The sequence below is a fragment of the Cobetia sp. MMG027 genome, from assembly GCF_027947415.1.
Taxonomy (GTDB): domain Bacteria; phylum Pseudomonadota; class Gammaproteobacteria; order Pseudomonadales; family Halomonadaceae; genus Cobetia; species Cobetia marina.
This window is the reverse complement of the sequence record NZ_JAQJIO010000006.1, coordinates 1-229,154: the sequence shown is the minus strand read 5'-3', so window position 1 is coordinate 229,154 and position 229,154 is coordinate 1. Positions and strand designations below refer to the sequence as shown.

Genomic DNA, 229,154 nt, shown 5'->3' with positions numbered 1-229,154 from the left:
TAGCCCGAAGGACAGGCTCAGCGTGATGACGAGGTAGAGCATGGCGACCATGAAGTAGGTTTCCAGCGCGTTGAAGGTGGTGGCAATGTAGATCTGGCCCTGGCGGACCAGCTCACCGACACCGATCACCGAGAACAGCGAGGTGTCCTTGATGGACACGATCCCCTGATTGCCGAGCGCCGGGATCATGCGACGCAGTGCCTGCGGCCAGATGATGTAGCGGAAGGTCTGGGGGGTGGAAAGGCCCAGTGACAGTCCGGCCTCGCGTTGCCCGCGCGCGATGGACTGCACGCCACCACGCACGATCTCGGAGATATAGGCCGCGGAATTGAGCGCGATGGCAGCGATACCGGCGGTCAGGGCATCGATGGGACCCCCGATGATCTGCGGCAGACCATAGAAGATGAACAGGACCTGCACCAGCACGGGCGTGCCGCGGAAGATCTCGATGTAGGCGGTGGCGACCCAGCGCAGTATCCGGCTGGGGGAGAGGCTCAGCAGGCCGAACAGGATGCCGAGCACGAAGCCGATGGCCAGGCCACCGAAGGAAATGGCGAGGGTCCAGGGGATCCCCTCGAGCAGGTACGGCACGGAGGAAATCGCCGCCTGCCAGTCAAACTGGAATTGAACGTCCACGTGGGGCTCCTTGGCACCATCATCTCGCGCCTCAGGACATGGTGAGGGGGAGCTCGTCAGGACAGACGCCACGGCCATTGGCATGCCGTGGCGTCCGGATGGCAGAAATCATGGTTCGTGGTGAAGAAGGCGTCAGAGAACTCTGGCGAGGATGGCGTTATTCGCTGTCGCTCGGCAGGGCGCCGAACCACTTCTGATAGATCTCGGCGTAGCTACCATCGGACTTCATCTCGGCCAGTGCCTTGTTGGCGGCGTCGGTCCACTCACTGCCCTCGGTGAAGGCGATGCCGTACTGCTGACCTTCATAGAGCGGGCCCACTGTCTTCACGCGACCGTTGCCCTTGGTCTTGGCGAAGTAGCCGACATTGGGAGCGTCATAGAAGACGGCATCGACGCTGCCGGACATCAGTGCCATGTACATGTCGGCGCTGCCGGGATAGGGCGTGATGGTGGAGTCTTCCAGATTGGCGGTGAGATAGTCATAGCTGGTGGAGCCGATCTTGGTGCCGATCTTCTTGCCTTCCAGCCCCTCGATGCCCTCGATGTCGCCATTGTTGGCCGCGGTCAGGATCCGCAGGCCGGAGTCGTAATAGGGGTCGGTGAAGTCGACGATCTTCTCGCGGGCCTCGGTGATGGTGATGCCGGCGATGGCGACATCGACGCTGCCGGTCTGTACGGCCGGGATGATGCCATTGAAGTCCATGGTCTTGAGGTCGATATCGAAACCGGCGCGCTCACCGATGGCGTTGAGGATGTCGATATCGAAGCCGACCATCTTGCCGCTTTCCTGATCGAGCATCTCGAAAGGCACGAAGCTCGGGTCAGTCGCGGCCTTGAGGGTGACGGCATGGGCGGCACTGGCCATCAGGGTGGCGGCCGCGAGACCGGACAGCGAGGCCAGCAGGTGGGATCTACGCATTTTACATGCCTCTTTATATTTAGATTTTAGGATGTAGTGCGTTTTCAGAGTGACGAGAGCACAAGATCCCGTCAAGTCTGCGAGCGCCGCCATGCGGCGGGTTGGCATTCGCAACCTGCTGAGATGGCGAAAAAAAATCGCCCCCTATCGGAAACCGATAGGGGGCGATCAGGTGTCGGCATCGCGCCGGATGTCATGCTGCGCCGTCAGACCATGAAGGACGAACCACAGCCACAGGTGCTGGTGGCATTCGGGTTCTGGATCAGGAAACGCGCCCCGGCCAGACCTTCCTCGTAGTCGATCGTCGAGCCGACCAGATACTGGTAGGACAGCGGGTCGATCACGACCGCGGCTTCGCCCAGCTCGACCACGGTGTCGTCCTCAGCCATGTCGGTGGCGATATCGAAACCGTACTGGAAGCCGGAACAACCACCGCCAGTGACGTAGACCCTGAGACGCAGCTCCGGGTTGGCTTCTTCCGCGCGCAGCGCAGCGATCCGGGCCTTGGCGCTCTCGGATAGATACAGCGGCGTGGGGATGAAGCTTTGTGCTTCGCTCATGCGGGCCTCCTCGAAGGAGTCGGAGGCCGGGCGCTGAAGACAGCGCCCGGCACGGTATAGAGAACGGAATGCTGCCTATTATCCCTATATCCGAGCAAAAGGGTCAACTTTGTCTGACGTGCTGCCTTGCTGGCGACGCTGGCGGCTCAGGGCATCATCGCCGGCGCCCCGATGCCGGTCATCTCATCCAGGCCGAACATCAGGTTGAGGTTCTGGATGGCCTGACCTGATGCGCCCTTGACCAGATTGTCGATCACCGACAGCACGACCAGGGTGTCGCCATTGCCCGGACGATGCAGGGCGATGCGGCACAGGTTGGTGCCACGCACGCTGCGGGTCTCCGGATGGCTGCCCAGCGGCATGACATCGACGGCGGGGTGATCGGCGTAACGCTGCTCGAACAGCGCCTGCAGATCTTCCAGCGTACCGCTGAAGCCGCTCAGGCGCGGATAGAGAGTGGAGTGGATGCCACGGATCATCGGCGTCAGGTGCGGGACGAAGGTGAGGCCGACCGCGCTGCCCGCTGCCATGTCCAGCCCCTGGGTGATTTCCGGCAGGTGACGGTGACCGGAGGCGCCGTAGGCCTTCATGGACTCGCCGGCTTCACACAGCAGTGAGCCGACCTTGGCACCGCGACCGGCACCGGAAACGGCGGACTTGCAGTCGGCGATGATGTTGTCGGTCTCGATCAGGCCGGCTTCCAGCAGCGGAATGAGCCCCAGTTGCACGGAGGTCGGGTAGCAGCCCGGCACCGCGATCAGACGGGCTTCACGGATGGCGTCGCGATTGACTTCCGGCAGGCCGTAGACGGCTTCGCCGAGCAGTTCCGGTGCACCATGCGGCTGGCCATACCATTCGGCCCAGACGTCGGCGTCCTTGATGCGGAAGTCTGCGGAGAGGTCGATCACGCGGGTGCCACGGGCCAGAAGGTCGCCGGCCAGCGCATGAGCGACGCCATGCGGCGTGGCGAAGAACACGGCGTCACAGGCTGCCAGCACCTCGGCATCCGGCTCGCTGAACGCGAGGGTGTCGTAGTGGCCGCGCAGATTGGGGTACATCTCGTCGACACGCACGCCCTTCTCGCTGCGTGAGGTGATCACGGTCACTTCCACCTGCGGGTGGCTGGCCAGCAACCTGAGGAGCTCCACTCCGGTGTAACCGGTGCCGCCGACGATACCTACCTTGATCATGCTGCCTCCCCGCTTTCGAGCGGTGTCCTGTTGATACGAATGTGACTCGTGTGTCCGGCTTGCTGATGCGACCTTTTGCGGCCTGTGCGCGAGACAGGCGTTGCGCCATGCTGTGCCGAGGTTGTCGGATTGTGCACGGTCGCGACGGTGCGCAATCGATATGATACACAGGTGTCAGGCGGGCAGTAATGTGCTGCCGACATGGATGTTCATCGTCATCGTCAGTGCCTTTCAAGGAGTCGTGAGTGTCACGCCTGTCGCGTCCGCATCTGCCTCGTCCCAGTCTCGACAATTTCCGGCGCAAGCTGGCGGCGGTCGATGCCCTTCCCCAGCTGTGTCTGCTGGGACTGATCGCTGGCCTGCTGACCGGCTCGTTGATGGTCGGTTTCCGACTGTTGCTGAGCGCGGGGGCACTCGGCTTCATGCCGGATGACAGCCCGGAAAACTTCGAGGGCCTGGCGCCCTGGGTGCGCGCGTCATTGCCCTTGCTGGCCGTGCTGGTGATCGGCATCGTGCTCGGTCGTCAGCATCCTGCTCAGCGCAAGCTTGGCATCGGTCATGTCATCGAACGCCTGACCTACCATCAGGGCAAGATGCCGCTGCGTGCCTGGCTCAATCAGATCGTGGTCGGCGTCGTGAGCGTGCTGGGTGGCCTGTCCGCCGGACGTGAAGGACCGGCCATCCACCTCGGGGCTGGCGCTTCCAGCTGGGTCGGAGAGCGTCTCAAGCTGCCCAACAACAGTCTGCGAGTGCTGGTTGCCTGTGGCACGGCAGCGGGAATTTCCGCCTCCTTCAATACGCCGATCGCCGGTGTCATCTTCGCCATGGAAGTGGTGATGATGGAGTACACCCTGACAGGCTTCATGCCGGTGATTCTGGCTTCGACCGCGGGTGCGGTCGTCTCGCAGCTCGTCTATGGCGCCGAACCGGCGTTCGCGGTGCCTTCTCTGCTATTGCACTCGCTGCTGGATCTCCCCTGGGTCGTGATCACGGCACTGGTGATCGGGCTGCTGGCGGGAGGTTTCGTTCACCTGGCCCGGCAGCAGGAGCGTGCCGCGCGTCTGACATGGTCAGGACGGATGGCACTGGTGGGGCTCTCGACGGCCGCCGTGGCCTGGTGGTACCCGCAGGTGCAGGGAATCGGCTATGACAGCCTCGCCCAGCTGCTCGACGGTCAGCTGGCGCTGGATGTGCTGCTGGCGCTGGTCATCGGCAAGCTGATGCTGTCGGCGATATGCGTCGCCTGTGGAGTGCCCATCGGCATCATCGGCCCCGTCGTGGTGGCCGGTGCTGCCGCGGGTGCCCTGATGGGCATGCTGGGCGGCTGGATCTTGCCGGACCAGGCATCGGACATCGCGCTCTACGCCCTGCTCGGCATGGCGGCGATGATGGGGGCAGTGCTTCAGGCTCCGCTGGCGGCGCTGATGGCACTGCTCGAACTGACGCATTCTCCCAATATCATCCTGCCCGGCATGCTGGCCGTGGTAGTGGCGGGGCTGACCTGCCGCCAGCTGTGCCATTGCCAGGGATTCTTCATCTCGACGCTGACGGCGCAGGGCTTGCACCCGCTTCAGCAACCCTTGATGCAGGCGCTTTCCCGAGTCGCGGTGCCGGCGGTGATGGAGCGCTCCGTGGTCAGCGTGCCGCGGCGCATCACTCGTGAGCGTGCCCGCGCCCTGCTCGAGAGCAAGCCTGTCTGGCTGGTGGTCACGCGTTCGACGCCGGAAAAGCCGATGGTGGCGCTGCCGGCGGCGGATCTGGTGCGTGTGCTGATGGATGAGCACTGGCGAGAGCAGGAAGCGCTCGACCTGCTCGAGATTCCAGCCCAGCGTCTGGATCTCGCCCCGATCCATCTGCAGGCAACGCTGTCGGAAGCCTATGAGCGGCTGCTGCCGAGCAATGTCGATGCGCTCTATGTGGAGCACACCACGGCCCCGATGATTCGCAAGATTTCAGGTATCATCACGCGTGATGCAATAGAGAGCTACTATCGATACAAGCCGTGAAAGGGGCGATCTCGACCCGAGCGTGGTTCAGGTCGTCGGTATCGGCGCTCGACATCCGGCAGGGCTTCGGGATGTGACCGGATACCGCATGTGCCCGGCGCTGCGAACATGGCACCTTGTCGGCCTGTCGAGTTGAGTGACACTGCCCCTTTCCTTGTATCTTCCGCCCCTGACTGACGGAGTTTCCCCATGTATCTGTGGATCAAGGCGTTCCATCTGATTGCCGTGGTGTGCTGGTTTGCCGCCCTGTTCTATCTTCCGCGTCTTTACGTCTATCACGCCCAGGCGCGTGATGCCGGCGACATCAAGGCCATCGAGTACTTCAAGACCATGGAGCGCAAGCTTTACCGCGGCATCATGATGCCGTCGATGATCGCGACCCTGGTGCTGGGCATCTGGCTGCTGGCACTGGTGCCGAGCTTCATGAGCATGGGCTGGATGCACCTCAAGCTGGCCATGGTCGTGCTGCTGGTCGGCTATCACCATGCCTGTGGGCTGTACCTGAAGCAGTTCGCTGCCGATACCTGCAAGCGAACCTCACGCTACTTCCGCTTCTTCAATGAAGTGCCGGTACTGATGCTGGTGGTGATCGTCATCTGCGTCATCGTCAAACCGTTCTGAGAGCCAGCGCTACCATGACTGAGTGCCCAGCAAGACTGCCCTGTGTTCTGGTGCTGGCGGGCCATGACCCCAGCGGCGGCGCGGGTCTGATCGCCGACAGTGAGGCGATTCGGGCCGGTGGTGGCTGGGCGCTGACGGTGCCGACGGCGCTGACGGTACAGAATTCCGGCAATGTCAGCGCCGTGATCCCACAGTCGGGCGAGTCGATTCTGGCGATGGCACATGCCCTGCTCGATGATTTTCGGCCTCGGGCGCTCAAGATCGGACTTCTCGCCAATCACGAAGCGCTGATGGCGACGGTTACGCTGATCGATGAACTTCGCCAGCACTGGCCCGGGCTTCCGGTGGTATGGGACCCGGTGCTCAAGGCCGGCGGAGGCCATGAGCTCTCCAGTGAAGCGCTGATCCAGCAGGCGCGCGAAACGCTGCTGGCGCGGGTGGATGTCATCACGCCCAATCGTGGCGAGCTTGCGCGTCTGGCAGCCTGTCCTGCGGGTGCCGGCGAGAATGAGCTCGCCGAGCGCTTGCTGATGGAAGGTGCAGGCGCCGTGCTGGTCACCGGGACTGACCCCCTGGATCACGATGACGCCTCGCTCTCTGAGCCATCCGTCACCCATCGTCTCTATCGTCGCAAGCATCGCAGGCTGTCTCTGGACTGTCCGCGGCTGCCGGGCAGCTTCCATGGCAGTGGCTGCACTCTCGCCTCGCATCTGGCCGTGCGCCTGGCTCGTGGCATGTCGCTGGAACCGGCATGGCGTGCGGCGCAGCAGGCGACCTGGCAGAGTCTGGTCGCTGGCCGGGAGCGCGAGCTCAAAGGCCTTGCGCCCGGAGCCCAGCAGCTGCCTTGGCGCTAGCGGTCCTGCTCCTTTCATGCCGGCTTCCAGGCACTGCCGCGGCTGCATCCTGCCCGTGAGTCGCGTTAAGCTGTCGCCATCAAGCGCATCAGGTTATCCACAACGGCTGATGTCTCGCGGCTGGGTGCTCCCATCCTCGGCAGTTGTGGATAACGCGATGTCTCGTTTATCCACACCGTCTTGAGTCATCAATGACTCTTTCCCATTTTTCGCGGCCGTCGTGCCGCACCGTGTCCCTCAAGAGGTATGTCATGACCACGTCCGCTGCCCAGTTCGAACGCGCCAGCCGTCACATTCCCGGTGGCGTCAATTCGCCGGTTCGCGCCTTCAAGGGACTGCATCGTCCGCCGGTGTTCATCGATCATGCCAAGGCCGCCTATCTCTTCGATGTCGAAGACAAGCGCTATATCGATTACGTCGGTTCCTGGGGACCGATGATCACCGGCCATGCCGATGAAGACGTGCTCAACGCCGTGCGTGAGCGACTCGAGAGCGGTCTGTCCTTCGGTGCGCCCACCGAGATCGAATCCGAGATGGCCGAGCTGATCTGCGAGATGCTGCCAAGTCTCGACATGGTGCGCATGACCAACTCCGGCACCGAAGCCACCATGTCGGCGATCCGCCTGGCGCGTGGTTTCACCGGTCGCGACAAGATCGTCAAGTTCGAAGGCAACTACCATGGCCACTCGGACTCGCTGCTGGTCAAGGCCGGCTCAGGTGCATTGACCCATGGCGAGCCCAGCTCCCCGGGCGTGCCGGCCTCGCTCGCCGAGCACACCATCACGCTGGACTACAACGACGCCGAAGGTGTGCGCCGTTGCTTCGCCGAGCTGGGTGATCAGATCGCCTGCATCATCGTCGAGCCGGTGGCCGGCAACATGAATTGCATTCCGCCGGTGCCGGGCTTCCTGGAGAGCCTGCGTGAAGTGTGTGATGCCCATGGCAGCGTGCTGATCCTCGATGAGGTGATGACGGGCTTCCGTGTCGCGCTGGGTGGCGCTCAGGCGCATTACAACATCACGCCGGACCTGACCTGCCTGGGCAAGATCGTCGGCGGCGGCATGCCGGTGGGCGCCTTCGGTGGCAAGCGCGAGATCATGCATCATCTCTCGCCGCTGGGCCCCGTCTACCAGGCGGGCACCCTGGCCGGCAATCCGCTGGCGATGGCTGCCGGGGTCGCGCTGCTGCGCAAGCTCCAGGCACCGGGCTTCCATGCCGAGCTGACCCGCAAGGTCGAGATGCTGTGTGACGGCCTTGAGAGTCGTGCCAAGGCCGCCGGCATCGCCGCGATCACCCAGCGGGCAGGTGGCATGTTCGGACTGTTCTTCACGGATCAGTCTGCGGTCACCGATTTCCAGTCTGCCACGCGTTGCCGCCAGGAGGACTTCGCGACCTTCTTCAACGGCATGCTGGCAGAGGGAGTCTATCTGGCGCCGTCAGCCTATGAGGCAGGTTTCATGTCCGCCGCCCACAGCGACGAGGATATCCAGGCCACTCTGGAGGCTGCCGAGCGCGTCTTTGCGCAGATGGCAGCCTCGGCCTGAGTCGGTCAGACGGTAGAAGCCGGTATCGACCCGCTCGGCAGGCTGCCGGGCGGGCCGCCATCCGGTACACTTGCCGCCAACGATAGCGATTGCGCTAATGACCCTATAGCCAGCTTGCCTTAGCGGAGATGACCTTGAGCCAGGCCCTGATTCGAGCCCTTCACACCGCCGATTGCTTCGATCACCCCGTGAAGGATATCGAAGTGCACGAGACGCACATCTCGTGGATCGTGCTGACCGGCGACTACGCCTACAAGATCAAGAAGCCGCTGGATTTCGGCAGCTTCCTGGATTTCTCCACGCTGGAGCGTCGCAAGCACCTGTGTGAACAGGAGGTGCGCCTCAACCGCCGTCTGGCACCGACGCTCTATCTGGATACCGTGCCGATTTCCGGTACGCCGGAGGCGCCACGCATCAATGATGAGAGTGCCGTCTTCGAGTATGCGGTGAAGATGCGTCAGTTCTCCAACCGGCACCTGTTCAGCGCCTTGCAGGCCAGCGGTGAGCTGTCGCTGGAGCTGCTGGACGACCTGGTCGATCAGCTGGTGGCCTTCCACGAGCAGGCTGAACGCATCCAGGGTGACAGTGATCTTGGCAGCCCGCAGATGGTCAGCCGTACCATCGACAATGAGTTCACGTTGATTCGCCCGCGCCTCGAAGAGGAGGCTGCGCTCAAGCGTCTGGCGCTGTTGCAGGAGTGGACGGAAGAGACCTTCCAGCGTCTCCAACCGGAATTCGAGCGTCGTTGGCAGGAAGGCTTCGTGCGCGAGACCCATGGCGACATCCATCTGGGCAACGCCGTACGTCACGAAGGCCGAGCCTTGCTCTTTGATGGTATCGAGTTCAATGAAGAGCTGCGCTGGAACGATGTCGGCTGTGATCTGGCCTTCCTGGTGATGGATCTGGAAGCCCGCGATGAGCCGGCCTTCGCCCATCACGCCCTGAATCGTTACCTGGAGCTTTCGGGTGATTACTCGCTGGTGCGTCTGCTGCCGTACTACAAGATCTATCGCGCGCTGATTCGGGCCAAGGTCGCGATGATTCGCTATCACCAGCCGGAGTTGAGTGACGCGGATCGCCTCGACGTGATGGCGGAGTATGAGCGCTATATCGAGCTGGCGGAGCGCTACAGCGAGATCCGCTTCCCGTACATGATCATCGGCGTGGGGGTCTCCGGTAGCGGCAAGAGTCGCTTCACCGAAGAAATGGTGCGTGAGCTGGGGGGTGTACGCATCCGCAGCGATGTCGAGCGCAAGCGTCTGTATGGCTTTGCCGCGGATGCCGACACCGGCTCGGGTCTCAATGGTGGCATCTATACGCCGCAGGCGACGCATGCGACCTACGAGCGGCTGTCGAATCTGTCAGCCACCCTGCTGGAATCGGGAATCCCCGTCTGCATCGATGCCACCTGCCTGAAGAAATCACAGCGTGATCGTCTGCGTCACGAGGCAGAAGCCCGTGGCCTGCCCGTGCTGATGATCAGCTTCGAGGCCGATGAGGAGACGCTGCGCAGGCGCATCGTCAAGCGCAGTCAGCGTAGTGGCGAGGCGTCCGAGGCGGGGCTTGAGGTGCTGGACAAGCAATTGGCCAATCGTGAGCCGTTCGCTCCTGAGGAGCATGGTCAACTGATCCATATCGACACGACAGCGCCCAACGCTAACGTAACGTTGGCACGCTTGATCCGCGAGCAGCTTAGACTGCACTGAGCCCAACGACATGCTGAAAGGAGCATGGCGAGTGATCGTCATGCTCCTTTCATTTTTGGCAAATGCTTGCACGAATCCCCGATCTGCATTTGAGAACCCTGCATCAGATAAGGAAATACCATGCGTCATAATCTTGCACCTACCGCTGCCGTCGCCATCAGCCTTGCACTGCTCGCCGGTTGCTCAAGTCAGCCTTCCACGGCGGATCTGATGCGGGGGCAGGCAGAGGAAGCCAAGGCTGTCGCCCAGGTGCGCGATCAACTGGCCGACCAGTGGGAAGAGGGCAAGTCACTGGTCGCGGCAGGTGAGAAACAGATCGTCAGTGGTGAAGATCTCGTCGATGATGGAGAAGCCAATATTCGCAAGGGCCAGGCCTTGATCGAAAAGGGCAACAAGCAGATCAAGAAAGGCAAGGGCCGTATCACCAGTGGCAACAAGCAGGTCGCCCAGGGTCGCAAGATGGTGGATGAGAGCCTCTCGACCTATCGCCAGTCTTTCCCGGAACAGTCCGTGACACTGGAAAAGAAGTAACCCGCCATCGCGATAATCATTTCGCAGCTGATACTGGAAGGCCGCTGACATTCGTGTCGGCGGCCTTTTTCTTTGATGCCATCACCAGAGCTTAAAGACGAAAAACCCCGCTTGCGCGGGGTTCTGTAAGACATCTTGGCTGGGCGTGATCAGTACTGCATCACGCTCGCCACGTTGCCACCGCCGGTCTGGGTCACGCTGGCCGTGTTCATCGCACCGGACTGCACGACGTGAGCACGGTTGGCGACGAAGCTCAGGATGCCACCGGCCTGCTGAAGGACTTCGGAGCTGTGGCCAGAGCCAGTCTGTTGGACGCGGGCGTGATCGTTGTAGCCAGTCTGGGTGATCAGAGAGTCACTGTTGGTACCACCTTGCTCGACGATGGCGTAGTTGGAATATCCGCTCTGACTGTTGATGGCCAGATTCTCGCTTCCCGTCTGGCTGATGTCGGAGTACTGCAGCATGTCTGACTGAGTCACCCGCGCAGTGTTGTTCGCATTGCTCTGATTGACGAGCGAGTCATGGGAGCTGCCGTCCTGAGTGACTCGTGCGACTTGATTTGCACCGGCCTGGGTGACGGTTGAATCGATACGTGAGCCGGTCTGGGTCACGACGGCAAGGCCCAGTTCACCGGTCTGTGAAACCGTGGAGTTGTTGAAGCGTCCTTCCTGAGTGACACGTGCACGGTTGTACTCACCGGTCTGCATCACATCCGAGGCGTGCTGGTAGCCGGTCTGGGACACCCGGGCAATCGCATAACTGCCTTGCTGAGTGGCCATGGAATCATTGAATACCCCTGTCTGTGTCACGACCAGAGTATTTTCACGCCCTGCCGGCGAGCCGCTGGCACCCTGCCAGGATTCAGAGTGGTTGGCAAAACCATCCTGGGTGACGCGGGTGAGGTGCTTGTAGCTCTTCTGGTTCAGGTCAACGGAATTGTAGGCACCCGTCTGATTGACGATACCGGTGTTGGTGCTGCTGTACTGCTGTGATTTTACCTTGTTGGCACCCCCCAGCTGATTGACGCGAATCGTATGATTGACGCCGTTCTGATAGGTGTTGGCCTTGTTGAAAGCCCCTGTCTGGTCAATATCACTGTCATGTGAGCTGTTGAGCGAGCCGCCATCTCGAGACGTCTGACCTACCTTGGCCTTGTTCATGAAGCCGGTCTGGTCGACATCCGACGTGTTGTTGTCTGCCATGGCGTGAGAAGAGATGGCGATGGCAGCAGCGAGAAGGCTGATTTGAATCTTCATGGTAAGTTCCCTTGTATTAATATTGGTGTCTTCTGTTTTTTATTATGTATTACGTGTGATGCGTCCCCATGGCATGACGGAGATCATGCCGATACTGCTCGGTTGGCGCCGTACTTCAGCGCCGTGATATCAGAGGTTGGTAATGTCATCAGTCCAGCGTTGAAGGTGACATTCCCATTGAATTCGATGCCTTTGTTTCCGGCGTTTTATTCTCGTCTGTTCTTTTTCAGCGCATGCACTCGAGAGCGTGATGAGCTCAATCAGGTTCATTGTTGAATGACCTGGACCTGCATACGGCCGCGTGCATGCTGGATGATGCTGACGGGCACCTGACTGCTGCCCTGTTGAAGCAGCATCGCGCCTCCCCCCAGTCCGGTCTGCTGAATCAGCGCGGACTGGGAGATGCCCTGCTGCGCGATCAAGGCATCATGACCCTGGCCTTGCTGGAGTATGTTTGCCTCATTCAGGGTGCCATCTTGCAGGATATAGGCGCTGTTTCCGCTTCCCTGCTGCACACTGATCGCCGTATTCATGACGCCTTGCTGGGCGATCATCGAGACGTTGGCCAATCCATGTTGAGAGAGAGTTGCCTCATTGCGGAAGCCATACTGAGCAATGTCGGCGACGGAGCGGGATGACTCCAGTTCTGAACGGATCGCCAGGTCGCCCGCCATGGCAAGCAAGCTGAAGGTGGAAGCTGCGAATAATAATCCTGCCTGAGATAATCTCTGTCGCGGCTTGCTATCCAGACTCATGGTATCGACCTGTTTTGATCACGTTACTGATGGACTTACTATTGATCTTTACAGGAGCTGGTGCCATCAGCTGTTTTGAGGGTTATGAGAGTGAGAAGAGACTGTCTTTTATCGTCAATCTTGAGGAGGGAGTTAGTGAGTAATAATGGTGTCATTCCCAACAGAATGATGAGGCGGCTCGCTTCGCGAAGACTCAGACTATTAATACTTCAGAAATTCACTTTAATCTCATGTAATGTCAGGTGTTGTTTTCTCAATGGTATCAATATGTTCAATGATATATAAAAAAGGCACCCTATAGAGGGTGCCTTTCATGACAGAAGAGCCAGTCGGATGTCGAGTGTCTTCGCTCGCGTTACAGCATTGGCGTGGGCGCCTGGAGATAACTCATCAGTTCCGACTTCTGCATGTCCGCCGGGTCTGCCAAGGCCCATAGCTGGCGCTCCACCCCTTGAGCAATCAGGTGAATGACAGCGGCCTCGATGGCCGACATCACGGCTAGCTGGACTGGCTCATTGTTGGTATAGCCTGTCTCCATTTCCAGCAATCGACTGAAATCGATGAAGCGATAGACGCCCGCTCGAAGCTCGCGAGAGTAGATCGTCTTGCTGGTATTGACGTTGGCGATGACCTGCCCGGTGGTGATATCCACTGCGCGCAGATTCACGGTCACCTGGTCGACCTGATACTGACCCGATGCCCCGATACCGAAGTACTCTGCCCCAGAGCCACCTGTCCTGACATTGGAATCAAAGGCGATGATGCCGCCTTCGAAAAGCAGGTTGGCTGCCTGCAATGCCTCAATATCCCCCTGGCCGGTTCTCTCCAGATTGGCCCGGATGATCTTGCGTTCCGTGAGCAGGTTCTGCAGGCCCACACGCTCCAGAGGAATGAACCAGCCGGAGTCGGAGAGAGCGGCACTCAGCATGGCCGCCCCTCCCTGGGTCACTGCCGTGGAGAAGGTACTGGCCGGAGCCGGTCGGTACTGGCCTGTCTGGTCCCGGAAATCGTAGATGGCGACGGGAATTCGCCCGGCTGGTGGCGGGAGATTGATCAGATCGTTGTAGGTGGTGGTTCTTGGCATCAAGGTGCTGGGCATCCCTGCCAGCCCCTCGGTATGCGCCACCATGGGAGCACAGCCCGCAAGCGCCAGGCCGGTCACGGCCATCAGCGAGGTAAGCATCTTCTTCATTCGCGATACCCTTCATCAGAAGTCGTGTCAGAACGCATTGCCTGAGGTGCCAAGATTGATGACGGTCGTTTCTCCGGTCGCACGATCCAGCACCTGCATGGAGAAACCGCCATTGCCGTTACTGACGACCTCGACACGCAACTGGGCGCTGTCGATCACGCTGGTACGGCCTGGCTCACTGGTATCGACGGCATCGGTGATGGCGTCGGAGACCAGGCTGTTGCGAAGGTCACTGATGAAGAGTTCTGTCTCTGAAAGACTGTCGAACGAGTAGGCATCGGGATCCTCATGGGTATCCTGTGCCTGGGCCTTGCTGAGCAGATAGCTGCCATTGAGAGGGTTGCCGCCGAAACTTGGATTGACGGGCTGATAGATGAGTTCGCCGGCATATAGCGGCATCGCCGATAACAGCAACGACACCGCGAGTGTCTGATGCTTCATGATGTTCCCCTGTTCCCTTGCACATTGTCAGGGTCTTCGTGATCGAAGCCCTTTTATTATGGATTCAACCTGTGCTTTTCAGAATTCATCGCCCGCCATGTCCGGATCGTCCTGGAGTGCTTCCAGCACCTTGCGACGCAGGAACTGGTTGGAGACGGTGGTAACGGCTGAGCTTGCGTAGAGGTCGACGTCATTCACTCTCGGGGGCAGGGTCGCCTCATAGAGAACGGTATTGCCCTCCGTGATCCAGATGAGGCTGCCCCAGCGTGCCGAAGGACGCTCGTGAATACTCAGAGAGGTGTTTCTCAGGGCTGGACTATCAAGGCGTTGCTGGCTGAATTGACGATAGAAGGTCTTGCCGATCATCGTCATGGTGCGATCTATCATCACCCCGTTCAGGCCATCACTGAGTCTGGCGCGAGGCCGCTGGATGGCGACCCCATCGTGGCCATCCGCCCGGGCCCCGCTGCCTTCGCTGGCAACCGAGACTTCTGGTTTCACCGCCTCCGGCGCTGATTGCGCGGAGGCATGCGACATCAGGGAAAGTGCCAGTCCCCATGCAAAGGCATGGTGGACAACCATGCCTGCGGCGCTCACGACATCTGTGCTCGACGAGCGATACGCGGTGTACGTGATACCGGCATGGCAAGGTTCTGGCGAGCCCAGTTCATGGCCTGGATGCGATTGTGCACCTTGATCTTGCGGAAGATGTTGTAGAGGTGTGACTTGACCGTATGTTCGCTGACGAACAGCTGGTCTGCTATCTCGGTATTGGAGGCACCCGTGCCCAGCAGGCCGATGATCTCTACCTCGCGCTGCGTCAGACCGCAGACGGGGCGATAGGCGTTCAGCTGCTGACGACGGTAGAAGTCCAGCAAGCGAGTCATCAGCGGGCGGGACATCCACATGTCGCCTTCCAGCAATTTCGCGATTCCCTTGCTGATCAGCGACAGACTGTCCTGACGATAGAAGACACCCTGCAGGTGCGTGCTGACCAGCAGGCTTGCGGCCTCTTCCTCATCACTGATGTTGATCGCTGCCAGCTCGGCACTGGCATCCTGACTGGCATCAGCATCCCAGCGTTGCATCGTGGTCTCGTCGACGTGGTCGGTATCGAGAAGCACGATCGTCCTGTCTGCCTGCCCTGGGGTGTAATCCTCGTCGGGGCTTGCGGAAGCCACCTGACACTCAAGCTGCTGGCGAATGTAATCCATGAACAGCGCTGACTGCGGATTGCAGTCAGTCACCAGCAGCACCATTGCATTCCCTGTAATCATGGTGCGAGACCTCTGAGTTGTCTTACCGATTTTCTTGGCGGAGCCATTGCGAAAGTGGTTGGAGATGTTGCTGTGACGAGTGGCACTCCTCTGCGTCGGGCATTACGCATCGGGCACCCCTTTATATTTGCCTGATAGGCACGATAAGGCAACCTATATTCAGCACTTGCTAAACTATTAGATTTGTTATTGCTAAATTTGATATGGCGGATTCTGGAAAATAACAACGAAAACAGCACCTAATCCATGATAGGGGTATCTGTCGCCTGACCTTCATCCTGGTGAGTGCAATAAAAACCAGACCATTGCGCTTTTAGGGTTAGGGCTTCTGTTGGTACGAAGGTACCACAAGTCTAATGCCTTCGTGCATCGCTTTCATATCGTTGTGTAATAGGCCTTGTCTTTTTGTAACTGAAGGGTGCGGCCGTGACTGAAAAGCGACGCACTCTGCCAGGATTTCAGAACTAGATCACTCGAATGGAGTGCTTACTACCTGCAAGAGCCCTGCAGGAGTGCTGGTAGTCACTGTGTGATGCGTCGGTCTGGCCTACGCCAGTCGCTCGTATCAGATCGCCCCGAATTTCAGGTTTCCGGGTTCGGTGATCGATGGGGGGCGTGCTGCGGGAGGTAGAGATTGAGATGCTCGTGCGCCCACTCGATGGCCTGATGCCGGTTGTGAACCCTGATTTTACGAAAGATATTATATAAATGAGACTTTACCGTGTGCTGACTGAGGTTCAAACGTTGAGCAATATCGACATTACTCTGTCGAGTGGCGATCAGGGATAATATTTCCAGTTCCCTTTGCGTCAATCCCATGACAGGTTGGAAGGCGATCTGTTGTTGTTGACGATAATGACGAATCAGCGATTGCATCAATTTTCGCGATAACCATATCTCCTCGTCCAGCATCGCCTTTATACCCTGACTTATCTGAGAAAGATTATCATGTCGGTAGAAGATGCCGTTCAAGGGAACATGCAAAAGCAGGGCGATGGCAGCGTCCTCATGCTCGACATTGAATGCGGCTGACCTGGAAAGCGAGCTCCAGTGGGTCATCTTCGCCAGGTCGCATTGTGCGCTGTCGATCAGCACCAGATTCGGCGTGGCAGGCGTGTCGGCCTCCCTGTCGCAGGCTTCCACGGAGCATTGAAGCTGTTCATGCAGATAATCGACAAACAGCTCAGTCTGTGGAGACAAGGCGGTCACGAACAGGACTTTGGTCGTTTGCATGGGGCACTCCTGCCGTGGTGTCAGAACCTGATGGAACGGTGACAGACCGAAGGATGTAGTGCTTGCCAGGTCAGCGAGTCATCACTCTCAGTCTAGACAAGCGTGATGAGGCGATGCCGTCCTTGGATAGTGCCAGATGGCATAAGAATCTCTTCTTGTTATTCTTTGAATTAGCCCTTTGGGATCAGTGGGTTGGGAGGAGCCCTGGGAAGGTGTCAGTCTTGGTGGGTAACAGGCATAGTGAAATCCCGTGTAGGGATGAGTGGAGATTGGTAAGCCATCGAGCATCCGGGGGCAGACGAGCTCAAGTGAGCCGGGTGATTTTCGTGAGGCTTCAATACTAGTTTGCTCAGTCAGAATGAAAGCTGCCCCGCGTGTACCTATCGGACTCACACGATAGAATGTGTCTTGTACCCTCTGCCTGTTTTCATGATGTTCTCGCAGGGTCGCACGTTTCTTCTGACACCACCCCCGGAGATGTTCATGTCTGCCTCATCACTTGTGCTGGCCAGCGGCAATGCTGGCAAGCTGCGGGAATTCGCTCGCTTGCTGGCTCCACTGGGTATTGCCCCGATTCCTCAGAGCCAGCTGGGTGTCAGTGATGCCGAAGAGACCGGGTTGACCTTCGTCGAGAATGCCTTGATCAAGGCGCGTCATGCCGCCGCCATCACCGGACTTCCGGCACTGGCCGATGATTCGGGGATCGAGGTCGATGCGCTGGACGGCGAGCCCGGTATCTACTCGGCACGTTTCGCCTCGCGTCGTCAGCAAGGCCAGGGAGATCAGGACAACAATGCGGCCTTGCTGTCAGCGCTGGAAGGTGTGCCGGAGGAGGCGCGTACGGCGCGCTACTGGTGTGTGCTGGTCTACCTTCGGCATGCGGCAGACCCTGTCCCCATCATCGTGCAGGCCAGCTGGGAGGGCCGGGTGCTGACCGCTCCGAGTGGTGATGGCGGTTTCGGCTATGACCCCCTCTTCTGGTTGCCAGAGCAGGGCATGAGTGCGGCACAGCTTGAGGCATCCACCAAGAATCGACTCAGTCACCGGGGCCGTGCCATGCAACAGCTGCTTCAAGCATTGACCGCTGCAAGTGAGAGCGCTTGATGTCCGTCGAGTCGTTGCCGCCGTTATCCCTCTATATTCATGTGCCGTGGTGCGTGCGCAAATGTCCTTACTGTGATTTCAATTCCCACGGTGTGGGCCGCGATGCCCATCTGCCGGAAGTGGAGTACATCACGGCACTGCTGGCGGATCTGGACCAGGATCTCCAATGCCTCCAGGGGCAGCCTGAGCGTGAACTGCAAAGCATCTTCATCGGTGGCGGGACCCCGAGCCTGCTGAGCGGGCAGGCCTACCAGCGGCTGTTCGACGGCATTCGCGAGCGCGTGGCACTGTCCGAGGGATGCGAGATCACGCTGGAGGCCAATCCCGGCACGCTGGAACAAGGCCGCTTCGCTGCCTATCGCGCTGCCGGCATCAATCGGCTGTCCATCGGGGTACAGACCTTCCAGCCGGAACAGCTCAGCGTACTGGGGCGTATCCACTCCGCACAGGAGGCCGAACGGGCGGTTGCCAGCGCGCGTGCCGCCGGTTTCGACAACTTCAACATCGACTTGATGCATGGCCTGCCGGGGCAGACATTGGAAACGGCGCTGGATGACATCCAGCGCGCACTGGCGCTCAAGCCCACTCATCTCTCGTGGTATCAACTGACGCTGGAGCCCAATACCGAGTTCTACTCGCGCCCCCCGGTGCTGCCGGAAGATGATCTGCTGTGGGACATTCAGGATCATGGTCACGAGATGCTGGAAAGCGGCGGATTCCGTCGCTATGAAATTTCCGCCTACGCCCTTGAGGGGCGAGGGGCACGCCACAACCTGAACTACTGGAAATTCGGAGATTATCTCGGCATCGGTGCGGGCGCGCACGGCAAGCTGACGCTGGCGAAGACGGACAGCAGCGGGAACTTCACTGGCGAGCTGCAGCTCCAGCGACGCTGGAAGAGCCGGCAGCCCCAGGCATACCTGCGTCGCATGCAGGACCCGCGTGGCTTCATTGCCGGTCAGCAGGAGATCGCCCCGGAAGAGCTGTCACTCGAGTTCATGATGAATGCGCTGCGTCTGACGGATGGCGTCAGCTTCGAGGAGATGCGCCGCACGACCGGGCTTGAGCGCGAGGCCTTGGAGCCGGGGCTGAGTCTGGCGCGCGCGCGCGGGCTTATCGTTGAGGATGACGCGCTGTTGCGTGCCTCGCCGCAGGGCTTATTGTTCCTCAATGACCTGCTGGCCATGTTCGACACCTGAACGATCAGGCATGATCACACCAGAATGTGGCACTACGCCGATGTCGTCTTGCCATCCATGAGAGTGAAGATAGGGAGCGTTACCATGAAGAATTCCGTACTCCTGGCCCTGCCGCTGGCAGCTGCCGTCGCGATGGCGGGTTGCACCACGACCAACCCGTATACCAATGAGCAGCAGACCTCCAGTACGGCCAAGGGTGCCGGTATCGGGGCTGTCGTTGGTGCCATCGCCGGGGCGACCAAGAGTGGCAACCATCGTCTCGACAAGGCGCTGATCGGCGCGGCAGCAGGCGCGGCAGCCGGTGGTGGCATCGGGTATTACATGGATGTCCAGGAAGCCAAGCTGCGTGATCAGCTGCAGGGCACCGGCGTCAGCGTGACCCGTGTCGGCGATCAGATCATCCTCAACATGCCGTCCAACGTCACCTTCGGTTCCGATTCCAGCACTCTGTCCGGCCAGATTCAGCCGGTCATGGATGGTGTGATCACGGTCCTCAAGGAATATGACGAGACTCGCGTCAACATCGCGGGCTATACCGATTCCACCGGTGCCAGCAACTACAACCAGAATCTGTCCGAGCTGCGTGCCCAGGCGGTCGGCAACTATCTGGCCAGTGGTGGCATCGCCTTCAATCGTCTGAACATGCGTGGTTATGGCGAAGCCAGCCCGGTGGCATCGAATGATACCCAGTCCGGTCGTGCACAGAACCGTCGCGTCGAGATCACTCTGACTCCGCTGGAAAGCTGAGTCTCAGCCAGCTGTCCTGACGGCAGCGGGTCGCATCGATGTTTCAGACAAGGCCTGCGCTTCGGCGTGGGCCTTGTCGTCTGTGAAGGACGGCTTTTGGGGTGACAAGTGACCATCTCTGCTATCCTTCAGCCCCTTCAGCGGTCTTCATCCATCGGTCACTTTGGCTGAAGCCACCGCCCCCAGATTTCTGTCCAGCCGGCATCATGCCGCTGACATCGCCGTATCAAGGAGGCGCATTTGCTCGCCTATCAGCACGCCTATCACGCCGGCAACTTCGCCGATCTCCACAAACACCTGCTGGCCAATACGCTCGCCGAGCATCTATTACGTAAAGAGTCGCCTGTTACGTTCATCGATACCCATGCCGGACGCGGCTGGTATCCCCTGGCGGCACGTGAAACAGAGCAATTGCGCGAGTATGAGCAGGGCGTGTTGCCAGTGTGGCAGGTGCGCGATCGCTGGCTGACGGACGCGGGCGAACCTGCCCCAGGTGCAACGGACAAGCCACTGGCACGCTGGTTGGCCAGGCTGGCCGACATGCAGCCCGAGAGTGGCAAGGGAGCGCAGTCCACGTTGAGCGTCTATCCCGGCTCGCCCTGGTGGTTGAGCCAGGCGTTGCGTCAGGGGGACAGGCTGCTGGCGTATGAACTGCATCCGGGTGAGATCTACCACTTCGACCAGGCGCCGGTGCAGCGTGACAGTCTTGGCAAGGTGATGCGCCGCCAGCAGGACGGGCTGTCTGGCCTGTTGGCAGCAGTGCCGGTCACCACGCCGCGTGTCGCGGTGCTGATCGACCCCAGTTACGAGCTCAAGAACGATTACCGTGATGTGGCGGATGTCGTGGTCGAGACGCTGCGCAAGTCTCGCCATGCCACCATCATGATCTGGTATCCGCTGCTGCCGGCCGGCCGTCAACATGACCTGCTCGAGCGCCTCAAGAAGCAGTCGCCCGCGCCGATGTGGCGCAGCGAGCTGGTGATTGACTCGCCCGAGGGCGATCACGGCATGTATGGCTCTGGCATGCTGGTGATCAATCCTCCGTGGCAGTTCGATCGTCAGTTCTCTGATGCCATGCAGGAGGTGGTCGAGGTGCTCAAGGGCGCATTGCCGGCTCCGCAGTCCGTTGCCGTCGAGCACAAGGGCCTGTGGTGGTTGTCGGAAGAGGTCGCACGAGCGCGCAGCGAACCCAAGCCGATGCCGCGCGAGCGGCTGCTGGCGCTGCGCAAGCTCAACCAGAAGGTCAAGCGCGACGCCGACGTGGAAGTGACTCAGGCCAAGCCCAAGCGTGAGAAGCTCAAGCGCGGAGAAGGCTGGGCCAAGCCGCGCGTCCGCAATGACAGCGCGACGCCCAAGGCCAAGGGCAAGCGTCATTCCGCGACGGCCAAGCCGAAGACCAGCATCAAGGCGCAGATCAAGGACCAGGTGCATGGGCATTCCGCCCCCAGTGAGAAGCGGGTCAGCGAAAAGCCCGCCGAGCGCAAGTCGACGTCACGCCCCGAGCCGGCACAACCGCGTGGCAAGGGCGAGATGGCGGGCAAGGCTGCAGGCAAGGATTCTGCCAGCTGGAGCGACTGGTCTTCCAGCATGCCGGGCAAGGGGCGCCGTGAAGGCTCCACTCGCGTCAGCAAGCGCAGTACGCCGGCGATTGGCCGCGATGGTCAGGTCAATTCTTCCAGCACCACCAAGTTGCCCAGGAAGTATGCCGCCAGGCAGCGTCCTGAAGACACCAGCGACGTCGGCAAGCCGCTGGATGCCCGTGAGGCGCGTGCCCTGCGTGAGAAGCAGGAACACAATGCCATGAAGGGCAAGGCGACCAAGGGAAGCCCCGACAAGGGGCAGGGCAGCAAGCCGCGCGGTCCGCGCAAGCCCTGAAGGTCGGCGTGATAGCTGAAGGCGGAAGCCCGTCACTCAGGCTTCGCAGAACAGACGCCCCCACAGGCTTCGCCTGTGGGGGCGTCTTGCGTGATCCAGTTCCCGTTCACATGAATGATCAAGGCGACGCCTCGCGTCAGTGGGGAATATCTTCCTGCCACAGGCGCTGGTAGAGGCCGGGCGTCGTCATCAATTCTTCGTGTGACCCCAGCTGCGTGACGCGCCCCTGTTCCAGCACCAGCAATCGATCTGCGTCCCGCACCGTGGCCAGACGATGTGCCACCACGATCAGGGTCACCTCGCCGCGCAACTCCTGCAGCGCCTGCTGCAGCAGCGCCTCGGTATGGCTGTCGATGCTGGCGGTGGCCTCATCCAGCAGCAGGACACGTGGGGTGGCCACCAGAGCACGGCCGAGCGCCAGCAACTGCCGCTCCCCGGTGGAAAGGCTCAGGCCTCGCTCGCCCAGCAGCGTATCGAGGCCCTCCGGCAGTCCGCGGATCAGCGGCGTCAGGTGTGCCTTGTCCAGCACCATGTCCAGCCGTGAATCGCTGATCTCGCGTCCCAGCAGCAGGTTGTCACGCAATGTCGTGGCACGGATGAAGGGCTCCTGGGGAACGATGGCGATGGCCGCTGCGCGTTGGTGTGCTGACCACTCTCCCAGTGGCCGTCCATCCAGCCGGAGTTGCTCGCGGTGAGCCGGGCGCTGACCACTGAGCAGGTCGAGCAGGGTGGACTTGCCACTCCCGGTCGGGCCGACGACCCCCAGAAATTCACCACTTTCGATCGTGAGCGTGATGCCATCCAGCGCAGGGGTTTCTGCTCCCTGGTGCCAGTGGGTCAGATGCTCGAGCTGATAGTGACCACTCGCCAACGTCGTGATGGCATCTGTCTCGCTCGCTCGTGCTGACGCCGGCGTGGAGGAGGGGACAGCCTTTGCCCCGGACTTCGTCATCGTCCCCGCCGCTTCCCCTTCCCGCGGAGTCTCCAGCACTTCTTCCAGACGTCCAGCAGCTACCAGCGCTGACTGGAAGACCTGCAGGCGTTGGGTAATCTCGATCAGCGGTTCGCTGATGCGCCCCAGCCAGGCGATGAAGGCATACAGCACGCCCAGCTCAGCGCCTCCGCCCAGTTCACGCAGCCCGAAGACCGCGACCAGTGTCAGCGTGATCAGCATGGCCATCAGGTCGATGGCGGAACGCAGCAACAGGCCCGAGACGCGTACCGTGCGCATGCGCGCTGAATATTGCGCGAGATTGAGGCGATGATAGCGCTCGCCGAAGCGCGTCGTCTGGTGGCTGGCCTGCAGGACACTCATCCCGCCGATCGCCTCGGCGATACGTGCATTCTGAAAGGCGCGCAGTCGGCGTACTTCACTGGCAGCACGACCGGAGAAACGCTGATAGAGCCAGATCAAGCCGATGGAAAGCGGAATCAGTGCCATCGCGATGAGCGCGAGGGTGCCATCCATCAACGCCATGGCCGACAGTATGCCAATCAGCAGCACCACGTTGCCGACCAGCGTGGCCAGCACTCCGACATACAGCTCCTTCAGGGACTCGGTATCGTTGGTCACGCGTGCCACCAGTTCACCGGCCGCCAGAGTATCCAATGTCGTCAGTGGCTGATGGAGCAGGTGAGTGAAGACTCGCTCACGCAGATCGCGCACACTGGCGAGGGCCAGGCGTGCGAAGCGCAGTTGCTGTAGATAGCGCCCGGCGGCTGCCCCACCCTGGGTGATCAGGTACAGACCCATCAGCCCTGCCAGCGCCTCGGGGGCCAGATTGCCGGGAATCAGGTGCTCATCCAGGTAACGCTGTGTCAGCCACGGGCCGAGGACGTCCAGCGCCGTGGCAACGATCAGGATCGACAGCGCGCGCAGGACATCCCCCAGGCGCTGCCTCAGTGGTTGCCCCAGCAGTATCAGGCGACGACGGCTGAGCAAGCGTGATGTCACGGGAGCCTCGGATTGCGTGTGACTCATGAGCGCACTCCCTGCGGTGCATCGCTGTCCCGGTCTGCCTGCTGGGCCTGCCAGAGTCGCCAGTAGGCGCCACGTGCCTCGAGCAGCGTCTGGTGATTGCCCTGTTCGAGAATGCGCCCGTCCTCGAGGACCAGAATGCGCTGACAGCGCTGGACGGCTGACAGACGATGACTATTGATGATCAGCGTGCGCCGTCGTCCCTGGCGCTCAGAGTGTTGCAGACGTGCCAGTGTGGTCAGCAGGGTGCGCTCGGTGACCTGATCCACGGCGGACAGGGTGTCATCCAGCAGTAGGATGGGAGCCTCGGTGAGCAGACTGCGCGCCAGTGCCAAGCGTTGACGCTGGCCGCCGGAGAGCGTGATGCCACGCTCGCCGATCATGGTATCGAGCCCGGCGGGAAGACGCGCGAGATCATTGTCGAAGGCGGCGGCGCTCAACGCCTGGTGTATCCGCGCATGGCTGGCCTCGGGACACGCGAGGGCGACATTGTCGGCCACCGAGAGCGCAAACAGGAAGGGATCCTGCGGGACGAGCGAGAACTGGCCACGCCATGCGTGAAGTGTGTACTCACTTGCGGGGTGACCTCCCAGTGTCAGCGTTCCCTGGTCGTCTGACAGCGGCCAGCTGCGAGACAGCAGGCGCAGCAGCGTGGACTTGCCGCTGCCGGTCGCACCGACGATTCCCAGGCTTTCCCCTGCCGCCACCTCAAGCGAGATCGGTCCAAGAGCACGCTGCTGGCTTCCGGGGTAGTGGAATTCCTTGATCTCAAGGCGGAGTGAGTGGTCGCTCACCTCATCCCGTGTACCGGTATCCTGCAGCGCTTCCGGGGCCGCATGGAAGATGGCCAGGCGACGAGCGGCCGCCGCACCACGCTGTAGGATGTTCAGGCACCAGCCGAGCGCGAACATCGGCCAGATCAACTGGGCGAGATAGAGCGAGAAGCTGGTCAGTTGTCCAAGCGTGATGGCCTCCTGGAGATAGCGCCAGCTGCCGATGCCCAGCGTCAACAAGGTGGCCATCGAGAGCGAGAGAAACACCACGGGGCTGAAGGCGGCCTCGAGTGTCTGGACGCGATAATCCACGCGTTCGGCGGCCGCGGCGCGTTTCGAGAAGGCGCGGGCTTCGTCATCGAGCAGCGCATGACTCCTGAGCATGCGAATGCCGGCGAAGGCTTCCTGGGTCTGGTCGTTGAGGTCCGAGAAGCGTTCCAGCGATTCGCGAAAACGCAGTCCGATACGTCGGGAGATTCGGGCAAAGGCCCAGGCCATGAAGGGGAACGGCAGCAAGGCAAGCAATGTCAGCGGCACATCGATCGCGAACAGCATGATGCCCAGCACCAGTACGAAGGTCATGGCGCCATCGACGCTGGACAGCACACCTTCTGCGGCGGCCATCTCCACGGCATCGATGTCCTGACTGGCGTGCGCCATCAGGTCTCCGGTGCGATGACGCTGATAGAAGCCGGGGTCCAGGCGTGTCAGCTTGGCGTGAAAGGCATCACGCTGCTCCGTCCCCAGCCGATAGGCGGTCCCGAACAGCGCCACGCGCCAGGCATAGCGCAGGGCGTAGAGCGCGAGGCCCGCTGCCACCAGCCACCACAGGCGGGTCAGCAGGGCATCATGATCCAGACTGCCATCACGCAGGGCATCGATGGTGGCGCCGATGGCCCACGGCAGGAGCAGATTCAGCCCCGCGACCCCGATCAGGAACGCGATGGCCAGCAGGTAGCGGGGCCAGTGGCGGGTGAAGAAATCGAGCAGCAGATGTCGCAATGGGGCCTCGGGAAGAGGCCCTGTGCTCAGCTCGGCGGCGGGGTTCGGCGGGAGTGAGGTGCTGGAGTCACGGGACTCGCGATGGGAATCCTGCGGCCTGTTCGATGTTGCGCGTCCCGCCATGTCGACTCCCTGTCTGCCCCTGCCCATCTTCGCCACTCGGAGATGTTCGGCAGAGGCAGTATAACGAGAGTCTGTCCGCCAGACGCAAGCGCTGGCGGCGGGAGGCTTTCGGGAGGAAAAGGTCAGTCCGGCGGGATCACTTGCCGATGCAGAAGCTGCCGAAGATTTCCCCGAGCAGATCATCGGCCGAGAATTCGCCGGTGATCTCGGACAGCGCCATCTGGGCAGCACGCAGGTCTTCGGCCAGCAGCTCCCCCGCCGCGGCGCCAAGCAGCTGGGCCTCGCCATTGTCGAGAGACTCGCCGGCACGCTCCAGCGCATCCAGATGACGACGGCGGGCGCTGAAGCGACCTTCGGCCGTGCCGGTGAAGCCCATGATGTCCTTGAGATGATCACGCAAGGCATCCAGGCCCTGATTGTCGCGCGCCGAGATGCGCACCACGCTGGCCTGATGACGTGCCTGCTCGGCATCGCCATCTTCGATGGCAGTGACGTTGGTCAACCCGGGCGTCTCGCCGCTGGTGTCGATCTTGTTGCGGACCAGCGTCAGGCGTGACGGATCCGGCAGGCGTGCGACGAATTCCGGCCAGATCTCCATCGGGTCGGTGGCTGGCGTGGTCGCGGCATCGACCAGCAACAAGACGCGATCCGCCTTCTCGATCTCGTCCCAGGCGCGCTGCACGCCGATGCGCTCGACGGCATCCGGGGTGTCTCGCAGGCCGGCGGTATCGATGACATGCAGTGGCATGCCATCGAGGTGGATGTGCTCACGTAGCACGTCGCGCGTGGTGCCTTCGATGTCGGTGACGATGGCGGTGTCCTGCTCGGTCAGCGCATTGAGCAGGCTCGACTTGCCGGCATTGGGGCGGCCGGCGATCACCACCGTCATGCCCTCGCGCATCAGGGCACCCTGGTTGGCGGCGGCGCGCACGCCCATCAGCTCGGCCTTGACCTCATTGAGGCGCGCCGCGACATGCCCGTCGGCCAGGAAGTCGATTTCCTCTTCCGGGAAATCGATGGCGGCCTCGACGTAGATGCGCAGCTCGATCAGGCGCTGTACCAGCGCACTGACACGCGTCGAGAACTCGCCCTTGAGCGAACGCAGCGCATTCTCGGCCGCCGCGCGTGAGCTGGCATCGATCAGGTCGGCGATGGCCTCGGCCTGGGCGAGGTCCAGCTTGTCGTTCAGGAAGGCACGCTCACTGAACTCACCGGGGCGTGCCAGGCGTGCGCCCAGCTGCACGCAGCGCTCCAGCAGCAGATCCATGATCACCGGGCCACCATGCCCCTGCAGTTCCAGTACATCCTCGCCGGTGAAGGAATTCGGGCCCTTGAAGTAGAGCGCGATGCCTTCGTCGAGGGCGATGGGGTTGCCCTGGGAGTCCAGTCCCATGAACGGGCCATAGTGGGCATGACGCGGCGGGGGGCACTGGCCCAGCATGGCCTGGGCGATGGCCTGGCAGGCCGGCCCGGAGACACGGATGATGCCGACGCCACCACGGCCGGGCGGAGTGGCCAGTGCCGCGATGGAGTCAGGCTGGTAGGCGGTAGACATGCAGAAACCTCGGGCACGAAGCCGGAATGAAGGTGTAGGGGATGGGCGCTATTGTCGCGGCTGACGCCCCGCGACAGCAAGCGAGGGTGTGTCCGGAAGCATCAGCTGGCAGCAGGGCGGTCACGATCGCTCGAGAAAACAGAGGCCTGAAACGCCACGACCCCCGCCAGAGGCGAGGGTCGTGGGTGAGTCATGTCAGGCGAACCTGAAAGGCATCATGCGCCTTTCTTGGTCGGCTCGGCATTCTCGATCTGACGGGTGATGACGTACTGCTGAGCGATCGACAGCGTGTTGTTGACGATCCAGTACAGCACCAGACCAGCCGGGAACCACAGGAAGAAGAAGGTGAAGACGATGGGCAGCATCTTCATGATCTTCGCCTGGGTGGGGTCCGGAGGCGTCGGGTTCAGCAGCTGCTGGATGAACATCGTGAGACCCATGACGATGGGCAGGATGAACAGCGGATCCTTCACGGAAAGATCCTGAATCCACAGCATGAACGGCGCGTGACGCAGTTCGACGGACTCCATCAGCATCCAGTAAAGGGCGATGAAGACCGGCATCTGGATCACGATCGGCAGACAGCCGCCCAGCGGATTGATCTTCTCCGTCTGGTAGAACTTCATCATCTCCTGGGAGACCTTCTGGCGGTCGCTGCCGTACTTCTCCTTGATGCGCTGCATCTCGGGGCCCATCTTGCGCATCTTGGCCATCGAGCGGTATGCGGTCGCGGAGAGCGGGAACAGCACGACCTTCACCAGCACGGTCAGCAGAATGATGGAGGCACCCCAGTTGCCGACCAGCGCGTGGATGTGCTCCAGCAGCCAGAACAGCGGATTGGCCAGGAACCACAGCCAACCGAAGTCGACCACCAGTTCCAGATAGGGCGCGGTCGCTTCCAGCTGGTCCTGATCCTTCGGTCCGACGTACAGGGTGGCACCGAGCTCAGCCTGCTGACCGGCCGCAACCTGAGTGGTCGGGCTGGCGAAGGCCGCCACGTTGCGGTTCTGCTTGTCGACGCTGGTGTAGTACAGATTCTTCTGATTGTCAGCCGGCACCCAGGCAGACACGAAGTAGTGCTGGATCATGGAGACCCAGCCACCCTGGATGTCGACATTCTTGAAGCTGCCGTCCTGGATATCTTCGAAATCCACCTTCTGGTAGTGGTTCTCTTCTGACGAGAAGGCCGCACCCAGATAGGACTTCATGCCCATGCCGCCACCGGTGGACGGGTCGGCACTGTTGTCGCGAGCCAGCTGACCGATGAAGCGTGCACCGACCGGCTGCTGGGACTGGTTGTCCAGCAGATAGTCAACCTTGAGCTGGTAGCTGTCCTTGCTGACGGTGAAGCGCTTGATGATCGCGACGCCGTTGACGTCGGCCTTCAGATCCACCTGCAGGCTATCGTCATTCTCGCCCATGAGGTAGCTGTTGCTATCGGCGGAGAAGGCGATACGTCCCTTGTGACCATCCAGCTGCAGGCCGGACTTGGCCACGTAGCTGCGTGACTGATTGTCAGACAGCAGGACGAAGGGAGCTTCAGAGGTGTTGTTCTGCTTGTGCTCGAGCAGGGCGGCATAGACGACGTCGCCACCCTGCGGGTCGATACGCAGGTCCAGCACGTCGCTCTTGACTTCGATCAGGCTGTTGCTCGGAGTACTGGTCGCACTGTCCGGCGTTGCAAGACCGGTATCGCCGCTGGAAGCATTGCTGCTGCTCGGAGCCTCAAGGCCCTGGGCAGTGGCGTTGGCAGCCTGAGAGGCCACCTGGGGAGCCTGTGTCTCTGCAGCGGGCTGGTCGTAATCCTTGTTCCACTGGACGACCAGCAGATAGGCGACAACCGCAAGCGGAATCACGAGGAGTAATCGTTTGACATCCATTGTGTATACCCGGTGGAGGGTGAATCAATCTGGCGGGAGTCAGATGAGTCCGGGTACGAACGGTGGGGCGCATAACGAAAAAAACGCCACATGCCGGACGCACCGGAGAGGTGTCGCGTCAGGCAGGTGGCGTTGACTTGGCCGCTTTCAGACGTCTGGCATCCTTCTCCAGACGAGCCCACATGCCGTCAAGCTGGCGATGCAGTGTCTCGTTGTCCAGCTCGTTCACACCTCGCTTGGCCAATACGACGATGTCGACGGCCGGAAGGCGATGCTGGCGGAGGCGAATGGATTCGCGTGTCAGACGTTTGAGGCGGTTGCGATCTACGGCACGGCGCACGTTCTTCTTGCTGAACACCAACCCCAGGCGGGCATGTCCCAGGTCGTTCGGACACGCCAGAGCCAGAAGCCCCTTGCCGTGTACCTTGAGGGTGGTGTGATCGAAGACGTGCCGGTAATCCCCGGCAGTCAGCAAGCGAAGCTGCCGGGGAAATCCCTGACGGGACATCCGGGCCTCGATCAGGCGCTCAGACGCTTACGGCCTTTCGCACGACGACGCTGGATGACCTCACGGCCACCTTTGGTCGCCATACGAGCACGGAAACCGTGTGTGCGCTTGCGCTTCAGGACGCTCGGCTGAAATGTGCGTTTCATAGCTGCTTCTTCCCACGTGGTTGTTTGGAAAAGGTCAACGAATGTTGCCCTGTATCCACATGAGGACAGGGCAGATTGGTCAGGGGCAGGGATTCTAGTGAATCTGCAAGTCGCTTGCAATGTCGCGTGAGAAGTTGTCCACAGCCGTTTCCCGACATTTCACTGCTGATTCGTGCCACGCCGCCCGTCAGCTGGCGTTTCTCACGGCTATCGAGCCAGCCACGGAGCACGTGTGCAGGGCCAAAAAAATCCTTGTCGAGAAAGGAGAGGAGAAACTGCGCCTCATGCTGACCGAGGGGAAGACTTGCGAAGGGGGGGGCGGCGACTCGTGCATCGGGTCCCGCTCTTTCGGGGGATAGCCCCTGCCTCCCGGGCTGTCTTGCCCGACCAGCGAATGACAGATTCGCGGCAGGAAAGCACCGGTGGATAACCTTGCCTGTGCGTGCGTCGCCACCTCCTCGAGAGGGAAAGCGCATTCCCGAGCAAGGCCCTCGCTATCATTGCTACAGAAAGGTAGTTCTGAATATACAATAACTATAAAGGAGGGAAGATTCTGTGGATAACCTGTTTTTGTCGAAGAAGTTCAATCTACTGCCCTCAGGATATCCCTGATGATAAAGGGTGAAGAACCTGAGTTCAGCCTGTGCATGACACTGTGCATAAGTATCGCCTTATCCCCAGCGGTCCAGATGGCCTCCATCACTCCCCAGAATGTCCAGATGGCAGAAGAATCTTGATACCCAGGTTGTCCACAGTGGATTTCCCTGCCGATGTCGTGTGGATAACTCGTGGCTTGGCCTATACAATGGCCGCCCCTTTGATCACTGGATGTGAGGTCGCGTGTCGCTCGCACTTTGGCAACAATGTCTTGACGCCCTGCAAGACGAGCTGAATTCACAGCAGTTCAACACCTGGGTTCGTCCCTTGCAGGCTGAGGAAGGTGACGGCGGAGAGCTGTGCCTGCTCGCCCCCAATCGCTTCGTACGCGACTGGGTCAATGACAAGTACCTCAAGCGGATTCATGAGCTTCTGCGTGAGCTTGCTCCGGGCAAGCCGCCCAAGGTCGAGCTCAGCGTGGGAAGCCGCCGCACGGTCTCCAATCCGCGGCCAGAGGGGGCATCGACTTCATCGGTGTCCGCTCAGGCCCCTGCGCCCGGCCAGATGCCGAGCCCGCGTGCGCCGTCAGTGCATACGCCCCCGCGTGGCAATTACGCAGAAGAGCGTGAGATGGCGGGTGACGGTGCGCAGGAGGCGGCACCGCGTCGCAATGCGCGGCAGGTGCAGGTAGAAGGCAGCCTCAAGCATTCCAGTGGCTTGAATCCGAACTTCACCTTCGAAACCTTCGTCGAAGGCAAGTCCAACCAGCTGGCGCGTGCCGCCTCCCGTCAGGTCTCCGAGAACCCGGGTGGCGCCTACAACCCGCTGTTCCTCTATGGTGGCGTCGGTCTGGGCAAGACCCACCTGATGCATGCGGTGGGCAACCATCTGGCCAAGCAGGGTGGCGAGAATGCCAAGGTGGTCTATCTGCACTCCGAGCGCTTCGTGGCTGACATGGTCAAGGCGCTGCAGCTCAATGCCATCAATGACTTCAAGCGTTTCTACCGCTCGGTGGATGCGCTGTTGATCGATGACATCCAGTTCTTTGCCGGCAAGGAGCGTTCTCAGGAAGAGTTCTTCCATACCTTCAATGCCTTGCTGGAAGGGGGACAGCAGATGATCCTGACCTCGGATCGCTATCCGAAGGAGATCAATGGTGTCGAAGAGCGCCTGAAGTCCCGCTTCGGTTGGGGGCTGACAGTGGCCATCGAGCCGCCGGAGCTTGAGACTCGTGTCGCGATCCTGATGAAGAAGGCGGACCAGGCGAAGGTCGACCTGCCTCATGATGCGGCCTTCTTCATTGCCCAGAAGATCCGTTCCAACGTGCGTGAGCTCGAGGGTGCCCTGAAAAAGGTCATCGCGGACTCCCATTTCATGGGACGTGCGATCAACCAGGACTTCATCCGTGAATCCCTGAAGGATCTGCTGGCATTGCAGGACAAGCAGGTGGGTGTGGACAATATCCAGCGCACCGTGGCCGAGTATTACAAGATCAAGATTTCCGATCTGCATTCTAAGCGTCGCTCGCGCTCGGTGGCACGTCCGCGTCAGGTCGCCATGGCACTTGCCAAGGAGCTGACCAATCACAGCTTGCCGGAAATCGGCGATGCCTTCGGTGGACGCGACCACACGACAGTGCTGCATGCCTGCCGCAAGGTGGCCTCACTGCGCGAAGAGAACGCCGACATTCGCGAAGACTACAAGAATCTGCTGCGTCTTCTGACCAGCTGATTCAGTTGCCACGCAGCGCCGAGAGGGTGAGGTCAACCTGTCCGGCGCTTAGTGCACCGGGCCCTGTCGTGCGACGGCCCGGAATATTTGATGAGTGTGTGCTGGTCACCGGCAAGCACTTCTCCCGTTTCCAGAGAGTGGAGTCTCCATGAAATTTGCCATTTCGCGTGAAGCCCTGCTGCGCCCGCTGTCCCTGGTGGCGGGTGTGGTCGAGCGTCGTCAAACCCTGCCGGTGCTGTCCAACGTGTTGCTGGAGGTGTCTGATCAGCAACTGTCATTGACGGGGACCGACCTGGAGGTCGAGCTGATCGGGCGTGTCGAGCCCAGCCGTGTCGATGAGCCGGGTTCCGCGACGGTACCAGCGCGCAAGTTGATGGATATCTGCAAGTCGCTGCCGGAAGGCAGCGAGATCATCCTGGCGCTCGAGGAAGGCCGTGCCATCCTGCGCAGTGGTCGTTCACGCTTCACGCTCTCGACGCTGCCGGTCGCGGAATTCCCCAACATCGATGATGGTCAGGGTGATATCACCATCAGCCTGCCGCGCGGCACGCTCAAGCATCTGATCGATGCCACTTCCTTTGCCATGGCGCAGCAGGATGTCCGTTATTATCTCAACGGCATGCTGCTGGAACTGACCAGCAATCTGGTGCGCACCGTGGCCACTGATGGACACCGCCTGGCGGTATGTGAGCAGGCCGCTGACATCAGTGTTGCCGAGTCCCAGAAGCTGATCATTCCCCGCAAGGGCATTCTGGAACTGACGCGTCTGCTGGACGGCAGCAATGAGCCGCTGACGCTCACCGTCAGCGGGACTCACGTCCGGGCGCAGACCGGCGACTTCACCTTCACTTCCAAGCTGGTAGACGGCAAGTTCCCGGATTACGAGCGTGTAGTGCCGCGTGGCGGTGACAAGGTCATCGTGGCGGAGCGTGCCGAACTGCGGCAGGTACTGTCACGTACCGCGATTCTTTCCAACGAGAAGTATCGTGGTGTCCGCCTGTACCTGGAGGCCGGCAATCTGCGCGTGCTGGCCAACAACCCGGAGCAGGAAGAAGCCGAAGAGAACATCGCACTGGATTATCAAGGCGGTGGTCTGGAGATCGGCTTCAATGTCGGCTACCTGATCGACGTTCTGGGCGTGCTGGATTCGGATCGTGTCCAGTTGACGCTTTCCGATGCCAACAGCTCTGCACTGCTGGAAGAGCCGGGCGGCGGTGATGCGCGTTACGTAGTCATGCCGATGCGTCTGTAATAGTGTAAAATCGTTAAAAATCATGTGCTTGATTCGTAATTATCGCAAAGTCTTCGCGAGTTTCTTCAACACATGACCGACGACACCCGCCATCCTCTCCCGTGAGGTGGCGGGTGTCGTCACATTCAGGGCCAAGAGATGATGGCACGGCAAGCATCGTGTCGATCACAGGCTGAACGTGCATATCGTCTTCGTTTTCTTCATTTGTCCTGACTGAGGTCGCCATGGCGCTTGAACGTCTGCAATTCCAGAACCTGCGTAACCTTGCGCCTGTCGATATCGCGCCGGGTCCGAGGGTCAACCTGGTGAGCGGCGCCAACGGCAGCGGGAAATCGAGCCTGCTGGAGGGTGTGCATGTGCTGGGACTGGCACGTTCCTTCCGCACCCACAAGCTGAAGCATGCCATCGCGCACGATATGCCCGGCATGACGCTGTTCGGTCGGTTGGCAGGGGATCCCCCTCGCCCGCTGGGAGTGCGCCGTGAGCAGGCTGCAGATGGCCTCGAGATGCGACTGGATGGAGAGAAGGTCGAGCGTGTGGCGCAGCTGGCGCAGGCGCTTCCCTTGCAGCTGATCAATCCGGATGCATTCCGGCTGCTGGAAGGCTCGCCATCGGCACGCCGCGAGTTTCTCGATTGGGGCGTGTTTCACGTGAAACATGATTTCTTCGATGTCTGGCAGCGGGTTCGCCGTGCGCTCAAACATCGGAACGCGTTACTCAGACATGGTAAGATGGACGTTCAGGCATTGAACGTCTGGGATCGTGAGTTTGCTCATTGGAGTGAGCGTCTCGATGCCCTGCGCATGGAATATATGCAAGCGTTGGCCCCCCTGTTTCAGGCAACTCTCGCTGAGCTGATCGAGCTGCCGGATCTCAGTCTGCGTTATCAACGTGGCTGGGATGCGAAGCGCTCTCTAGGAGAGGTGCTGGCAGCAGGGCGTGACAGCGATAGCTACATGGGGTTTACCCAGACCGGACCGCAGCGCGCTGATCTACGCATTCGTCTCGGGCGCCGCCCTGCGGTAGAGGTGCTGTCCCGTGGCCAGCAGAAATTGGTCGTCAGCGCACTCAAGCTGGCCCAGGGGCGGTTGCTTGAGGAAATGAACGGACGTACCTGTGTTTATCTGATCGACGACCTGCCGGCAGAACTGGATGGCGAACATCGCCGACTCTTCTGCCAGTTGCTGGCCAGCCTCGAGTGTCAGGTCTTCGTGACCTGTGTCGAACCCGAAGCATTGGATCGGGTCTGGCTGCCGGGCACGGATGTCAGAATGTTTCACGTGGAACACGGGCGACTGCACACGGAATGACTTCACGACGGAGAAGCCAATGAGCGAACAGGCTTACGACTCATCGAGCATCAAGGTCCTCAAGGGCCTGGATGCCGTACGCAAGCGCCCCGGGATGTACATCGGCGATACCGATGATGGCACGGGGCTGCATCACATGGTGTTCGAGCTGGTGGATAATTCCATCGACGAGGCGCTGGCAGGGCACTGTAGCGAAGTCCGCGTGGTCATCCACGCCGATGAGTCGGTCTCCGTCAGCGACAACGGCCGTGGCGTGCCGACCGAGATTCATGAGGAAGAGGGCGTCAGCGCAGCTGAGGTCATCATGACGGTGCTGCATGCTGGTGGTAAGTTCGATGACAACTCCTACAAGGTCTCCGGCGGCCTGCATGGCGTTGGCGTATCCGTCGTCAACGCGCTGTCCGAAGAGCTGAAGCTGACCATCTGGCGTCAGGGCAAGGTCCATGAGCAGATCTATCGTCACGGCGTGCCAGAGGCCCCGTTGGCAGTGGTCGGCAACACCGAGAAGTCCGGCACCCTGGTGCGCTTCAAGCCCTCACCGCTGACGTTCGGCAACATCGCGTTTCACTACGAGATTCTGGCCAAGCGTCTGCGGGAACTCTCCTTCCTGAATTCAGGTGTGGCGATTCGTCTGATCGACGAGCGTAGCGGCAAGGAAGAGCTCTTCCACTATGAGGGCGGTCTCAAGGCGTTCGTGGATCATCTCAACACCAACAAGGCAGCCTTGAATCCGGTGTTCCATTTTGAAATGGAGCGCGAGGACGGTATCGGTGTCGAGGTGGCGATGCAGTGGAATGATGCTTTCTCCGAGAACATCTTCTGCTACACCAACAATATCCCTCAGCGGGATGGCGGAACTCACCTGGCGGGCTTCCGTGCAGCCTTGACCCGTACCCTCAACAGCTACATCGAGGCGGAAGGACTGCTCAAGAAGTCCAAGGTCGGCACCACCGGGGATGATGCCCGTGAAGGCCTGACCGCGATCATCTCGGTCAAGGTGCCGGATCCGAAGTTCTCCTCGCAGACCAAGGACAAGCTGGTGTCCTCCGAGGTCAAGACAGCGGTCGAGCAGGAAATGGGCCGTCTGTTCTCCGAGTACCTGATCGAGAAGCCCAACGAAGCCAAGGCCATCGTCAACAAGATGCTGGATGCGGCACGTGCGCGTGAAGCGGCCCGCAAGGCGCGTGACATGACGCGTCGCAAGGGCGCACTGGATATCGCGGGGCTGCCGGGCAAGCTGGCTGATTGCCAGGAGAAGGACCCGAGTCTTTCCGAACTGTATCTGGTCGAGGGTGATTCTGCCGGCGGTTCCGCCAAGCAGGGTCGTGATCGTCGTACCCAAGCGATCCTGCCGCTGAAGGGCAAGATTCTCAACGTCGAGAAGGCGCGCTTCGACAAGATGCTGTCATCTGCAGAAGTCGGCACGCTGATCACGGCGCTGGGCTGCGGTATTGGTCGGGAGGAGTTCAATCCTGACAAGCTGCGTTATCACTCCGTGATCATCATGACGGATGCTGACGTCGATGGTTCGCACATTCGTACGCTGCTGTTGACCTTCTTCTTCCGTCAGATGCCGGAGCTGATCGAGCGTGGTCATATCTTCATCGCGCAGCCACCGCTCTACAAGATCAAGCGTGGCAAGCACGAGCAGTATCTGAAGGATGAGCAGGCGCTTCAGGATTACCTGACAGCCACGGCGCTGGACGGCGGCAAGCTGCACGTCAATGCCGATGCGCCGGGTATCGCTGGCGCTCAGCTCGAAGCACTGGTCAATCAGTATCGCGGCGTGATGAAGCGTATCGATCGTCTGGCGCGCGTCTATCCGTCTGCCGTGCTGCGCAAGATCGTGCATGCCCCGCATCTGGATGAGTCGGCACTGAAGGATGAAGCCATGGTGCAGGGCTGGATCGATGGTCTCCAGAAGGAAATGGATGACCTGATCGCCTATGAGGGCGGCCCGCACTACAGCTTCAGCCTCAGCCATGACAGTGAGCGCAACCTCTATCTGCCGGCAGTCACACTGACGGCGCACGGTGTCAGCAGTGACTATCTGTGGGACGTCGATTTCTTCAAGTCCGCGGACTACCGTGAGATCAGCGAGCTGGGCTCCATGCTGGAGGGCTTGCTGGAGGCGGGCAGCTACGTCTCACGCGGTGAGCGCAAGAAGGAGGTCGTCACCTTCTACGAGGCACTTGACTGGCTGATGAAGGAAGCGGCGCGTGGCTTCAGCATCCAGCGCTACAAGGGGCTGGGAGAAATGAATCCGGACCAGTTGTGGGAAACCACCATGGATCCGGAATCACGCCGCATGCTACGTGTGACGGTCGAAGACGCGATCGGTGCCGATCAGATGTTCAACACCCTGATGGGAGATGAGGTCGAGCCGCGTCGTGACTTCATCGAGCGCTTCGCCCTGGTGGCCAATCTCGACGTCTGATGTCGTGATCGTCGCCAGCTGAAAAAAAGCCCTGATCCTTGATCAGGGCTTTTTTTATGCCTTGCTGCCAGAGCTGGAGCGTGCAGAAGGCGACACAAAGGAGAAATGAGAAAGGGAAGAGGGGGATGACAGAATGAGGCACGGGGCCGTCTCAGGCTGCCGGATCGCTTGTCAGCCATTCAGCGATACGCTCTGCCGTGACGGTTGCCGTCGCCAGCCCCAGATGATCCACGTCCTCGAGTATCGTGACGTGCGCAGCGGGATGTTGCGGCTGCAGGCATTCCTCGAGTCGGTCGGCGTGAAACGCCTCATCCTGATCACCGATCAATGCCAGCAAGGGCACGTGATGCCGTGACAGAGTCTCGAGATCTCGTTGGTAATGGCGAGGATTGAGGCCTGTCATCAAGCGCCAGGAGTAAGCGCTCGTGGTGTTGGCATCGCGATATTCAGCGGGAATGTTGAAGGTGAGTACCTCGAGATGATCCAGGCGATGGATGGACAGCTTGTTCAAGAGCATGCATGTCAGCATGCGTGCTATCCGCGGTTGTGCCCAGCGGGAATCGCGACGCATGTTGGGAGCGAGGTGATCCAGATAGGGAGCCAGCAGAATGAGGCCAGCCAGCGGGATGCCGGCAAGTCCGTTTTCCAGAGCGGATGCCGCGAAACGCAGTGCCAGGCCGCCTCCCGCAGAGTGCCCGGCGATCCACAGGCTGGCGTCAGCGGGGAGATCCAGTGAGCGGATCAGATCTTCAAGATCCTCCTCGAGCTGCAGCGGGTGATCGATATCGCCGCGCCGGGCAGGCGTCGGGCCATGGCCACGCAAGTCAGGCGTGTGGACGTGATACCCCTCAGTGGCCAGATGCGTTGCCAGTGAGGCGAGGTAGCGACTGTCAGCACTGGAACCATGCAGCAGGATGAGGTGTGTCGTGCTCGCTGGAATCCGCGTCGGGTGGTAGTGACGACAGCCCAGGCTGCTGCCATCGCGACAGCGGTAGGGGACGAGTTCATTCGGTGCTGACCACGCTTCCTTGTCTGCCAGGAAAGTCGTGAAATCAAAGGCATGGCTGTTGGAATCGGGCATTCGCGTCACTCGCTCGGGATGTTGCGGCATGAAAAAAGCCCGCTATCTGATCAGGTCAGATAGCGGGCTTTTTCGTTCAAGGACCCGGCGCACTCGACAGGCTGATCAAGTCCGGTGCCTCAAGGCTTGGTGTTTCAAGACTCAATGCGCCTGATTGAGGAAGCCTTCGTCCAGCTTCAGCTCATCATTGCGATTGATGCCGATATCGCGTGACAGGATGTTGCTGGCGATCTGCTTGGCTTCTTCCAGAGAATGCATCTGTGCAGTACCGCACTGATAGACGTTGAGCTCCGGAATCTCTTCCTGGCGTGCGACGTTCAACACGTCCTGCATGGCGGCAGACCAGGCAGCGGCAACCCGGGCTTCGTCCGGCTCGCCGATCAGGCTCATGTAGAAGCCGGTACGGCAACCCATCGGCGAGATGTCGATGATCTCGACGCCATCACCATTGAGGTGCTCGCGCATGAAGCCGGCGAACAGATGTTCCAGCGTGTGAATGCCCTTCTCGGAGAGAATCTCTTCATTCGGCACGCAGAAACGCAGATCAAAGACGGTGATGTTGTCGCCCTTGGGGGTTCCCATCTTCTTGGCCACGCGCACGGCAGGGGCTTTCATGATGGTGTGGTCGACTGTGAAGCTATCCAGCAGTGGCATACGAGGCCTCCAGCATGAGGGAGTGAGATGGGCAGGCCGTTGCCTGCCCGGATTCATGTCTGAAGGGTAGCATATCGCCGCTATTGAATAGAGGGGCAAGCACATGCCGGCGCAGGGAGTGCGCGCGGCATGTGTGTCTCACAGATAGCTCTCGGCAGCGGCTTCACAGCTCACGCAGCGGCGCTGGGACTTTCCCGGCTCACCATCCGACATGGCGTGGTTGAGCTCGCCATCCAGCAGGCGGTTGGTGAAGTCGGCCAGGTTGGCGACCACCAGCACGTCCTTGAGGCCCTCGCCATCGGCCAGTGTCTTCTGGCCCTTGCCGGTCATCACCAGCGCGGCGCGACAGCCGGCCTTCTGGCCAGCGACCAGATCGCGCAGACTGTCGCCCAGCATCCAGGCGCCTTCGAAGTCCGGAATCTGCAGAGCGTCCTGAATCTGGTGCAGCAGGCCGGGTTCCGGTTTGCGGCAATCACAGCCATCATCCGGGCCATGCGGGCAGTAGGCGATGTGGGCGATATCGCCACCGGCTTCCTTCACCAGCTGCATCATCTTGTCGTGCATCTGGTCGAGTTCCCGGTGACCGAAGTGGCCGCGAGCGATGCCGGACTGATTGGTCGCGACGGCTACGGTATAGCCCGCTCGCGTCAGGCGAGCGATGGCCTGAATGGAGGTGGGGTATTCGATCCACTCCTCGGCATTCTTGACGAAGGCATCGGAGTCTTCATTGATGACACCATCACGGTCGAGCACGATCAGTTTTTGCATGGTCAACTCTTCACCTCAGGGCAGTCAGGGGCGTCAGCCGGGCTGCTTGTCAGGGGGTCGCCGCTTTGCCTGGGAAATTGTGAGCCAAGTCACAAGATGACGCTCGCACGGGGATTGGGCAAATGGCGCCGAGTGACCGAAGAGCGTGGGTGCGACAGGCTGCCACGCTTTTCGAACACTGTTTCTATACTGGATTCTAGTGCGACCTAGGTAGGGGATCAAGGCAGAATTTGTGACATCGCGGCCACATTGCGTGTAATCCTGTCACGCAATACGTCATTTCGAGGAGGCTGGATGCAAAAGAACCCCGCCGTGGCGGGGTTCTTTTGCAGAGACTGCCATTTACCGATGTCGGGGACACCGTGGGCCGGCAGCCCTTATTGGGTCAGCAGGCTGATGTCGGCCACACCCATGAACAGGCCTTGCAGACTGGCCAGCATCGCCAGGCGATTGGCGCGCACGGCGGCATCGTCGGCGTTGACCATGACCTGATCGAAGAAGGCATCGACCGGCTCGCGCAGGCTGGCCAGCGTATCGAGGGCTTCCTGGTAGCGTGCCGCCGCGAACAGCGGTGCCACTTCCGCGCCACGTGCCTTGAGGGCCTCTGCCAGTGCCTGCTCGGCCGGCTCACTCAACAGGCTCGTGTCCACCTCGGTGCGGCCATCGTGCTCGGCCTTGGCGAGGATGTTGGAGACGCGCTTGTTGGCGGCTGCCAGAGCGGCGGCTTCCGGGCGTTCGCCGAAGGCGTGCACGGCACGCAGACGACGCGCGAAGTCCAGCGGGTTGCTGATCTTCAGGGTACGCACGGCCAGGTACAGTTCGGCACCCATGCCCTCGTCATTGGCCCAGGCGCGGAAGCGATCGAGCATGTACTCGAGCACGTCCTCGACCAGTCCTTCGGCCTTGGGCAGGTCACGATGCTGCTCGGCGCTGACGGTCAGCAGCTCGCGCAGGTCGAGGTCCAGTTCGCCCTTGATCAGGATGTTGAGCACCCCGATGGTGGCACGACGCAGCGCGAACGGGTCCTTGGCGCCGGTCGGACGCTGACCGATGCCGAAGATGCCGGTCAGGGTGTCGAGACGGTCCGCCAGGGCGATCGCCATGCCGGCCTTGGTCGCGGGAATCGCATCGCCGGCGAAGCGCGGCAGATACTGTTCTTCCAGCGCACGCGCGACGGTGGCATCTTCGCCATCGTGACGGGCGTAGTAGTGGCCCATGATGCCCTGCAGTTCCGGGAACTCCAGCACCATCTCGGTGACCAGGTCGGTCTTGGCCAGCTGTGCGGCGCGTGCGGCGTGCTCGACATCGGCACCGATGCGTTCCGCGATGTGGCGGGCCACGGCTTCGCTGCGACGGGCCTTGTCGGCCATGCTGCCCAGCTTCTGCTGGAAGACGACGCTCTCGAGCTTCTCGCGACGCGATTCCAGCGTGCTGCGCAGGTCAGTCTCGTAGAAGAAGGCGGCATCGCCCAGACGCGGACGAATCACCTTCTCGTTACCGGAGATGACCTGTTGCGGGTCCTTGCTCTCGATATTGGAGATGGTGATGAAGGCCGGCTTGAGCTTGCCGTCGTTGTCCAGCAGGTGGAAGTACTTCTGGTTGGCCTTCATGGAGGAGATCAGACACTCCGCCGGCACTTCCAGGAAGCGCTCATCGAAGGTGCCCGTCAGTGCGACCGGCCATTCCACGAGACCGTTGACCTCGTTGAGGAGGGCTTCCTCGATGACGGCATTGGCGCCATAGACTTCCGCCTCGGCCTGGACCTGTTCGCGGATGCGCTCACGGCGTACTTCACGGTTGGCCAGCACGCGGGCATCTTCCAGCGCGTCGAGGTAGTCCTCGGCGTGCGCCAGCGTGATGGCCTGCGGGGCATGGAAGCGATGACCGAAGGTGGTGCGGCCTGCCTCGAGGCCCAGCACGCTGGCCTCGATCACTTCGCTGCCGTAGAGCGCGACCAGCCAATGCACCGGACGAGAGAATTCGATGCGTGAGGCACCCCAGCGCATGTTCTTCGGCACCGGCAGGCGGGCGACGACCTGTTCCAGCATGGCCGGCAGCAGGGCGGAAAGATGCTCGCCCGGCTGGGTATGACGATAGCCGAGCCAGGTGCCCTTGTCGGTTTCCAGCTCGATCAGATCACTGACCTCGACACCGCAGGAGCGAGCGAAGCCCTGCACGGCGCGGGTCGGCTCACCATCCTTGAAGGCCGCAGCCTTGGCCGGGCCACGCTTCTCGATCTCGCGGTCCGGTTGACGCTCGGCCAGCGACTCGATCATCACCGCCAGGCGACGTGGTGTGGCGTAGGCGCGGACCTGACCGAAGGCGACTTCGGCCTCACGCAGGCCATCGGCCAGGCCATTGGCCAGGCCGTCGGCGAGGGCATCGATGGCACCCGGCGGCAGTTCTTCGCAGCCCAGTTCGATCAGCAGGGTATTCACGGAGGTCATGCTGACGCGTCTCCCTCGGTAGTGGTGTCATCGGCGGCGAGCAGCTCGTCACGCAGTGCCTGTGGTGCCAGCGGGAAGCCAGCGGCCTTGCGCGAGTCGTAATAGGCGTGGGCCACGTCGCGGGCGAGGGTGCGCACGCGCAGGATGTAACGCTGACGCTCGGTGACGGAGATGGCGTGACGCGCATCCAGCAGGTTGAAGGTGTGGGAGGCCTTCAGCACCTGCTCATAGGCCGGCAGCGGCAGGTTGGCCGCCAGCAGCTTCTGACATTCGCTCTCGCAGTGATCGAAGGCAGCGAACAGCTCCGGCACGGCAGCGTGCTCGAAGTTGTAGGCGGACTGCTCCTTCTCGTTCTGCAGGAAGACATCGCCGTAGGTGACCACGGAGCCGTCCGGTGCGGTGGTCCAGATCAGGTCGTAGACGCTGTCCACGTCCTGGAGGTACATCGCGATGCGCTCGAGACCGTACGTCAGCTCGCCGGTGACCGGGAAGCACTCGATGCCGCCTGCCTGCTGGAAGTAGGTGAACTGGGTCACTTCCATGCCGTTGAGCCACATTTCCCAGCCAAGTCCCCAAGCGCCCAGCGTCGGGGATTCCCAGTTGTCCTCGACGAAGCGGATGTCGTGGACCAGCGGGTCAATGCCCAGACGCTCCAGCGAGCCCAGATAGAGCTCCTGCAGGTTGGCCGGTGACGGCTTCATCACCACCTGGAACTGGTAGTAGTGCTGCAGGCGATTGGGATTTTCGCCGTAGCGGCCGTCGGTGGGACGGCGGGAAGGCTGCACATACGCAGCGTTCCAGGTTTCAGGACCGATGGAGCGCAGGAAGGTCGCCGGGTGGAAAGTCCCCGCGCCAACCTCCATATCCAATGGCTGCAGGATGATGCAACCCTGTTCGGCCCAGTATTGCTGCAGGGCCAGAATCAGGCCCTGGAAGGTTTTCACGTCTGGCTGTGTCATTGGTGAAGCCCGTTGGCCCATGAATTCGAGAACTGCCAAGTATACAATCCCCGCTTATCGGGTTATAGGCCGCAGACGTAACCGAGTGCGTGCCATTTCCAAATTCTGATGCGTCGCGTCCCTGCACGCGCGTATTGCCTACAAGCCTCTGAGAGGCTCTGGGAGCTCAAATGATCGTCGTTACCGGAGGCGCCGGCTTCATCGGTGCCAATATCGTCAAGGCACTCAATGATCGCGGCCGTACCGATATCCTGGTGGTGGATGACCTGAGTGACGGCACCAAGTTCGTCAATCTGGCGGATCTGACCATTGCCGACTATCTCGACAAGGACGATTTCCTGATTCGCGTCCAGTCGAGCCTGATGGGTGAGTATGCCGAGCTGCCGAAGATCGAGGCGATCTTCCACGAGGGCGCCTGCTCCGATACCACCGAGTGGGACGGCCAGTTCATGCTCGAGAACAACTTCGAGTACTCCAAGGTGCTGCTCAACTTCTGTGAGGCGAATCAGATTCCCTTCCTCTACGCGAGCTCCGCGGCGACCTACGGCGACAGCCAGGTCTTCAAGGAAACACCGGAGTTCGAAGGGCCGCTCAACGTCTACGGCTACTCCAAGCTGCTGTTTGACCAGCACGTGCGCCAGCGTTGGGACAGCCTGACCACCCAGGTGGTCGGCTTCCGCTATTTCAATGTCTATGGCCCGCGTGAGCAGCACAAGGGCAAGATGGCCAGCGTCGCCTACCACCATCACACCCAGGTGAAGGCGGGCGAGAACCCGAAGCTGTTCGGCGCCTACGATGGCTATGAAGCCGGCATGCAGAGCCGTGACTTCGTCTACGTCGGTGATGTGGTCGACGTCAATCTGTGGTTCCTCGATCACCCGGAAGCCTCCGGCATCTTCAACCTGGGTACCGGCCGTGCCGAGCCGTTCAAGGCGATCGCCGAGACCGTCATCGAGTACTACGAGAAGGGCGAGATCGAGTACATCGACTTCCCGGAAAACCTCAAGGGCCGCTACCAGAGCTTCACGCGTGCCGACATCGGCAAGCTGCGCAAGGCCGGCTGCAACGTCGAGTTCAAGACCGTTGCCCAGGGCACCCGCGCCTATCTCGAATGGCTGAATCGCTGAGTCTGAGCACGTGTGGACTGAGCTCGTGTGGACTGAGCTCGTGTGGACTGAGGGTAAGCGCGTGTGGAATGAGCATGGGCGCCTGCATCGCAAGTGCGATGGGGCAGGGCAAGCGCATCCGCAAAGAGGGTTGGCCGTGAAGAGGAGCAAGGCATGAGTGAGCGCATTCTGGTGGTCGGGCCCAGCTGGGTCGGCGACATGGTGATGGCGCAGAGCCTGTTCATGACGTTGAAGCAGCGCTCGCCCGGCTGCCGGATCAGTGTGCTGGCGCCCGCCTGGTCGCAACCGATCATCGAGCGCATGCCCGAGGTCGAGGAAGCGCTGGCACTGCCGGCGGGGCATGGCGACTTCGCCCTCAAGGCGCGCTGGCGACTGGGGCGCTCGCTGCGCGGGCGTTTCGATCGCGCCATCGTGCTGCCGCGCTCCTGGAAGTCGGCGCTGGTGCCATTCTTCGCGCGTATTCCAGTGCGGGTCGGCTTCACCGGTGAGCAGCGCCACGGCCTGCTCACCGAGTGCCGCAAGCTCGACAAGTCGATTCTCGATCAGACCGTCAAGCGCTTCACCTCACTGGGCCTGCCGCTGGACGAGTCCAACCCGCCGCAGCGCATCCCCGAACCCTGTCTCGTCACCGACAGCGCCAATCAGCGGCGTCTGCGCGAGGCGCTGGGCCTGAGTGCGCCACCGGCCCCCATCATCGGCATGATGCCGGGCGCGGAATACGGGCCGGCCAAGCAGTGGCCACTGGCGCACTTTCGCGAGCTTGCCGAGTCACTGACGCAGGCCGGGGCGGAGGTGCGTATCTTTGGCGGTCCCAAGGATGTGGCGGCCGGTGAGGAGATTGCCCAGGGGCTGGCCGGCGTCCACAACCTGTGTGGCAAGACGCGACTGGCGGATGCGGTGGATCTGATCGCCGAGTGTCGGGAAGTGGTCAGCAATGATTCTGGCCTGATGCATGTGGCGGCTGCGGTAGGGGCCCGTATCCAGGGCATCTACGGCTCCTCGTCACCACATTACACGCCACCGCTGACGGCCAATCGCGAGATTCACTGGCTGGCGCTGGAGTGCTCACCGTGTTTCAAGCGCGTCTGTCCGTTGGGGCATACCAACTGCCTGAATCACATCGCGCCTGAGCGATTGCTGACGGCGATCGCGCTGGATGAGGATGAGCGGTGAGCTTGCCGAAGAATCGTACGACGGATGATCTGATCCATCCGCGGATGCGCGGGGCGATGACGCGTGCACAGCGTATCGAGGCGTGGCGTGCCTGGTGTGAGCAGCACCTGGTACTGCCGTTCAGCCGGGCATGGCTGGTGCGCTGGTGCCGGCATCGCTCGCGCCATCAGGGGCTTGAGCAGCGTGGCTTGCCGCGACATGCCGTGGAAGACGTGATGGGACCAGAGGCGCTGACACTGTGGATCAATCCGCGTGAACTGGTGCGCGACGTCAACTTCGGGCGTGACAAGCGCAAGCGGCCTTCCTCCAACGCCTTCATCTGGGACGGCGACTGGGACCTGCGGCGTGGCGCCTTCCGCTTCGGCTCACGCTCGCGCCTGATGCGTGACCTGATCGAGCATGGTGATGACCTGACGGTGACCGAGCGTTATCAGCAGCTCAAGGCCTTGCTGGAGGCGGGCAAGCCCTGGGCATCGCCGCGTGATGGCCTGCTGATGGACAGTGAGGAACAGATTCTCGGTTACCTGCGCTGTTATCGCGGTTATCTGCAGGACATGGCCGCCAATGGCTTCCGCCAGGGCATCACCAAGGATGAGATGGGCGTCGCGGTGACGCGTGATGGCCGTCTGCTCAAGATCAACCGTGGCCTGCATCGCCTGGCGATGGCGCAGCAGGTGGGAGTGCCCCGCGTGCCTGTCGTCATCAAGGCGGTACATCGTGAGTTCTGGGACAAGGTGACCGCCGGTGCCGAAGGTGATGAGGCTCTGCGGCGTCTGCAGGCTGCGCTGCAAGAGTGTCGTCCCGAAAGCGAACCCGGCCCGCTGGACCCCAAGACCTATCCCGTGATGGGAGTGGATGAGGGGTGGCCGGATCTGCGTGGACTCGAGGATGCAAATTCCGGCAGTTGAGCCGATAACCTGTTGTTTATAAAAACGAAAAAGCCCTGTTTCATCGTGATGTTTCACATGAAACAGGGCTTTTTTCGCTCTCTCTGTTCGAGTGACAGCAGGTACTTGGGCGACAGGTACCTGGGCGATAGATGCCTGAGGCGAAAAGCGGTCTAGCGTGCCAGTCGCTGATAAAGCCCCAGATAGGCCTCGCCCATGGCGCTGGGGGTGAAGCGAGTCAGATGCGCCCGCGCGCCCGCGACCAGCCGCTCTCGACGTGGTGCGTCATCGCCGAGTGCCACGATGGCGCTGGCCAGCGCCTGTGCATCGTCGGTGGGCACCAGCACGCCGGTGGCATTGTCATGCACGATATCGGGGATGCCATCCACCTCGCTTGCGATGATCGGGACGCCGTGATCCATCACGTCGAGCAGAATCGAGCCGAGACCCTCGTTGCGTGACGGGAAGGCGAACAGATCGAAGGCTTCCAGATAGTCGCCGACATTGGTGTGGAAACCCTCCCAGACAAGATTGTCCAGATCGGTGCTCTCCGCCTTGAAGGCGGCTTCATCCTCTCCCGCGCCCAGGCAGACGAACAGCAGCTGCGGGTGACTGTCGCGCAGCTGACGGGCCGCCTCGATCAGCACTCGCTGGCCCTTGTGGCGGTCCACCAGCGCGCCGACATGCCCGACGACGAAGCGACCCCCGGCGGGCGTATTGCCGAAGCGCTCCCGCAGTCTGCCCACGGCTGTCTCATTGCTGGGCAGGTGGGCGAGGGTGCTGGGAATCAGAGCCGTCTCCCCCCACTGGCGCTCACGCAGGTGTGACTCGATCACCGAGGAAATCGCCACCCGGCAGGCAGCGGCGCGATAGGTCAGACGATTGAACCACTTGTCCTTCACCGGCTGAGGCACCCGGCGGGTCAGCAGATAAGGCGTGCCGGTGAGGCGCTGATGCAGCCACGCCCAGTGTACGGCCTTGGCTTCGTGAGCATGCACGATATCGGCGCGAGGCTGACCGAGATGGCCCTTGAAGCGCCCATGGATCTCGATGACGTCCACCGTGACGGCAAGCTCGAGCGCCGCCAGTTCGGTGATCAAGGGCGAGCCTTGCAGGCACACCAGCGACTGACGGATGGGCGTACCAGGCTCGCCGTTCTCTCCCGGGCTGGCGCGTCGCGCCAGGTCCGCGATCAGGTTGAGCGTCTGGCGCTCACCGCCGCGAAAGCCGCGGGCCAGATTGACGTGGCGCACGTGCAGCGGCCGAGACGAAGCTTGCGACGCCGCCTGCTCACAAGCAGAGGTCATGGTCACCATACCTTGTTGAAGTCTTCCGCCTCACGCACCTTGGCGTCGCGCTGGAATTCCAGCAGCTTGGCGTATTTCAGGTAGGCATTGACGCTGGCGGACAGCGCCACCGAGAAGCCATCGACGCCATCGCGGAAGCCGGCCTGGAAGACGAACTTGCGCATGAAGGCATTGCTGGCATGCAGGAAGGGCGTGAAGGCGTTGGCGCGTTTTCCCTTCTGATACATGATCTTGGCGGCGCGATTCGAGAAGCGGCCACTGGCCTTGACGAACAGCTCACCCAGATTGGCGAAGCTGTAATGCTCGAGGTCCGCATCCAGCTCGCAGGGGTGGCTGGCCTGAACGGAGCTGTGCTGGCGCGAATCGCGGAAGGCGAGCTTCTCGCGGTCATACAGGCGCAGGCAGTAATCGGGGTACCAGCCGGCATGTCGCACCCAGCGTGAGCCGATGAAGTTGCGACGGCGTAGCGCGAAGCCGTCGTGGGGCGTGCTGTCGAGTGCCAGTTCCCGGATGGCGCTGACGGCGCCGTCGGTCAGGCGTTCATCGGCGTCCAGTGACAGCACCCAGCGGTGGCTGGCATGGCTCGGTCCGACGTTCTTCTGCGGCCCGTCGCCCAGATAGGGCTGGTCGATCACCACGGCGCCCATGGCGCGCGCCAGCTCGCAGGTGGCATCCGTGGAGCCGGAATCGACCACGATCAGCTCATCGCAGACCTGGGCCAGCGAGCGCAGGCAATCCTCGATGTTGTGGGCTTCATTGAGAGTGATGACGCAGCCGGTGATGGGCACGGCGGTGCGCAGCTTGCCATCGGAAGGAGGGGCGGTCGGGGTGACGGCCGGGGCCTCGTCGCTCGGATTCATGACGGTCTCTGTCTTGAGAGCGCCTGGCTCACGTGTGTGACAGGCGCCGATGGGACGCAGTGGCAGGCGGGAATCGGATGATGCGCCTGCCGACGATTCATGTCGCTATCGTACACTGCATGGGCACCGATGCCTGCAGGGCGATACGCTGAAGCGTCAGGCGTGATAGGCGCTGCGAATGGCGGCCAGGCACGCCGCATGATGTGTCGGCGTGAAGCGCGCCAGCGAGCGCCCCAGGCGTGAGAGGTTGTTCTCGCGCCAGCGTGCGTCGGCGGGAGCCTCGTCATGCAGCTGGCAGCGATCGAGATCGATCACGTAGACGCGTCCGCCTTCATCGACCAGCAGGTTGCGTGCGTTGAGATCGACATGCTCGAGCCCGGCGTCATGTACGGCGCGAATGGCGCGACCTGTCGTCTCCAGCACTGCCAGCAGGGATTCAGGCAGCTCGGCCCCGGCAGGCAGGCGCTGTGCTTCGAGGGCGATCAGATCATCGGCGAAGGCGCGCGCGCCGGGAATCAGTACCGTGATCAGGGCGGCCTCGTAGCTCAGGCCATGCCGCCATACGCAGGCGCCGACCGGCTCTGGCACCGGCAGCCCCTGGCGATGCAGCATTTCCGTCAGGCGCAGCTCGGCGAAGGCGCGGGTGCGCTCAAGGCCGGTGTAGAGGTAGCGCTGACGAGCGATCTTCGCGATCAGACCACCACGTCGATAGGGGCGCAGCGCCCAGCGTTGAGCCGGGGCGCCAGTGGCATGGACGGGGTGCAGCTCAGCGGGCAAACGACAGACATCGAGGAACAGACTCGCCCCGCGCCCCGGTGCTTCGCCGGTCACGGCGCCGTGTTCGCGCCAGAACGATGGCATGAACCAGTCCGGCGTCATTTGTGGCGCTGTTTCGCCATCATATAGAATGTGGGCATTCTCATTTCGGAAAACTGCCATCCGCATGAAGCATCCTCTCCCTGCCCAGCCCGCACATATCTGCGTGCTCCGGCTCTCCGCTCTCGGCGATGTCTGCAATCTTGTGCCAACGGTACGCGCCTTGCAGCGTCAGTGGCCTGAGGCCCGCATTACCTGGATCGTCGGCAAGGGGGAGCACAGTCTACTGTCCGGCCTGACCGGGGTCGAGTTCGTGGTCTACGACAAGTCCACCGGCCTTGCGGGCATGCGCGCCATCTGGCGTCAGCTCAAGGACACGCACTTCGATGTGCTGTTGCACATGCAGCAGGCGCTGCGGGCCAGCGCCCTGTCGTTGGGCCTCAAGGCCCGAGTGCGCATCGGTTACGACCGTGCGCGCGCCAAGGACTGGCAGTACCTCTTTACCTCCCATCAGCTGGCCCCGCGCGAGCGCGCTCACGTGCTGGAGTCGTTCATGGACTTCGCACGTGCCCTGGGTGTCGAGGACTGCCGGCTCGACTGGCGTCTCGATGTGCCGCCCGAGGCCTATGGTGAGGCGGCGCGCGTGACCGGTGAAGCGCCCTATCTGGTCATCAGTCCGTGTGCCAATCCGCGCCTGCGCAACTTCCGCAACTGGTCGGCCGAGGGCTATGCGGCGGTCGTCGATCATGCCTGGCAGCAATACGGCATCCGCAGCGTGATGACCGGCGGCGGCAGCCCGCAGGAACGCGAGATGGGCGCGCGCATCAAGGCGCTGGTCAGTGAAGGCGCGGTCATCGATGCCATCGGTGGTACCTCACTCAAGGGCCTGCTGGCGCTGATCGATCGCGCCGTCGCGGTGATCGCGCCGGACTCCGGCCCCGTGCATATGGGCAATGCGCTCAATACACCGGTGATCGGCCTGTACGCCACCACCAACCCCGAGCGTGCGGCGCCCTATTGCTGGCAGCATCTGGTGGTCAATCGCTATCCGGATGCGGTGGAAACCTATCTGCACAAGCAGATGGACGAGATCCACTGGGGCCAGCGCGTACGCCATCAGGACGCCATGAGCCTGATCCGCGCCGAGGATGTCATCGCGCGCCTCGGTGAGCTGCTGGCGGACACCGATGGCGTCATTCGCGGCCAGAGTTGCGAACGTCTGCCGGTCGCGGCTGTCTTGTCTACTGACACCTCTTCTTCTGAATTTCCCTCTGCACGCGGAGACGCCTGATGAAGCTTGATCTGACTGCGCTTGAACAGGCTCGCCTGCTGGTCGTGGGTGATGTGATGCTCGACCGCTACTGGCACGGTGGCACCTCACGCATCTCGCCGGAAGCCCCGGTGCCGGTGGTGCGCGTCGGCGAGAGTGAAGACCGCCCGGGCGGTGCCGCCAACGTCGCGCTCAACATCGCATCGCTCGGTGCGCATGCCACTCTCGCCGGTGTGGTCGGTCAGGATGACAACGCCGCCATCCTGACCCGCGCACTGGAAAACGCCAATGTCATCACGCGCTTCCAGGCCAGTGACAGCGTGCCGACCATCACCAAGCTGCGCGTGATGAGCCGCAATCAGCAGCTGCTGCGCCTTGATTTCGAGGAGCCGCTGCACGAGGTGGATACCAGCGCGCTGGTGCGCCATGTCGAGGCCGAGCTGGGGGCCACCAGCGGCGTGATGATTCTCTCCGACTACGGCAAGGGCTCGCTGAATCAGGTCGAGGTGCTGATCGCCGCGGCGCGCGCGGCGGGCAAGCGTGTGCTGGTGGACCCCAAGGGCAGTGATTTCTCGCGCTATCGTGGCGCCAGCATCATCACGCCCAATCTGACCGAATTCGAGACCATCGTCGGGCCATGCCGCAGCGATGAGGAACTGGCCGAGAAGGGTGAGGCGCTGCGTGCTGAGCTCGAGCTGGAAGCTCTGCTGGTGACGCGTAGCGAGAAGGGCATGACCCTGATTCGCGAGGGCCATCAGCCGCTGCATCTGCCGACGCATGCGCGTGAGGTCTATGACGTCACCGGTGCCGGTGACACCGTGATCGGCGTGCTGGGTCTAGCGCTGGCGGCTGGCCATGCCTTCCCGGAAGCCGTGATGCTGGCCAATCTGGCCGCAGGCCTCGTCGTCGCCAAGCCGGGCACCGCGACCCTGTCGGTGGCGGAGCTCTACACCGCACTGCATGGTGACAAGCTGGCGGAATTCGGCGTGATCCAGGAGTCCGCGCTCATCCCGGCAGTGAAGGCCGCTCAGGCACGCGGCGAGCGCGTGGTGATGACCAATGGCTGCTTCGACATCCTGCATGCCGGTCATGTGGCCTACCTGCAGGAGGCGGCACGTCAGGGCGACCGTCTGATCGTGGCGGTCAATGACGATGGCTCGGTGGCACGCCTCAAGGGGCCGACGCGTCCGATCAACCCGGTACTGCGTCGCATGCAGGTGCTGGCGGGCCTCGGCGCGGTCGCCTGGGTCGTGCCCTTCAGCGAAGACACCCCGGCACGCCTGATCGAGGCCGTGCTGCCGGATGTGCTGGTCAAGGGCGGTGACTATCGTCCCGAAGAGATCGCCGGGGGCGAGGCGGTGATCGCCAACGGTGGCGAGGTGCGTGTGCTCGGTTTCGAGGATGGCGTCTCCACCACGGCGATGATCGCCACCATTCTCGATCGCGAGGACTAGGCGTGAGCCTTGCCCGTGGCCTCTACAGCACCGCACTGACCCTGCTGTCTCCCCTCATCTGGCAGCGGGTCTGGCGCGAACACGATGATCGGCACTCGCGCCTGGAGCGGCTGGGCATCCTCCCTGCCACGCCTGCCGCCGCGCCGGACCGCGAGCGCCCCATCTGGCTGCATGCGGCCTCGCTGGGCGAGATGGTCATGATGGCCAGCGCCATCGAGGCGCTGCGGCGCCGCTATCCCCTCCGCCCGCTGATCGTGACCACCATGACCGCGACGGGGGCTGCCCAGGCGGCTCGCCTGTTGCACACGCCTGAGGGAACGCCCGAGCTTGCCCCGGCGCGGCATCATTATCTGCCACTGGACTTTCCCTGCAGCGCACGTCGCTTCGTGTCTCGCCTGCGGCCGGCCCTGGTCGTGCTGGTGGAAACCGAGCTGTGGCCGAATCTGATCGCAAGCTGTGCGCGCCAGAGGATACCCGTGAGCGTGGTCAATGCGCGGCTGTCACCGCGCGCCTTCACACGCTACCGCAAGGTCGGGGCCTTGATGCGCGAGACGTTGTCGCAGGTGAGCGCGCTGACGGCCAAGGCGCCGGAAGATCTCGAGCGTTTCATCGCGCTTGGGCTTCCTGCGGCTCGGGGGAAGACGGTCGGTTCACTCAAGTTCGAGCTCGAGATATCGCCACAGGCCGTCGCGGCAGGCAAGGGACTGCGCGAGCAGTTCCAGGGGCGGCGGGTCTGGATCGCCGCCTCGACACACGAGGGGGAAGATGCCCTGATGCTGGACGCCCACGCAGCCGTGCGTGCTCGGCATCCTGATGCCTTGCTGCTGCTGGTGCCGCGCCATCCGCAACGCTTCGAGACGGTCGCCGCACAGAGTGCGAGCTGGTGTGAGTCACGCGGGGAAACCTGCCTGCGTCGCAGCCACATGCATGCGGAAAGCCGCCTCGAGAAGAGCCGTCTGTCGGTGCTGGTCGGCGATAGCCTGGGCGAGCTGCTCGCCCTGTATGCGGCGAGCGATGTCGCCTTCATCGGCGGCAGCCTGGTGCCCATCGGCGGGCATAATCTGCTCGAACCGGCCGCGCTTGGGCTGCCACTGTTGAGTGGCCCATCGCTTGAGAACTTCAGTGAGATCGCCGAGGTGATGACGGCGGAAGGAGCTCTGCAGGTCGTCGATGATGCCGAGGCGCTGGCCGAGGCCGTCAACACCCTGCTGGAAGATGAATCGCAGCGCCAACGGGCAGGGCAGGCGGCGCGTGAACGGGTAGCCCGCAATCGCGGGGCGCTGGCAGGGACACTGCAGCAGCTGGAAGACCTGTTGCCGAGCTGAGCCGACGAGAGACGGAGGTGATCTCGCCATGCCGATTTCGGTCGTGGGGGATGCACGCCACTGGGGCATCAATGGGAAGATCATGCGCAGAAACGCCGCACCATCGTGCGGCGTTTCTGCGTATGGACCTCGCGTGGGGCGAGGTCAGCGCTCACTCACCGAAGCGCAGGCCCTGTCTCAGCACTCGATGAGCTGCGCCGTCACGCCCATGTCGGCATCCAGACCCTCCAGGCAATCGCGCGCTGCGGCGCTGGCATTGCTGATCACCACATCGAAGCTTTCCAGTGGCGCGATGAAGGCCGGGCGTACCATCTCGAACTTGCGGGCATCGATGATCAGGAAGCGCTGCATGGCGCTTTCCAGCGCGGCCTGCTTGGCCGCCACCTCATGAAAGTGGAAGCAGCTGACGCCGCGCTCGGCGTGCACGCCACCGGCCGAGAGAAATGCCTTGTTGATGCCCAGACGGCGAATGGCTTCCGGCATGTCGGTGGCGGTAAAGGACTGGGTGGCCGGATGAAACAGCCCGCCCAGCATGACCAGTCGCACGCCGGGCAGGTGGCCGACGGCGTTGGCGACATTCAGGGCGCAGGTCACCAGGGTCAGTGTCATCTGACGGTCCAGTGCCGCGGCCAGGTGGACCAGGGTCGTCCCGCAATCCACGTACAGGGTATCGCCGTCCTCGATGTGACTGGCCAGTCGCTGGCACAACGCTTGCTTGATAGGAGCGCTGGCATCGATCTCGCGGTCGAGACGATAGACGCTGCTGGCGGAAGATTCCGCCAGCAGCAGGCGTCCCCCCAGTATCTCCAACAGCCCGTTGCTGTGAGTGACATCACGACGAATCGTCATCTCGGACACGCCGCAGAGCTGCGCGGCGTCGCTGAGCTGCAGTGGGCTGCCCTCGCGCAGGATGGCCTGCAAGCGGTCAAGGCGTGCAGCGCTTTGGTTGTTCATGCGGCAGGGTCCTTTTTTGCCGATGGCGGTGAGAAAGCGTTGGAGAAGCCAACATGCCCTCGGGTCATGGTGTGATGATAACTCACTGACTGGCAGGGATAACTTTTCTCGCGTGAGAGATCCGCGCGGGCGTTGCAGGAAAGCAAGGCCCGAATCGCTCAAGCGTTTGCATTGACTCCTTGGTCAGATTGTGACTCTTTTAACATGCTGAGAAAAAATCATAACACCGTGTCCCGTTGAGAATCGCGGCGACATCGCGCACAAGCGCATTCCATAACAAGCACAAGAACACATCAGGACCTTCCCAATGAATCCCCTCATGAGTCTGGTCGGGATGGCATCGCTCATCCTCATCGCCGTGGCGTTGTCATCGAATCGACGCGCCATCCGCCTGCGCACCGTCGGGGGTGCCTTTGCCATCCAGTTGGCCATCGGTGCCTTCGTGCTCTACACCTCCTTCGGCCAGGGTGTGCTGGCCGGTGTCTCAGGCGCCGTCAGTCAGGTCGTCAATTATGCCGATCAAGGCATCAGCTTCCTGTTCGGCAGTCTGGCCAATCCGGGCAGCGGTGTCGGCTTCATCTTCGCCATCAAGGTGCTGCCGATCATCATCTTCTTCTCGTCGCTGATCGCGGTGCTCTACTACCTCGGCATCATGCAGTGGGTGATTCGCCTGCTGGGGGGCGGCCTGCAGCGCGTGCTGGGAACGTCGCGCACGGAATCCCTCTCCGCGACCGCCAACATCTTCGTCGGACAGACGGAGGCACCGCTGGTGGTCAAGCCCTATCTGGCCAGCATGACGCGTTCCGAGCTGTTCGCCGTGATGTGTGGTGGTCTGGCATCCGTCGCCGGCTCCGTACTGGGTGGCTACGCGGCGCTGGGCATCCCGATGGAGTATCTGGTGGCGGCGTCCTTCATGGCAGCGCCCGGCGGCTTGCTGTTCGCCAAGCTTCTGTTCCCGGAGACTGACAAGCCGGATGACTCGATCGCCGTGGCGGATGCCTCGCTCAAGGATGACGACGCACCGTCCAACGTGCTGGACGCTGCGGCATCCGGTGCGTCTTCCGGCCTGAAACTGGCCGCCAATGTCGGCGCGATGCTGCTGGCCTTCATCGCCTTGATCGGGCTGATCAACGGCATTCTCGGTGGTGTCGGCGGCTGGTTCGGCATGGACACCCTGAGTCTCGACATGATTCTCGGCTGGCTCTTCGCGCCGTTGGCCTTCCTGCTGGGCGTGCCATGGAGCGAGGCGACGCTGGCGGGGTCCTTCATCGGTCAGAAGCTGGTGGTGAACGAGTTCGTCGCCTACATCAATCTGGCGCCCTACCTGAGTGGCGACAGTCTCGTGGCTGCCACGGGTGCGGTGATGACGCCCTACACCATGGCCGTGCTGTCCTTCGCGCTGTGCGGCTTCGCCAACCTGTCGTCCATCGCCATTCTGCTCGGCGGGTTGGGCAGCCTGGCCCCGACGCGCCGGCATGAGATCGCCAGTCTGGGTCTCAAGGCGGTACTGGCCGGTACGCTTTCTAATTTGATGTCGGCGGCGATCGCCGGCTTCTTCCTGGCGCTGGCAGCCTGATCGGGATGTCGCCCATCTCACAGTGGATGGGCGATTCGAAGAGGTGTCGCCTTCGGTGTGTAAATGTTCACAAACCGGCCGTTGGTGACAGGGAAATCCGCCAAACGTCTCCCTATCGTTTTTGCGAGGAAGTGCTAACATCGCGCCCTTTGCAAATCCGGCGCAGCCCGACGACGAAGCGGGCGGCATGGGGCGACGCTGATGGCAGACGTCGTTCATGACGGGCAATAACCACAACAATTCAGAACAGTTGATTACTCAAGACAGGATCATTTCGCGATGACTATGCTCAAGACCGTCGCGGCCAGTGCACTGGCCGCCACTACCCTCCTGACGGCTGCCGCGCCAGCCCAGGCCACCGATTTCAATGGCGACATCCACGCCAATGACTACAAGTGGCTGACCTTCAATCTGATGCGCAGCGAGGACAACCGTCTGCCGTTTCGCAACAGTGAAGATACCTATCTGGAAATGGAATTCGGTGGCCGTTCGGGCATCGTCGATCTCTACGGCTATGTCGATTTCTTCGACATCTTCGATGACAGCTCGGATGACCTCAATGGCGGCGACAACTTCTTCGCCAAGCTGGCCCCGCGCTTCTCGCTGGACGCCATGACCGGTCACGACCTGTCCTTCGGCCCGGTGGACGAGCTTTACATCGCCACCGTCACCAACATCGGTGACAACGGCGCATTCGGCGGTCTGTGGGAGCACTATGTCGGTCTGGGCAGCGATGTGCAGGTGCCATGGTTCGGCAAGATGGGCTTCAACCTCTACGCCCGCTACGTGCGTGAGAACTACGGCGGTGAAGACGAGAGCAAGTGGGACGGCTACATGGCGTCCACCAACTGGTTCAAGCCGTTCGTCAACTTCGAGGACGGTAGCTTCATCGCCTATCAGGGCTATCTGGACTACAAGTTCGATGCCGATGAAGTGGGCAGCCAGGACGGTCGCAGCATCAACAGCATGGAGTGGTTCAACGGCATCTACTACCACACCCAGCGTTTCGCGGTGGGTTACGGCCTGAAGTACTACAACAACATGGCGTTCTTCACTGATGGCTCCACCGCCACCGGCGTGCGTCAGGACACCACCGGCTTCGGCAACTACTTCAGCATCAACTACAAGTTCTGATCACCGCTTCGCTCTCGATGAGCGACCGGCGCGCAAACAGAAACGGGAAGCCCTTCAGGGCTTCCCGTTTTTCGTCTGGCTGCTCTGGCGTCTGACACCTGGAAGCTGACATATGGTGATCAGCGGAACTCGACCTCGCTGACTTCCACGCGCACCAGCTGGCGGGACCAGCTGCCGTCCGGCAGGGCGATGCGCACGCTGCGTCCCTCACGGGTCTGGCCGGGGCGCAGGTAGGTCTCGGGCAGCCGATACTCGCCGACCCACAGCGGCGCCTCGCGCGTCGCCAGCAGACGGCCATCGTCGCCATAAAGACGCAGTCTTGCCCGGGTGGCGATGACGTTCTGCCCGGCGGTGTTCTGGATCTCGAAGCGCAGCACGGCGTCGCCATCGTCGATGTCCACGGCGGTCAGTCGTGCGACGACCCCATCACGATGTCCCTCGCTCAGCAGCGTCGGATTGGCCAGTGCGCTGGCATTGAGGCGTGCCTGGGCCGGAGCCGGGGCAGAGACGTTGGCGCGGGCCGGCACTGGTTGCCCTGCATCGCCAGCGGCAGGCGTATTCGCGGGTACCACCGGCAGGGCGGACGAGGTGGGTATCGTCGCGCTGCCGAGCGTCGAGCGTGGGCTCTGCTCGTCGGAGACTTCCAGCAGATACTCCCAGCTATGGTCCGGCTTGAGCAGCACCTTGACGCCACTATCCAGCGTGATGGTCGTCGGAGAGCTGATCGGCAGGCTGTCTGCCATCAGCACCGGGCTGAGCAGGGCAGCGGCCAGAAGCGACAGGCCTTGGGTGCCAAGGTGGCGCGTGATCTTCCATGTCATCAGGCGAGCCTCCTCAGGCAGTGATGCGCTCGACACCTGTCTCGCGACCGACCAGCAGTACATCGGCGCCACGGGCGGCGAACAGACCATTGGTGACGACGCCGACGATGGCATTGATGCGGGCTTCCATGGCGATCGGGTCTTCGATCAGGAAGTTGTAGCAATCGAGGATGCGGTTGCCGTTGTCCGTCAGAACGCCTTCACGATAGACCGGGTCCGCGCCCAGCTTGACCAGTTCGCGCGCGACGTAGGAACGTGCCATCGGAATGACTTCCACCGGCAGCGGGAAGCCACCGAGGATGTCGACCTGCTTCGAGCCATCGGCGATGCACACGAAACGCTCAGCGCAGGCTGCGACGATCTTCTCGCGGGTCAGCGCCGCACCACCGCCCTTGATCATCGCCAGACGCGGATCGATCTCGTCGGCACCATCCACGTACACCGGCACGGTGCCCACATGGTTGAGCTCGTAGACGTCGATGCCGTGGCCCTTGAGGCGCTGGGCAGTGGCTTCGGAGCTGGCGACGGCGCCGGCAAAGTCGTGGCGAACCTCCGCCAGAGCATCGATGAACAGGTTGGCGGTGGAGCCGGTGCCGACGCCGATGATGGTGTCGCGGTTCAGCAGCGGGCGGATCTCATCAAGGGCAGCGCGGGCCACGGCTTGCTTCAGCTCATCCTGGGTCATGTCATACCTCGGGTCGGTGGGGCAGGGGTGGAGAGTGGCGGTCATCGCGTCGGCAAGGGTGCCTGGCGCGTATCCCGACGTGTCTGTGCCTCATGCTGCTGCACGGCAACCAGATGCGCAGACAGGAAGCGAGTCGGGCGACGCAACGCGAGAAAACGCCACATTATAACGGCAAACGTCGCGATGGCGCTGGACGCTCTCGCCGGCGGTCTGATAACAATGGGGGTTCGGTCGCACCCATGCGGCCCGCGCTGCGACACATCAGGACATTCCTATAATGCTCGAACACTACGTCAAGAAAATCCTGTCGGCTCGTGTCTATGAAGCCGCCCATGAAACCCCGCTCTCGTCAGCCCCGATGCTGTCACGTCGTTTCAGCAACCAGATCTTCATCAAGCGGGAAGACCTGCAGCCCGTCTACTCCTTCAAGATTCGCGGCGCCTACAACAAGATGGCGCAGCTGAGCGATGAGCAGAAGGCCTGTGGCGTGATTGCCGCCTCGGCGGGCAACCATGCCCAGGGGCTGGCGATGGCAGCCAAGCTGATGGGCGTGAAGGCCGTCATCGTCATGCCGCGCATCACGCCGGAGATCAAGGTGCAGGCGGTGCGTGAACGCGGCGCACGCGTGGTGCTCAAGGGCGATGCCTTTCCCGAGGCGCTCGCACATGCCCAGGCATTGATGCAAGAGCATGGCTACACCTTCATTCCGCCCTTCGATGACCCGGACGTGATCGCCGGGCAGGGGACGGTGGGCATGGAGATCCTGCGTCAGCACCCGGGCAAGATCGATGCGATCTTCGTGCCGGTGGGCGGCGGTGGCCTGATTGCCGGTGTCGCGGCCTACGTGAAGTATCTGCGCCCGGACATTCGTGTCATCGGTGTCGAGGCTGAGGATGCGGCCTGCCTCAAGGCGGCCATGGAGGCCGGCGAGCGTGTGGTGCTGGACCAGGTCGGCGTGTTCGCCGAGGGGGTGGCCGTGGCGCAGATCGGCGAGGCGCCGTTCGAGATCATCCGCCATACCGTCGATGAAGTGATCACTGTCAATACCGATGAGATGTGCGCGGCAGTCAAGGATATCTTCGAGGACACGCGCGCCGTGTCAGAGACCAGCGGCGCTCTGTCGCTGGCGGGCCTCAAGAAGTACATCCAGCAGACTGGCGCGGAAGGACAGACGCTGGTCTGCATCAACTCCGGGGCCAATACCAACTTCGATCGCCTGCAGCATATCGCCGAGCGCACCGAGCTCGGCGAGCAGCGGGAAGCCATTCTGGCGGTCACCTTGCCGGAGCGCCCCGGGGCCTACAAGCAGTTCTGCAAGGTGATCGGCAAGCGCATGGTCACCGAGTTCAACTACCGCTATGCCAATCCGGAGGAGGCGCACGTCTTCGTCGGTGTCCAGGTCAAGCCGGGCGGGGTAGACCGCGCAGCGGTGGTCGAGAAGCTGCGTGAGGCGGGCTACGCGGTGGAGGATCTCACCGACAACGAGCTGGCCAAGCTGCACACGCGTCATCTGGTCGGGGGGCGCACCAGCAGCGACCTCGAGGAGGAGGTCTATCGCTTCGAGTTCCCGGAACGTCCTGGTGCCCTGATGAACTTCCTGACCCATCTGCCTGCGGACTGGAACATCTCGCTGTTCCACTATCGCAATCACGGCGCGTCCCATGGGCGAGTCCTGATCGGCATGCAGGTGCCCAATGGGGATCGCGCCGAGGTCGAGAAGTATTTCGCGGAGATCGGCTATCGCTTCTGGAAGGAAAGCGACAATCCGGCCTATCGCCTTTTCCTGTCATGATGTCGGCCATGCCTCGCCTGCCTGGATGAGGTCGCTCTGAATCAAGTGGGCATCAGGCGGATGGCATTCATGATTGGCAGTATGAAAAAGCCCCTGTTCTCGTCTGAGAGCAGGGGCTTTTCTCGTCATGATGGTGAATGGCATGACTGATGACTTGTACTCAGGTGGGGCGTCAGAGATATCGAACGTTGTTTTCCCTCCAGGCCTTGCCAGCCCTCGCCTGCAGCGCGAAATGCAAGCGTGGAAAAACGTTCATTCATACGGCTGCATGGTGATTGTCATACGCAGGTCAGATGCCTATCATCGTGGGCACTGTCAGGAAGACAGTCATCGACAACCGTCACGCGAAAGCCACTGACGATATAAGAAGAAGCCCGCTCTCATGAAACGCAAGCCCGATCTGGTCATGGCCCTGGTATTCATTTTCGGGATTGGTGTCGTCGCCACCGGCTACGCCCAGACCGTCATGGGTTCCTGAATCGTGCACTGCCGCCTTCGGGCGGCAGTGGCGTTTTCAGAGGGAGAGTCGTTCTCGCGCTCTGCCTTTCTGCCCCCCTGCCCCCCTTTCCCTCCCGCGCTTCTCCTTGATCTCCAGGCACGTCTGCTCCCCCTCAAGTCCGAGCACGCCCGCGACATGCTGGCGCCGTTGACCGCCCGTGCGTGACTGCCCCTGCGTGAGCATCATGACGATGCGTTCCCATGCCTGCGGCCTGGGCGCACGATCTCGCGATCACTGACGATGGCATCCAGCGGTATGTCCCAGGCTTGTACCGGCAAGGCCGGCACCTTCTGACAGTGATGGGCGAGGCCGATCAACCTCGGTCTTGGCCCGGCGCGACGGGTGAAGGCGAAGCTGCGGTCATAGAAACCGCCCCCCATGCCGATCCGTGCGCCAGCCTCATCGAACCCCACCAGCGGCATCAGCACGATATCCAATGCCCAGGCCGGCAGGCGTCGGCCCTTGTGGGCTCCGAAGCGCGTGTCAGGTTCGGCGATGCCGAAGCGATTGCTCACCAGTGGGGTATGGTCGTCGTAGCGGACGAACCAGAGTGAGTTGACCGCGAAGGGTCGCAGGACCGGTAGATAGACGCGTGCTCCCCGACGTTGCAGCCATCGGCACAGACGGGTGGCGTCGATCTCGCCATCATTGGGCAGGTACAGGGCGATGTCCCGGGCACGCAGCAGTTCCGGCAGACGCTTCAGTCGTCGCAACAGGGCCTGCTCGGCATTACGGCGCTCGGGGGCCGTCAACTGGCGTCGCCGTTGGCGTAGCAAGCGTCTCAGGGCGCGGCGATCCGCAGTGGGGTGATCAAGCTCGCTGGACAATGGCCAGAGCGTGACATCACGTGAAAGCGAGGGAGGCGAATAGTGATTCGCGAGGGCGGCGCGAGCCGCAGGGGGTTTGAGCATGCCTGACATTCTCCGTCAGACAGGGTTCTCCAAGGTGCCGGTGTTACCGGGGGCCCTTGAACCCAGCGGTTCAAGGTGGGTAGTCCCGCGCAGCGCATCAGGCTTTCCGACGCACGGACATGCACACAGCACTGCGCAGTGGACTCCCTGGGAATAGCTTATAAGCTCGAGGGACATCGGCAACTGTCGTACACCCCAGAGAACTCCTTCAGTCTACCAAACCCCGTCTGCCGGCCCAAGGCTTAATCCTGTCGGGAACAGACTGTTGCTGAAATTTATCAGTTGTTTGATTCTCAAGCGTTTTTTGCTTCGTCAGCACGCGCCTTCGCACGTTGGACAGACTCGGCTGGTACCTGCTTGAGGGCCGCATCCAGCTGACGATCCAGCGCCGTGAGGCGTGTCTCGAAATCCTGCTGCATGGCGCGTTCGCTGTCGCGGCTGTTGATCAGTTCGTGAGAGATGTTGAGCGCGGCCATCAGGGCGACCTTGTCGGCACTGATGGTATTGCCACGTTGCTGGATGCCTTGCATGGCGAGATCCAGGTAGGCCGCCGCACGGGTCAAGCCATCTTCCTCGCCGGGTTGGCAGCTGACGGTATAGCTGCGGCCGAGCAGGCTGATCTCGGTGGTATTGCGGGGAGTCGTGGAGTCGCTCATGTCAGTCCTCTCGGGCCATGTCCGGCGTCGTCCTGATTGACGGCGGCGTCCTTGACTGGGCGTCACCTCGCAGTGAGGACGGCAAGCCAGAAGGAGGGCCAGTGCGGTAAGATGGGGGCATTCTCGAGCCACTATAGAGAGCCGCTTCTGGAGGGTCAACGCGCTGCGCAGTGCGGCTGTCACCCAGCATGGCGCTCAGGGTTCGAGCGGTAATCGTCGATTGCCGATGCCTTTCTCACCGACTCAATGGACCCGCACCATGGCCATCATCAACGATATCTTCGACTTCTCTCTCGTCGCGGACCAGTTCCTGGTTCACGGCAGCCTGAACAACCCTTCCTTCCTTGATGGACAGCTGGTCGCTGCCCTGGCGATGGATGACATCAGCGCGGAAGACTGGTTGAGCCGCGTCTGTGCCGCATTGGGAGTGGAACAACCGGCCACCCGTGAAGCGGGCGAGGTGTTCCTCAGCTGGCGCACGCGCAACCAGGAGCGCCTGGCGGCCAGCGAGATGAGCTTCGAGCCGCTGTTGCCGGACGACATGTTCTCCCTGGCCGAGCGTGGCCAGAGCCTGCGTGAGTGGACGCTGGGCTTCCAGGAAGAGCTGGCAGGCGTCGATGGCGAGGTGCGCAAGGGCTGGAGCCAGGCGTTGCGTGATGCGCTGAGCGATGTCGAGGCCATCTCGAGCGGTCTGGCCAACGCCGAGGACCTGGATGACGACAATGCCGAGGACGAGGCGGATCTGTTCGCGCTGGCCGACCACGTGCGCATGGCGGCCCTGCTGCTGTATACCGAGCAGCACCCGGGCAACCCGGACGTCGAGAAGCCCAGTGACGATCAGTTGCCGGAAGGCGGACTTGAAGGCAGTCTCGGGGTCAGCTCGCGCAACGACACTCACTGAGTGAGGCAGATTGCCGCTCGCAATACCCGGCGGCCGACCCCATTTCGGGAAGGATTGTCCCTTCGGGAGCCTCGTCCTTTCCCGCCACATTCTGATTCGTGTCGGGCAGGCCATGACATGCCTGCCCGACACGGACCCCGACGGAGAACGCCATGATCGTCCCTGAAATCCTGCCTGCGCCGGCGGCGCTGACTGCTGATGACTTCTCGGCGCGTCGCCAGCGTCTGATGACGCAGCTGCCTCGTGATGCCGCGGTACTGGTGTTGTCGTCCGGCCTGGCGCAGCGCAACCGTGACAGTGAGTTCACCTTCCGTCAGAACAGTGACTTTCATTACCTGACCGGCTGGCCGGAACCGGAAGCGGCATTGTTGCTGTTGCCGGGGCGCGCGGAAGGCGAGAGCGTACTGTTCTGTCAGGAAAAGGATCCGCTGGCGGAAGCCTGGACCGGTATCCGCATCGGTGCCGAAGGGGCCGTGACGCAGGCGGGGTTCGACCAGGCTTTCACCAATGATCAGCGTGAGGATGTCATGGCCGGTCTGCTGGATGGCCGTGGGCGTCTCTTCGTGCTGTTCGAGGACGGCGAGGCTCTGGCGCTGGCGCAATCGCTGCGCGAGGAGCTGGCCGCGGCCGTGCGTCGTGGTGCCCGCCCGCCGGTCGCCTTTGAAGACCTCGCCCCGCTGTTGCATGAGCAGCGCCTGATCAAGGATGAGCGTGAGCTGGCGCTGATGCGTCACGCGGCGGAGATTTCCGCTCGCGCCCACATCCGTGCCATGCGGGCCAGCCGCCCCGGGCTGCACGAGTATCATCTGCAGGCCGAGATCGAGCATGAATTCCAGTGGCAGGGCGCCCCGGCACCCGCGTATACCAGCATCGTCGGTGGTGGCGTGAACGCCTGCGTGCTCCATTACATCGAGAACCGTGCTCCGCTGATCGATGGCGAGCTGGTGCTGATCGATGCTGGCGCGGAGTACGCACTCTATGCCGGCGACATCACCCGTACCTTCCCCGTCAATGGCCACTTCAGCGAGCCCCAGAAGCGTCTCTACGAGATCGTGCTCAAGGCCCAGGAACGTGCAGTGGCCGCCGTGGTGCCGGGAGCGACGTTGGTGGGCATTCACCAACAGGTGGTGCATGACCTGACCGCCGGCCTCGTCGAACTGGGCCTGCTGCAAGGTGAAGTGGAGGCGTTGATCGCCGATGAGGCCTATCGCCGCTTCTATCTGCACTCCACCTCGCACTGGCTGGGACTGGATGTGCACGATGTCGGCAGTTACCGCGAGAACGGTGAGCCGCGTCCGTTGCTGCCCGGCATGGTGCTGACGGTCGAGCCGGGGCTTTATGTGCCGGACGCCAGTGACATTCCAGCCGAGTATCGGGGGATCGGGATTCGCATCGAGGACGATGTGGTGGTCACCGCGGACGGGCACGAAGTGCTGAGCGCCACGGTTCCCAAATCCGTCGAGGCCATCGAGGCACTGATGCGCGAAGGAGCCTGACATCATGAGTGAGCCAGCGGCAGCATCCCCGGTAACGTCTGCGCCGGAGCGATTCGATGTCGTCATCATCGGTGGTGGCCTGGTGGGCGCGAGCCTGGCCTGTGCCCTTGCACCCTTGATGAACGGGCAGCAGGAGGATGGGCTGCGCGTGGCGGTGGTCGAGGCCAATCCCTTGCCTCCCGCGGAGGATACCGGGCGTTTCCAGCCCAGTTTCGATGCGCGAGCCAGTGCCATCGCTGCCGGTTCACGCCAGCGCTTCATCGCCTTCGGGCTGTGGGAGGCGATGCGTGAGCACGCCACGCCGATTCGTACCATCCATGTCAGCGAGCGCGGCCATCTCGGGGCCACACGCATGCGGGCCGAGGAACTGGGGGTTCCCGCGCTGGGGCATGTGATCCCCAATGCCTGGATGGGGCGCGTGCTCCATCGGCGTCTGGCGGAACTGCCGCTGACCTGGTACTGCCCGGCACGCGTGGCACAGATCAGCGTCAGCGCGCAGGGGCACCGCCTGTTGCTGGAGGATGGTCGCCTGATCGAGGCGGGACTGACCGTATTGGCAGATGGCGGGCGCTCGGGGCTCAAGGAGCGTCTCGGCATCCATAGCGAGACGCATGCCTACGAACAACAGGCGCTGATCGCCACCGTCGAGATGAGCCAGCCCCACGCGGGGGTGGCCTATGAGCGTTTCACCAGCGAAGGACCGATGGCGCTGCTGCCGCTGGGTGGCCGTCGAATGGAGTTGATCTGGACACGTTCTCCCGGCGAGACGGCTGCGCTGATGGACATGCCGGAGCCCGAGTTTCTCAAGGCGCTTCAGGCTGCCTTCGGCGAGCGGGCCGGCCGTTTCCGGCGGGTCGGGCAGCGCCATGCCTATCCCTTGTCGTTGATACGTGCCAGCGAGGGGACACGTCCCGGACTTGCGGTGCTCGGCAATGCCGCTCACTCGCTGCATCCGGTGGCAGGGCAGGGCTTCAATCTGGCGCTGCGTGGCGTGACGGATCTGGTGGCCGCCATCGCGGCGGGACAGGCACGTGGTGATGCCGCTGGCGATGTCAGCGTGCTGAGTGATTTCGAGTCGCGGCGCGGTGCGGACCGCGACAATGTCGTGCTGTTCAGTGATGGCTTGATCCGCCTGTTCGGCGTCGAGAGTCGTTGGCTGGGGCATGCTCGGGCGGCAGGGCTGATCGGCCTGAATCTGGTGTCACCGCTCAAGCGCCTGCTGGCAAGGCGCTCGATGGGCATTGAGCGCTAGGCGTAGCGAGTACTTGCCAACGGGCCAAGCGATGTCGTGTATTGCACCTCAGGATTGCGCCACAGGGTGGTGTCGATGAGTGACCAAATCGCCGCCGGATTCACGAGACTCTCGCCAGGAGAGCGACGCGCGACAGGCGTCATACAAGGGAGCAGGCATGAACGAGCATCGGAGATTGGATGCACCGCATGAGGTGGATGTCGCCATCGTGGGCGCCGGTATCGTCGGCGCCACGCTGGCGCTGCTGTTGGGGCAGGGCGGCCTGCGCGTCCTTCTGATCGAGGGTCGCGAGGGCATCGTCGACTGGCAGCCGGCGCTGGCACCGGAGCCGCGTGTCAGTGCGCTGACGCCGGTTTCGCGTCAATTGCTCAGCGGCCTGGGGGTCTGGAAGGACATCGCACAGAGTCGTCTGATGCCCTATACCGGCATGCAGGTCTGGGATGCCGAAGGCAATGGCGAGATAGGCTTCAGTGCCGAGCAAAGCGGCGTGTCGGAGCTTGGGCACATCGTCGAGAATCGGGTCACTCAGGCCGCGCTTGAGCAAGCGATTTCCCGGTGTCCCTCGATCACGCGCCGTTATGGTGTCCGGGTCAGCGGCCTGGGATTGCCCAGGACGGGGTCAGCTTCAGTGGTAAGTGCTTACCAACTTGAGGGGGCCGAGGCAGCAAGCCTGACACTGAGCGACGGTAGCAGCGTCGCGGCGGGGCTGGTGGTGGCGGCTGACGGGGCGCGTTCCCGTCTGCGCGAGCTGGCGGGCATCGAGACCCGTGAGCACGATACCGGCCAGGTGGCGTTGGTCACCACGGTGCGCACGGCGCATTCGCATCAGGGCGTCGCCCGCCAGCGCTTTCTGCCCACCGGGCCGCTGGCCTTCCTGCCGCTGGCGGTCAATTCCGCCCTGGCACATCCCGAGGGCGAGGCATCCGGCGCCCAGCGCCATTGCTCCATCGTCTGGTCCACCACTCCGCAGGAAGCCGAGCGCCTGCTGGCATTGCCCGAGACGGACTTCTGTCATGAGCTCGAAGCAGCCTTCGAGGGAAAGCTCGGCACGGTGGAATACAGTGCCGAACGCTTCAGCTTCCCGTTGCATCAACGCCATGCGCAGGAGTATGTGCTGCCGGGGCTGGCGCTGGTGGGGGATGCCGCGCATGCCATTCACCCGCTGGCGGGGCAGGGGGTCAATCTTGGCCTGATGGATGTCGCCGTGCTGGCGGAAGAGCTGCTGGCCGGGCACCGCCGCGGCGTGGCACTGGGCGATGAGCGCTGGTTGAAGCGCTATCGTCGACGCCGGCGCAGCGACAATGCCGTGATGCTGAAGATGATGGATGGCTTCCGCCTGCTGTTCGGCAGCCGAAAGCCAGGGGTACGCCTGGTGCGTAACCTGGGACTTGGCTGGGTGGATGGCAGCGTCGAGCTCAAGCGCCTGCTGATGCGCCAGGCGATGGGGGAGCGTGGGGAGTTGCCGGAGAGCTGCCGACCACGGTGACAGTGAGCGCTCACCTCTGACGTGACAGTTAGCACGACGACAGGCCAGGCGGGAGATGGCAGACCTGCCGATTGGCGCGCGAAAGACGACACGACCCCGCCAGTTGGCGGGGTCGTGTCGTTTACGGCGAAAGAGAGACTATTGCTCCGAGGTGGCGGGAAGCGTGGCCTTGAGAGCGGCGCTGCGACCCAGCACGTTCATGCCCTTGAGCAGGTTGAGTGCTTCCCCCAGCTGGTAATCACTTTCGGCGACCACCGGGCTGTCTGGTGCCTTGCTGGAAGGCGTCGATGAGTCGCCATTGGCATTGTCGAGACGTCCGTCGAGATCCGCCTCGCGTACGCTGAAATCACGCCGCGTGTCGCGCTCCAGTCGTCCGCGCACCACCTCGACATCCGGGCGGATGCCCTCTGCCTGGATCGAGCGCCCGTTGGGCGTGAAGTAGAGTGCCGTGGTCAACTTGAGGCCGTCGCCGTTGCCCAGTGGCATCACGTTCTGTACCGAGCCCTTGCCGAAGCTCTCGGTGCCCATGATGATGGCGCGGCGCTGGTCCTGCAGGGCACCTGAGACGATTTCCGCGGCGGAGGCTGTCCCGCCGTTGATCAATACCACCAGCGGCGTATCACCGGCCGGTGTCTCGGCTCTGGCCGAGAAGGACAGCTCGCTGTCCGGCAGGCGCCCCTCGGTATAGACGATGCGGCCGCTCGTGAGGAAGAGGTCGCTTATCTCGACGGCCGCTGACAGCAGCCCCCCGGGGTTGTTGCGCAGATCCAGCACCAGACCCTTCAGCGCGACATCGCCGCTTTCCTCGCGCAGCTCCGTAAGGGCGCGTTTCGCCTCATCGCCCGTCGCGCTCTGGAACTGGCTGACGCGCAGGTAGCCATATCCCGGCTCCAGCAGGCGCTGACTGACACTGCTGCTCTTGATGATGGCCCGCTCGAGCACGACCTCGCGGGGCATGTCGGCGCCTTCCGAGAGCACCAGCAGGCGAATGGTCGATCCTTCCTCGCCACGCATCAGCTTGACGGATTCCGTCATCGACAGACCCTCCATCGGCGTGTCGTCGATCTTGAGGATCACGTCACGTGGTTGGAGGCCGGCACGTGAGGCCGGGGTGTCGTCGATGGGGGCGATGATGGTCAGCTGGCCATCCTCCTCCATGCCGACCTCGATGCCGATACCGCCGAATTCCCCATCGGTGTTCTCGCGCAGGTCCTGCCAGTCATCCTGATCCAGATACGCCGAGTGCGGATCCAGCCCTGCCAGCATGCCACGCATGGCATTCTTGAGCAGCGTGCGGTCATCCACTTCATCCACATAGGTGCGCTTGATGCGCTCGAAGACTTCGGCAAAGGTGCGCAGTTCCTCCAGCGGCAGGCCATTGGCCGATTCGCTGGAGGAGGCAGACGTGGCTCCCTGCCGCGCATCTTCAGCATGGGCCGGCACTCCGCCGCCCAGCAGAACAAGGCTCAGCGGCACGCTGACCGCCAGCTGACGCAGGCGACGCGGGGCAGGACGGAATGACGACGATGCGGACATGCGATTTCCTTCTCGACGGAGACTGGCTCGACTGATGCCGAAGCGCCTGGCAGTTCAGCCAGAGGGGAAGAGGCGACCCCGACGCTCGCAGTCACGGATGACTGCGAGCATATCCCGCCCGGGTACCTGCCGCCTAGCCTGTCGCCATGTTGCGCCATGGCTGACTGGCTCAGCGGCTCGACAGCCAGCGTTGCGGATTGACGGGCTTGCCGGCGCGGCGTACTTCGAAATAAAGCGCGGCACCGTCACGGCCACCACTGCTGCCGACACTCCCCAGCTGCTGGCCGCGTGACAGGCTGTCACCGGGGCCGACGCTGAAGCTTGCCAGATGTGCGTAGAGCGTCAGCACGTTGTCGCCGTGGTCGATGATCAACAGGTTGCCGTAGCCGCGCATCCAGTCCGCGAAGACGACACGACCGGCATGCGGCGCCGTCACAGGCGTGCCCTGGGACGCCTGGATCAGCACGCCATCACGATTGACGCCTTCTCCCCCGCCGTAGGCCGAGATGACCCGCCCGGGGGCCGGCCAGTCCATCTTGCCCATCGCACGCGTGATGCGTGTCCTGGGAGGCGGGGCACTCTTGATGGCCTTGAGGCGCTTCTCGAGCGTCTGGATCATCTGGTTGGCATGGGCGCGGTCCTGATCCAGCTCGGCGATCTTCGCCTCATGGCTGGCATAGCGGGCATCCAGGGTGCGCAGCAGAGCGGCGCGCTCATTCTGCTGGGCCATCAGTTTGCTGGCTTGCTGCTTGAGGCCTTGCTGCACCTCCTCCAGTCGTGTCTGGCGTGCCAGCAGACTGGCGCGGGTACTGGCCAGTGAGGCATCCAGTCTGGCGAGGCGCTCAAGCGCCTGCCGGCGCGAATCGCTCAAGTGATTCAGATAGACCTGCAGGCGTTCGAGACGCGCCGGATCATCCTGATTGAGCAGCAGCTTCAATTCGGGTTGGCGACCCAGCCGATACAGGGCGGCCATCTCCTCGGCCACGGCAGCCTTCTGCGCCGTCTGCTGCTGGATGAGGGTCTCACGCTGGCGCGTGAGCCTGGTCAGTTGCTGCGTGATGTCGTCGCGCTCATCCTCGAGTCTGCCGGTCTGCTGGCGAGTCTCGTTGAGCTGGCGCTCGATCTTCTCCAGGCCATTGCGCGTATCGCTGCGCCGCGCGGCAGTGGCCTTCAGCTCGCCCTGCATCGCCTGTATCTCGTGTTTGAGACGCTTGAGGTCGGCTTCGGAGGCTTGCTTCTTCTGGGTCAGGGTCGCGCTGCTGTCCGCGGCCAGTGCCGAGGGGGGGGCCAGCAGCGGAGTCATGAGCAGCAGGCAGGCAGACAGCACAACGCCGGAGACAGGGCTCCGGCGTTTGAAGAATCGGTAGCGCCTGCCCGGTCCGGATACCAGACAGGCATCCGGACCGGGGGAGGCGCCGGGCACGCCACTCGGCGCGCCCTGCAAGGGGCTATCAGGCACCGGCATAATCGACCAGCACGTTGCCGTCCATTTCCTCGGGGACCGCCTGCCCCATCATGGTCAGCAGGGTCGGGGCGAGGTCACACAGGCGTCCCTCGGAGGCCAGCTTGACGTCACGCTGGGTGACGTAGATCAGCGGCACTTCAAAGGTGGTGTGTGCCGTCTGCGGGTTGCCGGTCTCCGGGTGCACCATCTGCTCGGCATTGCCGTGGTCCGCGGTGATCAGGCATTCGCCACCGACCTTCTCCAGCGCCTCGACCACGCGGCCGACGCAGCCATCCAGATATTCGATCGCCTTGACGGCCGCATCGAACTTGCCGGTGTGTCCGACCATGTCACCATTGGCGTAATTGCAGACGATCAGATCATAACGGCCGGATTCGATGGCCTCGACCAGCTTGTCGGTAACCTCCCCGGCGCTCATCTCCGGCTTCTCGTCGTAGGTCTTCACGTCCTGCGGTGAAGGCACGAGGATGCGGGTCTCGCCGTCGAATTCGTCTTCGCGGCCGCCGGAGAAGAAGAAGGTCACGTGGGCGTACTTCTCCGTCTCGGCGATACGCAGCTGAGTGAGGCCGCGATTGGAGACCACTTCCCCCAGGGTATTGGGCAGGTCGGAGGGCGGGAAGGCAGCCGGCGCCGGAATGTCGGCGGCGTACTGGGTCAGCATCACCAGACCGTCATGGGCCAGCTTGGGCGGCGTGCGCTCGAAGCCGGAGAAGTCCGGCTCGACGAAGGCGCGGGTCAGCTCGCGGGCACGGTCGGCACGGAAGTTCAGGAACAGGGCAGCATCGCCTTCCTGCATGGGGACGGCGTCGCCGATACGCGTGGCGCTGACGAATTCGTCGGTCTCGTCACGCTCGTAGGCGGCGGCAAGTCCTTCCACGCCGCTGGCGGCTTCGTGGAGGCCCTGCCCTTCGGCGATCACGCGATATGCCTGTTCGACACGGTCCCAGCGGTTGTCACGGTCCATCGCGAAGTAGCGACCGACGAGGGTGGCGACACGGCCTTCCTCGAGTCCGAGACCTGCCAGGTGTTCATCGGCACGCGCGATGGATGCCTCGGCGCTCTTGGGCGCGGTGTCGCGGCCATCGAGAATCGCGTGGAGGTAGATGCGCTTGGCGCCCCGCTCGGCGGCCAGATCGGCCATGGCGAGGATGTGGTCTTCATGGGAGTGCACGCCCCCGGGAGACAGCAGGCCGATCAGGTGCACGGCACGGCCAGCCGCGATGGCGGCATCGAGAGGCGCGGTCAGGACGGTGTTGTCCTTGAGGGCATTCTCGCGCACGGCCTTGGTGATGCGGGTGAAGTCCTGGTAGACGATGCGCCCGGCCCCCAGGTTCATGTGCCCGACCTCGGAATTGCCCATCTGGCCATCCGGCAGGCCGACATGGCCACCGTCGGTATGGATCAGATCGCTGGGATACTGCTGGCGCAGGCGATCCATGACCGGCGTGTTGGCGGCAAGAATGGCGTTGTCCTTCTCTTCCTCGCTGTGGCCGTAGCCATCGAGAATGATGAGGGCGACGGGACGCGGACCTTGTGCTTGAGCTGCCATGACTTCCTCGCTGTGATGACGAATGAATCCTCTGGAGCAGGACGGCAGGGGCAATCGCGCAGGGTGGCTGTCAGGCGATCACGTGCCTGTCATGTCCTGCGGGCATCCTCTGCCGTCTTCCTCATCCGGTGCGTTCACCGCTTGCTGCACGGGTGAGGCAAGATGTAGTGATAAAACTACCTGCTCATTCTGACCTCTATTAGAGAGGCGGTAAGGTGCCGAGTGCAAGTGCTGGAAGCGTATCGGCAAGATTGGATTCCCCTATCGCGGGCAAGTTCAGTGCGTCCCCGTGGCGCAGGCGAGGGCAGGGCGGCGTTACGCCTTTTTGATGCCATGTCGCGGGCATTCATGACAGGGGCTGTCATGTATAATGCTGGCTCCGTTACCTCGGGTAGCGGTCTATTTCCTTTGCCGCGTACGTACCGGCATGCACGTCACAGCGGAGTTAGCCCGTCTCATGATCGAACAGCTGCTTCAGTTCGCGCAGAATCATCCCTTGCTGGTGGGCGCCTTCGTCGCCCTGCTGGTCGCCCTCATCGTCATGGAAACCATGCGTGGCAACCACGGGGTCAGCGTCAGCGAGGCCACGCGACTGGTCAATCGCGAAGAGGGTGTCTTCATCGACATCCGCGACAGCAAGGAATACAAGGCCGGCCACATCGCCGGTGCCGTCAATGTTCCCAGCAGTCAGCTTGCCAGCGCGACCACGCCGCTGGACAAGTACAAGGACCGTCCGGTGATCATCGTCTGCAAGCATGGTCAGACCGCTGGACCGCTGGTGGCGCGCCTGGAGAAGGCCGGCTTCAAGCAGGCGGTCAAGCTCAAGGGTGGCATGGGTCAGTGGGAAGCCGACAGTCTGCCGGTCGTGACTCGCTGAGCGACCTGCGGGAAGCAGGCCGATGGCCCAACAATAATTCTCCGTACATTCAAGGATATGTCTCATGGCTGAAGAACAGAACGCACAGGCGGCACAGGGTGCCGAACAGGCTCAGGATCAGCTCCAGTTCGCCCTGCAGCGCATCTATGTGAAGGACGTGTCCTTCGAAGCGCCGAATTCTCCGGCGGTCTTCTCCCAGCCGTTCCAGCCGAAGGTCAGCCTGGAACTGGATACCGAGCACCAGCAGGTCGGTGAAGAGCTCTTCGAGGTGTCCATCAAGGTCACCGCCCAGGTCTCCAACGGTGAAGATCAGACCACCGCCTTCCTGGCCGAGGTCGAGCAGGCCGGTCTGTTCCGCATCGCCGGTCTGTCCGCCGAGCAGCTGGATCACACCCTGGGGGCCTTCTGCCCGAACGTGCTGTTCCCGTACGCGCGTGAAGCCGTCGACAATCTGGTCAATCGTGGCAGCTTCCCTCCGCTGATGCTGGCACCGGTCAACTTCGAAGCCATGTACGCTCAGCGCAAGCAGCGTGAAGCGCAACAGGCGGGTGAAGCCACCGCTCACTGATCCGTGAGACGGCCAGCAATGGCCGTGAGATGGCAATGACAGTGACGGGCCCCAGTGGCCCGTCACTGCGTTGGTGGCCACCATGATGGCCGTGCTTTCCTGAACCTATTTCTCTTTCCCTTTCATCTTCGTGTCGGCGTGCTGAGTGTCTCTCATGGCGCTGCCGCGCGGCGCATTGCTCGCGAGACTTTCCCATGGCCATTCGTCTGCACTGTCCCGATCTTGATCTCCATGTCAGCGCCGGGGCGACCTTTGCACTGCCCGAGGGGCCTGCACGCCATCTCGGTCTGGTGTTGCGGGCCCGGGTGGGCAGCGAAGCACAGCTGTTCGATGGACACGGGCAGGAAGTGCGCGTGTCGCTCGAGGAGGTGTCCCGCAAGGGGGTCAGCGTGCGGGTGATCGAGGCGGTCGCCAACGACAGCGAGTCGCCACTGGCGGTGCATCTGGGCCAGGCGATCTCCAAGGGCGATCGCATGGATTACGCCATCCAGAAGGCCTGTGAGCTCGGGGTCGCTGCCATCACCCCGCTTTACACCGCGCGTGGCGACGTCAAGCTCAAGGGCGAGCGCGCCGACAAGAAACTCGCGCATTGGCAGGGCGTGGCGGCAAGCGCCTGCGAGCAGTGCGGTCGCAGCGTGGTGCCGGTGGTGCATGCGCCGATTCCCATGGCCCAGTGGCTGGACGAGCGCGATGAGCCACTTCGCCTGATATTGCAGCCGGGCGGTGCCGAGGCGCTGAATGCCGCCGAGAGCGAGGGCGGCGTGACGCGTGCCAGCCTGCTGATCGGCCCTGAGGGCGGCTTCACGCCGGAAGAAGTCACCCAGGCGGCTGGCGCGGGGTGTGACGTCCTGGGGCTGGGCCCACGGATACTGCGTACCGAGACGGCGCCGGTGGTCGCGCTGACGCTGTTGCAGCAGCGCTTCGGCGATCTGCCGCGCTAGGCAGGATGACACCAGCATTGTTGAAGCCCCGGCAACACTGCGTGAGGCCTTGAGCGTCCTCATGTCAGTGGTGGGCAGCGTGGTGCTGCTGCATACTTGTCCCATCTTCCCGCGCAACCCGTTTCGGGGTATCGCGCCGGGTAACATCCGCTTTTCTCATTGCCGGCCGGCTGGGTCGGCAGTGTCGTCAGAAGGTTGCCTCGATGACTGCTCGCAAGCTCAAGATCGGCGTGGTGATGGACCCGATGTCCAGCGTCACCTACAAGAAGGACACCACCCTGGCCATGCTGTGGGCCGCCGCCCAGCGTGGCTGGTCGCTGCATTACCTGGAGCAGGAAGACCTTTATCTCGAGAATGGCCGTGCGATGGGGCGGATGCGGGATCTTGAGGTCTATCGGGATCCTGATCACTTCTATCAGCTGGGCGAGGTCGTCGCGACGCCGCTGGCCGAGCTTGACGTGATTCTGATGCGCAAGGACCCGCCCGTCGACGAGCACTTCCTGAACGCGGTCCACCTGCTGGGCTTCGCCGAACGTGAAGGCGTGCTGGTCGTCAATCCGACGGCCGCGCTGTTGACCTGCAACGAGAAGCTGTTCGCGCAGCAGTTCACCCAGTGCATTCCGCCGACGACCGTCTCGGCCAATGACAAGGTGTTGCGCGCCTTCCACGCGGAGCATGGCAATGTCATCTTCAAGCCGCTCGATGGCATGGGCGGCAGCGGTATCTTCCACGTCGCCGAAGATGGTCGCAATCTGGGATCGGTAATCGAGCAGCTGACCCTGCGTGGCCAGCGTCAGATCATGGCACAGCGTTATGTGCCGGAGATCAGTGCCGGCGATACCCGCATCCTGCTGGTCGATGGTGAGCCGGTGCCGTTCGGTCTGGCGCGCATTCCCAGCGCCGGAGAAACGCGTGGCAATCTGGCGGCTGGAGGACGTGGTGAGTCGCGTGAGCTGACGGATCGCGATTACTGGCTGATCGAGCAGGTCAAGCCGGTGGTGAAGTCGCTGGGACTGATGTTCGTCGGTCTGGACGTGATCGGGGATTACATCACCGAGATCAACGTCACCAGCCCGACCTGCGTGCGTGAAATCGATGACCAGCGCGGTACGGACATCGCCGGGCTGCTGATGGATGCCATCGAGGCACGCCTCACGGCGCAGCAGTCCGCTTGATTGCCGCCGTCAATGGCGTCGGTGGCGTCAGATGGCGGCCAGCAAGTTCGCAGTAAACGGCAGGGATGCCGAAGCTGACACGACAGCGGTTTCGCAGACAGGGAGTGGGGCATGGCAGCACCCGTCGAGTGGTGGGGAGTCAACCATAGCGTGACCGATCCGATCACCTACGTGCCGGTGACCCGGATGCATCGTCGCGTGGTGGCCTGGGGCGCGGCACTGGGGGTGCATGCGGTAGTCGGCTGGTGGCTGCTGGGGAGTGGCCTGATGGTGCCCCCTCAGGTGCCGCCATTGCCTGACCCGGTGATGCTCGACGTCACGCTGGTCAGCCAGGCCAGCTCACGTGCCGTCACATCGGATGTCGTCGCCGAGCAGGATCAGCAGGCCAGTGGAAGCGGCCGTGAGGCGGCGGTGCAAGCCGGGCCAGCCAGTCAGACGCCCCCCCGGGCGGGTGAGCAGAGAGCTCCCGTCAGCGGCGAGGCCCCGGTGCCCGAGGCAGCTGCCGTGCCCCTGGTGTTGCCGGAGCGCATCCCGGAGGTCATCGCGACCCGCAATGATTCGCCACAGCAGGTCTCGCATTCCGAGATCCTGCCGGATACGCCGGACAATGAGCAGGAAGCCATCGAGCAGGATGTCGGGGCGATCCAGGCTTCGGGCCAGACCCGCGAGGTGGCCGGTGATGTGGCCTCGCGCAAGGCGGCACGCGCCTCGGCGCGGGCTCGCTACATCAATGACTGGACCGGCACGGTGCAGTCCTTCGGCAATCTCCACTATCCCGCGCCCGCCAATCTGAGCGGGGAGCTGCGCATTCGTGCCGTCGTGTTGCCCAGCGGTCAGCTTGAGTACGCGGAAGTGTTACAATCCTCGGGACATGCCGAGCTCGACCAGGCGGCTCTGGATACGGTCTATGGCGCGGCCCCCTATGCTCCCTTCGATGAGAGTCTCAGGGGCATGAGCCAACTGACCATCACCCGCATCTGGCGATTCGGCCCCGGCAACGATTCTGGCGCGCCCTGACGCCTCGGGAGGACCATGCAAAGTCTGCGAGACCATTTCCTGCTGGCGATGCCTCATCTCGATGATGACAACTTTTCCGGCTCGCTGAGTTACCTCTGTGATCATGATGAAAAGGGCACCTTGGGTGTCATCGTCAACAAGCCCATCAAGCTGACCATGCGTGGTCTGTTCGAGCAGCTCGAGATCGCGGCGGACAGCTGCGAGTGCCTGGAAGACGTCGTCTATTATGGCGGCCCCGTGCACAAGGACCGCGGCTTCATCCTGCACCGTGGCCAGGCCGCGGAATGGGATTCCAGCCTGCAGGTGACGGATGAGCTTGCCCTTACGACCTCGCTGGATATTCTCAAGGCGATCGCCGACAACAAGGGGCCGGAAGATTTCATGGTCTGCCTCGGCTGTGCTGGCTGGGAGCCTGACCAGCTGACGAATGAGCTCAAGGAGAACAGTTGGCTGATCGTCGAAGGCGACAGCGGCATTCTCTTTGATGCCGACAGCGAGTCGCGCCTTGATGCAGCGGCCCGCAAGCTGGGTGTCAACATGAGCCTGATGTCACGGGAGATCGGGCATGGCTGAGCGGGTCGTCAGCCGGACGGTACTGGCCTTCGATTTCGGTACGCGCCGTATCGGGGTGGCAGTGGGCACCGAGATGCTGGGCACGGCCTCACCGCTGGTGCCCCTGCACGTGCGTGACGGCATCCCGGACTGGAATGTGGTCACTCGTCTGATCGAGGAGTGGCAGCCGGATCTGTTCGTGGTGGGATTGCCACTGGAGCTGGACGGCACCGAAAGCCTGATGTGCAGCCGTGCCCGCAAGTTTGGCAAGCGTCTGTACGGCCGATATGGCAAGCCGCTGGAGATGTGGGATGAGCGTGGTTCCACCAAGGCGGCCAAGGGGCTGGCACGTGAACGCGGTCACCGCGGCAACTATCGTGATGATGGCGTGGATGGCCTCGCCGCTCAGCTGATACTCGAGAGCTGGTTTGCAAGCCAGCGAGGCGAGGGCGACCTTGTCGGTTACTGAATACCCCACCCGCTTCCTTCACGGAAGCGGGTTTTTTTTGTCTGTCTGCCGCCGCTGGCGGAAGTATGAGGATGCGATACCCATGCAACATTCCGAGGTACACGACGACCACGAGACGCTGCCCGATGTGGAAGCGCTTCTCGAGGCGATGACCGAAGAGCTCGAGTTGTTGTTCGAGCGTCGTGAGATCGAGCGTGAGCGGCTGATTCCTGTCGGCATTCATACCGGCGGGGTATGGATTGCCCAGGCACTGCGTGAGCGTCTGGGGCTCAGCGAAGCGTTGGCGACGCTGGACATCGGTTTCTGGCGAGATGATTTCGGGCACAAGGGGTTGCCGGACGCCGGCAAGGGCTCACAGCTGCCGGATATCGAGAATCGCGATCTTCTGCTGGTCGACGATGTGTTGATGAGTGGTCGCACCGTGCGTGCTGCGCTCAATGAACTGTTCGATTACGGGCGTCCACGACGCGTATTGCTGGCCTGTCTGCTGGAGCTGCCGGGGCGTGAACTGCCGGTTCAGCCGGATGCGCTGGGCGCCAGTCTGGCCCTGGCGCCCGGCAAGCGCATCAAGCTGGAAGGGCCGGATGCCTTGCGTCTGACGTTGGTGGATACCGGGGAGAGTGCGGCATGAACCTGTTCGATCTCACCCTGGCCAGCGCAGAGGTGCGTGCGGCCTCCCCGTCCCAGGTCCAGCTTGACGAGCAGGGGCGTCTGCGCCACTTCCTGGATATCGAAGGCTTGCCGCGTGCAGTCCTGACCGAGATTCTCGACACTGCGGATCACTTCCGCGGCATCGGTGATGCGGAGGTCAAGAAGGTGCCTCTGCTGCGGGGGCGTACGGTGGCCAATCTGTTCTTCGAGAACTCCACGCGTACCCGGGCCACCTTCGAGCTCGCCGCCAAGCGCCTGTCGGCGGATGTGCTCAACCTGGACATCAAGACGTCTTCCGCAGCCAAGGGCGAGTCACTGATGGACACGCTGGTCAATCTCGAGGCCATGCAGGCGGATGCCTTCGTGGTGCGCCATGGTGACTCGGGCGCGGCGCACTTCATCGCCAGCCAGATCACGCCCCATGTGGCGATCATCAACGCCGGTGACGGGCGTCATGCCCACCCGACCCAGGCGATGCTCGACATGCTGACCATTCGTCGCCACAAGGGCGATTTTGCCAACCTGCGCGTCGCCATCGTCGGTGACATCCTGCATTCGAGAGTCGCGCGCTCGCAGATTCTGGCACTCAACACCCTGGGGGCAGCCGAGGTGCGTGTCGTGGCCCCCAGGACACTGCTGCCTGTGGGCGTCGAGACATTGGGCTGCCAGGTGTTCACCGAGCTTGAAGCCGGGCTCAAGGATGTCGATGTCGTCATCATGTTGCGTCTGCAGAAGGAGCGCATGGATGGCGCGCTGCTGCCCTCGGAGTCGGAATACTATCGTCGCTACGGCCTGACCCGCGAAAGCCTCGCCCACGCGCATCCTGAGGCGGTAGTGATGCATCCGGGACCCATCAATCGAGGTGTCGAGATCGAATCCGCCGTCGCGGATGGTCCGCGCTCGCTGATCCTCGATCAGGTCACCAATGGCATCGCCGTCCGGATGGCGGTGCTGTCGATGGCGGTATCAGGCCAGATGAAGGCGCGCGCTGAGCGCAGAAATGAACGTTCTCGAGGAGCTGGAGCATGAAACTCAGTCTCATCAATGCTCGGGTCATCGACCCCTCCATTGGCCGCGATGGCCAGTATGACCTGCACCTCGAAGAGGGACGTCTGGTCGCGATCGGTGCGCCTCCGCGTGACTTCGTCGCGGATGAGCAGCAGGATCTCTCGGGCAAGCTTGTCGTGCCGGCCTTCGCTGACCTGGGGGCCCATCTGCGTGATCCCGGACCGCGCTACAAGGGCAGTCTGGCCAGTGAATCGGCCGCGGCACTGGCAGGGGGATACAGCGTCATCCTGCCTCGTCCGGATACCAGTCCGGTGCTCGACAGTGCCTCTCACGTGCGCACCCTGCTCGATCGCGCTCGCGATGTGGCAGGTGTCAGGGTGGCCCCCCTGGGAGCGCTGACCCAGGGGCTGGAAGGGGAGCTGCTCGCCAACATGGCCGCACTCAAGTCCGCCGGTTGTGTCGCCTTGACCAACCTGCGCAGGCCGATCCGTGATCTTGGTGTGCTGCGACGTTGTCTGGAATATGCGCGCACCTTCGATATCACGGTGGTCTTCCAGGCACAGGAAGCCACCTTGGCGGGTCAGGGATGTGCGCACGAGGGGGCCATCGCGTCACGCCTCGGATTGGCAGGAATTCCCGAATCGGCAGAGACCATCGCGCTGACCCAATGGCTGCTGCTGATCGAGCAGACCGGCGTGAGGGCGCATGTCTCGCTGCTTTCCAGTGCTCGCGCGGTGGAGCTGGTGCGTGATGCCAAGGCCCGAGGGCTGGATATCACCGCGGATGTCTCGATCGCCCAGTTGCATTGGACCGATGAGCAGCTGGAAGGCTTTGATGCCAACTTCCATCTTCAGCCGCCTCTGCGCAGTGCCGACGATCGTGAGGCACTTCGTGCCGCTGTCGCAGATGGCACCATCGATGCGATCGTCAGTGACCATCTGCCACATGAGGCGGCCGCGAAATGTGCGCCTTTCGCGGTCTCCGAGCCCGGCATGACCAGTCTGGAAACCGTGCTGCCGCTTGGTCTGGCGCTGGTCAAGGCCGAGATGATCAAGCTGCCGCGCCTGATCGAGACCCTGACGTTCAGCGCCCGGCGCTTCGGGCTCAAGGGGGGCATGCTGAAGGAAGGTGAGTATTGTGATCTCGCGGTGATTGATATGGAGCAGAAATGGCGTGTCTCCAGCGAGACGCTGGCAAGTGCTGGACATAATACGCCACTGCTCGGCATGCAGTTGACCGGGCGTGTCGAACGCGTGCTGTTGGGCGATACGCGCTACGCTTGAAAGATGTTTCACGTGGAACATCCATGCTTCACCAGGAGGCCGGTCTCTTGAGGTCAGTCTCTGGGTGGCTGGTTACAACTTGCTGATAAGTCAGCGATTTCATGGCTTGTGGTGCTGGGGAGCTATTGGTTGCTTCGCAGAGAAGCCAGTGCCGACCTGGGCAACATGTCCGCCACGATCAGCAGATGTTTCACGTGGAACATCGATGCCCGGCATCACGCCACATGGCTAGCATGTCGTTGCGCGAGCCTCGAGTGCTGGAAAAGAGAATGTTGGAATATATAGGAAGTCGAAAGCATGCCCATGATTCGTGCGGAATTCATCAGCGGCAAGACAGAGGCACAGAAACGGGAACTGGTCGAAGCCTTGACCCGTGAGACGGCTCGCGTACTGGAGGTGCGCAAGGAGTCGGTATGGGTCGTACTGCAGGAAGTCGAGCCGGAAAACTGGGCGGTTGCGGGTACGCCATTGTCAGACCGCTGAGTGCAATGGCCGCGATGGTCACTGCTGTTCACAAGCGTCGTGTCGTGACACAAGTGATTGAATATATTTGGTTTTACCAAAAAAACGAAGATGTTCCACGTGAAACAGTCAGTGCGTCATCGCTCTCTGTACCGAGTCGTATTGAAAAAAACGCCGCAGCCTGATGGCTGCGGCGTTCTTGTATCAGCGACATCCCCACGGCCATGGTTCCGTCACTGTGACGTGCACTGTCGGATTCACCCTTCGAAATCAGCTTCCGAGTAGAGAGTACGAATGCGCAGCGTGTGGTCGACGGTCTTGAGGGCCTCGAGTGCCTTCTTGCCGTAGGCCTTGTCGACATCGATGACCACGTAACCGACAGTATTGTTGGTCTGCAGGTACTGACCGGAAATGTTGATGCCTTCCTCGGACAGTACGCGGTTGATGTGGGACATCACGCCCGGCACGTTGTCGTGGATGTGCAGCAGACGGTGCTTCTCCGGGTGGGCCGGCAGCGCGACCTCCGGGAAGTTGACGGAGCCGATGGTGGTGCCGTTGTCGGAGTAGGTCACCAGCTTCTCCGCCACTTCCACGCCAATGTTTTCCTGAGCTTCCATGGTGGAACCACCCACGTGCGGCGTCAGAATGACATTGTCGAACTCGCGAAGCGGGGAGACGAACTCTTCACCATTGCCTTTCGGTTCGACCGGGAAGACGTCGATGGCCGCGCCCAGCAGCTTGCCGCTGGAGAGGGCTTCGGCGAGGTCCTCGATCACCACGGTGGTACCGCGAGCGGCGTTGATGAAGACACTGTTCTGCTTCATCAGCGCGAACTGCTGCTTGCCCATCATCCACTTGGTGGAGGGGATTTCCGGGACGTGCAGGGTGACGATGTCAGCGCGCGCCAGCAGTTCTTCCAGGCTTGCCACCTGGCGGGCATTGCCCATGCCCAGCTTGGTGACCGCATCGTAGTAGATGACATCCAGACCGAGAGATTCGCTCAGTACGGACAGCTGCGAGCCGATGCTGCCGTAGCCGACGATGCCCAGTGTCTTGCCCCGGACTTCATGGCTGTTCTTGGCAGTTTTCATCCACTGGCCACGGTGCGCCTTGGCGCTCTTTTCCGGCACGCCACGCATCAGCATGATCGCTTCTGCCAGTACCAGCTCAGCGACGGAGCGGGTATTGGAGTAGGGCGCATTGAAGACCGGAATGCCGCGCTTGAGTGCAGCTTCCAGATCGACCTGATTGGTGCCGATGCAGAAGCAGCCGATGGCGGTGAGCTTCTCGGCAGCGCTGATCACGCGCTCGTTGAGCTGGGTGCGGGAGCGGATGCCGATGAAGTGCACATCACGGATCTTCTCGATCAGTTCGTCCTCGGCGAGCGAGGTCTGAAGCAGCTCGATGTTGGTGTAACCCGCGTTGAGGAAGTTATCCACGGCGGATTGGTGGACACCCTCGAGCAATAGAATCTTGATCTTGCTCTTGTCCAGGGACGTCTTGGCCATTGTCGAATCAACCCTCTCGCCGGTCATGCCGACGTTTCTGTTCGTTTGGTCTTTTTCATGTCCTGCTGGCGTGTCACGCCTTTAGAAAATGCCAGAAAAACAGCGGGGCGTGCTGTCAACAGGGGGGCAAAGAATATCACAGCTGGTGCGGGCCCCGGTTGAAATGTCCAATCGGTCAGCATGAAAAATGCACAGCTTGAAACGAGTGCTCACGCCGGTCTCGGGTGGGCAGCGTCACAGGGCCCATCAGGTTATACTGGCATATCACATGGACATCCCGGGTTCAGCCCGGTCTGATCAGCGAGAGCACTCATGGCCGAACAGGAAGCGCCGCAGGATTTCGCCGCCACCCTTGCGCGTCTCGAGGGATTGGTGACGCAACTGGAAGCCGGCGACATGTCGCTGGAAGCGTCATTGGGCGCTTTCGAGGAGGGAGTGCGTCTGGCACGTGAAGCACAACGACGGCTCGACGACGCCGAGCTGCGTCTGCAGGCCTTGGTCGAAGGGCCTGATGGCACGCTGGTGTCCACTGCATTCGAAGCGCCCGAGATGCCCGGCAGTTCCGTCGGTGCAGGGGATGAGGAGAACGATTGGTGATGTCAGGTGCATCGACGACGCAAGCCATGCCGTCCGCGCAGGCAAGCGAATTGATTCGTGGTGGGCAGGCGCGTAGCGAGGCCGTGCTCGAGGCATTGCTCAGTCCGGCGGGGGCGGTCAGTGATCGGCTGGAAGAGGCCATGCGTTACAGCGTACTAGGAGGTGGCAAGCGACTGCGGCCTGTCCTGTTGTACGCTGCCGGACGTGCGCTGGGAGGCGATGAGGACGAGGCAGGGCGTGCAGCGCTGGATGCCACTGCGGCCGCTCTGGAGCTTGTCCATGCCTATTCACTGGTTCACGATGACCTGCCGGCGATGGATGACGACGACCTGCGCCGTGGTCAGCCCACCGTCCATCGCGCCTTCGATGAGGCGACCGCGATTCTGGCGGGCGATGCCCTGCTGAGCCTGGCCTTCGAGGTCATTGCCGATACCGCACATGCGAGAACGCCAGCCCTGATACGCACCCTCGCGGAGGCTTCCGGTCGACGTGGCATGGTGGCGGGGCAGGCGCTGGATCTCGAGGCGGTGGGGCAGTTCCGAGAGGTCGAGGCGCTGTCACGCATGCACGCCTACAAGACTGGCGCGCTGATTCGCTCGGCTGTTCGTCTTGGCGGGCTGGTGGCGGTCGAGGAATCGGATTCGCGTCTTGAGGCTCTCGAGCGCTACGCTTCTGCCATCGGCCTGGCTTTCCAGATTCAGGATGACATCCTGGATGTGACCGGCGATACCGCCACGCTGGGCAAGACCGCCGGTGCGGATGCTGCACGCGACAAGCCGACCTACCCGTCATTGCTTGGCCTGGAAGGAGCCCGAACCCGGGCAGGTCAGTTATTGGACGAGGCCCTGGATGCCCTGGCACCGCTGGGAGAGGCCGCAGAGCCTCTCGCGGTGCTGGCGCGCTACATGATCGAGCGAGACCACTGATTCCTGACGCCTATGAAGCTGTTTGACGAGATACCTGAGGCGCGCCCCGCGACGCCATTGCTCGATGCGGTCGAGACACCAGACGCACTGCGGGCCATGAGTCCGGCACAGCTGCGCCAGCTGGCCGATGAATTGCGCGCCTTCCTGCTTTACAGCGTCGGCTGCACCGGGGGGCACTTCGGTGCCGGCCTCGGTGTCGTCGAGCTGACGGTTGCCCTGCATCATGCGCTGGAAACCCCGCGTGATCGCCTGGTGTGGGATGTCGGTCATCAGGCCTATCCCCACAAGATCCTGACCGGCCGGCGCGACGCCATGCACAGCATGCGTCAATACAACGGCCTGTCTGCCTTCCCCAAGCGCGCCGAGAGTGACTACGACACCTTCGGGGTGGGGCATTCCAGCACCTCGATCAGCGCCGCGCTGGGCATGGCACTGGGCGCGCGTACCGCGGGAGAATCCCGTCGCGCCTGTGCGGTGATCGGTGATGGCGCCCTGACGGCCGGCATGGCCTTCGAGGCGCTGGCGCATGCCGGGCACGTCAAAGCCAACCTGCTGGTCGTGCTCAACGACAACGAGATGTCGATCTCGGAAAATGTCGGCGGTCTGGCGAGCTATCTGGCGCGTATCCTGGCCAGCAAGCCCTATACCCAGATGCGCGCCAACGGCAAGAAGCTGCTGTCGCCGCTCCCGGGGGCGCTGGAGCTTGCCAAGCGTACCGAAGAGCACATGAAGGGCTTCATCAGTCCGGCGACGTTGTTCGAGGAGATGGGCTTCAATTACATCGGTCCCATCGATGGGCATGATCTGCCGGCGCTGGTCCAGACACTGCGCAACATGCGCGATCTCGAGGGCCCGCAGTTCCTGCATGTGGTGACGCGCAAGGGCAAGGGCTTCCTGCCGGCCGAGCGCGACCCCATCGGCTACCACGCGATCACCAAGCTGGAGAAGGCCTCGTCGGAGCAGGCACGGCAGGCGCCTTCCGTGACGGATGCACCGGCGCCCAGGCCGCAGAAGTACTGCAGCGTCTTCGGCAACTGGATCTGTGATGCCGCCGCGGCTGACCCTCGTGTCATCGGTGTCACGCCTGCCATGCGGGAAGGCTCGGATCTGGTGCGTTTCTCGAAGGAATATCCTGATCGCTACTATGATGTCGCCATCGCGGAGCAGCATGCCGTGACGGTGGCGGCCGGCATGGCCTGTGAAGGCATGAAGCCGGTGGTGGCGATCTATTCCACCTTCCTGCAGCGTGGCTATGATCAGTTGATCCATGATGTCGCGGTACAGAAGCTGGATGTCACCTTTGCCATCGATCGCGCGGGACTGGTGGGTGAGGATGGACCGACCCACCATGGCAGCCTCGACATGTCCTTCCTGCGTTGCGTGCCGGAGCTGGTGGTGATGGCGCCGGCGGACGAGAGCGAGTGTCGTGGCATGTTGAGTGCGGCGCTGGCACATCCCGGTCCGGCGGCCGTGCGTTATCCGCGTGGCACCGGACCCGGCGTCGCCACGGGCCATGACCTGACGCCATTGACGATCGGCAAGGGCGAATATCGTCGTCGCATCAGTGCCAGTCCCGACGTGCGTATTGCCATCGTTGCCGTAGGCAGCATGAACACGCCGGTGGCGGAGGTCGCCGAGGCGCTGGACGCGACCCACTTCAATCTGCGCTCCATCAAGCCGCTGGATCGCGAGGCCCTGCTGGAGATCGCCGACGAGCATGACCTGGTCGTCACGGTGGAGGAGAATGCCGTGGCCGGTGGTGCGGGTGCCGGCGTGGCAGAGCTCTACCTGAATGCCGGTCTCGCGCAGCCGATGCTGCTGCTGGGGCTGCCGGATGACTTCGTCGAGCATGGCAAGCCGGCAGAGCTGCTGCGTGATTGCGGGCTGGATGCGGCTGGCATTCGCGCCAGTATCGAAAGGCGTCTCGCACGCTGAAGTTGTCACCTGGCACACAGGAACGCCTGTAGATGATTCGAACATTCGAGTTGTCCACAGGCGTTTTTTCTTGCGTGAAAAACGCGCCTGATGCGCCGCACTCTGCTGGCATGATCGACGCTGGCGCGCCATGCTGGGACGGACTGCCGATCCCCTTTCGCAACGCTGCCAAGGAACGCCCGCCACGATGCTGACTCTCTACAGCTACCCCAATTCCCGCTCACTGCGGGTCGCCTGGACGCTCGAGGAACTGGGGCTCGATTACCGGATTCATAGTCTGGATCTGAAGGCCGGTGAGGGGCACAGCCCTGAATACTTGGCCATTCATCCCGATGGCAAGGCACCAGCCCTGGTGGATGGTGAGCTGGCCCTGTTCGAGTCCAGTGCCATCTGTCGCTACCTGGCGGCGCGAGAAGGGCGCCTGCTGCCACAATCGCTGGCCGGGCAGGCCCAGATGGATCAATGGCTAAGTTTCCTCACCACCGAGCTTGAGCAGCCGCTGTGGACATTGGCCAAGCACACCTTCGCGCTGCCGGAGGACCAGCGCTGTGATGCCATCAAGCAGACAGCCCAATGGGAATTCCAGCGTGCTCTCAAGGCACTTCAGCGCCGCTTCGGTGGCCAGGGCTGGCTGGTGGCCGATGAATTCAGTGTCGCCGATATCTTCCTCGCCCAGACCCTCAGCTGGGCGCAGATGGCCGGACAACCTCTGCCGGCCGTGCTTGAACAATGGGGCGAAGAGGTGCGGGCGCGTCCTGCCTGCGAGCGGGCCCGCCAGCGCGAGCAACAGGCCGCCGAGGAGCGTCAGCAACACTGAGCCCTGTTGCCGGAACCGTCATCGAACGCCGTCACAGGCCAAGCTGACGGGCTGATCTGTCCTGCATGTTCTGCAATGAAGCCATGAGAGCGCTCTGAGAGCGCGCACACGCCATGAGGCGCCATCCTGATATCAGGGTGGCGCCTTTTGCGTTTCTGGGCCTCAGAGACGCTTGCAGGGCGCCTGATGAGGTTGAGAGGTCGCCTTGCTCGTTCAGCGGCGTCAACCGTCTGGGGCGCGCCCAAGGCTGTCTGGTGGCGGGCTGACTCAGGTCGGTTAGAGGCAGGCCAGTTCGAGACAGGTCAGTTCGAGACAGTGCGGCGCGAGGCAGGCCCTCGATCGAGGGCGGGTTTCAGGCATCCGGTGGTGAATGATGCGCTGTTGAATCTTTTGCGTATCTATTAATGATTCGGTAATTGATTGTTTTCGTCATGGTGGTCAAGTGCTGATCGTGATGAGGTCGAGGGCAGCACTCATGCGATGTGAGTGGCGACATATCCGATGGAAATCATGGGGTTGAGAGGTTTATTAGATTTTCATGACATGATATTGGTCAAATCAAAAGCGATGATCGCATCTTTCCTGCTTTGCGCATCATTAAGTGATTCGATATGTGGTTTATTGCGGATCTTTTTGATAAGATGTTGGTGAAAACCTCAATGGGAATAACAACTTATGTGGATCTGGCAGCAGACTGACTGGCCACGGGGGCGGTTGGAGGTCATGCCCTTGATGGGGCAGTTGGCGGCGACCCAGGCGGTGATGTCGCCGCTGGTCGCTCAGGGACAGAATCTCTATCCCCGACAACGCCTGCGTCTCGAGGCGACGCTCCTCAGCGAAGAGATGGAAGCCAGTGCCCAGCTGTCCGGCGTGGTGCTCGGGCGGGCGGCGTTGCGTGATGCGCTGTATCAGGCGCTGGGGCTGGAGTCCGGCCATCAGGAGTCACCGCGCGGGCCGGCGCCTGGCGTCGACGTCTTCGTGGATGTGACGCTGGAAGTCGTGCGTACGGCATTCCAGCCGCTGACCCGCCAACAGGTGCTCGAGTGGCATCGGCGTCTGGGGCCTTTCCTGCCGCGCAGTAGTGGTCAGCCACTCGGTGCATGGCGCGAGGCGCGCTACGAAGCAGTCAGCGGTCGTTATGGCCTCAAGCGCTTGCGCTATCGCGCCCCGGCGGAGAACCCCGATGCGTTGGACCGGGAGCTGGATGTCTTCTGGCAGCGTCTGGCGACGGAAGAACCGGATGTGGATAACTCAGGGGTGTTGAATGCCCTGCAGCTGCATGCGCACTGGCAGGCGCTCGCACCGCTGGCCTTGGGCAACGGCTTGATCGGGCGCTTGCTGCTGATGCGCTGGCTGACACGAATCGATGCCCTGGCCGCGTTGCAGCAGCAGGGCGAGTTTGTCGGCAAGGTCGCCGAGCGCTGGGAGCCGGAAGCGCTGGAGCAACTCTGCTGGCGCCGCCAGGCACTGTTCTCGGTGGTGCTCGAGCATCAAGATGAATTGCGCGAGCTGGAGCAGCGTTATCTCGGCAAGCCCCAGACCTCGGCCAGCGGCCATCCGCTGCCGCCGCAGCTGGACCGCGCGCTCAATGGTGAGGGGGAGGATGCAGCGCCCGGTGACATGAATGTCTGGGCCGAGTGGTGGCTTTTGCGTCTGCGCGACGCCGGTCGTCGGACGGCCTTCCATTACCAGCGCGTCCAGCGTGCCGAGCGACTGTGGCTGGAGCACGCGCGTACGCCGCTGAATGCCCGCCAGCGCGAGCTGGTACTGACATTGTTGGAGCGAGACGACGAAGAGGGCGTGGGGCGCGCCGAATACCGTGCCCTGGTCGATACCTCTGACCCTACCGCCGCCCGCGATCTCGCCGATCTGACCGCCAAGCAGGTACTGGAAAGCTACGGTGTCGGGCGCGGTACCCGGTATCGCTTGCCGGTCTTCGCTCCTCAGGAAGGCAACCCCGCAGGAAGGTAGCGCCACAGGGAAATAGCTCCTCGAGAAAACAGCGCTGTGAGGGATGAGCCCTGAAGCGTCAAAAAATCGCGAAAAAAAGCGGGAAGGGTCATGACGACCCTTCCCGCTTTTTTGAGGTGGCTTGCCTGTGTTCTCAGTGCCGTGTTCTCAAGCCGGTGTGCTCAATAGCGTCGCCCCCGATGACATCACACGGAATACGGCAGCACCGCGGTATAGATGGCGAAGAAGTGGCAGGTACTGCCGCCAAGCACGAACAGGTGCCAGATGGCGTGGTGATAGCGCAGGCGCGTCATCAGAAAGAAGATCACGCCCAGGGTATAGGTGATGCCGCCGGCGACCAGCAGGATGAGCCCCGTCTCGGAGAGCTGCTCGACCAGCAGGGGTGACGCGAACACGATCAGCCAGCCCATCAATAGATAGACGGTGACGCGCAGCGCACTGAAACGCGCTGGCCAGCGCAGCTTGAGAAAGATGCCGCCCAGCGCGAGGGACCAGATGATGGCAAACAGTGTCCAGCCTGTCGGACCCCGCAGATTGACCAGCAGAAAGGGGGTATAGGTGCCAGCGATGAGCAGATAGATGGCGCAGTGGTCCATCAACTGGAAAGCGGACTTGAGGCGTGGGTGGCGGATGCCATGATAGAGCGTCGAGGCAGCGTAGAGCGCGACCAGGGTGATGCCATAGAGGCTGATGCTGATGATCTTCCAGGGATCGGCCTCTGCCGCCAGACAGGCCATCACGATCAGCACCACGGTGCCGATGAGTCCCATGACAGCGCCGAGACCGTGGCTGGCACTATGTAGCCATTCTTCAAACCGGGTATAGAGAGCGGGACGTGACGATGTCTCGGATGACGATGTCGGTGAGGGAGAGGGTGAGGGCTTGCGCATGGTGATGTCTCCGGCGCGGATTCCTCTCAAGCCTACTCTCTATAGGATGACGCCGTCATGTCACGCTCTTTCGCCGCCTTCATGGGCTCTCGATGGGCGGGAGCACATCAGTGCCCCCCTCCCGCATCTCGATCTCTACTCGCTGCGCTCGATATCCACGTCGCTGGCGTGGGTGAAGTCATCGAGTGCCATCATGTGGCCAAGCTTGCCGGCCTTGGTCGAGAGGTATTGCTCGTTGTGCGGGTTCAGACCGGTGGTGATCGGCTGACGCTCGCTGATGGTGACGCCATCGCGGGTGAGCGCATCGACCTTGCGCGGGTTGTTGGTCATCAGCTTGAGGGTGCTGACCCCGAGATGCTCCAGCATCGGGACGCAGATATCGTAGCGGCGCATGTCAGCGCCGAAGCCCAGGCGCTCATTGGCTTCGACGGTATCGGCACCGCCATCCTGCAGCTCATAGGCGCGAATCTTGTTGAGCAGGCCGATGCCGCGCCCTTCCTGACGCAGGTAGAGCAGCACGCCACGCCCTTCGGCGGCAATGCGCTTGAGCGCTTCCTGCAGCTGATAGCCGCAGTCACAGCGCATGGAGAAGAGGGCGTCGCCGGTCAGGCACTCGGAATGCACACGGCCCAGCACCGGGGCACCGTCATCGATGTCGCCCAGGGTCAGAGCGATGTGGTCCTTGCCGGTGGTTTCGTCCTCGAAACCGTGCATGGTGAAGGTCGCCCAGGGGGTTGGCAGCCGCGAGGCGGCGATGAATCGAATGGTCACTGTTCACCTCGAACGCCCGAACAATCGCCGGGCTGAAAAAGCACGGGCATGCGGGGACTCGGCAATGTCTCGATGAGTGATTCACGTCATTGGCGGCCAGCATGCAATCATCAGGCGAGTTTACCAGTCTGAAGCGTGCGACTCATCGCCTGCGATGGAAAAGCGTTGTTGCCGACACCACCACAATCCGTGGAAGCACTTCAGGAGGAGAGGCCGGGCGGGTGTCTGGGCGGAAAGCGAGGGGAAAGCCAATGCATTTGTTGCATCGTCGCGATGGGCGGGATTTTGCTCAGGCTCTGATAGAATGCCGGGACATTCCCGAGCTGATGTGTGATTCCGATGACCCTGAAGAATGATCGCTTCCTGCGCGCGCTGGCCCGTCAGCCGGTTGACCGTACCCCTGTCTGGATGATGCGCCAGGCGGGCCGTTATCTGCCGGAATACCGTGAAATCCGCGGTCAGGCCGGTGGCTTCATGGACCTGTGCATGGACACCGCGCGTGCCTGCGAGGTGACGCTGCAGCCATTGGAGCGTTTCCCGCTCGATGCCGCCATTCTGTTCTCCGACATCCTGACCATCCCGGATGCCATGGGCCTCGGGCTTTACTTCGAGACAGGTGAAGGTCCGAAATTCCGCAAGACGGTGCGCACCGCCGCGGAAATCGAGGCGCTGAGCGTTCCGAACGTCGAGCGTGATCTCGATTACGTCATGCGTGCCGTCTCGACCATCCGCCGCGAGCTGAACGGTCGCGTACCGCTGATCGGGTTCTCCGGCAGTCCCTGGACACTGGCGACCTATATGGTCGAGGGCGGTTCCAGCAAGGACTTCCGCCATGTGAAAGGCCTGATGTATTCCAGCCCCGAAGCCATGCATCAGTTGCTCGACACCCTCGCTCAGGCCGTCACCGATTACCTGAACGCCCAGATCGCGGCGGGTGCCCAGGCAGTGCAGATCTTCGATACCTGGGGCGGCACCCTGTCCACACCGGCCTATCTCGAGTTCTCGCTGCGTTACATGGAGCAGATCGTCGCTGGCCTCAAGCCTGACAGCGAAGGCAATCGCGTGCCGGTGATCCTGTTCACCAAGAATGGCGGCCAGTGGCTCGAGCACATCGCCGCCAGCGGTTGTGACGGTGTCGGCCTGGACTGGACCACCGAGATGTCGGATGCGCGCGCGCGCGTCGGCCATCGCGTGGCCTTGCAGGGCAATCTGGACCCGAATGCGCTGTTCGGCACTCCCGCCGCGATTCGTGCCGAAGTCGGCCGCATTCTCGATAGCTACGGTCAGGGGCCTGGCCACATCTTCAACCTGGGGCATGGCATCAGCCAGTTCACTGACCCGGGCAACGTCAATGCTCTGATGGACGCTCTGCATGAGCTGAGCCCCGCCTATCATCAGGATGACACCGCCAACGCCACGCCGCTGGCGCGCGATTGAACCATGTCACTGATGGCTGACAGCCCCGCCGTGTCTTTCATGGCGGGGTATCACGCATGACGCCGCTGGAGCAACGCCTCGCGCCGAGGCGAGGCTGGGCGTGCGTGGCACTGTTCTGCCTGCTGCTGATCCTGTTCGGCACGCTCTCGCCGGGTGAGCCTCACCCGGAGCAGACCTTCCCCTGGGACAAGCTGCAGCATTTCTCCGCCTTCGCCTTGCTGGCACTGACCACGCGGCTGGCCGGGTTGAGCAGTCTTGTCATCCTGCCCGCCTTGCTGCTGCTGGGCGTTGGCATCGAGGGGCTGCAGCTGGTGATTCCCTATCGCGGGGCAGAAGTGCTGGATGCGCTGGCGGATTTCCTCGGCATTCTTGCCGGGCTTGGCTGCCACCTGGGCGGACGTCTGATGGTGCGCCTGAGCCGCCTGTGACGGGCCGTGTGCCAGGCCTCTACCCGCCAGAAGAGGCCTGGCGGGTGAGTCGTTGGTCATCGCGCGTCAACCCCAGTGCCTCGAGATCGTGCACAAGCTCTTTCCACTCCGCGTGTCTTTGGCTATGGTGCTGCGCCTGAGTCCTGTTGATTGATCAGGACTGCATCGCCCGATGACGCGTGCGTCGATGATTCAGGCCTTGAGGGTCTGATGTCCCGTCCTCTTATTCATACCTTGATATCCGACTCCGATATCCCTTGTGAGGGTTCTCATGACCGAACATCTCGATGGCTCCTGGTTCACCGAAATCTTCGACCGCCACGGCAGCGCCTTCTCGCTCAAGGTCAGCCACAAGCTGCATGACGAGCAGACGCCTTATCAGCACCTTGAGGTCTATGCCACCGAGACCTACGGCAATCTGATGGTGCTGGACGGCTGCGTGATGCTGACCGACCGCGACAACTTCCTCTATCACGAGATGATGTCGCATCCGGCGCTGTTCACCCACGCGGCCCCCAAGCGTGTCGTCATCATCGGGGGGGGCGACTGTGGCACCCTGCGTGAGGTGCTCAAGCACCCGGGCGTGGAGAAGGTCACCCAGATCGACATCGATCCGGCGGTCACGCGGGCTTCCGAGCAGTTCTTCCCGGCACTGGTCGAGTCCAATGATGACCCGCGTGCCGAGCTGCTGTTCGAGGATGGCGTCAAGTGGGTCGACAACTGCCCGGACGAGAGCATCGACGTGCTGATCGTCGATTCCACGGATCCGGTCGGTCCGGCGGAAGGTCTGTTCAAGACCGATTTCCTCAAGCGCTGCCACCGTATCCTCAAGCAGGGGGGGGTGATGGTGCAGCAGAGCGAGTCGCCGCTGTATCACACCGACTCCATTATCAAGGACCTGCGCAACGACATGGGCGAAGCGGGCTTCGACAGCGTCGCGACCCTGCCGTTCCCGCAGCCGGTATACCCGTCCGGCTGGTGGAGCTGCACCCTGGCGGGCAAGGGATGTGACGTGAAGTCCTTCCGTGAGGAAGACGCGGCTGCGGCCAGCTTCGCGCGCGATTTCTATACCGTGGAAGGCCATCGTGCCGCCCTGGTACTGCCTCCCTTCATGCAGCGTCTGCTGGAAGACTGAGTCATCTAGAAGCGCATCGGGGCGTGAAGGATGCGTTTCAGTGCGCGGTAGCGTTGAGTCAGGGTGGCTGCGACATTGGTCGCAACTCCCCAGACCGGAGCGCAGGGAAGTTCAAGAACGGCCGTTTCGTCATGAAACGGCCGTTTTTATTTTGCACCGATATGAAGCGAACGAGGCGTCAGACGCCACTATCTGCACGCTTGTCTCGCCATATGATCGACGGTCGGCATCGGGAGGTTTGGCCGTTTTCACTGCCGTTCGGCTGTTTTTTCAGCGTTGAACGCAGCGGATCACACGATAGGCGGAAATTGGAACGGAGCTTGCTATTGTCGAGGGGTGCCATGCACAGCATTGCACCATCACCGTCTCGGGGTGTTTCCGAGCGGATTCCAGACATACGCGAGGGATTCAAGATGCATAACAACAAGAAGCCACTGCTGATCGCTAGCGCCGCCCTCCTGGCTGCCTCGGTAGCCAGTGGTGCCAGTGCCGCGACTCTGGATAGCGTCAAGGAAAAGGGCTTTGTCCAGTGTGGTGTCAGCACCGGTCTGCCGGGCTTCTCGGCGCCGGATGACGCCGGCAACTGGCAGGGCCTGGATGTCGATGTCTGCCGTGGTGTCGCGGCGGCTGTGCTGGGTGATGCCAGCAAGGTGCGCTACGTCCCGCTGACGGCCAAGGAACGCTTCACCGCGCTGCAGTCCGGTGAAATCGATGTCCTGTCGCGCAACACCACCTGGACCGCCACGCGTGACACGTCTCTGGGCCTCAACTTCGCCGGCGTGAACTATTACGACGGCCAGGGCTTCATGGTCAGCAAGGACCTGGGGGTCTCCAGTGCCAAGGAGCTGGATGGCGCGGCGGTCTGTATCCAGTCCGGTACCACCACCGAGCTGAACCTGGCGGATTATTTCCGCCTCAACGAGATGTCCTTCGAACCGGTCGTCTTCGACACCTCCGACCAGACCGTCAAGGGCTTCGAAGCGGGCCGCTGTGACGTCCTGACCTCCGACCAGTCCCAGCTCTACGCCCTGCGCATCAAGCTCTCCGATCCGGCCTCCGCCATGGTACTGCCGGAAGTCATCTCCAAGGAGCCGCTGGGCCCCGTCGTCCGTCAGGGCGATGACCAGTGGTTCAACATCGTCAAATGGACCCTGTTCGCTCAGATCAACGCCGAAGAGATGGGCCTGACCTCCGACAACATCGAAGCCAAGAAGTCGGATACCAATCCCAATGTCGCGCGTCTGGTCGGTGCCGATGGCAACTACGGCGAAGCCATGGGGCTGCCGGCTGACTGGGCCTATCAGGTCATCAAGCAGGTGGGCAACTACGGGCAGATGTTCGAGCGCAATGTCGGCACCGGCTCCGCTCTGGGGATCGAGCGTGGTCTGAACGCGCTGTGGACCGACGGCGGCGTCCAGTACGCACCGCCCGTTCGCTGATGCCTCGGCTCGCCTGGAGGTCCAGCGCGAGCCGGGTGAACCGTGACGCAGGCTGAGCAAGGACGCTGGCCAGGGAGAAGTGGCCATACGGTCATTTCCCCTGGCCAGCGTCGTGAGGGGCTTGGTCTGTTCCCCGTGATCCTTTCCTCGAGTGCCGAGAGATAACTGATCTGCCGTTCGATAGGGCGGCAGGCGGAAGTCGCATAGCTTTCCGGCGGAGATTGCCTGTATGACACAACCTGCTTCTCGCCCGCCGGCCACGGTCAAGCCGCCATTCTGGCGTGACCCGGCCAAGCGAGCACTGATCTTCCAACTTCTGATGTTGGCAGGCGTGTTCGGCGTGTTGGCGATCATCGTCAGCAATACCCTGACCAACCTCGAAAGCCGTGGCATCACCACCGGCTTTGCCTTCCTGGACAACACCGCAGGCTTTGGCATTCTGCAAAGTCTGATCGACTATTCCGAGCAGTCCACCTATGGCGATACCTTCATCGTCGGTCTGCTCAACACTCTGCTGGTATCCGCACTGGGCGTCATCGCGGCCACCGTGATCGGCTTCATCATGGGGATCGCCCGTCTCTCCCCCAACTGGCTGATCTCGCGGCTGGCGGCGGTCTATATCGAAGTCTTCCGCAACATTCCCCTGCTGCTGCAGATCTTCTTCTGGTACTTCGCCGTTCTTCGCACTCTGCCGAGTCCGCGAGGTTCGCTGTCGCTGGGCGAGGCCTTCTTCCTCAACGTGCGCGGTCTGTTCGTGCCGGCACCGATCACCTCCAGCGGCTTCTCGGTGGTGATTGCCGTGTTCGTGCTGGCCGTCGTCGCCAGCGGCATCTTCAGCTACTGGAACCGCCAGCGTCAGGCCCGTACCGGTCAGCGCTTGCCGGCGGGCTGGATCTCGCTCGGTCTGATCATCGTGGCGCCGCTGCTGGCCTACTTCGCGATGGGCATGCCGCTGAGCTGGGAGCTGCCGGAACTCAAGGGCTTCAACTTCCGTGGCGGCATTACGGTCGTTCCCGAGTTCCTCGCCCTGTGGGTCGCGCTTTCGGTCTACACCGCGGCGTTCATTGCCGAGATCGTGCGTTCCGGCATCGAGGCGGTACCGCACGGCCAGACGGAAGCCTCACGGGCGCTGTCGCTGACCGGTGGCATGACGCTGCGCCTCGTGGTGGTGCCACAGGCACTGCGCGTCATCATCCCGCCGCTGACCAGCCAGTACCTGAACCTGATCAAGAACTCGTCGCTGGCCACGGCCATCGGCTATCCCGATCTGGTCTCGGTCTTCGCGGGTACCACGCTCAACCAGACGGGTCAGGCCATCGAGGTGATCGCCATGACGATGCTGGTGTATCTGACCATCAGTCTGCTGGTCTCCATGTTCATGAACTGGTTCAACGCCCGCATGGCGTTGGTCGAGCGCTGAGGGTCTGCCCATGTCGATTGAAAAGACCCTGTCACGGGTTACCGAGAAGATGATCGATTCCCGCCCGGCGCCAAGCGACAGCATCGGTGCGGTGGCCTGGCTGCGAGCCAATCTGTTCGCCGGACCGATCAATACGCTGTTCACGCTGTTCGCGCTGTATCTGGTCTATCTGCTGGTGGTGCCCAGCCTGCAATGGGCGCTGATCGATGCCAGCTGGAGTGGCACCTCACGTGAGGACTGCACGGGGGAGGGCGCCTGCTGGGTGTTCATCAGTGCGCGTCTCGATCAGTTCATCTACGGCTTCTACCCGAGCGAGGAAACCTGGCGGGTCGATATCGTCTTCGCCGTCTTTGCGGCGCTGATCGCCTGGCTGGCGATTCCGAAGCTGCCGGCCAAGGGCTGGGTCGCCATCGTCAGCCTGGCGGTGTTCCCCTTCATTGCCTACTTCCTGCTGCATGGCGGCAGCTTCGGCCTCGAGATCGTCGGTACCCACGAGTGGGGCGGTCTGATGCTGACACTGGTACTGGCGGTGGTGGGTATCGTGGCGGCACTGCCGCTGGGGATCCTGCTGGCGCTGGGGCGTCGCTCCGAGATGCCGATCGTGAAGAGCATCTGCGTGGTGTTCATCGAGTTCTGGCGCGGCGTGCCGCTCATCACGGTGCTGTTCATGGCCTCGGTGATGCTGCCGCTGTTCGTGCCTGGTGAGGTCAACCTCGACAAGCTGGTGCGTGCGCTGATCGGCATCACCCTGTTCCAGAGTGCCTACATGGCGGAGGTGGTGCGTGGTGGCCTGCAGGCGATCCCGAAAGGGCAGACCGAGGCCGGCATGGCGCTGGGGCTGGGCTACTGGCGCAACATGGGGCTGATCGTGCTGCCCCAGGCGCTCAAGATGATGATCCCCGGCATCGTCAACACCTTCATCGCCCTGTTCAAGGACACCTCGCTGGTACTGATCATCGGGCTCTTCGATCTGCTCGCCATCGTGCAGGCCGGTCTCGCCGACCCCAAATGGCTGGGCTACTCCATCGAGGGCTATGCCTTCGTGGCGCTGGTCTTCTGGGTCTTCTGCTTCAGCATGTCGCGCTACAGCCAGTATCTCGAGCGCCTGCTGCATACCGGTCACAAGAAGCGCTGATCACGGCGCCAAGGAATCTTCATCATGACAACGACAACATCCGCCTCGCAGGGCAACACCGGTGCCGATGAGCGCCCGATGATCGAGCTCAAGGGCCTCAACAAGTGGTACGGCGACTTCCACGTGCTGCGTGACATCAACCTGAGCGTGCGCAAGGGCGAACGTATCGTCATCTGCGGGCCTTCAGGGTCCGGCAAGTCGACGATGATCCGCTGCATCAATCATCTCGAGGAGCATCAGGAAGGCGATATCGTGGTCAACGGCATGCCGCTGACCCAGGACATCAAGCAGATCGAGGCGATCCGTCGCAACGTCGGCATGGTCTTCCAGCACTTCAATCTGTTCCCGCATCTGACGGTGCTGGAGAACTGCTGTCTGGCGCCGATCTGGGTACAGAAGCGGCCACGCCGCGAGGCGGAAGCCGAAGCCATGAAGTACCTGGAGCGGGTGCGCATCGCCGATCAGGCTCACAAGTTCCCGGGGCAGCTGTCCGGTGGCCAGCAGCAGCGTGTCGCGATCGCACGCTCGCTGTGTCTGAGCCCGGAGGTGATGCTGTTCGATGAGCCGACGTCGGCGCTGGACCCGGAGATGATCAAGGAAGTGCTGGATGTCATGGTCGAACTGGCCAATGAAGGCATGACCATGCTGTGCGTGACCCACGAGATGGGCTTCGCCAAGACGGTGGCGGATCGTGTCATCTTCATGGATCAGGGGCAGATCATCGAAGAGAACGCGCCGGAGCCGTTCTTCAACAATCCGCAGTCCGAGCGTACCCAGCTGTTCCTCAGCCAGATACTGGGGCATTGAGGCCACGGACTGATCGGATGATGTGAGCCGCAGAAAAGACAACGCCCCGCGTGATGACAATCACGCGGGGCGTTTTCGTATGTCTTCTACAAGAGCGTCAGTGAGTGCTCGCTTCTCCCTAGCGTCACTCATCGTGACGTGTCATCAGAGGCTGGGTTCCGTCCTGCGTGCCTCGGTGCTACTAGTGTCCGGAAGCTCATCGTCGCCGCCCAGGCTCGGTTCCTGCGGCTTGGCGGCGGCCTTGGACGATGCTTCGGCAGGCGTCGGTGCCGCCGGTGTGGCAGCTGATGCCTCTTCGCCCTCGCGCGGCCAGGTGACACTGCGCGGCTTGCCGACCCAGCTGTCGTCATCGTCATGCACGGCAGGGCGACGTGAGATGGAGCGCGTGACAAGCGCGGCTGCATCCAGCGAGTGGTTGGCGCCACGTACGCTCATCACGTGATGCGGTGCCATCAACAGCTCGAACAGTAGACGCGTGAGAACGAAGGCCAGCAGGAAACCGCCGACACCCTGAGACAGGACTGGCCATTGTGCCAGCAGTGAATTGTCCGGCCCGATGGGCGTCAGGTGCTGCAGCGTCCAACCGGTAGCCGCGACCAGAAGGCCCAGCTGAATCGACAGGTGAGCGGTGACCAGCACACGGCGGGGCAGTGGGCGGCGCATCAGGAGCAGATCGCGCATCGAGACATCTCCGGAACAGAGCAAAAGAGTGAGAGGGCGAGAAAGAGGGCAGAGCGGGCCCTGTGTGCAGCGGATGTTAGCACGCACTTCGCCAGCCGCGTCATGTCCGGGAGTGGCGACGGCCATGTCGGTCGTTCTGGTCGAGAGTCGCTATCGCGCGATCCTGCCGTCAGGTGTCGCAATGGCGTGGTGGTATGGAAAGCCCGATACAGCGTCCGGGAGGCGAGTGCGGGGTAAAGGCAGGATGAGCCGTGCCGATAGTCACTCATGGCGGCATGCACTGCATGTCTCATTCACGAATGCCATCCCCGCCACAGCAATGTGATGGTCACGGTTCGTCACTTGCCCGCTGAATCTCCAGCCAAGGAATGCCGATGTTTGCTTCATTACGTGCACGTATCACGCTGGCCTGCGTGGCTATCGTGCTGGTCGCGCTGGTCGTGGTCAGCAGCTTGAATGCCTGGACCACCTTCCGTAATACCCATGCAAGTGAAAGTGACTTCCAGCAGAGGCTGCTGCAGTCCAACAGTGCACAGCTGAATCAGTGGTTCGATGTACACGTCAATGCGGTGATGGGCATCGCGGCGGGGAGTCTCGAGCAAACCCCCGAGCGCGCCTTGACGCAGGCGATGAAGCAGGGGGATTTCAGCAAGACGTACGTGGGCTTCCCGGATGGACGTTTTCGTTACTTCGATGGGCGCCCCGCCAGCCCCGGCTATGACCCGCGAGAACGTGGGTGGTACAAGAGCGCCGTCGCGGCCGGCAAGCCCGTCATTACCGCTCCCTATGTCGGGGCCACCAGTGGCAAGCTGGAAATCAGTGTTGCCGCTCCAATCTATCGCGGCCGGCAATTGGTGGCCGTAGTGAGTGGCGATCTGCCGCTCGAGTTCATCACTCGGACAGTCTCCGGTCTTTCTCCGACCCCTCACAGTTTCGCGTTTCTGGTGGATTCCGATGGCGTGCTGATCGCACACCCGGAGGCCGACAAGGTATTGACTCCCATGAGTACACTGTCGCCTGAACTGACGCACGCCGCGCTGGAGGCCAGTGACAGACGTGTCATGTCGGGTGAGCGAGCGCTTGCGATCGACATCGATGGGCGTGATTACCGGTTGTTCAATGCCGCATTGGCGGATGTGGAGTGGCAGCTGGCATTGGCATTGGATGTCGCTGATGCCGATGGCTCGCTTCATGCCCAGTTATGGACCACGTTGATCTCGACGTTGCTGGTGCTTCTGGCGGCTGCCGGCGTGATGTGGTGGATCGCCAACCGCAGTTTGCGCGGGTTGGCATTGGTACGTGATGCGCTTGTGGATATCGCGGCTGGCGAGGGTGATCTCACCCGCCGCATCTCGGTCAGCGGGCGCGATGAGGTCGCTGAAATAGGGAATGCCTTCAATCGCTTTGTCTCCACGCTCAATGGGGTCTTGAGCGAGATTCGTCTGGCCAGCAGTGCGGTGCAGACCGCGGCAGCCGAGATAAGTCAGGGGAGTCAGGATCTCTCGGCGCGCACCGAGCAGGCCGCGGCCAATCTGCAGGAAACCTCCGCCTCGATGGAGCAGATCTCCGGCACGGTGGCCCAGTCAGCCGATTCCGCGCGCGAAGCGGATGGCCTGGCCAGTTCGGCAAGTGAAGTGGCACGCCGTGGCGGGGCGGTCATCGGCGAGGTGGTGACCACCATGCAGGGGATTGACGAGGAGTCGCGCAAGATCACCGAGATCGTCAGTGTCATGGATTCCATCGCCTTCCAGACCAATCTGCTGGCGCTCAACGCCTCTGTTGAAGCGGCGCGTGCCGGCGAACAGGGGCGAGGCTTCGCGGTAGTGGCAGGCGAGGTACGGACTCTTGCTCAGCGCTCTTCTGAAGCCTCACGGGAAATCGCGACACTGATCAGTTCCGCCAACGAGCGCACGCGCGATGGCGCCGAGCAGGCAAGGCTCGCAGGGATCACCATGAACGAGATAGTCGCCAGCGTGGCCCGCGTGAACGAGGTGATCGGTGAGATCAGCCATGCCACTCAGGAGCAGAATCATGGTGTGGGTCAGGTCTCGAGTGCGGTGGCGGAGCTGGACCAGGTAACGCAGCAGAATGCAGCGCTGGTGGAGGAGTCGGCCGCTGCCGCTGATGCCCTCTCGGAGCAGTCTGCGCGTCTGGCCGAGATGGTGGGGCGCTTCCGACTGGATGGCCCTGCGCAGCCGCCGGCAATGGCGCCGCGCAGCGCAGGCACCCTTTCCGCACAGTACTCCAGCCCCCGCGCTGCCAGACCCGTCGCATCGGAGGAGCTGGATTGGCAAGCCTGGTAAGGCCGTCAGTACATGGGCTTGTCCGTCACGAATGACACGCACCAGACGCCAGGGCCGCCCTTAGGGGCGGCCCTGGCGTTTTGGGTTATCGACGGTCTTGTCGACCTACAGGGGGGGGGCGGGCTGGCGGGGCGGTGTGCGGGAAATGAGCGGTAAGGGTTGAATGTTCACTCCGCTGCCAGCATGTCCTCTGATGAACGCAGAAGATGATCGTCAATATCTGATCAACGACGCCTCACGAGAGACAGGGAGTGTGTAAATGGTTACTTACATCGTTGCTGCTGATGCCGCCCGCGCTCGTATCTTTGCCCGTGCTGCCGGCAAGGTCACTGAAGTGGACAGCCTCGTACATCCTGAAAGTCGTCAGCATACCGGTGACTTGAGAACCGGTGGCAAGGGCGAGTCCAGTGGCGGGCACGGTAGCCTGCATCAGACGGGAGATGATGGCGCGACCTCGGACAAGCATCAGGACTTCTTCGCCAAGGAAGTGGCGCAATATCTCAAGCAGGCGGCCAACGACGGCAAGTTTGATCAGCTGATCATCGCTGCCGCACCCAAGTTCCTCGGTGCGCTGCGTGACAAGCTCGACAAGCCGGTGGCCAAGCTGGTCAGCGAGACCGTCGACAAGGATCTCTCCCATGAGAGTGCCGACGACATCATGCAGCGCTTCACTGGCCTGAATCACTGAAGTCGGTGACATGACGGCAGGGCGTTACACGGCCTGCTGAATCTGAAAGCACCGTCAGCGGACTCGCTGGCGGTGCTTGTGCGTTGGCGTCATGCAATATGGAGGGTAAGTGAGTGCTTGCGTACCTGCAGCCATGCTGCTTGATGGTCACGGTACCTGATGCATCTCGATCTCGTCGCTGCGTGAGGCAGAGCCACTCAGGGTGCGGCAGCTCGTCACGAACTCGCGCATGGCCTGGGTAATGAAGCGGTCGCGATGATGGACGAAGCGATAGGCGCGAGTCAGCTCCAGCCATGGGGTGGGCAGCTCGACCAGGCTACCGCGCCGGAAGGCGTCTCGTAGCGCCAGTCGTGAAACGCAGCCGATCCCCAGGCCGGCCTCCACCGCGCGCTTTATCCCCTCGGTGTGCTCCAGTTCCATCATGATGTCGAGTCGCTGGGCCACGCTGTCCGAGGGGCTCTCGAGGTGTGGGCGCAGTGCCTGCTCGAAGGTGCTGCGGGTGCCAGAGCCCCGTTCACGCATGATCCAGCGCGCCTCCAGCAGACGTGCGAGCGTCACCTCTCCTCGGGCCAGAGGATGCGAGGGAGCGCAGAAGATGCTCAGGCGATCACTTACCCAGTGCGTGGCTTCCAGCAATGGGTGCTCCACCTCGCCTTCCACCAGCCCGATATCGAGCTCGAAATGCGCCAGCTTCTCGATCAGCTGGTGGGTGTTGAGGACATGCAGCTCCACACGGCTGGCCGGATGATGCTCGAGGAAGCTGCCGACGATCTGGGGCGCCAGGTAGTTGCCGATGGTCAGGGTGGCGCCGATTTCCAGTGAACCGGTGGCATCCTGCTGGCCGAGCAGCTGCTCGAGTTCTTCCGCCTGATCCAGCAAGGCGATGGCCTTGGGAAGCAGTTCGCGGCCAAGGCCATTGAGGCGCAGGCGTTTGCCATGCCGGTCGAACAGGCGACAGTCGAACTGGCGCTCCAGTTCGGCCAAGGCCGTGCTGGCGGCGGACTGTGACATCGCGAGGCTTTCGGCTGCCAGCGAGACGTTGTCGTGGCGTGCCACGGCAACGAAGACCGCCAGTTGTCGCAGGCTGTAACGCATTCCGCCTCCTTGTGCATGCAGGCAGTGTCGAGAGGAGCTCGCTGGCCAGCGCAACACCCGGTTCGCGCTGCAATGTGAAGCAGGCCATTGCCGGGCTTGTAATGCGATTCATTCGCAATCAATATTGATAGTCTGGATAACCTATATCCAGATAAACCATTTAACGCATAACCCAACAGTGACTACAATCGCTGCATAGTTCATTGGGTCATAAGCTGTTATTTGCTTATTCCATAATAGAATGCTTGATTTCAAGGGGCGCGACCCCGGGAGGCCACCAGGTGAGCAGTCTGACCACTACCGAAGTCATCGACGTCCATCATTGGAACGACTCGCTGTTCAGCTTCCGCACCCAGCGGGAAGACAGCCTGCGCTTCAAGAATGGCCAGTTCGTGATGATCGGCCTGGAAGTCGAAGGCAAGCCGCTGATGCGCGCCTACTCGATCGCCAGCCCGAACTACGAAGAGCATCTGGAGTTCTTCTCCATCAAGGTGCAGGACGGCCCGCTGACCTCACGCCTTCAGCACCTCAAGCCGGGTGACCAGATCATGGTCTCGCGCAAGCCCACCGGAACGCTGGTGCTGGACGATCTGCTGCCGGGCGAGAATCTTTACCTGTTCTCCACCGGAACTGGCCTGGCGCCCTTCCTGAGCGTGATTCAGGACCCGGAGACCTATGAGCGCTATGACAAGATCATCCTGATGCACGGTGTGCGCCATGTCTCAGAGCTGGCCTATGCCGACATGATCGCGGAAGAGCTGCCCAAGCACGAGTATCTTGGGGAAGAGATCGCCGAGAAGCTGATCTACTACCCGACCGTGACGCGCGAGGAGTTCCGCAACCAGGGCCGCATCACGGATCTGGTCGAGAATGGCAAGCTGTTCGAGGACATCGGCCTGCCGCCGCTGGACCCGAAGCGTGACCGCGCGATGATCTGCGGCTCGCCGGCGATGCTCGACGACATCAGCGCCATGCTGGATGCCCGTGGCTTCGCCATCTCGCCGAAGATGGGTGTGCCGGGTGACTATGTGATCGAGCGTGCCTTTGTTGAGAAGTGAGCGTGTTGAGAAGTGAGCATGTTGAGAAGTGAGCGTGTCGAGACGTAAGCATGTCGAGAAGTGATGCTCTGAGCATGAACCACGAGCATCACGCATGAACGGCACGTGCTGAAACGAAAAAAACCGCAGGCCAATGGCCTGCGGTTTTTTGTGTGCTCATGTCACCCGTCGGGGCAGCACGTCATCGCCAGGGCTTGCACCAGGGGCTTAGACGGCGTCCTTGCCGGTCTCGCCGGTACGGATGCGAATGACCTGCTCCAGCGGCGAGACGAAGATCTTGCCGTCGCCGATCTTGCCGGTGTTGGCGACATTGGTGATCGCCTCGATCACGGAATCGATCATGGCGTCATCCACGGCGACCTCGAGCTTCACCTTGGGGAGGAAGTCGACCACATACTCGGCACCCCGATACAGCTCCGTGTGGCCCTTCTGGCGGCCAAAACCCTTGACCTCGGTCACGGTGATACCCTGGACGCCAATCTCGGACAGGGATTCGCGTACGTCGTCGAGCTTGAATGGCTTGATGATGGCAGTGACCAGTTTCATCGTCTCTCTCCTTGGGTGATGGTGCGGGTGGCGTTGCTGCTCGCCACGCCAGCCCCTATTGCTCAAGCATACACCGCTTATCCGGTCAGGAAAAAAGACTCCCGCCAGGTGGCGGGAGTCTTTGGGTGTCGCGTGAGTCTCGATCCTTGATTACTTGCGGCTGGAGGTGAATTCCGGATACGCCTCCATGCCACATTCCGCCAGATCGACGCCTTCGTACTCTTCCTCTTCGCTGACGCGCAGTCCCATGATGGTCTTGATGACCAGCCAGACCACGAAGCTTGCGATGAATACCCAAGCGAAGATGGACACGGCGCCCAGCAGCTGTGCGGAGAAGGTGGCATCGTCATTGGTCAGCGGCACTGCCATCAGACCCCAGAGACCGACTACACCGTGGACGGAGATGGCACCGACCGGGTCGTCGAGCTTGAGCTTGTCGAGGCCGACGATGGAGAACACCACCAGCAGGCCACCGACGGCGCCGATCAGGGTGGCAGCACCGACACTCGGTGCCAGCGGACCAGCGGTGATGGCGACCAGGCCAGCCAGGGCGCCGTTGAGGGCCATGGTCAGGTCAGCCTTGCGGAACCACAGGCGGGCGAGGATCAGGGCGGCGATGACACCCCCGCAGGCAGCGGCGTTGGTGTTGACGAAGACCTGAGCGACCGCGTTGGCTTCATCGATATTGGACAGCACCAGCTCGGAGCCGCCGTTGAAGCCCAGCCATCCCAGCCACAGGATGAAGGTGCCCAGGGTCGCCAGCGGCAGGTTGGAGCCCGGGATGGCGTTGATCTCACCGTTCTTGCCGTACTTGCCCTTGCGAGCCCCCAGCAGCAGCACGCCAGCCAGTGCGGCGGAAGCGCCTGCCATGTGCACGATGCCGGAGCCGGCGAAGTCACTGAAGCCCGCTTCGCTCAGGAAGCCGCCACCCCAGGTCCAGTAACCCTGGACCGGGTAGATGACGCCCGTCATGACCACGGCGAAGGCCAGGAAGGCCCACAGCTTCATGCGCTCGGCGACTGCACCGGAGACGATGGACATGGCGGTCGCCACGAACACCACCTGGAAGAAGAAGTCGGAACGCGCGCTGTAGTAGATGTCGCCACCGGAAGCGAGCGCTTCCTCAGCGGTATTCTCGGCGCCGATCAAGAAGCCCAGGCTCGGCAGGAAGCCGCCTTCGGCGCTTGAGTACATGATGTGGTAACCGACCACCATGTACATGGTGCAGGCGATGGCGAACAGCGCCACGTTCTTGGTCAGGATCTCGGTAGTGTTCTTGGCGCGTACCAGGCCAGCTTCCAGCATGGCAAAGCCGGCAGCCATCCACAGCACCAGGGCGCCACAGACCAGGAAATAGAAGGTATCAAGTGCGTACTTGACCTCGATGATCTCGTTCATGCGGGATTCTCCTTTATTATTGTGCGCGGGGCTCAGACAGCATCGGCGCCGCGTTCACCGGTACGGATACGGATCACGTCATCCAGCGGGGTGACGAACAGCTTGCCGTCGCCGATCTTGCCGCTGTTGGCTGCCTGGGTGATGGCGTCCAGCACCGTTTCCACACTGCTGTCATCAACAGCCACTTCAATCTTGACCTTGGGAAGGAAGTCGACGACATACTCGGCGCCGCGATACAGCTCGGTGTGGCCCTTCTGTCGCCCGAAGCCCTTCACTTCCGTGACCGTGATGCCTTGCACGCCGTTGTCGGCCAGCGCTTCACGCACGTCGTCCAGCTTGAAGGGTTTGATGATGGCGGTGATCAGTTTCATGTGCTGCCCCCGTTTGCTACCGCAATGATCTGTCATGTTGAGTGCGGCCAATCAGACACTGCTGGTGGCCTGTTCCTAACAAGTGCATCGCACGAGGTATGCCATGAGGTTAAAAAATCTTTAAATTCATCTAGTTGTGCTGAGGGAAAAAGCAGCTCCGCAGCAAGGCCAAAAATGACGGCAAGGAGAACGCCATGGCGATGCACCGCTTTGGTGCCTGAATTGCGGCTTTCGAGGTAGGAGATAGCGCTAATATGGTGCACAAGGTCCGTGCCTGCCGTCAGTGGCGAGAGATTCGGGGTCGAGACATGCGTCAGGCCAGCGGGTTGCGTATCCTTGCAACATGACATGATGTCCCCCACGTTTCGGGGAGATCCTTTTCTCTGACCGACAGCCCCATGATGGGCCCGTCGGCTTGCAATGGCTGAGGTGGAGCATGTTCAAGAACGACGTCATCGGGCGTATGGCCCAGCAGATCGGTGAGCGCCTCCAGGACGCCTCGCACGGCCCGGAAGAGCTGCAGAAGTCCGTACAGGGCGTGATGCGCAGCGCCTTTGATCGCATGGAACTGGTGTCGCGCGAGGACTTCGACATCATGATGGATGTGCTGACGAGGACTCGCGGGCGTGTGGAGTCGCTGGAGAAGCAGGTCATCGCACTTGAGGCGCTGCTGGAGAAGCAGGGACTGGTGGCGGGTGCTGCGTCGACCACCGAGCCTGCCGTGGCGGTGGACGATGAGGGAGAGGCCGCGCTGGCAAAGCGGGAAGCCGCCAGCCACGCCGAGGAGATCGAGCGTCAACGCGACGCCTGAATGGCATGCTGCCAAAAAAAACCGCCACACCCGTCGAGGTGTGGCGGTTTTTTTGTGTCCGTCGCATGAGGCGGGTGCCGGGCAGGTCAGACCGTCTGTGGACGAGACCCCATCAACCAGCGGACCAGACCCACCAGAGATGCCACGATCCAGAACACCTCGATCACGAAGCTGGCGAGATTGAAGTTGATGCACAGGCTGATCAACAAGAGGATCGCCCCGCTCAGATTCATGAGGTTGTAGGTCAGGCTGCGTGCATCGAGTCTGCCAATCTGCAGCAAAAAGAAGGCACCGACCACCAGAGAGGTGCCGAGCATGCCGATGATGTCCGCCATGGGTGCCAGCGAGGCAAGCATGTCTTGCATGGGGTGTTACTCCTGAAACAAGCCGAAGTCGTCCTGAATGGCTGGCCCTTTCCGTGGGTTGGACGATTCTCTGCCACCCTTGGGTGGCCTCCTTGAGACAGCTTGGCGGTTGTATCAGCAGGGCCGAGACAACCGATCAAATATACCAGCAGTCCCCCTCTTGAGGCACTCCTGTAGCGCCTGGAGTACCGCCTTGCATGTTCCATGAGCACTCTTCTGGTGCAGGCCCGAGGGCTTGTGATCAGTCAGGTGCTCCATGTCGCCAACTTCGTGAAATATCTGCCAGAACGCGCGTTATTTCATGGAAAAAGCCGGTTGATGGGCTATTTTCAACGTTCAGTCCGCATGAATGTCTCGAGCTGAGCAGACACGGCAGCCAGTCCGGCGCATCGAAGGAGGCTGGCATTGGGTGGGGCCTGCGTGACTTTCGGAAAGGCACTCCCTTCCCGCGCCTCTTCTCTTGAGCCCAGCCTCCTGAGTCATGCCAGGGCGTTTCTCCATTCACTTCTCCATTCACTTCTTCATGAACTTCTCCGTGAACTACTTCGTGAACTACTTCGTGAAGCTCTTCATGAAGTTCATGCCACGATGTCGTCGGGAAACGCTGCCGTTGGTTCATCGTGCGGGTGCCTTGCCCGTTCCGGGTGACGATATTGCCTCTCTGCCGCCTGTTTCGCCGGTCTGGCCGGGTGCTGGAGGAGGGCTGATGTCGCCCTCAAGTGTTGATTCAGAGTGTAATGCGTCACGCTTCGATGAGGTGGTGCGGCTCGGCGTCCATATCGATAGGGTTTGGCGTTGCCAGATGATGGATATTTGAGCGCTGGGAAATGCCCTGTCGAGGAGTTTATGTAATGTTATCCACATTCGGTATTTTCCTTACGTATCCAGTAATTATAGGGGTTGGTGGCGTAATGAAAATTATGAAACGGGTGGCTGGAATCGCTGATAATACCGTTGCGGTGCAGTGAGGACATGCCGTGTCCGGCAGCGCGAGTGACATTTGAGGAGTGCCGCATCGCCAAGCGTTGAGTCGTGTGCACGCTGGCAGGTATGAGATTTGCCATGCTGGAGGAGATGGCACCGGTATCGTGCCCTCGCGCTCATGGCAGGCGGGTGCCTGCTCCGATTGCGCCGTGCAGCAGAGAGGCGGCATCACGCAGGGAAGACTCATGTCATTGGCAATGTTGCGCACGCGCGCATCTCTTGGTCTTGAAGCTCCGGAGGTGCAGGTAGAGGTACACCTCTCCAACGGGCTGCCGGGGCTCTCCATCGTTGGCTTGCCGGAAGCGGCGGTGAAGGAAAGTCGTGAGCGAGTGCGCAGCGCATTGCTCAATGCAGGCTTCGAGTTTCCAGCGCGCCGAATCACCCTCAATCTGGCCCCGGCTGACCTGCCCAAGGAGGGTGGGCGCTTTGATCTGCCGATCGCACTGGGCATCCTGGTGGCATCCGGTCAGGTGCCGGAAGAGGCCGTGGCGCAGATCGAGTGTCTGGGCGAGTTGGCACTCGATGGCAGCATTCGCTCCGTTACTGGCGTGCTGCCTGCTGCGCTCTGCTGTCGCAAGGCCGGGCGCACCCTGGTGGTGCCGCGTGGCAATGCCGATGAGGCCGCGCTGGCGGAACAGCTGGATGTGCTGTCCGTGGGCCATCTGCTGGAGTTGGTGGCGCACCTTCTCGGGCGTGAGAGGATCACGCCGCATGTCTGTTCCGTCACTCCTCAGGCGCGACTCCCGGAGCCGGACCTGAGCGAGGTGCGTGGCCAGCATCAGGCGCGGCGTGCGCTGGAGATTGCCGCTGCGGGAGGCCACAACCTGCTAGCGTTATGAGTCTGGAGACCTACTCTCGCTGGTTTCTTGTACTGCCTCTCCTATAGCCACTCCTTTGGTGCTGGCTAGCCATCGCATTGCATACGAACAGTTCTGATAGTTGAGGGAGATCGGTGTTTCTGTGAGGTGTGGAGAAGTTACGGATGAATGCTGAAGGAGTAGCTCACACTCTATGTCATTAGCTTGGTAATCAAATATGGAGTAGGGAGTTAGCTTGGATAAGGATCGTGTGGTGATCGCATATTCGTTACCTGAGAAGCCTATGTATGGGCTGAACCGTTCATACTCCACGTTGAGCAGCTCTGGAGAGGAGCCGACTTGGAGGACGATAGGGTCTTCGAGCATCTGTGCTGCGTAAGCTGTGCGACGAACATTATTTTCATCTAAGAGAGATACCTTGAGTCTTATCCAGCTCAATAGAGTAGGAGCATTGCCATAGTTGTAGATTAGGAGCTGGAACTTATCTACGCCGGATACCCGAGTACTGGCACCGATCTTGGGTTCTGCGGGTGGAGGGTTATAGGAGACGTAAAGCGAGTAGCCCGAAAGAAGCACCGAGATCATTGCTATGAATATAGGGACTCGCTTGTCTAGGTAGCGATGCACCCAGCTCTGAGGCTGCTGGCAGCTTGGACACACTGAGGCGTCTTTGAGGATCTCTTCCTTGCACCACTTACACTCGCTGCGCTGGCTAGGCTGCTTCGGCTTGCTGTTGAACTCCTTCAGCCGCTTGAGCTTCTCTTCCATGAGCTTCTTCCCTTGGTGATACGATGAGCAGCCTTGTTGTCAGGCTGTCTGGTCTGCTATCCGCTGAGAGCTTCTGTAGAAAGGTAGAGGCTTACTATGCCATGGATATTGCTTGTAGGTGGTTGTTCTCATGCCGCTCTCGGGCTCATGCACAGAAGTGGTGTGTGGATATGCTCCCCCTCGGTAGCTTCGTAACTAACTGACTATCAAGAGTAATGGCGGTTGCGATCAGGTTGAGGTGTGTGCGATGAGGCAGCCGCGTGATCTATAGATCTTGCTTAGAGGCTCCAGTAGGGCTAGTGTTCTATCTGCGCTGGTAATCAAACAAGCAAATGGTGCTTATAGGAGAAGTCATGAATATTATAAATGAGAAGAAGGATGTCTGAAGAGAAGCTTGTCGCAGCTCTTCAAGAAACTAATAGACTGTTAGCTTCCTTGAATCAGACAAGCATCCTAGATGAAATTCTTCCTTGGCTACCACCGGCCGCTATTATAGTTTCTGTCGTGGTAGCCTTCATAAGTGCTCGGCGAGCTATTGACGCTCAAAGGCATATTGCTCGTTCCAGGGCCTCTCTTGATCTCTTACTTCGCTTAGAGAGTGATGCAGAGTTCTTAAAAGCTTCCGAGGTTTATCGAGATGTCCGCAACAGTCGTGGGCTCGAGAGCTTAGTTGTTGGAAAGGATGTTATAAAATCGAAAAGAGATGAGCATGAGGAGTTCTGTGTAGATCTCTACTTGAATACTCTTGAGCTGATCTGTGTTGGTATTGTTGAAGGCTCACTCGATGAAAGAAGTATTTATCAATATATGCGTGGTGCAATTGTAAATGCTTGGAAGGCCTCTGAAGGCTATGCTAAAAAAACAAGGGAGGAGTCTACTGGTCGGATCTTGCTAGAGCTGCAATATGTAGCTACCGCATGGGATGAGCACCGATTCGTTATTGACGAGGGCGATGCGAGTAAAGTTTATAGCCAGACTATCGAGAGCAAGTCTCTGGTTTGATTCCCTTCTGTTCTATTATGTTGGTAAGCAGTCATGAAGGCTGTTGGTTTTTTATGGGTTGAGAGTTTCTGCGCGCCTCTCTGAGCTTCGATATGCCTCAACCCTATGTGATTGGGCAGGTAAGGATGATCGCCCCTCACAGAGCCTCACACAGTGGCTATCCATTTGTGCCCATTCATGGGGAAGAGCGCTTCGCCTGATCCTGACGTGCCCCTCTATGAGACCCTCTCTGAGACTCCCTCTGAGCCAGCTATGGATGTTATCACCATCATGGATAACCACTCCTGAGAGAGACTGTGAGACCAGCTCTGAGACGCCCGTGATACGTGGTCTGGAAATTAGTGCCCATTCATGGGGGAAGGGAAAAGAGAAACTATGAGTTACCTATTAGAGAGCTGGGAGATTCATCTCTTAGTTATCTCTGAGTGTCTCTCTAGGGATTATCATCATCCAAGTTCATACCCTTCATGGATTCATCTCTGAGCTATCTCTGAGTGAGCTCCTCCGTTAGCGCTTCGCTTGTCTGACACTCTGTCCTGAGAGAAAGGCTCCATCGAGGGAAGGTGGTATTGGATGATCCCACCACTCACCGGCAACGCTTCCGACAGCACAGCGACAGCCCACAGCCTCGGCCCAAGATGGCCTCGAAGGCTCACCACAGGCGCTCTCTCGCTCAATCGAGAAGGTGAAGGCCCAGGATCTCTCTCGGATTTCACACAGCGACGCCTCTTAGCCCCAGCTGGCGGGCCTCTCAGCGCAGCAGCAGGACAACACATCGAACACCTATAGGTCGGATGCTTACGGACTCACTCACCGTTGGCTCCGGCCTATTTTTTTGTCACAAATCTTTGAGCCGATATGTATGGGTATGAACGCACACAGCTTCCCCCGTAGCCCCCTGTTCGTCTGTCGATAGCTACCCACCTATGGCCACCCACTGTGCTTGTTCACCATCGTTGCCGTCGCTCCTACTACTCGCTTAACTTAGGATTTTCTAAGTTTGCCACCAGCCAGCCTCGCTGCTCCTCTCACTGCTCGATTAAGCGGGATATCCCGCCTTTCCTACCAGCCAGCCTCACTGCTCCTCTCACTTCCAATTATGCAAAAATGCACAATAACCACCAGCCAGCCAAGCTGAGAGCCTCGCCACTCCTCGCCGTCTTCCCTCTGTCTGTCACGTCCGCCAGCCCTTCCGTCAGCATGGATCAAAAGGTACACCCTGAGATCCACGCTGGAGAGTTACCATTATCATGGATCAATAGTGTTGACTTGTCACTGAGCCATCTCATAGTATTGAGCCATAGATTGTGATCCATCAAGGGAAGTAACCAGCCATGGCAGCAACCATCGCCTACCTGCGTGTTAGCACTGACGACCAGACCACAGCCACACAGCGAGCCACCATCGAGGAGAAGCACAAGATCGATACGTGGTTTGAAGATGAGGCAACCTCGGGAGCGATCAAGGCAGAGCAACGTGAAGGGCTGAGCAAGCTCCTCCAGTACGTGCGCAAGGGTGACACCGTCGTGGTCTATGCGATTGATCGTCTTGGCCGTAACACCATCGACGTGCTGGAGACAGTCGAAGCTCTGATCGCTAAGGAAGTCGCTGTGATCTCGATTCGTGAAGGCTTCGATCTCTCAACGCCCATGGGGAAGATGATGCTGACAATGCTCGCTGGTATGGCTGAGCTGGAGAGGAGCAACATCAAAGCGAGGCAGATGGCAGGGATCGAACGGGCAAAGGCTGAGGGGCGAGCGCTGGGCAGAGAGAAGACTATCGATGACGCTCAGGTGGCTCAGTGGCGTAGCGAGAACAGCGCAAGCATCAAGGCCACAGCAGAGCACTTCGGCATCTCGACAGCATCAGTGAAGCGTGCCTGTAGGGCAGCGAAGGGCTGAACAGTAGGGCAGCTGTCTGCTTCAATCCCTGGCCATCTCTGTGACGACTCACAGGGGTGGCTTTGTTCGTTTATGGGCAGCAGTGGATAGGTGTATTTTTGCGATCACATCACCCAGAGATGAGATCTATAGATAAACATAGTGCTCAGCGGCTCACAGAGGCCAACTGCAAAGCGATAGGGGGCTACCCTTTACGTTTTCATGGGTAGAGGGTATCGGCGCTTAGAGAAGCGCACAGACGAGCATAGAGACGAGAACAGGAGGAGAGCAGGATCGTAATAACGATGATGATCATCCGCCCAGAGACGAGGCACAGAAACGGAAAGGCCGCTCATGGCTTCACAGAGCCTCTCTGTGGGGCGATGGTGGGTGAGGGTATGCGTTTGCATGGGTAGAGGGTAACGGCTCCCAGAGGCGCTCACAGAGCTGCAGATAGGGAGAGCTACGTAGGGCCGCTGTGAGGCGATAAGAGGTGGAGGTTTGTGACGATGATGATCATCCACCCTAGAGACAGAGCCTGTAGATATACATGCCCCTCAGCGGCTCACAGAGGCTTTATGAGGGGCTGTACGCACGTCGATGAGGAATGCCTGACTCAGTTTGGCTGGCTCTTGTGCGGCTTCTATGAGGCTTCTCTAGGGTCTACCCATTCTTCATCGAGGAAGGTGTAAGTAAGCAGGGTTTCCTCACCGCCTTGCTGCCAGTGGAACTCCAGTAGCCCTGTAGTGAAGTTGATGACCACCTTGGAGAAGCAACCACGCATGAGCGTATTGATCTGCGCCTTGTCCTCCCAGTTCTCCTGTACCGCTTCCACTAGCTTCTGTGCTCGTCTCTGAGCCACGTCATTGTTGAAGCTGATCCTACGTTGCCCCATCTGATCGATCTCTTCCTTGAGGGCTTCCTGTTGCTCCTGTAGGGCAGAGAGACGCTCACCGATAGCAGGGTACTTGCTTGGATCAAGGCCATTCTCGATAGAGGTAAGGACGTTGTTGATCTGTTCCGCCACACCATCGAGTTGACCAGTGAGACTATCGAAGCGCTCATCGAAGTCATCATCTCCAACAGGACACTGAGCAGCGAGGAAGGAGATATTGTCTTGGATGATTGGCTCGACCATGTCCACTCTCACAGCGTTGTAGACGCAGCCAGCTCCTTGCTTGGCTCGATGGCAGACGAGATAGACCCATCCCTTGGCCTTGTTCTTAGTGACCCTGATCATCCTGCTATCACACAGGGGGCAGACAGCTAGGCCACCAACGATGTTCTGTACTGGTGACGATGAATGTCGTCCTCTCCTTGGGGAAGCACTGGCCTTGAGCATCTGGACAGCCTCGAAGGTTTCCCTGTCGATCACCGCTGGGTAGTAGCCCTCGATTGGCTCACAGGCTTCCCTGTGCTCCTTCCTGTCTGCACGGCTGGTGAAGGGAGTGAGTGTTCCGTAGGTGGCAGTGTTGGTGAGGATCTTGCTCACATAGCTGGTGTGCCATAGCTTCCCTTTACCGAAGATCGGAGCGCCTTCCCTGTTGAGCCTCGCAGCGATGGACTGCTTGCCTGTCCCTTCCAGTGTCCACTTGAAGATGTTCCTGACCACCTCTCCACGCTCAGGGATGATGTCGAAGCTCACACCGTCATCGGATGGCTTGAGCCACTGAGGAGCACGAGAGGTGAGGCGTACAGGCTTACCCTCAGCGATCATCTTCCTCTTACCTTCCCATGCAGCACGAAGACGCTTGGCCTTGGTGGCTGACTCCTCGTTGGCTCTCTGGAAAGTGATCACAGCCAGCAAGAAAGTCATCGGGTCTTGTTCCAGGGTCTCGGCGCTATAGACCCTCCCATCGAACAAGGTCACGACGTTGATACCCAGCTCACAGATGCTGCTCAGAACGCTGGCGGCCCTGTGGGCTGACTGTCGGGAGATCCTGTCGAGTGACTCCACTAGCAGGTAGGAGCCTTCAGCGATGATCTCGTCCTCCACGGCACGTAGAAAGATCCCTAGTGCGCCTGTCTGTCTGTTCTTGCCTTGGTAAGCGGAGATACCTAGATCGTGGAAGCTGTGATCGTCCAGTGTGAGGCCTAGCTTCTGGGCGTAGTCCTTGGCTAGCTTGGTCTGTCTTCGGAAGCTGTCACCCTTCATCTGCTCTGGTGTGGAGAAGCGAAGGTAGCTGTAAGCCTTGATGGCTGGGGCTTTGGGCTGCTCGGTGGTCATGACTCAGCTCTGTTACTGCGTGTGTTGATGGCGAAAGCCTACATTGTAGGTCTTCAAAGCCACAACCTGCTGTTCGCGGGGCCGCCGGGAACGGGCAAGACGATGCTGGCCAGTCGCCTCTCCGGCATTCTGCCGCCGCTGGGAGAAGCCGAGGCTCTGGAAGTCGCGGCGGTACGCTCGGTCTGCGGGATGCCGATCATGGAGCGCTGGGGCCAGCGGCCCTTCCGGGCGCCGCATCATACCGCCAGTGGTGTCGCGCTGGTCGGGGGTGGCTCCAGACCGCGTCCGGGAGAGGTGTCGCTGGCCCATCATGGCGTGCTGTTTCTGGACGAGCTGGCGGAATTTGATCGTGGTGTGCTGGAAGTGATGCGTGAGCCGCTGGAGAGCGGCCGCATCCTCATCTCGCGTGCCAGCCACCAGCGGCGCTTTCCGGCACGTTTCCAGCTGGTGGCGGCGATGAACCCCTGCCCGTGCGGCTATCTTGGTGACAGCCGTCGCAACTGCAGTTGCACGCCGGCCCAGATCCAGCGCTATCAGGCGCGCCTGTCTGGCCCGCTGCTGGACCGTATCGATCTGCAGGTCGAGGTACCGGGACTGCCTGCCGAGGAGCTGACGTCTGCGACCCCCGGTGAGGCCTCGGACGCAGTGCGCGAACGGGTGCTGGCAGCCCGCGCTCGTCAATTGGCCCGCGGCGGGCTCAATGCCCATCTCGACACCCATGCCCTGGAAGCCGCCTGCCAGCTGGAGGACGGCGAGCGTCAGTGGCTGGCCGGCGTGCTGTCGCGTCTCAATCTCTCGGCGCGTGCCTATCACCGGGTCTTGCGTGTCGCGCTGACGTTGAGCGATCTCATTGCGCAGGATGGCGTGCAGCGGCCCCAGCTGATGGAAGCCATCGGCTATCGTCAGCTGGACCGCATGATGGGGAGAGACCCGGCCCGCCCGGGAGCGGAACAGCGCAGCGCCTGAGCACTGCCTGTCGGGCCGCGTCGCCCGTTCAGAAGGACGGGCTGTCCGCGCCGGGGATGCCCTCACGGATCAGGCGCGAGAAGTCGCCGTCCGGGTGCTCGTCGGCGGCGATGGCGGCAGGGTTGATCAGACTTCTGGCCTTGAGCTCGGCGAAGGGCGCGGCGTCACTGAGCGCATCCTGGTCCGCGACATATTCCGGCAGATAGCCGGAGAGCAGCAGTCGATAGTCCAGCGGCAGGCCGTCGGTGAGGCGCGTCATCATCGCGTAGACGAGGGTGGTGCAGTTGCTGGTGGCGGTGTTGTAGAAGCGTGGCTGAGTGCGCAATGTCTCGGCTTCGTCGACGTAGGCCAGCAGCAATTCGCGGATCAGTTCGCGCGGCATCTGCACCCGATAGAGATGCACCTGCTCCCCGCGCACGTTGCTGCGCACGCGGATGATGTCGCGCTCGTCAGCGGCGATCACCGCCAGTTCGTACTCCTTGAACATCCCGCCCAGTGTCGAGAAGGCCTCGTCACGCTCCTTGCGGATTTCCACCGAGAAGGCCAGATGGCGTCCATCGGCGAAACCGAAGCTGACCAGCGTATGAGCGATCTGCGGCCCCATCCAGTGACTGGTCAACAGATCCACCGAGGTCAGTTGATCCAGAGGATAGTCCCGACTCTCCCAGCGCGGCGTGTAATCCTCAGGCGTGCGCCACTCGAAGTTGCGCACCTGTTCGAGGTGCAGGATGTCATCTTGGCTGACGCTCCCCTCGACCAGATGTTCGACCTCCGGCGCCCAGTCGCGGTCCGCACGCGGGGTGATGCTGTTCCACCAGCCGAGGCTGGCGACCAACAGCATCAGGTAGCTGCCCGCCAGTCGCCAGCGAATCGCATGGAGTTGCGGCGACCACAGCGCAATGACACAGATGAGGCTCAGCGCACCCGCGAGGACGGCCAGTGTCGTGCGAAGCCCCTCCGGTCCCGGCAGGCGGAACCACAGGGCAGGCATCAGCCACAGGCTCGCCCCCAGCAAGGCAAGGCTGGTGACGCTGCGGAGCACGATGCTGGTCAGACTCATCGGCCGGCACTCATGCGCGATTCTCTTCGACGATGGCCTGCTCAAGACGCGCCAGTCGACCCGGCACCAGGCTGTCCTCCAGGGTCGAGATGCGCAGGATGTGGCCGAGCGCCGGGTGAGGGGAGCGGGTGATCAGCACGCCCTGCGCCATCAGTTGCTGCTGAACCTGAGCGGCCCGCTCGGCGCTCTTGAGGCGCACGCAGAGGAAGTTGGTGGCACTGGGGAGGACGTCAGCCCCCAGCGAGCGCAGGTGCCCGGCAAGCTGATCACGACACTGGATGACCGCGGCGACGTGAGTCGCGGCTTCTTCGGGATGCTCCAGCAGCAGCGCGCCGGCTGCCAGTGCCGGCGCGCTGACGGCATAGTGGATCCGAACCTTGGTCAGAAGGGCGAGATCCTCACGCTCGGCGATCATGAAGCCGAGACGCAGGCCCGCCAGTCCATAAGCCTTGGAGAAGGTGCGCAGCCGGAAGGTACGAGCCATCGGGGCATTGTCGGCCTGCGCCGCATCGGGGCGGAAGTCGTGATAGGCCTCGTCCAGCAGCAGGCTGCAGTCCGCTGGGAGCGCATCACGCAGTGCTCGGACATCCTCATCCGAGTGCAGGTGCCCGCTGGGGTTGTCCGGGTTGGCGAGATAGACGACACGGGCCGCATGCTGACTTGCCGCCGCGGCGAGTGCGGCGAGATCCGGTGCCAGCTGGGCGAAATGGAGGGCATCATCAGAGGCATGGGCTTCGGTATATGGCACTTCAATGACCTCAGCACCGAGACCGCGCGCAAAGTACGCCAGTGTGGGGTAGGTGCCGGCACTGGTGATCACGCGCTCTCCCGCACAGATGGTGGCGCGCATCACCAGCGCCAGCAGGCTGTCGGCGCCGGCGTCGACCAGCAGCGTCTCGTAGGCGACGCCCAGGCGCTCGGCCAGTTGATGGCGCAGTTGCCAGGCATCGGCGTCCGCGTAGCTGCGGCTCAGGTCTGCCAGGGCATGGCCCAGCTCGCCGCCGAGTACCGCGTGGGGCATGTCGAGCCCTTCATTGGAGCCGTACTGATGCGGCAGCGCATGCCCCAGTCTGCGTTCCAGCGCCTTGATGCCGGGGAACGGGTTGTGCGGTCCCTCCTGATAAAGGTGGGCCAGGAAACGGCGGGGAGTGGCGGTAGTCATCTTGGCTCCAGAGGCGGTAACGGATGACGCCGGGAGGCAGGAGGTGGCCATGCGGCGTCAGAGAGTGAGTCGAGGAGACAGTGGGCGCTCAGGAGGCAGGTCGCGCACTGGCAAGGGCGTCAAGCGCAGCCTGATCGAAGGCGCCGCTGAGCGTGAATGTCCGGGTCTGCTGGCGCTCCGCGCTGAGACGGCGCACCAGCTCCAGTGTCAGCTGGTAGGGCTGCAGGGTGCGGTCGGAGAGCCTCAGGGGGCCACCGCTGGTATCCAGGCGTGCCACGAGGCGCCATTGCAGGCTGTCGATGCCGGGGCGATCGTTGCTCCAGTTGAGCACCTGCGGGCCATCCTTGAGCGCCAGCAGGGCACGTGTCAGCGCTTCATTGAGTGCGCCGGGCTGCACCTCGAGACTGGTATCCACTTCAGGAGGTGCCAGCAGCAGGACCTGCTCGCCCAGTGGCGGGGTCCAGCTCTGCTCATCCAGCAGGCGGGCAGCACTCTGGCCCAGGCCATAGATGGGGTCGCGCTCCGCGCGTGGCACCTGATCCAGTCCCATGCAGCCGGTCAGACCGGTGATCAACATCAGGCTCGCCAGTGTTCGCAGCCCGCGACTCATTCGTGACATGCCGGGGCGCCTCCCCTGCCATCAGGGGCCTCAAGTTCCGGGCGCGGCGACAGCGCATCGAGGAAGGCATCCAGCTCGGCGAACAAGGCCGTGCGAATCGGCTCGGCCTCATTGACCAGATGATGCTGCGCCTCGGGGTGGCGATGAATCCGCGCGTTGGGGAACTTGCTGGCCAGCACGTCGAGATTCCACTGCCAGTCCACCGTGGTGTCCTGTTCGCCCTGCAGTATCAGGGTGGGTAGCGAGCAGGGCGGGAGGGCCTGCAGGCGTGGAATCCAGGCGCGCATGGCCGAGACCCACTTCACGGCGAGTCGATCCGCCTGAAGCGGGTCGTTGGTGCTCAGGAACTCGTAGAACGCCGCGTCATTGGTATTCGCGCGGTACTTGCGCGGAATGGAGTCGATGAAGGGGCGCGCCATGCTATGCAGCCAGCGGGACTGCGGCCACCCCCAGGGGCGGACCAGCGGGGCGAGCAGCGCGATTCCCTGCCAGCGCGAGTCACTGCCACGCATCAGGGCGTCGGTGGCCAGCACGGAGCCGCCGGTGCTCTGACCGATCCCGAACCAGGGATGCGGCGCCAGATCATGGACTTCCAGATACTCCTGAAACGCCTGCAGGCAGCCGACATAGTCACCGAAGTCATCGATGGAAGCCGGCTCGCCGGAGGACAGGCCATGCCCCGGCAGGTCCCACAGCGCGACCTGCCAGCCCTGCTTCAGCAGGTGGGCCAGCAGGTGACGATACAGCGCGAGGTGATCGAAATATCCATGCACCACGAAGATGGTGCCGCGCGGACTCGGGGGAGTCCACAGCTGTGCCCACAGGCGAAAATCGCCAGCATCGAGGTGTCCGGCATGTACGGTGACATGTGCGCTGCGCAGTTCATCCAGGCCATAGTGGCTCAGGTAACAGGCCAGCGGGCTGGTCGTCTGACCGGGCAGACACTCAGGCAGACGAATGAAAGGGCCATAATCGAGCAGTGCGCTGAAGTCGGGCATGGTGATCTCCATAATGCTGCCATGCTAGCGGCTGGAGCTGTCGTGAGCCATAGGAAAAAACAGTGTTTCTTCATACAAGGGCTGCGTGTCGCGAACTGCCAGCATTCGTCATGCCATTTCCAGAACACGGTAATCCGGTTTCAGCCTCTTGTTCATTGGTCAAAGCCCCGCTTCCGCCAGCCACGGCATCGGGTATGGTGAAGTGATCCACAACCGCCCGGCAGATGATTCATTCCACGTACGGTTCGTCAGTTGATATTCGTTTCCAGGGAGAGCACACGCATGACCGATCGCATTCAACTTGAACGTCTGGCCATTGATGCCGGACTGCACCGCTTCATCGAGGAGGAAGCGTTGCCCGGTTCCGGTATCGCCTCGGCCGACTTCTGGTCCGGCGTCGATGCGTTGCTGCACGAGCTGGCGCCACGCAATCGCGAGCTGCTGGAAACGCGCGAACAGCTGCAGGCCAGCATCGACCAGTGGCACCGTGAGCATCCCGGCAAGGTCGAACTGCCCGCCTACAAGGCCTTCCTGAAGGAGATCGGCTACCTGGAAGACGAGCCGGCCAGTGTCGAGGCCACCACCGCCAACGTGGACAGCGAGATCTGCCAACAGGCAGGACCGCAGCTGGTCGTGCCGGTGATGAATGCCCGTTATGCCCTGAACGCCGCCAATGCGCGCTGGGGCTCACTCTATGACGCCCTCTACGGCACCGACGCGATCAGTGATGACGATGGCGCCGAGCGCGGCAAGGACTACAACCCGGTGCGGGGTGCCAAGGTGGTGGCCTACGCACGTCAGGTGCTGGATACCATCGCGCCGCTGGCTGGCGGTACGCACCATGACAGCGAGGGATACTCCATTCGTGACGGCCACCTGCTGGTGCGGGTCGGCGGACGTGACCTGAGCCTCAAGTCGCCGGAACGCTTCCTCGGCTATCGCGGCGACGAAAGCGCGCCAAGCGCGATCATCTTCGCGCACAACGGGCTGCACGCGGAGCTCGTGATCGACGCCGAGCACCCCATCGGCAAGACCGACCCCGCCAACGTCAGTGACCTGATCATGGAGGCTGCGCTCTCCACCATCATGGACTGCGAGGACTCGGTGGCCGCGGTGGATGCCGACGACAAGGTGACCGTCTATCGCAACTGGCTGGGCCTGATGAAGGGCGATCTGACCGAGACGCTGGAGAAGAAGGGTCGCCAGATGACGCGCAGGCTGAACGCGGACCGTGAATACACCGGCGCCGATGGCACCACCCGCGTGCTGCATGGTCGCTCGCTGATGCTGATCCGCAACGTGGGCCATCTGATGACCAACCCGGCCATCCTGCTGGAAGATGGCAGCGAGGCGCCGGAAGGCATCATGGATGCCATCTTCACCAGTCTGATCGCGCTGCACGATCTCAAGGGTGACAAGGACAGCCGTGGCGGTATCTGCAACTCGCGCACCGGCTCCGTCTACATCGTCAAGCCCAAGATGCACGGTCCGTCCGAGGTCGCCTTCGCTGACGAGCTGTTCTCGCGTGTCGAGCAGCTGCTGGGCCTGCCGAATGCCACGCTCAAGATGGGCATCATGGACGAGGAGCGTCGTACCACCGTCAACCTCAAGGCCTGCATCGCCGCGGCCAGTTCCCGTGTGGCCTTCATCAATACCGGCTTCCTGGATCGCACCGGTGACGAGATGCACACCTCGATGGAAGCTGGTCCGATGCTGCGCAAGGGCGACATGAAGGGGGCGGCCTGGATTCAGGCCTACGAGAAGTGGAACGTGGATATCGGGCTGGAATGCGGTCTGCGGGGTCGCGCCCAGATCGGCAAGGGCATGTGGGCGATGCCGGACCTGATGGCGGCGATGCTGGAGCAGAAGATCGGCCATCCCCGCGCCGGTGCCAATACCGCCTGGGTCCCGTCACCGACCGCGGCCGTGCTGCATGCGCTGCATTATCACCAGGTCTCGGTGAAGGACGTGCAACATGACCTGCTCAGCCGCCCGCGCGCCAGTCTCGATGACCTGCTGACCATTCCGCTGGAGCTTGATCCCCAGTGGAGTGCCGAGGAGATCCAGGCCGAGCTGGACAACAACGCCCAGGGGATTCTCGGCTATGTGGTGCGCTGGATCGATCACGGCACCGGTTGTTCCAAGGTGCCGGACATCCACGATGTCGGCCTGATGGAAGACCGCGCCACGCTGCGCATCTCCAGCCAGCACATCGCCAACTGGCTGCATCATGGCATCGTCGACAACGCCCAGGTGCAGGACACGCTGGAGCGCATGGCGGGCGTGGTGGATCGTCAGAACGCTGCGGACCCCAGCTATCAGGCGATGACGGCGGATCTCGAGGGCTCCATCGCCTTCCAGGCTGCCTGCGAGCTGGTGTTCCAGGGACGAGTGCAGCCGAGTGGCTATACCGAGCCGGTACTGCATCGCCGCCGCCTCGAGAAGAAGCAGGCTCACTGAGGCAGCGTCGGCGCTGCGCCATGAGCGTGGCACTGCGGATGCGGATCTCGGACATGCACGACGGCGGCTCTCGAGCCGTCGTCGTGCTTTCTGGCGATGCCATATTTCCCGAGGCGGCATTTGACGCTAGCCTTGCTCCCAGTAGCGCGCAACCGTACGATCAGCGCCCGCTCAGCCACTGCAGCGCCTGAAACGCGATGGTGTGGCGATCCCTGGTCACCACGCCTGTGCGTGTCGGTGCCACCAATCTGTCGTAGTCATCCTGTCGAGGAGAACGTCATGCCCGTCATGCACGCTGCTGCCATCGAGGACTTTCTCGATGATGTCTTCCCCCAGCGCCTGGGCACCATAGAAGCCGTGGGGGATGGCTGGGCCACCATGGGACTGGCCATCGAGGACGAGCATCTGCGTCCCGGGGGCAGCGTCTCCGGTCCGGCGATGATGGCGTTGGCCGATGTCTGTCTGTATGTCGCGATCCTGGGGGAGATCGGCCCGGAGCCGATGGCCGTGACCAGTGATCTCAACATCCATTTCCTGCGCCGTGCCCGCGGTGACCGGGATCTGATGGCCACCGCACGCCTCCGCAAGCTCGGGCGGCGTCTCGCCGTGGGCGAGATCGAACTGTTCAGCCATGGCGACACGGATCCGGTCGCTCTCGTGACCGCAACCTATGCCTTGCCGGATCGCGATGACTAGCGGCAGGTGGTGGGGGGGATCGCCCCGCTACAGCTTGTTGGCATCCTTTTCCTCGCTGCCGCGCTGACGCCAGCCGGTGATGGCCAGGCTCAGCCAGCCCGCGATCAGCAGCAAGCCACCGATGGGCGTGATGATGCCCAGCTGGGTGCGCGCCGTGGTGGCCAGCGCATACAGTGAACCGGAAAACAGCAGCATCCCGGCCGCCCACAGCCCCAGCGTCAGCATCTGCCCGCGCAGGGGCTGCACCGAGCGCCAGGCCAGCACGCCGACCGCCGCCAGCACGTGCCACATCTGATAGCGCACGCCGGTCTCGAAGACGCGCAGCATGTCCGCGCTCAGAGTGCCGCGCAGGCCATGACTGGCGAAGGCGCCCAGCGCGATGGTGGACATGCCGGCCAGGCCCATGGCCAGCCACCAGTGGCGGGAGTGGGAGTCGTTGTGACGCATAGAGAGAAAATTCCTTGAGGGCAGGTGGCGAGGGCATATCGTACCGACGATGTTGTGCCTACGCCTGTCCACGTAAAGCCGCTACAATGGCGGCCTCTTTTCGCGGGAGGACAGCATGCAGATACAGCTAAATGGTGAAGATCATGTGGTGGCGGATGCCATGACAGTCGCCGCTCTGGTCGAGAGTCTCGGACTTCAGGGCCGCCGCCTGGCAGTCGAGCGCAACGAGGACATCGTGCCACGTAGCGCTCACGCCGACACCCTTCTGCAGGCCGGTGATCGCATCGAGATCGTCCACGCCATCGGTGGTGGTTGAACGTCCCGCTGCCAGGGTCGATAGCTTTCACTTCACGCTCGCTCACGTCCAGCTCGATGAGGTCATCATGACAGACAGTTCTGCCCATACGCTTAACGCCCCCGTCACCCAGGTCGCCGGTGACAGTCCGCTGGTCGTCGCCGGTCGCGAGTTCTCCTCGCGCCTGCTGGTCGGCACCGGCAAGTACAAGGACATGGATGAGACCCGTTCCGCCATCGAGACCTCCGGCGCGGAAGTGGTCACCTTCGCGGTGCGTCGCACCAATCTGGGCCAGAATGCCGATGAGCCGAATCTGCTCGACGTGCTGTCGCCCAGTCGCTATACCTTCCTGCCCAATACCGCCGGTTGCTACAACGCGCGTGACGCGGTGCGTACCTGCAAGCTGGCGCGTGAACTGCTGGATGGCCACAATCTGGTCAAGCTGGAAGTGCTGGGCGATCAGGACACGCTGTATCCCAATATCGTCGAGACCCTCAAGGCCGCCGAGGAGCTGGTCGCCGATGGCTTCGACGTGATGGTGTATACCTCCGACGACCCCATCGTCGCCCGTCAGCTCGAGGAGATCGGCTGCTGCGCCATCATGCCGCTGGGCTCTCTGATCGGCTCCGGCCTCGGCATCCTCAACCCGCATACCCTGTCGCTGATCATCGAGCGCGCCAACGTGCCGGTGCTGGTGGATGCCGGGCTGGGCACGGCGTCCGAGGCGGCCTTCGCGATGGAGCTCGGCTGTGATGGCGTGCTGATGAACAGCGCCATCGCCCATGCTCGCCAACCGCTGCTGATGGCGGACGCCATGCGCCAGGCCGTGATTTCCGGCCGTGGTGCCTTCCTGGCAGGGCGCATGCCGACTCGCCTGACGGCGCGCGCTTCCTCGCCGGGTGCCGGCCTGATCACCGGCTGACCTCCTGAATCATTCGAATCCGATGCTCGCGCATCGCTCATGCAAAGACCAAGACGACCCCATGACTGACGAGACTTCCAAGCCGCAGGACGACACGTCCACTTCTGCTCCTGCTGACGATGCGCAGCAAGAGAGCGTGCAGAACGAGAGCGTACAGAACGAAAGCGCGCAAGCGATCCCTTCCGTGGCGGATGAAGCCGTCGCCCGCAAGCGTGGCATCAAGAGCTACGTGATCCGCGGTGGGCGCATGACACAGGCCCAGACCCGCGGGCTCGAAGAGGTCTTCCCGCGCCTTGGTCTGCGTCACGAGCAGGGCGAGCTGGACCTCGAGGCGCTGTTCGGTCGCCGTGCGCCGCTGGTGATCGAGGTCGGCTTCGGCATGGGCAAGTCGCTGTGCGAGCAGGCTCAGGCCAATCCGGGCACCGACTTCATCGGGATCGAGGTGCATGCCCCGGGTGTCGGCAAGCTGCTGGATGATGTCGACAAGCTGGGTCTGACCAATCTGCGCGTCTATCGTCACGATGCATTGGAAGTGCTGGCTGACTGCGTGCCGGCAGGGTGTGCCGACACCTTCCAGCTGTTCTTCCCGGACCCGTGGCCGAAGAAGAAACACCACAAGCGTCGCATCGTGCAGCCGGCCTTCGTCGAGCTGGTGCGTCGTGTGCTCAAGCCGGGCGGTCACTTCCATATGGCCACCGACTGGGAGAACTACGCCGAGGCCATGGCCGAAGAGATGGCCGAGGCACCGGGCTTCGTCAACACGGCTCCGGCCGAGAGCGCCCCCTATGTGCCGCGTCCGGATTTCCGTCCGCTGACCAAGTTCGAGCAGCGCGGCGAGCGCCTCGGTCACGGCGTGTGGGACCTGATCTTCGTCAAGCAGGACTGATTCGCGCCTCGTGCGCAGTGGCGGCATCATCACGATGCTGCATCGCGGCCGCCTTCGGGTGGCCGCTTGCGTCTGAGACCCGCCGCTTTTGCCTTTCTCTTCCCACCTGTCCCGAGAGCTGATGATCATGACGACGCCCACCCCTGAGCCGGCTGACCGGCCGACCATGACGCCACTGACGACCCTGACCTGCCCACTGGATGCCCAGCGGCTGATGCGAGATGGCCAGAGCTGGTGCTGCGCCGATGGCCATCGCTTCGATATCGCGCGTCAGGGGCACGTCAATCTGCTGCCGGTGCAGCGCAAGCGCAGTCTGGACCCCGGTGACAGCAAGGCGATGGTCAGCGCTCGCCAGCGGCTGTTCGCCCTCGGTGGCTATCAGCCTCTCGCCTCGGCGCTGGCACGACGAGTGCTGGCGCTGGCAGGGCAGGCAAGTGCGCTGGCCGTGCTGGATGCCGGCTGTGGGGAAGGCTTCTATCTGCGTCAGCTGGCAGGCGCTGCCGATGAGCAGCAGCTCTCGCTGACGGCGGCGGGACTGGATATCTCCAAGCACGCGGTGCTGGCGGCAGCGAAGCAGTCACGCGATGCCGCCTGGCTGGTGGGCACCAACGCGGCACTGCCGTTGGAAGACGCCTGTGTGGATGTGGTGATCTGCGCCTTCGGCTTCCCCGTCTGGCAGGAGTTCGCTCGTGTGCTCAAGCCCGGGGGCCATGTGGTGCTGCTGGAGGCGGGAGCCGAGCACCTGCTGGCGTTGCGCAGAATTCTCTACCGGGAGCTGAAGCCCGCGCGTGGCGAGGCCGGGGTGATGGCCGCCGAAGCTGCAGGTTTCGTGGTGGAGGGGGAGGTCGAGCATCTGCATGCAGGGCTTTCATTGACCAGCAATGAGCAGATCCGGGATCTGCTGACCATGACCCCGCATCTGTATCGTGCCGAGCGTGATGGTCTGGCACGAGCCGAAGCCATGACGGCCTTGGCGGTCGAGCTGCACGCGGAACTGAGGGTGTTCACGCGCGAGGAGGCACAAGGCGCGGCGTAAATAGAAATTCTTCGCATTTGGCTTGCAAAAGCAAATGAGAATGATTATCTTGTGTGTGCGGTGTCCGGGCAGACATCGCAGGGCGCAAGCCCATCCGCGGCGGCGGAGTCAGGCCCCCGCTGCGGAGTTTCTCCTCATCAAGCTAGTCACGGTCTTGGGCATCCTCATTTGGGATGCCCTTTTTCTTGTGTGCGGTTCATGCCGAGAGCCCTCAGGTCGCGAGCCGCGACGGAGCCTCCATCATGTCGCCAGCCACAGGGGCAGGGTCAGCATCGCCAGCAGCGTCTGCGCGGTGATCAGCGCCGCCATCAGTTCGGCATTGCCACCCAGCTGGCGCGCCAGGATGTAGGCTGAGGTAGCCGTGGGCAGCGCGGCAAACAGGATGGCGACATCGCGTGCCACGCCAGTCAGGCCAACGCCGGCGCACAGCCCCACCACCAATGCCGGCATCGCCAGCAGCTTCAGCAGACTCGCCAGCCATGCCACGCTGCCACTGTTCATCAGTACTCGTGGTCGCAGCGCCACGCCTACCGCCACCAATCCCAGTGGCAACGCCGCGCGCCCCAGCAATGTCAGCGCATCGCCGCTCCAGCCCGGCAGGCCGATGCCGCTGAGATTGAGCGCCGTTCCCGCCAGACAGGCCAGCACCAGAGGGTTGCGGGTCAGCGCCTTGAGTGAGCGCAGCAGTCCGCCGTCACCCAGAGTGCCGGCGCCGATGAACGCCAATACGCACAGCAGGTTGGCCGCTGGCACCATCAGGGCCAGCGCCACCGCCGCGACGGTCGCACCGGCACTGCCATGCAGCGCTGCCGCGCCGGCCACGCCGACGTAGCTGTTGAAGCGGATGCTGCCCTGGAAGAGTGAGGTGAAGGACGCGGCATCGCCCAGCTGGCGGCTCAGCCAGTCGGGGGCATGACGCCACCCCAGCCACAGCGCGGCAGCGAACAGCAGCATCGAGCCCAGCATCACGCAGGCCAGAGGGATGACCGGGACGCTGGCCATGTCAGCGCGTGCCAGGGTGGACATCAGCATGGCAGGGAACAGCACGTAATAGATGAGGCGTTCCAGCTCGCTCCAGAACCCCTCGCCCGGGAAGCGCTTCCAGCCCAGCAAGGCGCCCGCGACGATGAGCAGGAAGAGAGGACCGAGCGCCTGTTGTACACTTGCCATTCTGTCTCCTGGACGTGCTCACGGTGCGGATGGTGCGTCGTGGCCAAGAACGTCTCGTGCCTCGACGTGACACGATGTCTCGGCGGCTGCGCCCGCCGGGGGGCCTGATAAGCTTGTCATGAGTGGCTCACCTGCGCATTCATTCATGTGTCTTAGCCTGTCGGCCTGTTTGCCACGCGACTGTCTCCTCCTGTTCCGGCGTGCTGCCGGATTGTCATCGGAACCGCCATGTATCGCGCCGAAGAAGAAAATGCCCGCCCGCCCTTGCTCAACCTGCTGATCATGGTGACGCTGCTCACCATCGTCGTATCGCTCTATTACCTGATCGACTACTACCTTGTACGTGACGGCAGCAACGGCAAGGTCACCTGGTTCGCCCCCAACCAGTCCTGCGAACTCAGCCATGCGCCCTGCAGTGCCGAGCTGGGGCGCTTCGGGCGTATCACGCTCGCACTCGATGGTGACATCAGCCCGCTGACGCCGCTGGGTATCCGGGTGATCACGGAAGATGTGGCACCCGAGGGCGTGGAGGTCGATTTCATCGGTCGCCACATGGACATGGGGGTCAAGCGCAGTCTGCTGACCACCCGGGATGCGCCGACGCAGGCACGTCAGCACTGGTCGGGGGAAGGACAGCTCGGTTTCTGCAGCAGTGCCACCATGGCATGGCGAGCACAGGTGATCGTGACCACTGAACGTGGCCGCCTGGGCAGCTGGTTCGACTTTGACAGCCATCCGCCTGCCTCCACGGCGGAGCAGCTCGAAAGCTCGGTCAACCAGCTGTTCTCCCCTGACGAAAGAAGCGTCCGGCGAGACAGCTAGCGCGCGGCGAGGCGTGAGGCGTCTGACCGGCAGGCCACCACTGACAAGGAGTCCAGGCATGCAGGAGGAGAACAGGCAGACCCTGCGCTGGCTGATGCTGGGCGTGGTGGGTGTCGTGGCACTGGTGGGCGCGGGGGTGACATGGCAGGCCCTTCACCGACCGTCGGCGCCGGTGTCCGGCATGCAGGCGTGGGCGAGCCTTGGCGGGCCCATCCAGTTGACATCGGCACAGGGCGACTTCCGGCTCGCCGAGGTCAGCATGGGGGAGGCCGCACCACCGGATGCCACGCCGGTGGTGGCACTCTATTTCGGCTATACCCAATGTCCGGATGTCTGCCCGATGACGCTGGCGGCCCTGCGCCAGGTGCTGACCGAGTTGCCGGCGTCGGCGGCCGCTCGCGTGGTACCGGTGCTTGTCTCTCTGGACCCTGAGCGTGATACGCCAGCACGTCTTGCCACCTATGCCGGGCACTTTGGTCCGCGTTTCATCGGGGTCACGGGCAGTGATACCGAACTGGCCGAGATCGCGCGTCGCTACGGGGTCAGTCATCGGCGTGTCGATGCCCCGGATTCCGCGCTGGACTACACCGTGGATCATGGTGCGGCGCTGTATCTCGTCTCCGCGCAGGGGCGCATCTACGATCGCATTCCCTTCACGCCAGGCGCGGCCGGCATTCGTGCCGGCCTGACTCGCGTGCTGAGCGAGACCGCTCCCTGACGTCTCCTTGTCGTGCTGTCATGTGCGTCTCGGACACGAGGGAAATACACATTGTCCACAAGTTGGCAAGAGCCTGTGGCGAGAATTGTGGATAATCATTCCGCCATCTTTCAGCAACCTGCTGTTTTTGAAGGTAGACTTTTGTATTTCAACAAAATCAACAAGTTAAGGCGTACATTGCCGATTTCGGGAGTCAGTGTTCACTTTGCCGCCACCCCTGACGGCCGCTGAGTTGCCATGTATTACGGCCGGTTGTCAACCTGTGGTCAATAGCTTCCCCACAGAATTATCCACAGGCAGATCGCTCACCTGGAGGCCCGTTTCACGCTGCCTGACCCGTCGCGGGATGCCTCCTGTACAATGAAAAAGCCGCCCCTGAGGGCGGCTTTTTTCTGGCTGACGGCGCGCATTCGCGCGTCAGGGATTACTTCGCGGCATCTGCCTTGGTCACGTCGAGCAGCTCGACCTTGAAGGTCAGCGTCTCGTTCGGGCCGATCGGGCCGCCAGTGCCAGCCTTGCCGTAGGCGAGGTCGGCCGGGATGTAGAGCATCCAGGTATCCCCGACGCTCATTTCCTGCAGCGCTTCCTGCCAGCCCTTGATGACCTGGTTGACCTTGAAGCTGACCGGCTCGCCACGCTGGTAGGAGCTGTCGAAGACGGTGCCGTCCAGCAGCTTGCCTTCATAGTTCACCTTGACGGTGTCTTCCGCGTCCGGGCTCTCGCCGTCACCGGATTTCAGCACCTTGTACTGCAGGCCGGAATCCAGGGTCTTCACGCCATCCTGCTTGGCGTTCTCGGCGAGGAACTTGTCACCGGCCGCCTTGTTGTCGGCCGCCTGCTGTTCGGCCATCTGCTGCTGCTCTTCCATCTTCTTCTGCTGGAACTTCGAGAGCGCATCGGCAATTTCCTGATCGCTCATCTTCATGTCGCCCTTGGCATAGACGTCACGCACGGCTTGCGTGAAGGCATCCAGGTCAAGATCAGTGATGTCCTGAGACAGGCTCTTGCCCAGTGTCGCACCGATGCCGTAGCTGAGCTGTGCCTGGTCGTCAGAGAGGCTGTCATCGGCGGCAAAGCTGAACGGGGTAACCAGGAGGGCGCCGAGCGCGACGGCACTAACCAGCTGTTTCATGAAAACTCCTTCAGGATGGGATGGGCCTGAGACGGGCCCGAAACGCATATGCGGCACGCAGCGTGGCATGACCATGCTGATGCTCCGGTGCTACTGGGACTCTAACAGTCGCGTACAAGTTCCGCATCTGCCATTAGGGTTGAGACGAGCTTCGCCCGGCGCGACTCGTGGCCAGCAGGTGCAGGGCACGTGCGATGCTGTCGTCGCCCTCGTCGAGCGCCACCTGACCGGTAAGCTGTCGCAGCGACTGCAGGAAGGCGCGTCGGGGGTCATGGCATGACATGAACGGTGACGTGGGAGCATGGGCCGGAGGGCTGAGGGCTTCCAGGCGTGCCAGCGCTTCCTGCTCCGCCGACAGTTCACAGGCCTTCAATTGCTGATACAGCGTTTCCAGCCGGCGTGTGGTGGCCGCGCTTCGCGTGTCGGTTGGCTCCATCAGGTGCTGCTTGAGCTGTCGGCGACGCTCGCGCAGTGTCACGGTCATCCCGCGTTGCCAGTCACGCACCTCGCCGAGCAGCAGGCACGGCGAGGCGTCCAGCGCCACACCGCGTGCGGCCAGCCAGTGAATCCATAGAAGCTCGCAGACATCGAGACCGGCCTCGTCCTGCAACAGCAGACAGGCACTCATCACGTCAGTCGGCCCTGCGCCATCTTCCTGGTCGTAGGGCAGGCCCTGAGGAGCAGGCTGTGCGTAGAGGGACAGCGCGTAGTCCCACAATCCGGTAGAATGTGCGCCCATCAAGTCGGCTTTCCTGTGGTTCATGGCGGTCAAGCCTGTGGTTCATGGCGGTCAAGCCTGTGGTTCACGGCGGTCATGCCTGTGGTTCACGGCGGTCATGCATGCTGCGCGCGGGAGCCGACGCCCCCGGATTTTCTGATCGAGGTTGTCATGATTGCACTGCGCCAGCTCGCCCTGCAACGCGGCGGAGCCCCGCTGATCGACGAAGCGGACCTGACGTTGCATGCCGGTCACAAGGCGGGCATCGTCGGCCCCAACGGGGCCGGCAAGTCCAGCCTGTTCGGGCTGATTCTCGGTGAGCTGATTCCCGACAGCGGCAGCGTCTCGCTGGCCGGTGGCGTGCGGGTCGCGCACATGGCACAGGAAATCGATGCGCTGGAGCGCCCGATCGTCGATTACGTCATGGATGGGGATCACGCGCTGCGCGAGACGGAGCGGGCTCTGGCCGCCGCCGAAGAAAGCGGCGAGCATCAGCGTCAGGCCGAGCTGCACGCTCACTTCGACACCCTCGATGGCTACACCGCGCGTGCGCGTGCCGAGCAGCTGCTGGTCGGGCTCGGTTTCCGCCAGGCCCAGCTCAGTCAGCCGCTGGCGGCCTTCTCGGGAGGCTGGCGGATGCGGGCCAATCTGGCGCGCACCCTCTTCACGCCGTCTGACCTGCTGCTGCTGGATGAGCCGACCAACCACCTGGATCTCGATGCGCTGCTGTGGCTGGAACAATGGCTGGCACGCTACCCCGGCGCGCTGCTGCTGATCTCCCACGACCGTGACTTCCTCGATGCGGTGTGTGATCACATCATCCACTTCGATCGTCGCAAGCTGGTGGTCTACAAGGGCAACTACAGCCGCTTCGAGCGAACGCGTTCCGAGCGCCTGGTGCGTGAGCAGGCCGAGCACGAGAAGACCATGGCGCGTCGCGCCGAGATCGAGGACTTCGTGCGTCGCTTCAAGGCCAAGGCCACCAAGGCACGCCAGGCCCAGAGTCGCCTGAAGATGCTGGAGCGCATGGAGGAGACGGCAGCGGTGAAGGCCGATTCGCCGTTCCACTTCACGATTCCCTGCTCTGACAAGATCTCCCATCCGCTGCTGGGACTGGACCGTGCGGTGATCGGCTATCCCGGTCAGCCGCCGCAGCTGTCCGGGGTGCGCTTCTCGCTGCTGCCGGGCCAGCGCATCGGCCTGCTCGGCCCCAACGGCGCGGGCAAGTCGACCCTGATCAAGGCGCTCACCGGTGAACTGGCTCTGGTCGAAGGCCAGCGCACCGCCGGCGAGCATCTGGCCATCGGCTACTTCGCCCAGCACCAGGTCGATGGGCTCGACCTGACCTCGACTCCCTTCAATCATGTGCTGCGTCTCTCGCCGGGGGCCGGGGATCTGGAGATCCGTACCTTCCTCGGCAGCTTCGGCTTCCATGGGGATGAAGTGTACGCTTCGGTGGAATCGTTCTCCGGTGGCGAGAAGGCACGCCTGGCGCTGTCGCTGATCGCGTGGCAGAAGCCCAATCTGCTGCTGCTGGATGAGCCGACCAACCACCTGGATCTCGACATGCGCGAGGCGCTCACCGATGCGCTGGCGACCTTCGAGGGCACCGTGATTCTGGTCTCCCACGACCGTCACCTGCTGCGCGCCTGCGTGGATGAATTCTGGTGCATCGCCGATGGCCGCGTGACGCCCTTCGATGGCGATCTCGACGACTATCGTGCCTGGCTCAAGGCGCGGGTCGAGGGCGAGCGGCGTGAGGCGCGCGCCCAGAAGGATGCCGAGGCTGGCAGCGAGGGCACGCGCACGCCGGACCGCAAGGAAGCGCGTCGTCAGGCCGCCGAGCTGCGCGAGAAGCTGCGCCCGCTCAAGAAGCTCAGCGACAAGGCCGAGCAGAAGATGAGCAAGGCGCAGGGGGAGCTGGACAAGGTCGAGGAAGCGCTGGGCGATGCCACGCTCTATGAGGCGGACCGCAAGAGCGAACTGACCCGGCTGCTGGCCAGTCAGGGCGAGATCAAGGGACGTCTCGAAGACGCCGAAGCCGAATGGTTCGAGGCGCAGGAAGCGCTGGAAGAGATGGAAGCCCAGCTCAAGGCGGCGGACTGAGGCATGCGGCTGGATCGCTGGCTGACGCGCCAGCCGCAGCTCAATCGCCGCCTGGCGTTGCATGCGCTGGCGGCGGGGCGTGTGCGGATCAATGGCCAGACGGTCCGCGATCCGCTGCACGAGGTCGGTCCCTTCGATGCCATCGCGCTGACAGCCGATACGCTGGCGGACAATGACGCGACGCCAGGCGAGATACGCCTGCAGGCGCCACGTCGTCCACGCCATGTGCTGCTCAACAAGCCTGCCGGGGTCGTGACGGCCTGTCATGACCCGGAACATCCCACCGTCATCGATGTGCTGCGTGATTCGCTTGAATCACGTGGAGAGGATGACGGCTGGCTCGAGGAAATCCATCACGTCGGACGACTGGATCGTGCCACGACCGGTGCCTTGCTGCTGACCAACGACGGTGATGTCTCGTCACGCATCAGTGATGCCGGACTGGATGGGCCCGCCAAGCGCTACCGCATGGGATTGGAGCAACCGCTGTCGGAGGCGGCGCAGGCCGAGGCGATCTCGCGGGTGGCGCAGGGCGTCCTGCTCGCCAATGACGCTCGGCCGACGCTGCCCGCGCGGCTCGAGTTTCTGGCCGCGGACGAGGCGCGCCTGACGCTGCACGAAGGGCGCCACCATCACGTCAAGCGACTGTGGCGCACTCTGGGCAATCGCGTGGTGTGGCTGCACCGCGAGTCGGTGGCGGGGCTGAGTGTCGCCGGGCTCGCGGTGGGGGACTGGCGGGAGCTGACGCGTGACGAGTGCCTGCGGCTCGGCGCGGCGCTGGCACATGAGTGAGGCCGCTGCCTCAGCGGCCGCTGGCCTGGCTCGGCAGACCCTCATCCTCCTCTTCGCTCTCCGTCGGGGGGACATCCGGGGCTGACAGGCTGATCAGCTCACCCCGCGAGTTGCGGGTGAAGTTGCGGACGATGACCCCGATGTTGCGCGGCAGGGGATCGAACTGCTCGCAGCGGTTCAGCACCTCATGCATGTCCCCATAGCCGCTGCGACGACGTGAATCGATGGTCGCACGCGAGAAATCGATATCCTTGAGTGAGGTCTCGTCGGGGCGGGCCGCCGCCAGCAGACGCACGACATTGATGGACGGTTGCTGGGTCATGGCCAGGATGTCGTGTATTTCCTGAGACTGGCGCAGGTCTTCCGGCAGCAGGTCGGCCAGGTGCTCCAGGCCCATGCGCAGTGCCTGATTCTCTTCCATCAGATGCAGATGCTCACCGGCGCGGCTGGAGTACTGGATGTCCTTTTCGCGTAGCTGGGCTTCCTGCAAGGTTTCCGGCACCTTCCCGTAGGCGCTCCACAGGTCGATGACGTAGCAGTTGACGATCGTCTCGCTGTGCGCGCGCTCCGACAGCACCCAGCTGATCGGCGTGTTGGAGTAGAGGCCGCCATCCCAGTAGGCCTGACCGTCGATCCACACCGGCGGGAATGCCGGCGGCAGGGCACCACTGGCCAGTATGTGGCGGTGATCCAGCGCCTCTTGTGACGAATCGAAGTAACGCAATGCGCCGCTGCCGATATTGACCGCCCCGACCGATAGCCGCACGTTCTCCGGGTGACGGGCGTCGAGGCGCTCGAAGTCCACCAGGCGATTGAGGGTGTCTCCCAGCGGTTCGGTGTCGTAGAGACTGGGCGGTTCGCCGAAGAAGCTCTGCCAGATGGGAACTGTCCACAGGGAGCGCGGACGGAAGAAGCCCGGGATACCCCACAGCATGGCGGAGGAGCGCGCGACGCTGCGCTCCCAGGGGTGGAAGGCCGGCCCGAGGCTGTTGGCCGGTTGCGCGATGCCATACCAGAACGCTTCGAGGGCCTTGAGGCGCTCGCCATCCGGATTGCCCGCAATCAGTGCGCCATTGATGGCACCGACCGAGGTCCCGACGACCCAATCGGGCTGGATGCCGGCCTCTGCCAGTGCCTCGAACACGCCGATCTGGTAGGCGCCAAGGGCACCGCCGCCTTGCAGGACCAGAATATTGAGCGCGTCAGCGCAGAAGTCGCAGGATGTATCACGCATGAAACCTTCTCCTTTCCGGTAGCGCCACGCTGATGGCCTGCACGGCCTCGGCTACCTGATTGGCAGGTGATCGGCTTGTGGCAATGAAAGCGAACACGAATTGTGCAGTGCAGCATAGCAGCTGTCAGCATAGCACGCTCCTGTGGCTCCTGTGGCTCCTGTGGCTCCTGTGGCTCGTGCATGGGCGGCCTGTGCGCGTGGCCTGACGGGTGATTCACGTACACCAGGGGGTCAGCCAGTGGTCCGCGATCACCAGCAGCAGGGCGTAGCGGCCGCCCTTGGCGACCAGGATCAACAGCACGCTCTTCCACCAGGGCAGGCGGAAGACGCCTGCCAGCACCGTCAAGGGGTCACCGATCACGGGTGCCCAGCTGAGCAGCAGGCTCCAGGCACCGATGCGGCGATACCACAGCGTGCCGCGCGCCAGCGCTCGCCGCGAGACCGGGAACCAGCGACGAGTCCGCAGGCGCCGTGCACCGCGTCCCAGGGCGACATTGATCAGGCTGCCCAGCGTGTTGCCAAGCGTTGCGGCAAGCCATAGCGCCCATGGGGCGACCCCCTCGCACCACAGCCCCGCCAATGCGGCTTCCGACCCGCCCGGCAGCAGCGTGGCGCTGGCCAGTGCTATCAGGCCCAGCGACAGCAGGGCGACCACGTCATCCATGCCGCGATTTTCCTGATCCGCAGGGGCCGAGCCGAGGGTGAGGCAGCTGGGTGGCTTTCTTCCCCTCGCCGCTCGGGTATGCTGTTGGCAAATTCATGTCATTTTCCGGGAGTCTCGTGCATGCATATTCCGTGCGTCCTGACGATTGCCGGCTCAGACCCATCGGGCGGGGCCGGCATTCAGGCGGATCTCAAGACATTCTCCGCGCTGGGGGCGTATGGAGCCAGCGTGATCACGGCACTGACCGCCCAGAATACCTGTGGCGTGCGCAGCGTCGAGCCGGTGTCGTGCGCCTTCATCGGAGCACAGCTGGATGCCGTGCTGGATGATCTCGATATCATCGCCATCAAGATCGGCATGGTCGCGGACCCGGCTGTCGTGGAGCTGCTGGCGGACAGGCTCCGTCAGCGTCGCCCGCGCTGGATCGTGCTCGACCCGGTGCTGGTGGCCAAGAGCGGCGATGCGCTGGTCAATGACGCGGCCATCCAGGCGGTGGCAGAGCATCTGGTGCCATTGGCGGACATCATCACGCCCAACCTGCATGAAGCGGCGGTGCTGCTGGGCGAGCGTCGTCTGATCGGGCGGGAGGACATGCCTCAGGTCGCGCGTGAGTTGCGCGCACGCGGTGCCAATGCTGTCCTGATCAAGGGGGGCGCACTGGAGGGCCAGGCCTGCGATGACCTGCTGGTCAGTGATGCCGGTGAGCAATGGCTGTGCGCGCCACGGATCGAGACCGACAACCTGCACGGCACCGGCTGCTCGATGTCCTCGGCGATCACGGCGCGCCTGGCGCAGGGGCTGTCACTGACGAGAGCCGTGGAGGAATCGCGGGAATGGCTGCTGGGGGCGCTGCGTGCCTCGGATCAGCTGAATGTCGGCAAGGGGCGTGGCCCCGTGCACCACTTTCACGCACTCTGGTGAGACCGTGCGTCGCGAGAGCCTGAGCTGACCCCTCGCGCGTGAGAGGAACGCCTCCCTGTCACTTCCTTGAAGAGTCGATGCCATGTCCCGCTCCCGGATTTGCCTGCCCTTGCCAAGGGCTTTCTCGTCTCGATGGTTGCGCACCAGCCTGATGGCTGGAGGGCTTGCCATGCTTCCCTCCTGGGCGTTTGCCGCCGAGATACAGGGAGTGACCTTCGCGGATCAGGCCGAGACGCAAGGCGGCCAGCCGCTTGAGCTGATCGGTACCGGGCTGTTTACCTATCTGGTATGGGACGCCTACGTCGGTGGCTATTATCAGGATGCCCGGCGGCCGCGGCCTGCACCACTCAGCGATGTCTCGCGACGTCTGGTGCTGGAGTATTTCCATGCCATCGAGGCGGCTGACTTCGCCAAGGCGACCACCAGGGGCGTGCGCCAGAATCTTTCCGAAGCGAATTTCGCGGCGATCGAGGCGGAGCTGTCGCGCTTCAATGCAGCCTATCGGGACGTGTCGCCGGGAGATCGCTATGCGCTGGAATGGCAGGCAGAGGAGGGTGGCAAGGGACGGCTGACGCTGGCGCTCAACGATACCTTGCTCTTCGAGAGCGCTTCGCTGGCATTGGCCAACGGGGTGTTCGCGATCTGGCTTGGCGACTCCCCCGCGCGCGACGACTTTCGTTCACAACTGCTGGGGCGTTAGCCGTCAGCCTCTGAACTTCCGGGCGACTCGCGCCCATGGCGAGCCCTGCCTCATCAAGACGCCCCTGCCGGTTACCCGGCAGGGGCGTCTTGTCATCTGACACGGCCATCGTTGTCGTCAGGAAGGTCTCCCGCGGCAACTCGCTGACCAATGCTGCGGCTTACTTGGCTTCTGCCGCCTTGATGTCGGCCTGCAGCGTGTCGAGGATCTTGCTGCCGCGCTCGCCGGCCTGTTCCCGGAAGACCTCCCAGCCTTTCTCGCCGACCGGACGGAAGGCTTCACGCTGCTCGTCGTTCAGCGTGATGATCTTGATGTCGCTGTCCTGCTTGATCTTCTCGAGACGGTCCGCGTTGTACTCCTCCTGCTTCTCGAAGATATACGGGCGCATCTCGTTGGTGACCTTGTCGAGCATCTGCTGCTGCTCGTCATCCAGACCGGAATAGAAATCGCTGGAGGCCACCAGCGTGGTGATGAACTGCGCCTGCTTGGCCTGGATCATGTAGTCCTGAACTTCATAGAAGCTCATTTCCTGAATGGCGAACACCGGGTTCACCTGGCCGTCTATCTGCCCCAGCTGCAGGCCGGAATAGACTTCCGAATACGGCAGCGGCGTCGGGTTGGCGCCATAGGCGCGATAGCTCTCCACCAGAATCGGTGACGTCATGGTGCGAATCTTGAAGCCTTTCATGTCCTCAGGCGTCTCGATGTCACGATTGCCGGTCCAGACCATCCAGCCTTCCGGAATCACGCCCAGCAGCTGAAGGTTCTGCTCGGTGTAGGCCTCGGACAGCATGTCGATGGCCTTGGAGTTGCCGAGCACCTCTTCATTGACGGCGTTGTCGTCGGAGAACAGGAAGTGCAGCGTGAAGACGCCTGATTCAGGAATCACCGAGGCCAGGTGACCCGGTGACGCAAAGGTCAGCTGGATGGCATCGCTCTGCACCAGTTCGGTGAGCTGTGAGGAGGTACCCAGCGCGCCGTAGGGGTAGATCTCGACATCGATGTCACCGCCGGAGGCCTCTTCGATGCGTTTCTTGAATTCCTGAGCGTAGGCATCCTGCACGCTGCCGGAGACTTCCTCCAGCGCGAAACGCCAGGTGTCAGCCTGTACGCCCGCGGAGGCCAGTGCCGCCATGCCGAGGCCGGCCGTGAGGGCGCCTCCCTTGAGGAGCGCGGCAAGACGAGAAAGGTGAACAGGAGTTCTGGGCGTCTCGCGATTCTGCTCGGGTGACGGGTTCCATTGCATCGTCATCTTGTTCTCCTTGTGTGATTTCCATCAGCGCCGGGTGGTATGGGGCGAACCCGGCGTGCAACTTGCATCATTTAGATAATATTGCCATTCTTAATATAATAAAAAAATTACCAAATCGGATAGTATGATTAGAATTTATTATGAATAGGCTGAGCCTGTCCGCATGAGATTCTGGTACTCGATGACCCCTGCTCCGGGTCGGTGGCATGCCCTGCCAGATGGCTCGGTAGAGGCAGGCTGCGTGCTGGTCCACAGTGTCGCTAATAAAGGATGCCGTCAATAAAGCTAGATCATGACTCACCAAAGTGAAAATCACGGCGGTGTCTCGGAAAACTTCAATGGATCGTACTGGCAAATGCAGACGGCGTGGCGCAAATCGCTGTGCGTGCGTCGCCTGATAGAAAGCCTGCCTGGCAGGAAGCCACATCAACAGGAAGCCGCTTCATGAATTCGCCCCCCTCCAAGTCTCCCCCCGCTGATGAGACCCGGCCCACCCCGGCCGAGGCACAAGGCGCTCAGGATCCTCTCGCACATCTGCCTGCACCGCTGCGCCGCCTGGCGGCGATATTCGAACGCGGTGATCAGGGCCTGGCACACGTCGAACGCTGGCTGATCGCGCTGTGCGTGCTGGGCATGGCGACGGCCAGCATCGCCAATGTGATCGGGCGCAACGTCTTCAACTACAGCCTGCCGTTCACCGAAGAGCTGATGCAGATCCTGCAGCTGTGGCTGACCTTTCTCGGCATCAGCTACGGCGCGCGCGCCGGACGCCATATCCGCGTGACGGCACTGCTGGACTTCATGCCGCCGTGGTTGCGCAAGGTGCTGTTGATCGCCGGCCAGATCATCACCTGTGCGCTGCTGGCCTACCTGTCCTGGCTGGCGGTGGATTATCTGCAGAGCCTGGCCAGGTCAGGGCGTGTCACGCCGTCGTTGCGCTGGTCGCTGTCGGCACTCTATGCCGTGGTCCCGCTGGGGCTGGCGCTGGGCGCCCTCCAGTATCTGATGGCGATTCTGCGCAATCTGCTGGCACAAGGTGCCTGGCTGTCGTGGCGTACGGCGGAGATAGACGAGAACGAGGAAGTCGACGGCAGCGGTGCGCTCTAGCACGTCTCTTCCACTTCGGATGCGAGCCTGTAGCGCGGGAGTGAAGGCAAGAGATGCCTTGGCTGATGCGTGTTGCAGGGCTCGTGATTGATCACGCTACATTGACCCAGGGACGGAAGCTGCGATGTGGATTCTGCTCGTGATGGTGGGGCTGCTGTTGCTTGGGGTACCCATGATGGTGCCATTGAGTGTCGGCACCTTCTTCTTGTTGTTCAGCGATTTCCCTTTTCTCAAGCCAGAGCTGGTGATCCAGCAGATGATCGGTGGCCTGCAGCCAGTGGTACTGACGGCGGTCCCCATGTTCATTCTGGCGGCCGATATCATGCTCAAGGGCTCCACCGCCCAGCGTCTGCTGGATGTGGTCGAGCGTTTCGTCGGCCACTGGCGTGGCGGTCTGCCGGTGACCACCGCGCTGGGCTGTACCCTGTTCGGCGCGGTGTCCGGCTCCACCCAGGCCACGGTGGTCGCGATGGGGCGCCCGCTGCGCCCGCGGCTGCTGGAAGCCGGTTACAGTGACAAGTTCACCATCGCGTTGATCATCAATGCCTCTGACATCGCGCTGCTGATTCCGCCGTCCATCGGCATGATCATCTACGGTGTCGCGACCGGTACCTCGGTGGGGGATCTGTTCATCGCCGGTATCGGTCCGGGGCTGATGATCCTGGTGCTGTTCTCGCTCTACTGCATGTGGAAGTCGTGGAAGCTGGGCATCGCGCCGCAGCCCAAGGCGGACTGGCCTGCGCGCCTCAAGGCATTGAAGCGCGCCAGTCTGCCCGCCGGCTTCCCGGTGATCATCATCGGCGGCATCTACTCGGGAATGTTCTCGCCGACGGAGGCCGCCACGGTCTCGGTGATCTATGCGCTGATTCTCGAGATGCTCATCTACCGTGGCGTCACGCTCAAGGACCTGCCCGGCGTGGCCTTCTCCACCGGTCTGATCACCGCGGTGGTATTCATTCTGGTGGCGGCGGGCGCCGGCTTCTCGTGGATGATCTCGTTCGCCAAGATCCCGGATGCCATTCTCGGCGGGTACATCCCGTACCTGTCAGAACACGCCCTGGCGCTGCTGGCGGTGATCGCGGTGGCCTATTTCGTCGGTTGCATGTTCGTCGATCCCATCGTGGTGATCCTGATTCTGGCGCCGGTATTTGCCCCGGCCGTCGATGCCGCCGGACTGGACCCGGTGCTGGTCGGTACCCTCGTCACCCTGCAGGCGGCGATCGGTTCGGCGACGCCACCCTTCGGCTGCGACATCTTCACGGCGGTGGCGGTGTTCCGGAAGCCTTACATGGAGGTCATCCGTGGCACGCCACCCTTCATTGTCCTGCTGTTGCTGGCGACGGTGCTGCTGATGCTGTTCCCGCAGATCGCGCTCTTCCTGCCCGGCCTGGCCAGCTAGCCACCGATACGGCTCGTTGGACATGCGCATCACGAACGCCCCGCAGACTCGGTCTGCGGGGCGTTCGCGTCTGGTATGCTCCTGCTCATCATCATTCATCTCTTGAAGGAGCAAGTGGCATGCGAGCATTGATCCAGCGCGTCACCCAGGCACAGGTCGTGGTGGAGAACGAGACGGTCGGCGCCATCGCGGGCGGTCTGCTGGTGCTGGTGGGGGTCGAGAAGGGCGATGATGAGGCGCGCGCCGACAAGCTGCTGCACAAGCTGCTGCACTACCGTGTCTTTGGCGACGAGAACGACAAGATGAATCTCAACGTCCAGCAGGCGGGTGGCAGTCTGCTGCTGGTCTCGCAGTTCACGCTGGCGGCGGACACCGGCAGTGGCATGCGTCCCAGTTTCTCCTCGGCAGCGCCGCCGGCGGAAGGCGAGCGGCTGTTCGCGTATCTGGTCGACAAGGCGCGTGAACGCGGGGAGGAGCTTGGCGTGGGAATCGAGACCGGACGCTTCGGGGCCAACATGCAGGTCTCGCTGCTCAATGACGGGCCGGTGACCTTTCTGCTCGAGAGCTGATCGCGTAGACCCAAAAAAGCCGCTCCCGAGGGAGCGGCTGCAAGCATTGGATGACAGGCCTGCGCCGTCTCTCGCGGGAGAGCGGCGCAGGTAAAGCTGGGACTCGTTACTGAATGCCTTCTGGATTACGGGCGTTCAGGAAGGCCTGTTCGGAGACTTCGTGCCACTTCTCGACCTTGCCTTCGAAGGTGGTGTAGGACTCGTAGATGCGGCCTGCCAGCTCATTGGAGTCGCCAAGCTTCTTGACCACTTCGCCTGACAGTTCGCGTGCCTTGTCGAGCACGTCCTGCGGGTAGCGACGCAGCTCGACCTTGTGCTCGTTGAGCAGTGTCTCGAGGGCATCGTTGTTGCGCGCGGTGTACTCGTCGAGCATGTCCTGGTTCACGTCACGTACCGCGGAGCGCAGGATGGCCTGCAGGTCCTTGGGCAACTCGGCCATGGCGTCGTCATTGACGATGGCCTCGAAGGTGACGGTCGGCTCGTGCCAGCCCGGATAGTAGTAGTACTTGGCGGCCTGATAGAGACCGAAGGCCAGGTCGTTGTACGGCCCGATCCATTCGGTGGCATCGATGGCGCCGGACTGCAGCGAGGTGAAGATCTCGCCGCCCGGCATGCTGACGGTCGCCACGCCCATCTGCTGCATGACATCGCCACCCAGCCCCGGCATGCGCATCTTCAGGCCGTCGAGATCGGCAACCGAGTTGATCTCCTTGTTGAACCAGCCGCCCATCTGCACGCCCGAGGCACCACCGGCCATGACTTCGACACCGAACTTGTCATAGACCTCGTTCCAGAGCTCCAGCCCCCCGCCGTAATGCAGCCAGGCGTTCATTTCCTGTGCGGTCATGCCGAAGGGGACGGCGGCGAAGAACTGGGCTTCCGGCGCCTTGCCTTTCCAGTAGTAGGAGGCCGAGTGGCCGATCTGCGCCGTACCGGAAGAGACGGTATCGAGCACCTCGAAGCCCGGCACCAGCTGTCCGGCGCCGTAGACCTTGATCTTGAGGCGTCCATCAGACATCTCATCGACGAGGCGCGCGAGGCGCTCGGGACCCTGGCCTACGCCCGGGAAGTTCTTCGGCCACGAGGTGACCATCTTCCAGGTGTAGGTATCCGCGGCATTGGCGATGGCCGGCAGGGTGCCCATGGCGGTCATGGTGCCGACGGCGATGCCGAAGGCGAGTTTGTTGAGTTGCATGGCATGCTCCTTGAAGTGCCCGATTGTTGTTGTGCACCGGTCAGGGACTGGCGCTGGGCAAGAGGTGGGCCGCGAACGGCTCCCGTGCATCTGCATGAGCCGTCTGGCGGCTCTCCCATCAGCTGGCGGGGCGAGCCCCGCCAATTCAGTTGCTGCTCTGTATTTGTTCTGTCCGTGTTCTGTTCTTGTACTGTCTCGTCAGTCGTGGCCTAGAACTGGGCCGGCAGCCAGGTGGCCAGGCCCGGGAAGGCTGCCAGTGCCCCCAGCATGCACAGCTGGATCAGGATGAACGGAATGACGCCCTTGTAGATCTGCTTGGTGCTGACTTCCTTGGGCGCGACGCCGCGCAGATAGAACAGCGCGAAACCGAAGGGCGGCGTCAGGAAGGAGGTCTGCAGGTTGATGGCGATCATGATGCCCAGCCAGATCGGGTCGAGGCCCATGGCCAGCAGCACCGGGCCGACGATCGGCACCACCACGAAGGTGATCTCGATGAAGTCGAGGATGAACCCGAGCAGGAAGATCACCAGCATCACCACCAGGGTGGCACCGATGACGCCACCGGGCATGTTCTCGAAGATCTCGGTGACGACCTCTTCGCCGCCGAAACCACGGAACACCAGCGAGAACAGCGCCGCACCGATCAGGATCAGGAAGACCATCGTGGTGACGTTGGTGGTGGAGCGCACGACTTCCGTCAGCGTCTTGAAGCTCAGCTTGCGGTTGGCGACGGCCAGCATCAGCGCGCCGAAGGCACCTACGGCAGAGGCTTCTGTCGGCGTGGCCAGTCCGCCGAGAATCGAGCCCAGCACGCAGACGATCAGCACGATCGGCGGCACCAGTCCCTTGAGGAGCAGCCAGCCGATGCCACCGGTGTGGCCCAGCTCCTTCATCAGCGCGTCACGGTCCACGGCCGGCGCCTTCTCGGGCTTGAGCCAGGCGATGATGGCGATGTAGACGATATAGGCGACCACCAGAATCAGGCCCGGCACCAGGGCGCCGATGAACAGGTCGCCCACCGAGACGGTCTTCGGGCTCCAGATGCCCATCGACAATTGCGCCTGCTGATAGGCGGAAGACAGCACGTCGCCCAGCAGAACGAGTGCGATGGACGGCGGAATGATCTGTCCCAGGGTGCCGGTGGCACAGATGGCGCCAGTGGCGAGCGACGGGTCATAGCCACGCTTGAGCATGGTGGGCAGTGACAGCAGGCCCATGGTCACGACGGTCGCGCCGACGATACCGGTGGAGGCCGCCAGCAACATGCCGACGATGGTCACGGAGATGCCCAGGCCGCCACGCAGTGAGCCGAACATCAATGCCATGGCGTCGAGCAGCGTCTCGGCGACCTTCGACTTTTCCAGCAGCACGCCCATCAACACGAACAATGGCACGGCCAGCAACGTCTGATTGGTCATGGTGCCGTAGAGGCGATTGGGCATCGCCGACAGGAAGCTGGCATCGAATACGCCCTGGGTAATGCCCAGCGCGTCCAGCCCCATGCCGAGCCCGGCGAAGGCCAGCGCGGTACCGGCAAGCGACAGCGCCACCGGATAGCCCAGCATGAGAACGACACAGATACACACGAACAGCAGCAGCGGCATGATCTCGAGCATTACACCAGCTCCTCATCGTGATCAGGGGTGTCATCGCTCGCATGCGGCGACGGCAGCCGCCCGCACAGGAACAGGAGGTGGCGACCTGCTTCAGCGACACCTTGCAGCATCATCAGGATGGCGACCGCGGGGATCAGGCTCTTGAGCAGATAGACGCCAGGCAGGCCACCGGATTCGGGGGAGGCTTCCTTGATGCTCCATGAGTCGCCGACATAACCCAGGCTCGAGAGCAGGATGAAGATCATCACCGGGAACAGCAGGAACAGGGTGCCGCCGAGGTCGATCCACGACTTCCCGCGATGGGACATGCGCTGGTAGAAGATATCCACGCGGACATGGTTGTCATGCTTGAGCGTGTAGCTGGCGGCGAGCAGGAAGACGGTCGCGTGCATGTACATCACGGATTCCTGCATCGGAATGCTGTTGATGTTGAAGGCGTAGCGCAGCATCACGATGGCGAATTCGACCAGCATCATGATGACGACCAGCCAGGACACGCAGCGTCCCAGCCCTTCGGTCATGCGGTCGAGCCCTGTGAGCCAGCCGGGGGTAGAGGCAGTGGCAGACATGGAATCCCCTTGGCCTGCGGGTAGCAGGTGATATTTGTTGGCGTTGTTGTTGCCGAGTCTGGCGTTGCGTGTGCCGTCATCGTAGTCGGGGCGATCTCGTGTGCACGCTGACGATCGTCACATCAGTTCAGGCTTTGCTCATGTTGTAGCTTTGATGAGACGTCGGCAATCCGGCAATCGTCGTTTCAGACAACGCTATTCCACGCTGGTGGATGGCAGATACCAGTGAGGCCATGCAGGCTCTCGGCAGTCATCAGCGTTGCTTTCACGATTAATCCACGCCCTCGGACAGGCCAAGAGTAGCGAGTGGCTGGCCAGTGACAAATGGATCATTGGTCTGACAGGCGAGATATATCTTTCGATTCAGTCACTTGGATTGAAAAATCCATACAGGACGGGAACGGGAAGGTGGCAATCAAGGTGACGGACAGGCGGGTCCCGGCGGATATCGAGGGTGATATCCAGGCACCCGTGAGAGGACTGAGAATTGAGGTGAGGGCGTGTCAGGCCAGACCAAGCGCCTTCTGACAGGCCACGGGGAGGTGCACTTCCACCGCAAGAGGCAGATGGTCGGAGAAGAGGTGGGACAAGGTGCTGGGGTGCTCGATGTGCAGGGTGGAGGAGGCCAGAATATGGTCCAGACCCCGTCGTGGCTGCCAGGCAGGATAGCTGTTGATCGCCTTGCTGGGCCGCGAGTCGAGCGCCTCGCAGAATCCCTTGTGCTGGCGCAGTTGAGCCAAGGTGCAGTTCAGGTCGCCCATCACGATGACGTGCTTGAGCGGTGCGATCAGCTCTCCGAGATAATCGAGCTGCTTGCGCTGGATTCGCGCGCCAAGTGCCAGATGCGTGACGAAGACATGCAGCGCATGCTCCCCCTCGCCGAAGCGAGCATGGATGGCGCCGCGCCCCGGCAGGGTGCCGGGCAGGCTGTGCTCTTCGAGATGGCTGATCGGCAGGCGCGACAACAGGCCGTTGCTGTGCTGTGCCAGCCGGCCGAGGTTGCGATTGAGCTGCTGATAGCGATGCGGGAAGTGAGCCGTCTCGGCCAGCGCGTCCACCTGATTGACGTTGCCGGAGCGGAAGCTGCCGCCGTCGACCTCCTGCAGCCCGACGATGTCGTAAGGCGTGATGGCCCCGGCAATCAGTTCCAGGCGGCGGTGGCGCTTGGGATGTGGCAGCAGATGTTGCCAACCGCGGGTGACATAGTGATGCCACGCCGCGGTATGGATACCGACCTGCATGTTGAAGGTCAGCAGACGCAGCGGCGAACCCGACAATCCATGCCCGGTATCATCCGCTGCGTCGGCGGCCACTGGGGAGTCGTCAGCGGCCTCTGCCATCAGGCGGCGTCCTTGTCGCCAGCCTTCTCTTCACGCACCTGCTCGACCAGCTCATCGGTGATCTTGAGCATGTTCTTGAGCGAGCCAGCCGTGCTCGGAGAGACGACATAGCGACCGTCGACGATCAGTGCGGGGACACCCATGATCTTGTAGGCGCGCATCTGTGCGTGTGCCTGATTGACCTGGCTCTTCACGCCGAAGGAGGTCAGGGACTTCTCGGCGTCTTCTTCGCTGACACCGTAGTCGCTGTAGAAGGCGGCGATGTCTTCCGGGTCGGTGAGGCGCTGGTGGTCCTTGTGGATGGCATCGAAGAAGGCCTTGTGGGTCTGATCGAGAATGCCCAGATCCTTGGCGGCATAGAAGGCATAGGCGTGCTTGACCCAGTCCTGCCCCATGGTGGCCGGCAGACGATGGAAGGTCACGTCACCGGGCAGTTCATCGACCCACGGTTCGAGGCTGGATTCCAGTGCGTAGCAGTGCGGGCAGCCATACCAGAATGCCTCGACCACTTCGACGTTGCCGGCCGGTGCATCGGTCTTCACCGGTTCGTCGAGTACCTGATAGTCCTTGCCAGCTTCAGCGGCGAACACGCTTGCTGACAGGCCAAGGCCCGCCACCAGAGTCAGTAGGGGTTTCCACTTCATGGAACATCTCCATCGGGTTGAGGCATGCCCGGGCATGAGACCCGGCAACATTAGTGATGCATCGAGTATGCGTGTCAGCCACCACCGCTGTCGAGACTGCCGGGCGGGACACGGCGGATCACTGTCTGGCCAGCCTAGCGTGACAAGGTTGACCGCTGGATGAACGCCGTTCGACCACGTTGCCGTGCAGAGCACGCCACGCCGTGCCGGAGCCGGTCGCCATCGCAAATGTCATACGTGACATCAGCCTGACTGGATGCCTCAGCGCAGGCCGTGAAGATACTCGGCGACCTGCTGCATGTCGCTGTCGCTCATGCGTGCGGCGATGCTGCTCATGATGTCATTGGGGTCGTTGTCACGCGTGCCGTCACGAAAGGCTGTCAGCGAGGTGATGGTGTAGGCGGGGAATTGCCCAGCCAGCGCAGGATAGCCTGCTGAATCAATCCCCTCGCCGCGAGGGCCGTGGCAGGCGGTACAGGCCGCGATACCTCGCTCAAGCGAGCCGGCCCGGTACAGCACCTCACCTGCTTTCGCGGCGTCGGGCTCTGCCTGGCCGCGGTTGGCGGGCTGCTCGGCATAATAGGCCGCGATATCGGCAATGTCCTGATCGCTCAGGGTGTCGGTGAGGCCTGCCATCTGGGGAACCGCGCGACGACCCTCGCGGATATCCGTGATCTGCTTGCGCAGATAATGGGCCTGCTGTCCGGCGAGGTGCGGGAAGGCGGAGGCTGGGGACACGCCCTGCGCGCCATGGCAGGCAGCACAGACGGCTGCCTTGGCCTGGCCGGCGCTGGCATCCGCGGTGATCTCGTCTGCGCCAGCGCTGGGCGAGAGGCCGAGCGTCAGCAGGGCGCTCAAGGTGGCGAAAATCGTCGTGGCAAGTACGCCCCAGCTCGAGCTCTGCGGCCCTTCACGGTGCTGCGGTGATCTCATCAGCTTGTTCATGTCACTGGTCCCTGTTTGCGCAAATCCCGCAGTGGAGTCATCCCGGCGCTGGTGGCAAGCATCACCCGAGGAGAAGTACGTCAGACGCCTCGCAGCCCGTGAGAGCTGGGTGGTACACTAGCGCATCATGAGCGTGATGCTTGTCATTTCGGCAGTATAGCGAATCCCCTTCAGGGCGCGTTAATGTGCCTGCCGCCTGCCTGTCGAGCTGACAGCGCCAGTGGTGCTCTATTCCGTTTCACCGGCCGTTTCTTCTGCTCTCACGTGATGTCGCGCGGGCGAGACGTCCGCCATCAACAGGTATTCAGATTCTCATGGCCGAGTCAGCCACTCCGTCCCCCAAGCTTCACTATCGTCAGGCACGCTTCTTGATCAGCGCCGCCACCCTGGCCCAATGCCCGACGGATGTCGGCGCCGAGGTGGCCTTTGCCGGTCGCTCCAACGCCGGAAAGTCGAGCGCCATCAATGCCCTGACGTCCCAGAAGGCGTTGGCGCGTACCTCCAAGACGCCTGGCCGCACTCAGCTGATCAACTACTTCACCATCGGTGAAACGGGCCGTCATCTGGTGGATCTGCCCGGCTATGGCTATGCCAAGGTGCCGGACAAGGTGAAGCGTGAGTGGCAGTCCCATCTGTCCAACTACCTGCGCAACCGCCAGTCGCTGCGCGGCCTGGTGCTGCTGATGGATGTGCGTCACCCGCTGTCCGAATTCGACCAGATGATGCTGGGCTGGGCCGATGAGGCACAGATGCCGGTGCATATCCTGCTGACCAAGGCGGACAAGCTGAAGCGTGGACCGGCAGCGGCGAGCCTCCAGAAGGTACGGCACGCCCTCAAGGAGTGGGAAGACCTCGTCACCGTGCAGCTGTTCTCGTCGCTCAAGTATTCGGGAGTCGAGCAGGTGCACGCCAAGCTCGATGAGTGGCTGGCGGACCCGGCGGTGATGGAAGGTGTCACGGAGGGTGAGGCCGATGAAGCCCCCCAGGACCCGTTCGACGACTGAGTCGTCCGTGTCATGACATGTGCTGCTGCACAAAAAGAGACGCCGGTCACCCTTGGGTGACCGGCGTCTCTTTTTATGGAGCATCCAGTTATGGGGCGTCCAGATCTCTGCCCTGGCGGGGTCGGTCACTTGTAACTGATTGCCTGTCACCGTTCATCGTCTCTCACATGAACAGGCTGGGAGTGGCGTTTTGCGACAGCAATCTCTGAGGGACCTGCGGCATCGCAGCCTGACTTGCCCGCACCTCGAAACGTGTCAGGTGGCCACCCTGGGAGCTGTCGGCAGGGGCATTCATGCTGCGTGCCCGCGGATCACCGCCCGACATGTCGATGATCGCCGCCGGTACCGAGGTCACGCCTCGCGTGGCGTTTTCCATGCTGGTTCGCGCACTGTAGACCGCCAGTACGATCAGCATGGCGCAGAGCACGACCTGTCCTGTGCCGATCAACACTCCCTGCCAGGCACTGGCATGCGGCAGGGCCAGCGGACCGGGGTCCTGCTGGAATCTCTCGATGATGTCGGTGGCGTCGCGGGACTCGGCGTCGTCACTGATGGCGCGGGAATATTGCCAAGTCTGGCAGATGACACGCCGAGATGATGATTGAGTGCTCATGCTGTCCTCTCCAGTCGCGACGACATCGAACGTGAGTTCTCGGATGACCCTGGCAGGCCCGTGGAAGGCTGGGTCGTCAGGCACGAGAAACTTGTACAACAAATATGGTCTCTGCCATAAAGTTGTACAAGTTTTAATTTGTGTATCGCTTTTCTGGAACGTCAGTCAAGGTGACAGCAGGTAACCGACGGTCAGGTCTGGAAGGTCAGAAGCGCTGTCGTTTCATCGTGATGCATGCAGGTGCCGCAACAGTTCCGGAAGCTCCCGGACATGCGAGATGACATGGACTCCGGCGGGAACCGGCTCCGGCGCGCCACGCCCCTTCACGTCGATCCATGCCGCCTGCATGCCGAGACGTACTGCCGGCAGGGCATCTTCCTTCCATGAGTCGCCGACATGCAGCGTGGTGGAGGGGCGGCTGCCCAGACGTGCCATGGCGGCGAGGAAGGGGCGTGCATCCGGCTTGGGCGCCAGCCATTCGCCGGCGGCGATGCTGAACTCGAAATGATGGTCCAGCGCCAGGCGTGTCAGGTCGACATTGCCATTGGTGATGGCGCCGAGGCGGTAATGCCGGGCCAGTGAGTCGAGCAGCTCGCTGGCTTCCGGAAAGGGCTGCAATTCGTGGCGCAACGCCAGGAAGCGTTCGACGGCCGCATGTGACCAGTGATGGGCCTCCTTTTCGCCATGGCCGGCATCGCGCAGCATGATGCGCATGGCTTCACGGCGCAGCCAGGTGAAGTCACCACGCCGCAAGGGGTGTTCCAGCCCGAGTGCCATGCGGCGACGGGTATATTCCTCGAGGGGAAAATCAGTGGCATGACCGATCTCACCGTCCAGCCAGGCGTAGTGTTCCGTCTCGGCGCGCTCCATGATCGGGCGATTGGCCCACAGGGTGTCATCGAGATCGAAGGTCAATGCGGTCAGCGAAGGCGTCGTTGCGGGCATCACAGGGGATCATCCTTGAGCGGAACATCAGCAGGGGAGGCGGCGTCAATGTCAGCCGGCGTTGCCTCTTTTGGCCCACGCTGGCGACGTGCACGCGGGTGAGCCTGGTCGTAGGCGCTGGCCAGCTGTTGCCAGTCGAGTCGGGTATACACCTGGGTCGTGGAGAGATGGGCATGGCCCAGCAACTCCTGCACGGCGCGCAGATCGCCACTGGATTCCAGCAGATGGCTGGCGAAGGAGTGGCGGAGTCGGTGGGGGTGCAGGTGCTCCGGCAGGCCGCGTGTCTTCGCTTGCGTCACCAGACGAAGCTGCACGCCGCGTTGTCCCAGCCGCTGGCCTCGCTGGCCGACGAACAGGGCAGTCTCGTCAGCAGGCGCGAGTTGGCCACGCACCTTCAGCCAGGCATCCAGCGCCTGACGCGCCCGCGAGCCGATGGGCAGCTGGCGAGGCTTGTTGCCCTTGCCGCGCACGCGCAGGCGGCGTGTCTCCAGCATGTCGAGGTCGAGACTGACCAGTTCCGAGAGTCGCAGCCCCGAGCCGTAGAGCAGCTCCAGCATGGCCTGATCGCGGATCGCCAGTGGCGTGCCGTCGTGCGGGCAGTCGAGAAAGCGTGACAGGCTGTCGATGTCCACCGGACGAGGCAGGTGGTCCGGCAGGCGCGGTGTCTGTACCAGGCCCGCCGGGTTGTGCGCCAGAATGCCGTGATCGACCAGCCAGCCACAGAAACGACTGATCGCCGCGCGACGTCGGGCCAGTGAACGGGGGGCGAGCCCACGACTGCGCTCAGCGCCCAGGTAGCGGCGTAGCGTCGGCACATCCAGGGCCTGCCAGTCTGCAGGAGGCCGAGCGGTGGCGCTGGTGTCGGCATCCACCGTGGTCTCGGCCGGTGAGGGGCGCAACATGAAGTGGATCAGTGCCTCGAGATCGCGCTGATAGGCGCTCACGGTCGCCGCGCTGCTGTCCTGGGCAAGATGGGCGAGAAACTGCTGGCAAGGGCGGGTCAGCGCCTGGCGCCTCGCAGTGTCGAGGGAGTCATCCGGGAGGTCAGAGGCGCTCATCGCGCGGCCTGATCATCACGCGAGGCAGCGGAGTCTGAGGTGTGACTCGTCGCATGACGCCCGAGGCAGCGCGCCAGCACATCGCCGAGATATTCGGGGAAGAGAGTGTCGAGTCCGGCACGGAACTGCTCGGCCTCGGCACTGGCGACCACCAGATAGCCCAGGCATTCGCCACGGGTCAGGCGCACGATGACGGCGGAGCCGCGCGTGGCATCCGCCTGGCTGGCCTCGACCAGGTCGTGGCACTCCGCCCCCAGCGGCCAGCCATGGTCCGGCAGCAGGGCTTCCCAGCGCGTGCGTGGCATCGCCAGGCAACGGCTGGCGCGGCCTTCGAGCAGGCGCTCGAATTGCTCGGCACGCGCATCATCGAGCACCTGACGCGGTGGCTGGGTCGCGGGGCCGGCGCCGCGCTGCCACAGGCAGACGGCGGCGATGTCGAACAGCTCGCTGAGACGGGTTGCCAGAGTCTCCGCGAGGGCATCATCCGATTCGGCATCCATCAGATCCAGCACGATCTGACGCAGTCGCTGATAGCGGCTTTCATTGTCGCGGGCGGTATTGAGCAGCTCCTCGAGACGCGCCTCGGCCTGCTCGGTACGTCCGCGCAGGTCATGCACCAGCCGCTCCAGCAGCGAGACGCTGCCACCGCGTGCTTCGGGGTGTGGCACGCGCAGCTGCTGGAGCAACCCTTCCCGACCCTCGAAGAAATCCGGATGCGTGGCCAGCCACTCGGCGACCCGGTCCGGGTCCAGCGTGCGCGGGCGACGTGAGGCGGATGGCTCGGCCATATGGCTCTCCTTGCGAGGGTTGGCGACGGGACGCCGGCGCTTCGCGCAGGCGTCCCCTGTCAGCGGCGGCTTACAGGATGATGCGGCCTTCGAAGACGGTCTCGGCGGGGCCGGTCATGAAGACAGGGTGACCTTCGCCGCCCCATTCGATGCTCAGGGTGCCGCCAGGCAGCGTGACATCGACAGGACTGGCGAGCAGGCCACGACGAATGCCGGAAGCGACGGCTGCACAGGCACCGGTGCCACAGGCCAGCGTCTCGCCGACGCCACGCTCGAAGACGCGCAGGCGTGCTTCATGGGGCGAGACGACTTCCAGGAAGCCGGCATTGACGCGCCTGGGGAAGCGCGGATGCGCTTCGATCAGCGGACCGACCTCTCGTACTGGTGCCTCGTCGACGCTGTCGACCAGCAGCACCGCATGGGGGTTGCCCATCGAGACGACACCGATCTCCAGGGACTCGCCGCCGACCTCCAGCGCATGCACCGGCAGATCCGTCTCGGCCTCGAAGGGCAGCGCGGCGGGGGCGAAGCGCGGAGCACCCATGTCGACGCGGACTCGCCCGTCATCGGCCACCACCAGTGTCAGCGGGCCACCGGCGGTCTCGACGCGGATCTCGCGCTTGGTGGTCAGGCGCTGATTGAGCACGAAGCGCGCAAAGCAGCGGGCCCCGTTGCCGCAGTTCTCGACCTCGCTGCCATCGGCATTGTAGATGCGATAGCGGAAGTCCATGTCCGGGTCACGGGGTGGCTCGACCACCAGCAGCTGGTCGAAGCCGATACCGAAATTGCGATGCGAAAGCCGTCGGATATCGGCATCGCGCAGGCGGCCACGCTGGGAGATCAGGTCAATGACCATGAAGTCATTGCCCAGACCGTGCATCTTGGTGAAGTGCACCAGCATCAGTCATCACCTTCCGGCAGCAGTTGCTCACCGGTCCACAGTTCTTCCAGACGTTCGCGGCGACGCACCAGGTGCATCTGGTCGCCATCCACCATCACTTCGGCGGGACGACAGCGGCTGTTGTAGCTGGAGGCCATCACGAAGCCATAGGCGCCGGAGGAGCGAACGGCAAGCAGGTCGCCCGGCGCGATGGCCAGTTCGCGGTCCTTGCCCAGGAAGTCGCCCGTCTCGCAGACCGGGCCGACCACGTCGTAGCTGGCGCTTGCACGTGACTCGCGCGTGTCGACGGGCACGATGTTCTGCCACGCCTGATACAGCGACGGACGGATCAGGTCATTCATGCCGGCATCGATGATGGCGAAGTTCTTCTCTTCGCCGGGCTTGAGGTACTCGACACGGGTCAGCAGGACGCCGGCGTTGGCGGCGATGGAGCGACCCGGCTCGAACAGCAGTGTCATCTCGTTGCCATGCTCGTAGCGCGCCAGGCGTTCCAGCAGGGCGCTTGCGTAGGCGAAGGGCTCCGGCGGCGTCTCGTTCTGGTAGGGCACGCCGAGGCCGCCGCCGAGATCCAGATGCTCGATGATGATGCCGCGCTCGCGCAGGCGATCCAGCAGCACCAGCAGGCGCTCGAGGGAGTCGAGGAACGGCGCCAGCTCGGTCAGCTGGGAGCCGATATGACAATCGACGCCTACCACCTTGACGTGCTCCATGGCGGCGGCGGTCTCGTAGACCTCCAGCGCCTGCTCGACCGGAATGCCGAACTTGTTGGCCTTGAGGCCGGTGGAGATGTACGGGTGGGTGCCGGCATCGACGTCCGGGTTGATGCGCAGCGACACCGGTGCGATACACCCGAGGCGACCGGCGACGGCATTGAGGCGCTCAAGCTCGGGCAGCGATTCGACGTTGAAGCACTTGATGCCCAGCTCCAGCGCGCGCTGCATCTCGGCGGCCTGCTTGGCGACGCCGGAGAACACGACCTTGGCGGGGTCTCCGCCGGCCTTGAGGACGCGCTCCAGCTCACCGGCGGAGACGATGTCGAAGCCGGCACCCAGACGTGCCAGCACGTTGAGCACCGCCAGGTTGGAGTTGGCCTTCACGGCGTAACAGATCAGATGCGGGTGGTCGCCCAGCGCATCCTGATAGGCCTTGAAGTGGCGCTCCAGCGTGGCACGGCTGTAGACGTAGCAAGGCGTGCCGAACTGCTCGGCCAGCGTGGCGAGAGAGGCGTCTTCGGCGTGCAGCACGCCATCCTGATATACGAAGTGATCCATGATCCGGCCTGCAAGATGTCGCGCCGGCGGGTATCACCCGCCGGAGATGTAAGGGGGGCTCAGGCGTCGCTGCCGGAAGTCTCGGTAGCGGCGGTGCGCTCTGTCTCGGCGGCAGCCGGTGCAGGGGCGGGTGCCTCGGCACGTTGACCGCCGGCATCGGCGTCCGCCGGCAGATACAGCGGGCCCTTCTGACCGCAGCCGGTCAGAAGGCCTGCACCCAGCAGCAGGCCCGCAAGGGTACGAAGGGCGTGACGGGCGGACTGGCTCATCAGATGACGCATCGGGCGGCCTCCTGGCAGCTGACGATGAAGCGGTGAGGGCCTGACGGTGCATTACACGGTCAGGCCCCGACTTGACGGTTTCAGGCGCGGCTGGTCAGCGCCTCACGTGCACGCTGCACGGCAGCACGCACCTGATTCGGCGCGGTGCCCCCGATGTGATTGCGCGCCGCGACGGAACCTTCCAGCGTGAGCACGTCGAAGACGTCCTGTTCGATGGTGTCGGAGAACTGCTTGAGTTCATCCAGCGTCATCTCGGACAGGTCACGCTTCTGCTCGATGCCGAAGGCGACGGACTTGCCGACGATCTCGTGGGCATCCCGGAAGGCGACACCCTTGCGCACCAGGTAATCCGCCAGGTCAGTCGCGGTGGCGAAGCCCTTGCTGGCCGAGGCGTACATGTTGTCGGACTTGGCGCGGATCGCCGGAATCATGTCGGCGAAGGCGCGCAGGCTGCCGCGTACGGTATCGATGGTATCGAACAGCGGCTCCTTGTCTTCCTGATTGTCCTTGTTGTAGGCCAGCGGCTGGGACTTCATCAGGGTCAGCAGGCTCATCAGGTGGCCATAGACACGGCCGGTCTTGCCACGCACCAGTTCCGGCACGTCCGGGTTCTTCTTCTGCGGCATGATGGAGGAACCGGTGCAGAAGCGATCCGGCAGATCGATGAAGTCGAACTGGGCGCTGGTCCACAGCACCAGCTCTTCGCTCATGCGTGACAGGTGCATCATCAGCAGGCTGGCGAAGCTGGTGAATTCGATGGCGAAGTCACGGTCGCTGACGGAGTCGAGGCTGTTCTCGGTCGGACGATCGAAGCCGAGCAGCTCGGTGGTGACGTGGCGGTCGATAGGGAAGGTGGTACCGGCCAGCGCCGCGGCGCCCAGCGGCAGCACGTTCATGCGGGCACGGCAGTCACGCAGGCGGTCCTGGTCACGGGCGACCATTTCCTGCCACGCCAGCAGATGGTGGCCGAAGGTGACCGGCTGAGCGCTCTGCAGGTGAGTGAAGCCCGGCATGATGGTGTCGGCTTCCTGCTCGGCCAGGCCCAGCATGCCTTCCCGCAGACGCGTCAGCTCGGCGTCGATGACGTCGATCTCGTCGCGCAGGTAAAGGCGGATGTCGGTGGCCACCTGATCATTGCGTGAGCGACCGGTGTGCAGCTTCTTGCCGGTGTTGCCGATCTTGGCGGTCAGACGTGCCTCGATGTTCATGTGCACATCTTCCAGCGCGACGGACCACTCGAATTCGCCGCGAGCGATCTCTTCGCTGATCTCCTTCAGTCCTTCGATGATGGTGTCGCGCTCTTCCTCGCTCAGCACGCCGACGCCGGCCAGCATGGTGGCGTGGGCGATGGAGCCACGAATGTCGTGCTGCGCCATGCGCTGATCAAAATCGACGGACGCGGTGAAGCGGGCCACGAAGGCATCGGTCGGCTCGCTGAAGCGGCCGCCCCAGGACTGATTGGTAGATTCGCTCATCGGGATCTCGAATTGTGGTGACATGTCCAGAGTTCGGCGTCCGGTGCACGGTCGCGCAGCCGGTATCGTTGACCTTGGAGTGTACCAGACTCCGTCGGATGGGCGAGGGGGGGTGCACCAAGATGCGTTGCGGCCAAGGAGGCGTGTCATCGTGACGCTTCCGGGGATTTTCCCCTTGGCCATCAGTGGCTTTATGATGACGGTATCCGGTGGCGGCCAATGTTGGCCGTCACGAACGTTTCGACTGTCGCGCCAGCGTCGCGCGTCCCAAGGAGAATGCCGTGTCCCGCCGTGAGACCCTGCGTATCGCGACCCGCAAGAGCCTGCTTGCCCTGTGGCAGGCTGAACACGTCAAGGCACGTCTGGAAGCCCTGCATCCCGGCTTGACGGTCGAGCTGGTGCCGATGTCCACGCGGGGCGACAAGATTCTCGACACGCCGTTGGCCAAGATCGGCGGCAAGGGCCTGTTCGTGAAGGAACTGGAAGAAGCCATGCTGGATGGTCGCGCCGACATCGCCGTGCACTCCATGAAGGACGTGCCGATGCATTTCCCGGAATCGCTGGGGTTGGCCGTGATTCTCGAGCGCCATGCGCCCACCGATGCGTTCGTCTCCAACGACCACGCCAACTTTGACGCGCTCCCCCAGGGGGCTCGCCTGGGCACCTCCAGCCTGCGTCGTGGCCTGCAGGCCAAGGCCGCCCGTCCGGATCTCGAGGTGCTCAGCCTGCGCGGCAATGTCCAGACGCGTCTCGGCAAGCTGGATGCCGGTGAGTTCGACGCCATCATCCTCGCCACCTCCGGCCTGCAGCGCCTCGAACTGGATGCACGCATCACCGCAGAGATGGACGCCGAGACCTGTCTGCCGGCCTGTGGACAAGGCGCGCTGGGCATCGAATGCAATCTGCAGGACGAGGAGATTCTCGCCCTGCTGGCACCGCTGGCTCATGAAGACTCCAGTCGTTGCGTGCTGGCCGAGCGCGCCATGAATACGCATCTGGAAGGTGGCTGCCAGGTACCGATCGGTGGCTATGCCGTGCTGGAAGAGGGTGGCAGGCAGCTGTGGTTGCGGGCACTGGTCGGCAATCCCGATGGCAGCGTCATCCTGCGTGCCGAGGCGCGTGGTCCGGCCGATACGCCCGAAGCGCTGGGCATCGCCGTGGCGGAAGATCTGTTGCAGCAGGGGGCCGGCGAGATTCTGGCGGCGGTCTATGGCGATGCGCGTGACTGATGGCGCCCGCCATGCGGAGGTGGAGGGCCGGGCGATGCCTCGCGCGGCATCGAGTGCGCGGTCGTCTCTTGAAGTGCTGACGACGCGTCCGGGCTCGCGCGGTGCCGTGCTTGATGCGATGCTGAGAGACGTTGGCTGCGCCGTGGAGTGCCTGAAGCTGATGGCGCTCGAGCCGCTGCCGCTGGAGCCCGCCGGGCGTCAGGCGATTCTCGACATCGACCTCTATCGAGGGGTGGTGGTCATCTCGCCTCAGGCCGCCGGCTACCTGGCGGACTGGCTGGAAGACTGGTGGCCGCAATTGCCCGAGGGGCTTGCCTTCTACGCGGTGGGCTCCGCGACGGCAGAGGTACTCCACTCACGCCTCGGCGTTCGGGTGAGAGTGCCGCCACACGCCACGCGTGGCGCACATGTCGAGGTGGATGCCCCGGTCGGCACGACCAGCGAGGCCCTGCTCTCGCTGCCGTCCCTGCAGCAGCTTCAGGGGCAGCGCTGGCTGCTGGCGGCCGGAGAAGGCGGGCGCGCCCTGCTGGAGGACACCCTGGTGGCACGCGGTGCCCAGGTGACGCGTCTGGCGCTTTATCGACGCCTTCCGTTGGCTTTGTCCTCTCAACAGGCTGGCCGTCTGGCGGCGGGCGCGTATGATGCAATGGTGGTGACCAGCAATACGCTGCTTGAGGCGGTAGTGACCTCGGCAACGACGCGGACCTTGAACCAACCGCTAATCGTGTCGAGCAACCGTTTGGCTACACTGGCACACGCTCATGGGTTCGAGCGCGTGACGGTCGCCGCGGATGCCTCACCCGGGGCCCTGAGGCAGGCAGTGCTGGATGCCTGCGCCCCGACTCGCCATGCGAGAGAGACCGGCGCCACTGCGCCTGGTCCGCGCGAGGCCATCGATTCCCAAGAATCCGGAAAAGGGCAAGCGTAGATGAGCAACCGAGAACACGATCAGGAAGACCACGGCTCTGCCGGCACCACGCCAGGCAAGCCGAGCGACAAGGATGCTGCCGCTCGCGCATCAGATGCCTCTTCCGCTCCCGGCGAACACGCCGAAGACACTGCCTCTGGCCGCCCTGGCGCCGAGGCCTCCCGTTCGTCCTCCTCTTCCTCGTCATCCGCCACGGCTGACGCCCCACGTGAGCGACGCTCGCGTGGCGGGCGCAACCGTCGTGGACGGGGAAAGGGACAGGGCAGCTCCTCCTCTTCATCCTCCACTGCCAGCGAGTCCACGCCCGTGAGCCAGACTTCCGATGATAACGCCTCGACGCCTTCCGGCGCGAAATCTCCCTTCCCGAAGCAGACCGATACCGCGCCTGCCGCCGAGACGACCACTGCCTCGACGGCGTCCGGCAAGGGCGCTGCCTCAGGCAAGGGAGGGGCTTCAGACAAGAGCGGCGTGACGGGCAAGAGTGCCGGTGCCGCCGTGGGTGGCGCGGGAGGAGGCACGCCGCCGAGCGAGCCGCAGGGCAGCAAGAAGAGTGCTGCCGGCGGCATCGCACTGGTGCTGGTCATTCTTCTTGCCATCGTCGTCGCGGTACTGGCCTGGTTCGGCTGGCAGCGTCTGAACGCCCTGCCGGATGCCCAGGGTCTCGACAAGCAGGTCAGCGAATCCGTGACCCAGCAGGTCGGCCAGGTCGAGAGCAAGGTCGCCAGCCTGTCCGGCAAGCTCGACAAGAACGCGTCGCAGGTCAGTGATCTCGACAAGCGTCTGTCCGGCGAGAGCCAGCAGACCGAGCAGGCGCTCAACAAGGTGCTCGAGGAGCTCAGCAAGACCCAGCAGACCGATGCCCGCGACTGGCATTACGCGGAGGCCGAATACCTGCTGCGTCTCGCCAATCAGCGTCTGCAGCTGGAGCGTGACGTGAACGGTGCCGACGCACTGCTCGAGAACGCCGATGCGCGTATCGCCGAGGCGGACAACCCCGCCCTGCTGCCGGTTCGCAAGGCGATCCAGTCCGAGCTCGCCAGCCTCGACAGCGTGCCGCGTGTCGATCGCAGTGGCATCTACCTGGCGCTGCTCGCCGAGCAGGAACAGCTGGCGCGTCTGCCGCTCAAGCAGGACGTGGCCGAGATCGCCGCCAAGGTCGAGAACGACGCTCCGCCCACCGGCGGCTGGCAGCAGCAGCTGGCGCGCTTCGGCAATGAGCTGAAGAATCTGGTCACCGTGCGTCGTCACGATGAGGCGCTGGAAGCCCTGATCACGCCGGAGCAGGAATCCTATCTGCGCCAGAACGTGCGTCTGGTGCTCGAGCAGGCCCAGCTGGCGCTGCTCAAGGAAGAGCCGAAGCTGTATCAGGCGGCCATCGACAAGGCGATCACGCTGGTCAACGGCTACTACGATACCAAGACCGATGGCGTGCAGAATGCCGTCGCCAAGCTGGAAGACCTCAAGGGCAAGACCATCCGCCCGGAGCTTCCGGATATCTCCGCGTCTCTCAACACGCTGCGTGAGCTGATCGAACGCCGCGCCCAGTCCGGGGGTGGTGAGGCATGAGAAAACTGATACTGCTGATCATCATCGGCCTGGCCATCGGTGCGCTGTTCGGTCAGCTGATGCAGTCGTTCCCCGGCTATTGGCTGATTCGTGTCGGTGATACCTCGGTCCAGACGTCCTTCTGGTTCGGGCTGGTGCTGCTCTTGGGCGCCTTCGTGGTGCTGCATTTCGGCCTGCGTCTGCTGTCGCGTTTCGCGCATCCGTTCTCGCGCCTCAAGGTGTGGAACAGCCGCACGCGCCATCGCAATGCCACCCGCAAGACCGTGCGTGGCCTGGTGGCACTGGCCGAAGGCCGCTGGAAGCGTGCCGAGAAGTCGCTGACCCATTCCGCGGAAGACTCCAGCACACCGCTGGTCAACTATCTGTCCGCAGCACTCGCCGCCCACTATCAGGGGCGTTTCGAGCAGGCGGATACGCTGCTCAAGCGTGCTCATGAGTCCACTCAGGGCTCCGAGAGTGCCGTGGGGCTGGTGCAGGCGCAGCTGATGCTGGATCGTCAGCAGCACGAGCAGGCACTCGCGACGCTGACGCGTCTCGACAAGCAGCTCGGCGAGCACCCGCAGGTCCTCAAGCTGCTCAAGCAGGCGTATCTGGCGGTGAATGACTGGGATGGCCTGCGTCGCCTGATGCCGCGTCTCGACAAGCAGGACCTCATCTCGCCGGAAGAGAAGAAGGAGCTGGAACAGCGCGCCTACGTGGCACTGATCCAGCAGGCCGCGCGCAATCCGGAAGACATCGAGCGCGTGCGCAACCTGTGGGCCGACATGCCGGACCACCTGCGCAGCGACGTGAATCTGGTCGCCCTGTATGCCGAGGCATTGATCGCCGGTGGGCAGGAAGGGCTGGCAGAGCGCCTGCTGCGTCACTCGCTGAAGGAATGCTGGGATTCACGTCTGGTGCTGCGCTATGGCCTGCTGGACGTGGATGCGCCGCGTCAGCTGGTGTATGCCGAGAAGTGGCTGCAGGAGCGTCCGAATGACCCGGACCTGCTGCTGTCGCTGGGTCGACTGGCATTGCGCAATGCCAACTGGGGCAAGGCGCAGGAGTATTTCGAGGCCAGTCAGCGTCAGCGTCCGAGCGGCACGGTGTGTGCCGAGCTGGCACGTCTGTTCGCCAATCTTGGCGAGCACAACAAGAGTCAGCTCTACTATCGCCAGAGCGTCGAGCTGCTGGATCGTTCACTGCCGGCGCTGCCGCAGCCCAGCAAGGACAACGCCTGATCGACGCCGCCCGTCGGGCGGCGCTGCACATTGTTTCCTCATTTCGCGAGAAGATGAAAAACTGCCGCCGGCCAGGTCTCTGGTCGGTGGACATTGGTTACTCTCCGGGTATCCGCGTTCATGCCAAGGCGTGACGGGATACCCTTCTTTTTGCCTGTCAGATGGCGCTTTTCCCCCTCCGTGGTGGTGCGGGTCTGAGCCGGTAGCGGTCTCGGGCGGCCCTGCAAGACTCGGGGTTGCAGACCCTGCAACCGGCGATCCATGCCCGCCGTGGGGCGCTGGGCACCCATGGCGCTGGCTGTCGGCATTTCCTCCGTGCGATGATTCCGCGTGATGAATGATCTGCCGTCACGGCAGGCCATTCCTGAGCCTTGTTCGGCTTATCCCCAAGACATAATGGAGTCTGCATGTTGCAAAAGTCCCTGGCCCTGATGGGCGCCTCCGTACTGGCCGTGTCACTTGCCGGCTGTGCCGCTACCGGCAACAGCTCTTCCGGCAACACCGCCAGTTCCTCCAGCTCCTCCAGCTCCATGATGAGCCTGGCCAGCAGCATGCTGAGCAGCCAGACGGGCCAGTCCCTGCCGGCAGCCGACCTGATGTCCAGCCTGACCTCCCAGCTGGGCGTGTCTTCCACCCAGGCGCTGGGTGGCTCCGCTGCCATGCTGGCACTGGCTCAGTCCCAGCTGGGTTCCAGCGCGACCTCCGAGCTGTCCAGTGAAGTGCCGCAGCTGTCCAGCCTGACCAGCAGCAGCTCTCTCTCGACCCTGTCCAGCCTTGCCAGCCTGAGCGGCAATGACAATGCCACGGCATTGGCCAGCACCGTCGGCAATGTCGATGACAGTGCGTCTCTGGACAGCGCCTTCTCCGCGCTGGGCATGGACAGCAGCATGGTGTCCCAGTTCGCGCCGGTGCTGCTCAGCTACATGGGTGGCGAAGGTGTCAGCTCGACGCTGCTGAGCTCACTGTCTGGCCTGTGGGGCACCGGCTCCTGAGCCAGCCTCGCGCATGAGGTGTGAGGCATCGGTTTACGCCCGCACATGAAAACGCCCCCGAGCCATTGGCTCGGGGGCGTTTTCGTTTCAGTCCGGCGCCCATCGCAGGCAGCCGTGTCGGGATACCCCTGGCGCGTGATCAGTCGCCGTCGGCATCCGGTTGGGTGGTCTGACGGATGCGCTGTTCCTCGGCATCCACGACTTCGCCGTCCTTGGTGGCATGGCGGGTCAGCGGGGTCTCCTCGCGACGCTGAGCCACCTTGGCGGCGGCCTCACGCTGCTCGGGAGTCTTCGGCTGACCGGCGGCGGAGCCATCGATCACGAACGGTTCGTGCATGGTGCGAACGTTGGCCGGCGGCGCACCACCGTCCTTGTCCTGACCGAAGTACATGGTCATGTGCGGGAACGGGATCTCGATGCCGGCGGCGTCGAAGTGCTGCTTCACGAGCTTGTTGTACTCGCGGCCGATGGCCCACTGGTTGCCCGGGCTGGTCTTGATCATCACACGGATGTTGACCGAGCTGTCGGCGAGCGACGAGACGCCAGCGATGGTGACCGGCTCGAGAATCTCCGCGCCATAACTGCTTTCCTGGAGTTCATCGAAGGCCGCACGCAGGTGCACGATGGCGTGATCGACGTTCTCGCGGTAGGAAATGCCGTACTCGCCGACATGGTAGGCGAAGTCACGCATGTAGTTGGAGACGGTATCCACCGAGGAGAACGGCACGATATGGAAGGTGCCGGACAGATCGCGGATGCCCACCGAGCGGATGGTCAGGCGTTCCGCCGTCCCGGTCACGCCACCGGCGGTGACCACGTCACCGGTGTTGATGGCATTCTCGAGCTGGATGAACACGCCGGTGATGATGTCCTGCACCATCTTCTGGGCCCCGAAACCGATCGCCAGACCGAGCACCCCGGCACCGGCCAGCAGCGGCGCGATGTCGATGCCGATCTCCGACAGCACGATCATCGCGGTGAAGACGATCATCGCGATGGCGATGGCATTGCGGAACAGTGCCAGCAGGGTTTCCACGCGTGAGGAGGGCTTGCCCTTGCCGGTATCCGGATTGAGCTTGTGCTCGATCAGGCTGGCGATGCCGACCCAGATCACGACCGCGAAGGCGAGGATGAACAGCACATGGAAGATGCGTGACAGCAGCAGGGCTCCGGCGTCCGTTGCCAGCCAGTCGCCAAGCGCCACGATGCTCCAGGCATTCAGCACCATGCCGACCACGACGACCAGGATGATGGCGCGCATGATGCGCAGTGCGGTCGGGATGTAGGAGTTGAGGCGCGTCTCCAGCATCGGCAGCTGACCACGCAGCTTGTCGGACACCTGGATGCGCTTGCCGATCAGCTGCGTCAGCACGCGAGACAGCAGTGCCCCGCCACCGATGGCGAGCAGCGTCTTGAGCGTCGCGGCCATCATGAAGGGCAGCGCCTCTTCCGGTGTCGTCTGCGAGATGATGAACAGGGTCGCGAAGTAGGCCAGCGCGATCAGGTGCCAGGTACGCGCCAGAATGCGCAGGCAGACGGCGATGAAGGCATTGTGGGTCTCGCGGGCCTGATCGAGCAGGCGGTCACGCAGCAGAACACGGTTGCGGCTGATGACCACGATGGCCCAGATCAGCGCGATACCCATGATCAGCAGGCTGACGAAGCTGCCCACGGCCGGTGCCAGATTGTTGTTGATCATCGGTACCACGACGAGGATACCGTAGCCGATGAAGCCGGCGAGCAATGCCAGTGAGCGATTCCAGTAGCGGGCGACCTCATCTCGCATCGGCATCAGACGCAGGCCCTGGTAGCCGGAGGAGAACAGCATGCGCATCAAGGCCTTGACCAGCTCGATCACCAGATAGGCATTCAGGAACATCGACTCGCGCTGTCCTATCACGCCCTGTTCGCCATAGGCGAAGATGGCCAGCAGATAGCCCCCCAGGAACGCCAGACCGATCACGGCCACGTCGACGATCGCCGCGATGATCACTGCCATCAGGGTGCGCAGCAGCGGGCTGCGGTGCTGACCATCCAGCGACCATTGGCTGACGCGACTGAAGAGCGGATGGGCCAGCCGGCGCAGGATCAGGAACAGCCCGATGGTGGAGATGACCACCAGCCCCAGACTGATGGCTTCGGTCATGAAGCGCTCCCAGTCGATGCTGCTGGCATCTTCACTGCCGAGGCCGCTGAGCGTCTGGATCATGCGGTCCAGAGTCGCGGAAAGCTCCGCGACAAGCTCCTGGCTGATCTCGGCCAGCTGGCGGGACAGTGACGGTGAATCCTCGCTCAGCGTGACTTCCGTCCCCGCCACCTCGGCTGCCTGTTCGCTCGTCTTGCTGTCCAGCTGGCGCAAGCCTTCAATCAGTGCCTCGCGCTGGTCGGGGTCCTCGAGCAACGTCGCCAGACTCTCATAGGACGAGCTGGCGGCGTCAGCATCGCTGGCGGGGGCGGCATGCGCCAGGCCACTGACGCTGAGGCACAGCATGATCGCCAGTGCCATCAGGCCCTGTAACCAGCCGGCACTCAGGCGCGAGGCGATCGATGACGTTGCGGTTTGCGCGGGAGGGGAGTGGGGGGGGATCGGGGTCGCCACTGATGGCTTCTCCTGTCTGATGAATGTCGGATGGAGATGGAGTCGAATCATGCGGGCTCCCTGAGGTGACTCGGAGGCACCCGGATAGCTGAGCGTCTGCGCCTTTTGGACATCGGCATGGCCACGTCATACGTCAGGCGCTGTCGATTGGATGTGGGAGCGTGATGTGCGCATCCCGCGCACGCACTCTCCTGTGTTATCGGGGCGATTGCAGGTAACCCAACCCCCGATGACGGTATGCGAGAGATTCTTCAGCGCCACAGCCTGCGGCAGCGCTGCGCATCCTTCAAGCCTTGCTCACCGGATTGTTGCAATGTCGCGTTGCAGGAACTGATGTGGCCCGATGGCTGGACAGGCGGTATTGTTGCGATCAATTATTATTACCATCCGATCTCGCGCCCTGATATTCGCTCCCTGGAGAAACGAATGACCCACTCTTCCCATGTGTTTGCTGTTCCTGCCCTGTCCCGCCTGCGTCGTGGGCTGATGGCGTCACTGGCGGTCGTGTTGATGGGAGCCACGGTGTCTGCCGAGGCTCGTGAGGTCCAGACCGCCTATGGTGAACTGGAGCTCGAGGGCACTCCGCAGCGCGTGGTGACGCTCTATGAAGGGGCATTGGATGTGGCGGTCGCCAGCGAGGTGACGCCGCTGGGCGCGGTCACCACGCGCGGCGGTGATGGCGTGGCCAGCTATCTCCAGTCTCGGGTGCCGGAGATCGAGATCGTCGGTACACCGCGAGAGTTCAATCTCGAGTCCATCGTGGCGCTCAAGCCGGACATGATTCTGGCTCCCCCGGGGCTGGACAAGGCGCAATATCAGCTGATGTCGCGTCTGGCGCCGACCATCGTGCCAGGCGGGGAGGCGCTCAGCCGGGAGGCCTGGAAGCAGCAGAGCCGAGTCTATGCCCTGGCGCTCGGGGAAGAGGCCGAAGCGGAGCTCGAGGCGCGTCTGGCCGCCATCGACGCTCACGCGGCGCGCCTGAAGGCCGAGATGACCACACCGCAGACTGCCAGCCTGGTGCGTCGCATGCCGGGTGGCCTGATGGCGATGTCCGATGAGCTGTTCGCGACCGGCTTGCTCGCCGCGACCGGCTATCAGCTGGTGGGCGGGGATCTGGTCAAGCCGGGGCGTCCGCATTCCGACCCGCTGAGCGATGAGAACATGGCGCGCATCGATGCCGACACACTCTTCCTGGCGACCCTGGATGATTCCTCTGAGGCTGCCGCTGACGCCCTGGCGAAGGAGCCGGCCTTCCAGCGTCTCGAGCACGCATCGCGTGACAGTCTGGTCGGCGTCAATGGTCAGTTGTGGACCAGTGCCAGTGGTCCGCTGGCGGCCGAGGCGCTGCTCAAGGACATCGAGCAGGCGCGCAGTGATGGGTAAGCGGGACTGGCCCGTCTCGACTCATCAGGCGTCATGCCGTCAGGTCGGGAGGCAGCATGGCGGCTGAAGGAGCGTCCTCACGGCCTGGCTCCCCACAGACAGCTCTTCGCCCGGCGACCCGCAAGGTCGCCGGGCGTCTGTCGTTGGGGCAGGTCATGCCAGTGGCGTGTCTGGCGGCGGTACTGGCCTGCCTGGCCAGTCTGTTGTGGGGCGCGGGAGATATCGGCCCTGCCCAGGCGTGGGCGGTATTGATGGGGCAGGGCAGCGAGGAGGCCCGCTTCGTGGTCACCGAGCTGCGTGCACCGCGTACCGTGATCGGCATCGCCGTGGGCATGATGCTGGCCTGCGGCGGCGCATTGATGCAGGTGGTCGCACGCAATCCCCTGGCGGAGCCGGGGCTGCTGGGTGTCAGCGCAGGCGCGGCCTTTGCCGTCGCCATCGCCCTGTTGCTGGGGATGGAGGCCGCAGGCCTGCATGTGCTGGTGGCTCAGGCTGGCGCCTTGCTGGGCTGCCTGTTCGTGATGAGCACGGTGCGGCTGAGTGGTGCACGCCAGGACCCCGTGCGCCTGGTACTGGCCGGTGCAGCGCTTTCCAGCCTGCTGGTGGCTCTCACGTCGCTGGTATTGCTGATCGACCAGCGCGCGGCAGACGAGATCCGTTTCTGGGTCATCGGCAGTCTGGCAGGGCGTTCGCTGGAGGCGCTGAGTGGCAGCCTGCCGAGCCTCATGCTCGCCCTCGCGTTGACGCTGTGGCTGGTCAGGCCGCTGGCGGCATTGGCGCTGGGAGAGGCGGTGGCCAGTGGACTTGGCCATCACCCGGGGCGCGTGCGCAAGCTGACGGTACTGGTGGTCGCGTTGCTGGTCGGGGCCGCCACGGCCCTCGCGGGGCCGATCGCCTTCGTGGGACTGGCCGTGCCTTATGTCGCGCGTGCGCTGTGTGGCGCGGATATCCGCCGCACCTTGTGGTTGTGCCTGCCGCTGGGCGTGGTGATGCTGGTGAGCGCCGACGTGGTCTCGCGTCTGCTCGTTCGTCCTTCCGAGTTGCCGCTGGGCGTGCTGACCACGCTGCTGGGCGCGCCGGTACTGATTGCCGTGGTGCGCGCTCGTCGCCTGCCGATTCTGTGAGTCAGGCTTCAATGCGCCGTTCTTCATGACAGATAACCCGGAAACGCCCATGTATCGCTCCGCTCCTTCTTCATCGGCCTCTTCTGATGCCGGGGTGCCTCGGCGCCAGGCATCATGCCCTGTCGCCACGGCACCGGCCGATACGTTCTGGTGGCGCTGCGGGCCCCTGTCGTTGCTGTGGCATCGGGCCCCATTGCTGGCCAACCTCGGTCTGCTGCTGGCACTGCTGAGTGCCTGCGTGGCCGCCTTGATGCTGGGCAGCGCGGGCCTGGGCCCCTACGCCGCCCTGAAGGCCGCGTTCGGCCATGGTGAATTCGCCGATGTCTTCGTGGTCCGGGAGCTGCGGCTGCCGAGACTGCTGGCCGGCCTCGGAACGGGCGCCGCCTTCTCGTTGGCTGGCTGTCTGATGCAGACACTGGCCAGCAACCGTCTCGCCACGCCGGGCATCATCGGCATCGACAATGGCGCGACCGCCTTTGCGGTTGCCTCCGTCGTCGGGCTCGGCGCCTCGCTGGCGCCACCGGCGATGGCACTGAGCGGCGCCGTGGTCGCCACGGCGCTGGCCTTCGGGCTTTCCGGTGGCATCGGCACGCGCGGCTATCGCTTCCTGGTCGCGGGGATCGGCGTCGGGGCGCTGTTCGGTGCCGGTACCCAGCTGATGCTGGCGCGGGTGTCCATCGATGTCGCCAACAGCGCCTATCCGTGGACGGTGGGGAGCCTCAACGCACGGGATGCCTCCTCGCTCGAATGGCTGGGGATTGCCTTGCTGCTGGCGGTGCCGGCGGCGTTGTGGCTGGGGCGAGGGCTCAATACGCTGCGCTTTACCGATTCTGTCGCCATCGGACTTGGTCAGCATGTCGCCCGTGTGCGCATGGCGACGCTGTGGCTCTCGGTACTGCTGACGGCCGCCGCGGTGGCCGTGGCCGGCCCGGTGGGCATGGTGGCGCTGGTCGGTCCCGAGATCGCCCGCTACCTGTCGCGTCACAAGGGAGTGCCCTTGCTGGGTTCGGCATTGGCAGGGGCGCTGGTGATGGTGCTGGCGGACCTCGCGGGACGCACGTTGCTGTCACCTCTCGAGATTCCGGTCGGCATCGTGATGGCGGTGGTCGGCAGCCCCTATCTGCTGTGGATCCTGCTGCGCAGCCCGCGCTAGTCAGGCTGTCCTGTCCGGCCGATGCCCCCATTCACCGTGTGGCTGACATGTCTGCATCACCGACATGTGAGCCGCCCGCAGCCCTCGCGGACCAATCGGGTCACGAGGGTCATCGTTTCAGGAGAATGCGCCATGAGCGCTGAACATCATCCACGTTGCGGGGACGCCGTGGACGCCACTCTCAAGGCCAGTGAGCTGTCGCTGGGGTATGGCAGCGGACAGCGGCATGTGGCCGTGATCGATGCGCTGACGCTGGCGCTGCCGGATGGCAAGGTGACGGCCATCGTCGGGCCCAACGGCTGTGGCAAGTCCACGCTGCTGGCCGGTCTGGCTCGCCTGCAGGCACCGCATGCCGGCGCGGTATTGCTGGAGGGCCAGGACATACGACGTCTCGGGCGCCGTGATGTCGCGCAGCGCATCGCGTTGCTGCCCCAGGAGACGCACTCGCCGGAAGGCGTGACGGTGCATGAGCTGGTGCGCTTCGGTCGCCAGCCGCATCAGGGAGCCTTCCGTCAGTGGTCGCAGGAGGATCAGGAGGTGGTCTCGGCGGCGATCGCGGCCGCTGACATCGAGAGTCTGGCCGACCGTGAGCTGGCCTCCATGTCCGGTGGCCAGCGTCAGCGTGCCTGGATCGCGATGGCGCTGGCGCAGCAGACGCCGCTGCTGTTGCTGGATGAGCCGACCTCGGCGCTGGATCTCGGTCATCAGATCGAGGTCTTCGAACTGATCCAGCGGCTGGCCCACGAGGAAGGCAAGACCATCGTGATGGTGGTGCATGACCTGGCCAGTGCCTGTCGCTATGCCGACCACCTCGTGGCGATGCATGCGGGCAGCGTGGTCGCGGAAGGTCCGCCCTCCGAAGTGGTGACACCGGCGCTGGTGCGCAAGCTCTATGGTGTCGATTGCCGGCTGATTCCTGACCCCGAGACCGGTACCCCGCTGTTGATCGGCGTGCGGCGCACGGACGAGCGCCTGAGTGGCAGTGCTACCTGAGAGCGCCTGGCACGACTCGGCGCGCGGAATATCAGACAGCAGAAAACAAGAAGGCCTCCCCGAGGGGAGGCCTTCTTGTCACGGATATGGTGGAGGCGACGGGAGTCGAACCCGTGTCCGCCGGCACTCCGCCTTCGGCTCTACATGCTTAGTTTCATTATTTGATTTAACACGACTGCCGCCAATGAACAGGCTACAGCAATGCGATTCTCTGAGTTTTAATCTCGACCTTAGAGACGTCGGCCAAGACGATCCTGTTTATACGGGCTCGTTCTCAATCCACCTTGAACAGGCGCAACGGTATCATGAGCAGCTTATGCAGCTAGAGCGTAGTTGTCGTCGTTTGCGACTATATATTTGCAACGTTTTATTTACGAGATACGTTACGATCTCGGCATGCACCTCAGGGTTTGCCACCAGCGTCGAATGCCAGAACGCCCCCATAACAGTGTTACTGCTTGCTGCTTTGCTACGGTGTCATCATAACAGGTGGAGACTGTGCTACGCCAGTTCAAGGCCTCAGGAATTTTTTCTGGTCTGACAATGATTTGCCGTGATTCAAAGCCCTTGCCTCCCATATCGCAACGGCGCAGGCGCGGCGCGCGATCATGGCGCTGACAGTCTCAGCGATCCCGCAGGATACGTGCCTTCTGGCGGTTCCAGTCACGGTCCTTCTCGGTGGCACGCTTGTCATGCATCTTCTTGCCTTCCACCAGCGCGATCTCGCATTTCACGATCGCGTTCTTCCAGTACAGCTTGATGGGGACGCAGGTGTGACCCTTGTCCTGGGTGCGCGAGAAGATGCGCGCGATCTGCTTCTTGTGCAGCAACAGCTTGCGCGTGCGTTGCGGGTCCGCCACCGCGTGGGTGTTGACCGTCTCCAGCGGATGGATATGACAGCCGAGCAGCCAGGCCTCACCGTTCTTGATCACGATGTAGGTGTCCGTCAGCTGGCCCTTGCCCGCCCGCAGCGCCTTGACCTCCCAGCCTGCCAGTACCAGCCCCGCTTCGAAGGCTTCCTCGATGTGGTATTCGTGGCGTGCCTTCTTGTTCTGGGCGATCAGGTTGCCGCCCTGTTGGGGTTTCTTTTTCTTGCCCATGTTGCCTCGTTTGTCGTGTGCTCCTGCCACTGCCCGACGGACAGCTGGCGCATCCTTCTGGATGGGGGGAGGCGTGTTACCATTCAAGGCCAGACGGCACTTCATGCGCCGGCCCATTGTTCATGATACGCAAGGCGCGTATCCAAGTCAGCGGAGAGCTAGATGCCTACGGTCAACCGGTCTGCCCTGGTTCGGCACTCGGCCCAGGCGATGTTCGATCTGGTCAATGATTTCGAGCGTTACCCCGAATTCCTGCCGGGCTGCAGTGATGCCCAGTTGCTTGAGCAGGATGACGCCCATCTGGTGGGCAGGCTGACTCTGTCCAAGGCGGGCATGGAGCAGAGCTTCGTGACCCGCAATGATCTGTTCGCCCCCCAGCGCATAGAGTTGAGTCTGGTCGACGGCCCTTTCAAGCGTCTCGAGGGACGCTGGCTGTTCACGCCGCTGAGCGAGGATGCCTGCAAGGTCTCGCTGGAGCTGGATTTCGAATTCAGCAATCGCCTGCTGGGCATGGCCTTCGGCAAGTTGTTCAGTCAGGTCGCCGGTCAGATGGTCGAGGCGTTCACGCGGCGTGCTGACCAGCTGTACGGCGCGAGTTGATGTCCGCCGCAGGCAAGGCCGTAGAGAAGGCCTGATGACGTGGTCTGAAAGGTGAGTCCGACAGGAGCAAGCATGAGCGACAGAATCACGGTCGAGGTGGCCTATGCGCTGCCGGAGAAGCAGAAGATCGTCTCACTGGCCGTCGCGCCGGGAACCACGGCGCGCGAGGCCGTGCGCATGGCACATCTCGAGCAACATTTCCCGACACTGGGCGCCGAGGTCTTTCTCGAGGCGGATCTCGGGATCTTCGGCAAGGCGCTGCGCAAGCCCGATGAGCACGTGCTGGATGCCGGTGACCGGGTCGAGGTCTATCGTGCCTTGATCAACGACCCCAAGCTTGCTCGCAAGCGCCGGGCCGACAAGGCACGCGCCGAGAAGTAGCGGTGCCCTCACCGGGCATCGGTGACCGTACGCAAGACGGGGCACCCTGGGGTGCCCCGTCTGTCATCACGACTCGGTCCATCGTGCTATCCGAGCGCTGGCGGGCATGCCGTTTCCCGCCAGCCGGCTCCGTCGATGACGGGCCCGCTGGCGGTCGCTTACAGCTCGTCCGGCAGGTCAGCGGCGCCTGCACCACTGTCGTTGCGGTTCGGCTGTGCGGCACGCGGGTCGATGTCGAGGTCCGGCACGATGACGGTTTCCTTGTCGATGTCGCCGCTCTTGTCGATGGTGGAAAGCACATCGCCGTCGAAATTCAGCGTGACGCGCTTGTTGATGATCTCGCCGTCCGCTTTCTTGAGGCGATATACGTAGTCCCAGCTATTCTCACTGAAGGGAGCGGTTAGCAGCGGTGAACCCATCACATAGATGACCTGTTCGCGGCTCATGCCCGGCTTCAATTGCTCGACCATTTCCGGCTTGATCAGGTTGCCCTGTGGAAGGTCGCGCTTGTAGACGCTGAAGTAGCTACACCCGGTGAGCAGCGACAGGGCGCTGCAAAAGGCGACTGTTTTGATCAAGTTTTGCATTTGCCCTGAAGATTCCCTATCGTTTTGCCTTGGCCGATCATACCTGATACATCAAGCGACTGCGAAGAGTACCCCAGCATGGCCGATCAGAACCATGAACTGCGCAAGGCGGGACTCAAGGTAACCCTACCGCGAGTCAAGATCCTGCAGATCCTCGAGAAATCGATGGATCGACACCTGAGTGCCGAGGACGTGTACAAGGCGTTGCTTGAGGCTGGCGAAGATGTCGGTCTGGCGACGGTTTATCGTGTGCTCACCCAGTTTGAAACTGCTGGACTGGTGATGCGTCACAATTTCGATGGCGGCCATGCTGTCTTCGAATTGTCCCAGGAAGAACACCATGACCACATGGTATGTCTGGACAGCGGCGAGATCATAGAGTTCTGTGATCCCGAGATCGAGCGCCGCCAGCGCGAGATCGTCGAGGAGCATGGCTATGAGCTGGTCGAGCATGCGCTGGTGCTCTACGTGCGTCCCAAGGACACCAAGAGCGACAGCTGATGCTCAGGCCTCGCCTGTGTCAGGGATGACAAGGTTCGCTGCAGGACAGAAACACCAACGGCCGCCCCACAGGGACGGCCGTTGGTGTTTCTGGCGTTCGAACTGCCAGGAGGTTCATTGGACGAATGGACGTCGGGAAGGCGGCCTGTCGGGGCTCAGTGACGGCTGTCCGCCGCGCTGAGCATCTCGCGTGCGTGTGCCAGGGTCTGCTCGGACAGGTGAATGCCGCCCAGCATGCGTGCCAGCTCCCGCACGCGGCCACTCTCGTCCAGCAGTGCCATGTGGGTACGTGTGGTGTTCTTCTCTGCCTGCTTCTCGATATGCAGATGTTGATGCGCCTGGGCCGCGACCTGAGGCAGGTGGGTGACGGTCAGCACCTGACCCTTGTCGCCCAGTCGGCGCAGCAGCTGACCGACGATCTCGGCGGTCGCACCGGAGATGCCGACATCCACTTCATCGAAGACCAGGCTGGGAATGGTCGAGCGACTGGCGGCCACCACCTGAATGGCCAGCGAGACGCGGGACAGTTCACCGCCCGAGGCGACCTTGGCCAGCGCCCGCGGCGGCTGCCCCGGGTTGGCACTGATGCGGAAGTGGATGCGCTCCATGCCTTCGGGTTGCGGGCGCTCGCGTGGCTCGACGGCAACCTCGAACGTCGCCTTGCCCATGCCGAGGAAGGCCAGTTGATCCTGGATGTCGCTGGCCAGCTGGGGGGCGGCAGCGGCTCGTGACGTACCGACCGCAGTAGCCAGGATCTTCCAGGCATCCCGGCGGGCCGCCACTTCCTGGCGCAGTGCCTCGATGGCCTCCTCGTCACCCCCGAGCCCTTCCAGCTCCTCGCTCAGTCGCTGGTGCAGGCCATGCAGCTCCTCGGGCAAGACATGATGCTTGCGGGCGATCTGGTGGATGCGCCCAAGGCGCTCATCGACGAAGGCCAGGCGCTCCGGGTCGAGTTCGGTGACTTCGACGAAGCGGTTCAGCTCGCGTGCCGCTTCTTCTATCTGGATGCGTGCCTCTTCCAGCATGCCCAGTGCGCTGGCCAGCGAACCCTGCTCGCTGCCCGGCAGGTGTGTCAGTCGCGCCACGGCCTGATTGAGGCGCGCGAGGGCGCCTTCATCATCATGATCGCAGCACTCGGCGGCGGCCTGCGCCTCGCTGAGAATCTGTTCGGCATTGGCCAGGGTTTCCTGCTCCTGCTCCAGTGCCTCCAGCTCGCCCTCGCTGAGTGCCAGCTCATCAAGCTCCTCGACCTGATAGCGCAACAGCTGGCGACGAGCGCGTACCTCGTCGCCATCATTGCTCATGCGCTTGAGGCGGCGATGTGCCTCCTGCCAGTGGCGGAAGTCCTCGCGCAGCTGCGTGACCTGCGCCTCGATCCCGGCGTACTCGTCGAGCTGACGCAGGTGCGTCTCTTCCTTCAGCAGCGAGTGGTGGGCGTGCTGGGAATGGATGTCGATCAGGTGCTCACCCAGTTCCCGCAGGTCCGCGATGGTGCAGGGGGTGCCGTTGATCCAGGCCTTCGAGCGTCCGCTGGCGGTGATCACCCGGCGCAGCAGGCAGTCGTCGCTGCCCAGCTCGCGTTCGTCAAGCCACTCGCGCGCGTCGCTGAGGCTTGTGATATCGAAGCGTGCGATGAGATCCGCGCGATCCGCGCCGTGTCGCACGCTGCCAGCATCGGCACGTTCGCCCAGGCACAGGCCGAGCGCACCGAGCAGGATGGACTTGCCGGCACCCGTCTCGCCGGTGATGGCGGTCATGCCGCGGCGAAAATCGAGTTCCAGTGTCTCGACGATGGCGAAATCTTGAATGGCGAGCTGTAGCAGCATGACTACCTCCGAAGGGAAGCTGGGGCGTACGCCGTGCCGATCATTGCCCGTTTCGGGGGTGACTACGGAGTCGCCATACAGGATGTACATACAGTGTATATGGCTTTTTATACAGCACGCTCCGTCGGCCTTCAATCCATGCCGGACTCAGCTGGCAGAAAAGCCGCATCGAAGGCTTGAGAAGCCGAGTGCCGGCCCCATATAAAGGCCCTGACACTCATCGTCGGCAGCAATGGCGCGGCCTTGCTGCCCTACAGGCAACTCATGGCCTGTCTTCAGGGGCTTGCCTTCGTCGTCTCGAGGCAGGCTCCGCAGGCCACGAACAGGGCAATGGCGCACAGACGTCGGCCCGCAGGAGAACAGCATGGCTCAGGATCCGCAGACCCCGATGGATGAAGAACTTCAGCGTGCCGCTCGCGACGCCGAGCCGCAGCCGGAAACTCCGGAAGGCGAAGTGATTGAAGACATACTGGATGCCACCGATGTCGCCGCCGAAAGCGAAGGTGAGCTGATCGACAATCCGGAAGCCGAGATGCTGGCCGCTCAGGTCGAGGAACTCGAGCAGGCGGTGAAGGAGGCGAAGGACCAGGCGCTGCGTTCAGCTGCCGAGGCGCAGAACGCGCGCCGTCGCGCCGAACAGGATGCCGAGAAGGCTCGCAAGTTCGCGCTGGAGAAGTTCGTCAAGGAAATGCTGCCGGTGGTGGACTCGCTCGAGAAGGCGCTTGAGTCCATGAGCGACGACGAGGCAGCCAAGGCGCATGTCGAAGGTATCGAGATGACCTTGAAAATGCAGCTGGATGCCCTGAACAAGTCAGGCGTCGAGCAGCTGGACCCGCACGGCGAGCCCTTCGACCCGGAATACCATCAGGCGGTCGCCATGGTGCCATCTCCGGATGCCGAGCCGAACAGCGTCATCGACGTGATGCAGAAGGGCTACACCCTCAATGGTCGCCTGGTGCGTCCGGCGATGGTCGCGGTCAGCAAGGCCAACTGAGGCCCTGCGGGGTCGAGTGGCCATGAGGGCATGTGTCGTGATGGCACATGCCCGCCCTGCGGGGCTTCAAGGAGGATCAGGGCGGCAAAAAATGCCAGCACACCCTTGAAAGCCTGACGCGTGACCCCACTTATTGAAGCAAGTTCAGGTGCCGACACAAGGTACCGACAACCAGACTCATCTTTCAGGCTAGCAACAGATTCGAGGTATACGATTATGGGACGCATCATCGGTATTGACTTGGGTACTACCAACTCCTGTGTGGCAGTGCTCGACGGCGACAAGACCAAGGTCATCGAAAACGCTGAAGGTGGCCGCACCACGCCGTCCATCATCGCCTACACCGACGACAACGAGATCCTTGTCGGTCAGTCGGCCAAGCGTCAGGCAGTGACCAACCCGGAGAACACCCTGTTCGCGGTCAAGCGTCTGATCGGTCGCAAGTTCAAGGATGATGTCGTCCAGAAAGACATCAAGATGGTGCCGTACAAGATCGTCGAAGCCGACAATGGCGATGCCTGGGTCCAGGTGAAGGACAAGAAGATGGCACCGCCGCAGATCAGTGCGGAAATCCTCAAGAAGATGAAGAAGACCGCAGAAGACTACCTCGGTGAAGAAGTCACCGAAGCGGTCATCACCGTGCCGGCCTACTTCAACGACTCCCAGCGTCAGGCGACCAAGGACGCCGGCCGCATCGCGGGTCTCGAGGTCAAGCGCATCATCAACGAGCCGACTGCCGCGGCACTCGCCTACGGCATGGACAAGTCTCGTGGTGACAAGACCATCGCGGTCTACGACCTGGGTGGCGGTACCTTCGATATCTCCATCATCGAAGTCGCGGACGTCGACGGTGAGACCCAGTTCGAAGTGCTCGCCACCAACGGCGACACCTTCCTGGGCGGTGAAGATTTCGACATGCATCTGATCAACTACCTCGTTGACCAGTTCAAGTCCGACAGCGGCATCGACCTGTCCGGCGACAATCTCGCCATGCAGCGTCTGAAGGAAGCTGCCGAGAAGGCCAAGATCGAGCTGTCCAGCGCTCAGCAGACCGACGTGAACCTGCCGTACATCACCGCAGACAACACCGGTCCGAAGCACCTGAACGTCAAGGTGACCCGTTCCAAGCTCGAGTCGCTGGTCGATGAGCTGGTCGCTCGCTCCCTGAAGCCGTGCCAGACCGCTCTGGCCGATGCCGGCCTGTCCGCTTCCGAGATCGACGATGTCATCCTGGTCGGTGGTCAGACTCGCATGCCGCTGGTGCAGTCCAAGGTCGCCGAATTCTTCGGCAAGGAAGCGCGCAAGGACGTCAACCCGGATGAAGCGGTCGCCGTCGGCGCCGGTATCCAGGGCGGCGTGCTGGGTGGCGACGTCAAGGACGTGCTGCTGCTGGACGTGACGCCGCTGACGCTGGGCATCGAGACCATGGGTGGCGTGCTGACTCCGCTGATCGAGAAGAACACCACCATCCCGACCAAGAAGTCTCAGGTGTTCTCCACCGCTGACGACAACCAGGGCGCGGTGACCATCCACGTCCTGCAGGGTGAGCGCAAGCAGGCGGCACAGAACAAGTCCCTGGGTCGTTTCGACCTGGCCGACATTCCGCCGGCCCCGCGTGGTGTGCCGCAGATCGAAGTCGCCTTCGATCTGGATGCCAACGGTATCCTGAACGTGTCCGCCAAGGACAAGGCCACCGGCAAGGAACAGTCCATCGTCATCAAGTCTTCCGGCGGCCTGTCCGACGAAGAGATCGAACAGATGGTGCGTGACGCGGAAGCCAACGCCGACGAGGACAAGAAGTTCGAGGAAATGGTCCAGCTGCGCAATCAGGCCGATGGCATGATCCACGCGACCAGAAAGACCCTGACCGAAGCCGGTGACAAGGCCGAGGCCAGCGAGAAGGAAGCCATCGAGACGGCGATCTCCGAGCTGGAAGAAGCCCTGAAAGGCGATGACAAGGACGCGATCCAGGCCAAGCTGGATGCGCTGACCGAAGCCTCCGGCAACCTGGCGCAGAAGATGTACGCCGAGCAGGGTGCCCAGGGTGAGCAGGCTGGCGACGGTCAGGCTGACAAGAAGCAAGACGACGACGTGGTTGACGCCGAGTACGAGGAAGTCAACGACGACAAGAAGTCCTGAGGGATCTCTTGAACGACGTCTGATGACAGCGCGGGAGCCTTGCGAAGGTGTCCCGCGTTGTCGTTTGCACCGGTAGCGTATCGCGTGGGCGCACGCTGTCGGTGACAGCCGATATCCCAGAACAGACAGGCAGCCTTGGGCTGCCAGCAATCCAGGCGGACCTGATCCATGTCCAAGCGTGATTATTACGAAGTGCTTGGTGTCGAGCGTGGCGCCGACACCAAGGACATCAAGAAGGCGTACCGACGCCTGGCTCAGAAGCATCACCCTGACCGCAATCCGGATGACGAGGCCTCGGCGGAGAAGTTCCGCGAAGTGTCAGAAGCCTATGAAGTGCTGTCCGATGCGGACAAGCGCGCGGCCTATGACCAGTTCGGTCATGCCGGTGTCGACGGCCAGGGCGGCGGTGGCTTCGGCGGCGGTGGCTTTGGTGGTGGTGGTGCCGGTGGCTTCGGCGACGTGTTCGGCGATGTCTTCGGTGACATCTTCGGTGGCGGCGGTGGTCGTCGCAATCCGAACGCTCCTCAGCGTGGCAGCGACCTGCGCTACAACCTTGATCTCGATCTGGAATCGGCGGTCGCCGGTACCACGGTCGACATCCGCGTGCCGCGTCTGGCTGCCTGTGGTCACTGTGATGGTGACGGCGCCGAGCCGGGTTCCACCAAGGAAACCTGCCCGACCTGCAACGGCATGGGCAAGGTGCGCATGCAGCAGGGCTTCTTCGCGGTCGAGCAGGCATGTCCGACCTGCCACGGGCGTGGCGAGAAGATCAGCGTACCGTGCCGCAAGTGTCACGGCGAAGGCCGCGTGCAGGAATCCAAGACCCTCTCGGTCAAGATTCCGCCGGGCGTCGACACCGGTGACCGTATCCGCCTGAACGGCGAAGGCGAGGGCGGTGTCAACGGCGGGCCGTCAGGTGATCTGTATGTCCAGGTCAATCTGCGCGAGCACGAGATCTTCAAGCGTGATGGGCGTCACCTGCAGTGTGAAGTGCCGATCAGCTTCGTGGATGCAGCGCTCGGTGGTGAGCTCAACGTCCCGACGCTGGATGGTCGTGTCGTGCTCAAGATTCCGGCCGAGACCCAGACGGGCAAGTTGTTCCGACTGCGCGGCAAGGGCGTCAAGCCGGTGCGTGGTGGCCCTGCCGGCGATCTGCTGTGCAAGGTGGTCATCGAGACACCTGTCAGCCTGAACGAAGAGCAGAAGGAGCTGCTGCGCCAGTTCCAGCAGAGTCTTGGCGATACCGGCAAGAGCCACTCGCCGAAGGAGAACAGCTTCTTCGATGGCGTGAAGAAGTTTTTCGAGGACATGAAGCCCTAGGCTGCGTCTTCGTTCTCCTCCGCGCTGGCGGATGCGCAACGCGAAAGCCCCACCCCGATGACTCGGGTGTGGGGCTTTTTCATTGTCAGGGCTCGCCTGACATGTCATCAGCGATGCGCAGTCAGGCGATGTTTCACTCTTGAGAGGCTGGCGTGAAGGCCTCGGGCTCGATCACCGCGAAACAGCTAAGCAACGTGGTCTGGAAGCTGCTGAAGTTGTCATCCGAGACCATCAGGAAGCGATTGCCCTCCAGGTGCGTAAGCCCTTCGAAGTTGTCCAGTGACCACCCCTCGCCGCTCGACAGGCGGGCAAGGGTACGGACCTCGACGGTCGTCCCCGGCTCTCCCAGATGCGCGCGCCGCAGGCTGATGACCAGCGGATAGGGCGGCGAGAAGGCGCGCTCCAGCATCAGGATGTCCCCGTCCGGCAGCATCTCCATGGCGGTCAGGCTCGAGCCCGTGTCGCTGGCCAGGGGATAGCGCCATTCCTGCTTGCCATCCAGCGTGAACAGGCGCGTGGTGCCTTCGTCCATGCCCTCCGGGGTGGCTTCCAGACCGGCGAGCAGGCCGTACTCGGGGTGCAGGGTCAGCGCCTCCATGCCATTGTTGGGGGCGGCACCGCGTACGCCCACGGGGGTGGCGGGTTCGCTGATCGCCAGTCCGCTGGGCAGGAAGTGCTCGACTCGGGGTTGCTGCTCGAAGCTGATGACCAGACGGGTATCGCCGCGCCGGCCGTTGTGGTCCTTCAGTAGCTGCATGCCTTCGGCATCGCTCAGGGCGCCTTGCAGGGAGATGTCGGTCTCGTCGCGTAGCGTATAGGTCTTGAGTGCCTTGGCACCGACCAGCTCCCCATGGCGGAAGGCCAGACGCAGGCGGTGCAGCCAGCCCCGGTCCGACACGGCGTACAGCAGGGATTCATCCTTGTCCCAGCCGATATCGGACAGGCCGCCGACGGGGGTGCCATCCAGCCACTTGCCTGGCAGCTTGAGGGTGCCGCACCACTGGATCTCCGGCAGCTGGCTCATCTGCTCCGGCGAGGCCAGCGAGTAGGGGCGCGGGTGAACGCCACAGGCACTCAGCAGGCCGGCAACTGCCGTGGCAAGGGTCGCGAGGCGCAGCAGGCGCCAATGACGAATGGCATAACGATGAAGTAGCGACATGCTGACTCCGGGAACTGAGCGGTGAAGAGGGAGTGGCGTGGACGGGCAAGAACTCAGTCTCCCGCTACTCTAGCGCGTAACGGGGGCAAATACATGACGTCAGCCAACGCTGCAGGCGGCTGATATACTCGCGGGGACAGCACAGGTGGTACACCCTCATCATCGCCGTGGGGTGGCTGCCCTCAAGACCCACAACAGGCAGGAGTCAGCATGACCCGTATCGCAATCATGGGCGTCGCCGGACGCATGGGACGCACGTTGGTCGAGGCCGTCGGTGCCGTGGAAGGCCTGACGCTGACAGCGGGCATCGTCGAGGCCGGTAGCTCCCTGGCAGGTGCCGACATCGGCGAGCTGGCGGGGCAGGGGCGTCTGGGTGTGGTCGCCAGTGACAGTCTGGCCGCCGTGGTGGATGACGTCGATGTCGTGATCGATTTCACCGCGCCGCAGGTGACGCTGGCCAATCTGGCGCTGTGCTCGGAGCACGGCAAGCGCATGGTCATCGGCACGACCGGTTTCAGCCCGGAGCAGCTCGAGCAACTGGATGGCTATCGCGACAGCGTGCCCTTCGTATTTGCCGCCAACATGAGCTCCGGCGTCAATCTGACGCTGAAGCTGCTGGAAACGGCAGCCCAGGCACTGGGGGATGCAGGGTATGACATCGAGATCATCGAGGCGCACCACCGCCACAAGGTCGATGCCCCCTCCGGCACGGCACTGGCGATGGGAGAGGCGGTGGCACATGCCATCGGTCGTGATCTCGAGACCCACGGTGTCTTTGCACGCGAAGGACAGTGTGGTCCGCGTACCGACAAGGAAATCGGCTTCGCCACCGTGCGTGCCGGTGACATCGTCGGCGAGCATACCGTGATGTTCGCCACCGAAGGCGAGCGCATCGAGATCACCCACAAGGCCTCAAGCCGCATGACCTTCGCCAAGGGCGCGGCGCGTGCCGCCGAGTGGCTGTCAGCGCGTGGCGTCGGACGCTACGACATGCAGGACGTGCTGGGTCTCAAGTGATGTCCCGTCGGGGGCTCGGGGCGAGATCGCGTCCCGGGCACTCGATTTGCCGCGTTCGAGTGGCTTCCGGGCGCTTCGCGGAAGCTGTCACTGCCGACAGGATATTGTTGGTCGGCGGTGATGGATGTCGCACCTTGCGGCGGGAAATGTTCCTGGCAGGTGATTCAGGGGGACAGGCTCGCGATCACTCCCGATGCTCCACAAGCTGACCGCTGTGACGAAACGACCGTATGGTGGGCACTGCCGCCCGCTCGCGGTGCAGTCATGGGGTGGTCAGCACCGCAGGATTCGGGTAATCTCTACCCAATTTGGCCGCGCTCTTGGGGCCGCTGTGACAAGCAATATTCCGAAGAATGATAACAAGCGGGATGAAGCCTGATTTTTCGGTTTCGTCCCGCTTTTTTGCAGCCTGAATTTGCCGCTTCCGGCGAGCGCTCCTCACATGGGGAAGGCGCGTGGGAAGAGTGGCAGCGGGACCCAGACTCGGCGTCAGCCGAGTACGACAATCAAGCAGCATGTCCGGTGTTCGACCGCGGATTCCGGGCAGGAAAGTGGACACTTAGGGGAGGACGTTGCGTTGATCAAACCCGCGATACTGGCCTTGGAAGACGGCAGTGTATTTCACGGCAGCGCCATCGGCGCTGATGGGCAGACCAGTGGCGAGGTGGTGTTCAACACTGCCATGACCGGCTACCAGGAAATCCTGACCGATCCCTCCTACACCCGACAGATCGTCACTCTGACGTATCCGCACATCGGCAATACCGGCATCAACGACGAGGACAACGAGTCCGATCATGTCGCGGCCGCCGGCCTGGTCATCCGCGACCTCCCGCTGCTGGCCAGCAACTTCCGCTCTACTCGCTCTCTCGATCAGTACCTGCGTGACGAGAATGTCGTCGGCATCGCGGATATCGACACGCGTCGTTTGACGCGCATCCTGCGCGAGAAGGGCTCGCTGAACGGCGCCATTCTCGCCGGTGAGGATGCTCAGGGAGATGACGCCGTCGAGCGTGCGCTGGAAGCCGCGCGTGCCTTCCCGGGCCTCAAGGGCATGGACCTGGCCAAGGAAGTCTCCTGCCGCGAGTCATTCGAGTGGCACGAAGGCGAATGGACCCTGGGAGAAGGCTACGCCGACACCCGTGAGTCAGAGCGCCCCTTCCACGTGGTCGCCTACGACTACGGCGTCAAGCACAACATCCTGCGCATGCTGGCATCGCGTGGATGCCGTCTGACCGTCGTGCCGGCGCAGACGCCTGCCGCCGAGGTGCTGGCGCTCAACCCGGATGGCATCTTCCTGTCCAACGGTCCGGGCGACCCCGAACCCTGCGACTACGCCATCACCGCGATTCGTGAAGTGCTCGAGACCGAGACGCCGGTCTTCGGCATCTGCCTCGGTCACCAGCTGCTGGCCCTGGCCTCCGGTGCGAGCACGGTCAAGATGGGCCACGGTCACCATGGTGCCAACCACCCGGTGCAGGATCTCGACAGTGGTGTGGTGATGATCACCAGTCAGAACCATGGCTTCGCGGTGGATGAAGCCGGTATGCCGAGCCATCTGCGCGCGACCCACAAGTCGCTGTTCGACGGCAGTCTGCAGGGCATCGAGCGCACCGACCGTCCGGCCTTCAGCTTCCAGGGTCACCCGGAAGCCAGCCCCGGCCCGCAGGACGTCGCCCCGCTGTTCGATCGTTTCATCGAGATGATGCGCGCGCGACGCTGAGCCGAGCGCAGGCCCGAGGGCCTGATCCATCGTTGAGTTCAGTCACCAGATCATTGCGGGAAGAGACATGCCGAAACGTACAGACCTGAAAAGCATCCTGATCATCGGCGCCGGCCCCATCGTCATCGGCCAGGCGTGCGAGTTCGACTATTCCGGCGCACAGGCCTGCAAGGCCCTGCGTGAAGAGGGTTACCGGGTCATCCTGGTCAACTCCAACCCGGCCACCATCATGACCGACCCGGTGATGGCCGACGCGACCTACATCGAGCCGATCACCTGGGAGACCGTGGCGCGCATCATCGAGAAGGAGCGTCCGGACGCCATCCTGCCGACCATGGGTGGCCAGACCGCACTGAACTGTGCACTGGCCCTGGAGCGCGAAGGCGTGCTCGAGAAATTCGGCGTCGAGATGATCGGTGCCAACGCCGATACCATCGACAAGGCCGAAGACCGTGATCGCTTCGACAAGGCGATGAAGAAGATCGGCCTGGCGTGCCCGAAGGCCAAGGTCGCACACTCCATGGAAGAGGCCTGGGAAATCCAGGCCGAGCTGGGCTTCCCGTCCATCATCCGTCCCAGCTTCACCATGGGCGGTTCCGGCGGCGGCGTGGCGTACAACCGTGAAGAATTCGAAGAGATCTGCCATCGCGGTTTCGAGCTGTCGCCGACCCGTGAGCTGTTGATCGACGAATCGCTGCTGGGCTGGAAGGAATACGAGATGGAGGTCGTTCGTGACAAGAACGACAACTGCATCATCGTGTGTGCCATCGAGAACTTCGACCCGATGGGCGTGCATACCGGTGACTCCATCACTGTCGCCCCGGCACAGACCCTGACCGACAAGGAATACCAGCTGATGCGTGATGCATCGCTGGCCGTCCTGCGCGAGATCGGTGTCGAGACCGGTGGCTCCAACGTCCAGTTCGGCATCTGCCCGGACACCGGTCGCATGGTCGTGATCGAGATGAACCCGCGCGTGTCGCGCTCCTCTGCACTGGCCTCCAAGGCGACCGGTTTCCCGATCGCCAAGATCGCCGCCAAGCTGGCCATCGGGTATACCCTGGACGAGCTGCAGAACGACATCACCGGTGGCAAGACGCCGGCGTCCTTCGAGCCGTCCATCGACTATGTCGTCACCAAGATTCCGCGCTTCACCTTCGAGAAGTTCCCGCAGGCCAATGACCGGCTGACCACGCAGATGAAGTCGGTCGGCGAAGTCATGGCCATCGGTCGTACCTTCCAGGAATCCCTGCAGAAGGCACTGCGTGGCATGGAGACCGGTGTCGATGGTCTCGATCCCATCGTGGCCGACTACGGCGACGAGAACATGGCGCGCATCAAGGGCGAGCTGCAGGCCGCCGGTGCCGAGCGCATCTTCTACATCGCCGACGCCATGCGTGCCGGCCTTGGCATCGAAGAGATCTTCCGTCTCACCAACATCGACCGCTGGTACCTGGTGCAGCTGGCCGACCTGATCGCTCAGGAAGGCGAAGTGGCGGCAAGTTCTCTGGGCGAGATGGATGCCAATCGTCTGTTCCGTCTCAAGCGCAAGGGCTTCAGTGATGCCCGTCTGGCGCGCCTGATGGGCGTGTCCGAGAAGGCCTTCCGCAAGCATCGTCAGCAGCAGGGCATTCGCCCGGTCTACAAGCGTGTCGATACCTGTGCCGCGGAGTTCGCTTCCGACACCGCCTACATGTACTCCACCTACGAGGAGGAGTGTGAGGCCGAGGTCAGCGACAAGAAGAAGATCATGGTGCTGGGCGGTGGTCCGAACCGCATCGGTCAGGGCATCGAGTTCGACTACTGCTGCGTCCACGCCTCCCTCGCCATGCGCGCGGACGGCTACGAGACCATCATGGTCAACTGCAACCCGGAAACCGTGTCCACCGATTACGACACCTCCGATCGCCTCTACTTCGAGCCGGTGACGCTGGAAGACGTGCTGGAGATCGCCGACAAGGAACAGCCTGTCGGTGTCATCGTCCAGTTCGGCGGTCAGACGCCGCTGAAGCTGGCCCGTGAGCTCGAGGCCGCCGGTGTGCCGATCATCGGTACCACGCCGGACGCCATCGATCGCGCCGAAGACCGCGAACGTTTCCAGCAGATGATCGAGAAGCTCGGTCTCATCCAGCCGGAAAACGCCACCGCACGCAGCTTCGAGGAGGCCTTCGTCAAGGCCGAAACCATCGGCTACCCGCTGGTGGTGCGTCCGAGCTACGTGCTGGGCGGCCGCGCGATGGAAATCGTCTACTCGGCCTCCGAGCTCGAGAACTACATGACCCACGCGGTCAAGGTCTCCAATGACTCGCCGGTGCTGCTGGATCACTTCCTGAATGCCGCCATCGAGGTCGACATCGACGCGGTGTCCGATGGCAAGCAGGTCGTGATCGGCGCCATCATGCAGCACATCGAGCAGGCTGGTATCCACTCCGGTGACTCGGCGTGCGCACTGCCGCCTTACTCGCTGCCGGCAGACGTCCAGGAAGAGATGCGTGAGCAGGTCAAGCGCATGGCGCTGGAGCTCAACGTCGTCGGTCTGATGAATGTTCAGCTGGCTTGGCAGGATGGCGTGATCTACGTCATCGAGGTCAACCCGCGTGCCTCGCGTACCGTGCCGTTCGTCTCCAAGTGCATCGGCCAGTCGCTGGCGCAGATCGCCGCGCGTTGCATGGCCGGCCAGACCCTGGAAGAGATCGGTTTCACCCAGGAAATCGTGCCGACCTTCTACAGCGTCAAGGAAGCGGTGCTGCCGTTCGCCAAGTTCCCGGGTGTCGATCCGATCCTGTCACCGGAAATGAAGTCCACCGGTGAAGTGATGGGCTCTGGCGATACCTTCGCCGAGGCCTTCTACAAGGCGCAGCTGGGCGCCGGGGAAGCCATCCCGACATTGACGGGCGATCGCAAGGCGTTCCTGTCCGTGCGCGAGTTCGACAAGGCGGGCGTTATCGAGGTGGCCCGCTCTCTGGTAATATTGGGCTTTACGCTTTGTGCTACCCGTGGCACGGCAGAGGTGATTGCCGCTGCCGGGCTCGAGGTTGAACCCGTCAACAAGGTGTTCGAGGGGCGGCCGCATATCGTCGACATGATCAAGAACGGCGGGATCGCCTACATCGTCAACACCACTGAGGGACGTCAGGCCATCAATGACTCGTCCGTGATTCGCCGCACTGCGCTGGCGCACAAGGTGCCCTATGCCACGACGCTGGCGGGTGCCAATGCCGTGTGCATGGCGCTCGAGTACGGAAACGATGTCAAGGTCCGTCGTCTCCAGGATCTGCATGCAGGAGTCATGATATGAGTAGAAGTCCGATGACCGTCGAGGGCGAAGATCGCCTGCGCAAGGAGCTCGAGCACCTCAAGGGCACGGAACGCCCCAAGGTCATCGCTGACATCGCGGAAGCACGTGAGCACGGCGATCTCAAGGAGAACGCCGAGTATCACGCCGCGCGTGAGCAACAGGGTTTCATCGAGGGGCGTATCCAGGAGATTGAAGCCAAGCTCTCGATGTCCCAGGTCATCGATGTCACCAAGCTGCCCAAGACAGGCAAGGTGATCTTCGGTACCACGGTTGATCTGATGAACCTCGATGACGACAGCGAAGTGCGCTATCGCATCGTGGGTGAGGATGAGGCCAGCATCAAGGACGGCAAGATCTCCGTTACCTCACCGATCGCGCGTGCGCTGATCGGCAAGGAAGAAGGCGATGTCGTGGTCGTGCGTACCCCGGGTGGCGATGTGGAGTATGAAATCTCCGAAGTGCATCACATCTGAAGCACGTCACATCTGAAGAGCATCGCCTCTGATTCGTCAGATCCTGATGTCGTGACAGCCCTGCCGGTCATCCCGGCAGGGCTGTTTTTTTGGCCTGCGGGCACGGAATCCTTCAGGGAGGGAGTAATGGAAGTACAGGGAAGTCAGCCGGAAAAGCGCATCATGGCAACCTCCATGGTGGCCATCTTCATGGTGCTCGGGTTCATGCTGTTCGGGGTGGCATATGTGGTCTCCCAGTCGTTTGCCTATCGGTACACCGGGGACTCGGCGCTGTTGACGCCGTCATTGGTCCTGGGGAGTGCCCTGTTGGCGAGGGGAGTTTTCCACCTGGTGGTGCCGCTGGCGCACTTCGGCAATCAGTCGCTTTATCTGCGGCCGTCACCACTCATGGGGTGTCGCAAGATCGAGTATGAGCTGATCGAGGATTTCACTTTCGACAAGAAGACGCTGGTCATCAAGTATCGTGATGCCGGCAACGGTGAGGGGGAGTCCAGGCAGACGACACTCAAGCGTCATCAGGTCACCCAGCGGGCGCTGGATGACATCACCTTCGAGCTGAATCAGCGCGTCAGGTCGTGATTGTCAGTCACAGAAAACAGAAACGCCGCCCTCGATGAGGGCGGCGTTTCTGTCTGCGGCAGGCGTGGCGTGCGAGGTGAGCCTCGTCAGGCCTGGGCCCGGCGGCTTACTTCTCGCTGAAGCGCTGTACGTTGGACAGCTTCGGCTTGGCCTGCGGGTTGCGGCGATACAGCAGGGCGATCTTGCCGATGCTCTGGATCAGGGTCGCGCCGGTTTCGCTGCACAGGTGGCGAGCCACCTCGCCACGGGCTTCGCGATCATTGATCGCCAGCTTCAGCTTGATCAGTTCGTGATCGTGCAGTGCGCGCTCGAGTTCGGTCACGACGCCGTCGGAAAGGCCGTTTTCCGAGACGGTGACGATCGGGTCAAGATGGTGCCCGATGCTGCGAAATGCTTTCTTTTGTGACTGTGACAAGCTCATGGTATCGTAAAGTTTCCCTGTTGGCGTCCGATGGGAGCGGGGAGCGTAGCGAAAGACAGGGTCGACTCCAGGGCTTGAAATCCAGGGGTGTGAACCCGTCTGTTGCGCAGGCAATGTCTGTGCCCGCGGGCGGAACCGCGCGCAGGACCCGCCATTCTACTCCATGACGACGCTCATGACACGACCCGTGCGCAAGCTTGCCACGCCTTTCGTGTCGTCGTTATCCCCCCGCACCATCTCCCGCCAGTATTCGATTTCCCCCCGACATTCCAGGTGACAACGTGGCTCACCCCAGCAAGAGCAGCGCTGGCTGGATGAAGGAACACTTTGATGACGCCTATGTCCAGCGCAGCTGGGCCGATGGCTATCGTTCCCGTGCCAGCTACAAACTGATTGAAATCGATGACAAGGACCGCCTGCTCAAGCCGGGCGCTACCGTCATCGACCTAGGTGCCGCCCCCGGTGGCTGGAGCCAGATCGCCGCGGATCGCGTCGGCATGGAGGGCGTGGTCATCGCCTCCGACATCCTTGAGATGGACGCCCTGGCCGGTGTCGATTTCATCCAGGGTGACTTCACCGAAGAGGCCGTGCTGAACCAGATTCTGGCCACCTTGGGGGATCGCCCGGTGGATCTCGTGATCTCCGACATGGCACCCAATATGAGCGGCATGAGCGCGATAGATCAGCCTGCCGGCATGTATCTGGTCGAGCTGGCGCTGGATCTGGCGCGCCAGACGCTCAAGCCGGGTGGCAACTTTCTGGTCAAGGTCTTCCAGGGAGAGGGCTTCGATGCCTACCTGAAGGACATGCGTGGCAGCTTCAACAAGGTCGTCACGCGCAAGCCGGAAGCGTCGCGCGCCCGCTCGCGCGAGGTCTACCTGCTTGGGCAGGGGTTCAAGGGCTGACGTTGCCCTCGATGCCAGGCGATCCCGATTTCTGCCCCGGACGACGACTTCATCACCGGTTAAGGCGGCCGATGGCATACTTGGTCAGGCTGGAATCATTGTGCCTCGGTCGAAGTCGTTGTATCTCTGATATAGGCCGACTATCGGCTGAATAGTCCGGTGCCGGCCTTTAAGCAATGGTTGCCGGCCCCCATCTGGTGTAGTGTCGATAGCATTGGGCCTTGAGCACGGAGGGCCGGTAACAGGTTGATGAGATGCCAAGGTCGCATCATCATCGATCGGCAAGCAGAACAACGCAGGCAAGCTTTGAGTGACTCGGTAGGCAAGGCGGCGTGTTGCGTCGTTTGATACCCCGCAGGCACGATCAGATAGCATGGCAGGCCACCACAAGACGGCAGTCGGAGTATTCACGGCATGCCAAGACAGATTCATGCAATGAGGGTGTCCCCTTGAACGACATGGCGAAGAACCTGATTCTCTGGTTGATCATCGCGGCAGTGCTGCTGACGGTGTTCAACAACTTCAGCGTCGATACCTCGCCGCAGGCGATGAACTATTCACAGTTCGTCCAGCAGGTGCAGAACGACCGGATCAAGAGTGTGACCATCGATGGCTACACCATCGAGGGTGAGCGGGCCGACGGCTCCAGCTTTACCACCATCCGGCCGGCGGCGTCCGATCCCAAGCTGATGGATGACCTGCTCTCCAACAAGGTGGAGGTCATCGGCAAGAAGCCTGAGCAGCAGTCGCTGTGGACACGTCTGTTGATTGCCAGCTTCCCGATTCTGATCATCCTGGCCATCTTCATGTTCTTCATGCGCCAGATGCAGGGTGGTGGTGCCGGCAAGGGTGGCCCGATGAGCTTCGGCAAGTCGAAGGCCAAGCTGCTGAGCCAGGATCAGATCAAGACCACCTTCAGCGACGTCGCGGGCTGTGACGAAGCGAAGGAAGAGGTCGAGGAACTGGTCGACTTCCTCAAGGACCCCAGCAAGTTCCAGCGTCTTGGCGGTCAGATTCCGCGTGGCGTACTGATGGTGGGTCCGCCGGGTACCGGCAAGACCCTGCTCGCCAAGGCGATTGCCGGCGAGGCCAAGGTGCCGTTCTTCAGCATCTCCGGTTCTGACTTCGTCGAGATGTTCGTCGGTGTCGGTGCCTCCCGTGTGCGTGACATGTTCGAGCAGGCCAAGAAGCAGGCGCCGTGCATCATCTTCATCGATGAGATCGACGCCGTCGGCCGCCACCGTGGCTCCGGCATGGGCGGTGGTCACGATGAGCGCGAGCAGACCCTGAACCAGCTGCTGGTCGAGATGGATGGCTTCGAAGCGAATGACGGCATCATCGTCATCGCCGCGACCAACCGTCCAGACGTGCTTGACCCCGCATTGCTGCGCCCGGGCCGTTTCGACCGCCAGGTCATGGTAGGCCTGCCGGACATCCGTGGCCGCGAGCATATCCTCGGCGTTCACCTGCGCAAGGTGCCGATGGGCGACGACGTGGTGCCGGTCAATATCGCACGGGGTACGCCGGGCTTCTCTGGCGCGGATCTGGCCAATCTGGTCAATGAAGCGGCCCTGTTCGCTGCACGTCGCAACAAGCGCCTGGTCGGCATGGAAGAGCTCGAGCTGGCCAAGGACAAGATCATGATGGGCGCCGAGCGCAAATCGATGGTCATGTCCGAGAAGGAGAAGCGCAACACGGCCTATCACGAGTCCGGTCACGCCATCATCGGTCTGGTGATGCCAGAGCATGATCCGGTCTACAAGGTCTCGATCATTCCGCGAGGCCGTGCGCTGGGTGTGACGATGTTCCTGCCGGAAGAGGATCGCTACAGCTATTCTCGCCAGCAGATCATCAGTCAGATCTGCTCGCTGTTCGGCGGTCGTATCGCCGAAGAGATGACGCTGGGGCCGAATGGTGTCACCACCGGGGCTTCCAACGACATCAAGCGTGCCACCGAGCTTGCCCACAACATGGTCGCCAAATGGGGTCTCTCCAGTGAAATGGGCCCGATCATGTACGATGAGGACGAGTCTCACCAGTTCCTCGGCGGTCCGGGTCAGGGCGGCGGCAAGCTGAAGTCGGGCGACACCACCTCACGTCTCGACAAGGAAGTGCGTCGTATCATCGACGAGTGCTACGCCAAGGCGCAGCAGATCCTTGAGGAGAATCGCGACAAGCTGGATGCGATGACCGAGGCGCTGATGACCTACGAGACCATCGATGCCGAGCAGCTGGCCGACATCATGGCAGGGCGCACTCCGCGTCCGCCCAAGGACTGGGGTGGCCCGGCCGGTGGTGGTGACAGTGGTCTCGTCGCACCGGTGGCCGACACGCCGAAAGCTGAGGCGCCTGAGGCCCCCGGGTCTGACGGTGATGCCGCAGACACTGACGACGGTGAGGAAGATACGCGGCGCCGTCCGTCAGACCCGCTGGGTGGTCCAAGCGGTCACTGAGCCATGAATCAGCCATCATCGCGCTGACTCTCACAACGCCCGAGCGGACATTCCGCTCGGGCGTTGTCGTTTTCGGGGCAGAAATGCGCGGCGCCCTGGATGCCCCGAGGCGGCTGATGGCGGGTGATGCCATCCGCGATCAGGCGTCGGGGTGAGTCGGGTAAGTGTGAGTGAGGCGGTGTGACTCACTATCCTGCGCGGCGTGGCTCAGGTTCCTGACCCTGATCAGATGATTTGCCTGGGCAGATGGCGTTGCCATCTGCTGACGCCCCATGTGGCGGCCGTTCGACGCCTTGCGCGGCCGATGAGGCCTCTTTAAAGTGGGTGCCCGATTCCTTCTCCGGCAGCCATGATGTTCGTCCTGGCTGCCCGTTTTCTGCATGGGTGATCATGTCGACTTACGCTGATTCACTGCCACGCGAGCCCGTGGTGGGCCATTCAATGGCGCTTGACTGCGGTGGACGCACGCTTGACCTGTCACGCCCGCGTGTCATGGGGATTCTCAATGTGACCCCGGACTCCTTCTCGGATGGTGGGCGCAGCGCGACCCTGGATGCCGCGCTGCGCCATGCCGAGCGGATGCTGGCCGATGGCGCCGCCATCATCGACGTGGGCGGTGAGTCGACCCGCCCGGGGGCGAGCCCTGTCAGTGCGGATGAGGAGCTGGCACGTGTCTGTCCGGTCGTCGAGCGGCTGGTGAGCGAGCTGGGGGCGCTGGTGAGCGTCGATACCAGTACCCCGGAGGTGATGCAGGAAACGGCGCGTCTCGGGGCTGGCATGATCAATGACGTGCGTGCATTGCGTCGTGAGGGCGCCCTTGAGGCGGCCGCGCGCAGCGGCCTGCCGGTGTGCCTGATGCACATGCGTGGCGAGCCGGACACCATGCAGCAGGATACCGCCTATGCGCAGTCGATCGAGGATGAGGTCAGTGACTTTCTAGCCGAGCGCATCACCGTCTGTGAGGCCGCAGGGATCGAGCGTTCGCGTCTGTTGCTGGACCCCGGCTTCGGCTTCGGCAAGTCCCTGCAAGACAATCTGCGTCTGTATCACCGCATGGCGCAGCTGCACGAATTCACCCTCCCGCTGCTGATCGGCACCTCTCGCAAGAGCATGATCGGCAATGCGCTCGGGCGCGCGGTAGAGGATAGACTGGCTGGCAATCTGGCGCTGACGGCACTTGCCGTCCGTGAAGGTGCCCGATTGCTACGCGTTCACGACGTGGCCCCGACTGTCGATGCTGTCGACATGACGTGGGCCGTGCTACAGGAAGGCACGATACGATGAGTCGACGTTATTTTGGTACGGATGGTATTCGCGGCACGGTCGGTGAATTCCCGATCACGCCAGACTTCATGCTCAAGCTGGGCTGGGCGGCCGGGCGTGTCTTTGCGCGCCATGGCCGCGGCAAGGTACTGATCGGCAAGGACACGCGCATCTCGGGGTACATGTTCGAGTCGGCGCTCGAGTCCGGTCTTTCTGCCGCAGGCGTGGATGTCTCCCTGCTGGGGCCGATGCCGACACCGGGCATCGCCTATCTGACGCGGACCTTCCGCGCGGATGCCGGTATCGTGATCTCGGCCTCGCACAATGCCTATCCGGACAATGGCATCAAGTTCTTCTCCGCGGCCGGCACCAAGCTGGATGATGCGCTGGAAGCCGAGATCGAGGCCGAGCTGGATCGCGATATCGAGATCGTCGGGCCGGATAGCCTCGGCAAGGCCTCGCGCATCCAGGATGCCGCCGGCCGTTACATTGAATTCTGCAAGTCGACCCTGCCGGGCCGTCTGGGCCTGCATGGCATGAAAGTGGTGCTGGATTGCGCGCATGGCGCGACCTACCACATCGCGCCGAATGTCTTCCGTGAGCTGGGCGCCAAGGTCAGCGTCATCGGTGGCGAACCGGATGGTCTGAACATCAACCAGGATGTCGGCTCCACCAACCCGCAGGCACTGCGGGCGGCCGTGATCGAGCAGGGCGCCGATCTTGGCGTGGCCTTCGATGGCGACGGGGACCGTCTGATCCTGGTCGATGCCGATGGCCGGGTCATCGATGGCGATGACATCCTCTACATGATCGCGCGGGATCGTCACGAGCGTGGAGTGCTGGGGGGCGGTGTCGTCGGCACGCTGATGTCCAACTTCGGTCTGGCGGCAGCGCTGGAAGGTCTGGGAATTCCCTTCGAGCGTGCCAAGGTCGGTGACCGCTACGTCATCGAGCGTCTGGAAGCCAATGGCTGGCAGTTGGGGGGGGAATCCTCCGGTCACATCGTCTGCAGCCATATCCAGAGCACCGGGGATGGCATCGTCTCCGCGCTGCAGGTGCTGGCGATCATGGCGCGTGAGGAATGTTCTCTCAGTGAGTTGCTGGTCGGTTTCGAGAAGGCGCCGCAGGCGTTGATCAACGTACGTCTGACTCCAGGCTGTGACAACCAGGCGCTGATGGCGGCGGATGCCGTCCAGGCCGCGGTAGCGGAAGTGGAAGAGACGCTGGGCAGCGAAGGTCGCGTGCTGTTGCGTCCCAGTGGTACCGAGCCACTGATCCGTGTCATGGTCGAGGGGCGGCCGCACTTCGATGTGCAGGCACTGGCCCGTCAGATCGCCTCGGCGGTCGAGGCCAGCATGCAGGCTCGCTGATATCACCCGCGGTCATCAGAATCGACGACAGGCGCCCAGTGCGCCTGTCGTCGATTCTGGACGCCATGAAAGGCCCGATCGAGCGTGCCTGCAGGGCTTGACAGTTCGCGATGAGGTTGTCAGTCAGGGGCCGCTCCATTACCATCCTCGCACTGCTCATAAGGGAGAAGCACATGCGTACACCGCTGATTGCCGGTAACTGGAAGATGAATGGCGATCTTGCCCTGATCGACGAGTTCGCCGACGCACTGGGGGCTGCAGCGCTGCCCCAGGGGGTTCAGGTGGCGTTGGCATTGCCTTTCCCTTATCTGAGCGCTGCGCGCGAGCGGCTGCCGGCGACGGTCCTGCTGGGCGCCCAGACGTTGAACCCGGCGGAATCAGGCGCCTTCACCGGTGAGGTGGCAGGCAGCATGCTCAAGGATGTGGGCATGACGCTGGTGCTGGTCGGGCACTCCGAGCGTCGCAGCCTGTATGGCGAGGACGATGCTGCCGTGCTTGCACGAGTCAATGCGGCTCTCGCGTCAGGCCTCACGCCGGTGCTGTGCATCGGTGAGACGCTGGAAGAGCGTGAAGCCGGTGAGTCGGAGCGTGTCGTGCTGGGTCAGCTGGAGGCCGTGTTCTCCGAGCTGTCCGCTGAGGCGCGTACCCGTCTTGTCGTGGCCTATGAGCCGGTCTGGGCGATCGGTACCGGCCGCACGGCATCGCCTGAGCAGGCGCAAGCCATGCACGCCGCTATCCGTGCACGCCTGGGCGAGTGGTCCGCGTCTCTCGCGGATGCCATGCAATTGCTGTACGGCGGTAGCATGAAAGCTGCCAATGCCGCCGAGCTGCTCGCGCAGCCGGATATCGACGGCGGCCTGGTGGGAGGTGCTTCTCTCCAGGTCGACGAATTCCTAGCCATTTGCCAGTCTGCAGGTTGAATCTCATGCAAGTAGCCGTTCTGATGGTCCATGTGGTACTCGCGGTCGCACTGATCGTGCTCGTCCTTCTCCAGCAGGGCAAGGGTGCCGAAGCTGGCGCTGCCTTCGGTGGTGGTGGTGCTTCCCAGACCGTTTTCGGGTCCAGCGGTAGTGGCAATTTCCTCGCGCGCTTCACCGGCGTGCTGGCAGCAGGCTTCTTCGCGACGTCCCTGACCCTGGCCTGGTTCGCCTCCAATGCCAACCAGACCTCCGTGGAAGCGGGCATCCCGAATGCCACCGTGATCGAGCAGCAGAAAAATTCACTGCCATCACTTGACGACTCCAGTGAAAGTGTGGAGAATACGTCGCCAGTGCTCGAGGAAAGCGGCAACGCAGACCAACCAGTACTCTAAGGAATTCAAGGCGTTATCGTTTGAATTCTTCCGGGTAACGTCTCAGGCGATACCCGCCCCCGTGCCGAAGTGGTGGAATTGGTAGACACGCTATCTTGAGGGGGTAGTGACCTTATGGTCGTGGGGGTTCAAGTCCCCCCTTCGGCACCATCCTGTTAGATCGATTGGCAGTCTGGACGCAACTCTGCCACCTTTGAAAGACGTCATTCCTTGACCTCCTTTTACGGTGACATTACCATCGTCCGACTATTGTTGCGGGGTGGAGCAGTCTGGTAGCTCGTCGGGCTCATAACCCGAAGGTCATCGGTTCAAATCCGGTCCCCGCTACCAAGTTTCTTGAAAGGCCCCTTCCTATGAAGGGGCTTTTTGTTAGCACCAGTGCCAATCAGCCACCTAGCTCTCCTCTCTACTCCCGGTCAGGTGCCTGATGCAACTGCTGTAGGAGCCTCGTCTGTGTCAACCAAGGACGCTACGCTTAAAGCGCTTATCGATCCCGTCGTTTCTGCTCTGGGCTTCGAGCTCTGGGGTATCGACTATCTCTCCCAAGGCAAGCAGTCCCGTCTGGTGATCTATATCGACCATTCCGATGGCATTTCCGTGGATGACTGCGCAAGCGTCAGTCGTCAGGTCGGTGCCGTGCTGGATGTCGAGGACCCCATCACGGGCCAGTTCCAGCTTGAAGTTTCATCCCCAGGCATGGATCGTCCGCTGTTCACGCTTGATCAGTACGAGCGCTACATCGGTCATGTGGTGGCACTGCGACTGCGTCAGGCCTTCGATGGCCAGCGCAAGTACCAGGGGCTGGTGACTGGCACCGAAGACGGTGATGTCGTGATCCGGGTCGACGAAGAAGAATACTGCTTTCCGATCGAAAGCATCGACCAGGCACGCATTGTGCCGCAGTTCAAATAACTGACGTTGTCGGCACATTGCTCGCTTGGCGAGCTCGAGTCGATGCGCAAGGACAGGTTTCTGGCGAGGCAAAGTCATGAGCAAAGAGATTCTGCTGGTCGTTGACGCCATCTCCAATGAGAAGGGCGTGCCGCGGGATGTGATTTTCGAGGCCGTCGAGGCGGCACTGGCTTCGGCTTCACGCAAGCGTTTCGATCAGGAAGAGGCGGATATCCGCGTCAAGATCGATCGTGTCACCGGTGATTATGCGACCTTCCGTCGCTGGACCGTCGTGGAAGACGACGAGTTCGAGACGCCGGACTACGAGATCAAGGCCAGTATCGCCGAACAGCGCGAAGAGCCGCTGGCGCTGGGCGCCGTGGTCGAGCAGCAGATCGAGTCCGAAGCCTTCGGTCGTATCGCTGCCCAGACGGCCAAGCAGGTCATCGTGCAGAAGGTGCGCGAAGCCGAGCGTGCCGAAGTCGTTCGCCTGTACGCGGAGCGTGAAGGTGAGCTGGTCGCGGGGATCGTCAAGAAAACGACACGTGACGGCCTGATCATCGACCTGGGCGACAACGCCGAAGGCTTCCTGCCGCGCGGCGAGATGATCCATGGCGAGCGTTACCGCTTGAACGAGCGAGTACGCGCATTGCTCTGGAAGGTTGATACCGAGGCGCGTGGATCCCAGTTGATACTCTCGCGGACGCGTCCGGAGCTGATCATCGAACTGTTCAAGATCGAGGTGCCGGAAATCGCCGAGCAGCTGATCGAGATCAAGGGCGCGGCTCGCGATCCGGGCTCGCGGGCCAAGATTGCGGTCAAGAGCAATGACAAGCGCATCGACCCGATCGGTGCTTGTGTCGGCATGCGCGGCTCGCGTGTGCAGGCCGTGTCAAACGAACTGCGTAATGAACGCGTGGATATCATCCTGTGGGATGACAATCCTGCCCAGTTGGTCATCAACGCCATGGCACCGGCCGATGTCGGCTCCATTCTGGTCGACGAAGACACCCATTCCATGGATGTCGCTGTCGCCGCGGACAATCTGGCACAGGCCATTGGTCGTAGCGGTCAGAACGTGCGCCTGGCCAGTGAGCTGACAGGTTGGTCGCTCAATGTCATGACCGAGGCGGAAGCCGAGGGCAAGCGCGAGCAGGAAATCGACAGCTTTGTCGAATATTTCATCACTCATCTCGAGATTGAAGAGGATCTAGCCCGTGTCCTGGTGGACGAGGGCTTCACCTCACTCGAGGAAATCGCCTATGTCCCGCTCGAGGAAATGCTCGAGGTCGAGGGCTTTGACCAGGATCTGGTCGAGGAGCTGCGCGCTCGGGCCAAGGATGAACTGCTGAATCTCGCCATCGCCACTGAAGAGCAGCTGGACGGCGCACAGCCGGCCGAAGATCTGCTCAACATGGAAGGCATGGAGAGTCATCTGGCATACATCCTGGCCAGCAAGGGTATCGTCACCATGGAAGACCTTGCCGAGCAGGCCATCGATGATCTGAAAGACATCGAAGGCGTCGACGAAGAGCGAGCAGCGGCGTTGATCATGACCGCCCGCGCGCCCTGGTTCGCAAGCGAACAGTAACTAGGTCACGGGCTCAGGAGGGTCGTACATGTCAGAAATGACAGTCAAAGAATTCGCCAAGAAGGTGGGCCGCGAGTCAGCCCGCCTACTGGAACAGATGCACGAAGCTGGTTTGAAGCACAAGTCAGAGAACGACGCCGTGTCCGAGGTCGACAAGCAGAAGCTGCTTGACCACCTCACCAAGAGCCACGGCGGTGGTGCTGCCCCGGCAGCGCCGAAGAACCGCATTACCCTGACCCGCAAGACCAAGTCACGCATCAACACTGGCGGCGGTCGCGGCAAGTCCATCGAGGTGCAGGTCCGCAAGAAGCGTACCTACGTCAAGGATGGTGAAGAGCAGGCCGCAGATGCGCCGGCGACTGAGGCACAGGCTGCCAAGGCGCCTGCCGCCGAGAAGCCGGCTGCTGCCCCGCAGCGTGATGAGCGTCGTGGCAACGACAACCGTCGCGAAGAGCGTCCGCGTCAGAGTGCTCCGGCCGCTGCCGCTGCACCGGTCGCGGATGCTGCGCCGGAAGTCAATGCGCCGCCGAAGGAGCCGCGTGGTGATGCACCGCGTCGCGCCAAGGCTGCGCCGCGTGATGAATCACGTGATCGCCGTGAGGCCCGTGAAGATCGCAGTGAGCGCAAGCGTGGCGGGGCCAAGAAGGTCAAGCGCGCAGAGCGTCGCGGCGGTCGTCGTGGTGGTCGCGATACCAATCGCCAGCCGCCGAAGCCGGTCCAGACCTTCGTGCGTGAAGTCTCCATCCCCGAGTCCATCTCGGTGGCAGACCTCGCCGACAAGATGGCCGTCAAGGCGTCTGAAGTGATCAAGGCCATGTTCAACATGGGCGCTGCGGTCACCATCAACCAGACGATCGATCAGGAAACCGCGACCATCGTGGTCGAGGAAATGGGTCACACGCCCAAGCTGATCAAGGATGACGCGCTCGAGACAGCCGTTCTCGAGGGCATCTCCTACGAGGGTGAGCAGATCACTCGCGCGCCGGTCGTCACTGTCATGGGTCACGTTGACCACGGCAAGACCTCGCTGCTGGATTACATCCGCCGTACCAAGGTGGCCACAGGTGAAGCGGGTGGTATCACCCAGCACATCGGTGCCTACCACGTCGAGCACGACAACGGCGATGTGACCTTCCTGGATACTCCGGGCCACGCGGCGTTCACCGCCATGCGTGCTCGTGGTGCCAAGGCGACTGACGTGGTCATCCTGGTGGTGGCTGCCGATGACGGCGTGATGCCGCAGACCATCGAGGCTGTCGAGCACTCCAAGGCCGCGGGTGTCCCGCTGGTCGTGGCAGTGAACAAGATCGACAAGGAAGGCGCTGATCCGGACCGCGTGAAGAATGAGCTGTCCCAGCACGGCGTCATCTCCGAGGAATGGGGTGGTGATACCCAGTTCGTCCACGTTTCCGCCAAGACTGGCGAAAACATCGACGCGCTGCTGGAAGCCGTCCTGCTGGTCTCCGAAGTGCTCGAGCTTCAGGCCGTGCCGTCCGCGCCGGGTAAAGGCGTCGTGGTCGAGTCGCGTCTCGACAAGGGCCGTGGCCCGGTCGCGACCGTGCTGGTCCAGAACGGTACCCTGAAGAAGGGCGACATCGTCCTCGCTGGCCTGCACTACGGCCGCGTGCGTGCGCTGATCAACGAAGTCGGCAAGCAGGTCGATTCCGCGGGTCCGGCCATGCCGGTCGAGATCCAGGGCCTGGGTGGCACGCCGGAAGCCGGTGAAGAGTTCACCGTGGTCCCGGACGAGAAGAAGGCGCGTGAAGTCGCCAACTTCCGCCAGGGCAAGTACCGCGAGGTGCGTCTGGCACGTCAGCAGAAGGCCAAGCTGGAGAACATGTTCTCCCAGATGGGTCAGGAAGAAGTCGCCAAGGTCAACGTCGTCCTCAAGGCCGACGTGCAGGGGTCTCTGGAAGCCATCCGTGGCGCTCTGGAAGAGCTCTCCACCGACGAAGTCAAGGTGGCCGTGGTCTCTTCCGGCGTCGGCGGCATCACCGGCACCGATGCCAACCTGGCACTCGCTTCCGAAGCGATCCTGGTCGGCTTCAACGTCCGTGCTGACGCTTCCGCCCGTGAGATCGTCGAGCGTGAAGGCCTGGATCTGCGCTACTACAGCGTCATCTACCAGCTGATCGACGAGGTCAAGCTGGCCATGAGCGGCATGCTGGCACCGGAATTCCGCGAGCAGATCGTGGGTGTGGCCGAAGTGCGCGATGTCTTCAAGGCACCGAAGATCGGCGCCATCGCCGGTTGCATGGTCGTCGAAGGCACCATGTACCGCTCCAAGCGCATCCGCGTGCTGCGTGACAACGTGGTCATCTACGAAGGCGAGCTGGAATCCCTGCGTCGCTTCAAGGATGACGTCAACGAAGTCCGCAACGGCATGGAATGTGGTATCGGCGTCAAGAACTACAACGACGTGCAGGTGGGTGACAAGATCGAGGTGTTCGACCAGATTCAGGTCGAGCGTAGCCTCTGATAGCGCCCCTGCGAGGAGAGATCACGGATGCGTGAATACAGCCGTACTGACCGCGTGGCGGACCAGATCCAGCAGGAGCTCGCGCTGTTGATTCAGCGCGAGGTCAAGGACCCGCGCCTTGGCATGCTGACGGTCAGCGCCGCCAAGGTCAGCCGCGACCTGTCCTACTCCGATGTCTACGTGACCCTGCTGGGTGACGACAGTCCGGAACGCATCAAGGAAAATCTTGCCGTGCTCAAGCGCGCGGCAGGTTTCCTGCGCTCCCAGCTGGCGCGCACCATTCAGCTGCGTCACGTGCCGGAACTGCGCTTTCATTACGATGAGAGCGTCGTTCGTGGCCATCACCTGTCTTCACTGATCAATACGGCGGTCGCTGATGACCGCAAGCGCAGTGCAGAACGTGGTGATGATGACAGCGAAGACGGTGCCCCGGGCACCACGCCGGACGCCTGATGGGCCGTCGTCGTCGCGGCCTGCCGATTGACGGCGTACTGTTGCTGGACAAGCCCAAGGGCATGTCCAGCAACTACGCGCTTCAGAAGGCACGCCGCCTCTACCAGGCACAGAAGGCAGGGCATACCGGCACGCTCGATCCGATGGCAACCGGCTTGCTGCCGGTCTGCTTCGGTGAGGCCACCAAGTTCTCCTCGCATCTGCTCGAGGCGGACAAGGTCTATCGGGCACGGATCAAGTTTGGCCAGGTCACCGACACCGGTGATGCGGAAGGCGAGATACTGCGTGAGCGGGAGATTCCCGAGCTTGCGGAGTCCGAGCTGGAAGCGGTGCTGGACCGGTTCCGTGGCGAGATAGATCAGGTGCCGCCGATGTACTCCGCGCTCAAGCACCAGGGACGTCCGCTCTATGAGCTGGCGCGCCAGGGAATTGAAATCGAGCGTGCAGTCCGTCGCGTTACCATCTACAATATGGCGCTTCTTGCACGGCACTCCGATGGTATCGAGATCGAAGTGGCGGTCAGCAAGGGCACCTACATACGCAGTCTGGCCGAGGATATCGGCGAGGCGCTGGGCTGTGGAGCCCACCTCACGGCACTGCGTCGTCTCAAGACAGGCCCGTTCACGGGTGATGCCATGCTGGATTTCGAGCGCCTCGAGGCGCTGGCAGATCAGCAGGCACGTGAAGGCGTTCTGTTGCCTGTCGACATCCTGCTCGATCATCTTCCACGTCTCGACATCACTGCCGAGATGGCTCGGAAGATATTGCGTGGTCAACAGGCTGAAACGACGACAGGGTCGCTGGAAGTGGACTCCCTGGCTCGTGTGTATCAGGACCAGCAGTTGCTCGGGCTGGTCCGGATTGTGGCGGAGGGCATCATCGCTCCTCGCCGACTGCTCAGCTCCGCTGTCGAGGCGGCGGCTGGGTGAGCTGATTGCGGCCTCGCCGCAAGCCGCATGAAGACTGCAAATATGCGTGGTCTTCGACATTTCTTATCTACCAAGCATATTGCTTACTGGAGAGACAGATGGCACTTACCGCTGAGAAGAAGGCTGAGATCGTTAGCGAATTCGGCCGTGGCGAGAACGACACCGGTTCCCCGGAAGTTCAGGTTGCACTGCTGAGCGCCAACATTGATGGCCTGCAGGGCCACTTCAAGGCCAACAAGCAGGATCACCACTCCCGTCGTGGTCTGATCCGCATGGTCAACCAGCGCCGCAAGCTGCTTGACTACCTCAAGCGCAAGGATTTCGAGCGTTACACCGCTCTGATCCAGCGTCTGGGTCTGCGTCGCTAATCAGCGATGTTGCCGCCATGCATTCCGGTGCATGGCGGGCCCCCGGTGGGCACAGGAAAACCGACACTGCCTGCGGGCGGTGTCGGTTTTTTTGTGCCTGATACCGTGGGGAGAAGCGGGCGGGCAATCGCCTCCCGATCCGGCTGCAGCCCGCATGCTGCGTGAGACTCACTCGCTTTTCATTGTCTGCGCCGCGCATTACCATGAGCGCCGGACATCGACGACATCAGACTAAAGGACATGCGCCGTGAACCCGGTTACGCACAGCTTCCAGTACGGTAATGACACCATCACGCTCGAGACCGGTCGCATCGCGCGTCAGGCCACCGGCAGCGTGATGGTGACCATGGGCAATACCTCGGTGTTGTGCACGGTAGTGGCCAGCAAGTCCGCCAAGCCTGGACAGTCCTTCTTCCCGTTGTCGGTGCATTATCAGGAGCGCTCCTACGCGGTCGGCCGCATCCCCGGCAGTTTCTTCAAGCGTGAAGGGCGCCCGACGGAAAAGGAAACGCTGACCTCGCGGCTGATTGATCGCCCGATCCGACCGCTGTTCCCGAAAGGCTTCATGAATGAGGTGCAGGTGGTCTGCACGGTGATGTCGGCAGAGCGCAATGTCGATCCGGATATCGCGGCGCTCATCGGTACCTCGGCGGCGCTCAGCATCTCGGGTGTGCCCTTTGCCGGCCCCGTGGGAGCGGCGCGTGTCGGCTTCAGTGAGCAACGGGGCTACTTCCTGAATCCCGGCTACAGCGAGCTTGCCCACTCCGAGCTGGACATGGTGGTGGCAGGTACCGAGCAGGCAGTGCTGATGGTCGAGTCCCAGGCGCAGGAACTCCTGGAAGACGAGATGCTGGGCGCGGTGCTCTACGGCCATCATGAGATGCAGAAGGTGATCACGGCGATCGAGATGTTTGCCGCCAAGGTCAATCGTCCCCAGTGGTCCTGGGTCGCCCAGACGCACGATAGCGTGTTGATGGAGGCGCTGGCGCGTGAGGTGGGCGAGGAGATCGGTGAGGCCTACCGTCTGCATGACAAGATGGAGCGTCAGGATGCGCTGGCATCACTCAAGGCTCGGGCGATTCAGGCGCTGGAGACGCAAGGGGATGCACGCTTCGAGGCGAGTGCGGTGACCAGTGCCTTCGCTGCACTGGAGAAGCGCATCGTCCGTCAGCGCGTGATTGCCGGTGAGCCGCGCATCGATGGTCGTGATGCACGCACCGTGCGTCCGCTGGACATTGCCGTTGGCGTCCTGCCCAAGGCCCACGGCTCTGCGCTGTTCACGCGCGGCGAGACACAGGCCATGGTGACGGCAACGTTGGGCACCACGCGTGACGCCCAGCTGGTGGAGGGGCTGTCAGGTGAGAAGCATGATCGCTTCATGCTGCACTACAACTTCCCGCCTTACTGTGTCGGCGAGACGGGCTTCATCGGTTCTCCCAAGCGTCGCGAGATCGGTCATGGGCGTCTGGCGCGACGTGGGATCGAGTCGATGTTGCCTACCGTCGAGGACTTCCCCTACGCGATCCGTGTCGTCTCCGAGATCACCGAGTCCAATGGTTCAAGCTCCATGGCGTCCGTGTGTGGTGCGTCGCTGGCATTGATGGATGCCGGGGTACCGCTCAAGGCGCCGGTGGCGGGGATTGCCATGGGGCTGGTCAAGGACGCCGACGGCGTGGCCGTGCTGACCGATATTCTCGGGGATGAAGACCACCTGGGGGATATGGACTTCAAGGTCGCGGGGACGGCAGAGGGCGTCACGGCATTGCAGATGGACATCAAGATCGAGGGGATCGATGAGGCCATCATGGAGCAGGCGCTGGAGCAGGCCCTTGAGGCGCGCCTGACCATTCTCGAGCAGATGGACGCTGTCTTGAAGGGTAGCCGCGAAGAGGTGTCCGACAACGCCCCGGCGATGCTGTCGCTGAAGATCGCGCCGAACAAGGTCCGTGACGTGATCGGCAAGGGTGGCTCGACCATTCGCAAGATCTGTGAAGAGACCGGTGCCAATGTCGATCTCGACGATGACGGCAGCGTGCGTATCTATGCCGAGCACAAGGCCCAGGCCCAGGCGGCCGCTCGCTATGTCGAGGGCATCATCGCCGAGGCGGAGATCGGCAAGCTGTACGCCGGCAAGGTCGCTCGCATCGCCGATTTCGGGGCCTTCATCACCTTCATGCCGGGCACCGATGGCCTGCTGCATATCTCCCAGATCGTCGAGGAGCGCGTCAATGACGTGCGCGATTATCTCAATGAAGGCGATGAGGTCGTGGTCAAGGTGCTCGACATCGACAACCGCAATCGCGTCAAGCTGTCGCTGAAGGAGATCAGCGAGGAAGAGAAGGCGGCTTTCGTGGCACGTCAGGCAGCCGAGAAGCTTGCTGAGGCGGCAGACGGCCAGTAAGGCCACCATCCCCTCAGCCCAATGAAAAGCCCCCGCCAGCAGGACTGGCGGGGGCTTTCTTGTCTCCTGGTGCCCGTGATCGCGGGGGCAGCGGGAGATCATCCGTGAGCGATCAGCTGCGCTCGATGGCCAGTGCGACACCCTGGCCGCCGCCGATGCACAGGGTCGCCAGACCCTTCTTGGCATCGCGGGCGATCATCTCGTGTACCAGCGTGACCAGTACACGGCAGCCGGATGCCCCGATCGGGTGGCCCAGCGCGATGGCACCGCCATTGACGTTGACCTTGTCGACATCCCAGCCCAGCTCCTTGTTGACGGAGAGCGCCTGGGCGGCGAAGGCTTCGTTGGCTTCGACGAGATCGAGATCTTCCAGGCTCCAGCCGGCCTTCTTGAGGCACAGGCGGGTGGCGGGAGCCGGCCCGATGCCCATGATCTTCGGGTCGACACCGGCGTTGGAGTACGCCTTGATGGTCGCCAGCGGCGTCAGGCCAAGTTCGCGGGCCTTGTCGGCGGAACACAGCATGACCACTGCGGCACCATCATTGAGCGCCGAGGCGTTGCCTGCGGTGACGGTACCATCCTTCTTGAAGGCTGGACGCATGCCGGCAAGTTTCTCGGCAGTGGTGCCGGCACGCGGGTTCTCGTCGGTGTCGAAGACGACCGGGTCGCCCTTGCGCTGCGGAATCTCGACCGGAACGATCTGGCTCTTGAAGCGGCCCGCCTCGATGGCCTCGCAGGCCTTCTGCTGGGATGCGGCAGCGAAGGCATCCTGCGCTTCGCGGGTGATCTCGTACTTCTCTGCCAGGTTCTCGGCGGTGATGCCCATGTGGATATCATTGAAGGCATCCCAAAGTCCGTCGTGGACCATGGTGTCGATCGCCTTCCAGTCGCCCATGCGCTTGCCATTGCGGGAGTTGGGCAGCACATGAGGAGACAGTGACATGTTCTCCTGACCGCCGGCCAGAATCAGCTGGGCATCGCCACAGCGGATGGCCTGGGTGGCCAGATGCAGTGCCTTCAGGCCAGAGCCACAGACCTTGTTGATGGTCATCGCCGGCACGCCTTCCGGCAGGCCTGCCTTGATGACGGTCTGACGAGCCGGATTCTGGCCGCAGCCTGCCGTCAGCACCTGGCCGAGCAGAACTTCGTCGACCTGATCACCGCTCACCCCTGTGCTGGCGAGGATATCCTTGATGACATGTGCCCCGAGGTCAGCGGCGGAAATGCCGGCGAGGCTGCCACCGAAGGCACCTACGGCGGTACGACGAGCTGCTACGATCACCACATCTTGCATCTGAACGCTCCTGTTCTCTCGCGAGACTGTCTGAGTCAAAGACGCTGCGCCCTGCACTGTCGAATCGGGTAGAGGGCTTGCAGCCTTGCTGATGCGAGATTCCAGCATAAGGCAGTGTTGTGCAATGCGGCAATCGTCAAAGCGTCGTGGGTCTGTCAGCCATTTGCCATACGTGCTTCGGGTGCGCCCCTTTGCGTGGCCATCAACGACGACGCCAGCTCCGCTTTCGCGGGGCTGGCGTCGTCGTTGCGTGTTTCATTGCCGTGTGAGGACGGCGATCAGGCCATCTGCACCGGAATGGCGTTGGCCGTGTGGCTGACCTCATTGCCTTCCATCAGATAGACCATGGAGGGCTTGTGGGCCTCCAGCTCGCTCTCGGCATAGTTGGCGAAGGCGCAGATGATCACGCGGTCACCGACGTCGGCCTGGTGGGCCGCGGCACCATTCACCGAGATGATCTTCGAACCTTCTTCACCGCGGATGGCATAGGTGGTGAAACGCTTGCCATTGTCCACGTTGTAGATCTGGATCTGTTCGTACTCACGGATGCCTGCCATGTCGAGCAGGTCACCATCGATGGCGCAGGAGCCTTCGTAATTGAGAACGGCATGGGTCACGCGGGCCATGTGCAGCTTGGCCTTGAGCATGATGGCTTGCATCGGGATATCTCCGGTTGAGCGCCGCCGGGCGCAGGAGGCCTTGATGACCGGAACGCGGGACGCGGTCGTGAAGGCAGGGCGGCGCAGTCTATTCAGGCATCAGGCCACCGGCAAGGCGACCTTCAGGTTATCGAGCAGACGGGTACGTCCCAGGTGTGCCGCGACCAGAATCACGGCATCACGGGTGTCGTCCTGCACCGGGCCCAGGTCCTCGGCGCGGCGCAGTTCGAGATAGTCCGGCTTGAAGCCGCACTCGCTGATGGCGGCCAGCGCGACGCGCAGGGCCTCGGCAGGCGCGGTGCCACTTTCGAGGATGTCCTTGAGCGCATTCAGGCATTGCGCAAGGCGAGGGGCGATGGCGCGTTCTTCGGCGCTCAGGTAGCCGTTGCGCGAGGAGAGTGCCAGACCATCCTCGGCACGCACGATGGGCACGCCGAGGATCTCGATCCCGAAGTGCAGATCACGATTGAGCTTGCGGATCACCGCCAGCTGCTGGAAATCCTTCTCGCCGAAACAGGCGACATCGGGACGCACCAGATGGAACAGGATGCTGACGACGGTGGCCACGCCATCGAAGTGTCCCGGTCGGTTGCCGCCGCACAGGCCTTCGGAGACCCCCGGGACCTGCACGTTGCACAGACCGGTGCGTCCTTCGGGGTACAGCTCCGCTGTCGACGGGGCGAACAGCAGATCACAGCCCTCTGCGGTCAATGCGTTCTGGTCATCGACAAGCGTGCGCGGGTAGCTGTCGAGGTCTTCGCCCGGCCCGAACTGCAGCGGGTTGACGAAGATGCTGGCGACGACGAAGTCCGCCTGTCGGCGTGCCGCGCGCACCAGGGACAGATGGCCTGCATGCAGATTGCCCATGGTGGGCACCAGCGCGATGCGCAGGCCCTTGCGGCGCACCTCGGCCAGGCGCTCGCGCAGGGCGCTGATGTGAGTGAGGGTCTCCATCAGAAGGTGTGCTCCGCTGCCGGGAAGCTGCGTTCCTTGACGGCCCGATGATAGGCAGCGAAGGCATCCTGCACGCTGCTGGCCTCAGCCATGAAGTTCTTGACGAAGCGCGGCTTGCGGCCCGGTGTCAGGTCGAGCATGTCATGCATGACCAGAATCTGGCCGTCCACCTCGACGCCTGCGCCGATACCGATCACCGGCACCTCGACCGCATCACGAATGCGTGCGGCGAGCTCGGCAGGCACGCACTCGAGCAGAATGATCGCGGCACCGGCGGCTTCAAGCGTGCGGGCGTCGACGATCATCTGCGTGGCGCGCGCTTCCTCGCGGCCCTGAACCTTGTAGCCTCCGAAGGCATGGACATGCTGCGGTGTCAGGCCCATGTGCACGCAGACCGGCACGCCACGCTGGACGAGGGCCGTGACGGCCTCGGCGAGCCAGGCTTCGCCTTCCACCTTCACCATCTCGGCACCGGCACGCATCAGACGTGCGGCATGGTCGAGAAGTATCTCGGTGCTGGCATTGCTCATGAAGGGAAGATCAGCCATGACCAGGCTGCCCTGCTTGCCACGCGCGACGGCCGCGGTGTGGTAACAGATGTCATCGATGGTGACAGGCAGGGTGCTGGTGTGGCCTTGCAGGACCATGCCGAGGGAATCGCCGACCAGCAGTACTTCAATGCCGGCTTCTCCAGCGAGGTGGGCGAAGGTCGCGTCGTAGGCAGTGAGGCAACTGAACGTCTCACCGTCGGCCTTGAGGCGGCGCAGGGTGCTCAGGGTGACGTTTTTCATCAGGAAGCGTACTCGTTGCGGCGCGTGTGCCTTGTCGTGTCCGTGGCGTCGGACGGACGACGTGGCCAGGATCGTCGCAGGCGGGGAGCCATGTACGCGACCTGACAGGACGAGCCGGTGTTACCAGAAAGTGTTACCGAGCCACGATCAGTGGGCGCATCGGTAACAATGTGGCGAAACTCTACTCCCGAGGCCCGAGGGGGAGCAAGTCATCTCCTTCAACCCGCTGTGCCAGCGTCTCCAGGTCATCTTCGCTCAGGGAGGAAACGCGCACGGGGCCCAGCAGGTCCGCCAGTGGACGCAGCACGAAACCTCGTTTGAGCATCTCGGGGTGCGGCACTGACAGGCGCGGGGTAGTGATGGAGCGATCATCGAACAGTAGAAGGTCCAGATCCAGGGTGCGAGGCCCCCAGTGGCGCAATCGTACGCGACGGTGCTGCTGTTCGAGTGCCTGCAGTTGATCCAGCAGCGCCAGGGGGGAGAGGCGTGTGGTGAGCTCGGCGACGGCATTGACGAAGTCAGGTTGATCCTGAGGCCCGACCGGCTTGCTGGCATACAGGCGCGAGTGGCGCGTGCAGCGGGTCAGCGGCAGGCGGTCCAGCGCCTCAAGTGCGCGCTCGAGTTGAGCGCGCGGATCGTCAAGATTGGCACCGAGGCCGATCAAGGCTGTCGAAGTCATGCGAGGTTCCTGCGTCGGCACGTCAGTGCTCAGCCTTGTCCACGACCATTGCGACGGCGCTTGCCGCGACGTTTGGTGCCCGCGGGCTTGCTGCCTGCCGGCCCCTCATCGGACACGCCTTCGATCATGGCGACCTGAGCACGGGAATCGACTTCCTGGAAGTCGGTCCACCACTTGCCCAGTCCCGGCTTCACTTCGCCGGCGAATTCCCGCAGCAGCAGGAAGTCATAGGCGGCGCGGAAGCGTGGATGCTCGCGGGTCTGGAAGGCGCGCTTGCCACGGCGACGCGGCAGCTTGGCCTGCATGTCCCAGATTTCGCGCATCGGGATGCTGAAGCGCTTCGGAATCGAGGTGTGGTTGAGCTGACGGGCGATCGCCTGCTGAGCCGCCTGGTGGGCGGCCGGGATGTCCGGCATGCCACTGGCGACCAGCTGGTCGGTGCGTGCCTTGACGCCAGGCCACAGCAGCGCAGCGTAGAGGAAGGCCGGCGTGACCGGTTTGTCGTCACGGATACGATCATCCGTGCTCGCCAGCGCCTTCTCGATCAGCGGCATGGACCAGTGATAGTGCGCGAAGCTCTCTTCCGTTTCCGGGAACAGCATCTGGAATAGACCGAACTCACGCAACAGGTGGAACGTTTCCAGGGCGTAGCCGGACATGAACAGCTTCAGCACTTCCTCGAACATGCGTGCCGGCGGAATCTGCAGCAGCAGCGGTGCCAGCTCGTACATCGGTTCGGCGGTGGCTTCCTCGATGTCGAAGTCCAGCTTGCCGGCGAAGCGGACCGCCCGCAGCATGCGGACCGGATCTTCGCGATAGCGCGTTTCCGGGTCACCGATCAGGCGGATCATGCGCGCTTCGATGTCACGCACGCCATGCGCCCAGTCGTGGATCGTGAAGTCGGACACGTCGTAGTAGAGGGCGTTGATCGTGAAGTCGCGGCGCAGCGCGTCCTCCTCGATGGAGCCCCAGACGTTGTCGCGCAGCAGCATGCCATCTTCCGACTGCTGGGTATGCTGGCTCGGCGTGCTGTCGGCAGGCTTGCCACGGAAGGTGGTGACCTCGATCACCTCACGGCCGAAGCGTACATGCACGATGCGGAAGCGTCGGCCAATGATGCGTGCGTTGCGGAACAGCTCGCGGACCTGTTCCGGCGTGGCGTTGGTCGCCACGTCGAAGTCCTTCGGGCGCTCGCCGAGCAGGGCATCGCGGATGCAGCCACCGACCAGATAGGCCTGATAGCCGCCGCTCTGCAGGCGATAGAGCACCTTCAGCGCGTTTTCGCTGAGCTGGCGGCGGGACACGGGATGCTCATCCCGCGGTATCACACGCAGGCTGGGCAGGGTGGCCTCGGGCGCGTCAGTTGCATTGAAAAGCGTCTTCAAGCGGTCACCGGGGCGTTGGAGAAAGCGGGTAAATCCTTTGAACATGCAGCGATTCGACTCGTGCGTAGCAGGCCGCCCAGTGTAGCGGAGGGCAGATACCTTGGCAAAGCGCCGGTCTGCCACTGATGGGCCGAGACTGCACTTCAAGGTGCCTGATGAGGGAAGAAATGCCTCTCGGGCAAGGAAAAAGGGAGACCGATTTCTCGGTCTCCCTTTCAGGTAGAGTACACGCATCCTTGAGCAGATGTTCTTTTTCGTGAAGGCGCATCGCCTTGAATACGCACCACAGTCGCCAATCACGCAGACAGATGAAGCTATTGTTGTTATCTGACCGTCTGTTCAGTGACCATCTCGTATTCAAAACAATCTTCCATTCACCGACGGCTGAATAGCCTCCCCCCGCGAGTTGTTATTGGGTCGGGGGTGATCCGGGGTCGAGTATCTTGTTGTTGTTGGCACTCGAGGCCGGATTCGTCGCGTCCTGGTCAGTAGATTCCGGACTGCCGATATCTTGTTGTTGTTGGTTCGGCGGATGATGACGTGCGGCCGCTTGTTCTTGTTGTGGCTCCAGCATCCGGCCATGAATCTCGGCCGTGCTTGCCTGTCATCATCAATGTCACTCGCTCGACGAATCTTGTTGTTGTTGGTGTCGAGGGTTTTCGAAGCCTTGCGCAATCTTGTTGTTGTTGGGCGCGCTTCGTATTTCCGGTTGTTCTTTTTCTTGACCGTGTTATTGCATCGGATGTGCCACAGCTTAAAAAAAACACGTAATTCAGTCATTTAGACATAGGTCGCTGAGACGTGAGGCGTAGGTGAGGCTGAGGTGTTACCTGACGTGGCCATTACCGCGCTGGATGGGGGCACTGTTTGGGGTCGATGGTAACAATTGGTGCGAAGGTCTAACGGAGTGACTCGCAAGCTAATGATTGGGAAGTGTTTTCCGGCATGGATTCGGCACTAAAGTCTAGCGAGGCCGGCAGGCTGCCTGCCGAGTCCTGAAGGGTTTGAGTGTTGATGTCTCGAAGACGGCCAGGTGAGTCGTGGGGGCGAGCACCCGCTTGGTGCAATGCGGATGGGGAGCCCGCGGGTCGGCTGGTGATCGTCAGCCTGCCCATGCGCCTGCTTGAGGGAGACATGTGCTGATGAAGCCTCAGGACGTCGCGCTGCCACGGCGTGCCTTCTTGCGCGGGATACCCAGCCGCTGACGGCGCTCCCACAGATTCTTGCGGCTGATGCCGAGTCGACGGGCTAGCTCCGTTTCGCTCATGTGGTCCTGATGTTCGAGAACGAAATGCTGGAAGTAGTCCTCGAGAGACAGGTCCTCCTCTTCCGGTGTCGGGTTGGCGAGTGGAGGTGCGGGTCGAGGGGGGGCGGTCTCCCGTGCCGGAGAGGCACCTTCAGCCTGCGGACGCGGTGCTGAGGTGACGGGAGGCGGCGGGTGGGCGAGGGGCTCCTGTTGACGGCCGTCAGCAGTATCGCTTCGCAGGACATGCTCGGCGCGCAGGCCCAGGTCTTCCGGGGCGATGATCCGACGGTCTGCCAGGATCACGCCGCGCTCCAGGGCGTTCTCGAGCTCGCGCACATTGCCGGGCCAGCCGTACTGATGGATTTCCTGGCGGGCACGCTGTGACAGCCGCATCCCCTCCCGGGCATGCCGGCGCGCGATGCCCTTCAGCAGGTGTTCGGCCAGCTCCAGCACGTCATCTCCCCGCTCACGCAGCGCAGGCAGGTCAATTTCCATGACGTTGAGGCGATAATAGAGATCCAGGCGGAATTCGCCGGTCGCGGAGAGGCGGTGCAGGTCGCGGTGAGTGGCCGCGATCAGGCGGACATCCACATGGCGCGTCTCGATGGCGCCGACGCGACGTATCTCACCCTCCTGAAGGACACGCAGCAGGCGAGCCTGAGCATCCAGCGGCAGTTCCCCGATCTCATCCAGGAACAGGGTGCCGCCATCCGCGGCTTCGATCAGGCCGGTGCGTGAATTCGTCGCGCCGGTGAAGGCGCCCTTTTCATGCCCGAACAGCTCGGATTCGATCAGGGTTTCCGGAATGGCGGCACAGTTGACGCAGATCAGCGGTGCCTGATGCCGTCCGCTCTGGCGATGGATCGCACGTGCGACCAGCTCCTTGCCGGTGCCGGATTCGCCAAGTACCAGTACGGTGACATCCGCGGGGGCCACCTTGCGGATGCGGGTATAGACCTGCTGCATCGCACGGCAGTGGCCGATCATCTCGACCTGCGAGCCGGTGGCTCCGGAATGAGAGGAGGGGCGCGAGGAGGGGGACGGCGCATCGTCATTGCGCGGCAAGGCCAGCGCCTCACGTACGCTGCGCGCGAAGGCCTCCTGATCGAAGGGTCTGGGCAGATAATCCGCGGCGCCGGCTTTCAGGCAGGCGATGGCGCCATGCAGGCTGGGGGGATCCGCCAGCAGGATCACCGGGGCAGGGTGACTGGCCTCGAGAACGGGCTTGGCATGTTCTCCGGCGAGCGCGACATCGCAGATGACCAGTGCAAACTCGCCGGGTTTCTGACGACAGGCGTCTTCAAGTCCATTGGCATGCACCACGCCGTGCCCGTCGCGCTCCAGCAGATGCTGAAGGGCAGTGCGTGTGGCACCTTCCTTTTCGATGATCAGAATCCGGGCCATGGAATGCTATCGCTCGCCTGATGGAGTGCGTGAAGAAATGAGATGGCGCTGATGCCTTGGCTATCTCGTACAAAGTCTCCCCTGTTCCCCGTGGGCTGGCAATCCGACAATCGTGGCTGGCCTGGTCGTCATGGAAATGGCGTGGCCATGCGCAGTGACTGTGCCGCGCCAACGTTCGCGAGCGACCAGCGTGGCGTGGCGTGCGCCAGTTGTTCCGCGGGGCTGGCAGTGGCCAGCTCGGCTGGCGGTGCCTGCCCGAGCAGCGTCAGCGTGTGATGCAGCAGTTGGCGAATGGCGACTTCATCGACCGGCAGGGCCGGGGCCAGGTTCTGCTTGGAGAGCTTCTGCCCATTGTCGGCGGTGATCAGTGGCAGGTGCGTCAGGCGCGGTGTGGGGAGACCAAGGGACGCCTGCAGGAGGCGTTGCCAGGGCGTGTTGTCGAGCAGGTCCAGGCCGCGTACGACGTCGGTGATTCCCTGTTCGGCGTCATCCACCACCACGGCCAGCTGATAGGCCCACAGGCCATCGCGACGCTTGAGTACCACGTCGCCGAGTGCCGCCAGTTCCTGCTGGATCGGGCCTTGCAGGCGATCGTGCCAGCCGGCGATGGCGCCGGCTCCACCGAAGCGCTCTGCCGCTCGCACGTCCAGACGCCAGGCGTGCTCGCCAGCGGGTGGCTCATCGCGATCGCGACACCAGCCCGGGTAGACCGCGAAGTCCCGCCACTGCTTGCGGGAGCAATCACAGGGATAGGCGATACCCGTGGCCTTGAGCTTCGCGAGCGCCTCGTCGTAGGCGGCATGGCGATCACTCTGATAGCGCACCGCGCCGTCCCAGTGCAGCCCGAAGGCCTCCAGCTGACGCAGGATGGTGTCGGCGCTGCCTGCGGGACAGCGTGGTGGGTCGATGTCCTCGATGCGCACCAGCCATTGGCCAGCGTGATGCCGGGCATCCAGGTAGCTGGCCACGGCCGCCAGCAGTGAACCGGCGTGCAGTGGGCCAGAGGGGGTCGGGGCAAAACGGCCACGGTAGGCGGTGGGCATCGGCAGGGCTCCGGCGTCCGTGATTGGGGAATGTCTGGCTGTCCGGACCCCAACGCATACGGGCACCGCTCCTAGGAGGGTGCCCGTATGGGGGATGAGGTCGACGGCGGGCCGTCGGTTCACCGACAGCGGGGCTTAGCGGCCCAGCTGCTTTTCCTTCAGCTCGGCCAGTGTCTTGCAGTCGACACACTGGGTCGCGGTCGGGCGTGCTTCCAGTCGGCGGATACCGATCTCGACGCCACAGGCTTCGCAGAAGCCGTAATCGTCCTCATCGATGTTCTCGATGGTCTCGTTGATCTTCTTCAACAGCTTGCGCTCGCGGTCACGCGTTCTCAGTTCGAGACTGAAGCCCTCTTCCTGAGTGGCACGGTCTGCAGGGTCCGCGTAGTTGTTGGCATCTTCCTGCAGGTGACGCACGGTGCGATCAACCTCTTCCATCAGCTCCTGTTTCCAGTCCAGCAGGATTTGACGGAAGTGCGCTAGCTGCTTCTCGTTCATGTACTCTTCACCCGCTGCCGGCTCGTACGGGGTGAATTTCTTAAGCGCTTCCGGCTTGGTTTCAGCTACTGGCATGGGACCGCCTCATTCCGCAAGGTGACTTGGGCCGTCGACAGTCTGTTGCACTGCCTCCTTGGCCACGGCGAGGGGGCTGTCCTGACTGCTGCCCTCGCGAGAAGATCAGCTTATTTAGCGTAAAAATGACAAGTTTGCAACCGAACTCCGACGATAGTTTGTGCCGGCTCATGAACAGGCCTGTTCACGCAAACATGCATTTTCCTGTGAAAAGGGGGTGGGAATGGGCCTTGGCAGGTGCCTAGAATGAAGCTTCCGTCACGAGGAGTGCCATCATGCAGTTTGCCCGCCGTCTTGAATCCGTTGCCGCCTTTCGCGTGATGACGCTGCTGGAAGCCGCCCAGGCGCGAGAGGCTGCCGGGCATGATGTCATCCATCTGGAAGTGGGCGAACCCGACTTCCCGACCCCTGCGCCGGTGATCGCGGCCGGCCAGGCGGCATTGGCCGCCGGCCAGACTCGCTACACGCCCGCCTGTGGCCTGCCCGCGCTGCGCGACGCCATCGCGGCAGACTACCAGCGCCGCCACGGTGTCACGGTCTCGCCCTCGCGCATCATCGTCACGCCCGGCGCCTCTGGCGCTCTGCTGCTGGCCACCCTGCTGTGTGCCGAGCGCGGTGACAGCGTGCTGATGGCGGATCCGACCTACCCGTGCAATCGCCATTTCATGGGGCTGGTCGATGCCCAGCTCGACGTGGTGCCTGTCAGCGCCGAGAGCGGCTGGCAGCTGACCGCGGAGCTTGCCGATGAGGTCTGGCGCGAGAACACCCGTGCGGTGATGGTGGCATCTCCTTCCAATCCCACCGGGCACGTGTTGTCGCCACAGGAGCTGCAGGCGCTGGGGGAGCTGTGCAGAGCCCGAGACGCTCACCTGCTGGTCGATGAGATCTATCAGGGCCTGACCTATGGCGTGCCTGCACATACGGCGTTGGCGGAATGTCCGGATGCCTTCGTGATCAACAGCTTCTCGAAATATTTCGGCATGACCGGCTGGCGACTGGGCTGGCTGGTGGCGCCGGAAGCGGCGGTCGAGCCGTTGTCGCGCCTGGCCCAGAATGTCTTCCTGGCCGCCTCCACCCCCGCGCAGCATGCGGCGCTGGCGGCCTTCACGCCGGAGTGCGAGGCCGAGCTCGAACGCCGTCGCCAGGTGCTGGAGGCGCGGCGCGGCGTGCTGCTGGCCGGACTCGAACGTCTCGGGCTGGCACCGTCGGTTCCCCCGCAGGGCGCCTTCTACGTCTGGCTGGATATCTCGCACTTGAGTCATGACAGCGAGGCCTTCTGCCGTGCCTTGCTGGAGGAAGAGAACGTTGCCATCACGCCGGGGACCGATTTCGCGCTGGCAGATGGACGTCGCCATGTGCGGATCGCCTTTACGGCCGATGAGGCGCGTCTGCGCGAAGCTCTGACGAGACTTGAGCGCTTCCTGGAGCGGCGTGCTGCCCCGACGGGAGCATCTGCCTGATGCAGTTGACAGGGTTGTATCGTGGTCGGCTGATCCGGCGCTACAAGCGCTTCTTCGCTGAAGTGGAGCTGCTCGAGGGGGAACGGGCAGGCGAGGTGGTGACGGCGCATTGTCCGAATACCGGCTCGATGCGTGCCGTGTGCGTGGAAGGCTGTGAGGTATGGCTGTCACCCTCCAACAATCCGAAGCGCAAGCTTGCCTGGACCTGGGAGCTGATTCGCCTGCCCCTGGACCCTCCCGGGGCTGGCGGTCGGCGTGAGGCCTTGGTGGCGGTGCATACCGGACGTGCCAATACGCATGTCGAGGCGGTCCTGCGGGAGGGTGACTCGTCAGAGTGCCCGCCTGCACTGCATGCTGCGCTGCGTGAGAGAGGGCTGACGAATCTGGCGCGAATCGAGCGGGAGGCGCGGGTCGAGGTCATGCCAGCAGGCAGTGAGGTCGCGGAGCGCTCGCGGCTCGATTTCCAGCTATGGCCGCGCGATGAGCAGGCCGCCTCGATCTATGTCGAGGTCAAGCAGCTCACCCTGCGTGAGTCGGATGGGCATGGGTATTTTCCGGACTCGGTCAGTACGCGCGCGCGCCGTCACCTTGCCAGTCTTGCCGCGCTGGTCGCGGCCGGTCATCGCTGTGTGCTGGTGTTCTGCGTCGCGCACGATGCCATCGAGGATGTCGCGCCGGCGGCTCACCTGGACCCGGCCTATGCCGAGGCCTTCGCCGCGGCCCAGGCCGCCGGTGTCGAGGTGCTGGCGCTGAGGATGCAGGTCGCACTGGCGCCCTGTCACGATGACGCGAGGCAGCCGCTCTGGCAGGCGTCGTTGACCCTCAAGGAGGTGCTGCCGCTGCACGAGGCGCGCTTCTGCGGGTAACGCCTGAGCTCACTCTGATCATCGCGGGGCACTTCAGTGCCGACTCTTCAGCACCAGCTGCGCCGGCGAGCCGTCAGGCCGCTCGATCGTCACGTCCAGCGCGGTCAGTCGCTGCCCCGTGCAGGGGCCACTGAGGCACAGGCCCTGCTGCGGCTCGAAGCAGGCCTGGTGACGATGACACAGGATCAGCCCGCCGGTGGCGTCCAGATAGGGGTCGCGGTGTTCGCGCTCGTCATGGGCGGGGTCAGCGATCAGGCGGCTGCCGCGGTGCGGACAGGCGTCGAGATAGGCGTGCAGTCCATCGGCCAGCCGGATCAGCATGGCCGGGCGGCCATCCTCGAGCCTGATCGGCAGGCTGCAGCCGATGCGCAGCTCCGGCAGCGGCAGGCGGAGCAGGCGGCGTGTCATGCGGGTCTCCTCTGAATGGGCGAGCGGCGTTGGTGAAGAACGCGGTGCGTTCGGACATCAGGGGGCTCGCATCGGGTATCATGGGGCAATGACGGCCAGCAGGGAATGCTCGGCTGCCGCTGGCAGTGCTCGACCTTCCGTGTGCGATGGACTGTGTCGCCGTTGGCCATTATCGCCTTTCTTCACGCCTGGTTATCTTCATGTCGCTATTTCATCGTCCCGCCTTCCTCCGTCCTGCCCCAGCTGGGCAGGCAGGCCTCACGCGTCGCCAGTTGCTGGCTGGCATGGTCGCCGGCGCCGGCGGTCTCTCGTTGCTGGGGAGCGGGGCGCTGCAGGCGGCTCAGGCGCCGCCAGGACCGCTTCCGCCCTTGCCTGCCTGGCATGATCCCGACGCCTCACATCCGTTGCTGGGCAGCATTCTCGTGGCGCAGGGCAATCGACGCCTGTCACCGGCGGCACTGGTGGACTGGGCGCAGGCGCATCCGTTGGTGCTGCTGGGAGAGCATCACGACAACCCGGATCATCATCTGCTGGAGCGCTGGCTGATCGATGCACTGGCGGCACGTCGTCAGTTGGGTGGCGTGGCGATGGAAATGCTGGATTCCCGTCAGGATGCGGCGCTGTCACTGGTCAATCGCACCTCGCTGGCCGTGGCGGGCCTGCCGGATGAGGAGCTGATGCGCCTGCTGGCATGGGATGCACGCTGGAAATTCACCGATTACTCGAGCGTGTTGCGTGGTGTGCTGGACAGCGGCGCCCCCCTGTCGTCCGCCAGTCTGACCAGAGAGCAGGTGCGCGCGGTGATGGCCCAGGACCAGACGGCGCCAGCACTGCCGGAGGCCGTGCTGAGGCTGCAGCGCGAGGCGCTGGATGAAGGCCACTGTGGTCTGCTGGGGGCAGAGCGCCTGGATGGTCTGCTGCGTGCCCAGCTGGCGCGTGATCAGCAGATGGCGGAGCGTCTCGAGGCGCTGGCCAATCGCGATGCCACGGCGTTGCTGGTGGCCGGCAGTGGCCATGCGCGTCGCGATATCGGCGTGCCGCGCTGGCTGACCCGGGATTCGCTCTCCATCGCACTGATGCCGGTGGCCTGGGGGGAGGAGGGTCAGCCGCTGACCCAGCTCGATGACTATCTTCCGGAAAGTGCGGGGGCGGCCCCGGCGTACGACCTGGTGTGGTTCACCCCGGCCGTCGCTCAGCCGGAGGATGCCTGTGCGGGACTGCGTGAGGCGGCGGATATCGCCACGCCGGATCTGCCGGGCTGAGAAAGCGGGCCGGGCGAGCAACGCTGGCATGAAAAAAGGCACCTCCTGTGAGGTGCCTTTTGCGTTCTTGCATCGCGTCGCTCAGTCGGGCTGCGATCAGTCGGACTGCGATCAGTCGGGCTGCGGTCAGCCGGGCTGCGCTCAGCCGCTCTTGACGTCGACCTGGCCTTCCGCGCGACGACGGGCCGCTTTCTGCGGCGTGGCATCCCCGTCGGCGTCATTGGCCTGGCTGTCGTTGCTGCCGGCCTGCTCGCGGAAGCGATCCTCGATATACGTGATACGAGTGCGTCCGTGGGGCACCGGCTTGAAGTCGGCATCGACACTGACCAGCACGATGCGGTCGATGGTCAGGATGCGTTCACGCGTGATCTTGTTGCGGATCTCGACGCACAGCGAGATGGACGTGCGGCCAAAGGCGCTGGCGGTGATGCCCAGCTCGATGATATCGCCCTGACGCGCACTGGAGACGAAGTTGATCTCCGACATGAACTTCGTCACCACGCGGGAAGTCCCCAGCTGGACGATGGCGTAGATGGCCGCTTCTTCGTCGATCCAGGCCAGCAGACGTCCACCGAACAGGGTGCCGTTGGGGTTGAGGTCTTCGGGCTTGACCCATTTGCGGGTATGGAAGTTCATGCACTCTCTCCTCGGGATGCCGGCGCACCTCACCGGAAGTGCGAGCCGTGATCCTCAGCTGCGTTTACCTCGAAAGTATATAGACTTTAGTTGCGACTGTCTGTGCATGGCCCGGATAGCGCAACGCTATCGCGGCGCGGGGAGAGCGCGGGGAGAATTGGCGGCGTCATGACGCGAAACGGCCGGCAGGGACTCCCTGTCGGCCGTCTTTCCAAAGGCGGTGTGGCGAGTGTGATCAGCGCTTGTCGGGCGGACAGTTGTCGCGGCAGACGCGGAAGATGGCCACCTCCCCGAACAGGTTCGGCCACCAGGTCGCCGCCGGATGTGGCTCGTGATCGCCATTGCCGACTGCGCGGTCGATGATCTTGAGACCCTGGGCACGACACAGCCGCTCGAAATCCGCAAAGGTCGAGAGGTGGATGTTGGGGGTGTCGTACCAGGCGTGCGGCAGTGACTTGGAGACCGGCATGCGCCCCTTGAGCCCCAGGTGCAGGCGGTGACGCCAGTAGGCGAAGTTGGGGAAGGTGATGATGGCTTCACGTGAGACGCGCATCATCTCTTCCAGCGCACGGTCCGGGCGGCGCAGTACCTGCAGGGCCTGGGACATCACCACGCGATCAAAGGTGTCATCGGCGAAATTGGCCAGACCATCATCGACATTCTGCTCGATGACGTTCACGCCGCGCGCCACGCAGGCGCTGATGTTGTCGGGATCGATCTCCAGTCCGTAGCCGAATACCCCCTTGGTCTCCTTGAGCGAGGCCAGCAGGGTGCCATCCCCACAGGCGAGATCCAGCACGCGGCCACCTTCGGGAATCCAGTCGTGGATCTGGGCGAGGTCGTTACGCATGGCTGGCCTCCTGGGGAGCGGTGTGCAGGGGAGAGGGTGCGTTGCAGGCCTTGTCGTATGCGCGGGTCAGGAAGTTGCCCAGCACTGCCTGATAGCGCTCTCCCGGCAGCAGGAAGGCGTCATGGCCGTGAGGAGAATCGATGTTGGCATAACTGACGTTCTTGCCGGCATGGATCATGGCGTTGACCAGCTCGCGCGAGCGTGACGGAGCGAAGCGCCAGTCGGTGGTGAAGCTGACGACGAGTACCGGGCAGCTGATCGGTGCCATGGCCGCGGCCAGATCATCGCCGGCCGTGGCGGCGGGGTCGAAGTAATCGAGTGCCTTGGTCATCAGCAGGTAGGTGTTGGCGTCGAAGGCGGTGGAGAAGGTGTCGCCCTGATGGCGCAGATAGCTCTCGACCTGGAAGTCGACGTCGTAACCGAAGTTGAGGCGGTCCTGGCGCAGGTCACGCCCGAACTTGGTCCCCATCGAGTGCTCGGAAAGATAGGTGATGTGACCGACCATGCGGGCCAGCTTGAGACCGCGCTTGGGCACGGCATCGACGCGTGAGTACCAGCCGTCATGGAATTCCGGGTCCGAGCGGATGGCCTGGCGCGCGACTTCGTTGAAGGCGATGTTCTGCGCCGAGAGCTTGGGGGTACAGGCGATGATGGCGACGTGCCCGACGCGCTCGGGATGATCCATCGCCCACTGCAGTGCCTGCATGCCGCCCAGTGAGCCACCGACCACCGCGGCGAAGCGCGTGATGCCGAGACGTTCGGCGAGGCGCTTCTGACTCTCGACCCAGTCCGGCACGGTCACCAGTGGGAAATCGGGGCCCCATTGTTCGCCCGTTTCCGGGTTGATCGAGGTCGGGCCGGTACTGCCGTGACAGCCGCCGATATTGTTCAGCGCGATGACGAAGAAGCGTGAGGTATCGATAGGCTTGCCGGGGCCGATATAGTCGTCCCACCAGCCGGGCTTGCGATCACTCATCGCGTGGTAGCCGGCGGCGTGATGGTGTCCGGTCAGGGCGTGGCAGATCAGGAGGGCGTTGCTGGCGTCAGCGTTCAGCTCGCCATAGGTCTCGTAGACCAGCGAGTACTGTTCGAGGCGTCTGCCGCAGGCCAGCTCCAGCGGTGTATCGAAGTGGGCAGTCCGGGGCGTGACGAGACCGACCGAATCCGGGGGAAGGGAATCAGGCATCGTGGTGAAGGTTTCCAGCATCATGTCCAGCAGAGTGTTCGGGCAGAGCCCGTGTCCGGGGCGCGAAGCCGCGGTGATGCGCCTTGTGGGCGTCTCGTGCACCGTGGTTCTGGCTTCGGCCGAGGGATCACTCTAGCACAGCGTCGGGCGCGCGTGAGCCAGTGGCGCGGGCAGGAAGCACAGGCGCCCGCAGCGGAGGTTCCGTTGCGGGCGCCTGGGGGGGACACCGCGAAGCGGCGATGTCACGTCTGGCAGGGAGGAGTGTGCGTATCAGCCGAAGACGCTACGCAGCATGCCGATGGTCGGCAGCGTCTGACTGACCAGACTGCCGATCAGGTTGAGGGCGATGAACACGAAGATCGGCGACAGATCGAGCATGCCGATCGACGGGATCACCTTGCGCACCGGCTTCATGATCGGGTCCACCAGCTGATGGACCAGGATGGCGCCCGGGTGGTTGGCCTGGGGGGCGACCCACGACAGGATGATCATCGCGATCAAGGCGAAGAAGTAGATGTTGATGATGCTGTCGAGCATGGTGCCCAGTGCCGTCAGCGCGATGAAGCCGATCGGCAGCATGCCGCCGAACAGCGCGCCGATGGCGACCAGCACCAGGCTGACGACGATGAAGGCGGCCGCCAGTGTGGCGATGTCGAAGCGCCCTAGCGGGCGCAGGATGCCCTGCAGCGGTGCCACCAGCGGATTGGTCGCCTTGACCACTGACTGGGTGACCGGATTGTAGAAATCTGCACGAGACAACTGCAGCAGGAAACGCAGCATCAGTATATAGACGAACAGTTGCAGCAGGATGGTGACCAGCTGAAGTCCGATGTTACCCATAGCACCCATGGGGCCTTCCTTAAGACGGTGAGTTGAGGACGCGAATCTGGTGTCGGCGTGTCATGCCATCAGCATGCCAATCCGAGATGAACGCAGCATGATGGCGGTTTCCCGAGTGGGCTGCCAGTCAGGCGCTCTGCACGCTGCCACTCGTGGCGTGGCAATCCCGCCACTGGGGTTACTGGTCCAGCTCACGCGCCAGCTCTGCAGCCCTTGCGCTGGACGCCTTGGCCGCACGGCTGACCATCTCGCGCAGGCCATCTCCCTCGAAGCTGTTGATGGCGCGTTCGGTGGTGCCATTCGGCGAGCAGACACGGCGACGCAGCTCTGCCGGCTCGTGCTCGCTGGTGAAGGCCATCTGCGCGGCGCCGCGTCCGGTCTGGATCGCCAGTCGGCGCGCCGTCTCGGCATCCAGTCCCAGTTCGATACCGGCGGCTTCAAGCGCTTCGATGAACAGGAAGAAGTAGGCCGGGCCGGAACCGGAAATCCCGGTGACCGCTTCCAGCAGACCTTCTTCCTCGACCCATTCGACGATACCGACCGCGGTCAGCATCTCGTCCATCAGCGCACGTTGCTCATCGGTCACGCGCGAGGTGGCGTAGAGGCCGCTGGCACCGACGCCCACCAGCGAGGGGGTATTGGGCATGCAGCGGATGATGGCAAGCTCTCCCCCCAGCCAGCGCTCGAGACTGTCGCAGGTGATGCCGGCCGCGACCGAGATGACCAGCGGCTTGCGCTCCTGTACGGCGGGCGCCAGTGCCTGGCAGACGTCATGCATCATCTGGGGCTTGACGCCCAGCACGATGACATCGGCACGTGCGACGGCGTCAGCGTTGTCCTGGGTCGTGGTCACGCCGTAGCGTTGCTCGAGCGCCTCGAGGGTATCGCGTGAACGGGCCGTCGCGATGATGCGGTCTGCCGGATAGCCGGCCTCGATCATGCCGCCGAAGATGGCGCTGGCCATGTTGCCGGCACCGATGAAGGCGATGGTGCGGGGAGTGGCGGAGGTCTGGTGCGTCATGCGGTGCTCCTGATCGTTCGGATGGGATGGACCGGCGAGCGGTGAGTCTGTGCACTTTACCGCGGCTGCTTCGCGAGAGTGACGTTCGTGGCAGTGAACCGTGCGTCCGAGGCTGCCGGAGGTGACTCGTCCGCGGGCTGCGCATGCGTCAGTGGCGTGCGTGAATCGTGTGCGGGCGGCGTCAGTGAGTGGCATCAGTGGGCGCTGGAGTAGTCACGCGCTCCGAAGAGGGCCGTGCCGAGACGGACCAGCGTCGCGCCTTCGGCGACGGCGGCCTCGAGATCACCACTCATGCCCATGGACAGGGTGTCGAGCTTGGCCTGAGGGTAGCGGGCCGCGGGGAAGCGAGCCTGCAGCTGCTCCAGCAATACGCGCAGTGTCCTGAAGGGCGCCTGCCTTTCCTGCAGGTCAGCCTCGGATGAGGCGGGGGCGGGAATCGCCATCAGGCCTCGCAGTCGCAGGTTGGGCAGTGCCAGCACCGTCTCGGCCAGGGCAATCAATTCCTCGGGTGTGACGCCTGCCTTGGTGGCCTCGCCGGAGACGTTCACCTGCAGACAGATGTCGAGTGGCGGCAGGGGCTCGGGGCGTTGCTCGCTCAATCTGCGAGCCACCTTCTCACGCTCGACGGCATGTACCCAAGAGAAGTGTTCGGCAATCGCGCGGGTCTTGTTGGACTGGATGGGGCCGATGAAGTGCCATTCGATATCGGTGAGGTCCGACAGCGCCTGCTGCTTGTCCAGCGCTTCCTGCAGATAGTTCTCGCCGAAGGCCCGCTGGCCATTGCGCCAGGCAGCACGAATCATCCGGTCGGGCTTGGTCTTGCTCACCGCCAGTATCCGGGCTGCCTCTACGTTGCGTTTACTTGCCAGCAGTGCCTTTTCCAGCCGCGCACGGGCCTCTAGGATACACTGAGTAACACAAGCTTCGTCGTCGGGGACTGCAGTCATGCGGCTCGGCTCCAGAATTTGCGAAATATCTTCACGGTTGATGGCTCGGCGTCGTGGGCGCCACCGGTAGTATGGGCTGGATAGGGCGTTCGTCATGATATCCACCGCACCATCTGCTGAAGAGCCACATCACACTTACACCCGAGTCCACGGGACTCGTTGGTACAAGAGCTTCGGTCTTCGCGAGGGATCTGCATGGATATTACCGAACTGCTGGCTTTTTCGGCAAAACAGAACGCATCGGATCTGCACCTGTCTGCCGGCCTGCCACCGATGATTCGCGTCGATGGTGACGTACGACGCATCAACGTCCCTTCGATGGATGACAAGCAGGTGCGTGCGCTGATCTACGAGATCATGAACGACAAGCAGCGTCGCGACTTCGAGGAGTTCCTCGAGACGGATTTCTCCTTCGAGGTGCCGGGCGTCTCGCGCTTCCGTGTCAATGCTTTCCATCAGGGGCGGGGGGCGGGTGCCGTCTTCCGTACCATCCCGTCGGAAGTGCTGACGATGGAAGATCTGGGTCTCGGCGAGGCGTTTCGCAAGATGTGCATGCTGCCGCGTGGCCTGATTCTGGTCACCGGCCCGACGGGGTCGGGCAAGTCGACCACGCTGGCGGCAATGGTCGATTACATCAACGAGAACAAGTACGACCACATTCTCACCATCGAGGACCCGGTCGAGTTCGTCCACCAGTCCAAGCGTTGCCTGGTCAACCAGCGTGAAGTGCATCGTGATACCCACGGCTTCGCGCCGGCGCTGCGTTCGGCACTGCGTGAGGACCCGGACGTCATTCTGGTCGGCGAGCTGCGAGATCTCGAGACCATCCGTCTGGCACTGACGGCCGCCGAGACCGGGCACCTGGTCTTCGGCACCCTTCACACCACCTCGGCGACCAAGACCGTCGACCGCATCATCGATGTCTTCCCGGGCGAAGAGAAGGCGATGGTGCGTTCGATGCTGTCCGAATCCCTGCAGGGGGTCATCGCGCAGACGCTGCTCAAGAAGGTGGGCGGCGGGCGCGTGGCAGCGCACGAGATCATGCTTGCCACTCCTGCCATCCGCAACCTGATCCGTGAGGACAAGGTGGCGCAGATGTATTCCTCCATCCAGACCGGTGGTGCGTTGGGGATGCAGACGCTGGATTCGGCGCTGACGCGACTGTTGGCCGAGGGGCTGGTGACCAGCGAAGACGCGCAAGCGAAGGCCAAGGGGCTGCTGGGATAGTGCGCGACGGCCGTGCAGTGGTGTTGCCAGACGACATCAGGGACAGGGCAATGCCCATCCGAATCCAGGTCGAGACAGGCGAGACGGCACGCCTGAAGGCCATCACGGGCGTTGTCCTCGTCGGGACGGATGGTCGTTGCGATAAACGATAATAAAACCGTAGTTTGAATGTGACTTCACAGAGTGGATCGGGACACGGCTCATGACTCCTCATGAATGGCTGCAGGAACTCCTGCAGTTGATGGTCAGCAAGGGCAGCTCGGATCTTTTCATCTCGACGGGGACTCCGCCGCAGATGAAGGTCAATGGGCGAATGGCGGCGCTGGGTGACAAGAAGCTCGGTGTCGATCAGGTGCGAGAACTGGTGCTTGCGCCGATGAGCGACATGCAGCGAGAGCGCTTCGAACAGGAGCGTGAGGCCAATTTTGCCCACAGTTTGCCGGGGGTGGGGCGTTTCCGGATCAGCGCCTTCTATCAGCGTAGCCAGATGGGCATGGTCATCCGTCGCATCCAGCTGTCGATTCCCAGCCTGGAAGAACTGCGCCTGCCGGAAATCATCAAGAGTCTCTCGGAGACCAAGCGTGGTCTGGTGATCTTCGTCGGGGGCACGGGTGCCGGCAAGTCGACCTCGCTGGCCTCGATGATCCAGCACCGCAACCAGACCTCAAGTGGCCATATCATCTGCATCGAGGACCCGATCGAGTACATCCATCCCCATCAGCGCTCCATCGTGACCCAGCGCGAAGTGGGGATCGACACCGAGTCCTTCGAGGTGGCGCTGCGCAATACGCTGCGTCAGGCACCGGACGTGATCATGATCGGCGAGATCCGTTCGCGTGAGACCATGGAGCATGCGCTGACCTTTGCGGAAACCGGTCACCTGTGTCTGGCGACCTTGCACGCCAACAACGCCAACCAGGCGCTGGATCGCATCATCCACTTCTTCCCGGAAGAGCGTCACGAACAGGTATGGATGGACCTGTCACTGAATCTCAAGGGCATCGTGGCCCAGCAGCTGCTGCCTCACAAGAGTGGCAATGGCGCACAGCGAGTGCCGGCCATCGAGGTGATGCTGCGCTCGCCGCTGATCGTCGATCTGATCCGCAAGGGGGCGGTGGTGGAGATAAAGGACGTGATGAAGCGCTCCCAGCAACAGGGCATGATGACCTTCGATCAATCGCTCTATGCGTTGCATCAGCAGGACCTGATCACCGAGGAGGTGGCATTGGCGCATGCCGATTCCGCCAATGACCTGCGTCTGATGATCAAGTTCGGCGATTCCGACAGTGCTCAGGAAGCGCAGCTGGATGTGATGAATGCCGCCAGTCGCTTCTCGCTGCAGGACGACGATGGCTGAAGTCCGTGGAGAATCTGGCCTGCGACGGTAGATGTCCCAGGTACTCGATGAAGCCGCGCTTCTGTTTTGCCAGGAGCGCGGCTTTTTCATGTCTGCGCGCGATGGGTCAGCGTGCGTAGAGGCCCCCCAGGACTCTGGGGCCGCGTGCTCCCGTCACGCTGACGAGATTGCCGGGGCGCTCCAGCACTCTGCGGGCGGCCAGCCACGCGAAGGCGCTGGCTTCGAGGAGATCGGCATTCCAGCCAAGCGAGGCGCAGGTGGTCAGGCCGGTGGGGTGGCTTGCATGCGCAAGGCGCTGTTCGAGCGCGGCCATCAGGGCGGTGTTGCGCGCTCCGCCACCACAGGGTGTCAGTCCCGCCAGTGATACGCCGGTATGCTCAAGTGCACGCGCGATGCTCTCTACCGTCAGACTCAGCAAGGTGGCCTGCACATCGACAGGGGCCTCGCTGCCTGTCAGGTGCTGCTCCAGCCAGCCGAGATGGAAGTCCTCGCGTCCGGTACTCTTCGGCAGCGGTCGAGTGAAGTAATCCGCGCTGAGCAGACGATCCAGCAGCTCCTCGATGACATGGCCGCTGGCGGCCCAGCTGCCCTGAGGATCAATCGCGGCCCCCTGATGGCGTGCATGCCAGGCATCCAGCAGGCAGTTGGCCGGGCCGGTATCAAAGCCGATCACTGCCGCCTGCGAGTCCAGTGGCGGGAGCAATGTCAGGTTCGCGATCCCCCCCAGGTTCAGCAGTCCCCGCCACTGGTCTGGCTGAGCGAACAGCGCTGAGTGAAATGCCGGCGCCAGAGGCGCTGCCTGCCCACCGGCCGCCAGATCCCTGCGGCGGAAGTCTGCCACCACGGGGATGCCGGTCAGCTCGGCCAGCAGGCTGGGGTTGTCGAGCTGCAGGGTGTAAGGCGTCTGACAGGGCTGATCGCTGAAGCCATGCGGGCGGTGCTCGATGGTCTGTCCATGACTGCCGATGGCGCGAATGTCTTTCGGTTCCAGTCGCTGGCGAGACAGCAACTGGCGGATCGCGTCGGCGGCCAGTTCGGCCAGCGCCTGCTCGGCTGCGGCAAGATCACGAAAATGCGCATGGTCCTCGTGCATCAGGCGCCAGAGGCGAGTGCGCAGGGGTTCCGGAAGCGGCAGCTCCAGACCGTCGATGAAGCGGATGTGCTCGCGCAGCGCAGTGCAGTCCTGATGGGGTTCGATATCGAGCAGGGCGACATCGAGGCCGTCGAGGCTGGTGCCTGTCATCAGGCCGAGGTAAAGCGCCATGGAGATCTCCCGGGCAGTGAAACGTGGGTCAGCGAGTCTGCCGTGCGCCCCCGAGTCGCGGAAGTCGGGTTGGCATCCTCATGGCCAGAGGCAGAGCAGGGGTGCATGGTCTGCGTGTCATGCTAACATTCTCGGCCAACATGCCCCGTTACGAGGGGAGCAGCAACGGTCAGAGAGGGCAGGATGAGCGACAAGTCAGTAGTGGAAGCGCTGGAGATCATCAAGCGCGGTACCGATGAGGTGCTGGTCGAGGAAGAGCTGATCAAGAAGCTCGAGTCCGGACGCAAGCTCAGGGTCAAGGCGGGTTTCGATCCGACGGCGCCAGACCTGCACCTCGGGCATACCGTGCTGATCAACAAGCTGCGTCAGCTGCAGGATCTTGGCCACGAGGTCATCTTCCTGATCGGGGACTTCACCGGACGCATCGGTGATCCGACCGGCAAGAGCGTGACGCGCAAGCCGCTGACCGAAGAGGACGTGAAGGCCAATGCCCTGACGTATCAGGAGCAGGTCTTCAAGATTCTCGACAAGGATCGCACGCGAATCGCCTTCAACTCCGAATGGATCAGCAAGCTCTCTGCCAGCGACATGATCGAACTGGCGGCTTCCAGCACGGTGGCTCGCATGCTCGAGCGCGATGATTTCGACAAGCGTTACACCGGCAACCAGCCGATCTCCATTCACGAGTTCCTCTATCCCCTGATCCAGGGCTATGACTCCGTGGCGCTGGAGGCGGATATCGAACTCGGCGGTACCGATCAGAAGTTCAACCTGCTGATGGGCCGTGAGCTGCAACGCCAGCGTGGCCAGGAGCCGCAGGTCGTGATCACCATGCCGATCCTCGAAGGCCTGGATGGCGTGCAGAAGATGTCCAAGTCGCTGGGCAACTACATCGGTATCAATGACCGTCCGGGCGAGATGTTCAACAAGATCGTCTCCATGCCGGACTCGCTGATGTGGCGTTACTTCGAGCTGCTCTCGCTGCGCCCCATGGAGGAAGTGAAGGTGCTGATGGCCAGCATCGAGAATGGCGCCAATCCGCGCGACATCAAGATGGAGCTGGCTCGGGAACTGGTGGCGCGTTTCCACAATGAAGAGGCGGCTGCCACGGCTCACCTCTCCAGTGGCAACCAGCTGGCAGAAGGTGAGCTGCCGGCGGACATGCCGGATGTCACCGTGAGCCTTGAAGGGGCAGAGGTCGCGCCGATCGCCGCCGTGCTCAATCGTTCAGGTCTGGCCAACAACAGCGCCCAGGCCAAGGACATGCTCAAGAATGGTCGCGTGAAAGTCGATGGAGACGTGATCGAGCCTTCCTACATGGCGCCTTTCGATACGGCCATCATCATCCAGGCTGGCAAGAAGCGCTACGCACGTGTGACGGTGACTCGCTGATCCGACGCGAGATGTCTGACCGACCATTCGGCCCCGCCATTTCTGGCGGGGCCGAATGTGTTTCTGGCCAGGGAAGAAAGGTGTCAGCAAGCGACGGCGAGACGAGGCCCAAGGAGCAATAAGAGGTGATGAGGGAAGAGATGTCGCCCGCATGTCCTCGAAATGACAATCGATGGAAAAAGCCCTTGCCCTCAGCCCGGT

202 protein-coding genes, 2 tRNA genes, 2 other RNA genes and 4 pseudogenes (1 of these 210 running past the window's edge) are annotated in these 229,154 nt (G+C 62.6%); 116 read left to right on the top strand and 94 right to left on the bottom strand.

The genetic code is table 11. From position 1 onward, the window contains the following. From PJK54_RS10225 to argC, 4 genes are all read right to left on the bottom strand, one after another. Positions 1-636, bottom strand: the 5' portion of a protein-coding gene (locus tag PJK54_RS10225; protein WP_077379791.1) for an amino acid ABC transporter permease. The gene continues 36 nt to the left of window position 1, outside the view; only the first 636 of its 672 coding nucleotides appear in the window; its start codon is at positions 634-636; its stop codon lies beyond the left edge, outside the window. A gap of 157 nt (positions 637-793) precedes the next feature. Continuing rightward, entirely contained in the window at positions 794-1,555 is a 762-nt protein-coding gene (locus tag PJK54_RS10220) for a transporter substrate-binding domain-containing protein (protein ID WP_077379789.1), read from the bottom strand. A 206-nt stretch (positions 1,556-1,761) separates the two neighbouring features. After that, on the bottom strand, positions 1,762-2,115 hold the full coding sequence (gene erpA, locus PJK54_RS10215) for an iron-sulfur cluster insertion protein ErpA (RefSeq protein ID WP_077379786.1): 354 nt from the start codon (positions 2,113-2,115) through the stop codon (positions 1,762-1,764). A gap of 146 nt (positions 2,116-2,261) precedes the next feature. After that, positions 2,262-3,305, bottom strand: a complete 1,044-nt coding sequence (gene argC / locus PJK54_RS10210; protein WP_077379784.1) for an N-acetyl-gamma-glutamyl-phosphate reductase — start codon at positions 3,303-3,305, stop codon at positions 2,262-2,264. 245 nt (positions 3,306-3,550) lie between these two features. Here argC and PJK54_RS10205 point away from each other — a divergent pair, with 245 nt between their 5' ends. The 6 genes from PJK54_RS10205 (at position 3,551) to PJK54_RS10180 (ending at position 10,567) form a co-directional block, all read left to right on the top strand. Beyond that, positions 3,551-5,311: a chloride channel protein gene (locus PJK54_RS10205; protein WP_077379782.1), complete on the top strand. Its 1,761-nt coding sequence runs from the start codon at positions 3,551-3,553 to the stop codon at positions 5,309-5,311. A 189-nt stretch (positions 5,312-5,500) separates the two neighbouring features. Next, positions 5,501-5,932: a protoporphyrinogen oxidase HemJ gene (gene hemJ / locus PJK54_RS10200; protein WP_084209561.1), complete on the top strand. Its 432-nt coding sequence runs from the start codon at positions 5,501-5,503 to the stop codon at positions 5,930-5,932. A gap of 14 nt (positions 5,933-5,946) precedes the next feature. Then, entirely contained in the window at positions 5,947-6,786 is an 840-nt protein-coding gene (thiD, locus tag PJK54_RS10195; protein WP_271302757.1) for a bifunctional hydroxymethylpyrimidine kinase/phosphomethylpyrimidine kinase, read from the top strand. A gap of 251 nt (positions 6,787-7,037) precedes the next feature. Further along, complete coding sequence (gene hemL, locus PJK54_RS10190) at positions 7,038-8,330, top strand: glutamate-1-semialdehyde 2,1-aminomutase (protein ID WP_077379776.1); 1,293 nt, start codon at positions 7,038-7,040, stop codon at positions 8,328-8,330. A 128-nt stretch (positions 8,331-8,458) separates the two neighbouring features. Next, positions 8,459-10,036, top strand: coding sequence for a bifunctional aminoglycoside phosphotransferase/ATP-binding protein (locus tag PJK54_RS10185; protein WP_240499628.1), 1,578 nt, complete (start codon positions 8,459-8,461; stop codon positions 10,034-10,036). A gap of 120 nt (positions 10,037-10,156) precedes the next feature. Then, the gene (locus tag PJK54_RS10180; RefSeq protein WP_077379774.1) at positions 10,157-10,567 is read left to right on the top strand and encodes a hypothetical protein; all 411 of its coding nucleotides are present in this window, start codon (positions 10,157-10,159) and stop codon (positions 10,565-10,567) included. 149 nt (positions 10,568-10,716) lie between these two features. Here the strand turns inward: PJK54_RS10180 and PJK54_RS10175 are convergent, their stop codons facing one another. From PJK54_RS10175 to PJK54_RS10145, 7 genes are all read right to left on the bottom strand, one after another. Beyond that, the gene (locus PJK54_RS10175; protein ID WP_084209559.1) at positions 10,717-11,823 is read right to left on the bottom strand and encodes a hypothetical protein; all 1,107 of its coding nucleotides are present in this window, start codon (positions 11,821-11,823) and stop codon (positions 10,717-10,719) included. Positions 11,824-12,089: 266 nt separating this feature from the next. Then, positions 12,090-12,578: a hypothetical protein gene (locus tag PJK54_RS10170; RefSeq protein WP_136939501.1), complete on the bottom strand. Its 489-nt coding sequence runs from the start codon at positions 12,576-12,578 to the stop codon at positions 12,090-12,092. A gap of 355 nt (positions 12,579-12,933) precedes the next feature. Further along, complete coding sequence (locus PJK54_RS10165) at positions 12,934-13,770, bottom strand: CsgG/HfaB family protein (RefSeq protein WP_077379767.1); 837 nt, start codon at positions 13,768-13,770, stop codon at positions 12,934-12,936. 27 nt (positions 13,771-13,797) lie between these two features. Next, a complete protein-coding gene (locus tag PJK54_RS10160; RefSeq protein WP_077379765.1) occupies positions 13,798-14,211 on the bottom strand; it encodes a curli assembly protein CsgF in 414 nt (137 codons plus the stop codon). Positions 14,212-14,289: 78 nt separating this feature from the next. Beyond that, positions 14,290-14,793, bottom strand: coding sequence for a CsgE family curli-type amyloid fiber assembly protein (locus PJK54_RS10155; protein ID WP_077379763.1), 504 nt, complete (start codon positions 14,791-14,793; stop codon positions 14,290-14,292). 11 nt (positions 14,794-14,804) lie between these two features. Continuing rightward, positions 14,805-15,488: a LuxR C-terminal-related transcriptional regulator gene (locus PJK54_RS10150; RefSeq protein ID WP_077379761.1), complete on the bottom strand. Its 684-nt coding sequence runs from the start codon at positions 15,486-15,488 to the stop codon at positions 14,805-14,807. Positions 15,489-16,070: 582 nt separating this feature from the next. Continuing rightward, positions 16,071-16,721, bottom strand: coding sequence for a LuxR C-terminal-related transcriptional regulator (locus PJK54_RS10145; protein WP_077379759.1), 651 nt, complete (start codon positions 16,719-16,721; stop codon positions 16,071-16,073). A gap of 483 nt (positions 16,722-17,204) precedes the next feature. On the opposite strand from PJK54_RS10145, the gene rdgB reads away from it, so the two are divergent. The 4 genes from rdgB (at position 17,205) to PJK54_RS10125 (ending at position 21,646) form a co-directional block, all read left to right on the top strand. Then, complete coding sequence (gene rdgB, locus PJK54_RS10140) at positions 17,205-17,825, top strand: RdgB/HAM1 family non-canonical purine NTP pyrophosphatase (protein WP_077380010.1); 621 nt, start codon at positions 17,205-17,207, stop codon at positions 17,823-17,825. Then, positions 17,825-19,024 carry a radical SAM family heme chaperone HemW gene (gene hemW, locus PJK54_RS10135; RefSeq protein ID WP_271302756.1) on the top strand — a complete coding sequence of 400 codons (1,200 nt, stop codon included), beginning with the start codon at positions 17,825-17,827 and terminating at the stop codon, positions 19,022-19,024. The genes rdgB and hemW overlap by 1 nt, the downstream gene beginning before the upstream one ends. 84 nt (positions 19,025-19,108) lie before the next feature. Beyond that, positions 19,109-19,771 carry an OmpA family protein gene (locus PJK54_RS10130; protein ID WP_271302755.1) on the top strand — a complete coding sequence of 221 codons (663 nt, stop codon included), beginning with the start codon at positions 19,109-19,111 and terminating at the stop codon, positions 19,769-19,771. A gap of 240 nt (positions 19,772-20,011) precedes the next feature. Beyond that, positions 20,012-21,646, top strand: a complete 1,635-nt coding sequence (locus PJK54_RS10125; RefSeq protein WP_271302754.1) for a 23S rRNA (adenine(2030)-N(6))-methyltransferase RlmJ — start codon at positions 20,012-20,014, stop codon at positions 21,644-21,646. A 136-nt stretch (positions 21,647-21,782) separates the two neighbouring features. On the opposite strand, the gene PJK54_RS10120 is transcribed toward PJK54_RS10125, so the two are convergent. The 6 genes from PJK54_RS10120 to rpmH form a co-directional block, all read right to left on the bottom strand. Continuing rightward, positions 21,783-23,627 (bottom strand): ABC transporter ATP-binding protein, encoded by a 1,845-nt coding sequence (locus PJK54_RS10120; RefSeq protein ID WP_271302753.1) that lies wholly within the window; start codon positions 23,625-23,627, stop codon positions 21,783-21,785. Beyond that, complete coding sequence (locus PJK54_RS10115) at positions 23,624-25,522, bottom strand: ABC transporter ATP-binding protein (RefSeq protein WP_271302752.1); 1,899 nt, start codon at positions 25,520-25,522, stop codon at positions 23,624-23,626. The genes PJK54_RS10120 and PJK54_RS10115 overlap by 4 nt, the downstream gene beginning before the upstream one ends. Before the next feature lie 136 nt (positions 25,523-25,658). Continuing rightward, on the bottom strand, positions 25,659-27,077 hold the full coding sequence (gene mnmE, locus PJK54_RS10110) for a tRNA uridine-5-carboxymethylaminomethyl(34) synthesis GTPase MnmE (protein ID WP_271302751.1): 1,419 nt from the start codon (positions 27,075-27,077) through the stop codon (positions 25,659-25,661). Positions 27,078-27,292: 215 nt separating this feature from the next. Next, the gene (yidC, locus tag PJK54_RS10105) at positions 27,293-28,957 is read right to left on the bottom strand and encodes a membrane protein insertase YidC (protein ID WP_077379744.1); all 1,665 of its coding nucleotides are present in this window, start codon (positions 28,955-28,957) and stop codon (positions 27,293-27,295) included. A 118-nt stretch (positions 28,958-29,075) separates the two neighbouring features. After that, positions 29,076-29,465, bottom strand: a complete 390-nt coding sequence (gene rnpA / locus PJK54_RS10100; protein WP_077379742.1) for a ribonuclease P protein component — start codon at positions 29,463-29,465, stop codon at positions 29,076-29,078. 11 nt (positions 29,466-29,476) lie between these two features. Further along, positions 29,477-29,611, bottom strand: a complete 135-nt coding sequence (gene rpmH, locus PJK54_RS10095) for a 50S ribosomal protein L34 (protein ID WP_043331656.1) — start codon at positions 29,609-29,611, stop codon at positions 29,477-29,479. Between the two features lie 840 nt (positions 29,612-30,451). On the opposite strand from rpmH, the gene dnaA reads away from it, so the two are divergent. The 4 genes from dnaA to gyrB all read left to right on the top strand — a co-directional run bounded on the left by dnaA (position 30,452) and on the right by gyrB (position 36,938). Next, positions 30,452-31,939, top strand: coding sequence for a chromosomal replication initiator protein DnaA (dnaA, locus tag PJK54_RS10090; RefSeq protein ID WP_077379738.1), 1,488 nt, complete (start codon positions 30,452-30,454; stop codon positions 31,937-31,939). A gap of 148 nt (positions 31,940-32,087) precedes the next feature. Continuing rightward, positions 32,088-33,191 carry a DNA polymerase III subunit beta gene (dnaN, locus tag PJK54_RS10085; RefSeq protein WP_077379736.1) on the top strand — a complete coding sequence of 368 codons (1,104 nt, stop codon included), beginning with the start codon at positions 32,088-32,090 and terminating at the stop codon, positions 33,189-33,191. Positions 33,192-33,415: 224 nt separating this feature from the next. Beyond that, entirely contained in the window at positions 33,416-34,501 is a 1,086-nt protein-coding gene (gene recF / locus PJK54_RS10080; RefSeq protein ID WP_271302750.1) for a DNA replication/repair protein RecF, read from the top strand. A 19-nt stretch (positions 34,502-34,520) separates the two neighbouring features. Continuing rightward, positions 34,521-36,938: a DNA topoisomerase (ATP-hydrolyzing) subunit B gene (gyrB, locus tag PJK54_RS10075; RefSeq protein WP_084209549.1), complete on the top strand. Its 2,418-nt coding sequence runs from the start codon at positions 34,521-34,523 to the stop codon at positions 36,936-36,938. Between the two features lie 151 nt (positions 36,939-37,089). Here the strand turns inward: gyrB and PJK54_RS10070 are convergent, their stop codons facing one another. The 5 genes from PJK54_RS10070 to glyQ all read right to left on the bottom strand — a co-directional run bounded on the left by PJK54_RS10070 (position 37,090) and on the right by glyQ (position 42,847). Continuing rightward, entirely contained in the window at positions 37,090-38,019 is a 930-nt protein-coding gene (locus PJK54_RS10070; RefSeq protein WP_271302749.1) for an alpha/beta hydrolase, read from the bottom strand. Between the two features lie 141 nt (positions 38,020-38,160). Beyond that, positions 38,161-38,673: an S-ribosylhomocysteine lyase gene (luxS, locus tag PJK54_RS10065; protein WP_077379728.1), complete on the bottom strand. Its 513-nt coding sequence runs from the start codon at positions 38,671-38,673 to the stop codon at positions 38,161-38,163. A 138-nt stretch (positions 38,674-38,811) separates the two neighbouring features. Further along, complete coding sequence (gene gmhB / locus PJK54_RS10060; RefSeq protein WP_084209547.1) at positions 38,812-39,441, bottom strand: D-glycero-beta-D-manno-heptose 1,7-bisphosphate 7-phosphatase; 630 nt, start codon at positions 39,439-39,441, stop codon at positions 38,812-38,814. 377 nt (positions 39,442-39,818) lie between these two features. Then, complete coding sequence (gene glyS, locus PJK54_RS10055) at positions 39,819-41,888, bottom strand: glycine--tRNA ligase subunit beta (RefSeq protein WP_077379723.1); 2,070 nt, start codon at positions 41,886-41,888, stop codon at positions 39,819-39,821. After that, positions 41,885-42,847, bottom strand: a complete 963-nt coding sequence (gene glyQ / locus PJK54_RS10050; protein WP_103751491.1) for a glycine--tRNA ligase subunit alpha — start codon at positions 42,845-42,847, stop codon at positions 41,885-41,887. Before glyQ ends, glyS begins: the two co-directional genes overlap by 4 nt. 170 nt (positions 42,848-43,017) lie before the next feature. On the opposite strand from glyQ, the gene rfaD reads away from it, so the two are divergent. The 3 genes from rfaD (at position 43,018) to PJK54_RS10035 (ending at position 46,055) form a co-directional block, all read left to right on the top strand. Continuing rightward, positions 43,018-43,974 carry an ADP-glyceromanno-heptose 6-epimerase gene (rfaD, locus tag PJK54_RS10045; protein WP_077379721.1) on the top strand — a complete coding sequence of 319 codons (957 nt, stop codon included), beginning with the start codon at positions 43,018-43,020 and terminating at the stop codon, positions 43,972-43,974. A 153-nt stretch (positions 43,975-44,127) separates the two neighbouring features. Further along, positions 44,128-45,147: a lipopolysaccharide heptosyltransferase II gene (gene waaF / locus PJK54_RS10040; RefSeq protein WP_271302748.1), complete on the top strand. Its 1,020-nt coding sequence runs from the start codon at positions 44,128-44,130 to the stop codon at positions 45,145-45,147. 2 nt (positions 45,148-45,149) lie between these two features. Then, positions 45,150-46,055: a hypothetical protein gene (locus PJK54_RS10035; protein ID WP_271302747.1), complete on the top strand. Its 906-nt coding sequence runs from the start codon at positions 45,150-45,152 to the stop codon at positions 46,053-46,055. A gap of 152 nt (positions 46,056-46,207) precedes the next feature. On the opposite strand, the gene PJK54_RS10030 is transcribed toward PJK54_RS10035, so the two are convergent. From PJK54_RS10030 to PJK54_RS10020, 3 genes are all read right to left on the bottom strand, one after another. Next, positions 46,208-47,341: a glycosyltransferase family 4 protein gene (locus PJK54_RS10030; protein WP_271302746.1), complete on the bottom strand. Its 1,134-nt coding sequence runs from the start codon at positions 47,339-47,341 to the stop codon at positions 46,208-46,210. Between the two features lie 2 nt (positions 47,342-47,343). After that, the gene (locus PJK54_RS10025) at positions 47,344-48,201 is read right to left on the bottom strand and encodes a glycosyltransferase family 2 protein (protein ID WP_136939488.1); all 858 of its coding nucleotides are present in this window, start codon (positions 48,199-48,201) and stop codon (positions 47,344-47,346) included. A gap of 156 nt (positions 48,202-48,357) precedes the next feature. Continuing rightward, on the bottom strand, positions 48,358-49,140 hold the full coding sequence (locus tag PJK54_RS10020) for a 3-deoxy-D-manno-octulosonic acid kinase (RefSeq protein ID WP_333781913.1): 783 nt from the start codon (positions 49,138-49,140) through the stop codon (positions 48,358-48,360). 4 nt (positions 49,141-49,144) lie between these two features. Between PJK54_RS10020 and PJK54_RS10015 the strand changes: the two genes are divergently transcribed. Genes PJK54_RS10015 through waaA form a run of 3 tightly spaced genes read left to right on the top strand, consistent with a single transcriptional unit; the run spans position 49,145 to position 53,066 of the window. Then, positions 49,145-50,308 carry a glycosyltransferase family 9 protein gene (locus tag PJK54_RS10015; protein WP_271302744.1) on the top strand — a complete coding sequence of 388 codons (1,164 nt, stop codon included), beginning with the start codon at positions 49,145-49,147 and terminating at the stop codon, positions 50,306-50,308. Next, positions 50,308-51,741, top strand: coding sequence for a bifunctional D-glycero-beta-D-manno-heptose-7-phosphate kinase/D-glycero-beta-D-manno-heptose 1-phosphate adenylyltransferase HldE (hldE, locus tag PJK54_RS10010; RefSeq protein ID WP_271302743.1), 1,434 nt, complete (start codon positions 50,308-50,310; stop codon positions 51,739-51,741). The genes PJK54_RS10015 and hldE overlap by 1 nt, the downstream gene beginning before the upstream one ends. Positions 51,742-51,743: 2 nt before the next feature. Next, entirely contained in the window at positions 51,744-53,066 is a 1,323-nt protein-coding gene (gene waaA, locus PJK54_RS10005) for a lipid IV(A) 3-deoxy-D-manno-octulosonic acid transferase (protein WP_271302742.1), read from the top strand. Between the two features lie 177 nt (positions 53,067-53,243). Here the strand turns inward: waaA and PJK54_RS10000 are convergent, their stop codons facing one another. After that, a complete protein-coding gene (locus PJK54_RS10000; protein WP_077379702.1) occupies positions 53,244-54,020 on the bottom strand; it encodes a DeoR/GlpR family DNA-binding transcription regulator in 777 nt (258 codons plus the stop codon). Between the two features lie 307 nt (positions 54,021-54,327). Between PJK54_RS10000 and PJK54_RS09995 the strand changes: the two genes are divergently transcribed. Further along, positions 54,328-55,596: a NupC/NupG family nucleoside CNT transporter gene (locus PJK54_RS09995; protein ID WP_077379699.1), complete on the top strand. Its 1,269-nt coding sequence runs from the start codon at positions 54,328-54,330 to the stop codon at positions 55,594-55,596. A gap of 279 nt (positions 55,597-55,875) precedes the next feature. Continuing rightward, entirely contained in the window at positions 55,876-56,730 is an 855-nt protein-coding gene (locus PJK54_RS09990) for an outer membrane protein OmpK (RefSeq protein ID WP_077379697.1), read from the top strand. A 119-nt stretch (positions 56,731-56,849) separates the two neighbouring features. Here the strand turns inward: PJK54_RS09990 and PJK54_RS09985 are convergent, their stop codons facing one another. Both PJK54_RS09985 and rpiA read right to left on the bottom strand, forming a co-directional pair. Then, positions 56,850-57,551, bottom strand: coding sequence for a DUF3157 family protein (locus tag PJK54_RS09985; RefSeq protein WP_271302741.1), 702 nt, complete (start codon positions 57,549-57,551; stop codon positions 56,850-56,852). Between the two features lie 13 nt (positions 57,552-57,564). Then, positions 57,565-58,236 (bottom strand): ribose-5-phosphate isomerase RpiA, encoded by a 672-nt coding sequence (gene rpiA / locus PJK54_RS09980; protein ID WP_271302740.1) that lies wholly within the window; start codon positions 58,234-58,236, stop codon positions 57,565-57,567. A 256-nt stretch (positions 58,237-58,492) separates the two neighbouring features. Here rpiA and ilvA point away from each other — a divergent pair. Next, positions 58,493-60,028, top strand: a pseudogene (ilvA, locus tag PJK54_RS09975) (threonine ammonia-lyase, biosynthetic); the annotation flags it as partial. A gap of 681 nt (positions 60,029-60,709) precedes the next feature. Here ilvA and PJK54_RS09970 read toward each other — a convergent pair. The 3 genes from PJK54_RS09970 to PJK54_RS09960 all read right to left on the bottom strand — a co-directional run bounded on the left by PJK54_RS09970 (position 60,710) and on the right by PJK54_RS09960 (position 62,094). After that, the gene (locus PJK54_RS09970) at positions 60,710-61,438 is read right to left on the bottom strand and encodes a 5-formyltetrahydrofolate cyclo-ligase (RefSeq protein WP_136939481.1); all 729 of its coding nucleotides are present in this window, start codon (positions 61,436-61,438) and stop codon (positions 60,710-60,712) included. A 22-nt stretch (positions 61,439-61,460) separates the two neighbouring features. Further along, a non-coding RNA gene (gene ssrS / locus PJK54_RS09965) (6S RNA) lies at positions 61,461-61,643 on the bottom strand. 88 nt (positions 61,644-61,731) lie between these two features. Continuing rightward, on the bottom strand, positions 61,732-62,094 hold the full coding sequence (locus PJK54_RS09960) for a cell division protein ZapA (protein WP_077379686.1): 363 nt from the start codon (positions 62,092-62,094) through the stop codon (positions 61,732-61,734). Positions 62,095-62,353: 259 nt separating this feature from the next. On the opposite strand from PJK54_RS09960, the gene PJK54_RS09955 reads away from it, so the two are divergent. From PJK54_RS09955 to PJK54_RS09940, 4 genes are all read left to right on the top strand, one after another. Next, complete coding sequence (locus PJK54_RS09955; RefSeq protein WP_271302739.1) at positions 62,354-62,995, top strand: UPF0149 family protein; 642 nt, start codon at positions 62,354-62,356, stop codon at positions 62,993-62,995. Positions 62,996-63,147: 152 nt separating this feature from the next. Further along, a complete protein-coding gene (gene pepP / locus PJK54_RS09950) occupies positions 63,148-64,491 on the top strand; it encodes a Xaa-Pro aminopeptidase (protein ID WP_442870676.1) in 1,344 nt (447 codons plus the stop codon). Between the two features lie 4 nt (positions 64,492-64,495). Beyond that, on the top strand, positions 64,496-65,743 hold the full coding sequence (gene ubiH, locus PJK54_RS09945; protein ID WP_271302738.1) for a 2-octaprenyl-6-methoxyphenyl hydroxylase: 1,248 nt from the start codon (positions 64,496-64,498) through the stop codon (positions 65,741-65,743). Positions 65,744-65,900: 157 nt separating this feature from the next. After that, on the top strand, positions 65,901-67,229 hold the full coding sequence (locus PJK54_RS09940) for a UbiH/UbiF/VisC/COQ6 family ubiquinone biosynthesis hydroxylase (protein WP_271302737.1): 1,329 nt from the start codon (positions 65,901-65,903) through the stop codon (positions 67,227-67,229). Positions 67,230-67,367: 138 nt separating this feature from the next. Here PJK54_RS09940 and PJK54_RS09935 read toward each other — a convergent pair whose 3' ends face one another. From PJK54_RS09935 to gpmI, 3 genes are all read right to left on the bottom strand, one after another. Next, positions 67,368-68,765 (bottom strand): S41 family peptidase, encoded by a 1,398-nt coding sequence (locus PJK54_RS09935; protein ID WP_271302736.1) that lies wholly within the window; start codon positions 68,763-68,765, stop codon positions 67,368-67,370. 169 nt (positions 68,766-68,934) lie between these two features. After that, complete coding sequence (locus PJK54_RS09930) at positions 68,935-70,224, bottom strand: murein hydrolase activator EnvC family protein (RefSeq protein WP_176503525.1); 1,290 nt, start codon at positions 70,222-70,224, stop codon at positions 68,935-68,937. Continuing rightward, the gene (gpmI, locus tag PJK54_RS09925; protein ID WP_077379675.1) at positions 70,217-71,779 is read right to left on the bottom strand and encodes a 2,3-bisphosphoglycerate-independent phosphoglycerate mutase; all 1,563 of its coding nucleotides are present in this window, start codon (positions 71,777-71,779) and stop codon (positions 70,217-70,219) included. The genes PJK54_RS09930 and gpmI overlap by 8 nt, the downstream gene beginning before the upstream one ends. Positions 71,780-72,236: 457 nt before the next feature. Between gpmI and PJK54_RS09920 the strand changes: the two genes are divergently transcribed. The 11 genes from PJK54_RS09920 (at position 72,237) to PJK54_RS09870 (ending at position 80,803) form a co-directional block, all read left to right on the top strand. Next, positions 72,237-72,656 carry a rhodanese-like domain-containing protein gene (locus tag PJK54_RS09920; protein WP_077379673.1) on the top strand — a complete coding sequence of 140 codons (420 nt, stop codon included), beginning with the start codon at positions 72,237-72,239 and terminating at the stop codon, positions 72,654-72,656. Between the two features lie 64 nt (positions 72,657-72,720). Beyond that, entirely contained in the window at positions 72,721-73,224 is a 504-nt protein-coding gene (secB, locus tag PJK54_RS09915; RefSeq protein ID WP_077379671.1) for a protein-export chaperone SecB, read from the top strand. A 194-nt stretch (positions 73,225-73,418) separates the two neighbouring features. After that, positions 73,419-74,165 (top strand): 16S rRNA (uracil(1498)-N(3))-methyltransferase, encoded by a 747-nt coding sequence (locus PJK54_RS09910; protein ID WP_084209531.1) that lies wholly within the window; start codon positions 73,419-73,421, stop codon positions 74,163-74,165. Positions 74,166-74,368: 203 nt separating this feature from the next. Further along, positions 74,369-75,340 carry a glutathione synthase gene (gene gshB, locus PJK54_RS09905; RefSeq protein ID WP_271302735.1) on the top strand — a complete coding sequence of 324 codons (972 nt, stop codon included), beginning with the start codon at positions 74,369-74,371 and terminating at the stop codon, positions 75,338-75,340. Positions 75,341-75,451: 111 nt separating this feature from the next. Beyond that, positions 75,452-76,357: a TonB family protein gene (locus PJK54_RS09900; RefSeq protein ID WP_077379664.1), complete on the top strand. Its 906-nt coding sequence runs from the start codon at positions 75,452-75,454 to the stop codon at positions 76,355-76,357. 15 nt (positions 76,358-76,372) lie between these two features. After that, the gene (locus PJK54_RS09895) at positions 76,373-76,930 is read left to right on the top strand and encodes a YqgE/AlgH family protein (RefSeq protein ID WP_077379662.1); all 558 of its coding nucleotides are present in this window, start codon (positions 76,373-76,375) and stop codon (positions 76,928-76,930) included. Beyond that, positions 76,923-77,378: a Holliday junction resolvase RuvX gene (gene ruvX / locus PJK54_RS09890; RefSeq protein ID WP_077379660.1), complete on the top strand. Its 456-nt coding sequence runs from the start codon at positions 76,923-76,925 to the stop codon at positions 77,376-77,378. The genes PJK54_RS09895 and ruvX overlap by 8 nt, the downstream gene beginning before the upstream one ends. An 82-nt stretch (positions 77,379-77,460) precedes the next feature. Beyond that, entirely contained in the window at positions 77,461-78,009 is a 549-nt protein-coding gene (gene pyrR / locus PJK54_RS09885; RefSeq protein ID WP_127736567.1) for a bifunctional pyr operon transcriptional regulator/uracil phosphoribosyltransferase PyrR, read from the top strand. Next, positions 78,006-79,058: an aspartate carbamoyltransferase catalytic subunit gene (locus PJK54_RS09880; protein WP_271302734.1), complete on the top strand. Its 1,053-nt coding sequence runs from the start codon at positions 78,006-78,008 to the stop codon at positions 79,056-79,058. Before pyrR ends, PJK54_RS09880 begins: the two co-directional genes overlap by 4 nt. After that, positions 79,055-80,320 (top strand): dihydroorotase, encoded by a 1,266-nt coding sequence (locus PJK54_RS09875; RefSeq protein WP_271302733.1) that lies wholly within the window; start codon positions 79,055-79,057, stop codon positions 80,318-80,320. Before PJK54_RS09880 ends, PJK54_RS09875 begins: the two co-directional genes overlap by 4 nt. A 297-nt stretch (positions 80,321-80,617) precedes the next feature. Further along, complete coding sequence (locus PJK54_RS09870; RefSeq protein WP_136939473.1) at positions 80,618-80,803, top strand: tautomerase family protein; 186 nt, start codon at positions 80,618-80,620, stop codon at positions 80,801-80,803. Positions 80,804-81,039: 236 nt separating this feature from the next. Here PJK54_RS09870 and serA read toward each other — a convergent pair whose 3' ends face one another. Continuing rightward, positions 81,040-82,290: a phosphoglycerate dehydrogenase gene (gene serA, locus PJK54_RS09865; protein ID WP_077379652.1), complete on the bottom strand. Its 1,251-nt coding sequence runs from the start codon at positions 82,288-82,290 to the stop codon at positions 81,040-81,042. A gap of 312 nt (positions 82,291-82,602) precedes the next feature. Here serA and xseB point away from each other — a divergent pair, with 312 nt between their 5' ends. From xseB to PJK54_RS09840, 5 genes are all read left to right on the top strand, one after another. Then, positions 82,603-82,887, top strand: coding sequence for an exodeoxyribonuclease VII small subunit (gene xseB, locus PJK54_RS09860; RefSeq protein WP_077379650.1), 285 nt, complete (start codon positions 82,603-82,605; stop codon positions 82,885-82,887). Positions 82,888-82,913: 26 nt separating this feature from the next. Then, positions 82,914-83,813: a polyprenyl synthetase family protein gene (locus tag PJK54_RS09855; RefSeq protein WP_084209853.1), complete on the top strand. Its 900-nt coding sequence runs from the start codon at positions 82,914-82,916 to the stop codon at positions 83,811-83,813. A 12-nt stretch (positions 83,814-83,825) separates the two neighbouring features. Then, on the top strand, positions 83,826-85,748 hold the full coding sequence (dxs, locus tag PJK54_RS09850) for a 1-deoxy-D-xylulose-5-phosphate synthase (RefSeq protein ID WP_271302732.1): 1,923 nt from the start codon (positions 83,826-83,828) through the stop codon (positions 85,746-85,748). Positions 85,749-85,935: 187 nt separating this feature from the next. Further along, positions 85,936-86,565: a glutathione S-transferase family protein gene (locus PJK54_RS09845; RefSeq protein WP_271302731.1), complete on the top strand. Its 630-nt coding sequence runs from the start codon at positions 85,936-85,938 to the stop codon at positions 86,563-86,565. 675 nt (positions 86,566-87,240) lie between these two features. Beyond that, entirely contained in the window at positions 87,241-88,536 is a 1,296-nt protein-coding gene (locus PJK54_RS09840) for a DUF4172 domain-containing protein (RefSeq protein ID WP_271302730.1), read from the top strand. A gap of 185 nt (positions 88,537-88,721) precedes the next feature. Here PJK54_RS09840 and trhA read toward each other — a convergent pair whose 3' ends face one another. After that, positions 88,722-89,426 carry a PAQR family membrane homeostasis protein TrhA gene (gene trhA / locus PJK54_RS09835; protein ID WP_271302729.1) on the bottom strand — a complete coding sequence of 235 codons (705 nt, stop codon included), beginning with the start codon at positions 89,424-89,426 and terminating at the stop codon, positions 88,722-88,724. Positions 89,427-89,561: 135 nt separating this feature from the next. Continuing rightward, positions 89,562-90,197, bottom strand: a complete 636-nt coding sequence (gene ribA, locus PJK54_RS09830; protein ID WP_077379640.1) for a GTP cyclohydrolase II — start codon at positions 90,195-90,197, stop codon at positions 89,562-89,564. Positions 90,198-90,536: 339 nt separating this feature from the next. Here ribA and hemE point away from each other — a divergent pair, with 339 nt between their 5' ends. The 7 genes from hemE (at position 90,537) to PJK54_RS09795 (ending at position 97,998) form a co-directional block, all read left to right on the top strand. Continuing rightward, positions 90,537-91,634 (top strand): uroporphyrinogen decarboxylase, encoded by a 1,098-nt coding sequence (gene hemE, locus PJK54_RS09825; protein WP_077380000.1) that lies wholly within the window; start codon positions 90,537-90,539, stop codon positions 91,632-91,634. A 56-nt stretch (positions 91,635-91,690) separates the two neighbouring features. After that, the gene (locus PJK54_RS09820) at positions 91,691-92,062 is read left to right on the top strand and encodes a VanZ family protein (protein WP_136939468.1); all 372 of its coding nucleotides are present in this window, start codon (positions 91,691-91,693) and stop codon (positions 92,060-92,062) included. Between the two features lie 271 nt (positions 92,063-92,333). Beyond that, a complete protein-coding gene (gene speE, locus PJK54_RS09815; RefSeq protein WP_077379636.1) occupies positions 92,334-93,197 on the top strand; it encodes a polyamine aminopropyltransferase in 864 nt (287 codons plus the stop codon). 413 nt (positions 93,198-93,610) lie between these two features. Continuing rightward, complete coding sequence (locus PJK54_RS09810) at positions 93,611-94,636, top strand: amino acid ABC transporter substrate-binding protein (RefSeq protein ID WP_077379634.1); 1,026 nt, start codon at positions 93,611-93,613, stop codon at positions 94,634-94,636. Between the two features lie 229 nt (positions 94,637-94,865). After that, on the top strand, positions 94,866-96,056 hold the full coding sequence (locus PJK54_RS09805; protein ID WP_136939467.1) for an amino acid ABC transporter permease: 1,191 nt from the start codon (positions 94,866-94,868) through the stop codon (positions 96,054-96,056). Between the two features lie 10 nt (positions 96,057-96,066). Continuing rightward, entirely contained in the window at positions 96,067-97,191 is a 1,125-nt protein-coding gene (locus PJK54_RS09800; RefSeq protein WP_271302728.1) for an amino acid ABC transporter permease, read from the top strand. Between the two features lie 78 nt (positions 97,192-97,269). Further along, entirely contained in the window at positions 97,270-97,998 is a 729-nt protein-coding gene (locus PJK54_RS09795; protein WP_043331784.1) for an amino acid ABC transporter ATP-binding protein, read from the top strand. Positions 97,999-98,142: 144 nt separating this feature from the next. On the opposite strand, the gene PJK54_RS09790 is transcribed toward PJK54_RS09795, so the two are convergent. After that, positions 98,143-98,679, bottom strand: coding sequence for a hypothetical protein (locus PJK54_RS09790; RefSeq protein ID WP_191236441.1), 537 nt, complete (start codon positions 98,677-98,679; stop codon positions 98,143-98,145). A gap of 374 nt (positions 98,680-99,053) precedes the next feature. Between PJK54_RS09790 and PJK54_RS09785 the strand changes: the two genes are divergently transcribed. After that, entirely contained in the window at positions 99,054-100,982 is a 1,929-nt protein-coding gene (locus tag PJK54_RS09785; protein ID WP_271302727.1) for a methyl-accepting chemotaxis protein, read from the top strand. A 259-nt stretch (positions 100,983-101,241) separates the two neighbouring features. Then, positions 101,242-101,670 (top strand): host attachment protein, encoded by a 429-nt coding sequence (locus tag PJK54_RS09780; protein WP_271302726.1) that lies wholly within the window; start codon positions 101,242-101,244, stop codon positions 101,668-101,670. Between the two features lie 147 nt (positions 101,671-101,817). On the opposite strand, the gene PJK54_RS09775 is transcribed toward PJK54_RS09780, so the two are convergent. Continuing rightward, positions 101,818-102,765, bottom strand: coding sequence for a LysR family transcriptional regulator (locus PJK54_RS09775; RefSeq protein WP_077379622.1), 948 nt, complete (start codon positions 102,763-102,765; stop codon positions 101,818-101,820). 281 nt (positions 102,766-103,046) lie between these two features. Here PJK54_RS09775 and PJK54_RS09770 point away from each other — a divergent pair, with 281 nt between their 5' ends. Next, complete coding sequence (locus PJK54_RS09770) at positions 103,047-103,823, top strand: ferredoxin--NADP reductase (protein ID WP_077379620.1); 777 nt, start codon at positions 103,047-103,049, stop codon at positions 103,821-103,823. Between the two features lie 207 nt (positions 103,824-104,030). On the opposite strand, the gene glnK is transcribed toward PJK54_RS09770, so the two are convergent. The 3 genes from glnK to PJK54_RS09755 all read right to left on the bottom strand — a co-directional run bounded on the left by glnK (position 104,031) and on the right by PJK54_RS09755 (position 106,138). Continuing rightward, positions 104,031-104,369 (bottom strand): P-II family nitrogen regulator, encoded by a 339-nt coding sequence (gene glnK, locus PJK54_RS09765; RefSeq protein ID WP_024951507.1) that lies wholly within the window; start codon positions 104,367-104,369, stop codon positions 104,031-104,033. Between the two features lie 150 nt (positions 104,370-104,519). Next, on the bottom strand, positions 104,520-105,767 hold the full coding sequence (locus PJK54_RS09760) for an ammonium transporter (RefSeq protein WP_077379618.1): 1,248 nt from the start codon (positions 105,765-105,767) through the stop codon (positions 104,520-104,522). A gap of 32 nt (positions 105,768-105,799) precedes the next feature. Further along, complete coding sequence (locus PJK54_RS09755) at positions 105,800-106,138, bottom strand: P-II family nitrogen regulator (RefSeq protein ID WP_065392452.1); 339 nt, start codon at positions 106,136-106,138, stop codon at positions 105,800-105,802. Between the two features lie 436 nt (positions 106,139-106,574). Here PJK54_RS09755 and PJK54_RS09750 point away from each other — a divergent pair, with 436 nt between their 5' ends. Further along, positions 106,575-106,949: an accessory factor UbiK family protein gene (locus PJK54_RS09750; RefSeq protein WP_077379616.1), complete on the top strand. Its 375-nt coding sequence runs from the start codon at positions 106,575-106,577 to the stop codon at positions 106,947-106,949. 86 nt (positions 106,950-107,035) lie between these two features. Here PJK54_RS09750 and PJK54_RS09745 read toward each other — a convergent pair whose 3' ends face one another. Next, the gene (locus tag PJK54_RS09745) at positions 107,036-107,314 is read right to left on the bottom strand and encodes a CBU_0592 family membrane protein (RefSeq protein ID WP_205632716.1); all 279 of its coding nucleotides are present in this window, start codon (positions 107,312-107,314) and stop codon (positions 107,036-107,038) included. Positions 107,315-107,849: 535 nt separating this feature from the next. Here PJK54_RS09745 and PJK54_RS09740 point away from each other — a divergent pair. Beyond that, positions 107,850-108,131: a hypothetical protein gene (locus PJK54_RS09740; RefSeq protein ID WP_271302725.1), complete on the top strand. Its 282-nt coding sequence runs from the start codon at positions 107,850-107,852 to the stop codon at positions 108,129-108,131. A 352-nt stretch (positions 108,132-108,483) separates the two neighbouring features. Then, positions 108,484-109,128, top strand: a pseudogene (locus tag PJK54_RS09735) (magnesium chelatase domain-containing protein); the annotation flags it as partial. 3 nt (positions 109,129-109,131) lie between these two features. Here the strand turns inward: PJK54_RS09735 and PJK54_RS09730 are convergent. Further along, complete coding sequence (locus tag PJK54_RS09730; protein ID WP_271302724.1) at positions 109,132-109,884, bottom strand: hypothetical protein; 753 nt, start codon at positions 109,882-109,884, stop codon at positions 109,132-109,134. A gap of 378 nt (positions 109,885-110,262) precedes the next feature. On the opposite strand from PJK54_RS09730, the gene PJK54_RS09725 reads away from it, so the two are divergent. Continuing rightward, on the top strand, positions 110,263-110,886 hold the full coding sequence (locus tag PJK54_RS09725; protein WP_271302723.1) for a DUF4760 domain-containing protein: 624 nt from the start codon (positions 110,263-110,265) through the stop codon (positions 110,884-110,886). 1,334 nt (positions 110,887-112,220) lie between these two features. After that, entirely contained in the window at positions 112,221-112,787 is a 567-nt protein-coding gene (locus tag PJK54_RS09720) for a recombinase family protein (RefSeq protein ID WP_271302722.1), read from the top strand. Between the two features lie 622 nt (positions 112,788-113,409). Here the strand turns inward: PJK54_RS09720 and PJK54_RS09715 are convergent. Continuing rightward, a complete protein-coding gene (locus tag PJK54_RS09715) occupies positions 113,410-114,993 on the bottom strand; it encodes a recombinase family protein (RefSeq protein ID WP_271302721.1) in 1,584 nt (527 codons plus the stop codon). Between the two features lie 60 nt (positions 114,994-115,053). Between PJK54_RS09715 and PJK54_RS09710 the strand changes: the two are divergent. After that, positions 115,054-115,959: pseudogene (locus tag PJK54_RS09710) on the top strand (YifB family Mg chelatase-like AAA ATPase); the annotation flags it as partial. A gap of 28 nt (positions 115,960-115,987) precedes the next feature. Here PJK54_RS09710 and PJK54_RS09705 read toward each other — a convergent pair. The 4 genes from PJK54_RS09705 to PJK54_RS09690 form a co-directional block, all read right to left on the bottom strand. After that, complete coding sequence (locus tag PJK54_RS09705; protein ID WP_077379608.1) at positions 115,988-117,019, bottom strand: Lnb N-terminal periplasmic domain-containing protein; 1,032 nt, start codon at positions 117,017-117,019, stop codon at positions 115,988-115,990. Between the two features lie 10 nt (positions 117,020-117,029). Continuing rightward, positions 117,030-118,181, bottom strand: a complete 1,152-nt coding sequence (locus tag PJK54_RS09700) for a pyridoxal phosphate-dependent aminotransferase (RefSeq protein WP_271302720.1) — start codon at positions 118,179-118,181, stop codon at positions 117,030-117,032. Positions 118,182-118,269: 88 nt separating this feature from the next. After that, on the bottom strand, positions 118,270-118,800 hold the full coding sequence (locus PJK54_RS09695; protein ID WP_157109506.1) for a hypothetical protein: 531 nt from the start codon (positions 118,798-118,800) through the stop codon (positions 118,270-118,272). Then, positions 118,788-119,798: an alpha/beta hydrolase gene (locus PJK54_RS09690; RefSeq protein WP_084209512.1), complete on the bottom strand. Its 1,011-nt coding sequence runs from the start codon at positions 119,796-119,798 to the stop codon at positions 118,788-118,790. Before PJK54_RS09690 ends, PJK54_RS09695 begins: the two co-directional genes overlap by 13 nt. A 282-nt stretch (positions 119,799-120,080) precedes the next feature. Here PJK54_RS09690 and PJK54_RS09685 point away from each other — a divergent pair, with 282 nt between their 5' ends. Together PJK54_RS09685 and PJK54_RS09680 are read left to right on the top strand one after the other, a co-directional pair. Then, positions 120,081-122,258 carry a malate synthase G gene (locus PJK54_RS09685; protein ID WP_271302719.1) on the top strand — a complete coding sequence of 726 codons (2,178 nt, stop codon included), beginning with the start codon at positions 120,081-120,083 and terminating at the stop codon, positions 122,256-122,258. A gap of 279 nt (positions 122,259-122,537) precedes the next feature. After that, positions 122,538-122,954 (top strand): PaaI family thioesterase, encoded by a 417-nt coding sequence (locus tag PJK54_RS09680; protein ID WP_077379595.1) that lies wholly within the window; start codon positions 122,538-122,540, stop codon positions 122,952-122,954. 27 nt (positions 122,955-122,981) lie between these two features. On the opposite strand, the gene PJK54_RS09675 is transcribed toward PJK54_RS09680, so the two are convergent. Next, a complete protein-coding gene (locus tag PJK54_RS09675; protein ID WP_077379593.1) occupies positions 122,982-123,401 on the bottom strand; it encodes a DUF423 domain-containing protein in 420 nt (139 codons plus the stop codon). Between the two features lie 115 nt (positions 123,402-123,516). On the opposite strand from PJK54_RS09675, the gene thiS reads away from it, so the two are divergent. The 4 genes from thiS to PJK54_RS09655 all read left to right on the top strand — a co-directional run bounded on the left by thiS (position 123,517) and on the right by PJK54_RS09655 (position 126,540). Then, positions 123,517-123,717, top strand: coding sequence for a sulfur carrier protein ThiS (thiS, locus tag PJK54_RS09670; protein ID WP_077379591.1), 201 nt, complete (start codon positions 123,517-123,519; stop codon positions 123,715-123,717). A gap of 67 nt (positions 123,718-123,784) precedes the next feature. Next, positions 123,785-124,618 (top strand): thiazole synthase, encoded by an 834-nt coding sequence (locus PJK54_RS09665; protein ID WP_271302718.1) that lies wholly within the window; start codon positions 123,785-123,787, stop codon positions 124,616-124,618. A gap of 61 nt (positions 124,619-124,679) precedes the next feature. Beyond that, on the top strand, positions 124,680-125,504 hold the full coding sequence (gene trmB, locus PJK54_RS09660) for a tRNA (guanosine(46)-N7)-methyltransferase TrmB (protein ID WP_084209509.1): 825 nt from the start codon (positions 124,680-124,682) through the stop codon (positions 125,502-125,504). Positions 125,505-125,631: 127 nt separating this feature from the next. Further along, positions 125,632-126,540 carry a putative RNA methyltransferase gene (locus tag PJK54_RS09655; protein ID WP_255303207.1) on the top strand — a complete coding sequence of 303 codons (909 nt, stop codon included), beginning with the start codon at positions 125,632-125,634 and terminating at the stop codon, positions 126,538-126,540. Positions 126,541-126,780: 240 nt separating this feature from the next. Here the strand turns inward: PJK54_RS09655 and PJK54_RS09650 are convergent, their stop codons facing one another. Continuing rightward, positions 126,781-127,710 (bottom strand): AEC family transporter, encoded by a 930-nt coding sequence (locus PJK54_RS09650; protein WP_077379585.1) that lies wholly within the window; start codon positions 127,708-127,710, stop codon positions 126,781-126,783. Positions 127,711-127,938: 228 nt separating this feature from the next. Here PJK54_RS09650 and PJK54_RS09645 point away from each other — a divergent pair, with 228 nt between their 5' ends. Further along, positions 127,939-128,532 (top strand): hypothetical protein, encoded by a 594-nt coding sequence (locus PJK54_RS09645; protein WP_077379583.1) that lies wholly within the window; start codon positions 127,939-127,941, stop codon positions 128,530-128,532. Between the two features lie 58 nt (positions 128,533-128,590). Then, entirely contained in the window at positions 128,591-129,250 is a 660-nt protein-coding gene (locus PJK54_RS09640) for an SCO family protein (protein ID WP_271302717.1), read from the top strand. Between the two features lie 424 nt (positions 129,251-129,674). On the opposite strand, the gene PJK54_RS09635 is transcribed toward PJK54_RS09640, so the two are convergent. After that, positions 129,675-130,382, bottom strand: a complete 708-nt coding sequence (locus PJK54_RS09635; RefSeq protein WP_077379579.1) for an FKBP-type peptidyl-prolyl cis-trans isomerase — start codon at positions 130,380-130,382, stop codon at positions 129,675-129,677. A 133-nt stretch (positions 130,383-130,515) separates the two neighbouring features. Next, positions 130,516-131,121: a TIGR02444 family protein gene (locus PJK54_RS09630; RefSeq protein WP_271302716.1), complete on the bottom strand. Its 606-nt coding sequence runs from the start codon at positions 131,119-131,121 to the stop codon at positions 130,516-130,518. A 150-nt stretch (positions 131,122-131,271) separates the two neighbouring features. Here PJK54_RS09630 and PJK54_RS09625 point away from each other — a divergent pair, with 150 nt between their 5' ends. Together PJK54_RS09625 and PJK54_RS09620 are read left to right on the top strand one after the other, a co-directional pair. After that, positions 131,272-133,206 (top strand): ABC-F family ATP-binding cassette domain-containing protein, encoded by a 1,935-nt coding sequence (locus PJK54_RS09625; protein WP_084209506.1) that lies wholly within the window; start codon positions 131,272-131,274, stop codon positions 133,204-133,206. 3 nt (positions 133,207-133,209) lie between these two features. Beyond that, positions 133,210-133,998, top strand: coding sequence for a pseudouridine synthase (locus PJK54_RS09620; protein WP_271302715.1), 789 nt, complete (start codon positions 133,210-133,212; stop codon positions 133,996-133,998). Positions 133,999-134,008: 10 nt separating this feature from the next. On the opposite strand, the gene PJK54_RS09615 is transcribed toward PJK54_RS09620, so the two are convergent. Continuing rightward, positions 134,009-135,232 carry a patatin-like phospholipase family protein gene (locus PJK54_RS09615; RefSeq protein WP_271302714.1) on the bottom strand — a complete coding sequence of 408 codons (1,224 nt, stop codon included), beginning with the start codon at positions 135,230-135,232 and terminating at the stop codon, positions 134,009-134,011. A gap of 214 nt (positions 135,233-135,446) precedes the next feature. Then, positions 135,447-135,878, bottom strand: a complete 432-nt coding sequence (locus PJK54_RS09610; protein WP_136939553.1) for a YqaA family protein — start codon at positions 135,876-135,878, stop codon at positions 135,447-135,449. 138 nt (positions 135,879-136,016) lie between these two features. Here PJK54_RS09610 and thiD (PJK54_RS09605) point away from each other — a divergent pair, with 138 nt between their 5' ends. Then, complete coding sequence (thiD, locus tag PJK54_RS09605) at positions 136,017-136,817, top strand: bifunctional hydroxymethylpyrimidine kinase/phosphomethylpyrimidine kinase (RefSeq protein ID WP_077379570.1); 801 nt, start codon at positions 136,017-136,019, stop codon at positions 136,815-136,817. Positions 136,818-136,986: 169 nt separating this feature from the next. Beyond that, positions 136,987-137,517: a chalcone isomerase family protein gene (locus tag PJK54_RS09600; protein WP_258038368.1), complete on the top strand. Its 531-nt coding sequence runs from the start codon at positions 136,987-136,989 to the stop codon at positions 137,515-137,517. Between the two features lie 160 nt (positions 137,518-137,677). Here PJK54_RS09600 and PJK54_RS09595 read toward each other — a convergent pair whose 3' ends face one another. Further along, positions 137,678-138,769: a TRAP transporter substrate-binding protein gene (locus PJK54_RS09595; RefSeq protein ID WP_217493015.1), complete on the bottom strand. Its 1,092-nt coding sequence runs from the start codon at positions 138,767-138,769 to the stop codon at positions 137,678-137,680. Positions 138,770-139,213: 444 nt separating this feature from the next. On the opposite strand from PJK54_RS09595, the gene PJK54_RS09590 reads away from it, so the two are divergent. The 3 genes from PJK54_RS09590 (at position 139,214) to dtd (ending at position 141,844) form a co-directional block, all read left to right on the top strand. After that, complete coding sequence (locus PJK54_RS09590; RefSeq protein WP_271302713.1) at positions 139,214-139,876, top strand: TRAP transporter small permease; 663 nt, start codon at positions 139,214-139,216, stop codon at positions 139,874-139,876. Between the two features lie 124 nt (positions 139,877-140,000). After that, positions 140,001-141,275, top strand: a complete 1,275-nt coding sequence (locus PJK54_RS09585) for a TRAP transporter large permease (RefSeq protein ID WP_271302712.1) — start codon at positions 140,001-140,003, stop codon at positions 141,273-141,275. A 119-nt stretch (positions 141,276-141,394) separates the two neighbouring features. Further along, entirely contained in the window at positions 141,395-141,844 is a 450-nt protein-coding gene (gene dtd / locus PJK54_RS09580; RefSeq protein WP_077379564.1) for a D-aminoacyl-tRNA deacylase, read from the top strand. Positions 141,845-141,950: 106 nt separating this feature from the next. On the opposite strand, the gene PJK54_RS09575 is transcribed toward dtd, so the two are convergent. From PJK54_RS09575 to PJK54_RS09550, 6 genes are all read right to left on the bottom strand, one after another. Continuing rightward, on the bottom strand, positions 141,951-142,997 hold the full coding sequence (locus tag PJK54_RS09575) for a TRAP transporter substrate-binding protein (RefSeq protein ID WP_240499768.1): 1,047 nt from the start codon (positions 142,995-142,997) through the stop codon (positions 141,951-141,953). Between the two features lie 251 nt (positions 142,998-143,248). Continuing rightward, on the bottom strand, positions 143,249-144,655 hold the full coding sequence (locus tag PJK54_RS09570) for a TRAP transporter large permease (RefSeq protein ID WP_077379560.1): 1,407 nt from the start codon (positions 144,653-144,655) through the stop codon (positions 143,249-143,251). Next, positions 144,655-145,224, bottom strand: a complete 570-nt coding sequence (locus PJK54_RS09565) for a TRAP transporter small permease subunit (RefSeq protein WP_084209503.1) — start codon at positions 145,222-145,224, stop codon at positions 144,655-144,657. The genes PJK54_RS09570 and PJK54_RS09565 overlap by 1 nt, the downstream gene beginning before the upstream one ends. A gap of 503 nt (positions 145,225-145,727) precedes the next feature. Beyond that, complete coding sequence (locus PJK54_RS09560; protein WP_176493796.1) at positions 145,728-146,564, bottom strand: endonuclease/exonuclease/phosphatase family protein; 837 nt, start codon at positions 146,562-146,564, stop codon at positions 145,728-145,730. Next, positions 146,564-147,208 carry a thiol:disulfide interchange protein DsbA/DsbL gene (locus tag PJK54_RS09555; RefSeq protein ID WP_084209502.1) on the bottom strand — a complete coding sequence of 215 codons (645 nt, stop codon included), beginning with the start codon at positions 147,206-147,208 and terminating at the stop codon, positions 146,564-146,566. Before PJK54_RS09555 ends, PJK54_RS09560 begins: the two co-directional genes overlap by 1 nt. 261 nt (positions 147,209-147,469) lie before the next feature. After that, entirely contained in the window at positions 147,470-148,153 is a 684-nt protein-coding gene (locus PJK54_RS09550; RefSeq protein ID WP_271302711.1) for a c-type cytochrome, read from the bottom strand. Between the two features lie 314 nt (positions 148,154-148,467). On the opposite strand from PJK54_RS09550, the gene yihA reads away from it, so the two are divergent. Further along, the gene (yihA, locus tag PJK54_RS09545; protein WP_077379554.1) at positions 148,468-149,157 is read left to right on the top strand and encodes a ribosome biogenesis GTP-binding protein YihA/YsxC; all 690 of its coding nucleotides are present in this window, start codon (positions 148,468-148,470) and stop codon (positions 149,155-149,157) included. A 163-nt stretch (positions 149,158-149,320) separates the two neighbouring features. Here the strand turns inward: yihA and PJK54_RS09540 are convergent, their stop codons facing one another. The 8 genes and pseudogenes from PJK54_RS09540 to argH form a co-directional block, all read right to left on the bottom strand. Next, positions 149,321-149,770 (bottom strand): hypothetical protein, encoded by a 450-nt coding sequence (locus tag PJK54_RS09540; RefSeq protein ID WP_271302710.1) that lies wholly within the window; start codon positions 149,768-149,770, stop codon positions 149,321-149,323. Positions 149,771-149,992: 222 nt separating this feature from the next. Continuing rightward, positions 149,993-150,715, bottom strand: coding sequence for an HAD family hydrolase (locus PJK54_RS09535; RefSeq protein WP_271302709.1), 723 nt, complete (start codon positions 150,713-150,715; stop codon positions 149,993-149,995). Further along, positions 150,715-151,773, bottom strand: coding sequence for a tyrosine recombinase XerC (locus PJK54_RS09530; protein ID WP_271302708.1), 1,059 nt, complete (start codon positions 151,771-151,773; stop codon positions 150,715-150,717). The genes PJK54_RS09535 and PJK54_RS09530 overlap by 1 nt, the downstream gene beginning before the upstream one ends. Continuing rightward, entirely contained in the window at positions 151,770-152,561 is a 792-nt protein-coding gene (locus tag PJK54_RS09525; protein WP_191236453.1) for a DUF484 family protein, read from the bottom strand. The genes PJK54_RS09530 and PJK54_RS09525 overlap by 4 nt, the downstream gene beginning before the upstream one ends. A gap of 70 nt (positions 152,562-152,631) precedes the next feature. Continuing rightward, entirely contained in the window at positions 152,632-153,462 is an 831-nt protein-coding gene (gene dapF, locus PJK54_RS09520) for a diaminopimelate epimerase (RefSeq protein ID WP_077379544.1), read from the bottom strand. Then, positions 153,462-154,733, bottom strand: coding sequence for a diaminopimelate decarboxylase (gene lysA / locus PJK54_RS09515; protein ID WP_271302707.1), 1,272 nt, complete (start codon positions 154,731-154,733; stop codon positions 153,462-153,464). Before lysA ends, dapF begins: the two co-directional genes overlap by 1 nt. A gap of 134 nt (positions 154,734-154,867) precedes the next feature. Continuing rightward, a pseudogene (lptM, locus tag PJK54_RS17880) lies at positions 154,868-155,002 on the bottom strand (LPS translocon maturation chaperone LptM); the annotation flags it as partial. Between the two features lie 92 nt (positions 155,003-155,094). Further along, on the bottom strand, positions 155,095-156,489 hold the full coding sequence (gene argH / locus PJK54_RS09505; protein ID WP_077379988.1) for an argininosuccinate lyase: 1,395 nt from the start codon (positions 156,487-156,489) through the stop codon (positions 155,095-155,097). A gap of 281 nt (positions 156,490-156,770) precedes the next feature. On the opposite strand from argH, the gene hemC reads away from it, so the two are divergent. From hemC to PJK54_RS09480, 5 genes are all read left to right on the top strand, one after another. After that, positions 156,771-157,718: a hydroxymethylbilane synthase gene (hemC, locus tag PJK54_RS09500; RefSeq protein ID WP_255303209.1), complete on the top strand. Its 948-nt coding sequence runs from the start codon at positions 156,771-156,773 to the stop codon at positions 157,716-157,718. A 34-nt stretch (positions 157,719-157,752) separates the two neighbouring features. After that, the gene (locus PJK54_RS09495; protein ID WP_084209845.1) at positions 157,753-158,646 is read left to right on the top strand and encodes a uroporphyrinogen-III synthase; all 894 of its coding nucleotides are present in this window, start codon (positions 157,753-157,755) and stop codon (positions 158,644-158,646) included. Continuing rightward, a complete protein-coding gene (locus tag PJK54_RS09490) occupies positions 158,647-160,212 on the top strand; it encodes a uroporphyrinogen-III C-methyltransferase (protein WP_176503550.1) in 1,566 nt (521 codons plus the stop codon). Beyond that, positions 160,209-161,432: a heme biosynthesis HemY N-terminal domain-containing protein gene (locus PJK54_RS09485; RefSeq protein WP_077379537.1), complete on the top strand. Its 1,224-nt coding sequence runs from the start codon at positions 160,209-160,211 to the stop codon at positions 161,430-161,432. Before PJK54_RS09490 ends, PJK54_RS09485 begins: the two co-directional genes overlap by 4 nt. Positions 161,433-161,839: 407 nt before the next feature. Beyond that, positions 161,840-162,424 (top strand): DUF2780 domain-containing protein, encoded by a 585-nt coding sequence (locus PJK54_RS09480; protein ID WP_077379535.1) that lies wholly within the window; start codon positions 161,840-161,842, stop codon positions 162,422-162,424. A 139-nt stretch (positions 162,425-162,563) separates the two neighbouring features. Here PJK54_RS09480 and ybiO read toward each other — a convergent pair whose 3' ends face one another. After that, on the bottom strand, positions 162,564-165,023 hold the full coding sequence (gene ybiO / locus PJK54_RS09475) for a mechanosensitive channel protein (protein ID WP_167593067.1): 2,460 nt from the start codon (positions 165,021-165,023) through the stop codon (positions 162,564-162,566). A gap of 426 nt (positions 165,024-165,449) precedes the next feature. On the opposite strand from ybiO, the gene PJK54_RS09470 reads away from it, so the two are divergent. The 4 genes from PJK54_RS09470 to PJK54_RS09455 all read left to right on the top strand — a co-directional run bounded on the left by PJK54_RS09470 (position 165,450) and on the right by PJK54_RS09455 (position 169,676). Beyond that, a complete protein-coding gene (locus PJK54_RS09470) occupies positions 165,450-166,406 on the top strand; it encodes an ABC transporter substrate-binding protein (RefSeq protein WP_271302706.1) in 957 nt (318 codons plus the stop codon). Between the two features lie 155 nt (positions 166,407-166,561). After that, a complete protein-coding gene (locus PJK54_RS09465; RefSeq protein ID WP_136939549.1) occupies positions 166,562-167,530 on the top strand; it encodes a FecCD family ABC transporter permease in 969 nt (322 codons plus the stop codon). A gap of 49 nt (positions 167,531-167,579) precedes the next feature. Beyond that, a complete protein-coding gene (locus tag PJK54_RS09460) occupies positions 167,580-168,683 on the top strand; it encodes a FecCD family ABC transporter permease (RefSeq protein WP_077379528.1) in 1,104 nt (367 codons plus the stop codon). Positions 168,684-168,815: 132 nt separating this feature from the next. After that, a complete protein-coding gene (locus PJK54_RS09455) occupies positions 168,816-169,676 on the top strand; it encodes an ABC transporter ATP-binding protein (protein WP_271302705.1) in 861 nt (286 codons plus the stop codon). A gap of 87 nt (positions 169,677-169,763) precedes the next feature. Here the strand turns inward: PJK54_RS09455 and ssrA are convergent. Both ssrA and smpB read right to left on the bottom strand, forming a co-directional pair. After that, positions 169,764-170,118, bottom strand: a transfer-messenger RNA (tmRNA) gene (gene ssrA / locus PJK54_RS09450). A 181-nt stretch (positions 170,119-170,299) separates the two neighbouring features. Further along, positions 170,300-170,776: an SsrA-binding protein SmpB gene (smpB, locus tag PJK54_RS09445; protein WP_077379524.1), complete on the bottom strand. Its 477-nt coding sequence runs from the start codon at positions 170,774-170,776 to the stop codon at positions 170,300-170,302. Positions 170,777-170,938: 162 nt separating this feature from the next. Here smpB and PJK54_RS09440 point away from each other — a divergent pair, with 162 nt between their 5' ends. Next, complete coding sequence (locus tag PJK54_RS09440; protein ID WP_271302704.1) at positions 170,939-171,376, top strand: type II toxin-antitoxin system RatA family toxin; 438 nt, start codon at positions 170,939-170,941, stop codon at positions 171,374-171,376. A gap of 72 nt (positions 171,377-171,448) precedes the next feature. Continuing rightward, positions 171,449-171,757 carry an RnfH family protein gene (locus PJK54_RS09435; RefSeq protein ID WP_077379521.1) on the top strand — a complete coding sequence of 103 codons (309 nt, stop codon included), beginning with the start codon at positions 171,449-171,451 and terminating at the stop codon, positions 171,755-171,757. Between the two features lie 158 nt (positions 171,758-171,915). Here PJK54_RS09435 and PJK54_RS09430 read toward each other — a convergent pair whose 3' ends face one another. After that, on the bottom strand, positions 171,916-172,344 hold the full coding sequence (locus PJK54_RS09430; RefSeq protein ID WP_077379518.1) for an outer membrane protein assembly factor BamE: 429 nt from the start codon (positions 172,342-172,344) through the stop codon (positions 171,916-171,918). 78 nt (positions 172,345-172,422) lie between these two features. Between PJK54_RS09430 and fur the strand changes: the two genes are divergently transcribed. Further along, a complete protein-coding gene (gene fur, locus PJK54_RS09425) occupies positions 172,423-172,845 on the top strand; it encodes a ferric iron uptake transcriptional regulator (protein WP_077379516.1) in 423 nt (140 codons plus the stop codon). Positions 172,846-173,000: 155 nt separating this feature from the next. Here fur and recN read toward each other — a convergent pair whose 3' ends face one another. Continuing rightward, the gene (recN, locus tag PJK54_RS09420) at positions 173,001-174,671 is read right to left on the bottom strand and encodes a DNA repair protein RecN (RefSeq protein WP_271302703.1); all 1,671 of its coding nucleotides are present in this window, start codon (positions 174,669-174,671) and stop codon (positions 173,001-173,003) included. Positions 174,672-175,035: 364 nt separating this feature from the next. Here recN and grpE point away from each other — a divergent pair, with 364 nt between their 5' ends. The 3 genes from grpE (at position 175,036) to dnaJ (ending at position 179,124) form a co-directional block, all read left to right on the top strand. Continuing rightward, positions 175,036-175,665 carry a nucleotide exchange factor GrpE gene (gene grpE, locus PJK54_RS09415; protein ID WP_077379514.1) on the top strand — a complete coding sequence of 210 codons (630 nt, stop codon included), beginning with the start codon at positions 175,036-175,038 and terminating at the stop codon, positions 175,663-175,665. Positions 175,666-175,881: 216 nt separating this feature from the next. After that, positions 175,882-177,804 carry a molecular chaperone DnaK gene (dnaK, locus tag PJK54_RS09410; RefSeq protein ID WP_077379512.1) on the top strand — a complete coding sequence of 641 codons (1,923 nt, stop codon included), beginning with the start codon at positions 175,882-175,884 and terminating at the stop codon, positions 177,802-177,804. 168 nt (positions 177,805-177,972) lie between these two features. Next, positions 177,973-179,124, top strand: a complete 1,152-nt coding sequence (gene dnaJ, locus PJK54_RS09405; RefSeq protein ID WP_176493789.1) for a molecular chaperone DnaJ — start codon at positions 177,973-177,975, stop codon at positions 179,122-179,124. A 133-nt stretch (positions 179,125-179,257) separates the two neighbouring features. Here the strand turns inward: dnaJ and PJK54_RS09400 are convergent, their stop codons facing one another. Beyond that, positions 179,258-180,283 carry an esterase-like activity of phytase family protein gene (locus tag PJK54_RS09400; protein ID WP_077379508.1) on the bottom strand — a complete coding sequence of 342 codons (1,026 nt, stop codon included), beginning with the start codon at positions 180,281-180,283 and terminating at the stop codon, positions 179,258-179,260. Between the two features lie 210 nt (positions 180,284-180,493). On the opposite strand from PJK54_RS09400, the gene dapB reads away from it, so the two are divergent. The 5 genes from dapB (at position 180,494) to PJK54_RS09375 (ending at position 187,373) form a co-directional block, all read left to right on the top strand. Beyond that, positions 180,494-181,300: a 4-hydroxy-tetrahydrodipicolinate reductase gene (dapB, locus tag PJK54_RS09395; RefSeq protein ID WP_084209490.1), complete on the top strand. Its 807-nt coding sequence runs from the start codon at positions 180,494-180,496 to the stop codon at positions 181,298-181,300. A 577-nt stretch (positions 181,301-181,877) separates the two neighbouring features. Continuing rightward, positions 181,878-183,023 carry a glutamine-hydrolyzing carbamoyl-phosphate synthase small subunit gene (gene carA / locus PJK54_RS09390; protein WP_174775661.1) on the top strand — a complete coding sequence of 382 codons (1,146 nt, stop codon included), beginning with the start codon at positions 181,878-181,880 and terminating at the stop codon, positions 183,021-183,023. Positions 183,024-183,090: 67 nt separating this feature from the next. After that, positions 183,091-186,321, top strand: a complete 3,231-nt coding sequence (carB, locus tag PJK54_RS09385; RefSeq protein ID WP_271302702.1) for a carbamoyl-phosphate synthase large subunit — start codon at positions 183,091-183,093, stop codon at positions 186,319-186,321. Then, entirely contained in the window at positions 186,318-186,794 is a 477-nt protein-coding gene (greA, locus tag PJK54_RS09380; protein WP_077379500.1) for a transcription elongation factor GreA, read from the top strand. The genes carB and greA overlap by 4 nt, the downstream gene beginning before the upstream one ends. Positions 186,795-186,920: 126 nt before the next feature. After that, the gene (locus PJK54_RS09375) at positions 186,921-187,373 is read left to right on the top strand and encodes a hypothetical protein (protein ID WP_271302701.1); all 453 of its coding nucleotides are present in this window, start codon (positions 186,921-186,923) and stop codon (positions 187,371-187,373) included. Between the two features lie 106 nt (positions 187,374-187,479). On the opposite strand, the gene yhbY is transcribed toward PJK54_RS09375, so the two are convergent. Next, the gene (gene yhbY / locus PJK54_RS09370) at positions 187,480-187,794 is read right to left on the bottom strand and encodes a ribosome assembly RNA-binding protein YhbY (protein ID WP_077379496.1); all 315 of its coding nucleotides are present in this window, start codon (positions 187,792-187,794) and stop codon (positions 187,480-187,482) included. Positions 187,795-188,075: 281 nt separating this feature from the next. On the opposite strand from yhbY, the gene rlmE reads away from it, so the two are divergent. From rlmE to pnp, 15 genes are all read left to right on the top strand, one after another. Further along, positions 188,076-188,699 carry a 23S rRNA (uridine(2552)-2'-O)-methyltransferase RlmE gene (gene rlmE, locus PJK54_RS09365; protein WP_333781912.1) on the top strand — a complete coding sequence of 208 codons (624 nt, stop codon included), beginning with the start codon at positions 188,076-188,078 and terminating at the stop codon, positions 188,697-188,699. Between the two features lie 449 nt (positions 188,700-189,148). Then, positions 189,149-191,152, top strand: coding sequence for an ATP-dependent zinc metalloprotease FtsH (gene ftsH, locus PJK54_RS09360; protein WP_271302700.1), 2,004 nt, complete (start codon positions 189,149-189,151; stop codon positions 191,150-191,152). Between the two features lie 390 nt (positions 191,153-191,542). Beyond that, complete coding sequence (gene folP, locus PJK54_RS09355; protein ID WP_077379979.1) at positions 191,543-192,436, top strand: dihydropteroate synthase; 894 nt, start codon at positions 191,543-191,545, stop codon at positions 192,434-192,436. Next, entirely contained in the window at positions 192,433-193,785 is a 1,353-nt protein-coding gene (gene glmM / locus PJK54_RS09350) for a phosphoglucosamine mutase (RefSeq protein ID WP_077379492.1), read from the top strand. The genes folP and glmM overlap by 4 nt, the downstream gene beginning before the upstream one ends. Before the next feature lie 173 nt (positions 193,786-193,958). After that, positions 193,959-194,705: a triose-phosphate isomerase gene (tpiA, locus tag PJK54_RS09345; RefSeq protein ID WP_077379490.1), complete on the top strand. Its 747-nt coding sequence runs from the start codon at positions 193,959-193,961 to the stop codon at positions 194,703-194,705. 5 nt (positions 194,706-194,710) lie between these two features. Beyond that, positions 194,711-195,097, top strand: coding sequence for a preprotein translocase subunit SecG (gene secG / locus PJK54_RS09340; RefSeq protein ID WP_077379488.1), 387 nt, complete (start codon positions 194,711-194,713; stop codon positions 195,095-195,097). A gap of 63 nt (positions 195,098-195,160) precedes the next feature. Continuing rightward, a tRNA-Leu gene (locus tag PJK54_RS09335) sits at positions 195,161-195,247 on the top strand. A 103-nt stretch (positions 195,248-195,350) separates the two neighbouring features. Beyond that, positions 195,351-195,427: transfer RNA gene (locus PJK54_RS09330), tRNA-Met, on the top strand. 123 nt (positions 195,428-195,550) lie between these two features. Further along, positions 195,551-196,009, top strand: coding sequence for a ribosome maturation factor RimP (gene rimP / locus PJK54_RS09325; protein WP_077379486.1), 459 nt, complete (start codon positions 195,551-195,553; stop codon positions 196,007-196,009). A 76-nt stretch (positions 196,010-196,085) separates the two neighbouring features. Next, complete coding sequence (gene nusA, locus PJK54_RS09320; protein ID WP_077379484.1) at positions 196,086-197,579, top strand: transcription termination factor NusA; 1,494 nt, start codon at positions 196,086-196,088, stop codon at positions 197,577-197,579. Positions 197,580-197,607: 28 nt separating this feature from the next. Beyond that, on the top strand, positions 197,608-200,058 hold the full coding sequence (gene infB, locus PJK54_RS09315; RefSeq protein ID WP_077379481.1) for a translation initiation factor IF-2: 2,451 nt from the start codon (positions 197,608-197,610) through the stop codon (positions 200,056-200,058). 27 nt (positions 200,059-200,085) lie between these two features. Continuing rightward, on the top strand, positions 200,086-200,511 hold the full coding sequence (rbfA, locus tag PJK54_RS09310; protein ID WP_065392581.1) for a 30S ribosome-binding factor RbfA: 426 nt from the start codon (positions 200,086-200,088) through the stop codon (positions 200,509-200,511). Continuing rightward, positions 200,511-201,440: a tRNA pseudouridine(55) synthase TruB gene (truB, locus tag PJK54_RS09305; protein WP_136939437.1), complete on the top strand. Its 930-nt coding sequence runs from the start codon at positions 200,511-200,513 to the stop codon at positions 201,438-201,440. Before rbfA ends, truB begins: the two co-directional genes overlap by 1 nt. 98 nt (positions 201,441-201,538) lie before the next feature. Then, the gene (gene rpsO, locus PJK54_RS09300) at positions 201,539-201,808 is read left to right on the top strand and encodes a 30S ribosomal protein S15 (protein ID WP_065392421.1); all 270 of its coding nucleotides are present in this window, start codon (positions 201,539-201,541) and stop codon (positions 201,806-201,808) included. 247 nt (positions 201,809-202,055) lie between these two features. Further along, positions 202,056-204,209, top strand: coding sequence for a polyribonucleotide nucleotidyltransferase (pnp, locus tag PJK54_RS09295; protein WP_271302699.1), 2,154 nt, complete (start codon positions 202,056-202,058; stop codon positions 204,207-204,209). Positions 204,210-204,321: 112 nt separating this feature from the next. On the opposite strand, the gene PJK54_RS09290 is transcribed toward pnp, so the two are convergent. From PJK54_RS09290 to dksA, 9 genes are all read right to left on the bottom strand, one after another. Then, a complete protein-coding gene (locus tag PJK54_RS09290; protein ID WP_191236462.1) occupies positions 204,322-205,503 on the bottom strand; it encodes an acetyl-CoA C-acetyltransferase in 1,182 nt (393 codons plus the stop codon). Positions 205,504-205,781: 278 nt separating this feature from the next. Further along, positions 205,782-206,162 (bottom strand): aspartate 1-decarboxylase, encoded by a 381-nt coding sequence (gene panD, locus PJK54_RS09285; RefSeq protein ID WP_077379473.1) that lies wholly within the window; start codon positions 206,160-206,162, stop codon positions 205,782-205,784. A 99-nt stretch (positions 206,163-206,261) separates the two neighbouring features. Then, entirely contained in the window at positions 206,262-207,116 is an 855-nt protein-coding gene (gene panC, locus PJK54_RS09280) for a pantoate--beta-alanine ligase (protein WP_271302698.1), read from the bottom strand. Further along, positions 207,116-207,907 carry a 3-methyl-2-oxobutanoate hydroxymethyltransferase gene (gene panB, locus PJK54_RS09275; RefSeq protein WP_271302697.1) on the bottom strand — a complete coding sequence of 264 codons (792 nt, stop codon included), beginning with the start codon at positions 207,905-207,907 and terminating at the stop codon, positions 207,116-207,118. Before panB ends, panC begins: the two co-directional genes overlap by 1 nt. A 181-nt stretch (positions 207,908-208,088) precedes the next feature. Further along, entirely contained in the window at positions 208,089-208,586 is a 498-nt protein-coding gene (gene folK, locus PJK54_RS09270) for a 2-amino-4-hydroxy-6-hydroxymethyldihydropteridine diphosphokinase (protein ID WP_271302696.1), read from the bottom strand. A 29-nt stretch (positions 208,587-208,615) separates the two neighbouring features. Further along, positions 208,616-210,016, bottom strand: coding sequence for a polynucleotide adenylyltransferase PcnB (gene pcnB / locus PJK54_RS09265; protein ID WP_077379465.1), 1,401 nt, complete (start codon positions 210,014-210,016; stop codon positions 208,616-208,618). Between the two features lie 1,105 nt (positions 210,017-211,121). After that, entirely contained in the window at positions 211,122-212,621 is a 1,500-nt protein-coding gene (locus PJK54_RS09260; protein WP_084209479.1) for a sigma-54-dependent transcriptional regulator, read from the bottom strand. A gap of 128 nt (positions 212,622-212,749) precedes the next feature. Next, positions 212,750-213,664: a tRNA glutamyl-Q(34) synthetase GluQRS gene (gene gluQRS, locus PJK54_RS09255; RefSeq protein WP_084209478.1), complete on the bottom strand. Its 915-nt coding sequence runs from the start codon at positions 213,662-213,664 to the stop codon at positions 212,750-212,752. 135 nt (positions 213,665-213,799) lie between these two features. Next, positions 213,800-214,237, bottom strand: coding sequence for an RNA polymerase-binding protein DksA (dksA, locus tag PJK54_RS09250; RefSeq protein WP_077379460.1), 438 nt, complete (start codon positions 214,235-214,237; stop codon positions 213,800-213,802). A gap of 275 nt (positions 214,238-214,512) precedes the next feature. Here dksA and PJK54_RS09245 point away from each other — a divergent pair, with 275 nt between their 5' ends. Next, entirely contained in the window at positions 214,513-215,697 is a 1,185-nt protein-coding gene (locus PJK54_RS09245) for an aminotransferase class I/II-fold pyridoxal phosphate-dependent enzyme (protein ID WP_271302695.1), read from the top strand. After that, the gene (locus PJK54_RS09240; RefSeq protein WP_271302694.1) at positions 215,697-216,563 is read left to right on the top strand and encodes a DNA/RNA nuclease SfsA; all 867 of its coding nucleotides are present in this window, start codon (positions 215,697-215,699) and stop codon (positions 216,561-216,563) included. Before PJK54_RS09245 ends, PJK54_RS09240 begins: the two co-directional genes overlap by 1 nt. Positions 216,564-216,596: 33 nt before the next feature. Here PJK54_RS09240 and PJK54_RS09235 read toward each other — a convergent pair whose 3' ends face one another. After that, positions 216,597-216,971, bottom strand: a complete 375-nt coding sequence (locus tag PJK54_RS09235; RefSeq protein WP_077379454.1) for a Rieske (2Fe-2S) protein — start codon at positions 216,969-216,971, stop codon at positions 216,597-216,599. Between the two features lie 200 nt (positions 216,972-217,171). On the opposite strand from PJK54_RS09235, the gene PJK54_RS09230 reads away from it, so the two are divergent. Then, entirely contained in the window at positions 217,172-218,233 is a 1,062-nt protein-coding gene (locus PJK54_RS09230) for a ChaN family lipoprotein (protein ID WP_271302693.1), read from the top strand. Between the two features lie 141 nt (positions 218,234-218,374). On the opposite strand, the gene PJK54_RS09225 is transcribed toward PJK54_RS09230, so the two are convergent. The 6 genes from PJK54_RS09225 to PJK54_RS09200 form a co-directional block, all read right to left on the bottom strand. Continuing rightward, positions 218,375-218,869, bottom strand: coding sequence for an acyl-CoA thioesterase (locus tag PJK54_RS09225; RefSeq protein ID WP_077379450.1), 495 nt, complete (start codon positions 218,867-218,869; stop codon positions 218,375-218,377). Between the two features lie 235 nt (positions 218,870-219,104). After that, complete coding sequence (gene metW, locus PJK54_RS09220; protein WP_077379447.1) at positions 219,105-219,719, bottom strand: methionine biosynthesis protein MetW; 615 nt, start codon at positions 219,717-219,719, stop codon at positions 219,105-219,107. After that, entirely contained in the window at positions 219,712-220,905 is a 1,194-nt protein-coding gene (metX, locus tag PJK54_RS09215; RefSeq protein ID WP_271302692.1) for a homoserine O-succinyltransferase MetX, read from the bottom strand. The genes metW and metX overlap by 8 nt, the downstream gene beginning before the upstream one ends. A gap of 270 nt (positions 220,906-221,175) precedes the next feature. Beyond that, positions 221,176-221,754, bottom strand: a complete 579-nt coding sequence (locus PJK54_RS09210; RefSeq protein ID WP_077379444.1) for a YggT family protein — start codon at positions 221,752-221,754, stop codon at positions 221,176-221,178. A gap of 169 nt (positions 221,755-221,923) precedes the next feature. Beyond that, positions 221,924-222,766, bottom strand: a complete 843-nt coding sequence (gene proC / locus PJK54_RS09205; protein WP_271302691.1) for a pyrroline-5-carboxylate reductase — start codon at positions 222,764-222,766, stop codon at positions 221,924-221,926. A gap of 194 nt (positions 222,767-222,960) precedes the next feature. Continuing rightward, positions 222,961-223,713 (bottom strand): YggS family pyridoxal phosphate-dependent enzyme, encoded by a 753-nt coding sequence (locus PJK54_RS09200; protein WP_271302690.1) that lies wholly within the window; start codon positions 223,711-223,713, stop codon positions 222,961-222,963. A 195-nt stretch (positions 223,714-223,908) separates the two neighbouring features. Here PJK54_RS09200 and PJK54_RS09195 point away from each other — a divergent pair, with 195 nt between their 5' ends. Continuing rightward, positions 223,909-224,940, top strand: a complete 1,032-nt coding sequence (locus PJK54_RS09195; RefSeq protein ID WP_077379438.1) for a type IV pilus twitching motility protein PilT — start codon at positions 223,909-223,911, stop codon at positions 224,938-224,940. Between the two features lie 202 nt (positions 224,941-225,142). Further along, positions 225,143-226,297 carry a PilT/PilU family type 4a pilus ATPase gene (locus PJK54_RS09190; protein ID WP_077379436.1) on the top strand — a complete coding sequence of 385 codons (1,155 nt, stop codon included), beginning with the start codon at positions 225,143-225,145 and terminating at the stop codon, positions 226,295-226,297. 106 nt (positions 226,298-226,403) lie between these two features. On the opposite strand, the gene PJK54_RS09185 is transcribed toward PJK54_RS09190, so the two are convergent. Further along, entirely contained in the window at positions 226,404-227,561 is a 1,158-nt protein-coding gene (locus PJK54_RS09185) for an anhydro-N-acetylmuramic acid kinase (RefSeq protein ID WP_271302689.1), read from the bottom strand. A 183-nt stretch (positions 227,562-227,744) separates the two neighbouring features. Here PJK54_RS09185 and tyrS point away from each other — a divergent pair, with 183 nt between their 5' ends. Beyond that, entirely contained in the window at positions 227,745-228,953 is a 1,209-nt protein-coding gene (gene tyrS / locus PJK54_RS09180) for a tyrosine--tRNA ligase (RefSeq protein ID WP_271302688.1), read from the top strand. The last annotated feature ends 201 nt before the right edge of the window (positions 228,954-229,154 follow it).

Bases quoted from the DNA above. Each gene is read 5' to 3' on its own strand.
- rnpA (WP_077379742.1), bottom strand. From the start codon at position 29,465: ATGTCCCGTCAGGGATTTCCCCGGCAGCTTCGCTTGCTGACTGCCGGG.
- PJK54_RS09525 (WP_191236453.1), bottom strand. From the start codon at position 152,561: ATGGCCGAGCCATCCGCCTCACGTCGCCCGCGCACGCTGGACCCGGAC.
- PJK54_RS09470 (WP_271302706.1), top strand. From the start codon at position 165,450: ATGACCCACTCTTCCCATGTGTTTGCTGTTCCTGCCCTGTCCCGCCTG.
- PJK54_RS09855 (WP_084209853.1), top strand. From the start codon at position 82,914: ATGCCGTCCGCGCAGGCAAGCGAATTGATTCGTGGTGGGCAGGCGCGT.
- PJK54_RS10165 (WP_077379767.1), bottom strand. From the start codon at position 13,770: ATGAAGAAGATGCTTACCTCGCTGATGGCCGTGACCGGCCTGGCGCTT.
- erpA (WP_077379786.1), bottom strand. From the start codon at position 2,115: ATGAGCGAAGCACAAAGCTTCATCCCCACGCCGCTGTATCTATCCGAG.
- PJK54_RS09430 (WP_077379518.1), bottom strand. From the start codon at position 172,344: ATGCAAAACTTGATCAAAACAGTCGCCTTTTGCAGCGCCCTGTCGCTG.
- fur (WP_077379516.1), top strand. From the start codon at position 172,423: ATGGCCGATCAGAACCATGAACTGCGCAAGGCGGGACTCAAGGTAACC.
- PJK54_RS09730 (WP_271302724.1), bottom strand. From the start codon at position 109,884: ATGGAAGAGAAGCTCAAGCGGCTGAAGGAGTTCAACAGCAAGCCGAAG.
- PJK54_RS09700 (WP_271302720.1), bottom strand. From the start codon at position 118,181: ATGACTACCGCCACTCCCCGCCGTTTCCTGGCCCACCTTTATCAGGAG.
- gpmI (WP_077379675.1), bottom strand. From the start codon at position 71,779: ATGGCAGCTCAAGCACAAGGTCCGCGTCCCGTCGCCCTCATCATTCTC.
- PJK54_RS09560 (WP_176493796.1), bottom strand. From the start codon at position 146,564: ATGGCAGAGGCCGCTGACGACTCCCCAGTGGCCGCCGACGCAGCGGAT.
- ubiH (WP_271302738.1), top strand. From the start codon at position 64,496: ATGAGTGAGCCAGCGGCAGCATCCCCGGTAACGTCTGCGCCGGAGCGA.
- hemL (WP_077379776.1), top strand. From the start codon at position 7,038: ATGACCACGTCCGCTGCCCAGTTCGAACGCGCCAGCCGTCACATTCCC.
- PJK54_RS09550 (WP_271302711.1), bottom strand. From the start codon at position 148,153: ATGAACAAGCTGATGAGATCACCGCAGCACCGTGAAGGGCCGCAGAGC.
- PJK54_RS09810 (WP_077379634.1), top strand. From the start codon at position 93,611: ATGCATAACAACAAGAAGCCACTGCTGATCGCTAGCGCCGCCCTCCTG.
- PJK54_RS09675 (WP_077379593.1), bottom strand. From the start codon at position 123,401: ATGCGTCACAACGACTCCCACTCCCGCCACTGGTGGCTGGCCATGGGC.
- PJK54_RS10030 (WP_271302746.1), bottom strand. From the start codon at position 47,341: ATGACCTCTGCTTGTGAGCAGGCGGCGTCGCAAGCTTCGTCTCGGCCG.
- PJK54_RS09190 (WP_077379436.1), top strand. From the start codon at position 225,143: ATGACTCCTCATGAATGGCTGCAGGAACTCCTGCAGTTGATGGTCAGC.
- tpiA (WP_077379490.1), top strand. From the start codon at position 193,959: ATGCGTACACCGCTGATTGCCGGTAACTGGAAGATGAATGGCGATCTT.
- dapF (WP_077379544.1), bottom strand. From the start codon at position 153,462: ATGCTGGTGCACTTCACCAAGATGCACGGTCTGGGCAATGACTTCATG.
- PJK54_RS09530 (WP_271302708.1), bottom strand. From the start codon at position 151,773: ATGAGCGCCTCTGACCTCCCGGATGACTCCCTCGACACTGCGAGGCGC.
- hldE (WP_271302743.1), top strand. From the start codon at position 50,308: ATGAAGCTTGATCTGACTGCGCTTGAACAGGCTCGCCTGCTGGTCGTG.
- argH (WP_077379988.1), bottom strand. From the start codon at position 156,489: ATGAGCGAATCTACCAATCAGTCCTGGGGCGGCCGCTTCAGCGAGCCG.
- carB (WP_271302702.1), top strand. From the start codon at position 183,091: ATGCCGAAACGTACAGACCTGAAAAGCATCCTGATCATCGGCGCCGGC.
- nusA (WP_077379484.1), top strand. From the start codon at position 196,086: ATGAGCAAAGAGATTCTGCTGGTCGTTGACGCCATCTCCAATGAGAAG.
- PJK54_RS09565 (WP_084209503.1), bottom strand. From the start codon at position 145,224: ATGTCTGCCACTGCCTCTACCCCCGGCTGGCTCACAGGGCTCGACCGC.
- PJK54_RS09645 (WP_077379583.1), top strand. From the start codon at position 127,939: ATGTATCGCGCCGAAGAAGAAAATGCCCGCCCGCCCTTGCTCAACCTG.
- dxs (WP_271302732.1), top strand. From the start codon at position 83,826: ATGAAGCTGTTTGACGAGATACCTGAGGCGCGCCCCGCGACGCCATTG.
- PJK54_RS09495 (WP_084209845.1), top strand. From the start codon at position 157,753: ATGCCTCGCGCGGCATCGAGTGCGCGGTCGTCTCTTGAAGTGCTGACG.
- PJK54_RS09635 (WP_077379579.1), bottom strand. From the start codon at position 130,382: ATGAAACAGCTGGTTAGTGCCGTCGCGCTCGGCGCCCTCCTGGTTACC.
- PJK54_RS09705 (WP_077379608.1), bottom strand. From the start codon at position 117,019: ATGAGTCTGACCAGCATCGTGCTCCGCAGCGTCACCAGCCTTGCCTTG.
- PJK54_RS09540 (WP_271302710.1), bottom strand. From the start codon at position 149,770: ATGAGCACTCAATCATCATCTCGGCGTGTCATCTGCCAGACTTGGCAA.
- PJK54_RS09785 (WP_271302727.1), top strand. From the start codon at position 99,054: ATGTTTGCTTCATTACGTGCACGTATCACGCTGGCCTGCGTGGCTATC.
- PJK54_RS09680 (WP_077379595.1), top strand. From the start codon at position 122,538: ATGCCCGTCATGCACGCTGCTGCCATCGAGGACTTTCTCGATGATGTC.
- PJK54_RS09995 (WP_077379699.1), top strand. From the start codon at position 54,328: ATGAATCCCCTCATGAGTCTGGTCGGGATGGCATCGCTCATCCTCATC.
- PJK54_RS09485 (WP_077379537.1), top strand. From the start codon at position 160,209: ATGAGAAAACTGATACTGCTGATCATCATCGGCCTGGCCATCGGTGCG.
- PJK54_RS09210 (WP_077379444.1), bottom strand. From the start codon at position 221,754: ATGGGTGCTATGGGTAACATCGGACTTCAGCTGGTCACCATCCTGCTG.
- PJK54_RS09225 (WP_077379450.1), bottom strand. From the start codon at position 218,869: ATGAACTTCCATACCCGCAAATGGGTCAAGCCCGAAGACCTCAACCCC.
- gshB (WP_271302735.1), top strand. From the start codon at position 74,369: ATGACTGCTCGCAAGCTCAAGATCGGCGTGGTGATGGACCCGATGTCC.
- trmB (WP_084209509.1), top strand. From the start codon at position 124,680: ATGACTGACGAGACTTCCAAGCCGCAGGACGACACGTCCACTTCTGCT.
- rpsO (WP_065392421.1), top strand. From the start codon at position 201,539: ATGGCACTTACCGCTGAGAAGAAGGCTGAGATCGTTAGCGAATTCGGC.
- serA (WP_077379652.1), bottom strand. From the start codon at position 82,290: ATGGCCAAGACGTCCCTGGACAAGAGCAAGATCAAGATTCTATTGCTC.
- hemJ (WP_084209561.1), top strand. From the start codon at position 5,501: ATGTATCTGTGGATCAAGGCGTTCCATCTGATTGCCGTGGTGTGCTGG.
- speE (WP_077379636.1), top strand. From the start codon at position 92,334: ATGACCGAACATCTCGATGGCTCCTGGTTCACCGAAATCTTCGACCGC.
- pyrR (WP_127736567.1), top strand. From the start codon at position 77,461: ATGCAACATTCCGAGGTACACGACGACCACGAGACGCTGCCCGATGTG.
- PJK54_RS09490 (WP_176503550.1), top strand. From the start codon at position 158,647: ATGAGCAACCGAGAACACGATCAGGAAGACCACGGCTCTGCCGGCACC.
- glmM (WP_077379492.1), top strand. From the start codon at position 192,433: ATGAGTCGACGTTATTTTGGTACGGATGGTATTCGCGGCACGGTCGGT.
- PJK54_RS09240 (WP_271302694.1), top strand. From the start codon at position 215,697: ATGCAGTTGACAGGGTTGTATCGTGGTCGGCTGATCCGGCGCTACAAG.
- dtd (WP_077379564.1), top strand. From the start codon at position 141,395: ATGCGAGCATTGATCCAGCGCGTCACCCAGGCACAGGTCGTGGTGGAG.
- smpB (WP_077379524.1), bottom strand. From the start codon at position 170,776: ATGGGCAAGAAAAAGAAACCCCAACAGGGCGGCAACCTGATCGCCCAG.
- PJK54_RS09595 (WP_217493015.1), bottom strand. From the start codon at position 138,769: ATGACGATGCAATGGAACCCGTCACCCGAGCAGAATCGCGAGACGCCC.
- PJK54_RS09480 (WP_077379535.1), top strand. From the start codon at position 161,840: ATGTTGCAAAAGTCCCTGGCCCTGATGGGCGCCTCCGTACTGGCCGTG.
- yidC (WP_077379744.1), bottom strand. From the start codon at position 28,957: ATGGATGTCAAACGATTACTCCTCGTGATTCCGCTTGCGGTTGTCGCC.
- PJK54_RS09615 (WP_271302714.1), bottom strand. From the start codon at position 135,232: ATGCGTGATACATCCTGCGACTTCTGCGCTGACGCGCTCAATATTCTG.
- PJK54_RS09725 (WP_271302723.1), top strand. From the start codon at position 110,263: ATGTCTGAAGAGAAGCTTGTCGCAGCTCTTCAAGAAACTAATAGACTG.
- glyQ (WP_103751491.1), bottom strand. From the start codon at position 42,847: ATGACACAGCCAGACGTGAAAACCTTCCAGGGCCTGATTCTGGCCCTG.
- PJK54_RS10185 (WP_240499628.1), top strand. From the start codon at position 8,459: ATGACCTTGAGCCAGGCCCTGATTCGAGCCCTTCACACCGCCGATTGC.
- PJK54_RS09800 (WP_271302728.1), top strand. From the start codon at position 96,067: ATGTCGATTGAAAAGACCCTGTCACGGGTTACCGAGAAGATGATCGAT.
- PJK54_RS10025 (WP_136939488.1), bottom strand. From the start codon at position 48,201: ATGAATCCGAGCGACGAGGCCCCGGCCGTCACCCCGACCGCCCCTCCT.
- PJK54_RS09875 (WP_271302733.1), top strand. From the start codon at position 79,055: ATGAAACTCAGTCTCATCAATGCTCGGGTCATCGACCCCTCCATTGGC.
- PJK54_RS09625 (WP_084209506.1), top strand. From the start codon at position 131,272: ATGATTGCACTGCGCCAGCTCGCCCTGCAACGCGGCGGAGCCCCGCTG.
- PJK54_RS10015 (WP_271302744.1), top strand. From the start codon at position 49,145: ATGAAGCATCCTCTCCCTGCCCAGCCCGCACATATCTGCGTGCTCCGG.
- PJK54_RS09920 (WP_077379673.1), top strand. From the start codon at position 72,237: ATGATCGAACAGCTGCTTCAGTTCGCGCAGAATCATCCCTTGCTGGTG.
- PJK54_RS09435 (WP_077379521.1), top strand. From the start codon at position 171,449: ATGAGCGACAGAATCACGGTCGAGGTGGCCTATGCGCTGCCGGAGAAG.
- PJK54_RS09985 (WP_271302741.1), bottom strand. From the start codon at position 57,551: ATGACATGGAAGATCACGCGCCACCTTGGCACCCAAGGCCTGTCGCTT.
- pcnB (WP_077379465.1), bottom strand. From the start codon at position 210,016: ATGTTCAAAGGATTTACCCGCTTTCTCCAACGCCCCGGTGACCGCTTG.
- metW (WP_077379447.1), bottom strand. From the start codon at position 219,719: ATGCGTAACGACCTCGCCCAGATCCACGACTGGATTCCCGAAGGTGGC.
- panC (WP_271302698.1), bottom strand. From the start codon at position 207,116: ATGGAGACCCTCACTCACATCAGCGCCCTGCGCGAGCGCCTGGCCGAG.
- PJK54_RS09600 (WP_258038368.1), top strand. From the start codon at position 136,987: ATGCTTCCCTCCTGGGCGTTTGCCGCCGAGATACAGGGAGTGACCTTC.
- PJK54_RS09745 (WP_205632716.1), bottom strand. From the start codon at position 107,314: ATGCAAGACATGCTTGCCTCGCTGGCACCCATGGCGGACATCATCGGC.
- PJK54_RS09750 (WP_077379616.1), top strand. From the start codon at position 106,575: ATGTTCAAGAACGACGTCATCGGGCGTATGGCCCAGCAGATCGGTGAG.
- PJK54_RS09970 (WP_136939481.1), bottom strand. From the start codon at position 61,438: ATGCTCAAACCCCCTGCGGCTCGCGCCGCCCTCGCGAATCACTATTCG.
- secB (WP_077379671.1), top strand. From the start codon at position 72,721: ATGGCTGAAGAACAGAACGCACAGGCGGCACAGGGTGCCGAACAGGCT.
- PJK54_RS09650 (WP_077379585.1), bottom strand. From the start codon at position 127,710: ATGGCAAGTGTACAACAGGCGCTCGGTCCTCTCTTCCTGCTCATCGTC.
- PJK54_RS10175 (WP_084209559.1), bottom strand. From the start codon at position 11,823: ATGAAGATTCAAATCAGCCTTCTCGCTGCTGCCATCGCCATCTCTTCT.
- grpE (WP_077379514.1), top strand. From the start codon at position 175,036: ATGGCTCAGGATCCGCAGACCCCGATGGATGAAGAACTTCAGCGTGCC.
- PJK54_RS09590 (WP_271302713.1), top strand. From the start codon at position 139,214: ATGAATTCGCCCCCCTCCAAGTCTCCCCCCGCTGATGAGACCCGGCCC.
- glyS (WP_077379723.1), bottom strand. From the start codon at position 41,888: ATGACCTCCGTGAATACCCTGCTGATCGAACTGGGCTGCGAAGAACTG.
- proC (WP_271302691.1), bottom strand. From the start codon at position 222,766: ATGACGCACCAGACCTCCGCCACTCCCCGCACCATCGCCTTCATCGGT.
- greA (WP_077379500.1), top strand. From the start codon at position 186,318: ATGAGTAGAAGTCCGATGACCGTCGAGGGCGAAGATCGCCTGCGCAAG.
- PJK54_RS09820 (WP_136939468.1), top strand. From the start codon at position 91,691: ATGACGCCGCTGGAGCAACGCCTCGCGCCGAGGCGAGGCTGGGCGTGC.
- PJK54_RS09695 (WP_157109506.1), bottom strand. From the start codon at position 118,800: ATGTCACGAATGAGTCGCGGGCTGCGAACACTGGCGAGCCTGATGTTG.
- PJK54_RS09940 (WP_271302737.1), top strand. From the start codon at position 65,901: ATGAACGAGCATCGGAGATTGGATGCACCGCATGAGGTGGATGTCGCC.
- PJK54_RS10120 (WP_271302753.1), bottom strand. From the start codon at position 23,627: ATGAGTCACACGCAATCCGAGGCTCCCGTGACATCACGCTTGCTCAGC.
- hemE (WP_077380000.1), top strand. From the start codon at position 90,537: ATGACCCTGAAGAATGATCGCTTCCTGCGCGCGCTGGCCCGTCAGCCG.
- PJK54_RS09780 (WP_271302726.1), top strand. From the start codon at position 101,242: ATGGTTACTTACATCGTTGCTGCTGATGCCGCCCGCGCTCGTATCTTT.
- PJK54_RS10155 (WP_077379763.1), bottom strand. From the start codon at position 14,793: ATGGTTGTCCACCATGCCTTTGCATGGGGACTGGCACTTTCCCTGATG.
- PJK54_RS09185 (WP_271302689.1), bottom strand. From the start codon at position 227,561: ATGGCGCTTTACCTCGGCCTGATGACAGGCACCAGCCTCGACGGCCTC.
- truB (WP_136939437.1), top strand. From the start codon at position 200,511: ATGGGCCGTCGTCGTCGCGGCCTGCCGATTGACGGCGTACTGTTGCTG.
- PJK54_RS09870 (WP_136939473.1), top strand. From the start codon at position 80,618: ATGCCCATGATTCGTGCGGAATTCATCAGCGGCAAGACAGAGGCACAG.
- PJK54_RS09400 (WP_077379508.1), bottom strand. From the start codon at position 180,283: ATGTCGCTACTTCATCGTTATGCCATTCGTCATTGGCGCCTGCTGCGC.
- PJK54_RS09840 (WP_271302730.1), top strand. From the start codon at position 87,241: ATGTGGATCTGGCAGCAGACTGACTGGCCACGGGGGCGGTTGGAGGTC.
- PJK54_RS10150 (WP_077379761.1), bottom strand. From the start codon at position 15,488: ATGATTACAGGGAATGCAATGGTGCTGCTGGTGACTGACTGCAATCCG.
- metX (WP_271302692.1), bottom strand. From the start codon at position 220,905: ATGCCTGATTCCCTTCCCCCGGATTCGGTCGGTCTCGTCACGCCCCGG.
- folP (WP_077379979.1), top strand. From the start codon at position 191,543: ATGTCGACTTACGCTGATTCACTGCCACGCGAGCCCGTGGTGGGCCAT.
- PJK54_RS09260 (WP_084209479.1), bottom strand. From the start codon at position 212,621: ATGGCCCGGATTCTGATCATCGAAAAGGAAGGTGCCACACGCACTGCC.
- PJK54_RS09990 (WP_077379697.1), top strand. From the start codon at position 55,876: ATGACTATGCTCAAGACCGTCGCGGCCAGTGCACTGGCCGCCACTACC.
- pepP (WP_442870676.1), top strand. From the start codon at position 63,148: ATGATCGTCCCTGAAATCCTGCCTGCGCCGGCGGCGCTGACTGCTGAT.
- PJK54_RS09375 (WP_271302701.1), top strand. From the start codon at position 186,921: ATGGAAGTACAGGGAAGTCAGCCGGAAAAGCGCATCATGGCAACCTCC.
- PJK54_RS09805 (WP_136939467.1), top strand. From the start codon at position 94,866: ATGACACAACCTGCTTCTCGCCCGCCGGCCACGGTCAAGCCGCCATTC.
- glnK (WP_024951507.1), bottom strand. From the start codon at position 104,369: ATGAAACTGGTCACTGCCATCATCAAGCCATTCAAGCTCGACGACGTA.
- PJK54_RS09935 (WP_271302736.1), bottom strand. From the start codon at position 68,765: ATGTCCGCATCGTCGTCATTCCGTCCTGCCCCGCGTCGCCTGCGTCAG.
- PJK54_RS09845 (WP_271302731.1), top strand. From the start codon at position 85,936: ATGCTGACTCTCTACAGCTACCCCAATTCCCGCTCACTGCGGGTCGCC.
- PJK54_RS09200 (WP_271302690.1), bottom strand. From the start codon at position 223,713: ATGACTGCAGTCCCCGACGACGAAGCTTGTGTTACTCAGTGTATCCTA.
- PJK54_RS09795 (WP_043331784.1), top strand. From the start codon at position 97,270: ATGATCGAGCTCAAGGGCCTCAACAAGTGGTACGGCGACTTCCACGTG.
- PJK54_RS09790 (WP_191236441.1), bottom strand. From the start codon at position 98,679: ATGCGCGATCTGCTCCTGATGCGCCGCCCACTGCCCCGCCGTGTGCTG.
- xseB (WP_077379650.1), top strand. From the start codon at position 82,603: ATGGCCGAACAGGAAGCGCCGCAGGATTTCGCCGCCACCCTTGCGCGT.
- PJK54_RS09535 (WP_271302709.1), bottom strand. From the start codon at position 150,715: ATGCCCGCAACGACGCCTTCGCTGACCGCATTGACCTTCGATCTCGAT.
- thiD (WP_271302757.1), top strand. From the start codon at position 5,947: ATGACTGAGTGCCCAGCAAGACTGCCCTGTGTTCTGGTGCTGGCGGGC.
- PJK54_RS10145 (WP_077379759.1), bottom strand. From the start codon at position 16,721: ATGCAAACGACCAAAGTCCTGTTCGTGACCGCCTTGTCTCCACAGACT.
- thiS (WP_077379591.1), top strand. From the start codon at position 123,517: ATGCAGATACAGCTAAATGGTGAAGATCATGTGGTGGCGGATGCCATG.
- yhbY (WP_077379496.1), bottom strand. From the start codon at position 187,794: ATGAGCTTGTCACAGTCACAAAAGAAAGCATTTCGCAGCATCGGGCAC.
- PJK54_RS09620 (WP_271302715.1), top strand. From the start codon at position 133,210: ATGCGGCTGGATCGCTGGCTGACGCGCCAGCCGCAGCTCAATCGCCGC.
- PJK54_RS09665 (WP_271302718.1), top strand. From the start codon at position 123,785: ATGACAGACAGTTCTGCCCATACGCTTAACGCCCCCGTCACCCAGGTC.
- PJK54_RS09460 (WP_077379528.1), top strand. From the start codon at position 167,580: ATGTATCGCTCCGCTCCTTCTTCATCGGCCTCTTCTGATGCCGGGGTG.
- PJK54_RS09715 (WP_271302721.1), bottom strand. From the start codon at position 114,993: ATGACCACCGAGCAGCCCAAAGCCCCAGCCATCAAGGCTTACAGCTAC.
- PJK54_RS09760 (WP_077379618.1), bottom strand. From the start codon at position 105,767: ATGAACGAGATCATCGAGGTCAAGTACGCACTTGATACCTTCTATTTC.
- PJK54_RS10180 (WP_077379774.1), top strand. From the start codon at position 10,157: ATGCGTCATAATCTTGCACCTACCGCTGCCGTCGCCATCAGCCTTGCA.
- lysA (WP_271302707.1), bottom strand. From the start codon at position 154,733: ATGGATCACTTCGTATATCAGGATGGCGTGCTGCACGCCGAAGACGCC.
- PJK54_RS09685 (WP_271302719.1), top strand. From the start codon at position 120,081: ATGACCGATCGCATTCAACTTGAACGTCTGGCCATTGATGCCGGACTG.
- waaF (WP_271302748.1), top strand. From the start codon at position 44,128: ATGAGTGAGCGCATTCTGGTGGTCGGGCCCAGCTGGGTCGGCGACATG.
- PJK54_RS10220 (WP_077379789.1), bottom strand. From the start codon at position 1,555: ATGCGTAGATCCCACCTGCTGGCCTCGCTGTCCGGTCTCGCGGCCGCC.
- PJK54_RS09775 (WP_077379622.1), bottom strand. From the start codon at position 102,765: ATGCGTTACAGCCTGCGACAACTGGCGGTCTTCGTTGCCGTGGCACGC.
- secG (WP_077379488.1), top strand. From the start codon at position 194,711: ATGCAAGTAGCCGTTCTGATGGTCCATGTGGTACTCGCGGTCGCACTG.
- PJK54_RS10115 (WP_271302752.1), bottom strand. From the start codon at position 25,522: ATGGCGGGACGCGCAACATCGAACAGGCCGCAGGATTCCCATCGCGAG.
- PJK54_RS09630 (WP_271302716.1), bottom strand. From the start codon at position 131,121: ATGGGCGCACATTCTACCGGATTGTGGGACTACGCGCTGTCCCTCTAC.
- PJK54_RS10000 (WP_077379702.1), bottom strand. From the start codon at position 54,020: ATGAACAACCAAAGCGCTGCACGCCTTGACCGCTTGCAGGCCATCCTG.
- PJK54_RS09960 (WP_077379686.1), bottom strand. From the start codon at position 62,094: ATGAGCGACTCCACGACTCCCCGCAATACCACCGAGATCAGCCTGCTC.
- rdgB (WP_077380010.1), top strand. From the start codon at position 17,205: ATGTCTGCCTCATCACTTGTGCTGGCCAGCGGCAATGCTGGCAAGCTG.
- PJK54_RS09585 (WP_271302712.1), top strand. From the start codon at position 140,001: ATGTGGATTCTGCTCGTGATGGTGGGGCTGCTGTTGCTTGGGGTACCC.
- ruvX (WP_077379660.1), top strand. From the start codon at position 76,923: ATGGCTGAGCGGGTCGTCAGCCGGACGGTACTGGCCTTCGATTTCGGT.
- PJK54_RS09465 (WP_136939549.1), top strand. From the start codon at position 166,562: ATGCCAGTGGCGTGTCTGGCGGCGGTACTGGCCTGCCTGGCCAGTCTG.
- PJK54_RS09910 (WP_084209531.1), top strand. From the start codon at position 73,419: ATGGCCATTCGTCTGCACTGTCCCGATCTTGATCTCCATGTCAGCGCC.
- PJK54_RS09455 (WP_271302705.1), top strand. From the start codon at position 168,816: ATGAGCGCTGAACATCATCCACGTTGCGGGGACGCCGTGGACGCCACT.
- panB (WP_271302697.1), bottom strand. From the start codon at position 207,907: ATGAAAAACGTCACCCTGAGCACCCTGCGCCGCCTCAAGGCCGACGGT.
- PJK54_RS09720 (WP_271302722.1), top strand. From the start codon at position 112,221: ATGGCAGCAACCATCGCCTACCTGCGTGTTAGCACTGACGACCAGACC.
- dnaN (WP_077379736.1), top strand. From the start codon at position 32,088: ATGAAATTTGCCATTTCGCGTGAAGCCCTGCTGCGCCCGCTGTCCCTG.
- PJK54_RS09230 (WP_271302693.1), top strand. From the start codon at position 217,172: ATGTCGCTATTTCATCGTCCCGCCTTCCTCCGTCCTGCCCCAGCTGGG.
- hemW (WP_271302756.1), top strand. From the start codon at position 17,825: ATGTCCGTCGAGTCGTTGCCGCCGTTATCCCTCTATATTCATGTGCCG.
- PJK54_RS09955 (WP_271302739.1), top strand. From the start codon at position 62,354: ATGGCCATCATCAACGATATCTTCGACTTCTCTCTCGTCGCGGACCAG.
- panD (WP_077379473.1), bottom strand. From the start codon at position 206,162: ATGCAAGCCATCATGCTCAAGGCCAAGCTGCACATGGCCCGCGTGACC.
- argC (WP_077379784.1), bottom strand. From the start codon at position 3,305: ATGATCAAGGTAGGTATCGTCGGCGGCACCGGTTACACCGGAGTGGAG.
- dnaK (WP_077379512.1), top strand. From the start codon at position 175,882: ATGGGACGCATCATCGGTATTGACTTGGGTACTACCAACTCCTGTGTG.
- gluQRS (WP_084209478.1), bottom strand. From the start codon at position 213,664: ATGCCCACCGCCTACCGTGGCCGTTTTGCCCCGACCCCCTCTGGCCCA.
- PJK54_RS09570 (WP_077379560.1), bottom strand. From the start codon at position 144,655: ATGCTCGAGATCATGCCGCTGCTGCTGTTCGTGTGTATCTGTGTCGTT.
- PJK54_RS09640 (WP_271302717.1), top strand. From the start codon at position 128,591: ATGCAGGAGGAGAACAGGCAGACCCTGCGCTGGCTGATGCTGGGCGTG.
- PJK54_RS09245 (WP_271302695.1), top strand. From the start codon at position 214,513: ATGCAGTTTGCCCGCCGTCTTGAATCCGTTGCCGCCTTTCGCGTGATG.
- recN (WP_271302703.1), bottom strand. From the start codon at position 174,671: ATGCTGCTACAGCTCGCCATTCAAGATTTCGCCATCGTCGAGACACTG.
- PJK54_RS09290 (WP_191236462.1), bottom strand. From the start codon at position 205,503: ATGCAAGATGTGGTGATCGTAGCAGCTCGTCGTACCGCCGTAGGTGCC.
- PJK54_RS10020 (WP_333781913.1), bottom strand. From the start codon at position 49,140: ATGGCAGTTTTCCGAAATGAGAATGCCCACATTCTATATGATGGCGAA.
- gmhB (WP_084209547.1), bottom strand. From the start codon at position 39,441: ATGCAAAAACTGATCGTGCTCGACCGTGATGGTGTCATCAATGAAGAC.
- PJK54_RS09555 (WP_084209502.1), bottom strand. From the start codon at position 147,208: ATGAAGTGGAAACCCCTACTGACTCTGGTGGCGGGCCTTGGCCTGTCA.
- PJK54_RS09895 (WP_077379662.1), top strand. From the start codon at position 76,373: ATGCAAAGTCTGCGAGACCATTTCCTGCTGGCGATGCCTCATCTCGAT.
- infB (WP_077379481.1), top strand. From the start codon at position 197,608: ATGTCAGAAATGACAGTCAAAGAATTCGCCAAGAAGGTGGGCCGCGAG.
- PJK54_RS09440 (WP_271302704.1), top strand. From the start codon at position 170,939: ATGCCTACGGTCAACCGGTCTGCCCTGGTTCGGCACTCGGCCCAGGCG.
- tyrS (WP_271302688.1), top strand. From the start codon at position 227,745: ATGAGCGACAAGTCAGTAGTGGAAGCGCTGGAGATCATCAAGCGCGGT.
- PJK54_RS09575 (WP_240499768.1), bottom strand. From the start codon at position 142,997: ATGACCGCCATGGGCACCCTGCCGGCCATCGCCAATGCCGCGGATACC.
- PJK54_RS10170 (WP_136939501.1), bottom strand. From the start codon at position 12,578: ATGAGTCTGGATAGCAAGCCGCGACAGAGATTATCTCAGGCAGGATTA.
- rbfA (WP_065392581.1), top strand. From the start codon at position 200,086: ATGCGTGAATACAGCCGTACTGACCGCGTGGCGGACCAGATCCAGCAG.
- rfaD (WP_077379721.1), top strand. From the start codon at position 43,018: ATGATCGTCGTTACCGGAGGCGCCGGCTTCATCGGTGCCAATATCGTC.
- PJK54_RS10130 (WP_271302755.1), top strand. From the start codon at position 19,109: ATGAAGAATTCCGTACTCCTGGCCCTGCCGCTGGCAGCTGCCGTCGCG.
- PJK54_RS09900 (WP_077379664.1), top strand. From the start codon at position 75,452: ATGGCAGCACCCGTCGAGTGGTGGGGAGTCAACCATAGCGTGACCGAT.
- PJK54_RS09195 (WP_077379438.1), top strand. From the start codon at position 223,909: ATGGATATTACCGAACTGCTGGCTTTTTCGGCAAAACAGAACGCATCG.
- PJK54_RS09690 (WP_084209512.1), bottom strand. From the start codon at position 119,798: ATGCCCGACTTCAGCGCACTGCTCGATTATGGCCCTTTCATTCGTCTG.
- yihA (WP_077379554.1), top strand. From the start codon at position 148,468: ATGGCCGAGTCAGCCACTCCGTCCCCCAAGCTTCACTATCGTCAGGCA.
- recF (WP_271302750.1), top strand. From the start codon at position 33,416: ATGGCGCTTGAACGTCTGCAATTCCAGAACCTGCGTAACCTTGCGCCT.
- trhA (WP_271302729.1), bottom strand. From the start codon at position 89,426: ATGCGCAAGCCCTCACCCTCTCCCTCACCGACATCGTCATCCGAGACA.
- luxS (WP_077379728.1), bottom strand. From the start codon at position 38,673: ATGCCACTGCTGGATAGCTTCACAGTCGACCACACCATCATGAAAGCC.
- PJK54_RS09755 (WP_065392452.1), bottom strand. From the start codon at position 106,138: ATGAAACTGATCACCGCCATCATCAAACCCTTCAAGCTGGACGACGTG.
- dnaJ (WP_176493789.1), top strand. From the start codon at position 177,973: ATGTCCAAGCGTGATTATTACGAAGTGCTTGGTGTCGAGCGTGGCGCC.
- folK (WP_271302696.1), bottom strand. From the start codon at position 208,586: ATGACTTCGACAGCCTTGATCGGCCTCGGTGCCAATCTTGACGATCCG.
- PJK54_RS09655 (WP_255303207.1), top strand. From the start codon at position 125,632: ATGACGACGCCCACCCCTGAGCCGGCTGACCGGCCGACCATGACGCCA.
- rpiA (WP_271302740.1), bottom strand. From the start codon at position 58,236: ATGACCCAGGATGAGCTGAAGCAAGCCGTGGCCCGCGCTGCCCTTGAT.
- PJK54_RS10160 (WP_077379765.1), bottom strand. From the start codon at position 14,211: ATGAAGCATCAGACACTCGCGGTGTCGTTGCTGTTATCGGCGATGCCG.
- PJK54_RS09235 (WP_077379454.1), bottom strand. From the start codon at position 216,971: ATGACACGCCGCCTGCTCCGCCTGCCGCTGCCGGAGCTGCGCATCGGC.
- mnmE (WP_271302751.1), bottom strand. From the start codon at position 27,077: ATGTCTACCGCCTACCAGCCTGACTCCATCGCGGCACTGGCCACTCCG.
- thiD (WP_077379570.1), top strand. From the start codon at position 136,017: ATGCATATTCCGTGCGTCCTGACGATTGCCGGCTCAGACCCATCGGGC.
- rpmH (WP_043331656.1), bottom strand. From the start codon at position 29,611: ATGAAACGCACATTTCAGCCGAGCGTCCTGAAGCGCAAGCGCACACAC.
- dksA (WP_077379460.1), bottom strand. From the start codon at position 214,237: ATGCCAGTAGCTGAAACCAAGCCGGAAGCGCTTAAGAAATTCACCCCG.
- PJK54_RS10070 (WP_271302749.1), bottom strand. From the start codon at position 38,019: ATGCCCGATTCCAACAGCCATGCCTTTGATTTCACGACTTTCCTGGCA.
- PJK54_RS09880 (WP_271302734.1), top strand. From the start codon at position 78,006: ATGAACCTGTTCGATCTCACCCTGGCCAGCGCAGAGGTGCGTGCGGCC.
- dapB (WP_084209490.1), top strand. From the start codon at position 180,494: ATGACCCGTATCGCAATCATGGGCGTCGCCGGACGCATGGGACGCACG.
- gyrB (WP_084209549.1), top strand. From the start codon at position 34,521: ATGAGCGAACAGGCTTACGACTCATCGAGCATCAAGGTCCTCAAGGGC.